182 protein-coding genes, 1 tRNA gene and 4 pseudogenes (2 of these 187 cut by a window edge) are annotated in these 230,686 nt (G+C 58.6%); 103 read left to right on the top strand and 84 right to left on the bottom strand.

What is annotated here, in order from left to right; translation table 11 throughout:
* Together F8N43_RS06480 and F8N43_RS06475 are read right to left on the bottom strand one after the other, a co-directional pair.
* Nucleotides 1–1,005, bottom strand: the 5' portion of a protein-coding gene (locus F8N43_RS06480; protein WP_150653434.1) for an ATPase domain-containing protein. The gene continues 498 nt to the left of window position 1, outside the view; only the first 1,005 of its 1,503 coding nucleotides appear in the window; the start codon lies at nt 1,003–1,005; its stop codon lies off the left edge, out of view.
* A 165-nt stretch (nt 1,006–1,170) separates the two neighbouring features.
* A complete protein-coding gene (locus F8N43_RS06475) occupies nt 1,171–2,226 on the bottom strand; it encodes a tetratricopeptide repeat protein (RefSeq protein ID WP_150653433.1) in 1,056 nt (351 codons plus the stop codon).
* Between the two features lie 179 nt (nt 2,227–2,405).
* Here F8N43_RS06475 and F8N43_RS06470 point away from each other — a divergent pair, with 179 nt between their 5' ends.
* Genes F8N43_RS06470 through F8N43_RS06460 form a run of 3 tightly spaced genes read left to right on the top strand, consistent with a single transcriptional unit; the run spans nt 2,406 to nt 5,713 of the window.
* Nucleotides 2,406–4,553: an FUSC family protein gene (locus tag F8N43_RS06470; RefSeq protein ID WP_150653432.1), complete on the top strand. Its 2,148-nt coding sequence runs from the start codon at nt 2,406–2,408 to the stop codon at nt 4,551–4,553.
* A complete protein-coding gene (locus F8N43_RS06465) occupies nt 4,543–4,743 on the top strand; it encodes a DUF1656 domain-containing protein (protein WP_008026537.1) in 201 nt (66 codons plus the stop codon). Before F8N43_RS06470 ends, F8N43_RS06465 begins: the two co-directional genes overlap by 11 nt.
* 4 nt (nt 4,744–4,747) lie before the next feature.
* Nucleotides 4,748–5,713, top strand: a complete 966-nt coding sequence (locus tag F8N43_RS06460; protein WP_150653431.1) for an HlyD family secretion protein — start codon at nt 4,748–4,750, stop codon at nt 5,711–5,713.
* A 205-nt stretch (nt 5,714–5,918) separates the two neighbouring features.
* On the opposite strand, the gene F8N43_RS06455 is transcribed toward F8N43_RS06460, so the two are convergent.
* The 4 genes from F8N43_RS06455 to F8N43_RS06440 all read right to left on the bottom strand — a co-directional run bounded on the left by F8N43_RS06455 (nt 5,919) and on the right by F8N43_RS06440 (nt 13,017).
* A complete protein-coding gene (locus F8N43_RS06455; RefSeq protein ID WP_150629622.1) occupies nt 5,919–7,340 on the bottom strand; it encodes an efflux transporter outer membrane subunit in 1,422 nt (473 codons plus the stop codon).
* Nucleotides 7,337–10,519, bottom strand: coding sequence for an efflux RND transporter permease subunit (locus F8N43_RS06450; RefSeq protein ID WP_150629620.1), 3,183 nt, complete (start codon nt 10,517–10,519; stop codon nt 7,337–7,339). Before F8N43_RS06450 ends, F8N43_RS06455 begins: the two co-directional genes overlap by 4 nt.
* A gap of 16 nt (nt 10,520–10,535) precedes the next feature.
* Nucleotides 10,536–11,789 carry a multidrug efflux RND transporter periplasmic adaptor subunit MexE gene (gene mexE / locus F8N43_RS06445; protein WP_150629618.1) on the bottom strand — a complete coding sequence of 418 codons (1,254 nt, stop codon included), beginning with the start codon at nt 11,787–11,789 and terminating at the stop codon, nt 10,536–10,538.
* 310 nt (nt 11,790–12,099) lie between these two features.
* Complete coding sequence (locus tag F8N43_RS06440; RefSeq protein WP_150629616.1) at nt 12,100–13,017, bottom strand: LysR family transcriptional regulator; 918 nt, start codon at nt 13,015–13,017, stop codon at nt 12,100–12,102.
* Nucleotides 13,018–13,286: 269 nt separating this feature from the next.
* On the opposite strand from F8N43_RS06440, the gene F8N43_RS06435 reads away from it, so the two are divergent.
* From F8N43_RS06435 to pgm, 4 genes are all read left to right on the top strand, one after another.
* Complete coding sequence (locus tag F8N43_RS06435; protein WP_150629614.1) at nt 13,287–14,309, top strand: zinc-dependent alcohol dehydrogenase family protein; 1,023 nt, start codon at nt 13,287–13,289, stop codon at nt 14,307–14,309.
* A gap of 563 nt (nt 14,310–14,872) precedes the next feature.
* Entirely contained in the window at nt 14,873–16,363 is a 1,491-nt protein-coding gene (locus F8N43_RS06430; RefSeq protein WP_150629612.1) for a hypothetical protein, read from the top strand.
* Nucleotides 16,360–17,760: a PLP-dependent aminotransferase family protein gene (locus F8N43_RS06425; protein WP_150653430.1), complete on the top strand. Its 1,401-nt coding sequence runs from the start codon at nt 16,360–16,362 to the stop codon at nt 17,758–17,760. Before F8N43_RS06430 ends, F8N43_RS06425 begins: the two co-directional genes overlap by 4 nt.
* Before the next feature lie 110 nt (nt 17,761–17,870).
* Nucleotides 17,871–19,517 (top strand): phosphoglucomutase (alpha-D-glucose-1,6-bisphosphate-dependent), encoded by a 1,647-nt coding sequence (gene pgm / locus F8N43_RS06420; RefSeq protein WP_150653429.1) that lies wholly within the window; start codon nt 17,871–17,873, stop codon nt 19,515–19,517.
* Nucleotides 19,518–19,676: 159 nt separating this feature from the next.
* Here the strand turns inward: pgm and F8N43_RS06415 are convergent, their stop codons facing one another.
* Complete coding sequence (locus tag F8N43_RS06415; RefSeq protein ID WP_150629607.1) at nt 19,677–20,372, bottom strand: pirin family protein; 696 nt, start codon at nt 20,370–20,372, stop codon at nt 19,677–19,679.
* Between the two features lie 238 nt (nt 20,373–20,610).
* On the opposite strand from F8N43_RS06415, the gene F8N43_RS06410 reads away from it, so the two are divergent.
* Entirely contained in the window at nt 20,611–23,085 is a 2,475-nt protein-coding gene (locus F8N43_RS06410; RefSeq protein ID WP_150653428.1) for a UvrD-helicase domain-containing protein, read from the top strand.
* A 69-nt stretch (nt 23,086–23,154) separates the two neighbouring features.
* Here F8N43_RS06410 and F8N43_RS06405 read toward each other — a convergent pair whose 3' ends face one another.
* Nucleotides 23,155–23,427, bottom strand: coding sequence for a DUF1652 domain-containing protein (locus F8N43_RS06405; RefSeq protein WP_150629604.1), 273 nt, complete (start codon nt 23,425–23,427; stop codon nt 23,155–23,157).
* Nucleotides 23,428–23,690: 263 nt separating this feature from the next.
* Here F8N43_RS06405 and F8N43_RS06400 point away from each other — a divergent pair, with 263 nt between their 5' ends.
* The 4 genes from F8N43_RS06400 to F8N43_RS06385 are packed head-to-tail and all read left to right on the top strand — an operon-like array spanning nt 23,691 to nt 27,481.
* Nucleotides 23,691–24,506: a helix-turn-helix transcriptional regulator gene (locus F8N43_RS06400; protein ID WP_150629602.1), complete on the top strand. Its 816-nt coding sequence runs from the start codon at nt 23,691–23,693 to the stop codon at nt 24,504–24,506.
* Between the two features lie 50 nt (nt 24,507–24,556).
* Nucleotides 24,557–25,963, top strand: a complete 1,407-nt coding sequence (locus tag F8N43_RS06395; protein ID WP_150653427.1) for an NAD(P)/FAD-dependent oxidoreductase — start codon at nt 24,557–24,559, stop codon at nt 25,961–25,963.
* Between the two features lie 43 nt (nt 25,964–26,006).
* On the top strand, nt 26,007–26,348 hold the full coding sequence (locus F8N43_RS06390; protein ID WP_150653426.1) for a cupin domain-containing protein: 342 nt from the start codon (nt 26,007–26,009) through the stop codon (nt 26,346–26,348).
* Nucleotides 26,349–26,395: 47 nt separating this feature from the next.
* Nucleotides 26,396–27,481, top strand: a complete 1,086-nt coding sequence (locus tag F8N43_RS06385; protein WP_150629596.1) for a polyamine ABC transporter substrate-binding protein — start codon at nt 26,396–26,398, stop codon at nt 27,479–27,481.
* Between the two features lie 44 nt (nt 27,482–27,525).
* On the opposite strand, the gene F8N43_RS06380 is transcribed toward F8N43_RS06385, so the two are convergent.
* Both F8N43_RS06380 and F8N43_RS06375 read right to left on the bottom strand, forming a co-directional pair.
* Nucleotides 27,526–28,182, bottom strand: coding sequence for an MliC family protein (locus F8N43_RS06380; RefSeq protein WP_150653425.1), 657 nt, complete (start codon nt 28,180–28,182; stop codon nt 27,526–27,528).
* 145 nt (nt 28,183–28,327) lie between these two features.
* Nucleotides 28,328–28,552, bottom strand: a complete 225-nt coding sequence (locus F8N43_RS06375; RefSeq protein ID WP_150629592.1) for a YgdI/YgdR family lipoprotein — start codon at nt 28,550–28,552, stop codon at nt 28,328–28,330.
* A 222-nt stretch (nt 28,553–28,774) separates the two neighbouring features.
* Between F8N43_RS06375 and F8N43_RS06370 the strand changes: the two genes are divergently transcribed.
* The 4 genes from F8N43_RS06370 to F8N43_RS06355 all read left to right on the top strand — a co-directional run bounded on the left by F8N43_RS06370 (nt 28,775) and on the right by F8N43_RS06355 (nt 35,744).
* Nucleotides 28,775–30,427 carry a VRR-NUC domain-containing protein gene (locus F8N43_RS06370; protein ID WP_150636457.1) on the top strand — a complete coding sequence of 551 codons (1,653 nt, stop codon included), beginning with the start codon at nt 28,775–28,777 and terminating at the stop codon, nt 30,425–30,427.
* Nucleotides 30,424–32,703, top strand: a complete 2,280-nt coding sequence (locus F8N43_RS06365; protein WP_150653424.1) for an ATP-dependent DNA helicase — start codon at nt 30,424–30,426, stop codon at nt 32,701–32,703. The genes F8N43_RS06370 and F8N43_RS06365 overlap by 4 nt, the downstream gene beginning before the upstream one ends.
* A 127-nt stretch (nt 32,704–32,830) precedes the next feature.
* The gene (locus F8N43_RS06360; protein WP_150636461.1) at nt 32,831–33,739 is read left to right on the top strand and encodes a zeta toxin family protein; all 909 of its coding nucleotides are present in this window, start codon (nt 32,831–32,833) and stop codon (nt 33,737–33,739) included.
* 85 nt (nt 33,740–33,824) lie between these two features.
* On the top strand, nt 33,825–35,744 hold the full coding sequence (locus F8N43_RS06355) for a PAS domain-containing sensor histidine kinase (protein ID WP_150636463.1): 1,920 nt from the start codon (nt 33,825–33,827) through the stop codon (nt 35,742–35,744).
* A gap of 1 nt (nt 35,745) precedes the next feature.
* Here the strand turns inward: F8N43_RS06355 and F8N43_RS06350 are convergent, their stop codons facing one another.
* Nucleotides 35,746–35,991 (bottom strand): hypothetical protein, encoded by a 246-nt coding sequence (locus F8N43_RS06350; RefSeq protein WP_150636465.1) that lies wholly within the window; start codon nt 35,989–35,991, stop codon nt 35,746–35,748.
* An 83-nt stretch (nt 35,992–36,074) separates the two neighbouring features.
* Here F8N43_RS06350 and F8N43_RS06345 point away from each other — a divergent pair, with 83 nt between their 5' ends.
* Entirely contained in the window at nt 36,075–36,611 is a 537-nt protein-coding gene (locus F8N43_RS06345; RefSeq protein ID WP_150629581.1) for a hypothetical protein, read from the top strand.
* 57 nt (nt 36,612–36,668) lie between these two features.
* Here the strand turns inward: F8N43_RS06345 and F8N43_RS06340 are convergent, their stop codons facing one another.
* From F8N43_RS06340 to F8N43_RS06320, 5 genes are all read right to left on the bottom strand, one after another.
* Nucleotides 36,669–37,145, bottom strand: coding sequence for a hemerythrin domain-containing protein (locus F8N43_RS06340; RefSeq protein ID WP_150629579.1), 477 nt, complete (start codon nt 37,143–37,145; stop codon nt 36,669–36,671).
* Nucleotides 37,146–37,376: 231 nt separating this feature from the next.
* Nucleotides 37,377–38,720, bottom strand: coding sequence for a cation:proton antiporter (locus tag F8N43_RS06335; protein ID WP_150653423.1), 1,344 nt, complete (start codon nt 38,718–38,720; stop codon nt 37,377–37,379).
* Between the two features lie 46 nt (nt 38,721–38,766).
* Nucleotides 38,767–39,378: a Yip1 family protein gene (locus tag F8N43_RS06330; RefSeq protein ID WP_150629575.1), complete on the bottom strand. Its 612-nt coding sequence runs from the start codon at nt 39,376–39,378 to the stop codon at nt 38,767–38,769.
* A gap of 243 nt (nt 39,379–39,621) precedes the next feature.
* Entirely contained in the window at nt 39,622–40,479 is an 858-nt protein-coding gene (locus tag F8N43_RS06325) for an SDR family oxidoreductase (RefSeq protein ID WP_150653422.1), read from the bottom strand.
* A gap of 232 nt (nt 40,480–40,711) precedes the next feature.
* The gene (locus F8N43_RS06320; protein ID WP_150653421.1) at nt 40,712–41,866 is read right to left on the bottom strand and encodes a MalY/PatB family protein; all 1,155 of its coding nucleotides are present in this window, start codon (nt 41,864–41,866) and stop codon (nt 40,712–40,714) included.
* 336 nt (nt 41,867–42,202) lie between these two features.
* Here F8N43_RS06320 and fdnG point away from each other — a divergent pair, with 336 nt between their 5' ends.
* The 7 genes from fdnG to F8N43_RS06280 all read left to right on the top strand — a co-directional run bounded on the left by fdnG (nt 42,203) and on the right by F8N43_RS06280 (nt 51,627).
* Complete coding sequence (gene fdnG, locus F8N43_RS06315; protein ID WP_150636474.1) at nt 42,203–45,268, top strand: formate dehydrogenase-N subunit alpha; 3,066 nt, start codon at nt 42,203–42,205, stop codon at nt 45,266–45,268.
* The gene (gene fdxH / locus F8N43_RS06310; RefSeq protein WP_150629567.1) at nt 45,269–46,204 is read left to right on the top strand and encodes a formate dehydrogenase subunit beta; all 936 of its coding nucleotides are present in this window, start codon (nt 45,269–45,271) and stop codon (nt 46,202–46,204) included. It abuts the gene before it with no gap.
* Complete coding sequence (locus tag F8N43_RS06305) at nt 46,201–46,854, top strand: formate dehydrogenase subunit gamma (protein ID WP_150636476.1); 654 nt, start codon at nt 46,201–46,203, stop codon at nt 46,852–46,854. Before fdxH ends, F8N43_RS06305 begins: the two co-directional genes overlap by 4 nt.
* A gap of 5 nt (nt 46,855–46,859) precedes the next feature.
* The gene (gene fdhE, locus F8N43_RS06300; RefSeq protein ID WP_150629563.1) at nt 46,860–47,786 is read left to right on the top strand and encodes a formate dehydrogenase accessory protein FdhE; all 927 of its coding nucleotides are present in this window, start codon (nt 46,860–46,862) and stop codon (nt 47,784–47,786) included.
* A 413-nt stretch (nt 47,787–48,199) separates the two neighbouring features.
* Nucleotides 48,200–49,621, top strand: a complete 1,422-nt coding sequence (selA, locus tag F8N43_RS06290; RefSeq protein ID WP_150629559.1) for an L-seryl-tRNA(Sec) selenium transferase — start codon at nt 48,200–48,202, stop codon at nt 49,619–49,621.
* Nucleotides 49,618–51,525 (top strand): selenocysteine-specific translation elongation factor, encoded by a 1,908-nt coding sequence (gene selB / locus F8N43_RS06285; protein WP_150653420.1) that lies wholly within the window; start codon nt 49,618–49,620, stop codon nt 51,523–51,525. The genes selA and selB overlap by 4 nt, the downstream gene beginning before the upstream one ends.
* 6 nt (nt 51,526–51,531) lie before the next feature.
* Nucleotides 51,532–51,627 (top strand) — tRNA-Sec (locus F8N43_RS06280).
* Between the two features lie 8 nt (nt 51,628–51,635).
* Here the strand turns inward: F8N43_RS06280 and F8N43_RS06275 are convergent.
* The 5 genes from F8N43_RS06275 to phbB all read right to left on the bottom strand — a co-directional run bounded on the left by F8N43_RS06275 (nt 51,636) and on the right by phbB (nt 57,600).
* Nucleotides 51,636–52,955, bottom strand: coding sequence for an OprD family porin (locus F8N43_RS06275; RefSeq protein ID WP_150653419.1), 1,320 nt, complete (start codon nt 52,953–52,955; stop codon nt 51,636–51,638).
* Between the two features lie 57 nt (nt 52,956–53,012).
* Nucleotides 53,013–53,666, bottom strand: a complete 654-nt coding sequence (locus F8N43_RS06270) for a hydrolase (RefSeq protein WP_150629553.1) — start codon at nt 53,664–53,666, stop codon at nt 53,013–53,015.
* A 148-nt stretch (nt 53,667–53,814) separates the two neighbouring features.
* Nucleotides 53,815–55,518: a class I poly(R)-hydroxyalkanoic acid synthase gene (gene phaC / locus F8N43_RS06265; protein WP_150653418.1), complete on the bottom strand. Its 1,704-nt coding sequence runs from the start codon at nt 55,516–55,518 to the stop codon at nt 53,815–53,817.
* A gap of 99 nt (nt 55,519–55,617) precedes the next feature.
* On the bottom strand, nt 55,618–56,796 hold the full coding sequence (locus F8N43_RS06260) for an acetyl-CoA C-acetyltransferase (protein ID WP_150653417.1): 1,179 nt from the start codon (nt 56,794–56,796) through the stop codon (nt 55,618–55,620).
* A 57-nt stretch (nt 56,797–56,853) separates the two neighbouring features.
* A complete protein-coding gene (phbB, locus tag F8N43_RS06255; protein WP_150653416.1) occupies nt 56,854–57,600 on the bottom strand; it encodes an acetoacetyl-CoA reductase in 747 nt (248 codons plus the stop codon).
* 281 nt (nt 57,601–57,881) lie between these two features.
* Here phbB and F8N43_RS06250 point away from each other — a divergent pair, with 281 nt between their 5' ends.
* Nucleotides 57,882–58,919, top strand: a complete 1,038-nt coding sequence (locus tag F8N43_RS06250; protein WP_150636491.1) for an AraC family transcriptional regulator — start codon at nt 57,882–57,884, stop codon at nt 58,917–58,919.
* A gap of 106 nt (nt 58,920–59,025) precedes the next feature.
* Here the strand turns inward: F8N43_RS06250 and F8N43_RS06245 are convergent, their stop codons facing one another.
* Nucleotides 59,026–61,410 carry a DUF3141 domain-containing protein gene (locus tag F8N43_RS06245; RefSeq protein WP_150636493.1) on the bottom strand — a complete coding sequence of 795 codons (2,385 nt, stop codon included), beginning with the start codon at nt 61,408–61,410 and terminating at the stop codon, nt 59,026–59,028.
* 243 nt (nt 61,411–61,653) lie between these two features.
* Between F8N43_RS06245 and phaP the strand changes: the two genes are divergently transcribed.
* The gene (gene phaP / locus F8N43_RS06240) at nt 61,654–62,223 is read left to right on the top strand and encodes a TIGR01841 family phasin (protein ID WP_150629541.1); all 570 of its coding nucleotides are present in this window, start codon (nt 61,654–61,656) and stop codon (nt 62,221–62,223) included.
* A 35-nt stretch (nt 62,224–62,258) separates the two neighbouring features.
* Here the strand turns inward: phaP and phaR are convergent, their stop codons facing one another.
* The 6 genes from phaR to F8N43_RS06210 form a co-directional block, all read right to left on the bottom strand.
* Nucleotides 62,259–62,780 carry a polyhydroxyalkanoate synthesis repressor PhaR gene (gene phaR / locus F8N43_RS06235; protein WP_150629539.1) on the bottom strand — a complete coding sequence of 174 codons (522 nt, stop codon included), beginning with the start codon at nt 62,778–62,780 and terminating at the stop codon, nt 62,259–62,261.
* Between the two features lie 295 nt (nt 62,781–63,075).
* Entirely contained in the window at nt 63,076–64,344 is a 1,269-nt protein-coding gene (locus F8N43_RS06230) for an OprD family porin (protein WP_150653415.1), read from the bottom strand.
* 128 nt (nt 64,345–64,472) lie between these two features.
* Nucleotides 64,473–66,245: an acyl-CoA dehydrogenase C-terminal domain-containing protein gene (locus F8N43_RS06225; RefSeq protein ID WP_150653414.1), complete on the bottom strand. Its 1,773-nt coding sequence runs from the start codon at nt 66,243–66,245 to the stop codon at nt 64,473–64,475.
* Nucleotides 66,246–66,305: 60 nt separating this feature from the next.
* Nucleotides 66,306–67,967: a cation acetate symporter gene (locus tag F8N43_RS06220; protein ID WP_150653413.1), complete on the bottom strand. Its 1,662-nt coding sequence runs from the start codon at nt 67,965–67,967 to the stop codon at nt 66,306–66,308.
* Nucleotides 67,967–68,293, bottom strand: coding sequence for a DUF485 domain-containing protein (locus F8N43_RS06215; RefSeq protein WP_150629531.1), 327 nt, complete (start codon nt 68,291–68,293; stop codon nt 67,967–67,969). Before F8N43_RS06215 ends, F8N43_RS06220 begins: the two co-directional genes overlap by 1 nt.
* Before the next feature lie 123 nt (nt 68,294–68,416).
* Nucleotides 68,417–70,039 (bottom strand): acyl-CoA synthetase, encoded by a 1,623-nt coding sequence (locus F8N43_RS06210; RefSeq protein WP_150629529.1) that lies wholly within the window; start codon nt 70,037–70,039, stop codon nt 68,417–68,419.
* 230 nt (nt 70,040–70,269) lie between these two features.
* On the opposite strand from F8N43_RS06210, the gene F8N43_RS06205 reads away from it, so the two are divergent.
* The 7 genes from F8N43_RS06205 (at nt 70,270) to F8N43_RS06175 (ending at nt 76,576) form a co-directional block, all read left to right on the top strand.
* A complete protein-coding gene (locus F8N43_RS06205) occupies nt 70,270–72,546 on the top strand; it encodes a PAS domain S-box protein (protein ID WP_150653412.1) in 2,277 nt (758 codons plus the stop codon).
* A 4-nt stretch (nt 72,547–72,550) separates the two neighbouring features.
* Entirely contained in the window at nt 72,551–73,186 is a 636-nt protein-coding gene (locus tag F8N43_RS06200) for a response regulator transcription factor (protein ID WP_150629525.1), read from the top strand.
* Between the two features lie 72 nt (nt 73,187–73,258).
* Nucleotides 73,259–74,353 carry an AI-2E family transporter gene (locus F8N43_RS06195; protein ID WP_150629523.1) on the top strand — a complete coding sequence of 365 codons (1,095 nt, stop codon included), beginning with the start codon at nt 73,259–73,261 and terminating at the stop codon, nt 74,351–74,353.
* Complete coding sequence (locus F8N43_RS06190; RefSeq protein ID WP_150629521.1) at nt 74,350–75,081, top strand: hypothetical protein; 732 nt, start codon at nt 74,350–74,352, stop codon at nt 75,079–75,081. The genes F8N43_RS06195 and F8N43_RS06190 overlap by 4 nt, the downstream gene beginning before the upstream one ends.
* A gap of 21 nt (nt 75,082–75,102) precedes the next feature.
* Nucleotides 75,103–75,567, top strand: coding sequence for a MaoC family dehydratase (locus tag F8N43_RS06185; RefSeq protein WP_150629519.1), 465 nt, complete (start codon nt 75,103–75,105; stop codon nt 75,565–75,567).
* The gene (locus tag F8N43_RS06180; protein WP_150653411.1) at nt 75,568–75,903 is read left to right on the top strand and encodes a hypothetical protein; all 336 of its coding nucleotides are present in this window, start codon (nt 75,568–75,570) and stop codon (nt 75,901–75,903) included.
* Complete coding sequence (locus F8N43_RS06175; protein ID WP_150629515.1) at nt 75,878–76,576, top strand: hypothetical protein; 699 nt, start codon at nt 75,878–75,880, stop codon at nt 76,574–76,576. Before F8N43_RS06180 ends, F8N43_RS06175 begins: the two co-directional genes overlap by 26 nt.
* 91 nt (nt 76,577–76,667) lie before the next feature.
* On the opposite strand, the gene F8N43_RS06170 is transcribed toward F8N43_RS06175, so the two are convergent.
* A complete protein-coding gene (locus tag F8N43_RS06170; protein ID WP_150653410.1) occupies nt 76,668–78,293 on the bottom strand; it encodes a methyl-accepting chemotaxis protein in 1,626 nt (541 codons plus the stop codon).
* Between the two features lie 212 nt (nt 78,294–78,505).
* Between F8N43_RS06170 and F8N43_RS06165 the strand changes: the two genes are divergently transcribed.
* Entirely contained in the window at nt 78,506–80,293 is a 1,788-nt protein-coding gene (locus F8N43_RS06165; protein ID WP_150653409.1) for a SulP family inorganic anion transporter, read from the top strand.
* A 72-nt stretch (nt 80,294–80,365) separates the two neighbouring features.
* On the opposite strand, the gene F8N43_RS06160 is transcribed toward F8N43_RS06165, so the two are convergent.
* From F8N43_RS06160 to F8N43_RS06135, 6 genes are all read right to left on the bottom strand, one after another.
* Nucleotides 80,366–82,402 (bottom strand): LTA synthase family protein, encoded by a 2,037-nt coding sequence (locus F8N43_RS06160; RefSeq protein WP_150629509.1) that lies wholly within the window; start codon nt 82,400–82,402, stop codon nt 80,366–80,368.
* A gap of 32 nt (nt 82,403–82,434) precedes the next feature.
* On the bottom strand, nt 82,435–83,049 hold the full coding sequence (locus tag F8N43_RS06155; RefSeq protein ID WP_150629507.1) for a hypothetical protein: 615 nt from the start codon (nt 83,047–83,049) through the stop codon (nt 82,435–82,437).
* The gene (locus tag F8N43_RS06150) at nt 83,046–84,344 is read right to left on the bottom strand and encodes a sialidase family protein (RefSeq protein WP_150636511.1); all 1,299 of its coding nucleotides are present in this window, start codon (nt 84,342–84,344) and stop codon (nt 83,046–83,048) included. The genes F8N43_RS06155 and F8N43_RS06150 overlap by 4 nt, the downstream gene beginning before the upstream one ends.
* A gap of 310 nt (nt 84,345–84,654) precedes the next feature.
* Entirely contained in the window at nt 84,655–85,263 is a 609-nt protein-coding gene (locus F8N43_RS06145) for a flavin reductase family protein (protein WP_224787789.1), read from the bottom strand.
* Nucleotides 85,241–86,206, bottom strand: coding sequence for a ribose-phosphate diphosphokinase (locus tag F8N43_RS06140; RefSeq protein WP_150629503.1), 966 nt, complete (start codon nt 86,204–86,206; stop codon nt 85,241–85,243). Before F8N43_RS06140 ends, F8N43_RS06145 begins: the two co-directional genes overlap by 23 nt.
* An 83-nt stretch (nt 86,207–86,289) precedes the next feature.
* Entirely contained in the window at nt 86,290–86,856 is a 567-nt protein-coding gene (locus tag F8N43_RS06135) for a phosphoribosyltransferase family protein (RefSeq protein ID WP_150653408.1), read from the bottom strand.
* A gap of 292 nt (nt 86,857–87,148) precedes the next feature.
* On the opposite strand from F8N43_RS06135, the gene F8N43_RS06130 reads away from it, so the two are divergent.
* The 3 genes from F8N43_RS06130 (at nt 87,149) to F8N43_RS06115 (ending at nt 90,084) form a co-directional block, all read left to right on the top strand.
* Nucleotides 87,149–88,033: a universal stress protein gene (locus F8N43_RS06130; protein ID WP_150653407.1), complete on the top strand. Its 885-nt coding sequence runs from the start codon at nt 87,149–87,151 to the stop codon at nt 88,031–88,033.
* 57 nt (nt 88,034–88,090) lie between these two features.
* A complete protein-coding gene (locus F8N43_RS06125) occupies nt 88,091–88,798 on the top strand; it encodes a phosphoribosyltransferase (protein ID WP_150653406.1) in 708 nt (235 codons plus the stop codon).
* A 626-nt stretch (nt 88,799–89,424) separates the two neighbouring features.
* Entirely contained in the window at nt 89,425–90,084 is a 660-nt protein-coding gene (locus tag F8N43_RS06115) for a c-type cytochrome (protein WP_150653405.1), read from the top strand.
* Nucleotides 90,085–90,142: 58 nt separating this feature from the next.
* On the opposite strand, the gene F8N43_RS06110 is transcribed toward F8N43_RS06115, so the two are convergent.
* Nucleotides 90,143–91,069, bottom strand: coding sequence for a universal stress protein (locus tag F8N43_RS06110; protein ID WP_150636527.1), 927 nt, complete (start codon nt 91,067–91,069; stop codon nt 90,143–90,145).
* 303 nt (nt 91,070–91,372) lie between these two features.
* On the opposite strand from F8N43_RS06110, the gene F8N43_RS06105 reads away from it, so the two are divergent.
* Nucleotides 91,373–92,611 (top strand): MgtC/SapB family protein, encoded by a 1,239-nt coding sequence (locus tag F8N43_RS06105; protein WP_150653404.1) that lies wholly within the window; start codon nt 91,373–91,375, stop codon nt 92,609–92,611.
* A gap of 18 nt (nt 92,612–92,629) precedes the next feature.
* Here the strand turns inward: F8N43_RS06105 and F8N43_RS06100 are convergent, their stop codons facing one another.
* On the bottom strand, nt 92,630–93,532 hold the full coding sequence (locus tag F8N43_RS06100; protein WP_150653403.1) for a GGDEF domain-containing protein: 903 nt from the start codon (nt 93,530–93,532) through the stop codon (nt 92,630–92,632).
* A 209-nt stretch (nt 93,533–93,741) separates the two neighbouring features.
* Between F8N43_RS06100 and F8N43_RS06095 the strand changes: the two genes are divergently transcribed.
* Complete coding sequence (locus F8N43_RS06095; protein WP_150653402.1) at nt 93,742–94,665, top strand: universal stress protein; 924 nt, start codon at nt 93,742–93,744, stop codon at nt 94,663–94,665.
* Nucleotides 94,666–94,719: 54 nt separating this feature from the next.
* Here the strand turns inward: F8N43_RS06095 and F8N43_RS06090 are convergent, their stop codons facing one another.
* Complete coding sequence (locus tag F8N43_RS06090) at nt 94,720–95,283, bottom strand: GNAT family N-acetyltransferase (RefSeq protein ID WP_150629486.1); 564 nt, start codon at nt 95,281–95,283, stop codon at nt 94,720–94,722.
* Between the two features lie 223 nt (nt 95,284–95,506).
* Between F8N43_RS06090 and F8N43_RS06085 the strand changes: the two genes are divergently transcribed.
* Entirely contained in the window at nt 95,507–96,418 is a 912-nt protein-coding gene (locus F8N43_RS06085) for a universal stress protein (protein WP_150629484.1), read from the top strand.
* Here the strand turns inward: F8N43_RS06085 and F8N43_RS06080 are convergent.
* Together F8N43_RS06080 and fnr are read right to left on the bottom strand one after the other, a co-directional pair.
* The gene (locus F8N43_RS06080; RefSeq protein ID WP_150653401.1) at nt 96,408–97,391 is read right to left on the bottom strand and encodes a zinc-dependent alcohol dehydrogenase family protein; all 984 of its coding nucleotides are present in this window, start codon (nt 97,389–97,391) and stop codon (nt 96,408–96,410) included. The two genes, F8N43_RS06085 and F8N43_RS06080, sit on opposite strands and share 11 nt — an antisense overlap.
* Nucleotides 97,392–97,415: 24 nt before the next feature.
* Nucleotides 97,416–98,159: a fumarate/nitrate reduction transcriptional regulator Fnr gene (fnr, locus tag F8N43_RS06075; RefSeq protein ID WP_150629480.1), complete on the bottom strand. Its 744-nt coding sequence runs from the start codon at nt 98,157–98,159 to the stop codon at nt 97,416–97,418.
* Between the two features lie 254 nt (nt 98,160–98,413).
* Here fnr and F8N43_RS06070 point away from each other — a divergent pair, with 254 nt between their 5' ends.
* On the top strand, nt 98,414–100,789 hold the full coding sequence (locus F8N43_RS06070; protein WP_150653400.1) for a phosphoketolase: 2,376 nt from the start codon (nt 98,414–98,416) through the stop codon (nt 100,787–100,789).
* A 156-nt stretch (nt 100,790–100,945) separates the two neighbouring features.
* The gene (locus F8N43_RS06065) at nt 100,946–101,830 is read left to right on the top strand and encodes a universal stress protein (protein WP_150653399.1); all 885 of its coding nucleotides are present in this window, start codon (nt 100,946–100,948) and stop codon (nt 101,828–101,830) included.
* 67 nt (nt 101,831–101,897) lie between these two features.
* On the opposite strand, the gene F8N43_RS06060 is transcribed toward F8N43_RS06065, so the two are convergent.
* From F8N43_RS06060 to F8N43_RS06050, 3 genes are all read right to left on the bottom strand, one after another.
* Nucleotides 101,898–102,323 carry a potassium channel family protein gene (locus F8N43_RS06060; protein ID WP_150629474.1) on the bottom strand — a complete coding sequence of 142 codons (426 nt, stop codon included), beginning with the start codon at nt 102,321–102,323 and terminating at the stop codon, nt 101,898–101,900.
* Between the two features lie 66 nt (nt 102,324–102,389).
* Entirely contained in the window at nt 102,390–104,231 is a 1,842-nt protein-coding gene (gene ftsH / locus F8N43_RS06055) for an ATP-dependent zinc metalloprotease FtsH (protein WP_150629472.1), read from the bottom strand.
* A gap of 76 nt (nt 104,232–104,307) precedes the next feature.
* Complete coding sequence (locus F8N43_RS06050) at nt 104,308–104,955, bottom strand: BON domain-containing protein (protein WP_150629470.1); 648 nt, start codon at nt 104,953–104,955, stop codon at nt 104,308–104,310.
* Between the two features lie 230 nt (nt 104,956–105,185).
* Here F8N43_RS06050 and F8N43_RS06045 point away from each other — a divergent pair, with 230 nt between their 5' ends.
* The 3 genes from F8N43_RS06045 (at nt 105,186) to F8N43_RS06035 (ending at nt 107,876) form a co-directional block, all read left to right on the top strand.
* The gene (locus F8N43_RS06045; RefSeq protein WP_150629468.1) at nt 105,186–105,419 is read left to right on the top strand and encodes an Lpp/OprI family alanine-zipper lipoprotein; all 234 of its coding nucleotides are present in this window, start codon (nt 105,186–105,188) and stop codon (nt 105,417–105,419) included.
* Nucleotides 105,420–105,496: 77 nt separating this feature from the next.
* A complete protein-coding gene (locus tag F8N43_RS06040) occupies nt 105,497–106,408 on the top strand; it encodes a universal stress protein (protein WP_150636539.1) in 912 nt (303 codons plus the stop codon).
* Between the two features lie 106 nt (nt 106,409–106,514).
* Nucleotides 106,515–107,876, top strand: coding sequence for an MBL fold metallo-hydrolase RNA specificity domain-containing protein (locus tag F8N43_RS06035; protein ID WP_224787788.1), 1,362 nt, complete (start codon nt 106,515–106,517; stop codon nt 107,874–107,876).
* A gap of 74 nt (nt 107,877–107,950) precedes the next feature.
* Here F8N43_RS06035 and F8N43_RS06030 read toward each other — a convergent pair whose 3' ends face one another.
* On the bottom strand, nt 107,951–108,493 hold the full coding sequence (locus tag F8N43_RS06030) for an Hsp20/alpha crystallin family protein (protein ID WP_150636543.1): 543 nt from the start codon (nt 108,491–108,493) through the stop codon (nt 107,951–107,953).
* Nucleotides 108,494–108,579: 86 nt separating this feature from the next.
* Nucleotides 108,580–110,073, bottom strand: coding sequence for an arginine-ornithine antiporter (gene arcD, locus F8N43_RS06025; RefSeq protein WP_150629460.1), 1,494 nt, complete (start codon nt 110,071–110,073; stop codon nt 108,580–108,582).
* A gap of 254 nt (nt 110,074–110,327) precedes the next feature.
* Between arcD and F8N43_RS06020 the strand changes: the two genes are divergently transcribed.
* Complete coding sequence (locus F8N43_RS06020) at nt 110,328–112,610, top strand: heavy metal translocating P-type ATPase (protein ID WP_150653398.1); 2,283 nt, start codon at nt 110,328–110,330, stop codon at nt 112,608–112,610.
* 177 nt (nt 112,611–112,787) lie between these two features.
* Here the strand turns inward: F8N43_RS06020 and F8N43_RS06015 are convergent, their stop codons facing one another.
* The 7 genes from F8N43_RS06015 to F8N43_RS05985 all read right to left on the bottom strand — a co-directional run bounded on the left by F8N43_RS06015 (nt 112,788) and on the right by F8N43_RS05985 (nt 119,759).
* Nucleotides 112,788–113,591 (bottom strand): 2OG-Fe(II) oxygenase, encoded by an 804-nt coding sequence (locus tag F8N43_RS06015; RefSeq protein WP_150629456.1) that lies wholly within the window; start codon nt 113,589–113,591, stop codon nt 112,788–112,790.
* 64 nt (nt 113,592–113,655) lie between these two features.
* A complete protein-coding gene (locus F8N43_RS06010; RefSeq protein ID WP_150629454.1) occupies nt 113,656–114,486 on the bottom strand; it encodes a glycosyltransferase in 831 nt (276 codons plus the stop codon).
* Nucleotides 114,487–114,964: 478 nt separating this feature from the next.
* Nucleotides 114,965–115,666 (bottom strand): VIT family protein, encoded by a 702-nt coding sequence (locus F8N43_RS06005; RefSeq protein ID WP_150636551.1) that lies wholly within the window; start codon nt 115,664–115,666, stop codon nt 114,965–114,967.
* A gap of 46 nt (nt 115,667–115,712) precedes the next feature.
* Nucleotides 115,713–116,684, bottom strand: a complete 972-nt coding sequence (locus F8N43_RS06000; protein ID WP_224787787.1) for an FAD:protein FMN transferase — start codon at nt 116,682–116,684, stop codon at nt 115,713–115,715.
* Nucleotides 116,668–118,848, bottom strand: coding sequence for a PepSY domain-containing protein (locus F8N43_RS05995; RefSeq protein ID WP_150653397.1), 2,181 nt, complete (start codon nt 118,846–118,848; stop codon nt 116,668–116,670). Before F8N43_RS05995 ends, F8N43_RS06000 begins: the two co-directional genes overlap by 17 nt.
* 24 nt (nt 118,849–118,872) lie before the next feature.
* Nucleotides 118,873–119,343 (bottom strand): DUF2271 domain-containing protein, encoded by a 471-nt coding sequence (locus F8N43_RS05990; RefSeq protein ID WP_150653396.1) that lies wholly within the window; start codon nt 119,341–119,343, stop codon nt 118,873–118,875.
* Nucleotides 119,344–119,435: 92 nt separating this feature from the next.
* Nucleotides 119,436–119,759 (bottom strand): PepSY domain-containing protein, encoded by a 324-nt coding sequence (locus F8N43_RS05985; protein ID WP_150653395.1) that lies wholly within the window; start codon nt 119,757–119,759, stop codon nt 119,436–119,438.
* Between the two features lie 132 nt (nt 119,760–119,891).
* On the opposite strand from F8N43_RS05985, the gene F8N43_RS05980 reads away from it, so the two are divergent.
* From F8N43_RS05980 to F8N43_RS05965, 4 genes are all read left to right on the top strand, one after another.
* Nucleotides 119,892–120,551, top strand: a complete 660-nt coding sequence (locus F8N43_RS05980) for a response regulator transcription factor (protein ID WP_150653394.1) — start codon at nt 119,892–119,894, stop codon at nt 120,549–120,551.
* On the top strand, nt 120,548–121,894 hold the full coding sequence (locus F8N43_RS05975; RefSeq protein WP_150653393.1) for a sensor histidine kinase: 1,347 nt from the start codon (nt 120,548–120,550) through the stop codon (nt 121,892–121,894). The genes F8N43_RS05980 and F8N43_RS05975 overlap by 4 nt, the downstream gene beginning before the upstream one ends.
* A 226-nt stretch (nt 121,895–122,120) precedes the next feature.
* Nucleotides 122,121–124,022, top strand: a complete 1,902-nt coding sequence (locus F8N43_RS05970; protein ID WP_150653392.1) for a potassium transporter Kup — start codon at nt 122,121–122,123, stop codon at nt 124,020–124,022.
* Between the two features lie 171 nt (nt 124,023–124,193).
* Entirely contained in the window at nt 124,194–127,004 is a 2,811-nt protein-coding gene (locus F8N43_RS05965) for a cation-translocating P-type ATPase (protein WP_150653391.1), read from the top strand.
* A gap of 105 nt (nt 127,005–127,109) precedes the next feature.
* Here the strand turns inward: F8N43_RS05965 and F8N43_RS05960 are convergent, their stop codons facing one another.
* From F8N43_RS05960 to F8N43_RS05930, 7 genes are all read right to left on the bottom strand, one after another.
* Nucleotides 127,110–128,015: an amino acid ABC transporter substrate-binding protein gene (locus F8N43_RS05960; RefSeq protein WP_150629438.1), complete on the bottom strand. Its 906-nt coding sequence runs from the start codon at nt 128,013–128,015 to the stop codon at nt 127,110–127,112.
* Between the two features lie 48 nt (nt 128,016–128,063).
* Nucleotides 128,064–129,404 (bottom strand): putrescine-ornithine antiporter, encoded by a 1,341-nt coding sequence (potE, locus tag F8N43_RS05955; protein WP_150629436.1) that lies wholly within the window; start codon nt 129,402–129,404, stop codon nt 128,064–128,066.
* A 177-nt stretch (nt 129,405–129,581) separates the two neighbouring features.
* On the bottom strand, nt 129,582–131,015 hold the full coding sequence (locus F8N43_RS05950; RefSeq protein WP_150629434.1) for an efflux transporter outer membrane subunit: 1,434 nt from the start codon (nt 131,013–131,015) through the stop codon (nt 129,582–129,584).
* A gap of 1 nt (nt 131,016) precedes the next feature.
* A complete protein-coding gene (locus F8N43_RS05945; protein ID WP_150653390.1) occupies nt 131,017–134,226 on the bottom strand; it encodes an efflux RND transporter permease subunit in 3,210 nt (1,069 codons plus the stop codon).
* The gene (locus tag F8N43_RS05940; protein ID WP_318181773.1) at nt 134,223–135,311 is read right to left on the bottom strand and encodes an efflux RND transporter periplasmic adaptor subunit; all 1,089 of its coding nucleotides are present in this window, start codon (nt 135,309–135,311) and stop codon (nt 134,223–134,225) included. Before F8N43_RS05940 ends, F8N43_RS05945 begins: the two co-directional genes overlap by 4 nt.
* 223 nt (nt 135,312–135,534) lie before the next feature.
* Entirely contained in the window at nt 135,535–136,725 is a 1,191-nt protein-coding gene (locus F8N43_RS05935; protein WP_150629429.1) for a cation:proton antiporter, read from the bottom strand.
* A 164-nt stretch (nt 136,726–136,889) separates the two neighbouring features.
* Nucleotides 136,890–137,780 carry a LysR family transcriptional regulator gene (locus F8N43_RS05930; RefSeq protein WP_150629427.1) on the bottom strand — a complete coding sequence of 297 codons (891 nt, stop codon included), beginning with the start codon at nt 137,778–137,780 and terminating at the stop codon, nt 136,890–136,892.
* 166 nt (nt 137,781–137,946) lie between these two features.
* Between F8N43_RS05930 and F8N43_RS05925 the strand changes: the two genes are divergently transcribed.
* From F8N43_RS05925 to F8N43_RS29845, 6 genes and pseudogenes are all read left to right on the top strand, one after another.
* Nucleotides 137,947–139,029 carry a 4-oxalomesaconate tautomerase gene (locus tag F8N43_RS05925; protein ID WP_150629425.1) on the top strand — a complete coding sequence of 361 codons (1,083 nt, stop codon included), beginning with the start codon at nt 137,947–137,949 and terminating at the stop codon, nt 139,027–139,029.
* Between the two features lie 44 nt (nt 139,030–139,073).
* Entirely contained in the window at nt 139,074–140,399 is a 1,326-nt protein-coding gene (locus F8N43_RS05920; RefSeq protein ID WP_150636561.1) for a dicarboxylate/amino acid:cation symporter, read from the top strand.
* A gap of 138 nt (nt 140,400–140,537) precedes the next feature.
* Complete coding sequence (locus F8N43_RS05915; protein ID WP_150629421.1) at nt 140,538–141,842, top strand: CitMHS family transporter; 1,305 nt, start codon at nt 140,538–140,540, stop codon at nt 141,840–141,842.
* Nucleotides 141,843–141,933: 91 nt separating this feature from the next.
* Nucleotides 141,934–143,187, top strand: a complete 1,254-nt coding sequence (locus F8N43_RS05910; RefSeq protein WP_150653389.1) for an OprD family porin — start codon at nt 141,934–141,936, stop codon at nt 143,185–143,187.
* 79 nt (nt 143,188–143,266) lie between these two features.
* Nucleotides 143,267–144,082, top strand: a pseudogene (locus tag F8N43_RS29850) (cache domain-containing protein); the annotation flags it as partial.
* A gap of 36 nt (nt 144,083–144,118) precedes the next feature.
* Nucleotides 144,119–144,940: a methyl-accepting chemotaxis protein gene (locus F8N43_RS29845; RefSeq protein ID WP_412072591.1), complete on the top strand. Its 822-nt coding sequence runs from the start codon at nt 144,119–144,121 to the stop codon at nt 144,938–144,940.
* A gap of 79 nt (nt 144,941–145,019) precedes the next feature.
* Here F8N43_RS29845 and F8N43_RS05900 read toward each other — a convergent pair whose 3' ends face one another.
* Entirely contained in the window at nt 145,020–145,922 is a 903-nt protein-coding gene (locus tag F8N43_RS05900; protein WP_150653387.1) for a LysR family transcriptional regulator, read from the bottom strand.
* A gap of 337 nt (nt 145,923–146,259) precedes the next feature.
* Between F8N43_RS05900 and F8N43_RS05895 the strand changes: the two genes are divergently transcribed.
* Together F8N43_RS05895 and salA are read left to right on the top strand one after the other, a co-directional pair.
* A complete protein-coding gene (locus F8N43_RS05895) occupies nt 146,260–147,600 on the top strand; it encodes an MFS transporter (protein WP_150653386.1) in 1,341 nt (446 codons plus the stop codon).
* A gap of 176 nt (nt 147,601–147,776) precedes the next feature.
* Nucleotides 147,777–149,060: a salicylate 1-monooxygenase gene (gene salA, locus F8N43_RS05890; RefSeq protein WP_150653385.1), complete on the top strand. Its 1,284-nt coding sequence runs from the start codon at nt 147,777–147,779 to the stop codon at nt 149,058–149,060.
* A gap of 64 nt (nt 149,061–149,124) precedes the next feature.
* On the opposite strand, the gene F8N43_RS05885 is transcribed toward salA, so the two are convergent.
* The 3 genes from F8N43_RS05885 to F8N43_RS05875 form a co-directional block, all read right to left on the bottom strand.
* A complete protein-coding gene (locus tag F8N43_RS05885; protein ID WP_150653384.1) occupies nt 149,125–149,739 on the bottom strand; it encodes a nitroreductase family protein in 615 nt (204 codons plus the stop codon).
* A 72-nt stretch (nt 149,740–149,811) separates the two neighbouring features.
* Complete coding sequence (locus tag F8N43_RS05880; protein WP_150653383.1) at nt 149,812–150,165, bottom strand: putative quinol monooxygenase; 354 nt, start codon at nt 150,163–150,165, stop codon at nt 149,812–149,814.
* Nucleotides 150,166–150,250: 85 nt separating this feature from the next.
* Nucleotides 150,251–150,448 (bottom strand): tautomerase family protein, encoded by a 198-nt coding sequence (locus tag F8N43_RS05875; protein WP_191623632.1) that lies wholly within the window; start codon nt 150,446–150,448, stop codon nt 150,251–150,253.
* A gap of 161 nt (nt 150,449–150,609) precedes the next feature.
* Here F8N43_RS05875 and F8N43_RS05870 point away from each other — a divergent pair, with 161 nt between their 5' ends.
* Complete coding sequence (locus F8N43_RS05870; protein ID WP_150653382.1) at nt 150,610–151,512, top strand: LysR family transcriptional regulator; 903 nt, start codon at nt 150,610–150,612, stop codon at nt 151,510–151,512.
* Between the two features lie 5 nt (nt 151,513–151,517).
* Here F8N43_RS05870 and F8N43_RS05865 read toward each other — a convergent pair whose 3' ends face one another.
* From F8N43_RS05865 to F8N43_RS05840, 6 genes are all read right to left on the bottom strand, one after another.
* Complete coding sequence (locus tag F8N43_RS05865) at nt 151,518–153,056, bottom strand: cryptochrome/photolyase family protein (RefSeq protein WP_150653381.1); 1,539 nt, start codon at nt 153,054–153,056, stop codon at nt 151,518–151,520.
* Nucleotides 153,057–153,081: 25 nt separating this feature from the next.
* Complete coding sequence (locus tag F8N43_RS05860) at nt 153,082–153,387, bottom strand: DUF6482 family protein (RefSeq protein ID WP_150636576.1); 306 nt, start codon at nt 153,385–153,387, stop codon at nt 153,082–153,084.
* 13 nt (nt 153,388–153,400) lie between these two features.
* Entirely contained in the window at nt 153,401–154,111 is a 711-nt protein-coding gene (locus F8N43_RS05855) for an SDR family NAD(P)-dependent oxidoreductase (protein ID WP_150653380.1), read from the bottom strand.
* Nucleotides 154,108–154,650, bottom strand: a complete 543-nt coding sequence (locus F8N43_RS05850; RefSeq protein ID WP_150653379.1) for a DUF3833 domain-containing protein — start codon at nt 154,648–154,650, stop codon at nt 154,108–154,110. The genes F8N43_RS05855 and F8N43_RS05850 overlap by 4 nt, the downstream gene beginning before the upstream one ends.
* A gap of 137 nt (nt 154,651–154,787) precedes the next feature.
* On the bottom strand, nt 154,788–155,261 hold the full coding sequence (locus F8N43_RS05845; RefSeq protein WP_150653378.1) for a thiol-disulfide oxidoreductase DCC family protein: 474 nt from the start codon (nt 155,259–155,261) through the stop codon (nt 154,788–154,790).
* Between the two features lie 171 nt (nt 155,262–155,432).
* Nucleotides 155,433–157,256 (bottom strand): NAD(P)/FAD-dependent oxidoreductase, encoded by a 1,824-nt coding sequence (locus tag F8N43_RS05840; RefSeq protein WP_150653377.1) that lies wholly within the window; start codon nt 157,254–157,256, stop codon nt 155,433–155,435.
* A 244-nt stretch (nt 157,257–157,500) separates the two neighbouring features.
* Here F8N43_RS05840 and F8N43_RS05835 point away from each other — a divergent pair, with 244 nt between their 5' ends.
* From F8N43_RS05835 to F8N43_RS05770, 13 genes are all read left to right on the top strand, one after another.
* Nucleotides 157,501–159,396 carry a sigma-54-dependent Fis family transcriptional regulator gene (locus tag F8N43_RS05835; protein WP_150653376.1) on the top strand — a complete coding sequence of 632 codons (1,896 nt, stop codon included), beginning with the start codon at nt 157,501–157,503 and terminating at the stop codon, nt 159,394–159,396.
* 355 nt (nt 159,397–159,751) lie between these two features.
* A complete protein-coding gene (locus tag F8N43_RS05830) occupies nt 159,752–160,369 on the top strand; it encodes a dTMP kinase (protein ID WP_150636582.1) in 618 nt (205 codons plus the stop codon).
* Nucleotides 160,370–161,083: 714 nt separating this feature from the next.
* On the top strand, nt 161,084–163,252 hold the full coding sequence (locus F8N43_RS05825; protein WP_150653375.1) for a hypothetical protein: 2,169 nt from the start codon (nt 161,084–161,086) through the stop codon (nt 163,250–163,252).
* A gap of 704 nt (nt 163,253–163,956) precedes the next feature.
* Nucleotides 163,957–165,195 (top strand): DUF6361 family protein, encoded by a 1,239-nt coding sequence (locus tag F8N43_RS05815; protein ID WP_150653374.1) that lies wholly within the window; start codon nt 163,957–163,959, stop codon nt 165,193–165,195.
* A complete protein-coding gene (locus tag F8N43_RS05810) occupies nt 165,192–167,045 on the top strand; it encodes a hypothetical protein (protein ID WP_150653373.1) in 1,854 nt (617 codons plus the stop codon). The genes F8N43_RS05815 and F8N43_RS05810 overlap by 4 nt, the downstream gene beginning before the upstream one ends.
* Nucleotides 167,042–170,125, top strand: coding sequence for a helicase-related protein (locus F8N43_RS05805; protein WP_150653372.1), 3,084 nt, complete (start codon nt 167,042–167,044; stop codon nt 170,123–170,125). The genes F8N43_RS05810 and F8N43_RS05805 overlap by 4 nt, the downstream gene beginning before the upstream one ends.
* A 627-nt stretch (nt 170,126–170,752) precedes the next feature.
* Nucleotides 170,753–172,963, top strand: coding sequence for a putative bifunctional diguanylate cyclase/phosphodiesterase (locus tag F8N43_RS05800; protein WP_150653371.1), 2,211 nt, complete (start codon nt 170,753–170,755; stop codon nt 172,961–172,963).
* 163 nt (nt 172,964–173,126) lie between these two features.
* On the top strand, nt 173,127–176,126 hold the full coding sequence (locus tag F8N43_RS05795; RefSeq protein WP_150636586.1) for a xanthine dehydrogenase family protein molybdopterin-binding subunit: 3,000 nt from the start codon (nt 173,127–173,129) through the stop codon (nt 176,124–176,126).
* Nucleotides 176,123–176,929: an FAD binding domain-containing protein gene (locus F8N43_RS05790; RefSeq protein ID WP_060742345.1), complete on the top strand. Its 807-nt coding sequence runs from the start codon at nt 176,123–176,125 to the stop codon at nt 176,927–176,929. Before F8N43_RS05795 ends, F8N43_RS05790 begins: the two co-directional genes overlap by 4 nt.
* A gap of 2 nt (nt 176,930–176,931) precedes the next feature.
* Complete coding sequence (locus F8N43_RS05785) at nt 176,932–177,432, top strand: (2Fe-2S)-binding protein (RefSeq protein ID WP_150636590.1); 501 nt, start codon at nt 176,932–176,934, stop codon at nt 177,430–177,432.
* A gap of 5 nt (nt 177,433–177,437) precedes the next feature.
* Nucleotides 177,438–178,976, top strand: coding sequence for an AMP-binding protein (locus F8N43_RS05780; RefSeq protein ID WP_150653370.1), 1,539 nt, complete (start codon nt 177,438–177,440; stop codon nt 178,974–178,976).
* 19 nt (nt 178,977–178,995) lie between these two features.
* Nucleotides 178,996–179,799 (top strand): enoyl-CoA hydratase/isomerase family protein, encoded by an 804-nt coding sequence (locus F8N43_RS05775; protein ID WP_010459412.1) that lies wholly within the window; start codon nt 178,996–178,998, stop codon nt 179,797–179,799.
* Between the two features lie 181 nt (nt 179,800–179,980).
* Nucleotides 179,981–181,333, top strand: a complete 1,353-nt coding sequence (locus tag F8N43_RS05770) for an MFS transporter (protein WP_150653369.1) — start codon at nt 179,981–179,983, stop codon at nt 181,331–181,333.
* On the opposite strand, the gene F8N43_RS05765 is transcribed toward F8N43_RS05770, so the two are convergent.
* Complete coding sequence (locus F8N43_RS05765; protein ID WP_150653368.1) at nt 181,326–182,111, bottom strand: alpha/beta fold hydrolase; 786 nt, start codon at nt 182,109–182,111, stop codon at nt 181,326–181,328. The two genes, F8N43_RS05770 and F8N43_RS05765, sit on opposite strands and share 8 nt — an antisense overlap.
* A gap of 90 nt (nt 182,112–182,201) precedes the next feature.
* Here F8N43_RS05765 and F8N43_RS05760 point away from each other — a divergent pair, with 90 nt between their 5' ends.
* Nucleotides 182,202–183,173, top strand: a complete 972-nt coding sequence (locus F8N43_RS05760) for an XdhC family protein (protein WP_150653367.1) — start codon at nt 182,202–182,204, stop codon at nt 183,171–183,173.
* Between the two features lie 188 nt (nt 183,174–183,361).
* Nucleotides 183,362–184,216 carry a helix-turn-helix transcriptional regulator gene (locus F8N43_RS05755; protein WP_150636601.1) on the top strand — a complete coding sequence of 285 codons (855 nt, stop codon included), beginning with the start codon at nt 183,362–183,364 and terminating at the stop codon, nt 184,214–184,216.
* Nucleotides 184,217–184,318: 102 nt separating this feature from the next.
* Here the strand turns inward: F8N43_RS05755 and F8N43_RS05750 are convergent, their stop codons facing one another.
* Together F8N43_RS05750 and F8N43_RS05745 are read right to left on the bottom strand one after the other, a co-directional pair.
* Nucleotides 184,319–184,609: a DUF6388 family protein gene (locus F8N43_RS05750; RefSeq protein WP_150636603.1), complete on the bottom strand. Its 291-nt coding sequence runs from the start codon at nt 184,607–184,609 to the stop codon at nt 184,319–184,321.
* A 69-nt stretch (nt 184,610–184,678) separates the two neighbouring features.
* Nucleotides 184,679–185,422, bottom strand: a complete 744-nt coding sequence (locus F8N43_RS05745) for an SPOR domain-containing protein (protein ID WP_150636604.1) — start codon at nt 185,420–185,422, stop codon at nt 184,679–184,681.
* A 586-nt stretch (nt 185,423–186,008) separates the two neighbouring features.
* On the opposite strand from F8N43_RS05745, the gene F8N43_RS05740 reads away from it, so the two are divergent.
* Nucleotides 186,009–187,790 carry a monovalent cation:proton antiporter-2 (CPA2) family protein gene (locus tag F8N43_RS05740; protein WP_150653366.1) on the top strand — a complete coding sequence of 594 codons (1,782 nt, stop codon included), beginning with the start codon at nt 186,009–186,011 and terminating at the stop codon, nt 187,788–187,790.
* Nucleotides 187,791–187,793: 3 nt separating this feature from the next.
* Here F8N43_RS05740 and F8N43_RS05735 read toward each other — a convergent pair whose 3' ends face one another.
* Entirely contained in the window at nt 187,794–188,702 is a 909-nt protein-coding gene (locus F8N43_RS05735; RefSeq protein ID WP_150636608.1) for a LysR family transcriptional regulator, read from the bottom strand.
* Between the two features lie 109 nt (nt 188,703–188,811).
* On the opposite strand from F8N43_RS05735, the gene F8N43_RS05730 reads away from it, so the two are divergent.
* Nucleotides 188,812–189,819, top strand: a complete 1,008-nt coding sequence (locus tag F8N43_RS05730; RefSeq protein WP_150653365.1) for a zinc-binding alcohol dehydrogenase family protein — start codon at nt 188,812–188,814, stop codon at nt 189,817–189,819.
* A 109-nt stretch (nt 189,820–189,928) separates the two neighbouring features.
* Here the strand turns inward: F8N43_RS05730 and F8N43_RS05725 are convergent, their stop codons facing one another.
* Nucleotides 189,929–190,912: an LLM class oxidoreductase gene (locus tag F8N43_RS05725; protein ID WP_150653364.1), complete on the bottom strand. Its 984-nt coding sequence runs from the start codon at nt 190,910–190,912 to the stop codon at nt 189,929–189,931.
* A 750-nt stretch (nt 190,913–191,662) separates the two neighbouring features.
* Between F8N43_RS05725 and F8N43_RS05720 the strand changes: the two genes are divergently transcribed.
* A complete protein-coding gene (locus tag F8N43_RS05720; RefSeq protein WP_150636614.1) occupies nt 191,663–192,970 on the top strand; it encodes an OprD family porin in 1,308 nt (435 codons plus the stop codon).
* 319 nt (nt 192,971–193,289) lie between these two features.
* Nucleotides 193,290–194,105 (top strand): CmcJ/NvfI family oxidoreductase, encoded by an 816-nt coding sequence (locus F8N43_RS05710; protein WP_150636618.1) that lies wholly within the window; start codon nt 193,290–193,292, stop codon nt 194,103–194,105.
* 14 nt (nt 194,106–194,119) lie between these two features.
* Here the strand turns inward: F8N43_RS05710 and F8N43_RS29470 are convergent.
* The 5 genes and pseudogenes from F8N43_RS29470 to F8N43_RS29465 form a co-directional block, all read right to left on the bottom strand.
* A pseudogene (locus F8N43_RS29470) lies at nt 194,120–194,287 on the bottom strand (LLM class flavin-dependent oxidoreductase); the annotation flags it as partial.
* A 3-nt stretch (nt 194,288–194,290) separates the two neighbouring features.
* Nucleotides 194,291–195,391, bottom strand: a complete 1,101-nt coding sequence (locus F8N43_RS05700) for a low temperature requirement protein A (protein WP_150653363.1) — start codon at nt 195,389–195,391, stop codon at nt 194,291–194,293.
* Nucleotides 195,392–195,912: 521 nt separating this feature from the next.
* A complete protein-coding gene (locus tag F8N43_RS05690; protein WP_150636621.1) occupies nt 195,913–196,440 on the bottom strand; it encodes a DsbA family protein in 528 nt (175 codons plus the stop codon).
* 17 nt (nt 196,441–196,457) lie between these two features.
* Complete coding sequence (locus tag F8N43_RS05685; protein WP_150636623.1) at nt 196,458–196,994, bottom strand: redoxin domain-containing protein; 537 nt, start codon at nt 196,992–196,994, stop codon at nt 196,458–196,460.
* Nucleotides 196,995–197,030: 36 nt separating this feature from the next.
* Nucleotides 197,031–197,336 (bottom strand): annotated as a pseudogene (locus F8N43_RS29465) (TolC family protein); the annotation flags it as partial.
* A 428-nt stretch (nt 197,337–197,764) separates the two neighbouring features.
* On the opposite strand from F8N43_RS29465, the pseudogene F8N43_RS05670 reads away from it, so the two are divergent.
* The 3 genes and pseudogenes from F8N43_RS05670 to F8N43_RS05660 all read left to right on the top strand — a co-directional run bounded on the left by F8N43_RS05670 (nt 197,765) and on the right by F8N43_RS05660 (nt 201,589).
* Nucleotides 197,765–200,530, top strand: a pseudogene (locus F8N43_RS05670) (AAA family ATPase).
* 192 nt (nt 200,531–200,722) lie between these two features.
* Complete coding sequence (locus F8N43_RS05665; RefSeq protein WP_191630115.1) at nt 200,723–201,157, top strand: phosphate-starvation-inducible PsiE family protein; 435 nt, start codon at nt 200,723–200,725, stop codon at nt 201,155–201,157.
* 228 nt (nt 201,158–201,385) lie between these two features.
* Nucleotides 201,386–201,589 (top strand): hypothetical protein, encoded by a 204-nt coding sequence (locus tag F8N43_RS05660; protein ID WP_150636627.1) that lies wholly within the window; start codon nt 201,386–201,388, stop codon nt 201,587–201,589.
* Nucleotides 201,590–201,778: 189 nt separating this feature from the next.
* Here the strand turns inward: F8N43_RS05660 and F8N43_RS05655 are convergent, their stop codons facing one another.
* Together F8N43_RS05655 and F8N43_RS05650 are read right to left on the bottom strand one after the other, a co-directional pair.
* Nucleotides 201,779–202,279, bottom strand: coding sequence for a cupin domain-containing protein (locus tag F8N43_RS05655; protein WP_150637040.1), 501 nt, complete (start codon nt 202,277–202,279; stop codon nt 201,779–201,781).
* A 68-nt stretch (nt 202,280–202,347) separates the two neighbouring features.
* Nucleotides 202,348–202,854 (bottom strand): transporter suffix domain-containing protein, encoded by a 507-nt coding sequence (locus F8N43_RS05650; RefSeq protein ID WP_150634318.1) that lies wholly within the window; start codon nt 202,852–202,854, stop codon nt 202,348–202,350.
* 117 nt (nt 202,855–202,971) lie between these two features.
* On the opposite strand from F8N43_RS05650, the gene F8N43_RS05645 reads away from it, so the two are divergent.
* The 3 genes from F8N43_RS05645 to F8N43_RS05635 are packed head-to-tail and all read left to right on the top strand — an operon-like array spanning nt 202,972 to nt 206,630.
* Nucleotides 202,972–204,498 (top strand): efflux transporter outer membrane subunit, encoded by a 1,527-nt coding sequence (locus F8N43_RS05645; RefSeq protein WP_150653361.1) that lies wholly within the window; start codon nt 202,972–202,974, stop codon nt 204,496–204,498.
* Entirely contained in the window at nt 204,491–205,615 is a 1,125-nt protein-coding gene (locus tag F8N43_RS05640) for an HlyD family secretion protein (RefSeq protein WP_150637044.1), read from the top strand. The genes F8N43_RS05645 and F8N43_RS05640 overlap by 8 nt, the downstream gene beginning before the upstream one ends.
* The gene (locus F8N43_RS05635) at nt 205,605–206,630 is read left to right on the top strand and encodes a DUF2955 domain-containing protein (protein ID WP_150653360.1); all 1,026 of its coding nucleotides are present in this window, start codon (nt 205,605–205,607) and stop codon (nt 206,628–206,630) included. Before F8N43_RS05640 ends, F8N43_RS05635 begins: the two co-directional genes overlap by 11 nt.
* On the opposite strand, the gene F8N43_RS05630 is transcribed toward F8N43_RS05635, so the two are convergent.
* Nucleotides 206,615–207,067, bottom strand: coding sequence for a YMGG-like glycine zipper-containing protein (locus F8N43_RS05630; RefSeq protein WP_150634310.1), 453 nt, complete (start codon nt 207,065–207,067; stop codon nt 206,615–206,617). The genes F8N43_RS05635 and F8N43_RS05630 overlap by 16 nt on opposite strands.
* Nucleotides 207,068–207,131: 64 nt before the next feature.
* Nucleotides 207,132–208,043 (bottom strand): helix-turn-helix domain-containing protein, encoded by a 912-nt coding sequence (locus F8N43_RS05625; RefSeq protein ID WP_150634309.1) that lies wholly within the window; start codon nt 208,041–208,043, stop codon nt 207,132–207,134.
* Between the two features lie 161 nt (nt 208,044–208,204).
* Between F8N43_RS05625 and F8N43_RS05620 the strand changes: the two genes are divergently transcribed.
* The 10 genes from F8N43_RS05620 (at nt 208,205) to F8N43_RS05575 (ending at nt 219,610) form a co-directional block, all read left to right on the top strand.
* Nucleotides 208,205–209,563 (top strand): glutamine synthetase family protein, encoded by a 1,359-nt coding sequence (locus tag F8N43_RS05620; protein ID WP_150653359.1) that lies wholly within the window; start codon nt 208,205–208,207, stop codon nt 209,561–209,563.
* 155 nt (nt 209,564–209,718) lie between these two features.
* Nucleotides 209,719–210,807: a polyamine ABC transporter substrate-binding protein gene (locus F8N43_RS05615; RefSeq protein WP_150653358.1), complete on the top strand. Its 1,089-nt coding sequence runs from the start codon at nt 209,719–209,721 to the stop codon at nt 210,805–210,807.
* Nucleotides 210,804–212,105, top strand: coding sequence for an NAD(P)/FAD-dependent oxidoreductase (locus F8N43_RS05610; RefSeq protein WP_150653357.1), 1,302 nt, complete (start codon nt 210,804–210,806; stop codon nt 212,103–212,105). Before F8N43_RS05615 ends, F8N43_RS05610 begins: the two co-directional genes overlap by 4 nt.
* Before the next feature lie 223 nt (nt 212,106–212,328).
* Nucleotides 212,329–212,925 carry a paraquat-inducible protein A gene (locus F8N43_RS05605; protein WP_017339017.1) on the top strand — a complete coding sequence of 199 codons (597 nt, stop codon included), beginning with the start codon at nt 212,329–212,331 and terminating at the stop codon, nt 212,923–212,925.
* Nucleotides 212,922–213,572, top strand: a complete 651-nt coding sequence (locus tag F8N43_RS05600) for a paraquat-inducible protein A (protein WP_150653356.1) — start codon at nt 212,922–212,924, stop codon at nt 213,570–213,572. The genes F8N43_RS05605 and F8N43_RS05600 overlap by 4 nt, the downstream gene beginning before the upstream one ends.
* On the top strand, nt 213,553–215,208 hold the full coding sequence (locus F8N43_RS05595; RefSeq protein ID WP_150653355.1) for an intermembrane transport protein PqiB: 1,656 nt from the start codon (nt 213,553–213,555) through the stop codon (nt 215,206–215,208). Before F8N43_RS05600 ends, F8N43_RS05595 begins: the two co-directional genes overlap by 20 nt.
* A 17-nt stretch (nt 215,209–215,225) precedes the next feature.
* On the top strand, nt 215,226–215,786 hold the full coding sequence (locus tag F8N43_RS05590; RefSeq protein ID WP_150637054.1) for a membrane integrity-associated transporter subunit PqiC: 561 nt from the start codon (nt 215,226–215,228) through the stop codon (nt 215,784–215,786).
* 141 nt (nt 215,787–215,927) lie between these two features.
* The gene (locus tag F8N43_RS05585; RefSeq protein ID WP_150634301.1) at nt 215,928–216,941 is read left to right on the top strand and encodes an iron ABC transporter substrate-binding protein; all 1,014 of its coding nucleotides are present in this window, start codon (nt 215,928–215,930) and stop codon (nt 216,939–216,941) included.
* 3 nt (nt 216,942–216,944) lie between these two features.
* Complete coding sequence (locus F8N43_RS05580) at nt 216,945–218,543, top strand: ABC transporter permease (protein ID WP_150634300.1); 1,599 nt, start codon at nt 216,945–216,947, stop codon at nt 218,541–218,543.
* On the top strand, nt 218,540–219,610 hold the full coding sequence (locus F8N43_RS05575; protein WP_150634299.1) for an ABC transporter ATP-binding protein: 1,071 nt from the start codon (nt 218,540–218,542) through the stop codon (nt 219,608–219,610). The genes F8N43_RS05580 and F8N43_RS05575 overlap by 4 nt, the downstream gene beginning before the upstream one ends.
* On the opposite strand, the gene xerC is transcribed toward F8N43_RS05575, so the two are convergent.
* A complete protein-coding gene (gene xerC, locus F8N43_RS05570) occupies nt 219,607–220,497 on the bottom strand; it encodes a tyrosine recombinase XerC (protein ID WP_150634298.1) in 891 nt (296 codons plus the stop codon). The two genes, F8N43_RS05575 and xerC, sit on opposite strands and share 4 nt — an antisense overlap.
* A gap of 400 nt (nt 220,498–220,897) precedes the next feature.
* Between xerC and arnB the strand changes: the two genes are divergently transcribed.
* The 9 genes from arnB to tssI all read left to right on the top strand — a co-directional run.
* On the top strand, nt 220,898–222,046 hold the full coding sequence (gene arnB, locus F8N43_RS05565) for a UDP-4-amino-4-deoxy-L-arabinose aminotransferase (protein WP_150653354.1): 1,149 nt from the start codon (nt 220,898–220,900) through the stop codon (nt 222,044–222,046).
* Nucleotides 222,043–223,062, top strand: a complete 1,020-nt coding sequence (arnC, locus tag F8N43_RS05560; RefSeq protein ID WP_150634296.1) for an undecaprenyl-phosphate 4-deoxy-4-formamido-L-arabinose transferase — start codon at nt 222,043–222,045, stop codon at nt 223,060–223,062. The genes arnB and arnC overlap by 4 nt, the downstream gene beginning before the upstream one ends.
* A complete protein-coding gene (arnA, locus tag F8N43_RS05555; protein WP_150653353.1) occupies nt 223,059–225,050 on the top strand; it encodes a bifunctional UDP-4-amino-4-deoxy-L-arabinose formyltransferase/UDP-glucuronic acid oxidase ArnA in 1,992 nt (663 codons plus the stop codon). The genes arnC and arnA overlap by 4 nt, the downstream gene beginning before the upstream one ends.
* Nucleotides 225,050–225,934, top strand: a complete 885-nt coding sequence (gene arnD / locus F8N43_RS05550) for a 4-deoxy-4-formamido-L-arabinose-phosphoundecaprenol deformylase (RefSeq protein WP_150653352.1) — start codon at nt 225,050–225,052, stop codon at nt 225,932–225,934. Before arnA ends, arnD begins: the two co-directional genes overlap by 1 nt.
* The gene (arnT, locus tag F8N43_RS05545; protein ID WP_150653351.1) at nt 225,931–227,580 is read left to right on the top strand and encodes a lipid IV(A) 4-amino-4-deoxy-L-arabinosyltransferase; all 1,650 of its coding nucleotides are present in this window, start codon (nt 225,931–225,933) and stop codon (nt 227,578–227,580) included. Before arnD ends, arnT begins: the two co-directional genes overlap by 4 nt.
* Complete coding sequence (gene arnE, locus F8N43_RS05540) at nt 227,577–227,921, top strand: 4-amino-4-deoxy-L-arabinose-phosphoundecaprenol flippase subunit ArnE (protein ID WP_150634292.1); 345 nt, start codon at nt 227,577–227,579, stop codon at nt 227,919–227,921. The genes arnT and arnE overlap by 4 nt, the downstream gene beginning before the upstream one ends.
* Nucleotides 227,918–228,319, top strand: a complete 402-nt coding sequence (arnF, locus tag F8N43_RS05535) for a 4-amino-4-deoxy-L-arabinose-phosphoundecaprenol flippase subunit ArnF (protein WP_150634291.1) — start codon at nt 227,918–227,920, stop codon at nt 228,317–228,319. The genes arnE and arnF overlap by 4 nt, the downstream gene beginning before the upstream one ends.
* The gene (locus tag F8N43_RS05530; protein WP_150637075.1) at nt 228,316–229,695 is read left to right on the top strand and encodes a UDP-glucose dehydrogenase family protein; all 1,380 of its coding nucleotides are present in this window, start codon (nt 228,316–228,318) and stop codon (nt 229,693–229,695) included. Before arnF ends, F8N43_RS05530 begins: the two co-directional genes overlap by 4 nt.
* 281 nt (nt 229,696–229,976) lie before the next feature.
* Nucleotides 229,977–230,686, top strand: partial view of a type VI secretion system tip protein TssI/VgrG gene (tssI, locus tag F8N43_RS05525; protein ID WP_150653350.1) — the start only. It continues 1,291 nt past the right edge of the window; the window shows 710 of its 2,001 coding nt (coding positions 1–710); it begins with the start codon at nt 229,977–229,979; its stop codon lies beyond the right edge, outside the window.

Raw genomic sequence — 230,686 nt, 5'->3', positions numbered from 1 at the left:
CAGGTTGCCGGTGTCTTGCAGGGCCTTGAGGTCGATGCCCATGTTGTTCATGCGTTCAAACAGCAGGCCGAGGTCTTCATCGAAGATGAACAGCGCGGCTTTTTCTCCCCGAGCCACGGCGGCAGCGGCGAAAATCATCGAGATCAGTGATTTGCCGGTACCGGCCGGGCCGAGGATCAAGGTGCTGGAACCGGTCTCGATGCCGCCGCCGAGCAGGGCATCCATTTCCTTGATGCCACTGGTGAGTTGCGTGCGCACGTACTTGCCACGATGTTCGGCGGCCACCAGGCGCGGAAAGACGTGGACGCCGTCACCCATGATGGTGAAGTCATGGAAACCGCCGCGGTATTTCTGGCCGCGGTACTTCACCACGCGGATGCGCCGGCGTTCGGCGCCATAGTTGGGGGTCAGCTCCTCAAGGCGAATTACGCCGTGGGCAACGCTGTGCACGGTTTTGTCGAGGGATTCGGTGGTCAGGTCGTCCAGCAGCACCACGGTGGCGTCATAGCGCACGAAGTAGTGTTTAATCGCGAGGATCTGGCGGCGATAGCGCAATGAGCTTTGGGCCAGCAGGCGAATTTCGGAAAGGCTGTCGAGCACCACACGAGTGGGTTTGACCCGTTCGACCACTTCGAAAATCTGCTTGGTGGCTTCACCCAGTTCAAGGTCCGAGGAGTACAGAAGGCTCTGCTGATGCTCGGCATTGAGCAGGCTTTCCGGCGGGGTCAGCTCAAAAATGTGGATGTTGTCATCCAGCTCCCAGCCATGGGAGCGCGCCCCTTGGCGCAGCTCGCGCTCGGTTTCGGACAGGGTGATGTACAACGAGCGTTCGCCGGCTCTGGCACCGGCCAACAGAAAATGCAAAGCGACGGTGGTTTTGCCGGTTCCGGGTTCACCCTCCAGCAAAAACACGTGGCCGCGGGACAGTCCACCGGCCAGGATGTCATCCAGACCTTCGATGCCGGTGGCGGCTTTTGCACTGAACAACTCGTTAGATGTAGACAAAAAATGCCCTCTCATGACTAGGGGAAGCGAGGCAGCAGGTCTGAATACCTGAATGGACTGCCTGATCACTTGACCGTTGGCCGAGACGACGGTTCAACCTTTTGTTACACCTGACTTTGCAGGAGCCCGCGTGCCAGCGATAGCGGCCGCCAGGTCAATAATGATTTAAAGCCCTTGCTGTAACGCCGGGTCGTCCGGATTGAGCTGTTCGAGTTGCGCCAACAGAATCTGCACGTTTTGCAGCTGCCCGCTTTCTTTCCAATAGTTGATCAACAACACCCGTGCCTTACGGTCGGCCGGGTGGCGCTGGACGATTTCCTGCAACTGCTTCTGCGCCGCTTCCAGCTCTTGTTCGTCGTGCAGCGTGGTGGCGAGGTCGTAGCGGTAATCCTTATTGTCCGGTTCCAGCTCCACGGCTTTGGACAGGCCGAGCAGGGCGAATTCGCTCTGTCCGTGATGCAGCAACCAGAGCCCCAGGGCATGTTGCAGGTAAGCGGAATCGGGCTGAGCCTTCAACTGTTTGGCCAGTAGCAGCCGGGCGGCTTCGTTTTGGCCTAGTTTGTCCAGCACCTCGATCTGCATCACCAGTGCCGGCAGATTGTCAGGAGCAAGGCGCAAGGTGTTCTCCAACGCCTGTTGCGCCGCCTTGAATTCGCCGTTATGCAGATGCAGTCGGGCCAGCTGGAACTGGTTGTCCGCGCTGTCTGGCGCACTGGTGAGCACTTGCTCCCACGCGTCGATCGCCTGCTGCAACGGTCCGAAATACAACCCAAGGTCGTCCGGCGACAGTCCCAGCAACGCGTTCACCGCGGCGAACCGCACGTGTTGTTCGCTGTCATCGAGCAGCGGCCCCAGCAGCAGGCTGCGTTGCCCGCTCGGGACTAAACCGCTGATGCTTTTGATCGCAGCGATGCGCACCTCGACGGCCGGATGCTGCAGGTCTGCGTCCGCCAGTTTCAGGGCAACAGTGCTCGGATAATTGGGCAGTTCGGCATGCAGCCAGACGCGGCGCTTGGGGGAAATGTCAGGGCGGCCCAACTGCTGATACAAAACCCGCGCTGCGCCCGGTTGCCCCGTCCGCGCCTGGTTCAGCGCTTCGCTGTAACCGCGCTTGATCGCTTCCGGCACCACGGGCGCAGTGCTGCGCAGGAAAAACCACGCAAGGCCGATGGCAAACAAGGTGCAGAGGCTGATGATCAGGTAACGGCGGGACTGGGGCATGCAGGAATCCGGGAGCTGGCAAGCTTTTGCAAGGTCGCCAGCTTCGGTCAGGCCGGGCTGTGAGTCAAACCCTGAGGCCATTGCGCAGCGGATTGACAGTATTTTTCCTACAAGTCCTGTCGATACTGAAACCCTGTCGAGCCACCGAAGCAGTGACTACGCTTGCTGGAGAGAACTCGATGAGCACGCCCATGCAACCACTGCTTCAATACTTCAAGGCAATACTCAACCCTGGGCCGGCGGTGGTGTTGTTCGCCTTGAGAACCATTGCAGCCGGGCTGTTGACGCTGTACCTGGCGTTCCTGTTCGACCTTGACCAGCCCAAGTGGTCGATCATGGCGGTGGTCATCGTCAGTCAACCATTGGGCGGAATGGCCCTGGCTCGCAGCTTCGGCCAAGTCGTCGGCACCACACTCGGGGCCGTGGTCGCGGTGTTGATCATGGCGATCTTTCCCCAGGCGCCGTTGCCTTTCATCGTTACCCTGGCCTTGTGGCTGGCGTTGTGTACCGCTGGCGGCACCTTGTTGCGTTACACCAGTTCCCAGGCATTTGTCTTGAGCGGCTACACGGCGGTGGTCGTGGCGCTGCTGGCCGTGCCTGATCAGGACGGCACGTTCCTGCTGGCCGTGACCCGCGTCACCGAAACCTTGTTGGCGGTGGCCTGCGTATGTGTGGTCAGCCTGCTCACCGCGCGCCCGGAAACCGTGGCCCGGGACTATTTCGCCAAAATCGATCAAGTCATCAAGCTGCTGGCTACCCATGCCGCTGCGGTCATTCGCACTGAAGAAAACGAGGCTGACTTCCACCGCCGACAGATGCAACTGTTGGGGGAGATCAGCGCTCTTGAAGGCGTGCGTCGGCATTTGTATTTCGACGCGCCACGGTTGCGCAGTGCCAATGGCCTCGTGCAGTTACTGGGCAACCAGCTCGTGCTGCTCACCTCGCGGCTGACGGCGCTGCGTCACCAGCGAGAACTGCTGACCGAGCGTTGGCAAGGAGCTCTACCCGAGGAAATTCAGCTGTTGCGCGCTGAAGAGCTGGCCTTCCTCGATCAACTGGCCCTTCAAGGGCGCTCGCTGTCGAGCGAGGCGCGGCACCATTTCGCGGCGCTGCAACAGCGTTTCGATGATCAGGCCTACAAGGCTGAACAACTCACCGAGACGATGCCTGCCACGTTGCGCTCCCTGGCCTGGGCACTGCGCTGGGAACAGGCCCGGATGTTGGAGCAACTGGGACAGATGCTCGAGCTGAGCGATGCCATTCAGGAAGAACGTGCGGCCAGCTGCGTCTTTCGCGGACAGGACAATCCGTTGCATCTGGATTTCACGCTGGCGGCAATGAATGCGATCCGCGCCTTTACTGCCTTGGTGGTCGCCGGGTTCATCTGGATCGAGACCGGTTGGGACGGGGCCCGGGGCGGGATGATTGTGGTGGGGATTCTCTGTTCGCTGATGGCGACTTTTCCCCGACCACTACTGGCCAGCCAAAGCTTTGCCAGGGGTTTGGGTCTGGCGCTGGTGGTGTCGGCGCTCTACCTGTTCTTGCTGATTCCGATGATCAGCGGCTTCGAACTGCTGGCCTTGCTGCTCGCGCCGTTGCTGTATGCCGTTGCGGTGGGTTTGTCCAGCCCGCCAACCACGGGCACCGGGATTGGCCTCGGATTGACGACGATGCTGTTGCTGGGCCCGCAAAACGTCGGCATCGGGCAAAACACGGCGATTCAGTGGTTCGAGTTTGCCGGGGCCTATATCAGTGCCGCCGCACTGGCACTAAGTGTGTACGCCTTGATATTCCCGTTCCGGCCCGTGTTGCGGATACGTCGACTGTTCAAAGAGAACTGCGAGCAGGTCTACGCATTGCTGAAGACCCCGGCCACCGACGAACAACAATTTTCCTTTGAAAGCCGCATGGTCGATAGCCTGACCATGATGTTGGGCCTGTTGCCGGCCACCACTGACAAGCATTCCAGAGACCTGTTTGAAGTCAGCCTCGGGTGCATGGCACTGGGCGTGGCGTTGAATCAGCTCAGGCAACAGGGGCAAAGCAACGCGTTGCTGAGTACCGATCAATTGAACCGTTTGCTGGCGGCAGTCCGTGAGACCGGGCGACTGATTGCCGGGCGCCCCGGGATCGACCTTGAACGGTTGCTGGAAAACCTGCGAGTCCTGGGTGATGAAATGGACGACTTGCATCTGGACGTTCATCAACACTTGTGGTCGGTCTTCAGGATGCGCGTGGCGTTATTGATTGTGGTGTCGTTTCTGGAGCGATATCGCGCTTGGTTTCAACCCACTGAACAGGAAGGAGATCCCGTCCTTGCCCATTGACCTGGAAGTAGGGGGCGTCTATTTGCCGCCGATTGCGCAGGCGCTGTTGCTGGCCCTGCCGATTTTTTTGCTGCTGGATTGGACCCTGCGCCGCCTCGGTGTATTGCGGTTCGTCTGGCACGAAGCCTTGTTTGAGGGGGCGTTGTACGCCTGTGTTTGCGCAACGCTGATTCTGGTGATGGGAGCTTGATGCCTTGAAGAAGATCCTTGCCCGGCTCGCAACAGTAGCGGTGGTGGTGCTGGCCTTTGTGCTCGGCTGGTTCGCCTGGGAGCATTACACCCGCGCACCCTGGACTCGCGATGCGCGGGTGCGGGCTGATGTGGTGACATTGTCTGCCGATGTCTCGGGTCGCATTGTCGCGCTGGGGGTTCAGGACAATCAGCATGTCGACAAGGGCCAGTTACTGCTGGAGATCGACCCGGCTCGCTACGTTCTCGCAGTGGAACATGCCAAGCGTTCGGTGGAGGTTTCGAAGGCTAGCCTCGGTCAATCCGAAGCAACGATTGTCGCCAGCGAAGCGCTGCTGCGCCAACGCCAAAGTGAAGAGCGCCGACGGCGCACGCTCAAGCAACGCTTTGCGATTTCTGGCGAAGAATGGGAAAAGTCCAGTACCGAGGTGGCGGTAGCGCAGGCCGAGTTGCTGCGTAACCAGGCCAACCTGGGGCTGGCGCAGGCCAATGTGCAATTGGCCCTCGCGGCATTGACCCAGGCTGAGCTGGATCTGCAGCGTACCCGGGTCGAAGCGCCCGTCAGCGGTTACGTCACCAACCTGCTGACCCGGCAGGGCGACTATGCCGCGGCCGGAGGCGCGTTGTTGGCGTTGGTGGACAGCGGTTCGTTCTATGTCAGCGGCTATTTCGAAGAAACCAAGTTGCCGAGAATCGGGGAGGGTGATCGGGTCAGGATCGAATTGATGAGCGGTGAAACGTTCGGTGGCACGGTACAAAGTATTGCTTTCGCCATCGCCGACCGCGAGAACTTGCCCGGTGGCCGCCTGCTGGCCAACATCAACCCCAGTTACACCTGGGTCAAACTGGCGCAACGGGTGCCGGTGCGGATCAGGATTGACCCCGACTATGCCGGCAAAGACACACTGCGGGCGGGGACAACGGCCACTGTGACCATTGAGGAAAACCGCACTACCGAAGATCACCGCTAATCACTGTGGGAACGGGCTTGCCCGCGATAGCGGTTGATCAGTCACCACGTTGTTGAATGTGCGACCGTCATCGCGGACAAGCCCGCTCCCACAGGGGACTCTAGTAATTTCACTCATCGTGCAGACAAAAAAAAGCCCCGCGACCGAATGAGGCGCGGGGCAAAAAATCGGTTGGTTGCGGCCAACCAAAGAAGCAATTGACGCGTTACTTGCTGGCGACCGTCTCTGGTTGCCAACCGCCACCAAGGGCCTTGTAAATCGCGACAATGCCGCGATACAGATCGACTTCGGCCTGGGCCTGAGTGTCTTCTGCCGCCAAACGTTCGCGCTGGGCATCGAGCAGGACGAGGAAGTCTGACGACCCTTCGCGGTAGCGAATTTCCGCCAGATCAGCGGCCGCACGGCTGGATTCACTCTGGCGAATCAGCGAAATCAGACGTTGCTGGCGTTTGCCGTAATCACTGAAGGCGTTTTCCGACTCTTCCAGCGCCAGCAGCACTTGTTGCTCGTAAGTCGCCAGAGCGCCTTCGGCATCTGCGTCGGCACCGCGCAAGCGGGCTCGAACACTGCCTAGGTCAAACGCTGCCCAGGTGATGCTCGGGCCCAGCGCCCAGGCGTTGGCCGCCGAGGAACCGATCTGCGAACCTCGCCCGGCAGTAAAGCCGAGGAAGCCACTGAGGCTGACCCTTGGAAACAGATCCGCCTTGGCCACGCCGATACGCGCCGTGGCTGAAGCCAGTTTGCGTTCGGCGCTGAGAATGTCCGGACGACGTTGCAGCAGTTCGCCCGGATCACCGATCGGCAGCGCTTTGGCAATCGCCGGCAAGTCTTTCGGGCTCAAGTCGACGGTCAGTTTGTCCGGACGTTCACCCAGCAGGGTGGCGATACGGTTTTTCTGCCGGACCTGCTCGGCCTGCAACTGCGGCACGCTGGCTTCGACAGACGCCAGACGCGCATCGGCGCGGACCACATCAAGCTGATCGCCGACGCCGGCATCACGTAGGCTTTCGGTGATCTTGCGCGATTCCTGCTGGTTGTTCAGGTTGGCCAGGGCAATTTTTTCCCGCAGTTGCGCACCGCGCAGTTGACCGTAGGCGTCCACCAGTTCGGCAATCATGCTGACTTGCAGTTGGTACAGATCGGCTTCGGCCGCTTGCTGTTCGGCGTCGCTGGATTCCAGGTTGCGCTGGATGCGACCAAACAGGTCCAGTTCCCAGGCCATGTCCAGACCCAGGTCATAGCGTTCGCTATTGACCCGTTTGGTGGTCTGGCCCGGAATCTGGCCTTTGCCCAGATCACTGCTGGCGCGGCTGGTGATGGTCGGCATGGCGTCATTGCTGGCGTCATCACGAATCGCCCGGGCCGCTTTCCAGCGCGCGAAGGCGACGCGCAAATCGCGGTTGCCTTGCAGGGATTGTGTCACCAACTGGTTGAGGGTCGGGTCTTCGAACTGCTGCCACCAGATGCCCTCGAAACGCGAGCGGTCGTAGTTTTTCTGACCGGCAGCGCCATCGGTGGCGGTGGTGATGTTCGCCGGTTCGGTGGCCGGGGTCTTGTAGTCCGGGCCGACGGCACAAGCACTCAGGGCCAGTACCAGCAGGCTCGGCAGGAAGGCTTTCAGGCTCATTGTTGCGCCTCCAGTTTCAGGGCCTTGGCCGCTTTGCGCTTCTCGCCGCGCTCCACGAAATTACGAATCAACACGTAGAACACCGGTGTCAGCAACAGACCGAAGAACGTCACCCCGAGCATCCCGGAGAACACCGCCACACCCATGGCGTGACGCATTTCGGCACCGGCACCGCTGGAGAACACCAGTGGCACCACACCCATGATGAACGCGAAGGAGGTCATCAGGATCGGCCGCAGACGCAGGCGGCACGCTTCGAGCACCGCAGCCAGCGGGCTCATGCCTTCGTCCTGCTGTTTGTCCTTGGCGAACTCGACGATCAGAATCGCGTTCTTGCACGCAAGTCCCACCAGTACGATCAAGCCGATCTGGGTGAAGATGTTGTTGTCGCCTCCCGAAGCAATCACACCGATGATGGCCGACAGCAGGGTCATCGGTACGATCAGGATCACCGCCAGTGGCAGGCTCCAGCTTTCGTACTGCGCCGCGAGTACCAGGAACGCCAGCAATACGCAGAGCGGGAACACGAACAGCGCGGTGTTGCCGGACAGAATCTGCTGGTAGGTCAGGTCAGTCCATTCGTAGGTCATGCCGTTCGGAAGTTCTTCCTTGAGCAGTTTCTCGATGGCCGCTTGAGCCTGGCCGGAGCTGTAGCCGGGGGCTGCCGCACCGTTGATTTCAGCGGTGATGAAGCCGTTGTAGTGCATCACGCGGTCCGGGCCCGAGGTGTCGCTGACCTTGATGAAGGTCGCCAGCGGGATCATCTCGCCTTTGTTGTTGCGCACTTTCAGCTGACCGATCTGGTCCGGCTCGAGGCGGAACTGCTGTTCAGCCTGAACGTTGACCTGGTAGGTACGACCAAAGCGGTTGAAGTCGTTGGCATACAGCGAACCCAGGTAGATCTGCAGGGTGTCGAAGATGTCGCTGACGGCCACGCCGTGAGTCTTGGCTTTTTCCCGGTCGATGGCGGCATCGACTTGCGGCACGTTCACCGTGTAGCTGGTGAACAGGGCGGCCAGTTCCGGCACGTTGTGGCTCTTGGTGATGATGTTCATGGTTTCTTTGTACAGCTCGTCGTAGCCCAGGTTGCCCCGGTCTTCGATCTGCAAGCGGAAACCACCGATGGTGCCCAGGCCTTGTACCGGCGGCGGCGGGAAGATCGCCATGTAGGCTTCCTGAATCCCGGCGAACTGGCCGTTCAATGCACCGGCAATCGCACCGGCGGACATGCTCGGGTCTTTACGCTCGTCGAACGGTTTCAGGGTCACGAACACGATGCCGGCGTTCGGGCTGTTGGTGAATCCGTTGATCGACAGGCCCGGGAACGCTACCGCGCTTTCCACGCCAGGCTGTTTCAAGGCCAGGTCGGACATGCGTTTGATCACGTCTTCGGTGCGGTCCAGGCTGGAAGCATCCGGCAATTGCGCGAAGGCCACCAGGTATTGCTTGTCTTGGCCGGGTACGAAACCGGTGGGGGTGCTGGAGAAACCGAAGAAGGTCAGCACCATCAAGCCTGCGTACAACAGCAAGGCAATACCGCTGCTGCGGATAACCCGGGCTACGGTGCCGACATAGCCATGACTGGCGCGTTCGAAGAACCGGTTGAACGGACGGAACAGCCAGCCGCCCAATAGTTTATCAAGCACTTTGGTAAAGCGATCTTTCGGCGCATGGTGGCTCTTGAGCAGCACGGCGGCCAGGGCAGGGGACAGTGTCAGCGAGTTGAACGCCGAGATCACGGTCGAGATGGCAATGGTCAGGGCAAACTGTTTGTAGAACTGGCCGGTGAGACCGGAAATGAACGCCGCCGGGATAAATACCGCACACAGCACCAGCGCCGTCGCGATGATCGGGCCGGTCACCTCTCGCATGGCTTTCTTGGTGGCTTCTACGGGCGTTTCTCCCAGCTCGATGTGCCTTTCCACGTTCTCCACCACCACGATGGCGTCGTCCACCACGATACCGATGGCCAGTACCAATCCGAACAGTGATAAGGCGTTCAGCGAGAAGCCGAACAAATGCATCACCGCAAACGTACCGATCAGCGAAACCGGCACCGCCACCAACGGAATGATCGAGGCACGCCAGGTTTGCAGGAACAGGATCACCACCAGCACCACGAGGATCAGTGCTTCGAAGAGCGTGTGAACCACCGCTTCGATGGAGCCGCGCACGAAGATCGTCGGGTCATAGACGATGCTGAAGTCCATGCCTTCAGGGAAGCTCTTCTTCAGCTCCGCCATCTTGTCGCGAACTTCGTTGGAGATTTCGATCGCGTTGGAACCCGGGCGCTGGAAGATCGGGATCGCCACCGCCGGTTGATTGTTCAGCAAGGAGCGCAGGGCGTACTGGCTTGAACCCAGCTCGACGCGCGCGATGTCTTTCAGGCGGGTGATTTCACCGTTGTCGCCGGAGCGAATGATGATGTTCTCGAACTCTTCTTCGGAAACCAGACGACCCTGGGTGTTGACCGACAACTGGAACGCCGTGGCATTCGGTGCGGGTGGTGCACCCAAGGCACCGGCAGCGACTTGACGGTTTTGTTCGCGGATCGCGGTTACGACGTCGGTCGCGGTCAGATTGCGCGAAGCGGTCTTGTTCGGATCGAGCCATACACGCAACGAGTAGTCGCCCATACCAAACAGCTGCACGTCCCCGACACCGCCCAGGCGCGCCAGCTCATCCTTGATGTTGAGCAGGGCGTAGTTGGACAGGTAGAGCATGTCGTAGCGTTTGTCCGGCGAGGTCAAGTGCACCACCATGGTCAGGTCGGGCGAGGCCTTGTCCACGGTGATACCGATGCGCGTCACTTCTTCTGGAAGCTTCGGTTCGGTGCGGGTCACGCGGTTCTGCACCTGCACCTGTGCGTTGTCCAGGTCAGTGCCCAGCGCAAAAGTGATGGTCAGGGTGATCTTGCCGTCAGCGGTGGACTGCGAGGACATGTACAACATGTTCTCGACGCCGGTGATGGCTTGCTCCAATGGAGCGGCCACGGTTTCACCGATGACTTTTGGGTTGGCGCCCGGGAAGTTCGCGCGGACCACAACGGTCGGCGGCACGACTTCCGGGTATTCGCTGATCGGCAACTGGAACAGCGAGATGGCGCCGGCGATCAGGATCAGCAGCGACAGCACCGCTGCAAAAATTGGCCGTGAAATGAAGAATTGGGAAAAATTCATCGGAGTTTGTCGTCCCTTAACCGCGTGGAGTCGCAGCAGCCAGTTTCACAACCGAACCCGGCGCGACCTTGGCAGGTGCAACTTGAGGCAGGTTGCTGGCTTCCAGCGCTTGTCGTTGTTGTGCGAGTGCCGCGAGGGTTTGTTCGCTGGCCATCGGGATCACCTCAGGGGTGACTGGCGAACCGGGACGTACCCGTTGCAGGCCCTTGACGATGATCGTGTCATCCTTGTTCAGGCCGTTGCGCACGATGCGCAGGCCTTCGATTTTCGGACCCAGTTCAACTGCGCGGTAGGCGGTTTTGTTGTCCGCATCCATCACCAGCACGAACTTTTTACCGAGGTCAGTACCGACTGCTTCATCGTTGATCAGCACGGCGGAGTAGGTGCCGCTGCCGACCAGTTTCAGGCGGGCATACAGGCCTGGGGTGTAGGTGCCGTCGGTATTGTCGAACACGGCGCGACCACGAATGGTGCCGGTTTTCGGGTTGACCTGGTTGTCGACAAAGTTCATCACGCCCTGATGCGGGTTGCCGTCTTCGTTGGACAGACCGAGGTAAACCGGGGTGGTTGCGCCGCGTTTGCCCTGGCGAGCGAGTTGGGTGTACTTGAGGAACACCCGCTCGTCAGCGTCGAAATAGGCGTAGACCTTGTCGGTGGACACTACGCTGGTCAGCGGTGTGGTGTCGGCGGTCACCAGGTTACCCGCGGTGATTTCCGCACGGCTGACACGGCCGCTGATCGGTGCGGTGACGCGGGTGAAGCTCAGGTTCAGTTTCGCCAGGTCCAGTTGTGCCTGGAGGGCACCGACTGCAGCGCGGGCTTCTTGTGCAGCGCTGGTGCGCGAATCAGCCAGCTCGGCGGAAATCGCGTTGCTGATGCGCAGACGCTCACCGCGCTGGGCTTCATTTTCGCTACGGGTGGCATTGGCGCGAGACTGCGCGACCAGCGCTTCGAGGCGGCGGACTTCAGCCTGGAAGGGACGCGGGTCGATCTGGAACAGCAAGTCGCCTTTCTTGACCAGCGCGCCTTCGGTGAAGGCCACGTCATCGATCTGACCGGAGACCCGTGGACGAATCTCTACCGTTTCCGGCGCTTCGAGGCGCCCGGTGAATTCGTCCCACTCATTGACCGGTTGTTCCAGCACCTTGGCGACGCTGACTTTCGCCGCAGGCATGGTCGCGGCAGACTCCGGAGCCTTGCCGCAAGCGCTCATCACCACTACGGCCAAGAGGGCCAACGGGAAGCGCAAATGTTTGAATGACTGTTCCATGGATGCATCCGCCAATGTATTGAGATGGGCGGATGATGCTCGGCGAGGGGGTATCGCACGAATCGAATGAAGCAAAGGTAACTATCATTCGGAATGATATGAGGTCAGAGCAAGCCCTCTAGCATGCGCCTCAGGCTAGAACGCGATCAATGTGATTGATGACAATTCAGTGTTGCGTGGAGTGCAAAGGACAGGAGACCGAGTCGCAGTCTTCGCGGGCAATCCCGCGCCCACGGGGATCCGATGAGCGCCACAAATCCCTGTGGGAGCAGGCTTGCCAGCGAAGGCGCCAGAAGCCGTTATAAACAACTCAAGCCAGACTGTCCGGATCCCCAAAGAACATCTGAATCCGCGACCGCAACCAACGCTCCCCCGGGTCATTGTCCTGCGACCCGCGCCACGCCATGTGCAACTCAAAGCTGCGCACCGGCAACGGCGGATCTTCCGCCCGCACACCGCCTGCGGCCGTCAACGCGTCAGCCGTGTAATCCGGCACCGTCGCGACGATATCCGTACCGCTGATAAGTGTGCTGAGCCCGTTGAACTGCGGCACAGCGAGCACCACGTGACGTTTGCGCCCGAGTTTTTCCAGCTCTTCATCTATAAAGCCGCTCAGGTCGCCGGCAAATGACACCAACGCGTGGGGGCGTTCGCAGAAGTCGTCGAGGCTCAGCGGTCCCGGAACGGTGTCGGCGCGCAAGAGTTTGGGCATGCTGCGGCGCAGCACTTTGCGCTTGGCGTTGGCCGGCAGGTCGGCGGTGTAGCTGACGCCGATTGAAATCTCGCCCGAGGCCAGCAAGCTCGGCATCAGGATGTAGTTGGCCCGCCGCACCACCAGCACAATCCCTGGCGATTCGGCGCGCAGACGCTTGAGCAGCATCGGCAACAAAGCGAACTCGACATCGTCCGACAGACCGATGCGGAACACCGCCGTGCTGGTCGCCGGGTCGAATTCCGCTGCACGGCTGACGGCCGTGGAAATCGAGTCCAGGGCCGGGGAGAGCAGGGCGAAGATCTCCACCGCCCGCGCGGACGGTTCCATACTGCGCCCGGTGCGCACGAATAATGGATCATCGAACAGCCCGCGCAGGCGCGAGAGCGCCGCACTGATGGCCGGCTGACCAAGGAACAATTTCTCCGCAGCGCGGGTCACACTGCGTTCGTGCATCAATGTTTCGAAAACGATCAACAGGTTCAGGTCGACACGACGCAGGTCATTACGATTCATCTGGAGTCCTGGCAGAGTCATCAAGCTTGACGGGAGCGGCCATATGAGAACAATGGCCGGCATGAATATTACGGGGAAAGGCTGCTACTCTGCACCGAGTAATTCAGTTTTCCTACAAAGGCTGCTTCGGTTTCTTACGGCATTTGAAGATGTCGCCGTCGCTGCGGAATCAATGACAGGCATGTCGACTATTAATAGCCACTGATAGTCTTGGGTAGAAAGCCCAGATAGAGTTCAGGGCATTAGAGGTTTCTTTGACGAGGTTTGCGATGTCCCGCACGATCCGTTTTCACAAGTTTGGTCCAGCCGAGGTGCTCAAATGCGAAGAGCATGCGGCCGCTCTCCCTGCGCCGGGCGAAGTGCAGGTGCGCGTCGAGGCGATTGGCATCAGCTGGTACGACATTCTTTGGCGTCAGAACCTGGCGTCCTCCCATGCTCGCTTGCCTTCAGGCCTTGGCCATGAAATGTCCGGCGTCGTGACGGCGGTCGGCGACGGTGTCGATGACCTCGCGGTCGGTGACAAAGTCGCCAGCTTCCCGGCTGAAAGTCCGAACGACTATCCCGTCTATGGTGAGCAAATCGTTCTGCCACGCTCGGCACTGACCCGTTATCCGGACGTGCTCAGCCCGATCGAAGCGGCGGTGCACTACACGCCGCTGTTGATTGCCTATTTCGCTTATGTCGACCTGGCACGGGTCAAGCCTGGGCAGTTCGCCCTGGTTACCGACGCCAGTCACTGCGCCGGGCCTTCTTTCGTCCAATTGGGTAAAGCCCTGGGTGTTCGGGTGATTGCCGCCACGAAGACCGCCGAAGAGCGTGAATACTTACTGTCGCTGGGTGCCGAGAAGGTCATCGTCACCGAGGAAGAAGATCTGCTCATGCGGATCAACAAGATTACCGATAACCGCGGCGTCGATGTGGTATTCGATGGCCTGGGCGGCCCGCAAATGTCGCTGCTCGGCGATGTGCTTGCGCCACGTGGCAGTCTGGTGTTGTACGGCCTGCAAGGCGGTAACCAGACGCCGTTCCCGGCCTGCGCAGCGTTCCAAAAGAACATCCAGTTCTTTGTGCACTGCATCGGCAACTTCACCGGCAAGCCGGAGCTTGGCATCGTTCAGGACCAGGTTGCGCTGCAACGGGCCTTGCGCGATATCAACCAGCTGACCGCCGACCGCGTGCTGCTGCCGCTCAAGACTCGGGTCTTCCCGTTTTCCGAGTTTGTCGAAGCGCACCGCTACATGGACGAATGCCCATGCCGCGAGCGGGTCGCCCTTCAGGTTGAACCTGCGTAACAGCCCCAGAAAAAGTCCGTGCTTGCACGGACTTTTTTATTGTCCCCTCGCAAAACATGAGACGTCTCATCGATCTGTCGATGGGTCAGTTCAGCAACTGAACTGGTTTTTGCTCTCGATCTGTATCTTCTAATCAGCATCTAAGCCTTGATAATTGGATGATTACTTTCATCTCAAGGAATGAGTCATGTCTGGGTGTCAGCCTGATACGTTTAAATGCACATCGTTAATAGATATCCGACCAACAGTAAGTCGTTGCGCTGCGGTCAAAAAAACAGGTGCGGCTTCTCTCTTTATTTCTTGTGCTACATGTCTGTGGGACGCTGTCGGACATTTCCTAGGATTCTCTGTGAAGTCGCCAGATGCCAGTGATACTGGGCTTTTGCGCCGTTCAGCCTCGACCGGAACAACGTCGGCGTTCAACTATTTCAAATAATTACTAAAAGCATAAGTGCTAGCATTTGACAATTACGTCCAGCACTTCATTGGTGTCGGTTAATCCGCTGTGCAATGCATATTGCTGTTTATGCAGTACCGAACTTACGAGCATCAGGTAAATAAAGATGACCCATATCCATGACCAAGCGATGAACTATGTCTACCAACAAATGCTGCAACGCGTGCTGAGTTTTTTCTCGCGGGCAGAACGCACGGCATTGCAACTGATGATTCAGCGCCTGGTGGTCGCAGCAGGGGGCATGGAGCGCATTGGGGATTACAAGGTGCTGGCGATCCAGTCCGGGTCGCGGGACAGTTGCTACACCCTGGCGCTGCTGCGTGCTGCACAACTGAGTATTGCCGGACGGGCACCTGCCACATTCCAGTTGCGCGTGGCCTCCCTGCGAATGAACGGTGCCAGCTCGATGGCGCAGGAAAACATCCATCGCAGCTACAGCTCGCTGTTTCTCTACGACGATCCGCGGGTCGAAGTGTTGATGGTGGATAACCGCGAAGTGTTGCCGTTCAGCCATCCGACGCCGATCTCAGATGCCGGTCGCGAAGCCAATCGGCTCAATGTGCTGATGGTGGGCCATCGTCGAACGTGGAACGGCCCCATCGATCTGTGGGACGACCGCTATCTGGCGACTGGAGAGTTCTATGGGCAGATCGCTCGCTGGGACGGCGGCGTCGATGCCCTGGTCAGCAGTGACACGCCACGCCAACAAAAGCTGTTTCTCGAAGGCTTGAAGCGCGCGGCAGCGAAGGTCGGGCTCAAAACCTCCAGTCCCGTCGAAACAGGCTTCGATGAGCTGTTCGCCTTGCTCGACGAGCTCGGCAGTGATTGCTATCGCGCGTTTTATGGTGAATTCGGGCAGGCGGCATGGCGACCGGCCGAGCGCTTTGAGGCGTGTCGCCGGACCACGTTCATCGACATTCACGATATGTTGGTCAGTAACCTGGAAGAGCGCTGGCCGTTGCTCACCGAGTTTCTCGGCTTTCAACCTGACGAACTGGCAGCTCAGCTCAGCGACAACGAATTCGTCAGCCTTTCGATATCCGCACACGTGCGGGGGTTGCAAGCGTGCTTCGTGCACGGTCGCAGTTATGAGGCGGGTGTTGCCGAATACTTGCAGCGGGCATTGGTGATGATGCGCCGCAAGCGGCTCCCGGAGCGTTTATGCGAGCAAGCCGTGGAGGTCTTCGGTAACCCGGCGAGGCAGTCTGAACAGCGGGGGCTGGCCGCGGCCGAGGTGCAAAAAGACCTCGGTTTGACCGAGGCTCAGTTGGTGTGCCTGCTTTTCGCGCCCTTTGTCGAAAACGGCGCTGCCCTTGAGCGCTTTTTGCGCCAGTGTCATCCCGGCATGCTGGTGGCGATGCCTGACTTGCACCGGGCAATGCAGGGTCATCCGGTGCCGGAGCAGATTCTGCAATGGATGGTCGACGTCAGCGGGTTGCCCGTCAGCCTGATCTGCATACTTTACCGGATGGGCCCGGTACCGGGGATCGAGGACATGCAAACCGCCCCGGACTCCGGCGGCGCGGATTTGTCATCGCAAGCTCCCGACTTTGGCGATGATGCCTCGATGGCGGGTCAAGGGTCAGCGGGACATTGAAAGGACCGCGCGAGACCGATTTTGCTTATCAGGCGGTGTACCGATACCTGACGCACCTGATCAACGAGCCGGTCAATGACACGCGCGTGCGCCTGCCGTCGTTGCGGCAGTTGGCGGATCGTCTGAGCGTGTCGATTTCGACGATTCAGTACGCTTATTCGTTGCTGGAGAAAGAGGGGCGTGTGTATTCGGTCGCCAAATCCGGCTATTACGCATTGCCAGTGTCTGCCATCAACACGCTCGGCCATGGCAATGACCTGCTCGAAACCGTTTATTTCAGTGCCAGATGTCCAGGCATGCTGGTTTTGAGTGCCGATGAGCCGGCATTGTTGCAGCCCCTCGACAGCCCGTTATTGCTGCTGGAGCGCGAACTGCTGCGACAGTATCCGCGCCAGCCTCAACCGCCTTCGCAACCCTGCGGGGAACTGGAACTGCGCACCGCCGTGGCCGCGCGCTACACCACGACACCGGTGCGCTGTTGGCACGCCGATGACGTTTACATTGGCGCCGACTTGCGCGGCGTCCTGGAAATACTGATCGCCGTGTTGTGCCTCAAAAACGCCGCCGTAGTGCTTGAGTCTCCGTGTGACTGGGCGATTCTGCGCTTGCTCCAGGCCGCCGACGTCCAGGTGATCGAGTTGCAGCTGCAAAACGATGGCGGTCTGGATGTCGAACAACTCAAAGAGCTGCTGGAAACCCGAGCGGTGCGGTTAGTCATGCTGTCATCCGCTTTGAACATGCCGCGAGGCAGCCTCGCGGCTGACGACAACCGGCGCGCCATTGCGCAGCTATTGGAGCGGCATGGCAGTTGGGTGTTGGAAAACGATTGCTACGGCGAGCTCGAATTCGAACCGGGCGGCTTGCGGTTTCGTGATCTGCTGGACCCCGACCGGCTTATCGTGTTTTCCACGTTCGAAAAGATCATCGGTCCGGAAGCGCCTTACGGCTATCTGTTGTCACGGCATTTCAGCGCCGAATTGCAGCGACACTTTCTGCTGCGCTCCTTTCGTCTGTCGCCGATTCGCCAGAAAGCCATCGCCCGTTTGTACGGGAATGGGCGGATCGATCAGCACCTTCAGGTTTTGCGCAGATTGCTCAAGGACCGCAAGGTGCAGATGATGCAGCTGTTGCAGGAGCGCTTGGGCGATGCCTTGCATTTTGTCGAGCCGCAGGGTGGCGCAACGATTTGGGCCCGCTCACTGCGTCAGGTCGATGTGCGGCGGGTGTTTCAGCGTCTGCTCAAACATCAGGTGGTGATTGCGCCGGGCGAGCTGTTCAGTTTGCAGGGGCTGCACTCGCAGCACTTGCGCCTCAGCCATACCTTTGGCGGTGATCATGATCTGGCCGCTGCCCTGAGCCTGCTCGGCGATGCCTTGCGCCTGGAGTCGGTCGACTGAGCACGTCCGCCGGACATCCTTCGCGCTCGTGGATCGATCCCATCGCGTTGCGGTCAAACTGCCAGTAAACTGCGTTCCTATTCCTGAACCACTCTATTCAGAGGTTTTGCATGACTCTCAGTCCTTTTGCGGGAAAACCGGCACCGGCAGAGTTGTTGGTCGACATCCCGCGACTGGTAACGGCTTATTACACCGGCCAGCCCGATGCTGCGATCTCCACCCAGCGTGTCGCTTTCGGCACGTCCGGGCACCGCGGTAGCTCGTTCGACTTGAGTTTCAACGAATGGCATGTTCTGGCGATTAGCCAGGCGATCTGCCTGTACCGCGAAGCCCAGGGCATCGATGGTCCGCTGTTCGTCGGCATCGACACCCACGCGCTGTCCACCCCGGCCGGCACCAGCGCCCTCGAAGTACTGGCCGCGAACGGCGTGACAGTGATGATTGCGGAGGGTGACGAGTACACCCCCACACCGGCCATTTCCCACGCGATTCTCTGTTATAACCGTGGCCGCACCTCAGGCCTGGCAGACGGCATCGTCATCACGCCCTCCCACAACCCGCCGCAAAGCGGTGGCTACAAATACAACCCGACCAACGGTGGCCCGGCCGATACCCACATCACCAAGTGGATCGAAGCCAAGGCCAACGAGCTGTTGAGCAACAAGCTCGCCGGCGTCAAGCGCATCAGCTACGAGCAGGCGCTGAAAGCCAGTACCACGCACCGTCACGATTACCTCAACACCTATGTCGCCGACCTGATCAACGTGATCGACTTCGACGCCATCCGCAACGCCAAATTGCGTCTGGGCGTCGATCCGCTGGGCGGAGCAGGGGTGCGTTACTGGTCGGCGATTGCCGAGCATTACAAGCTGGACCTCGACGTGGTGAACAAGCAGGTCGATCCGACTTTCCGCTTCATGACAGTCGACTGGGATGGCCAGATCCGCATGGACCCCTCGTCCAGCCACGCCATGCAAGGCCTGATCGGCCTCAAAGAGCGTTTTGACGTAGCGTTCGCCTGTGACCCGGATCACGATCGCCATGGCATCGTGACGCCGTCCGGTGGTTTGCTCGCGCCGAACAGTTACCTGGCGGTGTCCATCGACTACCTGTTCAAGAACCGCCCGCAATGGCGCGCCGATGCAGCCGTGGGTAAAACCGTGGTCAGCAGTGGCTTGATTGATCGAGTGGCCAAGCGTTTGGGTCGTCGACTCTACGAAGTGCCAGTCGGTTTCAAATGGTTTGCAGACGGCCTGTTCGACGGCTCGCTGGGATTTGGCGGCGAAGAAAGCGCCGGTGCCTCGTTCCTGCGCAGGGATGGCGGCGTCTGGAGCACTGACAAGGATGGTTTGATTCCGGCCCTGTTGGCCGCGGAAATGACTGCCCGTACCGGCCGCGACCCGAGCCAGGCGTATCGCGCGTTGACCGATGAGCTGGGTGAACCGTTCTCGGTGCGGGTCGATGCCAAGGCCAATCCGGAACAGAAAGCGTTGCTGAGCAAGTTGTCACCGGAGCAAGTCACCTCGACCCAGCTTGCGGGCGAAGCGATCCAGAGCATCCTCAGCCACGCGCCGGGTAATGACCAGGCCATTGGCGGCCTGAAAGTCATGACCGAAAACGGCTGGTTCGCAGCGCGTCCGTCAGGTACGGAAGACATCTACAAGATCTACGCTGAGAGTTTCGTCAGTGATGAGCATCTGAAGCAGTTGGTGGCTGAAGCGCAAACATTGGTGGATAGCGCAATTTCTGCGAAATAGTAGAGGGCCCCTTCGCTGGCAAGCCAGCTCCCCACAAGGAATGCACAAAACCCCTGTGGGAGCGAGCCTGCTCGCGATGGCGTCGGCACAGTCACCAACAACTATGAAAAAGGGGCGACCATTTCCGGTCGCCCCTTTTTTCGCCCTGCATTTACCCAATCAAGCGAGGTCCACCAGGACAATTTCACTGTCCTCAATGGCTGTTACGCTCAACACCTGCTCATCCGTCACCGCGACACCGTCTCGAGCTTGTGCACGCAAGCCATTGACTTCAATGACGCCCGTCGCCGGCACCAGGTAGGCACGACGGCCATTGTCCAGCCGATATTGCGCAGACTCGCCCGCCTTCAGGTTCGCCGCAACCAGGCGCGCATCCGCACGGATCCGCAGGCTTTGATCGTCACCGGTCTTGCCGCTGGCCAGGGTCACGAAACCTTCGCGCTGACCTTTAGGGAACGGTTTCGCACCCCAGGACGGCGCCAGGCCTGTTTCGTTCGGGATGATCCAGATCTGGAAGATTTTAGTTTCAGTCGCTTCCAGGTTGTACTCACTGTGGGCGATCCCGGTGCCAGCGCTCATGACCTGCACGTCGCCCGCTTCGGTACGGCCTTTGTTACCCAGGTTGTCCTCGTGGGTAATCGCGCCTTCACGGACATAAGTGATGATTTCCATGTCCCGGTGCGGGTGTTTCGGAAAACCGGTGCCCGAGGCGATCACGTCGTCGTTCCATACCCGCAGGTTGCCCCAGTTCATGCGTTTGGGGTCATGGTATTCGGCGAACGAAAAGTGGTGATGAGCATCCAACCAGCCATGGTGGGCGCCGCCCAAGGAGTTGAAGGGTCTGAGTTCGAGCATGATCGTCTCCTGAAAGAGGTGGTGAATGGCGAGCATCATCTATCAGCCACTGATCGATAAAAAGCGTAAAAAATGCCTCAATACAATCAAATAAACTGATATCAAATCAGCTCGAAACATTCTCACCCAGCCTTCACTTCATCGCATAAGCCAATGACCTGTAAGCATTTCACTAGAACTGAATGGCAAATGCAGACACCATAGCCCGCAACAGCCTCACACCCTGGAGTCAGCCCGCGTGCCGCAACACACCCCCGATCTTCCTCCTGAACTACGGCCCCTGGCCGAGATGCCATTGCTCAAGCGTCTGGCCGCCCGATTCTTTGGCCATGGGTTGACGCGTCTGCGTGCACAGCATCGGGCGTCATGGCTGCATGGCCAGGCTGATGGTTTTCGCAGCGGCCACAGCGCCGGGGTGGATTACGGCTACAAGGAAGGCAGGCTCGAAGGGTTGGAGGAAGGTCGGCAGGTGTTGCTGATTCGTGACTCGCGCTCGACCGAGCACCGGCCACCCAACGTCGATGACAACCTGTTCGACGACTGGCGCCTGCCATTGAGCGCTGAACTGAAGAAACGCATGAAGGCCGATGTCGCTCGTTTGCTCGCGCCACAGGCTCAACCCAGCACTGCACAGTGGAAAATGATCTTCAGCGATACGCCATCGACGTCGGTGATCGCCGGCGCGGGGGCGGGCAAGTCGACCACTCTGGTGCTGCGCATTTTGCTGCTGACCCACTATCTGGGCTTCGAGCTGAACTCAATGACCGTCGTAACGTTCACGCGAGAGTCGCGCAAGGACTTCATCAACAAACTGATCGAGATGTTTGCGCTCTGGGGGCGGCCACTCGGCTTCAAGGAGGCGCGGGATCTGGTGCGCACCTTCCATTCGCGAATCCTGCCGATGGTGCGCAGCCTGCCGGGCTTCGAGCGGCTGCAAGCGTTCGAAAACCTCAGCAGCCGGGCACAAGGCGCTGACGAGGAGGTCGACAGTAATCCTTTCGACTTGCGCATCAACGACGCCCAGCGCCAGCAACTCAATGCCTGCTATCACCACCTGCACACGCGTGATGAGCGCTTTCGCGAACTGATCAAACCGTTGTCGCGGCATGCCTTGCAGCTCAAGGAGCTGGAGCGCGATCACCCCGACGTGCAAAAACGCATGGCCGTGACCGAACTGGCCGCCAAGCGTGATGAAGAGTTATGCGACTTCGTTGAAGATTTGTGGTTCCGCGCAGGCGCCTGGCCCATCAAAGGCATCGAGCCTAATCGACAGTCGTTTGATATCAACGGCTCGACCTTTCATTGCCATGGCTATATTCCGAGCCTGGATGCGTGGGTGGTGCTGGGTTTCGACCCGCGGGAAAACCCGCAGATCAGCCGTCCGAATGCCAAGCTCAGTGTTCGCGCCGAGTGGGCGGTAAAGCGAACCCTGTTTCAAGCTTTCTGTCGTAAGCCTTTGATATGGATGGATAGTTATGAAACATCCAAACGTGTTTTGGCGTCCCTTGCGGGCGATGCCAGCGCCGGGCCTGGGTTCGATTACAAGGTCAAGGGCGAGCTCGGTTCCGCGCCGTTGCTGGACTGTTTTGTCGCAGCGGCCGGGTTTATTGAAAATCTTGGCCTGGATGTTCCGAGCGCCGTAGGCCAGATGAGCTTCGCCAAGGACGACCCTGACCGGTTTTTCTTCGAGGCCCTGAGCCTGTACTGGCGAGCCTTGGAGGATCATTTGCTGGATCAGAAGCCGCCGGTAATGACTTACAACCGCATGTTCGCTTTGTTCAGCGAGCATTCGCCGGAAAACCAGAAGCTGTTGAGCGATGAACTGCTGCGGCCGCTGTCGCACCTGATGATCGACGAATTTCAGGACGTATCGCCGCAGATTGTTTCCTGGATTCGTGCCAGCCTGGCTGAGATTCGCAGTCGTGGCCCGGCCATGCATGTGGGGCGCGGCGCTCAGCGTTCGTCGCTGCTGTGTGTGGGCGATGACTGGCAGTCCATTTATGGATGGCGCGGCAGTTCGCCGACGTATTTCATGGAATTCAACAAGGAATTCCCGTCGCCGAGCACGACCAAGGTGATGCTCAGCGACAATTATCGCAGCCATCAACACATCATCGACGCCGCCGAACACATCGTGCGCGCCGCGCCGGCCATTGCCGGCAAGAAGGCCAAGGCCAGCGGCGAGTCAAAAGCGCTGCTGCCGGTCAACGTGCTGGATCGGGACGATCAAGACTTGGCCAAACGGTTGATGGAGCACTACAGGCAAGGCGATACCATCTTGATGCTCTATCGAAAAAGTAGCGATAAGTCATTGATAGAAGAGCATATTTTGCCTGTAGTTAATGTTGATTCTAACTTGCCGTACGAGTCGCGACGGCTGAAGCAGTTGACCTATCACAGCGCCAAGGGTCTTCAGGCTGATGCCGTGTTTTTGCTGGGAGACTGCCAGCACCTGACCAGTTCCCCGTACAAGAATCAGGTCTACCGCATGGCCGGTCTGGGTAAGGCTGGCGACAACGAAGCTTACGATAACGCGCAAAAAGACGAGATTCTGCGGCTGGCTTATGTCGGCATCACTCGGGCGGTCAGCCATTGCTACTGGTATGTCGATGGGCAGGACAAACAAGCGGCGAACATGCCCAAGGCCTCCGACCGGATCGGCAAGGGCAAGGCATTCTTTACCGATCACCGGGGCAACAAGGCATTGGTTTAAAGCCTTTTGACCCTCACAAAAAAGCCCACACGCTGTGGGCTTTTGATTGTGGCAACGGCGTTTCAACCTTCAGGCATAGCTCCTGAGGGCTACCGGTGGAATGAAAGATTCGAGCTCATCCTCCACCGCTTCGATTATTCGTTCTACGTCCGCCGCGTTCATGACAGTCGCGCACGGAATGCCGGCAATGGCGATCATGGTCTCGCCCGTGGCACGGTCAAAAAGACGGGCGATCATACTGCCCGGTGCGTCCATGCTCGCCTCAAAACCCATGGGATGAAAATGCCAGCGCATCAACTGGCAGGCGTTTGGAAAGGTGACTTTACTGAACCCTTTATTCATATGTTGCCCGCCTTCATTATCGAGCGCTTCCGTTAGCTCATGTTAGGAGGGAAGAGCCTTCATTGGCTCAACCGGTGACTGCCCTTTAAAAGTAGCATCCGCATGTGAAAATAATGTGGATTTTTCAGGCCGTTTGGCGATTGCTTCAGTTTTTTTGATTCAGGTCACATCGCTGCGGTATTTCGGCAAAAGGCCAGCATTGATTGATCATTGAAGCCGGTGCTGAATTTCGGCAAGCTCGCCTTTTTCTCGTCGAGTCCTTTATGCATGCCGATGATGATGGTCCGTCGCAGACCCAGGCCACGAGCGAGACGGTCATGCGCTATCACCTGCGCTGGAAGCACCGGGATCTTGACGGTGTCATGGCGTTGTATCACCCGGACATCCAGTACAGCGACTTCTTCCAGAACCGCGTGATGGGGTTGGACCAATTGCGCGAGTACGTGCGCAGCAGCATGCCGCGCGGTCCGGATGAAGCGCTGGAGCATTCGGACCGCATCCGGCTGGACGGCAACACCGCGTTCATTCAGTACCGCATCACCCTGCGGGGCGGTGAAGGGTTGGTGTCATTTCGGGCCAGCGAGGCGATTACCGTCCGCGACGGGCTGATCTGGCGGGTTAACGAATACGCCTCGCTGGTGCATGAACTGCCCGTCAGCAAAACAACGAACAGTCAGCGCCCGGCCGTCAGCCGGCTCGGCTTGTCGCCGCGTCAGCTGAGTTTCATGGCGCAAGACCTGCAACAGTATTTCCAGCGCCAGCAACCTTATCTGGATCCTGAACTCGACCTGCAACGGGTGGCGAAGGAGTGCGGGTACAGCCGCAATCAGATGTCCTACCTGCTGAACCAGGTGCTAGGCCAGAGTTTCTACCGCTACGTTAACCAGGCGCGCTTGCAACATGTGCTCGCCGCACTGGAAAACGTCGCACCGCCGCTGCGCATCGACGATCTGGCGTTTGCCGCCGGCTTCAACTCGTTGTCCGCGTTCTATAGCTGTTTCCGCCAACACACCGGCCTGTCGCCCAAGGCCTACGTCAAACAAATTTCTTTGCGTGCACGCGCGCAAGACAGACTCTGAGCCCACGCACTAGGATCGACGCCATCGAAGTTTGAGTGGTGGAGTCTTACATGCCGGCGTGGCGCACTATCAGTTTGTGGATGGATCAACTCGACGAGCCGTTGCTGGCGCGGCCGGCGCTGGAACACGATCTTGATGTCGATGTCGCCATCATTGGCGCGGGGTACACCGGGCTCTGGACCGCGTACTACCTCAAGTGCCTGGCGCCGGCGTTGAACATCGCCATCATAGAAGCGCAAACCGCAGGTTTTGGTGCCTCCGGGCGCAATGGCGGCTGGTTGATGGGCAACCTCCTGGGAGAAGACCGCTTGCTCGCCGACTTACCGCCCGAGCAGCGGCGGGCATCGTATGAACTGCTGCACAGCATTCCTGATGAAGTAGAGATTGTCCTCGAACGGGAAGGCATCGACTGTGATTACCGTAAAGGCGGGGCGCTGTATTGCGCTGCGCGCTACCCCGAACAGGAAACCAGCCTTCGACACTACCTGGACAAGCTGTATAGCCAGGGCCTGACCGAAAGCCATTACCGCTGGCTCAGCCCCGAGCAGTTGGCGCAACAGATCAGAATCGCCAAGCCTTATGGCGGTATCTATGCACCGCACGTTGCGACCCTGCAACCGGCAAAGTTGGTGCGAGGTCTGGCCCGCACGGTAGAACGCATGGGCGTCAGGATTTACGAAAACAGTCCGGTCACCCACTGGCAATCCGGCAGTCTGCGCACGGCGAACGCGGCGGTGCGCAGCCGCTGGATCGTTCCGGCGGTAGAAGGGTACGCGACCACGCTGCCCCCGCTGGGGCGCTATCAGTTGCCGGTGCAAAGCCTGATCGTCGCCACCGAGCCGCTGTCGGCTGCCACTTGGGACGAAATCGGCCTGAGCCACGGGCAGGCGTTTGGCGAAAGCAGCCGTCAGGTCACTTACGGTCAGCGTACGGCGGATAACCGCCTGGTGTTCGGCGCGCGGGGTGGCTATCAGTTTGCCGGCAAGTTGCGCCATGACTTCGACCTGACCACCAGCGAAGTGGAGTTGCGGCGTTACCTGTTCGGCGAGCTCTTCCCGCAACTCAAGCACGTGCGCCTCACTCACGGCTGGGGCGGCAACCTGGGCATGTCTCGGCGGTTCAAGCCGCACATGCTGTGCGATCACGCGAGCGGCATTGCGATTTCCGGCGGTTACGGCGGGGAGGGTGTCGGCGCCAGCAACCTGGGTGGACGGACCCTGGCCGACTTGATTCTGCAACGCGACACCGAGCTGATTCGCCAGCCGTGGGTCATCCCGCAGGGCGGTCTCGATGCGCTCAAGAGCTGGGAGCCGGAACCCTGTCGCTGGCTGGGTTACAACGCGATCATCCGCAGCTTTGTCCACGAAGACCAGACCCTGGCCAACCCGGCCACCGCGCCTTGGCGACGCAAGCTGGCCAGCGGTGTCGCTGGGTTCATGGAGGGTTTCATGCAGTAAACAGCGCGCTTTTCACCTAAAAGATCAATCGACAGGTACTCCCATGGGCATCACGCAGTTCAAGAACACCGCAACCCTGACGCTGGACGAATCTAACCCGGTCGCCGTGCCACTGGGCACCCCCGTGGCGGTGGCTTCCACCACCAGCGTCGAACGCGACGACGGGGTCGAAACCGGCGTCTGGGAATGCACCCCCGGCCGCTGGCGTCGACAGATCGTGGCGCAAGAATTTTGTCATTTCATTCAGGGGCGCTGCACCTTCACCCCGGATGACGGTGAAACCCTCCACATAGAAGCCGGCGACGCACTGATGTTGCCAGCCAACAGCCTCGGTATCTGGGACATTCAGGAAACCGTGCGCAAGACCTACGTTTTGATTTTTTGATCCTCTGATTGCCTGCCAACAACAATAACCCACACAGGAATCCACTCATGATCCGAAAGACTTTGGCACTGGCCCCACTGGCGCTCGTTGTTTCCCTCAGCCACGCGGCCGACACCGTCAAGATCTACAACTGGTCGGACTACATTGCACCGGACACCACCAAAAACTTCCAGAAAGAAACCGGCATCGCCTTCAGCTATGACGTCTACGACAGCAATGAAACCCTCGACGGCAAGTTGATGACCGGCAAATCCGGGTACGACGTGGTGTTCCCGTCCAACCACTTCATGGCGCGGCAGATTCAGGGCGGTGCGCTGAAGAAACTCGACAAGAGCCAGTTGCCGAACTGGAAGAACCTCAATCCGGTCTTGCTCAAAGCCTTGCAGACCAACGATCCGGGCAACGAGCACGGCTTCCCGTATCTATGGGGCAGCACCGGCATCGGCTACAACATCGCCAAGGTCAAAGCGGTGCTGGGCGATAACGCGCCGGTGGATTCCTGGGACCTGATCTTCAAACCCGAAAACATGGCCAAACTGCAGAAGTGCGGCGTGGCCATTCTCGACAACGGGCCCGAACTGTTGCCGGCCGCGCTGAACTATCTGGGTTTGCCGCATCACAGCAAGAACCCGGAAGACTACAAAAAGGCTGAAGCGCTGCTGATGAAAGTCCGGCCTTACATCAGCTACTTCCATTCGTCCAAGTACACCAGCGACCTCGCCAACGGTGACATCTGCGTGGCGGTCGGTTTCTCCGGCGACATCCTGCAGGCTGAAAATCGCGCCAGAGAAGCCAAAAATGGCGTGGACATCGGCTATGCGATTCCCAAGGAAGGCGCCGCCATCTGGTTCGACATGGTTGCCATGCCCGCCGACGCCCCGGACGAAAAGGCCGGCTACGCCTTCATGGACTACCTGTTGCGCCCGGACGTCATGGCCGGCATCAGCAACTACGTGCACTACGCCAATGGCAACGAACAGGCTGACAGCCTGATCGACCCGGCGATCAAGAACGACACCAAGGTTTACCCGAGCCCGGAAATGATGGGGAAACTGTTCGCGCTGGAAGCGATGCCGTTGAACATCGACCGGATTCGGACACGAGTGTGGAACAAGATTCGCACGGGTAGCTGACAGGCGGGACCGGGCCATCGGGACAGGGTTGTCCCGTTGCGCGATCAACTGACCGGCTCGGCCGTACAACTCATTTGCCCCGAGCCCGGCATCTGGAACAAGGCGTCGCTGCCGTTTTGCCAGAAGTTGTAGCTTCCCCGGTAATCCTTGCCGTTGTATTGAGTTGCGGAATCATTCGGCACCTGGATTAGGGTGGCAGAGGTATTCCCCCATTTCAGGTACGCGACACGTGGCTGGACATTGAAGTAAGTGACGGCAATTAACGCGTTGAGCCCGGCGCAACGGAAGGCGATCGGGCCGTCGGTCAGTCTGCTCGGATCCTTGGTGCGTGCAATTGCCGAGCCCTGACGAAGCTGATGCGCCCGCTCGGCATAACTTCGGATCGTGCAGGCGATGGGCTGTGCTTCGGAAGAGCACTGATTGCGGGCGCCCACCCAGAACCGCTGTTCGATCTCGATTTTGTCAGGACGTGGCACCGAATGATCGTCCGTCAGTGCCAGGCGATAAAGGCGCGTCAGTTCAATATCCATCTGTTTCAGTTGAGGGGTACGGCAGATCAGCTTCTCGACGGCTGCGGCGGCCCTGGCGCAGTCGAAGCTGGTTTCCAGGACCACGGAAGTCTCGGCATTCGTACACAGGCTCGCTGCCGCACCTGTGCCAGCGGTGATGAGCGCGACTAAAAAGGGTGTGAACATTTTCATGTCGGCTTCACCCGGATCATTTTGTGAGGCCCGTGGAGTAACGAAAACCTGCATCGTCATGCGTTACATGGGGTGTACGCAGTTTAAGGCAGTGTGCGAAACCTGCCACATCGAGGAGGGCTCGCGATGAACGATAACGAGGTGTTTAATCTTCCTTGCGAACCGTGGCCACATCATCAACCTTGATCTTCACTTTCGCCCCGGAAATATCTTCGAATTCGTAAAAGCCTTCCTTGTTGTTGGCTTTTGGCATGTCCTTGGTCAAATACTGAGTGCCGTTCTGCAGCGTCACGACCGTTGGCGTCGAGCAACCGGCCAATGTCAGAAGCGCGGCGGCTGCCAGGGGCAAACCCAGAGTCTTGATGTTCATAACCACCTCATATCCTCCAAAAAAACAGCGCGACGGCCTTGGACCCTCCAATCGCCACTGTACCTCTACCGCGGTTGGTGCGAAGTATCCGCAGAAAGTTCGACGGTCCAGAAAAAAAATCTGCATCGCGCTGCCGCTTATCCTTTTCCGTTTGCACCGGACGGGTTGTAGCTGGTATCTGTACGCATAACCAGTACTCTTTCGCCATGGCCCTGTTTTCCTGTGACTACAAATCCCCTCGATGATCCGTTCTATTACTTGAATAACTTCATGCAAGTACTTGATTGGCTTGAACATCGCTATGTCGATGTGTTGAGTGTCGAGGAGCAATGCTTCATTCGTGAATTCAACCGACTGCCCCGGGAGCCCCGTGCGTTACTGGTGCGGATGGTCATGCGCAAGGGCGTTCACTTCCGGGCGAGCAAACTGCATTACGTCGAGATTGGCGACATTGCCCGGGCCGCCGAACCGTTGTTGGCCCTGGGCTGGATTGATGAGCAGTCGCCGCTGCCGCTCGACGTGGTGTTCGAGGTGCTGCTCAAGGCCGAAATCCTTCAATGCTTCGGTGCCGCCATCGATCAGCCCAAGGCGAAAAAGTCCGACTGGCTGCCCGAACTGAGCGAACAGTTTCCCGAGATACAACCCTTCAATCAGTGGTGCGCGCCACTGGATGATCGATTGTTCAGCCTGACTATCATGGGCTTGTGCGATCGCCTGCGCCTGATGTTTTTCGGCAACCTGTACCAGGACTGGTCGGAGTTCGTGCTCGCTGACCTCGGCATCTTTACCTATGAAAAAGTCGAGTTCTGTACCGAATCACGCGGCTTGCGCAGTCGCGAGGACGTGGATACCTGCCTGTTTCTTCATGATTGTCAGCAGCGTTTCGATGCCGGAGAAGCAGTGGCGGCGATTGTCGAGCAGATCAACGGACTGGCGCTGAGCAATCCCTGGCTGCAAAAACGGCGCGGCAAATTGCTGTTCCTGATCGGTCAGCATTGCGAGCGCATGGCGGACTTCGCCAATGCCCTCAATATTTACCGCGAGTGCGCCTGGCCTGGTGCTCGGGGGCGATTGATTCGTGTGCTGGAGCGCTGTGGCGAGTATCAACTGGCGATGGACCTGGCCGTTGCTGCCGGGCAGTCGCCGGAAAGCGCCGCCGAACAACAGCAATTGCTGCGTGTGGTACCCAGGCTGCGACGCAAGCTCGGCGGGCCGGCAGTGAAACGATCTTCTCCACGGGAAATGCAACGGCTCGATCTGCAACTGCCCAGAACCGACCCGGCGCTGTCGGTGGAATCCTGCGTTCAGGCGCATCTGGCGGAGGACTCGGCACCGGTGCATTACGTCGAAAACAGCCTGATCAACTCATTGTTCGGGCTGCTGTGCTGGCCGGCAATCTTTGCGCCGTTACCGGGTGCGTTTTTCCACCCGTTTCAGCGGGGGCCGGCGGATTTGCTCAATGAAGACTTCCAGGCGCGCCGGGCTGATCTGTTTCAGGCCTGCCTCGTCGAACTCGATGACGGGCGTTACCGTCAGACCATCCGTGAGCGGTATGCCGTGAAGTGGGGGGTGCAGTCGCCTTTCGTGTTCTGGGGGGCGTTGAGCGAACAGTTGCTTGAACAAGCCCTCGATTGCCTGCCCGCCGAGCACCTCAAACACTGGTTCAACCGCCTGTTGCTGGACATCAAGGCCAACCGCGCCGGTATGCCGGACCTGATCCAGTTCTGGCCGCAGCACAAGACCTACCGCATGATCGAAGTCAAAGGCCCCGGTGATCGCCTGCAGGACAACCAGTTGCGCTGGCTCGAATTCTGCCATGAACACCAGATGCCGATTGCTGTTTGCTACGTGCAGTGGGCGGAGCAGAGCGCTTGAGCTACAGCATCGCAGTGCGGGCGTTGTGTGAATTCACCGCCAAGGTCGGGGACCTCGACCTGCGCTTCACGCCATCGCCGACGGCACTGGAGGGAATCGTCGGCCACCGCACGGTGGCGTCCCGGCGCAGCGAGGGTTACCAGAGCGAAGTCGCGCTTGAAAGTGTGTACCAGACGTTGAAGGTCAAGGGCAGGGCGGATGGTTACGACCCGGCGCAAAACTGCCTGGAAGAAGTCAAAACCTATCGCGGGGACTTGAGCAAACAACCGGCCAACCATCGTCAACTGCATTGGGCGCAGGCCAAGGTTTACGGCTGGTTGATGTGCCAGAAACTGGACCTGGCGCAGATCAACCTGGCACTGGTGTATTTCGACATCGTCAGCGAAAAGGAAACCTGCCTGGTCGAGGCCTTCAGCGCTGAAGAACTGCAGGCATTCTTCGAGCATCATTGTCAGCTTTTCCTGCATTGGGCCGAACAGGAATTGGCCCATCGCGAGGCGCGCAACAGCGCGGCGCAGCAATTGGAATTTCCCCATGCCGGTTTTCGTCCGGGGCAGCGTCATTTGGCCGAGTCGGTGTTCAAGGCGGTCAGCACCGGACGGTGCCTGATGGCACAGGCGCCGACCGGTATCGGCAAGACGCTTGGCACGCTGTTTCCAATGCTTAAGGCGCTGGCGCCGCAGCAACTGGACAAGGTGTTCTTCCTTACGGCAAAAACGCCGGGGCGCAAACTGGCGCTCGACGCGGCGCAGGTGATCCTCGACAGCGGTGCTGCGCCACCGCTGCGGGTCCTGGAAATGATCGCCCGGGACAAGGCTTGCGAGCATCCGGACAAAGCCTGCCACCGCGAATCCTGCCCCTTGGCCCTGGGCTTCTATGATCGCTTGCCGGCTGCGCGCCGGGCCGCCAGCGCGTTGACGCTGTTGAACCAGAACGCCTTGCGCGAGGTAGCGCTCAAACATGCGGTTTGCCCGTATTACCTGAGCCAGGAAATGGCCCGCTGGGCAGACGTGGTGGTCGCCGACTACAACTACTATTTCGATTTCAGTGCGCTGCTGTTCGGGCTGGCCCAGGCCAACCACTGGAAAGTGGCGGTGCTGGTGGACGAAGCCCACAACCTGGTGGAGCGCGGCCGGCAGATGTACAGCGCCAGTCTCGACCAATCGACCTTCAACGATGTGCGTAAAACCGCTCCCGAGCCGTTGAAGAAATCCCTGCAGCGGGTCAATCGCGAGTGGAACACCCTGCATAATCTGCAATTGGGGGCGTATCAGGCCTACGACAAGCCTCCGGAAAAGCTGCTTCAGGCGCTGTCTTCGTGCACGGCGAGCATCGGCGATTACCTCAACGATCATCCGCAGGGACTGGACAGCGCATTGCAGACGTTTTATTTCGACATGCTGCAATTCTGCCGCGTCGCCGAACTGTTCGATGAACAGTTCCTGTTCGACATCGGCAAGCGGGACCTCGAGCGCAAAAAGCCGCTTTCGCAACTGTGCCTGCGCAACGTGGTGCCTGCGGGCTTCATCCGCCCGCGCCTGACGGCTGCACGCAGCACCGTGCTGTTTTCTGCGACGTTGAGTCCGCGTCATTACTACGCGGATCTCCTCGGGACGCCGGCGACCACGGTGTGGATCGACGTCGAATCACCGTTTCACGCCGACCAGTTGAAGGTGCATATCGTCAGCCAGATATCCACGCGGTTCGTCCATCGGCAATCGTCCCTTGCACCGATCGTCGAGCTGATCGCCCGGCAGTTCAGTCAACGCCCCGGCAACTACCTGGCATTTTTCAGCAGCTTCGATTACTTGCAGCAAGTGGCACAGTTGCTGGCCGAAAAACATCCGCACATCAATTTGTGGGCGCAATCCCGGGGCATGGGGGAAGCCCGGCGCCAGGACTTTCTCGACCAATTCACCGCGGATAGCCAGGGAGTTGGCTTCGCGGTGTTGGGCGGGGCATTTGGCGAGGGCATCGACTTGCCCGGCGCGCGGCTGATCGGTGCATTTATCGCCACCTTGGGTCTTGCGCAACTCAACCCGGTCAATGAACAGTTGAAACATCGCATGGCAGCGATTTTCGGTGCGGGTTACGACTACACCTACCTGTTTCCCGGCGTGCAGAAGGTGGTGCAGGCCGCGGGTCGGGTGATCCGCACCCAGCAGGATGAAGGGGTGGTGATGTTGATCGATGACCGGTTTGGCGACAGCAAGGTCAAGCAACTGCTACCGCGCTGGTGGTCGGTTGCGCTGGCGAATTCGGTCTCGGTCGAGTAGGAATTTTTACTTTTAAAAACATAGACATACCTTGAAAAACACAGGCATTTGAACAAGTGGCGTATGCCCGCTTTAGTCATAGAGGCAATCATCACTTTCAGCCAGTCTTTGATAAGGAAATCAAGGTATGTCAGCAGCACCGAACTATACGTACACCCAAGAGCAGGTCACGGCAGCATTCGATGAAATAAAAGCGACGCTGTTCAGCGGCATCACCGCCGAGGCAACTCCGAAAATGCTGATCGCTGCCGGTCTGCAGGGGTCGGGCAAAACGTATCTGCTTGAAAAAAGTCTTCTGCCTTCGGGCCGCTATAAAAACTACGTGCGCCTTTACCTGCTCGAATACCGGGAAAAACACCCTCAGTACGCCGAGATGATCAAACTCGGTGTTTTGCATGCGTATGAACATACGGAGGCGTTTGTACGTGATGTCTGCGCGAAAATCTTTGCGCAGGCATTCGTCAGTAAATTCAACATCATCATGGAATGCGCATTCGACAGTATCGATTTTGCGAATTTTCCACCTTCAGCGACCATCGCCGGTTATCAATTCGAGACTCACATTGTCGGGTGCAATCAAGCGTTCGCTCATGTTTCGAGCATCAAGAGAGCGTTCAACAGCCTCAAAGAAAAACAAATGGAGCGCTTTCTGACGTCATCGGCGCTGGACGCCAGCATGAGCAATGCGCAAGCGATCATCCTGGCCCTGGAAACAGCCGCGAAAGCGGTCAGCGGATCACAAATCACCCTTTACGAACGCGGGTTTGGTGAGTTGAAGGAGCGGACCTTGCGTGCCCAAAGCCTCTACACCAGGGATGCCGACGATGAACTGGTGATCACCGGCTCACCAGCGCCTTACTCCTACGGTGCTTACGGTGAAATCATCAACAATCCTGTATACACCATGGGCGATCGTGACGAGATCGTAAAAGAGTGCCACATGGCGCTGCTCAAGGCCGGCCTGTACGACAGTCATGTTCCTGGCTTCGTATGCAACGACTTGTATGCCTACATTGTCAGATACGTGTACCGCTGACTTTTTGCGGCGAGCATTGCTTTTCAACTTTCCAAATCCCGCTTTGTCGCATACTCCAGAAAAATAATCCTGCCGAGATGGATCAATGATTGAAGATCGAACCAAAGCCAGCGCAATCGAGGACGGGCGCTTTCGCCTGTTGATCGATGCGGTGATTGACTATGCGATCTACATGATTGATCCCGACGGCATCATTACCAGCTGGAACGCCGGAGCTCGACGCTTCAAAGGGTATGAGGAAGCGGAAATCCTCGGTCAGCATTTCTCGCGTTTCTACACGGAAGAAGACCGTCTCAAGGGAATGCCCCAGCGAGCTCTGGAAACTGCCATTCGGGAAGGGCGTTTCGAAGGCGAAGGCTGGCGGATACGCAAGGACGGTACACGTTTCTGGTGCCATGTGGTGATCGACCCGATCCTCGACCCGACGGGAAAATTGCTGGGGTTTGCCAAGATCACCCGGGACCTGACCGACCGCAAGATGGCCGAAGAAGTCCTCAAACAAAGCGAGCAGCAGTTCCGGCTATTGGTTCAAAGCGTCACGGACTACGCCATCTACATGCTCGACGCCAATGGATGCCTGACCAACTGGAATCCTGGGGCCCAGCGCATCAAGGGTTACTTGCCCGAAGAAGTGATCGGCCAGCATTTTTCGATGTTTTACACCCCGGAAGATCGCGCAGCCGGCGAACCGAAACGCACGCTGGACATTGCCGTCCGTGAAGGACGATTCGAGAACAAGGGCTGGCGACTGCGCAAGGACGGCACACGGTTCCTGGCGCATGTCGTGGTCGATCCGATCTGGGGCGAAACCGGCACGTTGCTCGGTTTCGCCAAGATCACCCGGGATATCACCGAAGCGACCCGCGCTCAGCACGCCCTCGAACAAACCCGCGAAGCGCTTTTCCAGGCGCAAAAAATGCAGGCCATCGGGCAGCTTAGCGGGGGGATTGCCCATGACTTCAATAATCTGTTGACGGTGATCCTTGGCAATCTGGAAATCGTGCGCAAGCGCGTGGGGGAGGATAAAAAAATCACCCGCTTGCTGGACAACGCCACTCAAGGCGCCTTGCGCGGAGTGTCGCTGACCCAGCGCATGCTTGCATTTGCCAGACGTCAGGAATTGAAGACCGAACCGGTCGAGATACCGGCGCTGCTAGAAGGTATCACCGGCCTGTTGCGCAGTTCCCTCGGGCCTACGGTGGTTCTCGAAACCCGTTTTACGGAAGCAGTCGAGCCGGTTTTGGCCGACATAAACCAACTCGAACTGGCAGTCCTGAATCTGGTGACCAACGCCCGCGATGCCATGCCCCATGGTGGCAAGATCCTGATCCGCGCCCGGTCTGAAGAAGCCAGTGATCACTCCGCGCTCACGCCAATGTCAGGCCGTTATGTTTGCCTCTCCATCAATGACACAGGGGAGGGCATGGACGACGCCACACTCGCCGTGGCGATGGACCCGTTCTTTACCACCAAGGGGGTTGGCAAAGGTACAGGGCTGGGATTGTCGATGGTGCATGGCTTCATCGAACAACTGGGCGGGCGATTCATCATCAAGAGTCACAAGGGCGAGGGCACCACGGCCGAACTGTGGATTCCCGTGGCTACACAGGGTTCGGTTGCCAAACCTGTAGAGGAAAATGCCGCGCCGCCGGTGTCTCGTCTATGCGTGCTGGTGGTGGACGACGACAGCCTGGTGCTGACCAGTACCTGCCTTTTGCTCGAAGACTTGGGGCATCGGGTGATCAGTGCGGTATCCGGGGCTCAAGCGCTGAAAGTGTTCGACAGCGAACAGGCCATCGATCTGGTCATTACCGACATGGCTATGCCACAAATGGACGGCGCGCACCTGGCGCAGGCGATACGCAGCATCAAACCTGACCTGCCGATCATCCTGGCCACGGGTTACGCCGAGCGGCTGGAAGGCTTTGCGACCAGACTACCGCGCTTGTCCAAACCTTTTACTCAACTCAATCTGGTGGAAATCATTGCCTCGACGATGAAGTGAATCATTGTTCGGTTGCGGAGCCTGCGTTCTTTTTGAACCCGCGCAAGTTCATGGCACACAGGCAAAACTGCAATACGATCAACGCGTAGGCCTGAGTGTGATACCCCCAGATCACCCATAAAATATTGCTGAGGATAAAGCAGACGAACCCCCAGACCCGGCGCCTGGGGTTTCGTGAACCGATCAGCCAAGCCGCCAGCACCGTGACCAGCATCGCTGGCCATTGCACCCAATCAAGATCGTCCATTGCAGGCCCCTTGCCGTGTTAATCCAGCTGAACTTGTCAGTAGGCGTTTCTTCTAAACGTTTTCCATTCTGTGCGTGAATCCCTTGCCAAGAATACTGACTGAAGCTCCAGCCGAAGAAGCCCTGACCGAACACAACGCCAAGATGTTCGGCTCGCCCAAGGAACGTCTGGATTTCTACCGTCGGGAAATCCAGTACGAAACCAGCATTCTGGCCAATCGCACCGACGCCTACCTCGCGGCGCAATCGTTTCTGGTGATTGCTTTTGCATCGTGCATGTCCAACCTTAATCCCGAGTGGGGCAAACTGTTCACCCTGGTGGTGCCGCCGTTTCTGGCGCTGTTGGGGATACTCAGTTCACTTAACGCCTGGCCGGGTATTCGCGCGGCGTACGACATCATCGATCACTGGCACTTCAAGCAGAGTGAACTGCTGCGCAGCGAACCCCTGATGGGGCTCGCTTACGACGAGTCGCCGCTGTTCAGCGAAATGGAATCGTCCCACAAGGGCTACCGCAAATCCCTGTTGTTTTCGGTGCGTACACCCTGGATTTTTGCCACGTTCTGGGTATTGCTGGGCAGTTACGCGGTTTTTATCCAGGTGACCAATCCCGGCGCGTAAGACGCAAAAGCAAAAAGGCCCGGCAAACGCCGGGCCTTTTATTGCCTGCCACTTTGATCAGGCTGCCAGATTGGCCGCACTCATTTCTTTCTTGTACTGAGCCTTAAGACTTTCCATTTGCGCACCCAATTCTTCGAGGGTGGCCTTGCCCAGCAGCTTTTTCGCCTGAGGAAACATTTCTGTTTCTTCCTCTTCGATGTGGTGTTCCAGCAACTCCTTGACCACTTTTACGCGGCCGGCGAATTCCACAGAGGATGGATCGGTCACTTTCAAGTCAGGCAACACCAGCGAGTCAACGGTACGGTGTTCTTCCTTGGCTTCGTAGTACATGACGTCCTGTTCCTTGCCGCCCGCTTTTTTATACGCGGGGTACAAGACTTCCTCTTCGAGACGGGTATGGATCGTGATCTCCATTTCAAGCTTGGCCAGCAGCTCGGTGCGTTTTTTAACACCACGCTCGGTGGATTCGCTCAATTGGGTCAGGATGCCCTTTACGCGTTCATGGTCGGCTTGCAGCAGGTCAATAGCGTTCATGGTCGAGTCTCTCCAATAGTCACGGGGATGAGCGCGAACGGTCTCAAGGCCGAAGGTCGCTCATGGTGCAGGAGCATTTGTCGTGCCGATTTTTCTGCTGTGGCATCTGTCTTGAAAATCAACAGGTTGAATTGGCTGATGGCGATCTGAAGTCATGCAGGCTGCATGAGTATGTTTTTTGACTCATGCAGATCGCGGCGTTGAATTTTGCGGAAATTTGCAGGTATCCAATCAAGCCTTTTGCTTTTTGCGCTGTTCGTACCAAGCCAGCATCGGTTGCGTGCTGATGCCATGGATGAGGATGCTCAGCGCAACCACCGACAACGTCAAGTCGGTGCAAAGCGCTGCGATTGAAGGCGCGAGCCCATGGTTCAGGGCATAGAAAAGGTAATACAGGCTACCGATGCCGCGTATGCCGAACCAGCCGATCAATAGGCGCTGGCGCCCGTCCAGCAAGCCACGCCAGGGCAGGGCGACGACGCTCAGCGGCCGGATCAGGCAAAACAACACGCCACCGATCAGCAGCGCTCGCCAGTCCCAGTGCCCAATCAGCACGACACCGAGCAGCGTCACCAGAAACACTTCCATGGCGCGTTCGACCAGACTGCCGAAGGCGAGCATGTCGCCCATCATGATGCCGGCGGCGACCTGCGTTTCTTCAAGACCTTCGGTGTCGCCATGAACGGCCTGGTGCGGTTCGACGTTCTGATGGCCAACCACCGGCTGTATCCGATGCTCGGCCGGCAGTTCGTCGTCGCCGGTGGATTTGACTTCTACATGGCGCAGGCCCAGGCCTGCTGCGAACACGGATAAAAAGCCGTAGCCATGAATCGATTCGGCAGCGACGTACGCCAGGGCGATCAACGCGAGGGCCAGGTAGTCGTTGGGGGAAAGGGTGCTGTCGTCATTTTTGATCCGCAGTACCAACGTCAGGCGACCAATGCCGCGCCCCATCACGTAACCCGTGAGCAAACCGGCAGGAACGGCCCAGAGCAGGCTGCGCAGCGCCCAATCGCCCAGCCAGCCGGGGTTGCCGTCGTGTTGCAACAGCAGCAACCCGAGGATCACGAACGGAAACGCAATCCCGTCGTTGAGCCCGGCTTCACCGGAGAGGCCAAATCGCACGCTGTCGTCATCCCGGGCGTCATTGACTTGCACCAGCGCGGCGAGAACCGGGTCGGTGGGTGCCAGTATCGATCCGATCAACACGGCCGCGCCCCAGGACAATTCGAAACCGTAGTGCAGCAGCAGGGAAACGCCGGTAATGGTCAACACCATCACCGGGCCAGCCAGACCTGCGGCGATGCGCCAGTTTTTGTCCTTGAAGGGCGAGCGTAACTTCAGGCCACACACAAACAACGAAAAGAGCACCGCGACTTCCGTCAGATGCTCCATCCAGATAGAGGCGTCGTTCATGTCCAGCTTCAACAGGCCGAGCGCTGCCGGCCCGATGGCGATCCCCAGCATCAGGCACACCGCCGAGGTCGTCACCGGCATCCAGCGCAGGTACGACGATGTCAACGCCAGTGTCAGCAGCACCGCACCCAACACCGCCACCCAGAGAATGAAGCTCATGCGCTGTACTCGCCGGACAGGTGTTGCGAGGTTGGGCCGTGGGCGATCAACCGACAGTCGCGCGCAGGTATTCCGGTGTCAGTACGTTGAACCACACCAGGATCATTTCCACCAGGGCAGTGACCAGCACCAACAACCCGACACCCCAGACACAGGCGGCATTCAGCAACCCCTGTTCCTTGCGTTCGTGCATGAACGTCGGCATGCCGATGAACAGCAAAAACGTCGAGTAGATCGAGGCCGCACCGAGCACGGTAATCGCCAGCCAACGACTCGGGTACAGACCGGCAAAGCCTGCAAGGAAAAACGGGGTGACGGTATACGCGGCAAAACCGATGCACTGGTTGACCGTCGGCCGCGCATCGAACGAGCGGGACATCCAGCGGATGAACAGACCCATCAACGCCACGCCGGCGACAATGGTCACGTAAAGCAGCACGCACAATTGCAGCGCGCTACTGCTGCTGAGCTTCACCGTTTCGTTTTCGGCCAGGCTCCAGCCAACGTAGGTAGTCCCGATAAACAGGCAGACGGCAGGGATCAAGGCGAGCAGCAACAAGTGAGCGAGGTAGTGGCGGGGGTGAGCTTCCTCTTCTTTGCGGATATCCGTCCACGCGAAGTTCGGTTGGGTAAACAGTTTGACGATAGGTGCGGACATGACGACCTCCTGATCGGGAGCGGCCCCGTGACAGGAGCCCCTAAAGTATTGAGGGGCGAGCCTTGTCCTGGGTTCACTTTTTTCTTGCCGCAGCCGGGCAGGGCCCGATAGAGGGAATGTTTACTGTGGTGAAGGCGCTTACTGTGGCGAGAGAGCTTGCTCCCGCTGGGCTGCGCAGCGGCCCCCTTTTGTGAGCGCTGCGCCCTCAAGCGCGAGTAAGCTCGCTCCCCACAGGATGTCCCTTCAAAGCATCGGTTTGCCTCCGGTAATCCCGTAGCGCTGACCAGTGATGTAGCTGGCCTCATCCGACGCCAGCAGCACATAAATCGGCGCCACTTCGACCGGTTGTCCCGGCCGTCCCAGCGGTGTCTGCCCGCCAAAGTTCTGCACTTCCTCATCCGGCATGGTCGAGACGATCAGCGGTGTCCAGATGGGCCCCGGCGCCACGCAGTTCACTCGGATGTTTTTCGGCCCCAGCATTTGCGCCAGACCGGCGGTGAAATTGGCAATCGCGCCTTTGGTCGTGGCGTAGGGGAGGAGCGTCGGCTTGGGCGTGTCAGAATTGACTGAGCTGGTGTTGATGATCGAACTACCGGGCTTCATGTGCTTCAGCGCCGCCTGGCAGATCCGGAAGATGGCAGTGATGTTGACGTCGAAGGTCATCACCCATTCTTCGTCCGGGATGTCCTCGAAGTTTTCGTGGGTCATCTGGAACGCGGCGTTGTTGACCAGAATGTCGATACGGCCAAAGCGCTCGACGGTTTTATCGACGAGCGCCTGGCATTGCGCTTTCTGTGCGATGTCGCCGGGCAGCAACACGCACTGACGCCCGGCCTGTTCGACCCAGCGCGCGGTTTCCTGCGCGTCTTCGTGTTCATTGAGGTAGGCAACGGCGACGTCCGCGCCTTCACGGGCGAAGGCGATTGCGACTGCGCGGCCGATACCGCTGTCGGCGCCGGTGATCAGGGCGATCTTGCCGAGCAGACGGCCGGAGCCTTTGTAGCTCTGCTCGCCGCAATCCGGATACGGGTCCATTTTCTTCTGGGAGCCGGGGACGGGCTGGCCCTGTTTCTTGAAGGGCGGTTTTGGATAGTCAGTCATCGGGAAATCTCCGTTCTCAAGGCAGAAGCGTCAAAGGGTGGACCCCGCTCTTTTGCCTTGAGTTCGGTTGGATTTCGGACGGTTGCTGAAACCTTCAAATCAACCCGACCTCCTGTGGGAGCTAGCCTGCTAGCGATGGCGTCGGATCAGTCAGCGTCTATGTCGACTGACACTCCGCCATCGCTAGCAGGCTAGCTCCCACAGGGGGGATTGTCTTTACCTTCAGATGGAATCAGGCCTTGAGATTGAGCAAGCTGCGCTCCATCCGCGCAATCCCTTCCTCCAGCAACGCACGCGGGCAGCCGAAATTCAGGCGGACGTACTGTTTGCAGTCATCGCCAAAATCCAGGCCTGGGCTGAGCCCGACCTTCGCCTGTTCAAGGAAGAACTGCTGCGGATTCTCCAGCCCCAGCGCCGAGCAATCGAGCCAGGCGAGGTAGGTGCTCTGAGGTACATTCATGCTGACACCGGGCAGGCGCGAACGAACGGCATCCACCAGGTAATCGCGATTGCTTTGCAGGTAATCCTTGAGCGCGGCCAGCCAGGGCCCGGCTTCGGCGTAGGCAACGCGTGTCGCTTCCATGCCCAGCGGGTTGACGCTGTCGACCATGCCGCAGCGCGCATGGTTGACGCGCTCACGCAGGGCGCGGTCCTGAATGATCATGAACGAAGTCTTCAGGCCGGCGATGTTGTAGGCCTTGCTCGCCGACATCAGCGTGATGGTGCGCCGGGCGATTTCCGGGCTCAACGACGCGGAGGGAATGTGTTTGCGCCCGTCGAAGCACAGTTCGGCGTGGATCTCGTCGGAAATGATCCACGCGCCCTGTGCCAGGCAGATATCGGCCACGGCTTGCAGTTCTTCCCTTGGGAACGCTTTGCCCAGCGGGTTGTGCGGGTTGCTCAGCAGCAGCGCACCGCCGCCATCCAGCGACTGGCGCAAGGCATCAAGGGGCGTGGCGTACGTGCCATCTGCCATCGCCTCGAAGTTCAGTTCAACCTTGTTCAGCCCCCAATGTCCCGGTGCATGACGCAGCGGCGGGTAGTTGGGCGTCTGTACCACGACGTTCTGTTGCGGCTGGACCAGCGCCTTCAGGGCCATGTTGAAACCCGATTCCACGCCCGGCAGGAAAATCAGCTCCTGCGGCTCGACGCGCCAGGCGTACTTGTTCCAGAGGTCGGCAACGATGGCATTGCGCAAGTCATCCTGCGCCACGCTGTAGCCGAGCAACGGGTGCTCCAGACGTTTTTGCAGGGCCTGGATGATCACCGGTGGCGCGGCAAAATCCATGTCGGCAACCCACATCGGCAATACGTCCGCCGGGTAGCGGCTCCACTTGGTACTGCCGGTGTTGTGGCGGTCGAACACCTGATCAAAATCGAAAGTCATGCTCATCTCATAAAGGCCGGGATTAATTCGGCAGACATGATAAGCGCCAAGCCGTGCGGGAGCGAGCCTGCTCGATGGCGTGAGCAACTCCATGCCTGTGGGAGCGGGCTTGCCCGCGATGACGTCGGTACAGCCAGCATCATTATTTGCTGATCTTCCGCCATCGCGGGCAAACCCGCTCCCAGATATTCAGACAAACGTCCGGCGGTCGGTTTTCACACTGTCTTCTTCTGCATTGTCTAGAGTTTGAAGTGTCGGTAGCCACGCTGCCGTCACCGTGATTGTCCAGAAAAGCCCGGCACAAGTACCGGGTCTCCACCTGATCAGGAGTGCACGATGGATCTCAACCGTCGTCAGTTCTTCAAGGTCGCCGGTATCGGCCTTGCAGGCTCGAGCCTGGGCGCGCTGGGCATGGCCCCGGCGCCGGCCTTCGCCGAGCAGGTGCGTCACTTCAAGCTTGCCCACACCCATGAAACCCGCAACACCTGCCCGTACTGCTCGGTAGGCTGCGGCTTGATCATGTACAGCCAGGGCGATGCCGCCAAGAATGTCGCGCAAAACATCATCCACATCGAAGGCGATGCCGACCATCCGGTCAATCGCGGCACGCTGTGCCCGAAAGGCGCGGGCCTGCTGGACTTCATTCACAGCCCCGGCCGCTTGCAATATCCGCAGGTGCGCAAGCCGGGCAGCACGGAGTGGACGCGCATTTCCTGGGATGAAGCGCTGGATCGCATCGCCGACCTGATGAAGGCCGACCGCGACGCCAACTTCATCGAGAAAAACGCCCAGGGCGAAACGGTGAATCGCTGGCTCACCACCGGTTTCCTCGCGGCCTCGGCGGCGTCCAACGAAGCGGGTTACATCACCCACAAAGTCATTCGCAGTCTCGGCATGCTGGGGTTCGATAACCAGGCGCGTGTCTGACACGGCCCGACGGTGGCAAGTCTTGCCCCGACGTACGGCCGTGGTGCCATGACCAATACCTGGACCGATATCGCCAACGCGAACCTGATCCTGGTGATGGGCGGCAACGCTGCAGAAGCGCACCCGTGCGGTTTCAAATGGGTGACCGAAGCCAAGGCGCACAACGCCGCGCGGCTGATCGTGGTTGACCCGCGATTCACCCGTACCGCGTCCGTGGCCGACTATTACGCGCCCATCCGCACCGGCACCGATATCGCCTTCATGGGCGGACTGATCAATTACCTGCTGACCGAGGACAAGATCCAGCACGAGTACGTACGCAATTACACGGACGTGTCGTTCATCGTCAAAGCCGGGTATGGCTTCGAGGACGGAATCTTCAGCGGGTACGACGTGGCCAAACGCGCGTATACCGACAAGTCCGGCTGGGGTTATGAACTGGGTGAAGACGGCTTCGTCAAGGTCGACCCGACTCTGCAAGACCCGCACTGCGTCTATCAATTGATGAAGCAGCATTACAGCCGCTACAACATTCAGTTAGCCAGTCAGATTTGCGGCATGCCCGTGGAAGCCATGCAAAAGATCTGGGAAGAGATCGCCACCTGCTCGCAACCGGGCAAGACCATGACGATCCTCTATGCCCTGGGTTGGACGCAGCACTCGATCGGTTCGCAAATCATTCGCAGCGCCGCCATGGTGCAGTTGCTGCTGGGCAACGTTGGTATGCCGGGCGGGGGCGTCAATGCCTTGCGCGGGCACTCCAATATCCAGGGGTTGACGGACCTGGGGCTGCTGTCCAATGCACTGCCGGGCTATCTGACGTTGCCGCAGGACGCGGAGCAGGACTACAACGCCTACATCATCAAACGCACGCAAAAACCATTGCGGCCGGGGCAGCTGTCCTACTGGCAGAACTACAGCAAATTCCACGTCAGCCTGATGAAAGCCTGGTACGCCGGCAACGCTACGGCCGAGAACAATTGGGCGTACGACTATTTGCCGAAACTCGACATTCCCAACTACGACATCCTCAAAGTGTTCGACCTGATGGGGCAGGGTAAGGTCAACGGCTACATGTGCCAGGGCTTCAACCCGATTGCCGCGTTGCCCGACAAAAACCGGGTGATGGCGGCGCTGGCCAGGTTGAAATGGCTGGTGGTGATGGACCCGCTGTCCACCGAGACCTCGGAATTCTGGCGCAACGTCGGGCCTTACAACGACGTCCAAACCGCCGGCATCCAGACCGAAGTGATTCGCCTGCCTACAACCTGTTTCGCTGAAGAAGACGGCTCGCTGGTCAACAGCAGTCGTTGGCTGCAATGGCACTGGAAAGGCGCCGACGGCCCTGGCGAAGCGCGCACCGACGTGCAGATCATGAGCGAGCTGTTCCTGCGCCTGCGTCAACGCTATCAAGCCCATGGCGGCACTTATCCCGACCCGATCCTCAAACTGTCGTGGCCCTACAGGATTGCCGACGAGCCGGCGCCGGAAGAGCTGGCCAGGGAGATAAACGGCTACGCCACCACCGACTTCACCGATGCGACGGGCGTGGCGATCAAGGGCAATGCGCAGCTGGCCGGCTTCGGCCAACTCAAGGACGATGGCAGCACCGCCTCAGGTTGCTGGATTTTCTGCGGCAGCTGGACCGAGACCGGTAACCAGATGGCCCGGCGCGACAACAGCGATCCGTACGGCATGAAACAGCATCAGGGCTGGGCCTGGGCCTGGCCAGCGAACCGACGGATTCTCTACAACCGCGCCTCGTGCGACCCGCAAGGCAAACCGTGGGACGAGAAAAAACGCCTGGTGTGGTGGAACGGCAAAGTCTGGGGCGGTACCGACGTGCCGGACTTCAAGGCCGACTCGCCACCGGAAGCCGGGATGAATCCGTTCATCATGAACCCCGAAGGCGTGGCGCGGTTCTTTGCCGTCGACAAGATGAACGAAGGCCCGTTCCCGGAACACTACGAGCCGTTCGAGACGCCCATCGGCATCAACCCGCTGCACCCGGAAAACAAGAAAGCCACCAGTAACCCGGCGGCGCGGATCTTTGATTCAGTGTGGGATTCCCTCGGCGTGGCCAAGGATTACCCGTACGCCGCCACCAGCTACCGGCTGACAGAGCATTTCCACTTCTGGAGCAAGCATTGCAAGCTCAACGCCATTTCCCAGCCTGAGCAGTTCGTCGAGATCGGCGAGGTGCTGGCCAAGGAAAAAGGCATCGTTGCCGGTGACCGGGTGCGGGTCAGCAGCAAGCGCGGGCATATCGAAGCGGTAGCGGTGGTGACCAAGCGGATACGTCCGCTGCAGGTCAACAATCAGGTGGTGCACCAGATCGGCATCCCGTTGCACTGGGGATTTACCGGGCTCACGCGTCACGGTTACCTGACCAACACCCTGGTGCCGTTCCTCGGCGATGGCAACACCCAGACCCCGGAATCCAAGTCATTCCTGGTCAACGTGGAGAAAGTCTAAATGGCCAGCCAAGACATCATTGCCCGCTCGGCCACCACGACGGTTTCGCCGTCAGTGCGCAATCAGGAGGAAGTGGCCAAACTGATCGACACCACCAAGTGCATCGGCTGCAAAGCCTGCCAGGTCGCCTGTTCGGAATGGAACGAGCTGCGCGACGACGTCGGTCACAACCTCGGCACCTACGACAATCCCCAGGACCTGAGCGCGGAGACCTGGACCCTGATGCGCTTCACCGAGCACGAAACCGACGCCGGCAACCTCGAATGGCTGATCCGCAAGGACGGCTGCATGCATTGCGCCGAGCCGGGCTGCCTGGCGGCGTGCCCGAGTCCGGGGGCGATCATCAAGCATGCCAACGGCATCGTCGATTTCGATCAGGACCACTGCATCGGTTGCGGTTATTGCATCACCGGCTGTCCGTTCAACATCCCGCGGATCTCGCAAAAGGATCACAAGGCCTATAAGTGCACCTTGTGCTCGGACCGGGTCGCGGTGGGCCTGGAACCGGCCTGCGTGAAAACCTGTCCGACCGGGGCGATTGTGTTCGGCACCAAGGACGACATGAAGGAACACGCCGCCGAACGTATCGTCGACCTCAAGAGCCGCGGCTTCGCCAACGCCGGTCTTTACGATCCCGAAGGCGTGGGCGGCACGCACGTCATGTACGTGTTGCATCACGCCGACACTCCGGTGCTGTACGCCGGTTTGCCGAACAGCCCGACGATCAGTCCGCTGGTGGAATTGTGGAAAGGCGTAAGCAAACCCCTGGGCTTGCTGGCCATGGGACTGGCGGTACTGGCCGGGTTCTTCCATTACGTGCGCATTGGCCCGCAGTTGGTTGAGGAAGATGAACTTCCGGTCCTCAAAGACCCTGCGGTACACGAAGTCGATCCGGCGGTGCACACCTTCGATCCGCGCGGGGAGGACAGACCATGATCCGCAGACAGATCCTGCGCTACACCTCGAACCAGCGCACCAACCACTGGCTGGTGGCGATCTCCTTCATCATGGCGGCGTTGTCGGGGCTGGCGCTGTTTCATCCGGCGCTGTTCTGGCTCAGTCACCTGTTCGGCGGCGGGCCATGGACACGCATCCTGCATCCGTTCATGGGCGTGGTGATGTTTGTGCTGTTCCTGGGGCTGGTGATTCAATTCTTTCGGGCGAATTTCTTTATCAGCAATGACCGCTTGTGGCTGCGCCGCGTCGGGCGGGTGATCCAGAACGAGGAGGAGGGCGTGCCGCCGATCGGCAAGTACAACCCTGGGCAGAAGCTGCTGTTCTGGACGTTGCTGCTGTGCATGCTGGTGTTGTTGTTCAGCGGGCTGGTGATCTGGCGCGCATATTTCAGCGAGTATTTCGGCATCACCGCGATTCGCTGGGCAATGCTGCTGCATGCCTTGGCGGGATTTGTATTGGTGTTGAGCATCATCGTGCACATCTACGCCGGCATCTGGATCAAAGGCTCGGTGAGCGCCATGGTGCATGGCTGGGTCAGTCGCGCCTGGGCAAGGAAACACCATGAGCTCTGGTACCGGGAAGTGACGCGCGACGAGCACCCCGAACGACCGGTCAGCAAAAAAGGATAAGCACCTTGGCGACGATTCTTGAGCCTGGCGAGATTGAAGCGGCGGCGAGTTCTCCGCCGTTACTGCACCTGCCGCCGAACAACCTGTTCGCGTTGCGCGCGCGGCGACTGGAACGGTTGGCTGAGGGGCATCCTTTGGCCGATTACCTGCTTTTGGTGGCCGGGCTGTGTGATGTTCAGCAGCAGATGATGGACGATCCGCCCGTCAATGCGTTGCCCAATTCCGAACGCTTGCGGGTTTGCCAGCAGCATGGCTTCCCGCCGTTCGCTGCCGACGGTCTGGTGCGCGAGGACGATTGGTTGCCTTGGCTCGACGCGCTGTTGCAGCGTTATCGGCCACCGTCGCAACTGGAAGTCGAGAACGCGATAACCCGTTTGCGCAATGCCAGCGTCGGCCAACTTAAAGCCTGGGCAATTGCTTTGGTCAGTGGCCAGTTTGCGTTGCTGCCGGCGGAGTTGGTGCCCTTTCTGGGCGCCGCATTGCAGGCCGCCTGGAGCCATTGGTTGCTGAGCACGCCTGATCTGGCCTTGAAACCCGGCGACAGTCTCAGCCAGTGTCCGGCGTGCGGTTCGCCGGCGATGGCCGGGGTGATCCGCCATCGCGGCAAACACAACGGCTTGCGCTATCTGGTGTGTTCGCTGTGTGCCTGCGAATGGCATGTGGTGCGGGTCAAATGCGTGTATTGCGAGCAGAGCAAGGGGCTTGAATATGTCAGCCTCGATGATGATCGCCACGCCGCCAACCAGGCACCATTGCGCGCTGAAGTCTGTCCCGGTTGTCGCAGTTACCTGAAACTGTTGTACCTGGAAAACGACGCTGACGGCGAAGCGCTGTCGGGTGACTTGACCAGCCTGATGCTGGACATGCGCCTGGAACAGGAAGGGTATCAACGGTTGGCGCCGAATCTTTTGTTTGCGCCTGGGGGGGACTGAAGCTTCTCTGTTGGCTTGGGGGACATATCCGTTGCTGCGCAGAACTTCCACTCGGCCTCTCGAGGGGCGACCACCGCTACAGCACCGCGAGGCGGCCTTCCGGCGACCTGGCTCTTTGATAGTTCGCATTCCCCTGTGGGAGCTGGCTCGCCAGCGATGATCGTTAACGATGACGCGGGCTGCCTGAATAAACGCGTTGTCTGAGCGTCCATCGCTGGCAAGCCAGCTCCCACAGGATTTTTGGCGGGTCTGACATGGGGGGCACCGCCGATGTTCTTGACGGAATTCAGGTCGGCTGTCAGGCCGCCATCGTACGAGCGCCAGGCGTACGCAGATTCATTGTGGGAGCGAGCCCGCTCGCAAAGAGGCTCAGCGGCTACACTCAGGCGGTCAGCCGTTTACGGGAGCCCCTGATGTCCTCCAGATCTGCCAGCCCGGCCTTGCGGCTACCTTCCATCGACAGTTTGCTGCGCCATCCTGCATGTCAGCCACTGGCCGAGCGTTATGGGCGCGAGGCGCTGCTGGCCAGTTTGCGGCAACTGCTGGATGACCTGCGTGAGCCGGTCCTTTCAGGGCAACTCGACGCCATCGAAATCACCCCGGAAACCCTGGCGGGCAGGGCTGGCGAGCGCCTTGCCCGGCAGCATCGCAGCCATGTCCGCCGCGTATTCAATCTCACCGGCACCGTGCTGCACACCAACCTCGGTCGCGCGTTACTGCCGCAGGAAGCGATTGACGCGGTGCAGATGGCCGCCCGTTATCCGCTCAACCTGGAATTCGACCTGCACAGCGGCAAGCGCGGCGACCGCGACGACCTGATCGAAGGCCTGATCCGCGAGCTGACCGGCGCCGAAGCCGTGACCGTGGTCAACAACAATGCGGCCGCCGTGCTGCTGACGCTCAACAGCCTGGGGGCGCGCAAGGAAGGGATCATTTCCCGGGGCGAACTGATTGAAATCGGCGGCGCTTTCCGCATTCCCGACATCATGGCCCGGGCGGGTGTCAGGCTGCACGAAGTCGGCACCACTAACCGAACCCATGCGAGGGATTACGAAGCCGCCATTGGACCGCGCAGTGGTCTGGTGATGCGAGTACACGCCAGCAACTACAACATTCAGGGTTTCACCACGAGCGTGCCGACTGCCGAGCTGGCAGAGCTGGCGCACCAACACGGTTTGCCGCTGCTCGAAGACCTCGGCAGCGGCAGCCTGCTGGACCTGACTCGCTGGGGCTTGCCCGCCGAACCGACGGTGCGCCAGGCTTTGCTCGACGGTGCAGACATTGTCACCTTCAGTGGCGACAAGTTGCTCGGCGGCCCTCAGGCCGGGTTGATCGTTGGTCGCAAAGACCTGATCGCCAGGATCAAGAAGAACCCGCTCAAGCGTGCGTTGCGGGTGGACAAGTTGACTTTGGCGGCCCTCGAAGCGGTGTTGGGGTTGTATCGCGATCCTGATCGGCTGGCCGAACGGCTGCCGAGCCTGCACCTGCTGACCCGGCCGCAGGCTGACATCCTTGCTCAAGCCGAACGCCTGCAACCATCATTGGCGCAGGCTGTGGGCGAGGGCTGGAGCGTCAGCGCAGTGCCGGCGCTGGGCATGATCGGCAGCGGCAGCCAACCGGTAGCTCGGTTGCCGAGCGCGGCTTTATGCCTGCAGCCACTGGTCAGTAAGCGCCTGCGCGGACGGCAATTGTTGGGGCTGGAAGCCGCGTTTCGTCATCTGGCCATTCCGGTGCTGGGCCGAATTGACGACGACGCGCTGTGGCTGGATCTGCGGCAACTGGACGACGAGCCGGCGTGGCTGGCGCAACTCGATCAACTGCAGGTGACCGGGTGATCGTTGGCACCGCAGGGCACATCGATCACGGCAAGACGTCCTTGCTGCAGGCCTTGACCGGCCAGGCGGGCGACCGTCGCCGGGAAGAGCGTGAGCGGGGCATGACCATCGACCTCGGTTATCTGTATTGCGCGCTCGAACCCGGTGCGGCCCTGACCGGTTTTATCGACGTGCCCGGTCATGAACGCTTCACCCACAACATGCTGGCCGGAGCGCAAGGCATTGATCTGGCGCTGCTGGTGGTGGCCGCCGATGACGGCGTCATGCCCCAGACCCGCGAACACCTGGCCATCGTCGAACTGTTGGGTATTCCTCGGGCATTGATTGCGATCACCAAATGCGACCGGGTCGATCCTTCCAGGGTTCAAGCCGTACGCGAACAGATCGCCACCTTGCTGGCGCCCGGCCCATATGCCGGTGCGCCGCAGATTGCGGTGTCGAACACGACGGGTGAGGGCATCGAAACGCTGCGTCAGGCTTTGCTGGATGCACAAAAAGACGTACTCCTGCGCAGTGCCCACGGCGGGTTTCGCCTGGCAATTGATCGGGCTTTCAGCGTCGCCGGCGCGGGAATTGTGGTGACCGGTACGGCGTTGTCCGGACAGGTGGCGGTCGGCGACACGCTATTGCTCGGTCCGCAGGGCAAACCGGTGCGGGTGCGCGGCCTGCATGCGCAGAATCAGGCCGCCGACAGCGCCACGGCGGGCCAGCGAGTGGCGTTGAACCTGAGCGCCGAGCGCCTGGCACTGGAGCAGATTCATCGGGGGCACTGGCTGTTGGCCGAGTGGCTGTATGCGCCGACGCAGCGGCTGGACATTGACATGCACCTGTTGGCCAGCGAAACCAGGGCATTCGAACATTTTCAGCCGGTGCACGTGCACCTCGGGACTCAGGATGTAACGGGGCGAGTGGCGTTACTGGAGGGTTCCAGCCTGGCGCCGGGTGAGCGAATGTTCGCGCAACTTCTGCTCAATGCATCCGTGCAAGCGGTGAACGGCGACCCTTTGATCCTGCGTGATCAAAGCGCTCAGCGCACCCTCGGCGGTGGCCCGGTGCTGGACCCGTTCGCGCCATCGCGACAGCGCCGAATCCCGGAGCGCCTGGCGCAATTGCAGGCGCTGGCCACGAAGACAAGTCTGGAAGACGTCTTGCCGGTGTTGCTGGCCAACAGCGACGCCGGACTTGACCCGCAGCGTCTGGAGCGTCAGTTCAACCGCCCGCGCAGCACCTGGAATTTACCCGAAGATGTCCGCCTGATCGACACGCGTCAGGGACAGCTGTTGTTCAGTGCACTGCGCTGGGAAACGCAAAAAGCACTGTTGCTGGAACATCTGGCACGCTTTCATCAACTGGAACCGGATCAAATGGGCCCGGACCGGGATCGCCTGCGCCGGTTCAGCGGCACGGCGCTGGACCGTGCGACGTTCATCAGCCTGGTCGACGAACTGTTGGCCGGCGGCACCCTCGCTGCCAGCGGACCGTGGCTGCATTTACCCGGTCATGAAGTACGGCTGAGCGCGGAGGACGAAGCCCTGTGGCAACACTTGCAACCGTTGTTCGAACAGGCAGGATTCGATCCACCGTGGGTGCGTGATCTGGGTTTCGATGAGCTGGCGGTGCGCTTGCTGCTGCGCAAGATGGCGCGCCTGGGCTTGGCGCATCAAGTGGTCCGTGACCTGTTTTATACCGATGCGATGCTGCGTCGTCTGGCGGCTATGCTTTTGCAACTGGCGGCGCAAAACGAGGTGATTCAAGTCACGGCGTTTCGCGATGCGGTGGGCCTGGGGCGCAAACGTAGCATCCAGATTCTCGAATACTTCGACCGGCTGGGCCTGACCCGACGCTTTGGCGACAAACGTCATATCCGCCTCGACAATGCCCTGGCGCAACGAGCCGAACACTGACTTCAAGGAAGGCAATCGCGCCCGGTGGCGCGGCCGGGCTTCAAACCCGGTTGGGGACGGCATCCGTTCCCGGGCAGGTTCGACTCCGGCTGCCTTCCGCCATTTTTCCTTCACAGATGCCCGAAGTTCAGCGGGTACTGGATGACCACGTACACCCGGTCGATGTCATCGCCTGCCTGGGCGGTGTTGGCTCGATGTGACACATGGGACAGTTGCAGGGACAACCCTTTGGCTGTGCCGGACTGCACGACGTAGCGCAGGTCTATGTCGCGCTCCCAATGCCGGCCGCCATCGCCTTGTTGCGGCACGTAGTCACCGACTGACTCATCAAAAGGGTGGTAGGCGCCGCCCTTGGGCGCATGGGTGCCGTCGATCTGGCTGCCCGTGACGTAACGGGTCATGAATTTCAGACCCGGAACGCCGTAGGTGCTCAAATCGAGGTCGTAACGTGCCTGCCACGAGCGTTCGTGGGCGCCGTTGAAGTCGGCGTATTTGATCGAGTTGGCGAGGTAGATCGAGTCGCCACCGACGAAGTCGAACGGCGTGTCGCCATTGATTTTTTGAAAGGCCAGGGTAAAGGCCTGCGCATCGACGGTGTACTTGCCCGACAGGCTGAACGCGGTGTTATCGATGGCACCTGCCAGCGCCTGGCCGGTGTCCCGTGTCTGGTAGAGGTTGGCGTCGAGGAAAACACTGGACTGTTTGAGGTGCAGATTGGCGTAGTACTGATGCCAGGTGTCGGTCAGTTCAGAAGCATACAGCGCACCCCCGAGCGGACTTTGGGTGAACATGTCGGCGCCGACAAAGGTGATGCCGCCGGCCTCGGTATTGGCGCCGTAACCGTAGAAGTCGTCCTTGGCTGATGAATGGTCCTGATTCTTGAACGCCGTGAAGTGTCCGGCCTGCAGCGTCGTGCCATCGAGTTCGCGACTGTTCAACAGAAAACCGCTGGCGTATTCGGGTTGCAGGCGTTTGTCTGAGGTATCGAAAACCGGGGTTTCGACCATCATTTCGCCGAAGGCCAGAGTCGTTTTCGATGCCTTGATTTTCAGCGCGCCGCCGCCACTGGAATATTCGCTTTCGCTGCGACCGTCACTGTCCAGCGGCAACAGTCCGGTGCCGGAGTGCCCCTTGCCACCGTCAAGTTTCAACCCCAGAAACCCGTGGGCGTCGAGCCCGAATCCAAGGCTTCCGGGTGTGAAACCAGATTCAAAAGAGCTGATAAACCCTTGAGCCCATTCGGCTTTGTAGTTCTTTTCCGCCGGTGACGGCGATCGATAGTCGTTGTTGAGGTAGAAGTTTCGGCTCAGCACTTCAAGCTTCGCGCCGTCCAGAAAGCCCTGCGATTCATCCGCCAGGACCATGCCCGAAAACAGCACGGGCAAGCACACGCACAACCTGCGATTGAGGTCTCGTGAGGAAAACGTCATCGATCAATCCACCGCGAGATGAGGCGACTCCGGTGTGCCCGGAGTCGCGACTGTTACTTAATGGGCTTCGGACGCGCCGAACATGCTCTTGGCGTAGATCAGCCCCAGGCCGTAGGCGCCGCCGTTGGCAATCGAGGTCTTGACGGTTTCGTCATAGGTTTCGCCGCGAGCCCAGTCGCGTTGCAATTCAAGCAGGTATTGCAACGAAGTCATCGGCCGCGCGCCGATCTGGATCATGCGCTGCATCGCCATTTCATGGGCTTCGGTGGTGACGTCGCCACAGGCGTCGGCGATCACGTAGACCTCAAAACCCTGATCGATGGCCGACAGCGCCGGGCCGACGATGCACACGGAGGTCCACAGGCCGGCGAGGACGATTTTCTGTTTGCCGAACGCGTTCACTTCAACGGCAATGCGCTCGTCTTCCCAGGTGTTCATGCTGGTGCGGTCGATGACGTTGTGTTCCGGGAATACCGATTTGATTTCGTCGAAGATCGGGCCGGAGAAGCTTTTCTCGGCAACGGTGGTGAGAATGGTCGAGACCTTGAAGCCGCGGGCAGCCTTGGCCACCAGCGCGGCGTTGTTGCGCAGGGTCACGGCGTCGATCGACTTGGTCGCAAAGGACATCTGCGACTGGTGGTCGATCATGATCAGCGTGTGGTCGGTCGGGGTCAGCAGGGTTTTGCCGGGAACTGCTTTTGCGATAGCCATGGCGATGTCCTTTCAGGATGAGTGAGGAGGCCATGGTGGCGTAGAGTCGGGCGGGGATCTTGAACCGATGTGCTGTGTTTTGGCTTTGTTGCGGGGCGAGATCAACGAGACGCCCCGCGCAATAAACGCTATTGCGCGGGACTGCCGATCATTGCATCACGTACTGACCGGGTGCCGATGCCAGTGCAGGGTATTGCGCATTGCCGGTGTGCAGCACCGAAGGCTGGCGTTCACCGGCGTGTCCGGCCAGCCAGACGAACCAGTCATTCCACCAGCTACCGCAATGTTGCTCGGCATTCTTGAACCAGGTGTCGGGGTTTTTCGTGACCCGGTTATTGGTCCAGTAATGGCGCTTTTCCTTGGCCGGCGGGTTGATGACCCCGGCGATATGTCCTGAAGCGCCCAGTACGAAGCGCTTGGCGCCGGCCAGCAGTTCGGTGCTGGCGTAGGCGCTGCGCCACGGCACGATGTGATCGTCATGGGTGGCGAGGATGTACGCCGGCGCGTCGATGGCGCGCAAGTCGAGCTTGACGCCACAGCAGTCCAGTTCGCCGGATTTCAGATCGTTCTGCAGGTAGGTGTGGCGCAGGTACCAGCAATACATCGGACCCGGCAGATTGGTGCTGTCGTTGTTCCAGAACAGCAGGTCGAGGGCGATCGGTTTTTGACCCTTGAGGTACTTGTCGACGTTGTAGTTCCACCACAAATCATTCGGGCGCAGCAGCGAGAAGGTGTTGCCCATGTCCTCACCCTTGAACAGTCCGATCGGGCCGTCAACGCCACCGATGGTGCGCTCGCGGTAAGCCACCAGTTGCTCGTCGACGAAGATGTCGATGGGGCCCGTGTCGAGGTAATCGAGGAACGTGGTCAACAGGCTGACGCTGGCGATCTCGCGATCACCACGGGCCGCCAGCACGGCCAGCGCGGTGCTCAGCAGCGTGCCGCCAATGCAGAAACCGACGCAATTGGGCCGTTGCTCGCCGCTGATTTCGCGGGTCACGTTCAGGCCTTTGATGATGCCGGTTTCGATCAGGTCATCCCAGGTGGTGCCGGCGTGTGCCTGATCGAAGTTGCGCCACGACATCAGAAACACCGGATGACCTTGTTGCAACAAATGGCGAACCATCGAGTTGTCCGGGCGCAGGTCGAGGATGTAGTACTTATTGATCGACGGCGGGACGATGAACACCGGGCGCCGGTACTGGGTTTCGCTTTGCGGGTAGTACTGAATCAGCTGGAACAGTTCATTCTCGAACACCACTTCGCCAGGGGTGCTGGCCAGGTCGACACCGACCTTGAAGGCGCCGCTGTCGCACTGGCGCATCTTGCCTTCCTGCAGGTCGCTGGCCAGGTGCAGCAGGCCCGTGAGCAGGCTGCCGCCTTGAGTCTCTGCGGCGCGCTGCAATGCATCGGGATTGCTCGCCAGAAAGTTGCTCGGTGCGCCGGCGGCGATGGCTTGTTCCACCAGATACAGCAGGCGCTGGCGTGGTTTTTTGTCTTTGATCGGGAGCTTGTCGAGCAGTTTGAGCAGGAACCCGGCGTTGAGCAGGTAAAAAGCAGCGAGGGAGCCAAACAGCGGCTCGCTCCAGTTGCCACTGGCGAAACGTCGATCTTCAAAGATGAAGGGCTGGCCGCTCATCAACCGCTGGCCGAGGTCCGCCCATTGCAGTTGATAGTCTGATTGCAGGCTGTCCAGGGTGCCGCGCGGCAGGTCGAACCACTCGTTGTATTCCTGCCCGGTGAACCACGGATTGCTGCTGACCCATAAACGTAATTGTTGCACTGCAAAGGAGGCAATGAACGGAACCTGGCCGGACCAGAAGGTATTGAAGGTGTGCGCGTTATTGTCCATGGAACTCCTTGCCCACATCAGTAAACCGGGCAGAAAAAAACCGCGGTGCCGGACTTCGGCACCGCGTCAGCAGTCAAGCAAGCAGTCCTGTGTTTCTTCTTATCGTTCGATGATCAGGCTGACGCCTTGGCCGCCGCCAATGCACAAAGTCGCCAGGCCTTTTTTGCCGTCTCGGCGAATCAGTTCGTGCACCAGCGACACCAGAATCCGCGCGCCCGACGCGCCGATCGGATGACCCAGCGCAATCGCGCCACCGTTGACGTTGACCTTGCGGGTGTCCCAGCCCAGTTCTTTGCCGACCGCCAGTGATTGCGCGGCAAACGCTTCGTTGGCTTCGATCAGGTCGAGGTCGTCCAGGCTCCAGCCGGCCTTCTCCAGTACCAGACGGGTGGCCGGGACCGGGCCGATGCCCATGATCGACGGGTCGACGCCTGCGCTGGCGTAAGCTTTGATGCGTGCCAGCACCGGCAAACCGAGGGCCTGGGCCTTGGCTGCGCTGGCCAGCAGCAACACGGCGGCGCCATCGTTGAGGGTCGACGAATTGCCGGCGGTCACGCTGCCGTCTTTCTGGAACGCCGGTTTCAGGTTACTCAAGGCTTGCAGCGTGCTGCCCGGGCGAGGTTGTTCGTCGGTGTCGAACACCAGCGGATCGCCCTTGCGCTGAGGGATCAGGATCGGGGTGATTTCACGCTTGAAGTAGCCCGCTTCGATGGCGGCGGCCGCTTTCTGTTGCGAGGCGGCGGCGAAGGCGTCCTGGTCTTCGCGGTTGAGGCTGTACCGAGTGGCCAGATTCTCCGCGGTAATGCCCATGTGGTAGTCGTTGAAGGCGTCCCACAAACCGTCCTGAATCACGCTGTCTTGCAATTGCGCATGACCCAGACGCAGGCCGGTGCGTGCCTTGGGCAGCACATAGGGCGCCAGGCTCATGGTTTCCTGACCGCCGGCAATCACCAGTTCGGCGTCGCCGCAACGGATCGCCTGTACAGCCAGTTGCACGGCCTTGAGGCCCGAGCCGCAGACCTTGTTCAGGGTCAGGGCCGGGGTGGTAAAGGGCAGGCCAGCCTTGATAGCCGTCTGGCGTGCCGGGTTTTGTCCCGAGCCTGCGGTGAGGACCTGGCCGAGGATCACTTCATCGATCTGCGCACCGTCCAGACCGGTTTCTTCCAGCAGACGGCGAATCACTGTAGCGCCCAGCTCGGTGGCTGGAATCGCGGACAAGGCACCCTGAAAACTGCCAATGGCGGTACGAGTAGCGGCAACGATTACGACTTCGTTCATGCGTGACCTCATTAAAGTGTTGTCCAGCGGGAGCAGGGCGTCCTTGCCCTGATCGGTCTACTGCATGTTCATCCCGCCGTTCACCGAGAAGTCGGCGCCGGTGCTGTAGCCCGATTCATCGGAAGCCAGCCAGGCGACGATCGAAGCGATTTCTTCGGGTTGGCCAAGGCGCCCGACCGGAGTGGCCGCGATCATGCTGTCGAGGATGTCCGGGCGGATGGCCGCGGTCATGTTGGTCTGGATGTAACCCGGCGAGACGGTGTTGACGGTCACGCCCTTGCCCGACACTTCTCGTGCCAGTGCCATGGTGAAACCGTGGATGCCGGCTTTGGCCGCGCTGTAGTTGGTCTGGCCGAACTGGCCGCGTTGACCGTTGATCGAGGAGATATTGATCACCCGTCCCCAGCCTTTGGCCAACATCCCTTCAATCACCTGCTTGGTGGTGTTGAACACGCCGCTCAGGTTGGTGCAGATGACCGCGTTCCAGTCCTCGGGCGTCAGCTTGCGGAAAGAAGCATCACGCGTGATGCCGGCGTTGTTGATCAGCACATCGATCGGGCCGAATTGTTCCCGCGCCATCTCGAAGGCCTTGCGCGTTGACTCCCAATCGGTGATGTCGCCGTAGACGCACTCGAACTGGTAACCCGCCGCCAGTTGAGTGGCAATCCAGTCGTTCTTGCGGTCGGAATCGGCGCTGCAACCGACGATGACCTTGAATCCTTCCTTGTACAGGCGCTGGCTTATCGCCGTGCCAATCCCACCCATACCACCGGTGACCAACGCAATACGACCAAGCGACTTCATAAGCTCCAATCCTTTTTTGTTTTTGCGCTGCAAGATGGGAGGATTGTTCGGTATGGTCGCGGGATGCGGAAGTGTTGGGAGGTGACGGCGTGGTGTCCAAAGGTGCCATGTCCGGCTTAGTAGCATCCGGTCGACGAATGGCCTGAAACAGTGGCTAAAAATCGGGATTACCTATACTGGGATCAATATTGGCAACTGAACCACCCGTTAGTCTTTGATTCATCGCAGATCAGTCATGGCTCCGGACAGGATGTCCGGTTCCACAGGTCATTGAGGACGCCATGTATAGAATGAGCTCAGGCTATGCCAGCGTGCTGGTAAATACGCTCTCGGCTCAAGGACTGGATGTTGCCAGTCTGTGTCGGGAGGCTGGACTGGACATTGATCTTGCAAACAAACCAGGAGCGTTTTGCGAGCGAAAGGCCATCTATCGACTCTGGGAACTGGCCGCTGAGGCCTCGGACGATCCGGACATTGGGCTACGGGCCTATGGCAGTTTCCACCCCGGCAGTTTTCAGATCGTCGGCTACACCATGATGTCCAGCCTGAACCTGAAAAAAGCCCTTGAACGCCTGGTCCGTTTCAGTCCGTTGATTAGCACCGGGTTCAGCCTTTTCTTCACTTCGGAGCAGCAACATTTCCGTCTGTCCGGGCTCGACCATCAGCAGCAGGGTTCGGTCAAACCTCGGCAGTACACCGATGCCGGACTGGCATCGTTGTTGAGTTTCTGTCGCAAGCTGTCGGGCGGCAACGCACCGCACCCCTTGAGCGTTGAGTTCACTTACCCCGAACCCGAAGACACCTCCGAGCATCGACGGCTGTTTGGCTGCAATCTGCAGTTCGACGCGGCTTACGACAGCATTTTGTTTGACGGGGAGGAGCTGATGCGGCCGTTGAGCATGGCCAACGAAACGTTGGCGGTGCTGCATGACAGCTTTGCCGAGGCGCAATTGGACCTACTGTTCGGTTTTTGCATTGTCGGCCGGATTCGCGCGCTGATTACCGAGCGCTTGAGTCAGGGGCAGGGGCAGTGCGACATGGAGTCGATCGCGGCGGCCTTGAACATCAGCAAACGAACGTTGCAACGTGCGCTGGAAAAGGAAGGGACACAATTCAAGAATGTGCTGAACGCGGTGCGTCGACAATTGGCGGATTTCTACCTGCGTCATTCGCACTTCAACATGAAGCATGTCGCGTATCTCCTTGGTTTTCATGATCACAGCAGCTTCAACAAAGCCTGTAGCCGCTGGTTTGGCATGACACCGGGGCAGTACCGCTCCGATGAATCGTTCGAGATCCAGGAAGCTGCGCCGGTGTGACTTTCCCTGTGGGAGCGGGCTTGCCCGCGATGGCGATTTCACATTCAACGTTGATGTCGCCTGACGCACCGCTATCGCGGGCAAGCCCGTTCCCACAGGTTGATCATCATGGTGCAGGAGGTTTTTTCGCGCCTTTTTTGCCCTTCGCGGGTTTGCGCGTTTTTGTCGGCGTTACCGGTGCGATCGGTTCAGGGGTGACCACCGCAATTGGATCGGCTTCACCTGGCGGTTGGGTCAGGTTGAAACCCGGCAGCGGCACATCGAGTAGCGTGTGCAATTCACACCAGGACGGGTTGTCTGCGCCGCTGGTCAGCAGTTCCGGCAGCAAATTGGCGACGGCCGCCAGCACTTGTTGGCGCTCTTCGAGCCCAACCAGCATTAGGGGCAAGCTGTGCAGGCTTTCCTGCGGGTGGGTGGCGACCAGCAGTTTTTGCAGGCGAAGGGTTTCGCGCAGGTCCCGCGGCTCGGCACTGTAGTCCTGCTGCAGCACTTGCAATTGCAGGATCAGTTTTTCGACGCTTTGCTTGCCCGGTTCATCGCTGTCGCGGCCCAGCAGGAACAGGATCCGGATCAAGGCTTCCATCAAACCGCCCAGGGGCAGGGCGTCCTGGAGGCGTTCGGTCAGGACTTTATCGTGCTGCCTGGCATGCGCCTGGAGATCTCGCCCCGGGGCATTGCCGGCTAGGCTGTTGAGGACGCCATACACGCCATAAAAACTCATCTCCTGAGCGGCATCACGCAGGTCCCGATAGCCGTTCAAGGCGTCCTGTATCTGGTTGGAAAACAGTTCCTGCCAGGCCAGCAACGGATTGGACGGGCTGGCCGGATGTCGATCCTTGCTCACTTGAGCGGCACTGCCTGGCAGCCACCAGAGTGCGGGGTTCAGACTGTTCCACATCACTTGTTGCTGGTGGAACGGGTGTGCCTTGCGCATCATTTCAGCGGTCGGCTCGTTGATCAACTGTCGCAACCACGGCCGTACAAATCCGTCATAAAGCGTGTTGTTGAAATCAGAGGCACGTTCGACCAGCGCGAATTCGCGATCGTCGTCACGGGGCGGCTGCACTTTACCGTGGATGTCGGCGATACGCCGTGGCTCGAAACGCACGGCGTACGGCGTATCCGAGTTTTCCGGCAGGTCATCGATGAGCATTTCATACAGCCCGCCCGGCAGTTCATTGATCGCGTCGACCGCGCCCAGCAACTCACGGTGTTCACGCCGCGCCACTTCACCCGACACGAAGATGCCCAGGTGACCGATGCTCGCGTGACGCAGGTAAACGATAGTGCGCCCGGCATTTTGCAGGGCGAGATCGCTGGGATAGACGTCGGTGATCCAGTCCAGCGCCTGTTGCGGCGAGGTGATGTTGTCGCCGTACGAGCAGAACACCACCACCGGCACTTCGATGCGCTTGAGGTCGAGCCCGCTGCTCTTGCGACCGAGGCCGCCGGACAGCTGATTACCGATGAACAGGTCGTCGACAATCTGCTCGATCTCTTCGCCATTGAGCAGGGTCGGGCTGCCCCACCAGCGCTCGAAATCGAGAAACCGTGCGGCCTCGCTGTCGACTTCGCTGAACAGGTGGTAGTACTTGCCCCACACAGCGTTGGCCGGGTCGAGGCTTTCGAAATTGCTGACCAGCCAGGTGCCGTCGAAACGGTCATTGCCCAGGTCGCTGCCCAGTCGCGCCATCCAGCCGCCGCCCAGCAAACCGCCGGTGTAGCGCATCGGGTTGCGACCGTTGACACCGGCCCAGTATGACAACGGCGCGCCGTTGACGATGATCAGTCCTGGCAGTTCCGGGCGGGTCGCCGCCAGGCCCATCAATGCCCAGCCGGCCTGGCAGTTGCCGATCACCACGGGTTTGGCGCTGGCGGGATGTCGCGCGCTGACCTCTTCGAGGAACCTCGCCTGGGCTTCAACGATGTCCGCGAGGGTTTGCCCCGGGCGTGGCGAATGGCTGAACGAGATGAAATAGGTCGGATGGCCGGCGCGCAGGCTTTCGCCGATGACCGAATCCTGTTTGAAACCGCCAATCCCCGAGCCGTGACCGCCGCGAGGGTCAATGATGATCACCGGTTGTTTTTGGCTGTCGAGCCGTTGCCCGGGGCCCGCCAGGATCTGCAGCAACGAGTAGTTGACCGGGCGAGGCAGGTCTTCGCCGGCGACCAGGGTTTCATGATTGAACTTGAGCAGCAGCGGATACCCGGCGCGTTCGTGGGCCAGGGTGTTGTCACCGCGCTGACGCAAGGTGTCCCAGAACAGCACGCTGCGTTGGCCCAGGTCGGTGAGGTATTCCTGCCAGTCAGCGGCGTTCGGCTGTTTGAGTAGCCCAAGGCTTGAAGGCGCGTAGGTTTTGGCCTGGCGCTGTTGCGTGGCGTCGAGAACGTTGAGGGTGTTGAGACGCTGGAGATGGTTCAGGTGTTCGAACAAACCGGGCGAAGCTGACAGCCCTTCATCTTGCAGTGCAATATTTTCTTCCTGGCCCATCGTGAACTCCTGACGCCATGCGTGGGAACGTCGCCCTGACTAATAGAAGCCAAGCCGCTCATCCGATTTTCACGAGTGTATAGGGAATTTCAGCCAAGGAAGCGAACTTTATTGTGCGCCGCACAAAATAGCCGTTGCCAAATGGTTTTGTGCGCTGCAATATCAAAACCAGCGCGATGACTGTCAGGATCGCTATCGCGTCCTCAGGCCCATTCGGGCCTTCCCGTACCAGGAGATTCAAGCATGTCTTTTTTCAACCCGGAAAATCTGCAAACCGCCCAGAAAGCCAACCTCGACCTGTTGCAGCAAATCAGCGGCAAAGTGTTCGCCAGCGTTGAGCAGCTGAGCCAATTGCAGTTCAAGGCACTGCGTGACTCCACCGAAGAGCATTTCGAAGGCGTCCGTAAATTGCTCGCCGTGCGCGACCCACAGGGTTTTGCTGACTTGCAGGCGTCGTTCACCCAGCCAAGCGCGCAAAGCGAACGCCTGGCCGAGTTCAATCGCCAGGTTCAGGCGCTGATCGTGGGCACGCAGTCGGACATCGCGAAGCTGACGTCGAGTCAGGTCGAGGCGGGCACCCAGCAGGTGAATGAGTTTGTTGAATCGATCAGCAAGAATGCACCGGCCGGCTCCGAGCCTGTAGTGGCTGCATTCAAGTCGGGCCTGGCGAATGCCGGTACCGTGTTTGAAAGTGCACAGAAAGCCGTGAAACAGGCAGCCGATGTGGCTCAGAGCAATTTCGACGCTGCGACCGCCGCGACCCGGAAAGCGGCACCGGAAGCCAATGCCAAGGCCACCAGCGGTAACAAGTAAGTCAAATCAGGCCGGCAGCACCAATGGCGACGGGTTTATTCCCCGTCGCCATTTTTTTTCGTGCCGTTTTCTGCTTCAGGTTTGCCGGTGAACAGGCCGAACATGTTTTGTGTGTTCAGGTAGAGCGCCTTGGACTGGTCGACATACTGACGCATGAGGTCCTGCATGACCGGCGCTTGCTGGTGCATGAAGGTGCTCCAGGCCTCGGACGATTGCGCGCCTGTCTGGGACTGGATGTCGATCACGGTCTGAATGCTTTTATCGAGGTAGCTGCCCAGTACACCCTGATAAGGGCCGTAGAACTGGATAATCCCCATCAGCATGTCGCTGGTGAAAATCGGCTCACCGCCGCTTTCCGCTTCCAGAATCACCTGCAGCAGGATGCTGCGAGTCAGATCTTCGCCAGATTTTGCATCGACCACCTGAAACGCAATCTTGTCGACGACCAACTGGCGTATGTCCGCCAGGGTCAGGTGACTGCTGGTGTGGGTGTCATACAGTCGGCGATTGGGGTACTTCTTGATCAGGCGGGGGGTGTTCCGACTGTTATCTGGCATGCGGGGCGTCTCGTGGCGAGCCTGGTTTGCAGGCATCTTAACCTACTATGGCTACGGCCGCGGGGCGGTGTAGGGGGAGGGATGCCACGCTAGAGATCTTTATTGGTTCGGGGCCCTCATCGCGGGCAAGCCCGCTCCCACAGGGGTTCTCTGTGAATGCAGTATTTGTGAGCAACAGAGATCACTGTGGGAGCGGGCTTGCCCGCGATGAGGCCCTTCATAACACGCCTGCTCCAACAGAAAAAAGGAGACTGCGCCGTCAAGCGAGTCCCCCTTTTTTGAAACCTGAATCGGGTTACCAGATCGGCAACGTGTAGCTGACGATCAAACGGTTTTCATCCAGATCACTGCCAAAGTTGGTCGAGCGCACTGTCGCATTGCGCCATTTCACGCCGACGTTCTTCAGCGGCCCGCTCTGCACGACATACCCGATATCGGTATCGCGCTCCCATTCCTTGCCTTCCGGGCGGTTGCCGCCCAGGTCGATATTGTCACCGGTGATGTAGCGGGTCATGAACGTCAGGCCGGGGATGCCGAGGGCGGCAAAGTTGTAGTCGTAACGGGCTTGCCAGGATTTTTCATCCTTGCTGGCGAAGTCTCCGATCTGCACAAAATTCACCAGGAACGCATCGGTGCCATTGACGTAGGCATACCCGGTGTCGCCGCTCATGCCTTGATAACCCAGGCCGAACGCATGCCCGCCGAGGCTGTAAGTGAACATTGCGCCAATCGCATTGTTATCGACATTGCTGCCGCCATCATCGGTAGAGCGGGCGAAACGCAGGTCGGTCTTCAACGACTGGCCGGTGGTGACCGGCAACACGTAGCTCAGGTTGACCAGGTGCTGGCTGTAGAAATTGTCGAGGTGACCGTAGCTGTAACCGGTGGCGAGGTTACTGGTCCATTTGTAGTTGAGGCTGGCGAAATCGAAGCTGTCGCTGTCCAGATGGCGGCTGGTGATGCCTTTGGCGCCGGTGCGGGTGATGCCCATGTCCTCGTAGTCCGAGGAGTCGCGCTGGTTGACCTGCGTCAGTCGACCGGCATCCACGCTCAGGCCTTCGACTTCCAGCGAAGTCAGCTGACCGCCCTTGAAGGTTTGCGGCAGCAGACGCGAATCGTTGGCCAGTACCGTCGGCAGCTTGGGCAGCAATGTGCCGAGTTTCAGCGTGCTTTTGGAGGCGCGCACTTTGGCGGTTAGGCCCAGTTCACCGTATTCGTCCTGAGCGCCTTTGCGCGTATCGCGATGGCGCTGGAGCACGCCGGAACCGGCGCGATCCGGGCTGGAGTCGAGTTTGACGCCCATCAGGCCGATTGCATCGAAACCAACCCCGATCAACCCCTCGGTAAAGCCGGATTCGTAGCGCAACAGGAAGCCCTGCGCCCATTCCTCCTGTTTCGATTGCGCCGCGTTGGCCTGACGATAGTCGCGGTTGAAGTAGAAGTTACGCAGCTCGAGGCTGGCTTTGCTGTCCTTGATAAAGTCAGCAGAGGCGGGGGCCGAGAGGCTGATGACGCCACCGGCCAGCAACAGTCGGGTAGCGAGAATGCGGGTGTTGCGATCCATGGTGAAGCCCCTTTGTTTTTATTATGGAATGACGGCTTACGCAGCCCTCGCCAACCGGGCGAGGGCCTATCAATAAAAAACGCGAGCGCCGAAAAGAGAGGAGCGTGGCGCCGCGTGCGGTTCAATCGTTAGAACTGCTCGGCGCTCAGACCGAACAAGGAGGCACTGCCGGCGCGAATCGATTGTTCGAGGCTCAAAATGCGCGGCAGCAAGCGATGGATGTAGAAGTCGGCGGTTGCAATCTTCGCCCCGTAGAACGCTTCGTCGTCGCCGCGTTTTTGCCGGGCAACCTGTGCCATGCGCGCCCACAACCAGGCGTAGGCGACATAACCGAACAGGTGCAGATACTCCACGGAAGCGGCGCCGATTTCGTTGCGGTTGGTCGCCGCTCGGTCCTGCAACCAGTCGCTCAAGTCTTCCAGGCGCTGCACGGCATCGAACAGTTGCGCGGAGTAGGGCGCATCAGGCTGGTGGGCGAAATGGCGAATCTCGCCGGTGAACTGACGCAGCGCGGCGCCGTTGTCGGCCAGCACTTTGCGTCCGAGCAGGTCCAGCGCCTGAATGCCATTGGTGCCTTCATAGATCTGTGCGATACGCACGTCGCGGACCAATTGTTCCTGACCCCATTCGCGGATGTAGCCATGGCCGCCGAACACTTGCTGGCCATTGATGCAGCTCTCCAGACCGGTGTCAGTGAAGAACGCCTTGGCAATCGGCGTCAGCAGCGCGACCAGGGTCTGCGCGCTGTCGCGTTCTTGTGCGTCATCGGAGAACTTCGCCAGATCGAGCTGCTGCCCGACATAGCTGGCGAACGCGCGGCCACCTTCGGTCATGGCTTTCATGCTGAGCAGCATGCGGCGCACGTCGGGGTGGACGATGATCGGGTCGGCGACTTTGTCCGGGGCCATGGCGCCGGTCGGGGCGCGGCTCTGGATGCGTTCACGGGCGTACGCCACGGCGCTCTGGTAGGACGCTTCGGCGCAGCCAATGCCCTGAATGCCGATGGACAGGCGTTCGTAGTTCATCATGGTGAACATCGCCGCGAGGCCTTTGTTGGCTTCGCCCACCAGCCATCCGCTGGCACCGTCGAAGTTCATCACGCACGTGGCCGAGGCCTTGATGCCCATCTTGTGTTCGATCGAACCGCAACTCACGGCGTTGGCGTCACCGAGGGAACCGTCGGCATTCACCAGCACTTTTGGCACCACAAACAGCGAGATGCCTTTCGGCCCGGCCGGTGCGTCGGGCAGTTTGGCCAGCACCAGATGGATGATGTTTTCGGTCAGGTCCTGATCGCCACCGGTAATGAAGATCTTGCTGCCGGTGATGCTGAAACTGCCGTCGGCCCGAGGTTCGGCGCGGGTGCGGATGAGCCCCAGATCAGTGCCGGCATGGGCTTCGGTCAGGCACATGGAGCCGGCCCAGCGACCTTCATACATTGGCGGCAGGTACAGGTCTTTCAAGCTGTCGCTGGCGTGAGCATCCAATGCCAGGCAGGCCCCGGAACTCAATGCCGAGTACAGCGCGAAGCTTGAATTGGCGCCGTAGAGCATCTCTTCAAACTGCACGGCCAGCATCTTTGGCATGCCCATGCCACCGTATTCGGTGTTACCGGACAAACCGACCCAGCCACCTTCGATGAACGTGGCATACGCCTGTTTGAAGCCGATCGGCGTCGTCACCTGACCTTCGTGCCACTGCGCGCCTTCTTCGTCGCCGCTGCGGTTCAAGGGGGCGATCAGGTGCGCGGTGACTTTCCCCGCTTCCTCCAGGATCGCGTCGGCGATGCCGGCATCGATGTTGTCAGCCAGGGCAGGCAGGCGCGCCCACAGGGCCGGGGCGTCGAACACTTCATGCAGGACGAAGCGCAGGTCGCGCAGGGGGGCTTTGAATTCGGGCATAACGTGAACCTCGACAGGACGGTTGTGCACGGCGCCGCAAACGGGCGCCGTGCCTTTCAATCAATGACTGGAAGCGGCGGCAGCACCAAGGCCGGTCTGGGCGCGTACAAACTGGTCGGCGTAGGCATCGCGTTCCTTGTCGGCCCGCACGCTGCGGTCGAGTCGGGACACGACGACGATCACCAGGAACGCCAACGGCATGGAGAACAGCGCCGGGTGGTCGTACGGGAAGATCGCGTGAGCATGACCGAGCACGGTCACCCACACGGCCGGGGACAGGATCACCAGCACCAGCGCACAGATCAGGCCGGCGAAACCGCCGATGATCGCGCCTTTGGTGGTCAGGCCTTTCCAGTACATGGCCATGATCAGCACCGGGAAGTTGGTCGAGGCGGCGATGCCAAAGGTCAGGCCCACCAGGAACGCGACGTTCATCTTCTCGAACAGGATGCCCAGCAGAATCGCAATGATGCCCAGGCCTACGGTGGCCATGCGGGTCACGCGCATTTCCTGTTTCTGGGTGGCCTTGCCTTTCTTGAACACGGTGGCGTAGAGGTCGTGGGAAATCGCCGATGCACCGGCCAGGGCCAGCCCGGAGACCACTGCAAGAATGGTGGCGAAGGCCACGGCCGAGAGGAACCCGAAGAACAGGTTGCCGCCCACCGCTTTGGCCAGGTGCATCGCGACCATGTTGCCGCCACCGATCAAGGCACCGCCGACTTCGCCGTTGACGTAGTACTGCGAATCGGTGCCGATGATCACCATCGCGGCGAAGCCCAGGGTGCACACCACGAGGAAGAAGAAACCAATGAAGCCGGTGGCGTAGAACACCGACTTACGCGCTTCCTTGGCGTTGGGCACGGTGAAGAAGCGCATCAGAATGTGCGGCAAGCCGGCGATGCCGAACACCAGGCCGAGGGACATCGACGCCGTGTTGATCGGGTCGGCGAGCATTGAGCCGGGGCCCATGATGTTCCAGCCGCTGGCGTGCGCCTCGACTGCTTTGGTGGCGAGGGTTTCGTAGCTGAAACCGAACTGCGACATGGCCATGACCGCGAGCGTCGTGCCACCGGCGAGCAACAGCACAGCCTTGATGATCTGCACCCAGGTGGTGGCGATCATGCCGCCGAAAATCACGTATACCAGCATCAACGCACCAACGATCACCACGGCTACCGGGTAGTCGAGGCCGAAGAGCAATTTGATCAACTGGCCGGCACCGACCATCTGCACGATCAGGTAGCAGCACACCACCGTCAACGAACCGAACGCAGCGAAGATCCGCACTTTGTTCTGGTCCAGACGATAGGAAACGATATCGGCAAAGGTATAGCGCCCCAGATTGCGCAGGCGCTCGGCCATCAGGAAGGTGATGATCGGCCAGCCGACAAAGAAGCCGATGGTGTAGATGAAACCGTCGTAACCCTTGGCGAACACCAGGCTCGACAGCCCCAGCAAAGTGGCGGCGGACATGTAGTCACCGGCAATCGCCAGGCCGTTTTGAAACCCGGTGATGCCACCGCCGGCGGTGTAGAAGTCCGACGTGGATTTGGTCTGGCGCGCGGCCCACCAGGTGATCGCCAGCGTACCGAGGACGAACACGAAGAACATGCCGATGGCATGCAGGTTCAGCGGTTGTTTTTCTATGGCGCCCAACGCGGGTGCGGCGAACACAGCGGAGGCCGGCAACAGGCAGGCTGCGGCGAGGATGAGTTTACGCATCACTTGCTCTCCTCAAGAATGGCGGCGCCCAGTGCATCGAAGCGCGTGTTGGCGCTGTAGACATACCAACCGGTCAGCAGCCAGGAAAAGATAATGATCGCCGCGCCAACCGGCATGCCCAGGGTCAACATCCGATGCTCGCCGAGGGGGGCGTGCAGCCACTGCGGGGCAAACGCCACCACGAACATGAACAGGTAATAAGTGCCCAGCACGGCAGCACTCAACGACCAGGCCAGGCGCGAACGGCTGCTGACCAGTTGAAGGAATTTCGGATTGGTCCGAATACGTTCACAGCGTTGGGTATCGGTTGCATGGATGTCGATCATGGTGCGCTCCACATTGTTGTTGTTATCGGTGTGAGAGGGGCTGAGCAGGCCGAATCCGGCCTGCACGAGCCCGAAGCGGCAGGTAAGACACCTGCCGCCTTCTAGGTGAAACGTGGGTGAGGGTTAGAGGGCCTTGGCCCTGTCGCGCAGCACGTACTTCTGGATCTTGCCGGTGGAAGTCTTCGGCAGCAGGGTGAAAATCACCGTGCGCGGGACTTTGAAACCGGCCAGGTGCTCACGGCAGAAACTGATGATGTCGGCTTCGCGAACGTCCTGGTGATCCGCCTTCAAGGTGATGAAGGCGCACGGCGTTTCGCCCCATTTTTCATCGGGACGGGCGACCACCGCGGCTTCCATCACGCCCGGATGGCGGTAGAGCACGCCTTCGAGTTCGATGGTAGAGATGTTCTCGCCACCGGAGATGATGATGTCTTTGAGGCGGTCCTTGATCTCGACATAACCGTCCGGGTGACACACCGCCAGGTCGCCGGTATGGAACCAGCCGCCCTCGAACGCTTCGGCGGTGGCCGTCGGGTTTTTCAGGTAGCCCTTCATCACGGTATTGCCGCGCATGAACACTTCACCGATGGTCTGGCCATCGCGCGGGGTCGGCTCCAATGTCTTCGAATCGCCGACCATCACCCCTTCGAGTGTCGGGTAGCGCACGCCCTGACGGGATTTGATCTGCGCACGTTCATCCAGTGGCAGTTCATCCCATTCGGCATGCCAGGCACACAGGGTCACCGGGCCATAGGTTTCGGTCAGGCCGTAGACGTGGGTGACCTTGATGCCCATTTCTTCCACGGCGCCGATGACTTTGGCCGGTGGTGCAGCACCGGCGACCATGGCGTTGACCGGGTGATCGATGGCTGCCTTCGCCGATTCCGGCATGTTGACCAGCGCATTGAGCACGATCGGCGCGCCGCACAGGTGGGTGACCTGGTGTTCGCGGATCAGCGTAAGGATTTTCTGTGGATCGACCCGGCGCAGGAACACATGCACCCCGGCCATCGCGGTGATGGTCCACGGGTAGCACCAGCCGTTGCAATGGAACATCGGCAGGGTCCAGAGGTACACCGGATGGTTGCCCATGGCCCAGGTCATCTGGTTGCCCAAGGCATTCAGATATGCGCCGCGGTGGTGATAGACCACGCCTTTCGGATTGCCGGTGGTGCCGGAGGTGTAGTTCAGCGAGATGGCTTGCCACTCGTTGGCCGGCCATTGCCAGGCGAACGCCGGGTCGCCTTCGGCCAGCAACGCTTCATAGTCCAGATCGCTGACAGCCTGACCTTCGCCGTATTCCGGGTCGTTCACGTCGATCACCAGCGGCGGATGATCGAGCATGCCGATGGCGGCGTGAATCACGTCATGGAACTCGCGGTCGGTGATCAGCACCTTGGCCTCGCCATGCTGCAGCATGAAGGCAATGGCTTCGGCATCCAGGCGTACGTTGAGCGGGTTGAGCACGGCGCCGATCATCGGTACGCCAAAATGCACTTCAAGCATTTCCGGGATGTTGGGCAACATCACCGCCACGGTGTCGTTCTTGCCGATGCCGCGACCGGCCAGCGCCGAGGCCAGGCGTCGGCAACGGGCGTAGGTCTGCGCCCAGGTGCGGCGAATGGAACCGTGGATGACGGCGGGGTAGTCGGGGTAAACGTTGGCAGTGCGCTCAAGGAAGCTGAGCGGAGACAAGGCGATGTGATTGACAGCCGAAGGGCCTAGCCCTTGTTCATAGATCGACATGTGCGGGTACTCGGTGGCTGATTGTTAGCTCTATCGGTGGCCTTTCAGCGTAGCCGCTGAGGTCACCTTTTATGTCCGGTGTGCTTTATATAACAATCCACCACCAATATGGAAGTACAACCTATAGCGTATAGGATATGTACTATATTAAATGCTTCGTGACCTAAATGACTGCAGTCATGCCGCCAAGGCCGGTATATCCTTGGCTTCCCCAACGAGGCGGACCTGTGATGACCCTGACTCCCGTTCGATTGCACAGCTGGTTGCGTCTGCAGCGCGAGGCCGTGCCTCTGGCCGCTCGAGCCGATGCGTTGTGCCGGGCCTTGCAGGATTGCCCCGAGGTGCGTCGCGCGGTTTACCTGAGCTGGCAACCCCGTGCGCGGATTTACAGCCATGAAGGCGCCGCCCAGCATTTTCCACCGGGCCAGGGCGACCCTTCGCAGGCCAGCGATCAGTTGCTGTACGAGCGGCTGCTGGAAGCGGGGCGGCTTGATCTGGCGCAAGTACGGCAACTCGATTGCTGGCTGGCCGGTCGACTGCGCCGCGCCGCCATCAGCCATGGCCAGGTGTTTGATCTGGCGTTGATGCCTGGCCAGGCGGGCCTGTTGCTGGTGGAAGTGTGCGAGGGCGTGAGTTTCGATTGGCTGGGTTGGGTGCAGGATCTGCTGACGACCTTGCTCAGCAGCGTCAACGGCATGCTGCGCAGCTCGCCGCTGTTGGGCCACGATCCGCAGCCGAGCCTGTTGCTTGACGCGCAGGGCCGGCCGCAGGAATTCAACGCGGCGTTGCTGGCGCTGCTGGCCGAAAAGCCGCTGACCGACGTACTGGGATTTCTGCCGGTCAATCATCGGGTGCTGGTGCGCGCCTGCCTGGACCAGCAACGCGCGATTGAAGGGGTCGAAGCCCAGTTCGAAGCGCAGATTCTGATCTGGACGTTCATTCCCGATCCCCAGGACAACCGTGTGCTCGCCCGTTGTCGCGACGCCACCGCGCAAGTGCTGGCCGAACGCGAAGCGACCCAGGCGCGGCGGCTGTACCGATTGATCATCGAGAACACCACCGACCTGATCTCCCGGCACACACCAGATGGTTGTTTTCTCGATGCCTCACCCGCCTCATGGACGTTGCTCGGTTACTGGCCGGAAGAGTTGCGCGGGCAAATGGCCCAAGGCCTGTTCCATGGCCAGGACCTGGCCAGCCTGGTGCAGCGCGCCCGCGATGCGCTGGAGCAGGATGGTTATCACACGATGACGTACCGCATTCGCCATCGGGACGGACATTACCTGTGGTTCGAAACCGCCAGTCGAGCGATTCGTGAAACCTACACCGGCACGGTGGTCGAGGTGGTCAGCGTCTCCCGGGACATTACCGCCCGCGTGCAGGCCGAAGAGAACAAGCGGCGCCTGGCCGAAGTCGTCGAGGCCAACATCGACCCGGTGCTGTTTATCGACCCTGAGGGGCAAGTCACTTACCTCAACCCGGCGGCACGCCGCATCCTTGGCATCGACGAGCAACAGCCGATGCCGGTCCTTGGGCAACTGTTTGCCAGCGCGGACCTGACACGCCTGCAACGTGACGGCTGGAGCGGCGCCGAACGCGACGGCGTCTGGAGCACCGATGCGCGCTTGCAACCACCGGGCGGTGGCGCGTCGGTGCCGGTGTCGCTGGTGCTGTTGGCACATCGTTCCGCCGGCGGCGAGCGCTACTATTCCCTGGTGGCGCGGGACATGACCGAACGTGAACTGCGCGAAGTGCAGCAGCGCCGCCATCAAGATGAACTGGCGCACACCGCACGCCTGGTCACCCTCGGCGAACTGGCCTCGGGCATTGCCCACGAAATCAATCAGCCGCTGGCCGCGGTGGTCAACTATGCCAATGCCAGCCAGCGCTATTTGCAGACCGTGGACTCCAATCCGCAAGCCGCCGCCCGGGTCGCGCAAGGGCTGGAACGCATTACCCATCACGCTACCCATGCCTCGGAAGTGATCCGCCGTTTGCGCGCGTTTCTACGCAAAGGCCAGCGCCGCATGCAGGCACTGAATGTCACCGACGTCGCCCGCGAAGCCGTGCGTTTGTGTGCCTGGGAGGCGAGCAATTGCCAAGTGACAATCGAGGATCGACTGCCGGATAATCTGCCGCCGGTTTATGCCGACCGGGTATTGCTGGAACAAGTCCTGCTCAATCTGTTGCGCAATGCCATCGATGCCAACCGCGAACAACATCCGGGCCAGCCGTCGCTGATCGTGATGACGGCGGGGCAGGGCAGCGCCGCCACCGTGGACATCAACGTACAAGACGAGGGGCCCGGTGTGAGCGAGCCGGAACTGGAGCAGATCTTTACCCCGTTCTATACCAGCAAGGCTGATGGCCTGGGGCTCGGGTTGTCCATGAGCCGCAGCATCATCGAAGGTTTCGGCGGCGAATTGCAGGCCCGCCGCCAACCGGTCGGGCTGCTGATGTGCTGTCGCTTGCCGCTTGCCGGTCCAACAAAACAACAACAGGAATAATGCAATGGCGGGTGTGACGGAGCACGTGGTGTATGTGGTCGATGACGATCAAGGCATGCTCGACTCAACGGTCTGGTTATTGGAATCGGTCGGCCTCAAGGCGTTGCCGTTCACCAGCGGCGTCGAGTTCCTCAATGCCTGCGATGCCAGTCTGGCGGCCTGTGTGCTGCTGGATGTGCGCATGCCAGGCATGGGCGGCTTGAACGTGCAGGAAGAAATGCGTTTGCGCGAACTGAACCTGCCGATCATCTTCGTCAGCGGTCACGCCGATGTGCCGATCGTGGTGCGTGCGTTCAAGGCCGGCGCTCACGACTTCATTGAAAAGCCCTACAACGAACAATTGCTGCTGGACAGCGTGCAACAGGCACTCAGCAATTGCGCGACCCACCGTTCGGGCAATCAAGGGCATGAGGCGTTGCAGGCGCGTTTGCTCACGCTGACCCCTCGGGAACGCGACGTCTTGCTGCCGCTGGTGCAGGGTTACACCACCCGCGAAATCGCCGAGCAACTGGGCGTGAGCGCAAAAACCGTCGACCTCTACCGCTCACGCGTGATGAAGCGCATGCAGGCCAATACCCTGCCGGACCTGGTCGGCATGGCCATTGCCGCCGAACTGGTTGATCCGTTGAAGCTGCGTTGAACCCTCGCGTTTTCCATCGAACGTCTATGCTGGGCTAACCGATCCCGTACCGCAGTGATCAGGGAGGCATCCATGGAGCCCTCGTCGTTCTCGGATAAAACGCTGACGCGCACGCTGCTCGATGTCTTTATCCGGGCCGGGCTGATCGCGGTTCTGGTGCTGTTCTGCTTTGAAATCTTCAGCCCGTTCCGCGACCTGATGCTGTGGTCGCTGATCCTGGCGATCACCCTTTACCCGCTGCAAGAGCGGCTGAAGGGGCCGCTGGGGCAAAAAGAAGGGCGTATCGCGACGCTGATCATTCTCGTCGCCATTGTCATCCTGATGGTGCCGATCTACCTGCTGGGCACCTCGATTGCCGACTCGGTCGAGCATGTGATGGAATTGGTCAAGGGCGGCGATTTCCACATTCCACCACCCTCCGAATCAGTCGCCAGTTGGCCGCTGGTGGGGCAGTCGCTGTCTGATTTGTGGCTTCAGGCCTCAACCAATCTTCCCGACCTGACCGCCAAATACATCCCGCAGATCAAACATGCCAGCCTGACCCTGTTGAGCAAGCTGGCCGGCGTCGGCATGGGCTTCCTGACCTTCATTTTTGCCTTGATCATTGCCGGTATTTTCATGGCCCATGGCGAGAGCGGCAGCCGCAGCGCGGTGCAGATTGCCTCGCGCGTCAGCGGCCCGGTCAGAGGGCCAAAAATCGCCGCGCTGTGCACCGCGACGATCCGTGCGGTGGCGTTGGGCGTGGTCGGGATCGCGTTCATCCAGATGCTGCTGGTGGGGCTCGGTTTTGTCTTCAAGGGTATCCCCGGCGCCGGTTTGCTGGCCCTGGCGGTGCTGTTGCTCGGCATCATGCAATTGCCGGCGACGCTCATCACGATTCCAGTGATTGCCTTTGTGTTTGCCACCGAGGGCGCCAATACCGCGACGATCGTGTTCGCCCTCTACGTCTTCGTTGCCGGCCTGGTGGATAACGTACTCAAACCGCTGCTGTTGGGGCGCGGGGTCGATGTACCGATGCCAGTGGTGCTGATCGGCGCCCTTGGCGGGATGGTCACCAGCGGCATCATCGGGCTGTTCATCGGCCCGGTAGTGCTCGCGGTCGGGTATCAATTATTCTGGCAATGGGTACGGGATCGACCACCGGAGGAAGGAGGGCCGCCAGCATGACTGCGCAGCGTGATGAACTGCTGAATCAGGTACTTGTCGCCCACGGTGGTCTGGAACGCTGGAACAGCTTCAGCCAGGTACGCGCCACGATTGTGACCGGTGGCTCGCTCTGGGCAATGAAAGGGCTGACTCAGGACAGCGCGCCACGCAAGATGACAGTCTGGCTGCATGAACAGCGGGCCTCGGTGACGCCCTTTGGCGCGGCCGATCAGTTCACGGCCTACACCCCGGATCGCATCGCCATCGAAAACACCGCCGGCAAGGTCATTGCCGAGCGATCAACACCCCGAGCGTCCTTCCGCGACCATGAGGAAAACAGTCCCTGGGATCCGCTGCACCGCGCGTACTTCAACGGTTATGCACTCTGGTCCTACCTGACCATGCCTTTCCAGTTCACCTGGCCGGGTGTCTTGACCGAGGAGGTCGAGACCTGGCGCGAGGGCACTCAGCGTTGGCGGCGATTGCGGGTGGCCTTTCCCGAGAACGTTGCCACGCACTGCGCCGTACAGGATTTCTACTTCGGTGAAGACTTTCTGCTACGTCGACACGACTACAACGTTGACGTCAGCGGTGGCCTGCCTGCCGCCCAGTACGTTCATGGCTATGTCGAAGCCGATGGCTTGTGCATGCCCGGCAAGCGGCGCGCCTATCGACGCAAGGCTGATGGCCAGGCGGACAAGGACGCCTTGCTGGTGGCCATCGATCTCAGCGACATCGGCTATTCATAATCCACTGCGGAGGCATGAATCATGACCGCGCATTCGTGGGAAAAACTGTATCTCGATGACCTGAGCCTGGGTCAGGAATTTGAAAGCGACCCTGTTCGCGTCCACCGGGAAGCGATGCTGGCGTTTGCTCGCGAGTACGACCCGCAACCCTTTCACCTGAGCGCTGAAGAGGCCGGGTTGAGCCTGTTCGGTGGCCTGGCGGCCAGCGGCTGGAACACCGCGGCCCTGACCATGAAGATGCTCGTGGCCAGCGTACCCCTGGCGGACGGCATCATCGGCCTGGGCATCGAACTGAGTTGGCCGACGCCGACTTATCCGGATGACGTGCTGCGCCTGTTCAGCACCGTGCAGGCCATCGATCCGTCGGCCTCGAAACCGGATCGGGGCGTGGTGACGCTGTTCATGGAAACGCTGAATCAGAATGACAAGGTGGTGCAGCGCGCCACCGGGAAGTTGCTGGTGTTCAGAAGGCCGGCAGAGGATTGATTGGCTGGCCCTGGCTTCAGGTTTCGAGGGCAGAACCCACTGCAGGTGCGAAAGCTTGCCCTCGATTTCAACCCGCTTGACCGACAGCGAACTCAACAGCTCATTCCCCATGAAATGGTGCATATTTTCCAACAGCAGTTGCTCGGGAGGAAAAACCTGTACGCCATCCAAACTTGGTTTTCCGAAGGAATGGCGGTTGCATTTTCCGGGCAATCGGTAATCTGGGAGGCTAACGATTTTACGGAAGCCGCTCTTTCATTGGTTAGTATCCCTGCTGCCAAAACCATCCGTGATGTAATGGAAGTTAGATATGACCAAGAGCGTTACAAAGTCTGATAGTGCCATCGCTGATTTTTCGGCAAGTTTCATTGAAAAAGCGTGGGAGCTTCGATGGGGGATTCAGTTGACTTACGTGGTGCTTTTCCTGGATGCAGCCCTAGCATTCTGTGCAGGGAAAAACCTCATGAGCTTGTCGCTGTCGACGGATGAAATGTGGAAACACGCGGGAATAATCCTCGTGGGTGTGGCTGCTTTTTGTTTGACAGTTTCACTTTTCATTCCATTCTCTGCGAATTTTTTCAGAGCTATTGGCGTGTTCGTTCCATGGGAGAAGCTTGATTCCACTGATGTGTCTTCAAACCGACCATTTGGTTATGTCTTGATGTCGGAATTGAAGGAGCATGCCTTCAAAGAGAACGATGATTTTGCATGGGAACTGTACAAGTCCAAATGTGAAGCCGTGAAAAAGGAGGATGAAACCAAACACGAACTCGGCGTATTGATATTTGGTCTGGGGGCGCTGTTTTGCTTCGATGCCTGGGTAGGGAGTGCACAAGGAGTAGCAACGCTTGGAGTGATGTTTGGGGAGATTGTTGGATATTCAGGCTGGGTGACCGCTTTTATTTCCTTGATCGTAGTGCTCCGAATGACTTGGTGGGCACCCTGGAAAACACGGTGGGTCCACTATCCGCCCTTGTATCATCAGGTAGCGCGGGTTAAGCAAATATAAGACCTTGAAGCCAAGGTGTGAAAAATGCTCATTACCACCCCCCGTCATAGCATTCAAACGGCCGTTGATGGTTTGACGGGGGCCGGGCCTTTTAGAGACTGAACCGCTGCAGAATAACGCCCAGTCCGTCGGACATTGCCTTGAGTTCCTGGGTCGTTCGAACGATCCCGCCTTGGGCTGTGGCGTTCTCTTCTACACTTTGCGCCACTCTTTCGACGTTGCAGGCAACCTGCTCACTGGCGGCGCGTTGTTCCTGGAGCGACAAAGATATGAAACTGACGGCCGCAAGGGAATCGTCCAGTGCCCCCTTGATTCTGCCCATGGAAAGGCCCGCGCTTTCGACCAGTTTCTGGCCATGGGTCACGCGTTCACAGCCAGCGGCCATGCTGTCTTTGGCTTTGACCATGCCGTTTTGTATGGCATTGACCAAGGCCACGATTTCCGTGGTGGATTGGGCAGTGCGGGCAGCCAGGCTGCGCACTTCATCGGCGACCACGGCGAAGCCGCGACCCTGTTCACCCGCACGCGCCGCTTCGATGGCGGCATTGAGGGCCAGTAGATTGGTCTGTTCGGCGATGCCCCGAATCACCGCTACAATCAGACTGATGTCATTCGACTGAACCGCCAGTTGATCGATGTCCGATGAGCTTTGTGCAACCAGATCGGCAATCTGGTCCATTTCCTGGATGGATGCTTGCATGACCTCCATGCCTTCGCGGGTGATTTCGCCCGCTTTCTGCGCGGTGCTCTGAGCCTGTCGAGCATTGTCGGCGATGTGAGTGATGCTGACGGAAAGCTCTTCTACCGTAGCCGCCATGGAGGAGGCTGTCTCGCTTTGCAGGGCGGCGCTGCTCAATCCTTGTTCGGAAGATGCAGACAGTTGCAGCGTCGCACCCTCGATCTGCTCGGAGGCCTGGCTGATCTTGCCGATCATGTCGCTCAAGCTGTGGCGCATCGCCTGGACGGAGTGCAGCACCCCCGTCGACTGCTGTTGCTGGTCAAATTGCGTAGCGGCGAGTTTCCCTTGGGCGATGTTCGAACTGATGGCGGCAAGTTCTGCGGGTTCGGCCCCGAGCTGGCGGCTCAACAGTCGGGAGAACAAAAACGTGTAGGCCACGCCTGCGATCAGCGCCAATGCCAGAATCAACAGGCTGAATCGGAGACTGGAGGTATAGGCGATCTGGTTCTGCTCGAACTGGGTCTTGGCCTCCACCAGTTGAACCTCGATCAACTCGGAAAACTTGGCTGACAAGGGATCGATCAATGGGTACAACTGATCGGTCGCGAAGCGTGCGAGACCGGCGTTGTCGTTCTGGCGCAGCATGCCCTGCAAATTTTGCAATGGCCCGTGGGTGGCTTCCATCAGCGGATTGATTTGCGCGATTAAACGAGTTTCTGCCGGGATCAGTTGCGTCGATTTGTACGCTTGCCACGTGTGATCAATTTCCCTCTGCGCTTGCTCTATCCGGGTCAGTGATTCAGCGTTGGTGAAGTTGCCATTGCGTGCCTTGTGGGTGGCATCCACGATGTCCACGGCGTACAGGTCAGCGATTTTTTTCAAGTCCCGCAGCGGCACGACTCGATCGAGATATACAGTCTCCAGACTGCGTACAGCGGATTGCATTCCCAAGAGTCCAAGCCCGCCGACACACAGCAAACCCAGTAGCAAAGTGCTGGTGAGCACAAGCAGATGAGTCCTGATTTTCCAGCTTCCCATAGTCCGTAATTCCTGAGTCAGCTAAGCGATAGCGATCGAGAGGTTAGCGTCAGTTGCAATAAAGGCACATTGACATCATCTGCTGGGGCTCAAGAGAAGAACATCGTTTGACCGGCGAACATTTATGAATTTGCGACGTTTGATCACCATACGTCTCGAGCTTTTTTCACACATACCGCACGCTACTTGTTAACCCTGAGGGCTAAAGTCTCATGAGCGATTCGGATGATCTGCCTCCCGTTCCTGAACCGGGTCGGATTATGCGCAGGCATACTGGCGATCAAACCGGCTGGCGCCGTTGGCTGCCGGGGCTGCGGACGTTGGGCCGCTATAAGATGGCATGGTTGCAGCACGACATTGTGGCCGGACTCGTGCTCACCACCATGCTGGTGCCCGTCGGTATCGCCTACGCGGTGGCATCGGGGGTGCCCGGCATTTATGGCCTTTACGCGACCATTGTTCCATTGCTCGCTTATGCGTTGTTCGGCCCCAGCCGAATCCTGGTGCTGGGGCCGGATTCCTCATTGGCAGCCGTCATTCTCGCTGTCGTTCTGCCGCTGTCCGGTGGTGATCCGCATCGCGCGATCGCCCTGGCCGGCATGATGGCGATCGTCTCGGGGACGGTGTGCATCCTGGCCGGTGTGGCGCGGCTGGGTTTCGTCACCGAGCTGCTTTCCAAACCGATCCGCTATGGCTACATGAACGGCATCGCGCTGACGGTATTGATCAGTCAACTGCCCAGCTTTTTCGGCTTTTCGATCGAAACCGACGGACCGTTGCGCAACCTGTGGGCCATTGCCACCTCGGTGATGGATGGAAAAACCAACTGGACCACCTTCATGATCGGGGCTGCCACTGTGGCGGTCATCTTGTTGCTCAAGGACAAAAAACGCGTGCCGGGGATTCTGATCGCTGTGGCAGGAGCCACCGTCGCCGTTGGCGTGCTGGACCTTGCAGCCCACGATGTGGCGATCCTCGGTTCTGTGCCCCAAGGCTTGCCGGCGTTTGCCATCCCCTGGATCCGCAGCGCCGATATTGTTCCTGTGCTGATCGGAGGTTGTGCCGTTGCGCTTGTATCGTTTGCCGACACCAGCGTGCTCTCGCGTGTCTATGCGGCGCGGACCCGGACCTATGTCGACCCAAACCAGGAGATGGTAGGACTCGGCATCGCCAACCTTGCCGGCGGCTTGTTCCAGGGCTTTCCCATCAGCAGCAGTTCGTCACGGACGCCCGTTGCCGAGGCCGCAGGCGCCCGAACCCAACTCACCGGCGTGGTGGGCGCGCTGGCGGTTGCTTTATTGCTGATGTTTGCCCCGGATTTGCTGAAGAACCTGCCCACCAGCGCACTGGCGGCGGTGGTCATCGCATCGGCGATCGGCCTGATCGAAGTCGCCGACCTGCGACGGATTTATCGTATCCAGCGCTGGGAATTCTGGTTATCGATCGTTTGTACGGCAGGTGTGGCCGTATTCGGCGCCATCGAGGGCATTGGCCTGGCCATCGTCGTAGCCGTGATCGAGTTTCTATGGGATGCCTGGCGTCCGTATTCTGCGGTTTTGGGTCGCGCCAAAGGCGTCCAGGGCTATCACGACATCACGCGTTATCCGGATGCGCATCTTATTCCCGGTCTGGTGCTGTTTCGCTGGGATGCCCCGTTGTTTTTTGCCAACGCAGAATTGTTTCATGACCGAGTGCTGGACGCCGTGGCGACATCGCCCACGCCGGTTTGCTGGCTGGTGGTAGCAGCGGAACCGGTCACCAGCGTGGATGTGACGTCCGCCGACATGTTGGCCGAACTGAACGAAACCTTGAGCGCGGCAGGTATCACGCTATGCGTGGCCGAGATGAAGGACCCCGTCAAAGACAAGTTGAAGCGATTCGGGCTTTTCGAGCGGTTTGGCGAAGCTGCGTTCTTTCCGACATTAGGCGTCGCCGTCAGCAGCTATCTCAAGGTCCATCCGGAGGACAGGAAGGAAGGGCGGGGCGAGAATCGCGAGTAAACAATAGTGCGTGCATGCTATCGGGGCCGGCGCGGTAGTCCGGCCCCGAGGCAATCGGACTGACGATCCCGGCTACTTGCGCACGTTCTGGTACAGCATCAATCTTGAAGTTTCATGCAGGCCGCGGGTCAGTTGCACCAGGCGTTTGAACTCTTCAGGGTTCTGCCCGGCCACGTTGTCCAGCGGCGTCGGTGAGGCCAGGTCGTGCAGCGTCGGCGAGCTGCCGTCGTGCTGCATCTGCACCATGTAGTGTTGAGTGACGCCCGCAATCAACGGGAACGTGCCTTCACGCAGCACCAGTGGCACCACGCGTTCACCCTCGGGCGCAGGCTGCTGAATATCACGCCCCAGGCCACTGTTGCGAAATTCCAGGCCGGCCATGCCGGCCACGGTTGGCAGTAAATCCACCAGGCCGACGGCTTCCTTGACGGTCCGCGTGCCGAGCAGGCCCGGTGCATGGATGATCATCGGCACCGCGTTGCTTTCCAGGCCCAGTTGTTCATAAGCCGGTGCCAGGAAAGGGATCTGGGCGATGCGGGTGTTATGGTCGCCAAACAGCACGAAAATGGTGTTGTCGTAGTAACCACCTTCCTTGGCAATTTCCATCAAGCGTCCAATGTTGAAGTCCAGCAAACGCACGGCGTTGTACTGTTCGACACTGCGCGATCCTGCGGCCTGGACTTCCTCCAGGGTAGGGTGCTTGACCTCGAACCCATCATTGCTCTTGGGAATCGTGAACGGACGATGGTTGCCGGCCGTCTGCACATAGGCAAAGAACGGTTTGTCCTTGGGCAGTGCCTGCAGGATCTTGTCGGTTTCCTTGAACAGATCCAGATCGGAAATCCCCCAGACATCCACTACCGGAGATTTCCAGTCCCGCTCTTCGAACAAACGAACCCCGTCGATACTCTGCCGAATCAAGGCGTTCATGTTGGCCCAACCGGAGTTGCCGCCAATGGTGTAGATCTTCTCGTATCCGGTGAAGGCGTTGATCAATGTGTGCTGTTTGGTAATCAGCGGATTACGCGTCGCGGTTTCCTGTCGAGTGACGTCCGGGACCCCGCTAATGCTGGCCCAAACGGTTTTTGCGGTCCCGGTGACCGGAACATAGAAGTGCTCGAAAAACCAGCTCTGCGTGGCCAGTCGATCAATGTTGGGCGTCGGATTGATCGGGTTGCCATACGCGCCGACGGCACTGGTACCCAGCGACTCGAGCATGACAAACATCACGTTCGGCGCTCGTGTGCTCGATACTTTGTAGGGTTGTGGTGCCTGGTGACGGACAAAATTCAGGGTTTGCGAGTCGGGTTGTTCGACGCCCAGGTATTTGGACATCACGGCGTAGTGGTCACGCACCTGCGCTTCGTCATAGCGTGATTGGCCGACCTTGACCGTGTCGTAGAGGAAAATCACCGGGTTCAAGCCCAGCGCTGCGACCTGGTTATTGCCGGAGAAGAACGCATCGCTCCAGCGCAACGGGACAGGGTTTTCGAGGTTCATGTTCTCGACACGGCCCAGGATGCCAAGCAGTACCAACACGACCATCAACGCGCCACCCCAGGTGGCGGAGAGCGGGTGAATGGCTTTGCGGGGCCGGTCCAGCGTCACACGCTCCAGGCGCACCAGAGCCAAAGTCACCAGTGCGACTGTTGCCAGCCACCCCAGTGAAATCCAGATGACCGGGTAGGTTTGCCAGACCATGTCACGGGATATTTGCGCGTCTTCGATGAAGCGCAGCACGGTGGCGTTGATCCTCACACCCAAGTAGGCGTAATGGCCAAAATCTACGATATAGATCAGCAGCAGGGCGCCCATGGCGATGGACACATACACGCGTGCCAATTGGCGAAGCAGGCGGCTGCTGACGAGATTCCAACGCGGAATCCAGGCCAGCAACGCCATTGGCAACATGACCAGGATGGCCAGGCGCAGATCGAAACGAAAGCCGATGCCCAGGGTTTCCAGGACGGTACGGTCGTCGCTCAATGCGTTGGCGTCGAAACCGGAAAAACCGAAAAAGAACACCACCCGCAGCAATGCAAACAACACAAACGCGATCGCTGTCGCGCCTAGCCAATAATGCAAACGTCTTGATTGCAGCCAACCCATCCCTGTTCCCCTGTTAAAAACGTCGTTGAATCTCAAACGGATCCGGAGTCTTTCACTGAGCCACGCAGCGTGTTCCGCCAGCCATACGACCAACGCACTGCCAGCGTCAGCAGTGCCGCGCAGCAATACAGGCCCAGCAGCGGATCAACCAGGTAATCCCAATAGTTATGTGAAGGTTTTACCCCGACGACGAAGGCCAGGGTTGCACTCGCCAGCATCACGACGGCCAGGTAACTGCGTACATAAAACAGGCCTGCCGTGAGCAGTGCGACGAAGATCAGCATCGGGCGCGGACTGAAGCCAAGCCGGTAAGGGTCCAGATAACTCAACCCCAGCGTTGCGGGGTAGAGCACCAACGCCATCGCAGCGAAGATGATCAATACGCTGGTCGTGCCTTGCTGCGCAGGCGGCAGGAAACCCAGTCGACGCAAACAGCCCCACACCATGAACACCAATGTCGTGACCGCCAGGTCATCGATGTGGCTGCGCAAGTACGCAGCCAACGACAAGCCATCCAGCGGTATGAAGCTGGCTGCCAGCAATGCCACCAACAGCGCGATCCTCGCAGTCCGCTTTAAACCAAACGAAGGCAGCAACAGAAAGATGATCAGGGTGAAGCTGATATGGGCTTGCCACAGGTTGATCATTTGGCACGCTCCGATAACCATGCATCGTTGAAGGTGACGTGCTTGATGAAGGTGTTGTTCCAGGAATAAACCAGGTGATACATACCGTCGGGACTTCGGATGAAGTACGGGTATTCATATTCGAAACTGCAGCCTTGCGCCTTACAGACCCTGCTGTCGAGGTTGTTCAGGAACTGCGCCTCCAGCGGTTGGCGCAGTGCACCACTGGAACCGCGAAACTCTCTGCCGATGATTTCCTTGTAAGCCTCGGGCGAAAACGTATCGCCTTCAGGATCAGGCGATTTGTCGAGGTCCCGCAGCGAACGCCAATCGTCCATTTTTGCGTCGGTACCATAAAGACTCAGTTTGAATCGGCCCTCCTGCAAATCATTGAGCGCCACCAGCAATCCGTGTTCGGGCGTGGCGATGGCTGCCAACGAGGAGTTCGGATTGGAGGGGTCGAGCGGGTAGGGTTCGCTCCAGGTTTGCCCGGCGTCTTCAGTGCGGGTCGCCAGCACACGGTGATGGGTGTTTCCGGCATAGCGCAACAAGGCGATACCGCGCCGTCCGTCCAGCGGAACGACCGTGGGTTGCAATGAATTGTTGCCGTGGCTGATGCGGAATTTATCGATCACATCGCCGTCTGCGCTCAGGTACAGGTACTCGGAAAATTTGCCGAGAAATTCGTGGTAGACCGGTAAACCGATGGAACCGTCGGCATGAAACACCGGGGCCGAACGTACCAGGGTGCTGATGTTCAGAAAGGGTGAAGTGATCAATTGGCGTGGTTCGGACCATTGGCGACCATAGTCGTCAGAGACCATCACGTTGACCGCACTACCGGCCCAGCCCCCCATGGACACCGACACGTAGAACAACCAGAGGCGTCCGTCCGGTGCGAGCGCGACAACCGGGTTGCCCAGCTTGCGGATGTATTTTCCAGTGCCCTGTTGGGTCGATTTCCGCGTCGCCAATACCTGCTCGGCACCCCATTCGCCGGTATTCGCGTCGAAGCGTGCAGAACGCACCTGCACGTCGGCTGCGCCTTCGCGGGTGCCGGCGAACCAGACCGCCATCAGGCTACCGTCTGGCAAGGCGGTTACCGCCGAGGAATGCACGAAGTCCACCAGCCCGGATGAGGCAAAACGACTGGTATAGATGGGTTTGGCGACTTGATCAGTCACAGCCTTTACGGGATTCATCAAGGCGAAGGACGAGTGTTCCGGAGCAGGATGGGTGAACCATGCGACCGAAAACAGGCAGAAAAGGGCGACATAAGCCCCGAAGGCAGGGAAGGTGGGTAGGGGGATGCGCATAATTCAGGTTGTGCATCTCATGGCCAGTTCAGGCCGCTCAACCTATCACTTGTAGTTCCAGACTCGGTCTTTTGCGAGCTGCTAATTCGTAAGCAAATGTTTGTAGTACGCCATCCTGTCGACTGCGTAGTTGATAGTTCTTATGTATCAATAACTTGCATCCCTGCTTGGGAACCGGACCGTTGATCGAATTGTTGATCTTTACCGTGAGTGATGAGGCGCGCACAAGGAACCAGAGATCCGCTGGATTGACTGATAAGGACGCAGGGCGAGTCCATTTGAATGGATGGTGACGGCGATCGCCCAACACCTAGACACCCTCTGGAAGTTTCGCTTGCATCATTTTTCTTCTATCCAATGTGCGTCCGTCCACGACGAAGGAACCATCACCCACTGAATGAATGGTTCGTGTCTCTTTGGGTGAATCGTCGATGTAGGCGGCGAGGCCTTCGAGGACAACAATATTGTGTTTCTCGATGATATCGACAACCTTGCATTCGATATTTGCCAGGCATTCCTTAATCAAGGGTGACCCGACATGTTTGCCTTTCACGGGCGTCAATCCGAATGTTGCAAACTTGTCGGTGTCGGCACCGGAACAGGTTCCCACACCAATAACGCGATCGATCAAATCGACGGAGGGTATCGAAATGACGCACTCCTTGGTTTTCAGAAGCGCTGCGTATGAATAGTTCCAGGGGCCGGTGGTGATGGCGAAAATCGGCGTGAAGCCCATCACCATGGTCCACGAGACAGTCATGATGTTGTTCTTCTGGCCATCATTTGTGGTGACGAAAACAACCGGTCCCGGCTCAATCAGTGTGAATGCTGTGTTGATTTTGATCTTTTTCAACTGCAGGCACTCCCCATTGTCTTTGGTCGGCAACATCATCTGTTCAGACGGTACCAAATCGTCCATTTTCAGCCAGCAAGGTGGCTATCAGGGCGGTGCTGTCGAGTACGTGCAAATGTTGCGTCACGCACTCGGTGGGCAGGCGAAATGGAGGTAAGCTGTCAGAGATCGCAATGTGCTCGAAAAGCGGCTGGTCGAACAGATGGCTGCCCGTAGTGAACAAACCATGGGTCGCCGCTGCGAACAGTCGGGTGGCTCCAGCGTTTTGACAGGCAAGGCCCGCATGTTTCAGCGTTTCGCCGGTACTGATCAGGTCATCGAAAACAATGGCTGTCTTACCCGAGACTTCGCCAACCAAGAGGGTGCCCGTCAGCGTCGTGTGAGCACGGTGCTTTTCCATCAGCGCACTGCCCACTGAGCGTCCCAGTTGTCGTTCGAGGGCCTGACGAAATTGTTCAGCGCGCTTGATACCACCGGAATCAGGGGACACCGCCACCACGTCGGTGTCGCCGACGAACCTGGCGAAATGCCGGGCGAACAATTCGGTGCACTGCAAGTTCCAGGTCGGAATGCGAAAGGCATTGTCGAACGCGGCTGGATTATGCACTTCCAGGGCAATCAGACGATCTACGCGGCAGGCTTCAATCATGGCCGCCAGGTAGCGAGTGATCGTTGGGTCTTGAGGCTGGCTGCGACGATCTTTTCGTCCGTAGCAGAGGTAGGGCGTTACTGCCTGCACCTCGCGAGCGCCGGCATCCTTGAGGGCTGCGCAAAAGAACAACAGGCGACACAACTTATCGTTAGCGCTTTGCCGGCCATCCCCATACAAGGAATGGAACACCACGACCTCGCGACCGTTAACCGACTCCAGCGGTCGGCATTTATGCTCGCCATCTTCATAGTCACGCTCTTCATGAAGGGCCAGTTGGCAGCCAAGCCGTTGCGCGACGCGTGTCGCATAGTGCTCACTGCCTTGCAGAGCAAAAAGAAGCGGGCGATCGGTGAGCATGCTTTTGCTCCTTTGAGGCTTATCAAACAGGCCTCACCCGGATGGCTTACGTAGACATCAACTACCCTGCAACCCTTGCGCCATCATCGGGCAGCACCATGACGCAAAACTTCAATGCAGAACTCCATTTCGTAGGGCGGGACGTTGCATTCGACGATGTCATGGGCGGCAACTTGCAGGTGCACGCCGATAATGTCGGCACGGATCGGCTGCTGGCAGACATGCCGGTCAACCAGTACCGCAGTGTAGACCCGACGAGCACCCAGTTGTGCCAAATAGGCACAGGTGCGCAGGAGTGAATGTCCCTCAAAAAGCACATCGTCGACAACAAGCAGGGTGGTATTGACAAGGTCCAGCTCGCCCAGAAGTGGGTTCTCGGTCAATTCCGTGTGTGCATGCAACACCTTGAGGTCATCGGCATAGCGCTTGACCTTCAGAGGGTAAAGAGGCAGTTCTGGCTGACCGGTCTGACGTGAAAGGTGTTGCTGTAAACGCTGTGCCAGCGGCTCGCCGCGGCGCTGGATGCCAATCAGTGCCGCTTGCGCGGGCGGCAACAATGTCGCGGCTTGGCGCGCCATCGCCTGCAGCACGCCATCGAGTTCATCGCTGTCGTACAAGCGTAACCGCTGACTAGCAGGTAGGGTCGGCATCGCAATCTCCTGTCGGGAACCGATGGGTTGATCCTGCCAACATAATCCTGCTCGGCCCGTCCTTATTGATATTGATCAAGCGCGATGAAATGAAAATTCAATCCATTTTACCAGCGCGCCCCCGAGCTCCTTGAGCTGCGTTGGCGCAGGGATTTGATATAAATCAACGCCAGGGCGACATCAACAGAGGACTCTGAATCAACGCTGGTGCCTGATCCGGTGCAGGCGTTACGGCTGGCCTCAATGATGGGGCTGCGGTGGACGTCGAGTCCCATCTGTCTGGAGTCAGATCATGAGCCAATATCAACGTTTGTTACTCATCATCAACCCGGTCCTGCGCCATTCTCCTGCGATAAACCATGCGGCCGCACTGGCCAAGGCTAGCGGCGCGAGCTTGCATATTGCTGCGTTTGTCAAGCCGTTGGAGATACTGTCTCTGCTGGACGAAGGCGTGCGGGAAAAAGCCCGTGAAAGCTACCTTCAGGACCATCGCGACTGGCTGGAGAACCAGGCCACCCATCTCCATGCTCTCGGGCTCGAAGTGACGACGGAGGTGACGTGGGCCGATGACATGAAACAAGACATTCTTGATCACGTCACGGAAATGCAGCCCGACCTGCTGATCAAGGAAGTGCAGCACGAATCAGCGCTCAAACGCGCATTCTTCACCCCGCTGGACTGGCATTTGTTGCGCCACTGCCCGATACCGGTCTATCTGGTGGGCGGTGGTGGTCATGCCTTGCCGCGCAAGGTGGTGGCGGCGGTTGACGCTTCGGCTACCGAGTCCCCAGGCACCGAGCTGAATGAGCGGATCATTCAGCAAGCCACCAACCTGGCATTGCAGTGTGATGCCGAGTTGCACCTGCTGTATGCCTGCGATCTTTCGGGCGTCTATCTGGCGGACATGGGGGGGCTGGCCCTTTCAGACATCACTAACGAGCTGCGCACAACAGAGGAACAGTCGTTCATCAAATTGGCCGGTAAGAACGGCGTGCCCGCTGACCGTCGGCATTTCGTTCTCGGTCACCCGGTCTCGGCGCTGAGCGATTTTGTCAGCAAGCAGCAGGTGGATGTGATCGTGATGGGCAGAGTCCAGTACCACGGACTGGAGAAGCTGCTGGGCAGCACGACAGAACATATTCTGTACCAGGTGTCTTGCAGTATTCTGGCGGTCTGAAACGGAGAAGGCCCTGTTGTAACGAACCACAGGCGTTATCGCCTGAGGAGGTTTTTCATGAGTCAAAGCCCCTCATTGCAAACCACCTTGAAGGACCGGGCTGATGCCGGTCAACGGCTGGTGGAACCGTTACTCAAATACGCTCATCGGCCCGATGTCATCATCCTCGCCTTGCCCCGTGGAGGCGTTCCGGTCGCCTACGAAGTGGCTAAGGCCCTGGACGTGCGTCTGGACCTGATGCTGGTCCGCAAACTGGGCGTTCCCTCCCACCCGGAATTTGCCATGGGCGCCATTGCCAATGGCGGTATCCAAATCATTAATGAAGACGCCTTGCGGGCGCACCCCATTACCCCGGCCGCATTCGATTCCGTGCTCGCGCGCGAAACACAGGAGCTATTGCGTCGTGATCAGGTGTACAGGGGCGCTCGCCCAGCTGTGCAACTCAAGGATCAGGTGGTGATCCTGATCGACGACGGCCTGGCAACCGGGGCCTCTATGATGGCGGCAATCCACGCGGTGCGAATGCAAGCACCGTCCCGCATCGTCGTCGCCGTGCCGGTTGCACCGCAGGAAACGGTGGAAGCGCTGCGCAGTGAAGTCAATGAAGTGATCTGCCCACTGATTCCCGAGTGGATGATGTCGATCGGTTATTGGTACTTGAGTTTCCCTCAGACTTCAGACGAAGAGGTCATCGATTTGTTGATGCGCGCCTGGCAGCGAGAGCCCGCCACCCGCGCGTCGGCTCAGGAGAGTGTCGATGACTGAGTTGAAATATCGACAGCTCGACCTGAGGGCCGTTGCGCTATCAGCCGCTTGACGTCTGCGGACCAACGCCAGCGCTCTAGTGGTCTTGGGGCATGGCAGAAGTCGCCAGACTCGCTGGCGACTGGTTCGTGAAGCATCTGCACGGCCCCGACTGAAAACGCTTGATCCGCCTCACACGCCAAAGGGATAGGTTTCGTCTTCCGGTTCCCAGTGCTGTCACCGGTTGAGTCTGTTCAATCCAGATCATGGCGTCGAACTGTTCGGCCATCATCGCTTCGAAGTAGTGACTGTAGAGTGTCGAACATGTGCCGGTCGCGCAGGTTCCAGGAGGTGGTCGAACCTCGTCCTACACCTTGATCCAGACAAATAATTGAGTTTCGTCAATAAAGGGTTCAACGCCTTGAGAGAAGGTGTCTGGATCAAGTATTCGTTGGCTGCCTGATATGAACAGACGCGATGGTGGTTAGTCCGAATGCAGATCCGAATGGCTCCTTTGCCTCTGACCTTGTAAATGGTCTGCGTCTAGCTAGGCTCCAGCCAACGGATGTCATCAGGCAGCTTTTTTCAGAGGGATTTGATGTAGAGGAAGGATGCGTTTTGATCCGCTAAAAGTAGGGGCGTAGATCATGGAAGCATTTGGCACGACGCGTATTTTCCACCAGTCACCTCTTGCTCTGGCCCTCTGCGTAGCAGCGCTCATGGGCTGTACCCGAACGAGCGAAAAGACTTTGCAAACAACATCACCCATGTCCGGTATTGCCATGGCGGACCAGGTTTGCGCCCAATGCCATGGGCTGACGGGGGAATCCGTCTCGCCGGCGTTTCCCAAGTTGGCCGGTCAGCAAAAAGAGTACCTGAAGTTGCAGTTGGCCGACTTCAAGGGCCATGCTCGCAGCGATAAAATCGGGGTCCAGTACATGTGGGGGTTTACCCATCTGACAGAGACCCAGATAACCGAACTGGCCGACTATTTTTCAAGCCAGAGCCCCATGAAGGCTGATGCCGACACGCCTGATGCGCGCGGTGAGTTGATCTTTCACCAGGGCTTGCCCGAATCTGGCGTCGCTCAGTGCAGTTCCTGTCACGGTGCAGGCGGCCAGGGTGATGGTCGGTTTCCCCGCCTGGCGGGTCAACACGCAAACTATATGAGTCGCCAGATCAAGGTTCTTCAACGATCCGACCAGCGCCCCCGTGACACCCTGATGAAGCAGGTGAATCATTCACTGTCTGATGCGGATGCCGAATCTGTCGCACATTACCTGGCATCACAGGGGTCAAAAAAATAGGGCGTCCGCTCGAAGTGCAATAGCTAACGCACGGCGAGCGGCCTGATCACGGCGACTATCAGTCAGCCAGTTCTTCGGGTGAAATCACCCACACGCTGCACGGCATTTTGTACAGCAGATGTTCCACCGTACTGCCGACCAATCGGCCCAGGCCACGATGGCCTACACGGCCCATGACGATGACGTCGATGTCATAGGCATCAGCGTAACTGGAAAGAACCTTGGCCGGATTGCCCATGATCATGTGCTGGTTCTCCGCTGGAATGCCATTGCGCTCGGCCAGTTCGCGGAAGGCGTCGCCCTGTGCATCGAACAGGGTCTTGGCTTTGCCTGAAGAGAAAAACGCGGAGGCGTTGTCGAAACCGAATTCGTCGGCGCTGATGGATGAAAGGTCATGGGCATAGATCACATCCAGCGTCGCATTACAGGTGCTCGCCAGTTTTGAGGCCTCACGCAGAATCCGGTCGTTAAAACCTTCGTATTGACCTTCGCGATGGAAAGGATCAACCGCAGCGACAATTTTACGCGGCAAGACGTGCTTCACATGACTGACAAAATGCAAAGGCACGGGGCATTCGCGCAGCAAATGGATATCGAGGGGCGTGAACATCAGGCGTGACAGCAGCGATTCGTATTCGAGTGACTTGATCAGTGCGGTCATCGGCTGTTCTTTGAGGTGAATGAGAATTTCCTGCAAGGGTCTTTCCACCCAGACCACTTCAGTGGTGACGTGCACTCCGATTTTGCGTAAGGGGCGGGCCTGTTCTTCCAGCCACTGGCGATGGCGCTCGACGTACCCGATGCGCATCTGCTCCAGCGCTTGTTCGTTGACCATACCGGCGGTCGCCAGACCTTCCAGGTAATCGAACGCCACGATATGCAGTGCCGCCCCCGAAGCCTTGGCCAACGCCGCAGCCCGGTCGAACGCGGGGCTGTTTTCCATCAGGGGCGAGACGACCAGCATGAAACGTGATTGCTCAGACATGACAAATCTCCCGTAGGTAGTCCAGAAACGCCTGCGCTTAATGGCAACGGTGCGTTTGGGCAGTTGAAGCCTTATGCACATTGTTGCTGCTAGCCAGGGAGGGGAGATTGATTTTTGTCAAACAGGCACGGGATGGAAAAATGCCCTCCGACATGCGGTTAGTCACACCGTGGCCATCATGAAAGGGTTGACCATTATCAACCTCCCGTCCGTCATTGGGGCGCACTCTTCAGGGCGTGCTGAACTCAAGCGCAAGCAGGGGACTGGAGGGATCGCCATGGCGAACATAAGGGCAGGGCACCCATGATCGAAGCCTTGGGCCTGGCGGGAGTGGCCGCTGCGCTGGGGATCGGCATGCTCATCGGTCTTGAACGCGAACGGCACAAGGGGCGAGGGGACAGCCGTGCCTGTGCCGGCTTGCGCACGTTTGCGATTACCGCGTTGTTGGGTTACGCGGCAATGGTGGTCGGTGGTGGCCTGCTGGTGGGGATCATGGCGTTCGGACTGGCGATGCTGGTCTGCGTGGCGTATTGGCGAAGCTTGAGCAATGACCCGGGCGTGACCAGCGAAGTGGCGTTGCTCACGGTGTTGGTATTGGGCGCGTTATGTAGCACCGCGCCTGAGCTGGCCATTGTCATGGGCGTGGTGATTGCCGCGCTGCTGATGTACCGGCAGAAGTTGCACCACTTTGCCCGCAGCCAACTGACCGAAGCGGAAATGCGCGACGGGTTGGTGTTACTGATTGCTGCACTGGTGGTGCTGCCATTGGCACCGGACCGTTTCATCGGCCCCTACGCCGCCATCAACCTGCGCACCATTTGCACGTTGACCGTATTGCTGATGGCAGTGGGGGCGATGGGGCATATCGCTGTGCGTGCCTTGGGCAGCCGTTATGGCTATGCGATCAGCGCCATCGCTTCCGGGTTTGCGTCCAGCACCATGACCATCGCCGCCATGGGACATCTGGTCACCAAAGAGCCCGAACACATCAAAATTCTGAGCGCGGCAGCGATACTGTCCAACTTGGCTACCGTCACCCAGGTCGGCCTGATCCTCGGGGCGGTCGATACCGATCTGCTGCGCCCCATGTGGGGGCCGCTGCTGTGCGGTGCCGCTGCCACGGCGTTGTATGGCCTGGGCTTGATGTTTCCCGCATCTGCGAGCGGCACCAACCAGCCGATCAAGGTGGGTGGTGCGTTCAATCTCAAGCTGGCCCTGGTCGTCACGCTGGCCATGACCGGCATCACGTTTCTGTCGTCGGTGATGCTCAGCCACTTTGGCGAGGCCGGGGTAATGTTGACCGCGACCCTTACCGGGTTTGCCGATGCGCATTCCTCGACGGCGTCCATTGCCTCCCTGGCCAAGGCCGGGCTGGTGCCTTTCGATGCCATTGCCGGCCCCGCGCTGATTGCTGTCAGCAGTAACTCGCTGAGCAAATGCCTGGTGGCCTGGGTCAGCGGCGGACGACGGTTCGCCGCTTATGTGATCCCCGGCCAGGTGTTGCTGACACTGGCGATGTGGGTGGGCACCTTGTTGCACTGAAGCCCGTGTATTGAATGCTCAATCAGAGACTGGCGTCAGAAGGCTGAAACGGCAGAGATTGCCACCGGTTTTTTTTGCCTGGTACATCGCACCGTCAGCCTGACCGAGCAAGTCTTCGGCGCTGACGCCATCAGCGGGAAACAGGCTGATACCGACGCTTATGCGTACTTCAATACTCTGTGCCTCGATCATGAAGGGCTGATTGATGGCGGCGATTAGTTTATGGGCCAAGGCCTCAAGCTGGTCGACTTGATCCATGCACGTGATCAGAATTGCGAACTCGTCCCCGCTTAAACGAGAAACAATATCGGATCTGCGCACGGACTGGCCCAAGCGCTCGGCCACCGCTACCAACAGCTTGTCGCCACAGGCGTGCCCCAACGTGTCGTTGACCGACTTGAAGCGATCCAGATCGATAAACATCAACGCGAACGACTGGTGGTTCTTCGTGGCGTAGTTAATGGCCTGATCAAGCAGATTCAGAAACAACCTGCGGTTAGGCAACCCGGTCAGGGGATCATGGAATGCCAACTGCTGCATGTTGGCGCGCTCGTCATCCATCAACGTGAAATTGTGCAAGATGGCGATGAAGTGCGTCACCACACCTTGATGATCGAGCACTGGGGTGATGACCTGATTGACGGTACAGCTACCGCCATCCTTGCGTCGCTCGACCATTTCACCTTGCCAGGTGAGGCCCGCCAGGAGCGTCAGCCACAGGTCCCGATAGAAGGTCGTACTTTGTCTTCCCGAGGAGAGCAGGTGCGGGGTTTTCCCCACCAGTTCCGGTTTGGTATAGCCACTCAAGAGGCAAAACGCTTTATTGATCCAGACGATGCACCCCGTCCTTTCTGTGATCAATACCGGATTTGTCGCAGCGTCCAATGCTCTTACCAACAACTGCTGGTCATAGTCGATCATTGCCCCTCCGATACTGCCATTGAAGCGTTAAGCCTTGATTCAGGCTAGGTGGAAGGGGGGCGCGATCGTTTGATCAAGATCAACTTTATCTGCCGTGATTAATGTCAAACGGAACGTCGTTGCTGATAAAGATCAAGTCGCCTCCGGCTCGAACGCTCAGTCTGAATGCCTGAACACTTCATCCAGATGGCCGCGTGCCGAGGTGCCCCATGTCGCAGACTCAGCGTTTACTGTTAATTGCTCCCCCAGCCATGACCCGCACGTCGGCGTTCGACCGCGCCGCGGCGTTGGCACTCGCGATGCAATTGCCGTTGCATATCGTGGCGTTCGATTATTTGCAGGCTTTGGCGGTCGCCGGCCTGTTCGCTCCAGAACAAATCAGCCTGGCACGGGACGGGTACTTGCAAACCCATCGGCAGTGGCTCGCGGAGCAAGCCGCGCTGATGAGCAAGCACGGGGTCGTGGTCACCAGCGAGGTGGTGTGGGTACAGCATCCTTACGAGGAGATCCTGCACTTCGTCAACGAGATGCCGCTGGCGCTGATCATCAAGGATGCCCAGGAAGAATCGGCGTTGAAACGCGTGTTTTTCACACCACTGGATTGGCAGCTGCTGCGCGATTGCCCGGTGCCGGTGCATCTGGTGACCAACGCCCTCAACCCACGACCCCACAACGTGCTGGCCATCATCGATGTGATGCGCAGCGAAGACCAGGATCATGTGTTCAACGACCAGATTATCGACGCGGCGACCAAGCTGGCTGAACAGTGTGGCGCCCGGCTTGAGCTGTTGCATGTCTTTGACTGGACCGCCATGTATGCGCAGGACATGGGGTTTGGTGCACTGCCGCTGGCCGTCGGGATTTATGAGGCGTTGGGCGTGGCTCAGCACGAGGCATTTGCGGCCCTGGCAGAGCGTCACGGCGTGCCACCGGAATGTAGGCACTTCGTCGAGGGCATCCCGGTGTCGAGTATTTGTGAATTTGCCGCCGACCACCGCACCGATGTCATCGTGATGGGGACGGTGCAACACAAGGGGTTGAGCAAGTTATTGGGGACCACGGCCGAGCAACTGTTGCATCGGGCGCCTTGCAGCGTGCTGGCAATAAAACCGGGCAAAGTGCTGCAATCCTGAGAACCTGGATAGCCCCGCGATGAACCGTTGGCCGGAACATCGCGGGGCGATTTTTTACAGGTAAAGACGATGAATGACCTGACGACTGTCATCGGGATCATTGTGCGTCTCGAAACCCAAGACTTTCGCCAGGTCGCGCATCGGCGCATTACTGGAAGCGTCCACCGAGTACATTTGGCGAAAACCGTTCTTGCGTGCAGCCTTGATCAGATGTTCCATCAGTAACGTGCCCAGCCCCAGGTGCTTCCATTCATCGGCAACCGTCACCGCGCATTCACACTCATGCTCGCCCGTGGCGGCGTAGCGGCTAATGCCGATCTCGATCAACTGGCCGTTTTCGTGAACCAGTGCGATATAGGCCGTGCGCTGTTGGTTATCGGTGTCCATCAACTGGTCAAGCATGGCGGCGCCGGGTTCATTTATCTGCGCCAGGAAACGCATGTGCCGGGACTCGGGAGATAGCCGTTTGATAAAGGCGTATTCACGATCGCGATCTTTTGACTCCAGCGGCCGGATCAGCACATGGCGACCGTCCTTGAGTGCTTCGATCCAGTATTGTCCGGTGACTGCGGCGTAGGCGGCAGCGGCCCGATCATTGTGGTCTTTGACAGTGAGCATGGGGTGATCCTCCATCCGGTTTGAAAGGTTGGCGCGCGGCGGAAAACCCCGCAGTTCACTCCTTTCTACACCGCCGTCGGCGTCAGAATCTGATCTGGATCAGAGAGACGTCACGTGGGCATTGATTGGCGCGTGTTTGATGTAAATCAACCCGGGGGAGGGGGCAACGGGCGCATCTTGAAACCGCCGGCGTTTAACGACCGGTGTCGAGCCGAGGTGTGTGATGGGTCAATATCAACGTTTGTTGCTGATCGCCGACCAAACCCTGCATCCGTCCCCCGCCATGCTGCGTGCCGTCGCGCTGGCCAAGGCGAGTGGGGCTGTGCTGGATGTGCGGGCCTTTGTCGAACCGGTGCCGATCGTGCATAGGTGGGAAGAGAAAGTCGACGACGCAGGGTATCAGCGCTATCTGCGCCGCTATCACCGGTGGGAGGCCGAAGAGCTCGAGCGGCTCAGCGGTCTGGGGCTGGAGGTAACGGTCAAAGTTGTGTTCACGACCCATCCGCTGCCGGACATTTTGAACGCGGTCGCAGACCTCAAGCCCGACCTGCTGATCAAGGATGTCACCCTGGAGCCAGTGCTCAAGCGGGTGTTCATCACTCCGCTGGATTGTCACTTGCTGCGCGAATGCCCGATCCCCGTGCACCTGGTCAACCATGCCCGTTACGGTTTGCCGCACCGGGTCGTCGCTGCGGTGGACCCGTTTGATCCGTCGACACACATCAGTGGTCTGAACGACACCATCATTCAGACCGCCAACGCACTGGCCTTGCAATGCGACGCGCCGCTGCACCTGCTTTACGCCTATGACTTGTCGCCAGCGTTCAATGGCGATGTGCCGCTGAGCGGCGGTGGCTGGAGCGAGGACTACGTTGAGGCGTTGCGTGAATCCCTGCATCTGGCCTTCGTCACCCTGGCCGATCGTTATGGCGTTCCACCGGAACGTCGGCATTTTGTGCTGGGCCTGCCGGTGCCGGTGATCAGCGAATTTGTCGAGCAATACCTGGCCGATGTGGTGGTGATGGGCACGGTGCACCGGGTCGGGATCGACCGCTTGATCGGCAGCAACACAGAACGGGCGCTGTATTCGGTGCCGGGCAGTATTCTGGCGGTCGGGGCGGGCATCAGGGGGTGAGCACGATCGCGCCATTGAACTGACCGGCCCTCAAAAACGCCAGTGCCTGATTGGCGTCGTCCAGAGCAAAACGGGTGATGTCGCAGTGCACGGGCGTGTGCTGCAACACTTCAAAAAACCTCGTGCCGTCTTCGCGGGTCAGGTTGGCCACCGAACGGACGCTACGCTCGCCCCACAGCAGGCGATAAGGAAAAGCGGGGATGTCGCTCATGTGAATACCGGCGCAAATCACGCAGCCGCCCTTGACGGTAACGGCCAGCGCCGCCGGCACCAGCGCGCCTACGGGGGCGAAAATCAGGCTGGCATCGAGCAGGTGTGGTGGAGGCTGATCCGGCGGGCCGGCCCACTCGGCCCCCAAGGATCGGGCATAGGCCTGGCCTTCGCTGTCCTCCGGCCGGGTGAACGCATACACCCGCTGCCCCCGACCGCGCGCCACCTGAATTGCCAGATGCGCTGCCGCACCGAAACCATACAGGCCCAGGTGGCGTGCGTCTTTGGCCATTTGCAGGGCCCGAAAGCCGATCAGCCCGGCACACAACATCGGTGCTGCTTGAATGTCCGAGAGCACGGCGGGAATCGCGAAACAGAAACGCCTGTCGGCCACGGTGTATTCGGCGTAACCACCGTCCAGATGACAACCGGTGAACTGCGCTTGATCACAAAGATTCTCTCGGCCGGAACGGCAGAACACGCACTGACCGCAGGTCCAGCCCAGCCATGGAACGCCCACTCGCTGGCCGATCCAGTCGGAGGTGACGTCTGCACCCACCGCCATGACTTCGCCAACGATTTCATGCCCCGGCACCCGCGGCAGTACCGCTTGTGGTAACTCACCGTCCACCAGGTGCAGGTCGGTACGGCACACGCCGCAAGCCAGGACTTTGATTAACAGTTGGTGTGGGCCGGGTGTCGGGATGGGGCGTTCTTCCGCTTGCAGCGGTTGGCCGGGGATACGCAGAACCATGGCACGCATGACAATCCTCCAGACGTGCGGGTGTCAGCGTGGGGAGCGATGACAGCCCGCGACCAGCTGCTTGAGCCCTTCCATGTTCTGGATTTTGACGTCTCGGCCCGCTATGTCTACCAATCCCTGATCCCGCAGGTGCGCAATGCCCCGGCAGATGGTTTCCAGGCGCAGCCCAAGGTAAGAGCCGATTTCTTCGCGACGCATTTTCAGCACGAAGTCCCTGGATGAATAGCCACGGATACTGAAACGTTGCGACAGGTTCAGCAGAAAAGCCGCCAGCCGCTCATCCGAGTTCATATTGCCCATCAGCATCAACATGCTGTGATCACGCACGATTTCACGGCTCAGGAGCCTGTTCAGGTTGTGCTGCAGCGACGGCAGGTTTTGCGCGAGTTTCTCAAGTTGCGCGTAGTGGATGGGGCAGACTTCGCTGTCCTCCAGGGCAAACGCATTGCAAGCGTGCTCATCGGCACTGATGGCATCCAGACCGAGCATCTCGCCGGGTATGTGAAAACCCGTGACCTGTTCACGACCATCGACTGACAACACGCTGGTCTTGAATGAGCCAATACGGACCGCGTAAAGCGAACGCAATGGATCACCCGTGCGGTACAGCGCGGCACCCTTTTTAACCTTGAAACGTTGCACAATCAGCGTATCCAGTCGCTCGACTTCCGCGCCGCTCAGGCCAATCGGCAGGCACAATTCCAACACGCTGCAGCTGGAGCACGCGGCCTTGAGGTGATGAACTTGAAGGGGGCGGGTTTCAGGCATGGGAGGGGGACGCCATCTGGAAGTGCTCTAAGCATAGATGGTGGGTCTTCGGGCGCGCACTTCATTCGGGCGATCGTCGGGGGTAATCGACGAACGGGGAAATACGCGCCCTGCGGACCGGCTTTCACAGCGCTCCCACGCCATTCAACGGAGTCGCAGGCGGTGAGACTTGATGTAAATCAAGTCCTGAGCGTTTCAGACTCCCAGAATCCTCGAATGACTATGGGCAGGCCGGGCCGTTGGCGGAGAAATTCATGAGCGATTTTCTGAGTAACGAGCAACTGGAAGGGCTGGATGCCTATTGGCGGGCGTCCAATTATCTGGCGGTCGGGCAGATCTACCTCAAAGACAACCCCTTGCTGAAGGTGCCCCTGACCCTGGGCCACATCAAGCCGCGACTGCTGGGCCATTGGGGCACGACGCCGGGGCTGAACCTGATCTACACCCACCTCAATCGACTGATCAACCACTACGACTTGAACATGCTCTTCGTTGCCGGCCCCGGTCATGGTGGGCCAGCGGTGGTGGCACAGACTTATCTGGAAGGGACGTATACCGAGTTTTATCCTTCGGTGGAACGCAACACCAACGGACTGGTTCGCCTGTTTCGGCAGTTTTCCTGGCCTTACGGAATCTCCAGCCATGTGTCCGCGCAGATTCCGGGATCGATCCATGAAGGCGGCGAACTGGGCTATAGCCTGGCCCATGCCTATGGCGCCGCGTTTGATAATCCTGAGCTGATCGTCGCCTGCGTGATCGGTGACGGCGAGGCCGAAACAGGGACGCTGGCCGCCAGTTGGCATTCCAACAAATTCCTCAACCCGGCGCGTGACGGCGCGGTATTGCCGATCCTGCACCTCAACGGCTACAAAATTGCCAACCCCACGGTGCTGTCCAGAATCAGTGAGGAGGAATTGTCAGCCCTGATGTATGGCTATGGCTACGACCCGTATTTCGTCGAAGGTGACGACCCGGTGCAGGTGCATCAGGCACTGGCACAAACGCTGGACACGATGGTGCTGAAAATTCGTGAAATCCAGCGCGAGGCGCGTCGGCCCGGGCTATCCGGACCACCGGCGCGACCGCTTTGGCCAATGCTGGTATTGCGCACGCCCAAAGGCTGGACCGGCCCGAAATTCGTCGATGGCCATCGGGTTGAGGGCACCTGTCGCGCGCATCAAGTGCCGCTGGCCGATTTTCAGCAGCCGATTCATCTGCGGCAATTGGAGGAATGGCTCGAAAGCTATCGTCCCGACGAACTGTTTGATGCAACGGGCGCCTTGCTGCCCGAAATCGCTGCACTGGCACCCACCGGGCACCGACGCATGAGTGCCAATCCCCACGCCAACGGTGGCGTGTTGCTGCGTGCGCTGGACCTGCCGCAGTTCACCGACTACGCGGTGCAACTCGAGGTGCCTGGCAGCCTTCGCGCAGAGGCCACCCGGGTGCTGGGTACGTTTTTGCGCGATGTCATGAAAAATAATTTGCTCGCGAAAAACTTTCGTCTGTTCGGCCCGGATGAAACGGCCTCGAACCGACTGGATGCGGTCTACGAGGTCAGCGCCAAAGTATGGATGGAGCCGCTGGAGCCGGACGATGTGAACCTGTCGGTCGACGGCCGGGTGATGGAGATCCTCAGCGAGCAGGTGTGCGAAGGCTGGCTCGAAGGCTATTTGCTGACGGGCCGCCATGGTTTGCTGTCCTGTTACGAGGCGTTCATCCATATCGTCGATTCGATGGTCAATCAGCATGCCAAGTGGCTTAAAACCGCCGCCGAGGTGCCCTGGCGCAAGCCCGTTGCTTCGCTCAATTATTTACTGACGTCCCATGTCTGGCGCCAGGACCATAACGGTTTCTCCCACCAGGACCCCGGGTTCATCGATCTGGTGGCGAATAAAAAGTCGGACGTGGTGCGGATCTACCTGCCGCCCGATGCCAATTGCCTGCTATCGGTCGCCGATCACTGTTTACGCAGCCGTAACTACATCAACGTCATCGTCGCCGGCAAGCAACCGGAATGGCAGTGGCTGGATATCGATGCGGCCATCCGCCATTGCCAAACCGGCATCGGTCGATGGGACTGGGCATGCCGGGATGATCAGGACCCGGACGTGGTCATGGCCTGCGCCGGTGACGTCCCGACCCTGGAAACCCTGGCCGCCGTGACCCTGTTGCGCGAGTACGTACCGGATCTGCGGGTGAGGGTGGTCAATGTGGTCGACCTGATGGTGCTGCAGCCATCCTTCCAGCATCCCCATGGTTTGCCGGACACGGCGTTTGACGAGCTGTTCACGGTCGATAAGCCGGTGATTTTCGCCTTCCATGGCTACCCTGCGCTGATCCACCGACTGCTGTACAAGCGCAATAATCATGAGAATTTCCACGTTCGTGGCTTCAAGGAGGAGGGCGCGACCACAACACCGTTCGACATGGCGGTGATCAACAACCTGGACCGTTATCAACTGGCGCTGGACGTCATCGAACGGGTACCCCGTCTGCACGATCAAGTGCAAACCGCGCGGTCGCGTTATTGGTCGACCATGGAGAGACACAAGCTTTACCTCATCGAGCATGGGCAAGACATGCCCGAGGTACTGAACTGGCAATGGACGCCACTGGCCGATGGCTGAGGACCGGTGTGTACGGGGGATCTGATTTAAATCAAGGGCACGCAGGCGCCGCAGGAGGATTCTGGAACCACGCTGGTGCTTGAACCAGCGAGGACGCCATCGCTGACCTCGGCAACTGGCCGCAGCGTCGAACACCCACCTGACTGGAGGCAGATCATGAGCCAGTATCAACAATTGTTACTGATCATCAACCCGGCCCTGCGCCATTCCGAGGCAATCAATCATGCTGCAGCACTGGCCAAAGCCAGCGGCGCGAAATTGCATATTGCCGCCTTTATTCCTTCGTTGAAAATGTTGTCGCTACTTGAAGAAGGCGACCGGGAAAAGGCTCGGGAGAGTTACCTGCAAGACCATCATGACTGGCTAAAGAACCAGGCAAACAATCTGCGTGGCCGGGGGATCAATGTGACCACAGAGGTGGCCTGGGCCGATGACCTCACGCAAGACATCCTCGATCACGTCTCGGAGATGCAGCCCGACCTGTTGATCAAGGAAGTTCAGCATGAGTCAGCGCTCAAACGTGCCTTTTTCACGCCTGTGGATTGGCATTTGCTCCGTCACTGCCCGGTACCGGTTTATCTGGTGGGCGGGAGCGGCCTTGCCCTGCCTCGCAGGATTGTGGCGGCGGTCGAAGTGTCGGACACCGAGTCTCCCGACGACGAGCTCAATGACCGGATCATCCAGCAAGCGAGCAGCCTCGCCCTGCAGTGTGATGCCGAGTTGCATTTGCTGTACGCCTGCAATATTTCCGCCGCCTTTCTGGCGGACATGGGCGGTCTGACGCTGGCTGACCTCACCAAAGCGCTGCGCAGAGACCTGGAAAAATCGTTCCTCAAATTGGCGGGTCGGTACGGTGTGCCCTCTGATCGTCGACATTTCATCTCAGGAAACCCCGTCACGGCGCTGAGCGAGTTCGCCCACGATCATCACGTGGATGTGATTGTGATGGGCAAAGTTCAATCCCATGGGGTGGACAAGCTTCTGGGCAGCACAACCGAGCATATTTTGTATCAGGTGCCTTGCAGCGTCCTGGCGGTCTGAAGAGTGCCAGGTCGTTTATTCCACACCGACAGGCGAGCGGGCAGAAGGCTTCCGCCGCCGCTGTCGGCTATTTGCTCTTCCAGTATTTCTGCATTTCGAGAAAGAGAAACGAAGCCGTCCAGCTAATGAGCACCAGCCCCGTCAACGCCTGCAAGCCGGTCAGGTACTTGAGATTGCCCACGGGTGAAATATCGCCGAAACCGATCGTGGTGTAAGTCGTAAAGGAAAAATAGACACAGTCCAGCAGCGAACCATCGAAGTTGCCCGTCAGGCCGCCCCATTCGCCGGAGCGCACCATCAGGTAATAGACCAGCGCGAAGCACCAGACTTCCAGCGCGTGGGCCAGCAGGGCGCCGAATACCCCGGCGACAATCCTGAAACGGCTCCAAAGCTTGAGCCGCGGCAACCAATCATTCAGACGCAACAGGCATTCATAGTGGATCACCACCACGATGATCACCACCAGTGTATTGATCAAGGTGACTGCCAGCATGGCGAACCTCCGGCGGTAGCTGATGCGTGGTGGTCGGCGCTAAGGGCTGACAACAAGACACGCTCCTCAGGTGGGCGCCACGGCCAGTGGGGCGGATACAGGGGCGGTTTTGATCGGCATGAGCGGTGGAAACTCTGCGGGCGTCAGGGTTTCCTTTTGCAGCAACAGGTGTGCACCTGCGTCCAGATCACCCCGACGACTGTCAAGCAGGACTTTTGCCCGCCCATAGGCTTCATCGAGCAGGGCGCGAATACCCAGGTCCACTTCTCTGGCCGTTTGTTCCGAATAGTCTTTCTCGCCAATACCCTGCATACGTTCGCCCAGATAGGTCGTGCTTTGCCGCTCCAGCACCGACTGTCCGAGTTCGGTGCTCATGCCAAACCGGGTGATCAATTGGCGGGCGATATCGGTGGCGCGGGCCAGGTCATCGGCAGCCCCGGTAGAAATCTGACCATAAGCAAGGTATTCGGCGGCGCGTCCTGCCATCAGGACGACAATCCGGTCCTTGAGCATTTGGCAACTCATGAGGAAGTGATCCCCGGTCGGTCGTTGCAACGTATAGCCCAGCGAGCCCATGGTGCGAGGCACAATGGAGACTTTGTGAACGGGGTCCATGGCTGGCAGGCTACTGGCGGCCAGGGCATGCCCCATCTCGTGATACGCCACCACCTGGCGCTCGTCGGGGCGTAGCACGCTACTCTTGCGTTCAACCCCCGCGACGATTCGTTCCACTGCCGCCGTGAAGTCATCCAGGCTGACCGCTTCGGCGCCACGACGCGTGGCCACGATCGCCGCTTCGTTGACCAGGTTTGCCAGATCTGCGCCCGTGAAGCCGGTGGTGATTTCGGCAATGCGCTCGCCATCCAGACCGGGCTCCACGGTGATTTTTTGAAGATGGACCTTGAGGATCGCTTGCCGGCCTTTACGGTCAGGACGATCAATCAGCACCTGGCGGTCGATCCGGCCGGCTCGTAGCAGCGCCGGGTCCAGGATCTCCGGCCGATTGGTCGCGGCCAGCAATACAACGCCCTCACGGGGATCGAATCCGTCGAGTTCTGACAGTAACTGGTTGAGGGTTTGCTCCTTTTCGTCATTGCCGCCAAATGCACCGACACCGCGCATTTTGCCCAGCGCATCCAGTTCGTCGATGAAGATGATGCAGGGCGCCGCCTGCCGCGCTTGCTCGAACAAGTCGTGCACACGGGCGGCACCCACGCCAACGAACATTTCGACGAATTCCGAGCCCGAAATCGAGAAAAACGGCACACCGGCTTCACCCGCGATGGCTTTGGCCACCAGGGTTTTGCCGGTTCCCGGCGGGCCGACCAATAAGGTGCCCTTGGGAATGTGCGCCCCCAATCGTGCGTATTTGGCCTTGTCCTTGAGAAAAGAGACGATTTCTACCAGTTCGGCCTTGGCTTCATCGATACCCGCGACATCGGCGAAGGTCACGCCGGTATCGCGCTGGACGAATACCTTGGCCCGCGACTTGCCGATGTTCATCAACCCGCCGATGCCTTGTTTTTCCGCCATGCCGCGAAACAGAAAATGCCAGATCACCATGATCAGGAAAAACGGCAATAGCCAGCCCAGCAGTCCATTCAAAAAGGTATTTTCGTTGACCCCGGTAAAACCGACACCCGATTGCGCGAGATCCGTCGCCAGCGCCGGATCGACCCGCACGGTGGAGAACAGGTTGTGCCCGTCAATGGGCGCCTGCAGTTTGCCGCTGATCTGATCTTTCTCGACCCTTAAATCACTGACCTTTTGCTCGTTCAGCAATTGCAGAAACTGACTGTAGGGAATGCTCTGGACGCCACGACGATCAATAAACAGAAATTGAGCGAGGGTGAACACGACAAACGCGATCGCGAAGTAAGACAGGTTCCATTGGTGATTTTTTTTCATGACCTTCGCTCAGAAAGGAAACGTGGGTCGAACAGGCAATCCTTGGGGCACCTGGGGCGATTGCAGGTTGATCGGCTCAAGCAAGCAGCAAATGATCCTCCACCTCTCTCACCCCTGGCACCGACCACGCCGCCCGTTCCGCTATTCGGCGCTCGCGCCACAAATGAACTCTGCCTTCCAGCCTCACCACATCGCCATCGACCCTGACGTGAATCTCCTTGGCGCCGACTTCGGCGTTGCGCTTGAGGGCTTCTTCAATACGATGCTGGATATCGACGACGTCCACCCGGGGGACGAGGCTGAGCCGGTTTTCTACACCGATCACGCCGGACAATTTGTGCACGGCTCGCTCTGCGGCTTCTTTCTGGTACTGCCAGTCCACTTCACCTTCAAGGGTGATCCAGCCGTTGCGCACAATGACTTTAATGTCGCCGTCGGGCACGTCGGCACTCCATTTGATGATGTTCAAGGCGCGGGTCGCGATGATGTCATCCGCGGTGCCGGCTCCTTTCTCCAGCCTGACCTGGATTTCATCGGCGACAGCGCGCACCCCTTTGATGCCTTTTACCGCGCGCTCCGCACTGACTTTCTGTGCATAGCTGTTGACGTGACCGGAGAGGGTGACAACGCCATTGTCCACGGCAACGCCAATGCTGGCGGCGTCGATATCAGGCTTGAATTCAAGCTCTTCCATGATGATTTTGCGCAGACTCAAGTCGCTCATGACGGTGGCCTCTTTTTGATCCGGTATTGACGGGACGCAGCGTCCGTTGCTTTTTTTTTACGCCTGAGCGACGCCAGGACATTGAGCTAAATCAACAAGGCTGCAGTGAGTGCTTCACTAATCGCCGGCGGGCCATTAGTTGACAAAAATCAGAGTGTGCAGGCGATGGCGTCAGATACTGGGGTCAACTATCGGAAGCTTTTCCAGTTGTCATGCACCGAGGGAAAACCATGAACATGCGCTTGTCCATTACCTTGCTGAGCATTCTGTTGGCAACGACAGCCGGTTGCAGTCATCGGCACGCCCAGGAAATCGACGCCCGATTGGAGTCCGCCGAAAATAATGCCGCGACCGCACGGCTGCGGGCCGATGAGGCGTACATCAAAGCGGAACAGGCGCAGCGCGCTGCCGATGAGGCAAACCTGCGCGCCAGTCGGATGGCCGAAAAGGCGCCTCGCAAGTAGTCAGCTACGACACAAAACCTGCGCGGGAAATCGAGCTTGCAGTCAGGCAGTAAAGCGCTCCCAGGACGAGGTATGTGATGCTCAAACTCAAAAGAATCCTATTGATCGCCCCCGCCGAAATGACCCGCACCCCGGCGTTTGATCGAGCGCAGGCACTGGCCTGCGCAACCGGTGCCATGTTGCACATCGTGGCGTTCGATTATGTCCAGACGCTGGCGGTGGCCGGCCTGTTTGACCATGACGCGATGGCCCAGGCACGGGAGGGCTACTTGCAGGTGCATCGACACTGGCTGGAGCAGCAAGCCAGGTTTCAACGGTGCGCGGGGTTGCAGGTGAGCACTGAAGTGGTATGGGCCAAATCAACCTTGGCGCACATGCTTTCGTACGTGAATGACTTCCACGCGGACCTGGTGATCAAGGATACCCACTATGTGCCGGCGCTCAACCGTGCTTTTCACCGCCCTCTGGACTGGCTGTTACTGCGCGATTGTCCGGGCCACTTGCACCTGGTTACCGAATCCAGACATCCCAAACCCTTGAAAATTCTCGCGACCATCGACCTGTCCCATCTGGAGGACATGACCCAAGGGCTCAATGACCGGATTCTCGACCTGGCTTCTACGCTGGCGGCCACCTGTGGCGCCGCCTTGCACCTGCTCAATGTCAACAATTGGTCGGTGATGGGCGATGCTGCGATGAGTGTGCCGACACGCAGCCTGGATAGCAGTTTGAGAGACGCGGTCAACGATGCTCAGCAAGAGGCCTTTGAGGCGCTTGCAGAGCGCTATGGCATCGAGAGCAAATGCCGACATCTACTGACCGGCATTCCCCACAAGGTGATTGGACTTTTCGCCCAACAGAATGCCTTCGATATGGTTGTAATCGGTACGGTCTATCATCACGGGCTCGATAAGTTCATCGGCAGTACCGCCGAGACCTTACTGAATAACGCGCCGTGCAGCTTGATGATCGTCAAGCCATTGCCCTGACTCGACTGAAACGGCAACGCCGTCGCGCACAGTTGATAAAAATCAACTGCTCTTGAGCCAAAAGGAGCGATCAATAACGCTCCCATGAATGCTCAAGGAGACGGCCATGCGAATGACATTTCTCGGTGCAGCAGGCACAGTCACCGGCAGCAAATACCTGCTGGAACATCGCGACCAACACGTATTGATCGATTGCGGCCTGTTCCAGGGCTATAAACAACTGCGGTTGCATAACTGGGACACGTTCCAGCTCCCGGTTGGTGAGCTCGGCGCCATCGTTCTTACCCATGCCCACCTGGATCACAGCGGCTACCTGCCTGTATTGGTGCGCAGCGGTTATCGCGGCCCGGTGTATGCCACCCCCGCCACCTGTGAGCTGGTGAAAATCCTGCTGTTGGATAGCGGCCGCTTGCAAGAAGAGGCCGCCGAGTTCGCCAATCGGCATGGTTTCTCCCGGCACCACCCGGCTTTGCCGCTTTATACCGAGCAAGATGCCGAGCGGGCACTGAAACTGTTGCGACCCGTGGAGTTGCATCACAGGGTCGAAATTGCCGCGGGCATGACCATCCAGTTTCGTTGCGCGGGGCATATATTGGGCGCGACGACGGTGGAGGTGATCGCCGATGGCATCACGCTGGTCTGTTCCGGGGATCTGGGGCGGCCAGATGATCCATTGATGTTCGCTCCAGAACCCGTCGAGCAGGCTGATTACCTGCTGGTGGAATCGACCTATGGAGATCGCAAGCATCCGGCCGAGTCACCTGAAGCGCAATTGGCCGAAGTCATCACCCGCACCTCGTTGCGTCATGGCATCACCTTGGTGCCGTCGTTCGCAGTAGGGCGCGCCCAGTTGTTGATGTACCACCTGTATCGGCTGAAACAGCGCCATGCGATTCCCGATGTGCCGATCTATCTCAACAGCCCGATGGCCACCGACGTCACCAGTTTGTACCAGCGTTTTCGCAGCGAGCACCGGTTATCCCTCGAGGAATGCGAAGGCATGTGTCACGTCGCGAAATTCGTGCGCAGCACTGCTGATTCGATCAAGCTGGATCAGCAACGCGCCCCGGCGGTGATCATCGCTGCGAGCGGCATGGCCACGGGGGGGCGTGTGATCCACCACCTCAAGGCGCTGGCCCCCAACCCGATCAACACGCTGCTGATGCCGGGATTCCAGGCCGGCGGTACCCGTGGCGCGCAAATCGTCGCGGGCGCTCCTTCGGTGCGCATCCACGGCAAGGATGTGCCGATCAGGGCTGAGGTGGTGCCGATGGAAACCCTGTCCGCGCACGCCGACGCCGATGAAATCATGCAATGGCTGCGCGGGTTCAAACGGCCGCCCAGACACACCTATGTCGTGCACGGAGAACCCAATGCCTCGGATGTGCTGCGCCGGCGTATCAGCCTGGAGTTGGGGTGGTCGGTTTCGGTGCCGGAGTATCGCGACAGCGTTGAGCTCACGCCCTGAGCCCGGTTCAGGTGAACGGTGCGATGACATAAAACCCCGGCCGTTTTCACGGCCGAGGCGGTGTAAGTCAAGCGTCAATCAGCCTTGATTGGCACAACTTTGTCGGCTTTCATGGCTTCGGGCTTTTTCGGTAACGAGATGCTCAACACGCCTTTGCTGAAACTCGCGTCGATCTTCTCGGCATCGACACCTTTGGGCAGGTTGAACACCCGCTCGAAGGAACCATAGTGACGCTCGCTAAGGTGATAGCCCTTCCTTTTTTCTTCCTTGTCCTCTTTCTTTTCGCCTTTGATGATCAGGCTGCCGTTGGACAGTTTGATCTCTATGTTTTTCTGATCCATGCCGGGCAGCTCAGCTGTGATTTCGTAGCTTTTGTCTTTCTCGGTGATGTCCACGGCAGGGAGGCTGCGACCGATCAGTTCCCGACGCCAGAGCGGCTCGACATCGAACAGCCCTCGACCGAATGGCGACAGCCCCGAGCCGCGATTGAAGTCTTCGAACAGGTGGTCAACCTGTTGCCGAAGCTTTTCCATCGGCCGCCAAAGGTCTGTTGTCAGCGGATGCTGGTTGGTTTTTTCTTCGGAAGTGACAGGCATTTTTTTCACAGAGTTGCTCATTTTCGGTTCTCCTCTTTGGATAGGAGGCGGACGGCGAACATCCAGTCTGCGGTCCACCACGACAGAACAAACACATGACACGGCCCCTACAACGCCAATGTCCCGGACCACAGCATCCAGCCGGCAAAGGCTGCCGCCGTCCAGATGATGATCAACAGCCCCGTCTCAGGGCCGCTGAGCGGTTGTCCCTGACGCGCTTTCATGCTGCCCAGGTAGATCAACGATCCGGGGGCGTAGAGCAAGGCGCTGAGCAACATGTATTTAGGCCCGGCGGCATACAGCAGCCACAGGCAATACAGCGTGGCGACCGAGGCGATGGCCATGTCGCGCAGTTGCAGGGCGCGGTGGCCGGCATAGGTCTGGCCCTGCCAGGTCAGCTTCAACGCATACAGACCGCTGAACAGGTACGGCAGCAGAATCATTGAGGTGGCCAGGGAGATCAGCGCGAGGTAGCTGGCGCTCGAATACAGCGTCAGTAACAGGAACAGTTGAATGCAGCCGTTGGTGATCCACAGCGCATGGGCTGGCACCCCTTGGCTGTTTTCCACAGCCAGCGCGCCCGGCATGACCTTTTCCTTGGCTGGTGTGAACACCGATTCCGCCGCCAGCAGGGTCCAGGCGAGCAGGGCGCCCCCCACCGAAATGATCAAGCCAATACTGATCAGCACCGCGCCCCATGGCCCGGCTGCGGCCTCAAGCACGCCGGCCATCGAAGGGTTTTTCAGGGCTGCCAGTTCAGGTTGTCTGAGAATGCCCAGCGACAACAGGGACACCGCAATCAACAGCAACAGGGTGATGACAAAACCGATGACCGTGGCGCGACCAACATTGGCCCGTTCTGCCGCACGCGCGGAGAACACGTTGGCCCCCTCGATCCCGATGAACACCCAAACGGTCACCAGCATGGTGCTTTTGACTTGGTCGAGGGTGCTGCCCAGTGCGGGCGAGCCCCAGAAATCGACACTGAAGGTTTCACGCTGGAAGGCCGCGATCACCAGACCGATAAACAGCAACAACGGTACGATCTTGGCGACCGTGGTCATCGCGTTGGCCCGAGCCGCGGTGCGCATCCCTCTGAGGATCATCCAGTGCAACGACCACAGCACCACGGACGCCCCGGCAATCGCAGCTTTGTTGTTGCCTTCGCCGAACAGCGGGAAGAAGTAACTCAGCGCGGCGAACAAAATCACCAGGTAGCTGACGTTGCCGATCCAGGCGCTGATCCAGTAGCCCCAAGCGGAGTTGAAACCGAGGAACTCACCGCCTAATGCACGGGCGTAGGCAAATACGCCGTTGTCCAGCGCCGGTTGGCGGTTGGACAGGGTTTGGTAGACCAAAGCGAGCGACAGCATGCCGACACCGGTGATCAGCCAGCCAATCAGAATTGCCCCGGCGCCTGCACTGGCCGCCATGTTCTGCGGCAGGCTGAAAATGCCGCTGCCAATCATCGAACCGACCACCAGGGCAATCAGCAGGCTCAGGGACAGACGCTTGGGTTCCACCTTTCGCAAACTGCCTGCAAGGGGGAGGGTGGCAGTCGGCGGATCGACCGGTTGAGTGCCTTGAAGGTGCGTAGCCATGAGAGCCTCCACGAAACGAGAGTTTCTGCACTCATCGACGGATGAGTGCGAATGCTGACTCTAATTTCTGCGTGAACGTCCAACGTCTGTTTGATATAGATCAGAAAGCCGGAAAACAGCCGTTTTATCCAGACACAACCTCAATGGCAGTACCCCGGCAGACACGAAAGACATTCGAGTCCTAAGCTCTACCTCGATGAGCGACAGATGTTTTTAACGCGAGGCATGAAATTCTTTTGAGGGGACTCTCTTCGATGCTCAGTAAGTGGCTGGACCCCGCGCTGTTGCTGCTCACCGCCCTGACGTTGCTGGCCGGGGGTGTTGCGTATGTTGCGCAGAAACCTGATTGGGCATCGCTGTGCTGGGCCGCGGGCAGTCTGGTGATGTCCGCGGTACTGCTCGTTGAAATCGTCAGGCGCCTGGCCCGGCGCGAGGCCGGTGTCGACCTGATCGCGCTGCTATCGATTGCCGCTGCCCTGGTCTTTGCGCAAACACTGGTGGCGGCCGTGATCGCCTTGATGCTGGCGACTGGTCGGACCCTGGAGTTTTTCACCAAACAACGGGCTGACCGTGAGCTTCGAGCGCTCATCGACCGTGCGCCACGTGTGGCCTGGTTGCAGGAGGAGGGCGGCTTGCGCGAGATCCCCGTTGAGCAGGTCCAGCTGAATCAAACATTGCTGGTGCGGTTGGGAGAGGTGATACCGGTCGATGGTCGCCTGCTGAGTCCTGCGGCCATTCTTGATGAGTCGGCGCTCAGCGGTGAGTCGTTGCCCGTCACCCGTCGAGAAGGTGAGCAACTGTCCAGTGGCGTTTCCAACGTCGGTGCGCCCATCCTGATAATTGCCACGCGAACGGCCGCGCAAAGTACCTATGCGGGCATAGTGCGCCTGGCCGAGGCGGCACGCCGTTCGCGCGCACCTTTCGTGCGCCTGGCGGACCGCTATGCAGTGATCTTCATCCCGCTGACGTTGCTGATTGCCGGACTGGCCTGGCAGTTGAGTGGCGATCCCTTGCGAGCGCTGGCGGTTCTGGTGGTGGCCACACCTTGCCCTTTGATTCTGGCCGTGCCGATTGCCTTCATGTCAGGTATTTCGAGGGCCGCGCGGCGCGGCATCCTGATCAAGGACGGCGCAACCCTGGAAGCGTTGGCCGGGGTCAAGCAGGTGTTTCTCGACAAGACCGGCACCCTGACCAGCGGCCATGCCCGCCTGCAATCGATAGAGGTCAATGGCCCGGGCGATCCGCAGCGTTTGCTTGGCCTGGCCGCTTCGCTGGCACAGGCCTCGACGCATCCTGTTTCCCAGGCAATTGTTGAAGCGGCGCATCAGCGTCAATTGACGCTCAGCGTCCCGCAGGCAGTAGAAGAAAGCCCCGGCTCCGGGCTTTGTGGGCGCGTCGATGGCGTGCAGGTGCGTTTCGGCACGTTGTCTTTTGCTGACAAAGACGCCCCTGCAAGCGACTGGGCCGCCGCCATGTTGCGCCACATGGATTACCTGGCGTGCAGTGGAAGCTTCATCGCCGTGGATGGGCAACTCGCGGGCCTGCTGGTTTTCTCGGACAAGGTTCGGCGCGAAACGCCGCAGACGCTGCGTCGACTGCGCAATAGAGGCATCGAAAAGATCGTCATGCTCACCGGGGATCGTCTGGAAACCGCCGAGATGATTGCGCTGTCTGCGGGCATTGACGAACTGCGCGCCGGGTTGACCCCCGAGGACAAAGTGCGTGCTGTTCAGCAAGGTTGCCTGCGCACCAGCACGCTGATGGTTGGCGATGGCATCAACGATGCCCCCGCGCTGGCGGCGGCCAATGTTGGCGTGGCCATGGGGGCCGGCGGCGCCACTGCTTCCGCACAAGCCGCGGGTGTTGTGCTGCTGGTGGATCGTCTGGATCGTCTAGTCGAGGCGCTGGACATTGCCCGTCGCACCCGCTACATCGCCCGCCAGGGCGTGCTGGTCGGCATGGGGATGTCGTTGCTGGCGATGACGGTGGCGGCCCTTGGTTACCTGCCGCCGCTGATTGGCGCCGTGGTGCAGGAGGGCATCGACGTAGTGATCATCCTGAACGCCTTGCGGGCGCTGGGGCCGTTGAGGGCGCTGAGGAAACGAAAGCTTGCCGCAGAGCATATCGATCGCCTGCAAGATGAACACCAGCAACTCGCCACCGTACTGAGTGATCTGCACCAACTGGCCAATGACTTTGCCCACCGCCCACTTGCGCAAGCACAGGCCGACTTGGTGGAACTGGTCAACAAGCTGCAAACATCACTGGCGCAGCATGAACGCGAAGATGAAAAAATGCTGTACCCGCTGCTGACGCGAAACATGCCGGGCGAGGATCCGATGTCGGCGATGAGCCACGCTCACCGGGAGATTTTTCGCCTTATCCATTTACTGGCGCGCATGAGCAGCGACTTCAGCTCCGACCCCGCCACTGCATCTGCTGATGAGATTCAGCATCAGCTGATTCGGCTGGATACCCTCGTGCGACTGCACTTTGATCAGGAGGAGGAACTGTTTCGTTATCTGGATTGGCGCTAGAAATTCAAGCAAGCCCATGTCGAAACGCTGAAGCAGCCAATGACGCAGGTGTGTCAGGTTCCCGCGACCAACCGTCAGTCACGGCCCCGAAAAACCGCAGCATCGAAGCGTGATCACCGATGAGGGCGGCGATAACTAACTCCTTGTCAGCCCGACTTCAAACACCGGGTAAGCTATTCAGTTTTTCTTCTTGATGAGTTTTCTAATGTAGTACTTGAGGCTAAAACGATCTTTGGGTCTTGGCTTGTAATGTGTTTTGTTTCTTTGTGCGGGGTCGACCACCTCGGTGGCTGCGGTGTAGTAATAGAGCGCTATAGACTTGCGAGTGATGTGTGGCGGCGTGGTTAATGGTTCAGGATGCCCGTGATTGCTGTCCGCGTCTGTATTGAAAATTACACAGCGGTTATAAATCGGCAGGACTTTTTTAAGGCAAGTCTTCATGCCGGCGTCCCAAAGCTCCAGGTTTCCGCCGTATTCTTCTTGCCAGTCTTTGTTGAGATAGATAATGGCATTCAGCCTTCGGTAAATATTGAGTTTCTTGTTGAGTCTGAAGTCAGAGTGAACGCCGAGGTAGCCACCGCTTTTTGTTTCATGCAGCCCGCCGCCAGTGAAGTAGGGATCAGGTATTAAGCCCTCTATACCTGTCAGCTTTTCAAGAAACTGCAACATGGGTGCGGAGTTAAAGGCGTTGAAAACAGCCTTCAGGTAGGGGGTGCATTCGTTGGGACTGATTTGCCGTTTATTCTGACCTTTATAACCACGCTCGTAGAGCATTTCGTTGGCAGTGGGCTCGGCGGGAAAGTTTGAATGAATATTCGCAATCAGATCTTCCGGAAGAAAATTATCGATGACGATGTGAGGGAATGGGGTGGCCTGGACATAGCTGCTAGCTAGCGACTGACCAAAAGCGCTGGCGGCATTCTGGTCAAAATCGAGCTCGGGGGAGTGGGTGATGGGTAGCATTTTAATGTCAGGTTTCATCGCGACTCCAATGAAATAATATAAAAAATCCTTAAGTTCCTTCAGGTTGCATCGCAGACACTGCTCATGGGCGTGCTTTGGGTATTTGGCTTTTGCTTTTTTCTTTGGTCAGGCGCTGAAGGATATTGTTGTACATAACAGTTCTTCGATGAGTTGTTTCATAACCACCCGCTGCGGCGACAGTGCCCGACTGGATGTGATCAAGATAGCTGAATATCTTGCGTGGCGACAAACGCTCAACGACATAACCGAGTTCGGTCATACGGTCCTGGAGGGTATAGCCAGGTACACGATCGTCCATCAAAAAATGCAGGCCGTGTTGTTTGATCAGCTTGCAGTTCCACAGCGTACAGAAGCTTTTAAGGTAAACTTCCCTATACGGCTTGGGCTCTCTGGAACGTAGCCCGAGGGAAAGTTTCATGCGTCTGGCGTGATGCTTTAATAGTCGTGAACTGAATCGCCAGAGCGTTCTAACGGTGCCGCGATTTAATTGTTCTACGCAACCAACGGCTACGACATTTGGATTGACTACGCATTTGTTTAACATCATCGAAAATACATTACTGTCGAAAATAAACGTATCAGTGTGCAGCAGGAACACATAGTCAGTCTCGATACGTTCCAACGCCATATCGAGTGCTTTGCCATGCGCAATATGGCCCGATTCCTTTTCTGGAGTGGTTCGCTCGATCAGGTTTATCCAGTCAAGTTCGCGCAAATACGTTGTGCTTTCATCGGCGGAGTAGTTGTCAACCACCCATACTGGAATGCCGGAATCGATCGCATACTGGTGCAATAGATCCAGGCAGATTTTGGTGATTTCTGGTGTTTTGTAATTGACAATAATAATACTGAAGGGTTTTTTGTTTTTTGTCGAAAAATCAGTGCCTTCCATTGTTTAGTTGCTCGATAGGATTTTGAAGATAAATGCGATTAATGGTAGCGCCGGTACAGAACTGCCGCTTGTTGTCGTGCGCGCTAAATTAACCTGATCTGAAATCATACCTTTATTAATCTACTTCGCGGTTGGTAAGTGTTTATCGCCAGTATAGTCGCTATAGCGAGTAGGGGTTGCGACATAATCGTATGAGACAGCTGCCAAGCAAGTAAATATTACCGTAGTGCTTTTTTACATTTATATGGCTATTAGAGAAGTATTCTCGAATGACAGCGAGTTGGATTCCCGTTCGGTGTCAGATGCATCGTGTTTCATTCGGTACCGCACCTAACGGTAGTGGCGCGGATTTCCAAATTGATCTGGTCGGGCACGTCGCCCTGACAGCGAGCGATTTCGTCGGCGTGGTTTAGCTCGTCAACCCGTAAAGGGCGCCCCTTTGGCTAGCGGGCGCCCTTTGTTTTTGGAGGACGTCCCGCTAGACCACTGCGCCAAACAAGTGCCCCACCAGCGCCGTAATACCCATGGCCAGCGCCCCCCAGAAGGTCACCCGCCAGGCGCCGGTCAGGATTTTGGCCCCGCCTGCCTTGGCGGCAATGGCGCCCAATGTCCCGAGAAACACCAATGACATGACCGAAATCCAGATCCCGACGCTGTGCTCCGGCGCGACAAACGTCACCGCCAGAGGCAACGCGGCACCCACCACGAAACTGGCAGCGGAGGCGAGGGCGGCCTGCAAGGGTTTGGCGGTGAGGGTGGCGCTGATGCCCAACTCGTCCCGGGCGTGAGCGCCCAGTGCGTCATGGGCCATTAATTGATCGGCCACTTGATGGGCCAGTTCGGGTGATACGCCGCGATGCATGTAGATGTTGGCGAGCTCGATGTGCTCGGCTTTCGGGTCGCTCGCCAGTTCTGCCCGTTCGCGGGACAGATCGGCCCGTTCGGTATCGGCCTGGGAGTGTACGGAGATGTACTCGCCAGCAGCCATGGACATGGCGCCGGCCATCAACCCCGCCATGCCGGTGACCAGCAACGTGGCGTGGCTGGCATTGGCAGCCGCGACGCCGATCAACAGGCTGGCGGTAGACACAATACCGTCGTTGGCCCCAAGGACGGCGGCGCGCAACCAGCCGATACGATCGCTTCGATGTGCCTCGGTGTGCCGGTGCATGAATTTCATTGTTTAACGGGACTCACTGTCATTAAGCGGTTCAAATCGGTCGGCATCAGCGGGTTTCAATCTGCGCCTGCAACTGGCCGCCGACAATGGATATTTCTTTGAACTGTTGCCCCTCGCGCAGCACGAACAACGCATCCATCCCGCGTTCCTGAGCCAGACGTGGGCCCTCGGTTTCGCCCAGGACCATCAGCGCCGTGGCCCAGGCATCGGCGAGCATGCACGAGGCCGCCACCACGGTGACGGCGGCGAGCGGGTTGCGCAACGGGGCGCCGGTAGCCGGGTTCATGGTATGAGCATAGGACTGACCGGCCACGTCTACCCAATGTCGATAGTCCCCGGAGGTCGCGATTGCGGCATCGCTGAGTTCCATCACCCCCATGACTTCACGCACGCCCCGGTTGGGCTTTTCCAGGGCCACGGCCCAGCACTGGCCGTCAGGTTTGACGCCCCGGGCGCGCATCTCGCCATCGATGCCGACCAGGTAGCGGGTGATGCCCAAACCCTCCAGGCAACGGGCCAGTTCATCCACGCCGAACCCTTTGGCGATGCCACTCAAGTCAAGGTTCAGCGGCGCGCGCTTGCGCACCTGATTGCGTTGCGGGTCAACCACCATTGCGGCGCTGGCCAACAGCCGGGCGCTGGGCGCAATCGTGGCGAACGCTTGCTCGTTGACCGTTTGCTCTGCGGGGCCGAACCCCCAGGCGTTAACCAGATCACCGATAGCGATGTCGAAGGCGCCGCCCGATTGTTGACTGACCCGCAGTGCCGCAGACAGCACCGTGGCCAGTTCCTTGGGCACGGACACCCATTCCTGCTCGGGGGCGGCGTTGAGGCGGTTGAGGTCCGAGTCGGGTTTCCAGGTGGACATTTGCTGGTCCACCCGGGACACGGCGTGGGCCAGGCGCTGGCCGATTTCGTCGGTATCGATCCCGGCCTCGGCGTAAAACAGGGCGGTGTAGCGGGTGCCCATGGTTTCGCCGTTCAGGCTATAGCGCTGCAACTCAGTACACGTCTTCACGGTAGCGTCCCTGTGCCTTGAGGGTCTGCACACTCAGGTTGAGCGGCGCCAACACTTCATCGAGGGCCTGCATTACGCCTTTGGCCATTTCGCGGCTGCCACACACCAGCACCTGGGCACCTTTTTCAATCAGTCGGCGCAAGGCCAAGGCATCGCCGATCAGCCGGTCTTGAACGTAGCAGCGGTCCTGGACCTGAGAGAAGGCGGCGCGCAGTGCCGTGAGGCGGCGGTCCGACAAGTATTGGTTGAGCTCCGGTTCGTAGAGAAAGTCCGAGGCCGGGTTGCGCCCGCCCCAATACAAGTGCATCGGGTGTCGGGCCTTGTTGTTGCGGATAAAACCGGCCAGGGGACCGATGCCGGTACCGGCGCCGATCAGGATCACCGGGTGCGTGCCCGATGCCGGACGAAATTGCGGGTTGGGCTGGATGAAGGCTTCGATCTGCGCACCGATGTCCAGGCCATGAAGGAATTCCGAGCACACGCCACCGTTGTGTTTACGCACACAGATCTCCAGCACGCCGTCCTGGGAGCCGCTGGCCAGCGAGTAGAAACGCGGGACCGGGCTGCCGGGGGGCACAATCCCGACCAGGTCACCGGCCAGGAAGTCCGGCAGCGCGCCGGGTGCCTTGAAGCGCAAGACGTGGGTCGGTGCGTTCACCTGTTCGCCGTAGACGATGCGCTCTGTCAGCAGCAATGGGTGGGTCTGTGGCGATTGCGGGGCATGGACCAGTGTCAGGTCATGTTTGAGCACGTCACCCAGCGCGTGGCCCCAGCGCGCAAACTCCTGAGAGGATTGGCGGTTGACGGTTTCCAGCGGCAGTAACGGCGAGCCACCGGCCTGCAACATCGCGTCCTGCACCTGATGGGCGAACTGACAGAACTGCGCAAACTGCCGGTCACCAAAGCCCAGCACGGCAAAGGGCAGGCCGGGCTTGAGGCCGGTGTTGGCCAGCCGCGCCAGGAATTGCGAAGCCGAGGCTGGCGCGTCGCCGTCACCGTAGGTCGCGGTGAGGATGATCACGCGTTGGGCGCTGCGGTAGTCGTTGGCGTATTGATTCATCGCCGCGCTATGCACCCGGTGTCCGGCCAGGTGCAAGGCGTCGTGCAAGGTGTTGGCGAAGCCCCAGGTGCTGTTGTTTTCACTGCCCACCAGGATCACGCTGTCGGCGGAGTGGGCCGGGCTGTTATGGCGGATGTTCGGGCCAGCCTTGCGCCGACGCCACCACAACAGGATGCCGGTCACGCTCATCAACGGTACGCAGAGGGCGCAGAGCCCCAGCGGCAGGCCCAGCCACCAGAGGCCTTCGCCAGTGTGCAACTGATAGATCAATTCGTAGAGGTTGTGCATCGAGTCGTGGGCTTGATAGGACAACAAGGCGCCGCTGGCCTGATCCACGTAGCCGTCGCCCTGGGCCGTGCGCAGGGAAAACACATCACTCGGGTTGCCGGGGCTCGGGTAGACCAGCTCGCGCAGGTCGTTGAGGTCGGTGGCCTGCAAGGCTTGCAGTTTCGCCACCGGCAAGGCCGGGCCGGCGCTGACGTGGGCGGGGAAGGCGGGCTCGCGTTGACTGCCGTCGGCGATAAAACCAAAGGTGGTGGCGGACATGTAGAGCCCGCTCAATGCCGACAGCAGCAGCCCGAGCAAGGCCAGCCGCCCGACTTCCGCATGCCAGCGCTGGCTGAACGTGCCCCGCAGTGGCCGCAGCAGGTTGCGCCAACCGCCCAGGCGCCGGGCCAGCAATAGCGCGCCGGACACCGACAGCATCAGCATGAACAGCGCGCCGGCACCCGACACCCCATGGCCCGGCGTGCCAATAAACAGCGAGCGGTGCAGGTCTTTCACCCAGCGTGTGAACGCGGATGGTTCGTAAGGTGCGAGGCCTTGGCCGGTCAGTGGGTCGACCTTTTCCGCCCCTGCCTGGCCGTTCTGGTTGTAATAGACGATCACCGTACCGGACGCTATGCGCTGGATCTGCTCCACGCCCGAAAAGTGGCTGGCAACGCGCCCGGCCAGCTGGCCGACGTTGAGTTGCCCGGCAGGCGTGGAGGTGCTGTGCAGGCGTTCCAGCGCCGGATCGACAGACAGGATCGCGCCGCTGATGGCCAACAACATGACCAACAGGGCGGCGATCAGGCCAGGTAGGGAATGGAACTGACGAAGCATGTTCAGCCTCCGGAAATGGGGGTGCTACAGATCGTAAGTAAAGGACTCGACGTAGGTACTGCCGGTCGCTGGCTTGCCGGCGCCCTTGGACGTCAACGGCACGCTGACATCGGCGCGAGCGTCGCGTTTGTCCTCGACGGCGCTGTCGATGCGGATCTGATACCCGGCATCAATCAGGGTGTCTGCCAGTTCGACGCTGACTTTGAGCGTGCGCCCACTGCCGACACTGGCGCCGCTGACGCCGTCAAACTCGCTCGGGTTCATCCCGCTGCCACGGGCCCAGTCGCCCAGGTGCTTGTAGTACTTGGCCTTCTTGCCGGCCACCCACAGGGTTTTCTGGTACTGGCCGTTGGCGTCGGTCACATAGATCGCCAGGTAGGCATCATTGCCGCTGTAGTCCTTGAGCTGGGTGGTCAGGGTCACTTCACGGGCCTGGGCCAGACCCGGCAGGGCAATGGCGCTGGCAAGGCAGGTGGCTGCGATGATCTTTTTCATGAGGGTGTCCTTTTGATCGTTAGGTCGAGAGCCTGGACCTGCTTGCTGACAGCAACCTGAAGCGCAGGAAAAACTCATCGACAGGAGAGGCGTCATTCGCTGAGCGGGCTGCCGAGGTAATCCCTCGCATCATCGTCGTCGCGGAAATGGATCTCGAGTGTGCGCAGGCGTAGCGAGGCCGGTGAGTAGCTGGCTTCGATGGCGTTGCCTTTGCGGTCCAACCCCTTGAGCTCGTAACAACCGTCGTCGACCTTGATGCGCTGCACGCTCCAGCCGTATTGCCGCTCGACCTGCTGACGCAAGGTTTCGCGCGGTTGCCAGTCGCTCACCGGGTCGCTGCAATCGTCATCGGCCAGGGCGTAACCACTGAGCAGCAGGCTCAACAGCGTGGCATGGGCAATAAAACCTGATTTCATGATCTGTCTCCTGCCGAGGTCGGCGTCTGTGGCATACCCTAAAGTGCATTCCTGACAACCAGCTGAATCTTCAGATTCACGTCAGGTAAGGCGATTAAGGTGCTGCACGACAACCATCACAGGAGGTGCCAGATGCGGGTTTTATTGGTCGAAGACGCAGCGGGGCTTGGGGAAGCGGTGCGCGAACAGATCGCCGATGACGGCCACGCCGTCGATTGGGTGCAGCGTCTGGAACATGCGCGCAACAGCGTGCGCACCACGCCTTACGACCTGATCCTGCTGGACCTGATGCTCCCGGACGGTCGCGGGCTGGATTTTTTGCGTCAGCAACGCTCGGCAGGGGACGTGACTCCGGTGATTATCCTGACGGCACAGGATCAGATCTCCGATCGGATTGCTGGCCTCAATGCTGGCGCCGACGACTACCTGGTCAAACCATTCGACCTGTTTGAGCTCTCGGCCCGGGTGGCGGCGGTGGCCCGGCGTTACAGCGGCAATCCCAATCCGCAGATCAAGCTTGGTGATTTGCAGGTCGACATGAGCGCTCGCACGGTGCAGCGGGCCGGCGCGACGGTGGACCTCACGGCGCGGGAGTGGGCGCTGTTCGAGGCGTTTGTGCAGCGCCCCAGCGCGCTGCTGTCCAAGTCGCAGCTGGAAGAACGGCTGTATGCCTTCGGCGCCGAAATCGAGAGCAATACCATCGAGGTCTATATCAGCCGGCTGCGTAAAAAGCTCGGGCGCGACCTGATTGAAACCGTGCGGGGCATGGGCTACCGGTTGATGTCCGCATGAAGCCGTCGTCAAGCCTGCAAAAACGTCTCGGCCTGGGATTGACGTTGGGCACGACCTTGCTGTGGCTGGCGGCGACCGTCGGTGCCTGGCTGGTGGTGCAACATGAATTGAACGAGGCGTTCGACAGTGCGCTGGAAGAGACCGCGCAGCGCATCCTGCCCTTGGCCGTGCTGGAAATCAGCAACCGGGAAGAACCCCATGAGGCGCAACATGTCGCCACCCTGAAAATGCACAAGGAATACCTGACGTACCTGGTGCGCGATGCCAAGGGTCAGATCCTGATGCAGTCCCACGACGCCAACCCGAAGATCTTCAACCAACAACCGGCCGAAGGCTTTTCAACCACCAAAAAATACCGTCTGTACGGCGCGAGTGCGCTGCGTGAAACGGTGTTTATCGAAGTTGCCGAACCGCTGGAGCATCGCCGTGAAGCGGCACGGGAAGCCTTGCTGGCCTTGTTGTTGCCGTTATTGGCGCTGATTCCCATCAGCCTGTTGGGTACCTGGATGTTTGTGCGCATCAGCCTGCGCAGCGTATTGGCCTATCGTCGTGCCGTGGAGGCTCGCGGGGTGGGTGATCTGTCGCCGATCAACGGGGCGCAATTGCCGGCGGAAATCGCTCCATTGGCGGAGGCGGTCAATCATCTGCTGGAGCGCTTGCGCAAGGCCTTGGAGACCGAGCGCAGCTTTACTGCCAACAGCGCTCATGAACTGCGTACGCCACTGGCGGCGACCCTGGCGCAAATCCAGCGACTCCACCATGAGGCGCCCGAGGGCCCGTTGCGAGTGCGTGCGGCGAAGATCGAAAACGCTTTGCGCGACCTGGCACGGCTCTCGGAAAAGCTCATGCAACTGGCCAAGGCCGAAGGCGGTGGGCTGTTGTCCGAAACGCCTCAGGACCTGATTCCGTTGCTGGCCCATGGGGTTGACGAGTGGAACCAACGCAGCGGCCAGCGAATTGCGTTGCAGTTACCCAGCCAGGCTTGCGTGTACTCGACCATCGACCCGGACGCCTTCGGCATTTTGCTGCGCAACCTTATTGAAAATGCGCTGAAGTACGGCGCGTCGGATCAACCGATCGAAGTCAGCCTCACCGAACAGGCCCAACTACGGGTCATCAATGGCGGCCCGGCGGTGCCGGCATCGGTATTGCAGCACCTGACCGAACGCTTTGTGCGAGGTCACAGTGAAATCAGCGGTTCAGGCTTGGGCTTGGCGATTACCAAAACCATTGTGCAGGGCGTCAACGCGAGAATGAATTTGGTCTCGCCAGCAACAGGTCGTCGGGATGGCTTCGAGGTGTGCGTCTGGTTACCGCTGGCGTTGACTGAGCGAGCGAAATAACAGGACTACTCCCTATCGGGCACGAGTCTGATGTCTGACTGATCGAGTGATCAGGTGGTATCTGCCAAAAAATTTTTACGCTTTCTTTACGGCCAGTGTTTTTGTCGGAAACGATACTGGCCGCGATTTTTTGATCGTCCATGTGCCTTTCTTTCCCGGTGGCCCTGGAAAATGTATTGCCCAAGGATGGCGTGCAGTACTCCCCGAAAATTGAGAGAAGCGCCCCTTGAGTCAGACAGTGACCGTTGCAAACGAAGACTCCCCATCCAAAACGTCAGGAGTGGGCATGCTCGTCGCCGCTGTCGGCGTTGTTTATGGGGACATTGGCACCAGCCCCCTCTACACGCTGAAAGAAGTGTTTTCCGGCCACTACGGCGTTCAGGTAAACCACGACGGTGTGCTAGGGATTCTTTCGTTGATCTTTTGGTCACTGATCTGGGTCGTATCGATCAAATACGTGCTGTTCATCCTGCGTGCCAACAACCAGGGTGAAGGCGGCATCATGGCATTGACGGCTTTGGCCCGCCGCGCGGCCAGCCCTTATCCGCACATGAGCAAGGTACTGGTGCTGCTCGGTTTGTTCGGGGCGGCACTTTTTTACGGGGACAGCATGATTACCCCGGCCATCTCGGTGCTCTCGGCGGTTGAAGGCCTGCAGCTGGCATTTGACGGAATAGAGCACTGGGTCGTGCCCCTGTCGGTGGTCGTGTTGGTGGCGCTGTTCTTGATACAAAAACACGGCACGGCACGCATCGGCATCCTGTTTGGCCCGATCATGGTGCTGTGGTTTGTGGTGTTGGGCGCGCTCGGAATCTTCGGCATTTTGCAGCGGCCCGAAGTGTTGCAAGCGCTCAACCCTGTTTGGGCGGTGCAATTTTTCGTGGTACATCCAGGAATGGGCGTGGCGATTCTGGGCGCCGTCGTGTTGGCATTGACCGGTGCTGAAGCGCTGTACGCTGACATGGGCCACTTTGGTCGCAAACCGATTTCCCGTGCATGGTTCATCCTGGTGTTGCCCGGGCTGGTGCTCAATTATTTTGGCCAGGGTGCCCTGATTCTGGAGAATCCGGAGGCGGTGCGCAATCCGTTCTATCTGCTCGCGCCGACCTGGGCACTGCTGCCGATGGTCGCGCTTTCCACACTGGCGACCATCATCGCTTCTCAAGCAGTAATCTCTGGTGCTTTCTCCCTGACACGCCAGGCCATCCAGCTAGGCTACGTCCCTCGGATGTTTATCCAGCACACTTCCAGCCAAGAGCAGGGACAGATTTACATCGGCACGGTCAACTGGGCGCTGATGGTCGGTGTCGTGTTACTGGTGATCGGTTTCGAGTCGTCCAGTGCCTTGGCCGCTGCCTATGGGGTCGCTGTGACGGGCACCATGTTGATCACCACCATTCTGTCTTCGGCGGTCGTGCTGCTCCTCTGGAGAACGCCCCGCTGGCTGGCCATCCCGATGCTGCTCGGCTTTCTGCTGGTCGACAGCCTGTATTTCGCGGCCAATGCGCCGAAGATTTTCCAGGGCGGTGCGTTCCCGGTGATTGCCGGCATCGGCTTGTTCATCTTGATGACCACTTGGAAACGGGGGCGGAAAATCATCGTCGAGCGGCTGGACGAGACCGCGCTGCCGCTTCCGTTGTTCATCAGCAGCATTCGTTCGCAGCCGCCGCATCGGGTGCAAGGTACAGCGGTTTTCCTGACGGCCAGGGCCGACGCCGTTCCCCATGCACTCTTGCACAACCTGCTGCATAACCAGGTGCTGCACGAGCAAGTGGTGCTGCTCACCGTAGTGTCCGAAGACAGTCCTCGAGTGAGTGCTGATCGACGCTTTGAGGTTGAAGCCTTTGGCGAAGGGTTCTTCCGGGTCAGTCTCCACTTCGGTTTCATGGAGGAGCCCGATGTCCCCGCGGCCCTAGGCTTTTGTCACTTGAATGAGCTGGATTTCAGCCCGATGCGCACGACCTATTTCCTCAGCCGAGAGACGGTGATCGCAACGAAACGCATGGGTATGGCGCGCTGGCGAGAGGGGCTGTTTGCGTTTCTGCTGAAGAACGCCAATAGCAATCTTAAATATTTCAAATTGCCACTCAATAGGGTGATCGAACTGGGGACTCAGGTGGAGATGTAAGGACGAACACGGCCGCCTTTGCGGCCCACTGCCTCTGAAGCACCCAGTTGGTAGAGTTGGCAAAACTGCTGCCGACATCTTCGGGTTAAAGAGAAAAGAGTTCTTCGGCAATCTGGTTCACTACGCTATCTATGGAACAACGGTCCACACTCCGTTGTAAAAGGGGATGCCATGAGTAGCGCAGTTGAGCCTGACAGTCGTCGCATCGCGTCTCCATACCTCGAAGAAGTCGAAACGATTGCCCATAGGCTGGATTCTGACATTCGTGCAGGCTTGTCCAATGCACAGGCTCAAATGCGCCTGTGCCGTGACGGGGCCAATGAGTTACGCACTCAACCGGTCAAACCCGCCTGGCATTACTTGCTGGCGCAATTTCGGGATCCGCTGGTTTATCTGCTGCTGGTCGCAGCGACCATTACCTTGGTCACCTGGTTCCTTGGAGAGGGGCGAGAATGGCCTGTTGATGCGGTGGTCATCACGCTGATTGTGCTGGCTAATGCGCTTTTGGGGTTCTTCCAGGAAACCCGCTCGCAACGAGCGGTTGCGGCATTGGCCAAACTGACTCAAACCACATCCTCCGTCATTCGCGACGGAGTGTCGTCGCGCATCCCCAGTCACCAACTGGTGATCGGTGATCTGCTGGTGTTATCCGAGGGCGACTCGGTGGGTGCCGATGCCCGACTTATTCAGGCCAATGCCTTAGGGGTACTGGAAGCATCGCTGACTGGGGAAAGTGAAGCAGTCTGGAAAAATGCAGCACGTTTGCGTAACGAAGTGCCTTTGGCAGAGCGCTCCAACATGGTGTTCAAAGGCACCGCTATCGCCCAGGGTTCGGGGCTCGGCGTCGTCACTGCGATCGGTATGGCGACTGAAATCGGTGCGATCGCTCATCTGCTCGACGTCACGCAGGAAGAGGTCACGCCGCTGCAAAAGGAAGTGCGCGAAATAGGGCGGATGCTCGGTATTGCTGTTCTGGTCATCGCTTCGGTTGTCGTCGTCGCTGTGCTGATGCTCACGGATATTCACAGTGCTGACGACGTATTGCGGGTTCTCCTGTTGGGGGTATCTCTGGCGGTGGCCGCAGTGCCTGAAGGGCTGCCTGCCGTTCTGTCATTGGTGCTCGCTTTCGGTGTGCAAAGGATGGCTCGCAACAAAGCCATCATCAAGCAACTGTCCTCGGTGGAAACCCTGGGGTCGGCATCGGTCATCTGCACCGACAAGACTGGCACGCTGACTCGTTCCGAGATGACCATCCAGCAAACCATGACGGCATCCGGCAAGGCGGCGGTCAGCGGTGTCGGTTACGCCCCGCAGGGCCAGATACATCACCAGGACCAGCCCATGACTTGCGGCCCGGTGCACAGCGAAAATGTCCTGTTGTTACGCGGCGGAAGCCTGGCAGGCAATGCCGCGCTTGCGCAGCAGGAAGATGGCATCTGGGTGATTCAGGGGGATCCGACCGAGGGTGCCTTTCTGGTGGCTGAGCGCAAACTGGATGCACCTGCACGCAGCATCGAACGCTTCGAACGCGTGGCAGAAATACCGTTTACCTCCGATCGAAAAATGATGTCGGCACTGGTCATCGATCACGAGCACAGCGATGAGCAGCTGCTGATCAGCAAGGGGGCGCCGGATGTACTCCTTCAACATTGCACACAGGTTCAAGTCGGGATGGATGTCGTGCCACTCACCGACGACCTTCGTGCAAAAGCCTTGGCCGATGTGAATGAGTTGTCGGGGGCCGCGTTGCGCACACTTTCCGTGGCGTACCGTCCTTTGGCGGCCGGTGAAGATGTTGCGGCCGGTGAATCCCTTGAGGCAGGGCTTATTTTCATCGGTACGGTCGGCATCATCGACCCACCGCGCAAAGAAGTCGCACCGGCCATTGCCGAGGCCCATCGAGCAGGCATCCGCATCATTATGATCACCGGCGACCATCCGCGAACGGCGGCCCGCATTGCCGAGGATCTGGGCATCATCGAGGCCGGTGCCGGTGCGTTGACAGGTGCCGATCTGGATAAGCTGGACGATGAGGCTTTGGCCGAGGCGGTTAAATCGACCTCTGTTTACGCCCGTGTTGCGCCATCGCATAAGTTGCGGATTGTCGATGCGCTTCAGGCGCAGGGACATGTGGTGGCGATGACCGGGGATGGTGTCAATGACGCACCCGCACTTAAGTCTGCAGATATCGGCATTGCCATGGGCATCACCGGCACAGAGGTGACCAAGCAGGCAGGGAAAATGATTCTGGCTGACGATAACTTCGCGACCATTGTGTTGGCCGTTCGCGAAGGACGCGGGATTCTGGACAATATTCGCAAGTTCCTTCGTTACTTGCTGTCTTCCAACATGGGTGAAGTACTGACGGTCTTTCTTGCCGTCGTCGGGGCCGGCGTCGTCGGCCTGGTGGATGAGGAGGGCGGGATCATCCTGCCGCTGCTGGCCACCCAGATTCTGTGGATCAATCTGATCACGGATGCAGCGCCTGCCATTGCCATGGGCATTGACCCGCACAATAAAGACGTCATGACGCGTAGCCCGCGCAAGTCTACGGACAGAATCATCGATACACGCATGTGGCTGGGCGTGCTGCAGGTGGGGTTGGTCATGGCGTTGGCGACTTTGTTGACGGTCGACTGGATGCTGCCAGGAGGGTTGATACCGGGAACCGATTCGCTGGATACGGCGCGCACCGGTGGTTTTACGGTCCTTGTATTGGCCCAGCTGTTTAACGCACTGAGTGCTCGCTCGGAGTCAGCCAGTGCATTCGTCGGGCTGTTCGCCAATCGATGGCTCTGGGGGGCAATTGCCCTGGCAGTGGCCTTGCAGATTGCGGTGGTGCACTGGTCGCCACTCAACAAGGCTTTCAGCACGAGTGCATTGACGCTGAGCCAGTGGGGGTTTTGTTTGGCGATGGCGAGTGCGGTCTTGTGGTTTAGCGAACTGCGCAAACTTGTTTTGCGGTTGAAGGGCCCTGAATGAAAAAAGGATACGTGCCAAAGGTGCTGACAGTTCAGCATGGTCCATACGGAACAACTCCTGGCCCAACGTTGCGTGTTCATCAAGCCCGATATTTCTGGCTAGTCACTACGGTATCGCATAGACCTTGAACAGCTTTTTGGCCGTGTCGCTGGCGCCACCCAGGTATTTGTCGAATGCCTGCTCAATCTCGCCGGAGCGATACATTTCACTCAGTGCGGTGTCGACCAGCAAGCGGAAATTTTCATCGTCTCGATCCACCGCCATTGCAGTCGGCGCGTACTCAAAAATGCGATCCAGCAGAACCAGATTTCCTGCGGAGTAATGTGTACCGAGGAGGTTCTTGAGCACCATGCGCTCAGCAAAGAAGGCATCGGCTTTGCCTTCGGCAACCCGTTTGAGGCCTGCGTCAGTGTTCTCTACGGTGACCAGAGTGGCCACCACACCCAGTAATCGCATCTGCTGACGGATCCAGGTCTCGGTGACTCCGCCAGCAGTGGTGGCATAGGTTTGGTTGGACAGCCCACGATTGACCGTCGCTCGCCAGGTTGGCCCGGTACGCGCCACCTTGCCATTAAGCACATTGAGCAACGCCTCGGATGCATCCTGGCGCACCACGGCCGAAAGGCCGGCCGTGTAGATCGGCACCGAGTAGCTCACAGCCTTGCGCCGCTGCAGTGTGGGGGGTGTCGGCGTACAAAGAATGTCGATTTCCCCCGAGCTGACGGCACCCATCTCGTCGGTCGCTGTGACAGGCTGGTAACGTATTTTCAACCCGGGCAAACCCAACTCGGACTTGACCTTGTCGGCGATTTTCAGACAGAGATCGATGGCATAACCGCTGGCTTCATCGGCTGCCTGGACGCTAAAAGGTGCAAAGTCCGGCAGGTAGCCGAGGGTGAAGGTGTTGCTCGCCCGTACGCGTTCAAGCGTGTTGGCATTGGCCAGTACCGGTACCAGCGTGAGCAGGCAGACGAGCAGCAGTTTGTTGGTTTTGGTCGATTTCACGTTCATGTCCTGGTTCCCCGAATTCAGATGTTTGTGCAGTCCTGAAATCAACGGTCAAGGGTTGTCGGCTCGGGTCTGAGCGGTTGGAGATACCTCGACAAAACGTTTGGCGAGGAAACCGTAGAGCAGGTAGCCAATCACCAGGACAAGGGTGCCGCCGAACACGGCGTCTTTGCCGCAGGCATACAGGGCGTACAAGGAATAGGCCACGGCAACCAGTAATAGCAATGTGTTGCGGGTGTATACGCCGGTACTGACTTTGGCTTTATGCATCATGACCAGCAGGCCGGTGGCCGCCGTCACATAGGGGATCAGGTTGGTCACTGCTGCCAGGCTGACGAGTTTTCCGAATTGGGCACTGGCATTGGGCGAAATGGTCGACAGCGCCAACAAGGTCTGCAACAGACCACAGACCAGCATGCCGACTATGGGGGCATTTCGTGCGCTGACCTTGGCGAACAGTTTCAGGAACATGCCCTGGTCAGCGGTCATCTTGGCGGTTTGTGCCAGGGTAAACTGCCAGCCCAGCAGCGAGCCGACACAGGCCATCACCGCCAGTGCCATGATGATGTTGCCGACCGAGGGGTTGAACATGTGTGCGTAGACGAGCGCAAACGGGGCCGATGAGTTGGCCAGTTCGGCATTGGGTATGATGCCTTGGATAACCGTAGTCGATAGCACATAGACCACTGCCGCACCGAGCGTGCCGAACAGGCAGGCCAGCGGCACGGTGCGTTTGGGGTCTTCCACGGCATCGGAGGCCTGGGCCGCCGACTCCATGCCGAGGAAGGCCCACAGGGTCAGGGGAATCGCCTTGCCAATGGCTTCGGAGATCGGCAGGTTGTTCGGGTTCCAGGCGGCAGCCAGCACATCCGGCTTGAACCAGAACCAACCGATGATGCTCAAGCCGGCCACCGGGATGATCACCCCCCACACGGTAATCGCACCGATCTTGCCGGTGATGCCGGGGCCACCAAAGTTGGCCACGGTGGTTAACCAGAGCAAGCCGACCGTTCCAATGAACAGCGGAATGGCGCCACTTCCCAGCCAGGGCACGAAGGATGTCATATACCCCACTGCGGAGATGGCGACCGCCACGTTGGCGATGGCCAGCGAAAGGAAGTACAGATACGAGCAGAGGAAAAATCCTGATTTTGCGTGCGCCTCTTCGGTGTAGGCGGACAACCCGCCTGGGCGCGGACAGTAGAGGCCACACTGGGAAAAGCAGTACGCGATGGCCATGGAACCGACGGCAGTGACGATCCATGACAGTAATGAAACGGCTCCGAGTTGGGCCATGCTCGTCGGCAACATGATGATGCCTGAGCCCATCATGTTCACTGTCACCAGTGTGGTGAGCCCCATGAGGCTCATTTTCTTGCTTGAGTCGGCCATCGGGAACTCCTTGATCTGCTCAACGCATTGATCCTGAATCCGGCGCTTGATTATTTGTCGTCGAGCAAGGGGTCAAACGAAATAGAGCCATTCGCCGTGCGAGATCTGTTCGATCACACCGTAGGCGTGCAGGTCGCTCCGATCAGCCGCTCAGCCATCAATCTGTCTGAAGCCTGATCATGGTTTTTTTTCGCTGACGGTAGCCGTCAGCTTGTCCGCCTCGGTCACCCAACCGCCACCTGTTGCCTTGTACACATCGATCATGGCGGTGAACACCGAACCTCGGGTCTGGGTGTAATTCAACTCGGCATCGAACAAGCTGCGTTCGGCATCCAGGACTTCTATGTAGCTGGTGTATCCGTTGTCGTAGCGCAATCGCGCAAACCGGGTGTAGGTACGCAACGCCTCGACCTGACTGGCTTGGGAAGCCAACTGCTCGCGAGATTTGCTCGCCGCCACCAACGCGTTTTCAACGTCCCTGAAGGCTGATTGAATCGACTGTTGGTAGACCAGCAAGGTTTGTTGTTGAAATGCCTCGGCCTGTTGGACCTGACCGGCGATCCCGCCGGCGGTGAAAATGGGCATGCTCGCGGCAAGACCATAGGACCAGGTGGCGGACGGCCCGGTGAACAGATTCGAGAGTTGATTACTGACTGAGCCCAACAGCCCGGTCAGGGATATCGTCGGAAAGTACAACGCCTTGGCGGCACCGATTTGGGCATTGGCCGAGATCAGGTTCAGTTCGGCCTGGCGTAGATCGGGGCGTCGCTCCAGCAAATCCGAAGGCAACCCGGCAGGGACCGATGGCAGGGTTAGTTGCGTCAGATCACGGCCTCTGATGATCGGTCCTGGATTGCGTCCAAGCAGCACCGCCAGATTGTTTTCCTGTTGCGCCACCTGGGACTCGAATTGCGCTACAGAAGCCTGGGTGCGCTGGAACTCGGAGAGGTTTTGCGCCAGTTCCATTTCGGAAATGGTCCCGGCGCCAAAGCGTAGTTTAAAAATGTCGTAGGAGTCGCCACGGGCCTTGGCGGTGGTGCGGGCGATTTCCAGTTGTCGGTCAAGATTGCGTAGCGCTATGTAGCTGGATGCCACCGACGATACCAGGCTCAGAATGACTGTGCGCCGACCTTCCTCTGAGGACAGCAAGTCAGCACGCGCCGATTCATTGAGTCGCCGTAGACGACCCCAGACGTCCAACTCCCAGCTTACATTGAGGGTAGCCTGGTAGTTTTTGTAAATCGGATCAACGCTGGAATCCAATGGTACCGGGCCGTTGTCGCGCGGCGCCCTGGAGCGACTGCCTTGCGCGCCGGCGCCGATTTGCGGAAACATCTGCGAGCGCACCACGCCGTAACGCCCCTGAAATTCCTCGACCCGGGCGGCGGCAATCTTGATGTCCTTATTCTCCGCCAGCGCACTGCGGATCAAGTCATTCAACACCGGATCCTTGAACTGTTCCCACCACAGGGTGTTGGACAGATTGTTGGCCTCCTGGTCCGCATAACGATAGGCATCCGGGGCGTCTGTGGCAGGGCGCTGGTAATCCGGGCCGAGCATGCAGCCCGTCAGGCTCAGACAAATCAACAACGGGAGATGGAGTGTGCGCATCTCAATCCCCCTCATGTCTGTGCAGGGGGGCGCCGCCGGGAATCTCCCCGGGCGACGTCAAGGACGGCGGCGGGGTTGTCTGTTTGACCGCGCCTTTTTTCTCAGTCAATCGTTCAACGAGGTAGTAGAAGAGCGGGATAAAGAAAATGGCGATGACGGTCGCCGCCAGCATTCCGCCGATCACACCTGTACCGATGGAGTGTCGACTGTTTTCGGATGCACCGACGGCAATGGCCAGCGGAACACAACCCAGAATGAACGCCAGGGACGTCATCACGATGGGCCGCAAGCGCTCCCTGGCAGCCGTCATTGCAGCATCATAGGCGGACATGCCGCTTTCCCGGTTCAGTACCGCAAACTCGAAAATGAGGATGGCGTTCTTGGCGGCCAGGGCCACCAGCATGGTCAAGCCGATCTGGAAGTAGACGTCATTGCTCAACCCCCGGATCAGAACGGCAAGCAGTGCACCGAACAATGCAAAAGGCACCGCCAGCAACACGCCGACGGGCAGTGACCATTTCTCGTACTGAGCCGCCAGGATCAGGAACACCATGATCAGGCCGAAGATGAATACCTGAGAGGAGGCCCCCCCGCTTTTTTTCTCCTCGAAGGCCTCGCCACTCAAGGCCAGGGCGTAGTCGTTGGTCATGATTTCAGCGCTGATTTCTTCCAGGGCCTTGAGCGCTTGACCGGAACTGTAGCCCGGCGCCGCGTTGGCGGTAAGTTTGACTGCCGGGAAGTTGTTGAAACGAGTCAGCAAGTCGGGGCCGGTGACGTAGCGGGTGCTTAGCAGGGCTTTGAGCGGCACCATCTGAAGGTTTTTGCTGCGCACGTAAATCTGCTGGAGGTCTTCGGCCTTGAGCCGATAGTTCGGTTCCGCCTGCAAAATCACCTGCCACAGGCGGCTGAACTTGTTGAATTGAGAGACATAGAGAGAGCCAAACATGGTTTGCATGGTGCTGTAGACGTCTTCCACCGGCACACCCAGCGTCTCGGCCTTTTCACGGTCTACGTCGACCAGCAATTGCCGGGAAAACACGTTGAAGGTCGAGGTTATGGCACCGAGTTCCGGACGCTGCCTGGCTTTTGCAACAAGGTTGCCGACCATTTCAGCCAGTTGGTCGACGCTGGCGTCACCCTTGCTTTGAACCCATACCTCCATGCCGCCGGTAGTGCCCAGGCCGGGAATGGATGGCGGATTGACCGGAAGAATGATCCCGCCCTGTACCGTGGAAAAAGCGCGCGCAGCTTTCTGAATCACCGCAGGGGCACTTTGTTTCTTGATTGTTTCCGAGTCCTTGTAGCGCTCTTCGAAATCCTTGAACCCGACGAAGAAGGCGGCGGCATTGTTCTTGTTCTGGCCATCTAGCAGGCTGTAGCCGTTAACGATAGCGACGCCCTCGACCGCTTCATCGTTCATGAAGAAGTCACTGGCGACTTTGCCCACCTCGCCGGTGCGGTCCAGACTGGCGGCATCGGGCATGATCACGGCGCCCAGCAGATAACCCTGGTCTTCCGGTGGCAGGAAGGCACTGGGAATGCGCTGCGCCATCAGCAGAATCAGAGCAATCATGCCGGCAAAGAGTAACAACGCCAGGACAAAACGCTTGATCATGAACGCCACCGAGCGTGAATAGCCCTCGGTCATGCGTTCGAAGCTGCGTTCGAACCAGCGGAAGAAAGCGTTCTTTTCGCCGTGTTGGGGCTTGAGCAGCAGGGCTGCCAAGGCTGGCGAAAGTGTCAAGGCCACAAGGCCCGAGATCACCACGGAGATGGCGATGGTAATCGCAAACTGTTTGTAGAGTTGGCCAGTGATTCCCCCCATGAATGCCACCGGGATGAACACTGCGCACAGCACCAGCACGATAGCCACCACGGGGCCGGCCACTTCATCCATGGCGCGTTTTGCCGCGTCCTTGGGGTTCATCTTGTGCACGTGCATATTGCGTTCGACGTTTTCAATCACCACGATGGCGTCGTCCACCACGATGCCGATGGCCAGTACCATGCCAAACAGCGTCAGCATGTTCACCGAAAACCCAAGGGCCGACATGCCGATGAAGGTGCCAACAATGGACACCGGCACGGCGAGCACCGGGATCAGCGTGGCGCGCAAGCTCTGCAGGAAGATGAAAACCACCACGACCACCAACACCAACGCTTCGAAAAAAGTGTGAATCACCTCGGAAATCGACGCGCGGGTAAACGCGGTGGTGTCCATCACGATTTTGTATTCGATCCCTTCGGGAAAGGTCGTCTTCATTTGCGCCAGGGTTGACGTCACGGCTGCCGAGACATCGAGTGCGTTTGCCCCCGGTTGTTGATACACCGCGATCAATGTGGCGGGACGTCCCTGATAGGTGCTGCGCAGGGAGTAGTCTTTTTGCCCTAGTTCGGCGCGACCAATGTCTTTCAGACGAACAATGGCAGCCCCGTCGTTGCTGGCGCGCAAGATGATGTTTTCGAACTCCGCAGGTTCAGTCAGGCGTCCCTTGGTGGTCACGGCAAAAGACTGTTCCACGGCCTGGCCCGTCGGGGATTGGCCAACACGGCCCACGGCGAATTGCTGGTTCTGGTTGGTGACAGCTTTCTGCACGTCGGCGGCGGTAATCCCCAACTGAGCCATTCGATCGGGTTTGAGCCAGATCCGCATGGCGTAGTCCGGCGTACCGAAAATACTGGCCTGGTTGGCGCCCGGAATACGCTTGATCGCATCCAGGATGTAGAGGTTGGCGTAGTTGGCGACATAGGTACTGTCGTAGCGGTCGCCCGCCGAATACACGGCAAGAACCATCATGAACGCCGAGGATTTCTTCTGCACCTGGATACCCTGGCTCTGCACCGCGGAGGGCAATTGGGGCAGCGCCAGATTGACACGATTTTGTACGTCCACTTGGGCAAGCGAAGGGTCGGTGCCAATCTCGAAGAAGACGTTGAGGGTCATGTTGCCCGTCGCCGAGCTCGACGAGTTCATGTAGATCATGTTGTCGGCGCCGTTGACCTGCTGCTCGATTGGCGCTGCCACATTGTTGGCCACGACCTGTGCATCGGCACCCGGGTAGGTCGCTGAAACCGTAATTTGCGGTGGCGTGATGTCCGGGTACTGGGCGACCGGCAATTTAGCCATCGCCACTGCGCCAGCCAACGTGATGATGATCGAGATCACCGAAGCGAAGATGGGCCGATCAATGCAATAGTGTGAAATGCTCATGGGCTACGCCCACGGTCTTGCGCCGATTTGGCAGCTGTCGGTTTCGCCGCGGTCTCGCCTGCCTGCGCGGGGGGAGGGGGGGCGATGATATTCAGCGACCCTCCGGGCGTCACTCTGATTGCGCCGTCGACCACGATGCGTTCGCCCGCTTGCAACCCTTGGCTGATGAACCAGTCATCGCCATGCCAGTCACCCACTTCGACAATGCGTTGCTCGGGCTTGCCCTCTGCATTGATCACCCAGACGAAGTGGCTCTTGGCGCCCTCCAGAACTGCCTTCTGCGGCACAACAATCGCGTTCGGCCTGGAAGCTCCGATGGCCCGCGCCCGTACAAATTGGCCGGGACGCAGTTGGCCGTTCGGGTTGGCCACCACGGCGCGGACCAGAAAGGTGCCCGTGTCCTGGCTATAAGAGGGCGCGGCAAAATTCAGGCGACCACGGTCAGGTACCACTGAGCCGTCGGCCAGCACCACTTCTACGACAAACTCACTGCGCAAAGGGAATATGAGGTGCCCGGAGGCAATCTCGTCGCGGTACTTGAGCGTCTCGTTTTCCGAAAGACTGAAGTTGATGTAGATCGGGTCCATCTGTGAAACGGTGGTCAGCAGCCCGGATTCACCTGGCGTGACGTAACTGCCTTCCTGCTTTTTGGCGAAACTTGAAAGGCCGGTGAGGGGGGAGGCGATGGTGGTGTAACTGAGGTTCAACTGCTCGGTTCGAACCGTGCCCTCGGCGGCAAGCACGGCGGCACGGGTTTGACGCTCATCGCCGACGGCATTGTCCAGATCCATCTTGCTGACCGCATTTTGCGCCGCCAAGGGGCGGACACGGGCCAGTGTGGCCTTGGCCACTTCCCAGCGTGCCTGTTGTTGAGCCAATTGGCCCTGCGCCGACAGCAACGAGGCTTCAAAAGGTTTACGGTCCATCTGGAACAGCGTTTGCCCGCTTTTCACCCAATCGCCTTCGGTGTACAGCCGCTTTTCCAGAAAGCCCGCAACCCGGGCGCGGATCTCCACCTCGCGGGAACTCTGTGTCTGGGCAACGAATTCGAACGTCACCGGGGTGTCGCGCGCGGTGACCGTCATGACCGTTACATCGGGGGCTTGACGGGCCAGGGTAGCGGGCTCTTTGCCGCAACCGGCAACCAGGCTCAAGACCCCTATCATTATGGCGATGGGCAAACCAACGAGCCGTCTGACAACATTCATGTTTCCACCCATAACCTGCTCCGTGATGGTTACTCGAAAGAAGCATAGCCACTTTCATCACAACGCTAGCACCGGCAAAAGGTGGCATTTCTGACAAAAATCAAGGATCACGATATGTCAGTCGAGAGACCCATGGAATGGCACTCAAACCATGCAGCAGCACGCTGAGTAAAACGGTACAGACCGCGGCAGCGATCAAGGTACGACTGGCTTGTAGTGGGTAGTCCAATATCATCACTGCAAAGACGATGCTCGCCAGGCCTCGCGGGCCGAACCAGCCGATGAACAGACGGGTTTCGAAATCGTAGCGAGTTCCTGCCAGGCTGATGAGCACAGGCAGTACGCGAATCACGGTCAGGCTGAGCACTGCATAGAGCCAAGTGTCCAGGGTAAGACTGCTCCAGGCCCGAGGGATGACCAGCGCGCCAAATACGACCCAGGTAATGACCGATAACAGGCTGGCGAACTCTTCGTTGGCCTCGAGCAAGTGTTGCTTTTGCTCGGTAAACAAATAGCTGGCGAGCAACCCGCCGACGAACGCGGCGATAAACCCGCTACCACCTAAAGCTTGTGCTGTGGCAAAGCAAAGTATGGCTAACCCGGGCAGTGTCAGTTGTGACCACATGGGTGTTTGCCAATGGTGTTTTCCGGAGTAACGCTGCAACAGCCAGGCGCCAAGCGTAAGAGCGACACCGGTGACTGCACCGATGCCCAGCTCCTCGATAACCAACTCCACGGCCAGCGAAAGGGGAGACGGCGTATGCTCTTCGACCAGCAGGGCCAGGAACATCAATAGCACCGGAACGCAGATACCATCATTCAACCCGCTCTCTACGTTCAAGCCTTCACGCACGGACGCCGGGACCTTGGGATTGCTCACAACGGCCTTGCCCAGTGCCGCGTCGGTGGGAGCCAGTAGGGTTGCCAGTATGGCGACTTCAATCGGCGGTACCTGGGGGAATATCCAGATGCCGACCAGCCAACCACCTAGCATGGTCAGTGGTAGCCCTATCATCAGCAAGCGCAGCGGCAATCCTTCGTGCGCTCGTAGAACCTTGAGGTTGGCGTTGGCTGCATCGCTGAAGAGAACAATCGCCAATGTCAGCTCTGCCAGGATTCTGAGGCCGTCCTTGTCAATCCGAGGTAGCAGAATACCCAGACACGCCGGGCCGAGAATCAGACCGGCAAGCATGAACATGAGCGGACCATTGAGCAGGCGTGACTCGAAACGCCCCGCGAATATGCTGTAGGTCAGGAGAAAAGCGGCAAGCAGGGCCAGGTTCTGATACATCGTTGACCTGCTTGTACAGGTGGATGCTACGGCAATGGCGCCATTGCTCTTATGGCGCGGTCACTACGCAGGATAGTCAGGTTATTAGGATGCGCGGGTTTTTCTGGGTCCCTGACTTCAAATCCAGCGGTCCATTAACCTCTTCAAGCGTCACATCAACGCGTTCATTTCTCCCATTGTTCAAGCAGAATCGAAACAAATTTTTCCGCCGCTGGAGATAACGATGCTCCTCGTCGGTAAACGAGCCCCAATGATCGGTTCACAATAGGCTCTATCAAAGGGATGCTTACCAACGTCGGATGATCCACGGCAGGCATCGCCAGGCTTGGCATTGCCGACACGCCTAACCCGGCTTCTACCAGGCCCAGTGAAGTAGAAAGGTGTTGCACCTCATAGAACCACTGCGGACGCCAGCTCAGGCCTGACAAAGCGTGGTCGAGCAACATGCGGTTGCCGCTCAGGCGACCGACACCAATCAGGCGGTAATTGCTGAGTTCAGACCAGGTTACCGAGCTACGCTCGGCCAGCTCATGATCGCGTCGACACGCTAAAACAAAAGGCTCATTGACCAACGGCACGAACTCTATGTCCGGGTGCTGGCCGCTCATCATGTTGATGCCGAAGTCGGCTTCGCCACGCAGCACAGCTTCCAGCCCTTCGTTCGCACTGAGATCAAGCAAGCGAATGCGGATTTGTGGATAGCGCTCGTTGTAGAGGCGGATGACCGAAGGGAGGAAATAGAAAGCTGCGGTCGGGATACAGGCGAGGGTTACACGGCCGCTCTGGCGCTCCGCCAGCTCTCGGATGTTGAGTATTGAGTCGTCAAAGTCATCCAACAAGCGTCGAGCCTTGGGCAGGAAATCTCGCCCAACGCTGGTGAGGCTTACCCTTCTTGTGGTGCGATCAAGAAGTGCTGTTCCCAATCCCTCTTCAAGCTTTTTCATTCTCCGACTCAACGCGGGTTGAGAGAGATGCAATGCATCGGCAGCTTCGTGGAAGCTTCCAAGTTCAGCGATCTTCACGAAAGATCGGATGTCATTGAGCTCATAATTCACTTTTTTATCTCATCGGACGAGTGTTGTTCTGCTCAGTCATCCTAGATTTATCATTCGTCAAACGCAATAATCAGGCTGATATTTGCATTGGAAACAATTTTTAAAGCCTGCGACTCTTGCTCACAAGACATCAATTACCCCGATTGATTAACAAGAGTCAGTGTTCATGCAACGAATTCCCTGTGTGCTAATGCGCGGTGGTACTTCCAAGGGCCCAGTGTTTCTCGCCTGGGATCTACCAGTTGCGATAGAAGAGCGTGACGAGCTGTTGCTCAACCTCATGGGCTCTGGCCATGAGCTGGAAATTGACGGCATCGGTGGCGGTAGTCCACAAACCAGCAAGGTGGCTATCGTAAGCCCGTCGCTCCACCCTGACGCTGACGTCGACTATCTGTTCGTCCAGGTCATGGTGTCCCAGCGTCGGGTCGATACCGCGCCCAATTGCGGCAATATGCTGTGCGCCGTCGGCCCGTTTGCCATCGAGCAGGGTCTGGTTAAAGCCTCCAAAGACCTGACCCGCGTACGCATTCGCAACATCAATACGGGTACGTTTGTAAACGCAGAGGTACACACCCCCGAAGGGAAGGTCAGCTATGAAGGCGACACTGCCATCGATGGTGTGCCGGGTACCGCTGCTCCTGTGCAACTGACCTTCCTCGATGCCGCAGGCAGCAAGACCGGTAAACTTTTCCCGACTGGGCAGACCCAGGACGTGATTGACGGTATCCCGGTAACCTGCATCGACATGGCGATGCCGATGATGATCGTCGAGGCCAGCCAATTGGGTAAACGCGGTGATGAGAGTCCTGCGGAACTGGATGCCGATAAAGCGTTTCTGCATCGCCTGGAGTCGTTGCGACTGCAAGCTGGCCTGGCGATGGGGCTGGGTGATGTCAGTGACAAAGTGATCCCCAAGCCAGTACTGGTGTCACCGGCCAAGGCGGGCGGCACCATTCAGGTGCGCTACTTCATGCCACACAACTGCCACCGGGCTTTGGCGATCACCGGTTCCATCGGCCTGGCAACCGCTTGCGTCACTGAAGGCAGTGTGGTCGCGCAATTGCTCGGCGGGGTCAGCGAGCCGCGCTTGAAGCAAGTACGCATTGAACATCCAAGTGGTGGAATAGATGTCGTATTGTCCTATACGGGCGCTCAGGGTGAGACCATTCGCGCCTCAGTCGTGCGAACATCGCGCAGGCTTTTCTCCGGTTATGTCTACGCCACGGCTTCCCAACGACTCGCCGGATAATGTCCCCCAGTCATTGCCGTCTTTGCATCAGCACAATTCTAAAAATGGGTGATGCCATGAAAGTTGTAAAATCGCTCTACTTCCAGATTCTCTGCGCCGTGCTGTTGGGCGTACTGGTCGGACATTTTTGGTCGCAACAGGCCATTGCCTTGAAGCCACTGGGTGATGCCTTCATCAAACTGATCAAGATGATGATCGCTCCGGTCGTGTTCTGCACCATCGTCACCGGTATCGCCGGTATGAGCGATAAACGCTCCCTCGGACGCCTGTTGAGCAAGACCATGCTGCTGTTCCTGGCGTTGACTGTGATCAGTTTGATTATCGGCCTGGTGTCGGTCTACCTGTTCAAACCGGGTGCGGGCATGAACATTGACCCCACACAGTTGAGCACCAAGGGCCTGTCGCAGTACACCGACTCTGCCGCGAAACTGGGAGTGGTCGAGTTTTTCATGCACATCATCCCCGATACCTTCATTGGCGCATTCAATAAAGGTGAAGTGCTTCCTGTGCTGTTCATTGCGGTGCTCAGCGGCTTTGCTCTTTCTGCCATCGGAGAGCGGGGCAAGCCGGTACTGGACGTGCTGGAATCTGCCTCGCACATGGTGTTCAAGATCTTCTCCTACCTGATGCGCTTCGCTCCGATCGGTGCGTTTGGTGCGTTGGCCTTCACCGTGGGCCAGTACGGCATCACGTCTCTGGGCTCGCTGGCAAAGCTGATCATGACGTTGTACATCGCCTGCGCTTTCTTCGTCTTTGTGGTGTTGGGGAGTATTTGCAGGGCCAATGGCTTTAGTCTCTGGAAGTTGCTGCGCTATTTCCGCGAAGAATTCCTCGTGGTGCTCGGGACTTCTTCGACAGAGCCGGTGATGCCGCGGATGTTGGAGAAGCTTGAGGCGCTGGGCTGCAAGAAAGGCGTGGTGGGATTGGTGTTGCCGACGGGTTACTCATTCAACCTCGACGGCACGGCGATCTACCTCTCGCTGGCCGCGGTGTTCATTGCTCAGGCCTGCAACATCGAGCTGAGCCTGACGCAGACCGTGACCATGCTGGCAATCATGCTGTTGTCCTCGAAAGGTGCTGCGGGTGTCACGGGTGCCGGTTTTGTCGCGTTGGCCTCGACCCTGACCGTGATCCATGACATTCCCCTGGCTGGCCTTGCCCTGCTGATCGGTATCGATCGCTTCATGTCGGAAGCCCGGGCCTTGACCAGTTTGGCAAGCAACGCCGTGGCGACCGTGGTGATGTCCATCTCGGAAAACGCCTGCGATCGCGAAACACTGATGCGCACTCTTGACGGCAAACCGTCGCCTGTCCTGACACCAACCCAGAGTGAACACTGGGACGGCCACAAGGTCACGGAGCAGGTCTGACCGGTCACCGCTGAAAAGACCAAAACCAACCTTTCATTCAATTTCCCGCCAGGCACCGTTGATCGTGCCGCCTGGCGGGTTCGGGGTCGTGCGCCTGCGCGTCGGCCACGCTCATCATAAGAACAAGAGAACTGACCTATGCTCGCATTTCTTGGTTTGGCCATGGTGGTGGTTTTCACCTACCTGATAATGTCGAAACGCCTGTCGCCGATAGTTGCCCTGACTCTGGTGCCGATTGTCTTTGCGGTCATTGGCGGTTTTGGCGGCACTACGGGCAAGATGATGCTCGACGGCCTGAAGATGGTTGCTCCTTCGGCTGCGCTTCTGCTGTTCGCCATCCTGTTCTTCGGCCTGATGATTGATGCCGGGTTGTTCGACCCGTTGATTCGCAAGATTCTAAAGCGCGTAAACGGCGATCCGATGAAAATCGCGATTGGCACCGCGCTGCTGTCACTGGTGGTCGCCCTCGACGGCGACGGCACCACCACCTACATGATCACCTGCGCAGCAATGCTGCCGTTGTACAAGCGTATCGGCATGAACCCGATGATTCTGGCGACCATCGCCATGTTGTCCTTGAGCATCATGAGCGGCATGACCCCATGGGGAGGACCCGCTACAAGGGCGATCGCGGCACTGGGACTGGATGCCGGCGAATACTTCGTGCCCTTGCTGCCGACCATGATCGGCGGCGCGATGTGGGTGGTGTTCACCGCTTTCCTCCTGGGCCGAGCCGAGCGTAAGCGCATCGGTAATGTGCAGCTACAGAGCGGCGGCGGTGATTGCTACATCGACGCGATCCTGGGCGATACCCCGCACAAGCGGCCCAAACTTGCCTACGTGAACCTGTTGCTGGTGATCGCGGTCATGGTTGCGCTGGTCATGGGGATCATGCACTCGGCGATCCTGTTCCTGATCGGCTTTGTCCTGGCTCTGATGATCAACTACCCGCAACTGGATATTCAAAAAGAGCGCATTCTTGCCCATTCCGGCAATGCGATGACGGTGGTGTTGCTGGTGTTTGCCGCCGGTATCTTTGCCGGGATCTTCTCGGGCACCAAGATGGTCGACTCTCTGGCGCAAACGCTGGTGGACTGGATTCCGCCATCCTGGGGGCACCTGTTCCCACTGGTGGTGGCGATCACCAGCATGCCGCTGACCTTTGTTCTGTCCAACGATGCTTACTACTTTGGGGTTGTACCGATCCTGGCCAACGCGGCCGCAGCCTATGGCATTGACCCGGTCGAAATCGCCCGTGCCTCGATTCTCGGACAACCTGTGCACCTGATGAGCCCTCTCGTGGCTTCGACCCTGTTGCTGGTGGGGATGGTTGATCGCGATATCGGCGACTTCCAGAAAGCCACCGTCAAATGGGCTGTACTGACTTCCCTGGTGATCACGGCGATAGCCCTGTTGACCGGTGCGATCAGTCTCTTCACCTGATTCAACCACACCACTTGTTTTCTCCTGATGCGCCTCACCCGTGAGGCGTGCGATGTCCTGCACTCCAAATAACAACAACGAGTAGTTTGCCATGACCACTTTGTTCACCCAACGAACGCTGTTTTCACTTCTTGGTTTGTTGCCGCTGGCCAGCGCCAGTGCAGAGGGATTTATCGATGACAGCAAGTTAAAGCTGCAATTGCGCAACGTCTATTTCAATGAAAACTTCCGCGACGAGCATGGCTTGAGTGCGAAATCTGCAAGGACGGCGAAGAGCGAACGAACCGAGTGGGCGCAGGGATTTCTGTTGGATTATCAGTCGGGATTTACGCCTGGCACTATCGGGTTCGGGGTGGATGCCCTTGGCCTGCTGGGGGTCAAACTCGACTCCGGCCGTGGTCGTAGCGGTACTGGATTGTTGCCTGTCCATGATGACGGTCGTGCAGCTGACGAATTCGCAAGTCTGGGCATGACCGCCAAAGCGCAACTGGCCAAGACTACGGTCAAATACGGCACCTTGTTACCCAAGACACCGGTGCTGATCTACAACGATGCGCGTCTGTTGCCGCAAACGTACCAAGGCACACAGATCAATAGCGTCGACATCGAGAACCTGACGCTCACCGGGGGCTACCTGGATCGATTCAAACTGCGTGATTCCTCAGACAGCATGCCTATTGTTCCCGACGGATATGGCGGAGATAAATCAGGCGACTTCAGCTATGCAGGAGCCGAATACAAGGTGGGGAAAAACCTTCGCTTGAGTTACTTCTACGGCGAACTGGAAAACTTTTACCGTCAGAATTTTGCAGGTGTCCAGCACGATCTGCCCTTGGGCGGCGGTGTGCTGACCAGTGACTTGCGCTACTTCAACAGTGTCGATAACGGCTCTGCCTACGGTGGCAAGATCGACAACAACATGCTGAGCGGACAATTGTCCTACGCCATCTCCGGCCATACCTTCGGTGGCGGATACCAGACTCTCAATGGTGATGCAGGATTGCCCTATATCAGTGGCGCAACCGTTTATTCGTTCAGCAACGCCGGGATAGGCAAGTTCATCGAAGAGGACGAGAAAACCTGGATGCTTAATTATGGCTACAACTTTGCTGCCCTCGGCGTGCCGGGCCTGACATTCTCGACTCGTTACCTGAGCGGTAACGACGGTAAATCCAACACCACGGTCAAGGAGTGGGAACGTGACGCCGAACTGGCGTACGTAGTGCAACAAGGCACCTTCAAAGGCCTGGGTGTGCGGTTGCGAAACTACGTTTACCGCTCTGACTTTTCCCGTGGTCGAGATAGCAACCGGATCTACTTCACTTACGACATCGCTCTCTGGTGATCCCATGAACGCGGCCAAGCGACGTTCGCTGGCCGCGTTTTCGCCAGCGGCTTCATAGGATTGGGTGAAGGAATTCAAGATGTCGTTAAAAACCAAAATACTGTTGCTGACCTTATTACCAGTGATGTTGTTTGCGCTGGTTTCAGGTTTGAGCACTCGCGGCACTTTGCAGTCCCAGGCCGAGCAAGAAGTCGCTCAGACCCGCGAGCGATTGCTTGAAGAGGGCCGCACTCGGCTCAAGGATTACGCGAGCATTGCTCGCACTTCCGTAGCCGAACTTTATGATCGAGCCGCTTCCGGAGATGCCTCCAGCCGAGCCTTAGCGATCAGCCGCTTGTCGAAAGTGAAGTATGGTGATGACGGTTATTTCATCGGTTATGACAGCCAGGTTATACGCCTGTTTCGCGGTGACAGCAGCGAAGGAGTCGGGACCAATATGAGTGATCGCAAAGACATCAACGGGATTTACTTGAACCGCGAAATGGTCGCAGCGGCAAAAAATGAGACGCACTTCGTCACCTATTCAGGTGGTGTGGTCAATACCGACAAGGTGGTGCCGAAGCTCGCCTATAGTTTTTATTTGCCCAAGTGGGACATGGTCGTAGTTACCGCAATTAACCTGGACAGTATTGAAGTCCAGGTTGCCAAGGTGCGGGCCGATGTTGATCTGCGGGTGCGCAGCTTGATGTACAGCATTGCCATCATCGCTTCGGTGCTGGTCGGCATGATCGGGGTACTGACTCTACTGCTGGTCAAGCGCAGTTTGCGCCCCTTGAACCTGATCCGAACCCATCTTGACGAGATTGCAGCAGGTGAGGGGGATCTGACCCGGCGTCTGCCGCTTGTCAGTCGGGATGAGCTGGGACAACTTGCCGGTTCGTTCAACGCGTTTATCGAAAAGATTCACAGCCTCGTCAGCCAGATCGTCGCCATGAGCGAGCAGTTGAATGGATCTGTGAGCCATGTGGCCGAGCAGAGCAGACAGATTGACCGCGCTATGGATGAGCAGCGCCAGGAAACCGACCAGGTGGCCGCGGCCATCAACGAGATGTCGTCTGCTGCGCAAGAAGTATCGGTCAGCGCGCAAAATGCTGCAGACGCTGCTGTCGAGACCGACAGGCACTCCCGACACGCCAGGCAAATAGTCAATGGCAGCATTACTCGAATTCAGGCACTGACCGTTGAGCTTGATGAGAGTGGCCTCGCCATGAAGAGTCTTCAAAACGATGTCACTTCTATTGTCACCGTGCTGGACGTCATTCGCTCGATAGCCGAACAGACCAATCTACTGGCACTGAATGCGGCCATTGAAGCTGCCCGTGCCGGTGCTGCCGGGCGCGGGTTTGCGGTGGTGGCTGACGAGGTGCGAGCTTTGGCCAGTCGGACTCAGCGCAGTACCCAGGAAATTCAGGCGATGGTTGAGCGTCTCAAGAGCACTACGGGTGGCGTAGTCAGTGCAATGCACCAATCCACGCAAGCCGCACAAGACGCGAACGCGCAGGCTGATCAGGCGGGTGAGTTTCTGGGCAACACCGTCGAACTGATCGCAACCATCAATGCAATGAACGCGCAAATCGCCGCCGCGGCAGAGGAGCAGACCTCGGTGGCCGAAGAGATCAACCGCGGGGTGCATCAGATCGCGCGCGCAATTGACAGCGTCGCCAACCAGACTCAGATCGGGGTCAAGACAGTTGATGAGTTGCATATGATCGGTAATCGTCTGCAAAGCTTGCTGGGGCAATTCAAAATTTGACTCGCCCTGCGCGGCGCTTGGAATGAGTACCGCGTCTGCCTGGCGCAGACGTAGAAATGGCTGGGGCCGAGGGCACGCCTCAATCAGAAAACAGTTCGAACATCAGCTGGCGAAGCCAACGATTGGCGGGGTCCTTGTTATAGCGCGCATGCCAGAACAGATTTATTTCGATGTTAGGCAGTTCCACTGGCGTCGGTAGAACCGCAAGCCCAAAGGGTTGTTCGCAACTGCTGGCGAATCGTTCAGGCACGGTTGCCATTAAGTCGGTGCGTTGAAGTATGTGACCGACTGCGACGAAATGGGGAACCTCGAGGCGTATCTTGCGCTCGATGCCGGCCCGGGCCAGAAACGTATCGACTTCGCCGTGCCCCGTGTTCGCCGCTACGACCCGGACGTGGTCAAAACTGCAAAAACGCTCAAGCGTTAATGGCTCCTTGGTAGCCGGGTGGTCCTTACGGCAAATGCAGACATAGCGATGGTGAAACAGGCGCTGCTGAAAAAATCCGGCTTGCAGGTGCGGCAGTAAACCAACGGCGAGGTCGATTGCACCGTTTTGCAACCCTTCGGCCAAGGTATCGGAGGTGTTGCGCAACGTGCTGATCGAGCAGCCCGGAGCGCGTTCAGCCAGCGCGTCCATCAGCCGCGGCATGAAGTAGATTTCACCAATATCGGTCATCGCCATCGTAAATCGACGATTGCAGTTGAGCGGATCAAACGTGTCCTGTCGGCCCAGTGCATCACGTAAGGTCTGGATGGCCAGTGCAACCGGCTCAGCCAACTGCCGGGCGTAGGGCGTGGGCTCCATTCCTTGATAGGTGCGAACGAACAGCTCGTCGTTCAAGGTGACACGCAGTCGCTTTAACGCGTTGCTGACAGCGGGCTGGGTCAACCCAAGGCTATCCGCCGCTGTTGATACCCGGTGGTCAATCAGCAGTTGGTTGAACACCAGAAGCAGATTGAGATCCAGCTCACGTAATTCCATAACGCCTCGTGCAGATTACGCGGCCATAGCGGCGATAGATTCTTGCCCGTTGTGGGGCCTGCACCGCGCTGAAATTGCCGCTGCAAGCGCCAAAGCCTAACAAGTGCCAGACCGCTGCGTCCATCGTGAAATCGATGTGGGTTTTGCTCCCCTTCGATCTTTATTCACGTTCGAAATAATGCCTATTCATCTGGCTGCATTTATCACCGTCGATCGTTTGCCCATCATCGAATCCATGTCCAGTGCTGAACGCTCTGCGTAACACCATTGGGCACCGCGCAATTTCCGGAGGCATCAGATCCTCCGGCTCTATAACAATGACAAGAAGAGCGATGCCATGCGTACGATTGATGTCTCAGCCCTGATTGACGGGGCACGTTTCAATGCCTTCCATGCGCGCGTGCTGTTCTGGTGCGCGCTGATCATCATTTTCGACGGTTACGATCTGGTCATCTATGGGGTCGTATTGCCCTCACTGATGGCCGAGTGGGGGCTCAGTTCATTACAGGCGGGCGCGTTAGGCAGCTGTGCGCTGGTGGGCATGATGTTGGGTGCGTTGTTTTTCGGTTCACTGTCGGATCGTATAGGCCGGCGAAAAACCATCATGATGTGTGTCGCCATCTTCAGCGCAGTCACAGCGATTAACGGCTTGGCGAAGAGCCCCGAGGCGTTTGCGCTTTGCCGGTTCATCGCCGGCCTCGGCATCGGCGGGGTGATGCCCAACGTGGTCGCGTTGATGAACGAGTACGCGCCAAAGAAATCCCGTAGCACGTTGGTCGCAATCATGTTCAGTGGCTACTCGTTAGGCGGAATGCTGTCGGCGAGCCTGGGCATGGTGCTGATCCCACAGTGGGGATGGCAAGCGGTGTTTTATGTAGCGCTGATTCCTCTGTTGGCCTTGCCCTTTCTGATCCGCCAATTGCCAGAGTCGATGGATTTTCTTTTGCGCACCGGGCAGACCGTCAAGGCCCAAAACCTGTTGGCACAAGCTGCACCGTCTTATCAACCAAGCGCAAATGACCAACTGAACCAGATGGTCGCCAAAGGCACGACTGTGTCGATTGCGCAGCTGTTCCAGGACGGGCGCAAGTTGAACACCTTCATGCTGTGGCTGGCGTTTTTCTGTTGTTTGCTGATGGTGTATGCATTGAGTTCCTGGCTGCCAAAACTCATGACTGCCGCAGGTTATGGATTGAACTCAAGCCTGGCGTTTCTGGTGGCGCTAAACGTCGGCGCGATTATTGGCGCGGTGGCCGGTGGATGGTTGGGGGACCGTATTGGAATCGCCAAAGTCTTGTTCGCGTTTTTCAGCTGCGGAGCGCTAGCCCTGAGCCTGCTGGCGCTCAAGGCGCCGTTACCGATTCTTTACGTGCTCATCGCGATAGCCGGGGCCTGCACCATTGGCACGCAGATCCTGGCCAACGCTTGCACGGTGCAGTATTACCCCGCGCACATACGTTCTACAGGGCTGGGTTGGGCGATGGGTGTCGGTCGCACCGGAGCCATCATCGGTCCATTGTTAGGAGGCGCACTGCACGCTTCATCATTGCCGCTGCAGGCGAGTTTTCTGATCTTCGCCGTACCTGGACTGATAGGGGCCATCGCTATTCTGGTGTTTCTGATTCAGAACTCTCCAGGCCGCCAGGCTGCTTCATCCAAACACCCCGTGCCGCAGTAACGATTGCAGAAAAAGGCGAGCTCAAGGAAGAACTCGTCTGGCCAATGATCGATCGTCCTGAAAAGCAATATTCATATGCGTGATGGCATGTATGAGAGTTGCGGTATTTATCAATAGCGCTCGGATGGCGATGATTTGGTGACTCCAATAACAATCAGCCTCATGGGTAACTTGCTATGCGTACTTCTCAATCCAAATTGCAAATCGGCATTGTTGGCGGCGGTATTGCCGGCGTGGCTCTGGCCCTGGACCTGTGCCGTCATTCCCACCTGAACGTGCAGTTGTTCGAATCGGCACCCGCGTTTGGCGAGGTCGGCGCGGGTGTCTCTTTCGGCGCGAATGCCGTGCGTGCCATTGCGGGTCTGGGTATTGCCGAACCCTACCGCAAGATTGCCGACCAGACGCAGGCCCCCTGGCAGGACATCTGGTTCGAATGGCGCCGTGGTGAAGATGCCGGCTATCTAGGCGCTAGCGTGGCCGAAGGGGTAGGGCAGTCGTCGGTACACCGTGCTGACTTCCTCGATGCTCTGGCCAGCCAGTTGCCCGAAGGGATCGCCCAGTTCGGCAAGCGCGCCGTCAGCGTGGAACAGGATGCCGAGCAGGCTCGCGTACTGTTTACCGATGGTACTGAGCATCGATGCGACCTGTTGATCGCCGCGGACGGTATCAAGTCTTCCATTCGTGATCATGTTCTCAACGGTCTTGGCCACCCCCTGGTGGCACCGCGTTTCAGTGGTACCTGCGCTTACCGCGGGATGATCGACAGCCAACAGCTGCGTGCGGCGTACCGAGCTCGGGGTATCGATGAGCACTTGATCGACGTCCCGCAGATGTACCTGGGGCTCGACGCACACATCCTCACATTCCCGGTCAAGCAAGGCCGGCTGATCAACGTCGTGGCCTTCATTTCCGATCGCAGTCGCCCTGATCCAGCCTGGCCGAGCGATTCGCCATGGGTGCGTAATGCCAGCCAGGAAGAAATGCTTTCTGTCTTCAATCATTGGGGAGACGCTGCACGGGTACTGCTCGAATGCATTCCAGCCCCCACTCTTTGGGCGCTGCATGAGCTCGATGAATTGCCAGGCTACGTGCACGGCCGCGTAGGTTTGATCGGCGATGCGGCGCACGCCATGTTGCCGCACCAGGGCGCTGGCGCAGGTCAGGGCCTGGAAGATGCCTGGCTTCTGGCACGATTGCTGGCCGACCCGCAGGTCCTGGACAGCCAGCCACAAGCGGTGCTCGCGGCTTACGACGTCATCCGTCGTCCCCGTGCCTGCCGTGTGCAGCGTAGCTCCTGGGAAGCCGGGGAGCTTTATGAACTGCGTGATCCGGCTGTGGCCGATAACGAACAGTTGCTGAGCAAAACCCTCGCCGAGCGTTTCGACTGGTTGTGGAATCACGATATGCAATCCGATCTTCAAGAGGCTCGTGCCCAATTGGGTTGGCGAGCACTCGCCTGAAGAACTTCACCGACAAGTACGCAGGGACCGTCCCGCAGCTCTGGCTATCGCTGGCAGCATTCGCTTACACGAACTGCAAAACCTCGTTAACGGCTTTACGAGGTTTTTGCGGCCAGTTGGCCGAGCCAGGGTAGCCAACGGTGATCAACATCACCGGGATCTCCGTAGTAGAAAGACCGAATGCTTGCGCCACTGCCGACGGGTCGAACCCGATCATGGGTGTCGAAACAAGGCCTTGTCCTTTGGCCGCGAGCATCAGGGTCATGGCCGCCAGCGAACCTGAGCGGATCGCTTCGTCGCGCTGTAACTGCGGGTTGTTCTGGTACATGCCTTGAGCGGCGCCAACCCACATGTCGTAGATCGCCTGATCAATGATCCCTGCATCCAGTGTCGGTCTCAGGGCTAAAGGCAGGGTTTCATGGGGATTGAGAGTGCCACAGACAATGAAGGTCACGGCAGCATCCATGACTTTCTGTTGACCGTAGGCCAATGGCAGCAAGCGCGCCTTTGCTTCGGTGCTGCGAACGGCCAGAAACTTCCAGTTTTGCAGGTTGAAGGCCGAAGGGGCGTGTGTGGCCAGATCGATCAGGTCAGTAACCTGTTGATCGGTCAACTCACGTTCAGTGTCATAACTGTTGGCGGAAATTCGGGACTTGATAATTTCAGCAATAACGGACATGGGGATCTCTGTGCAGGGAAGGGGATGTGCGCAGTCCCGGTGGTTGCCGTCGAGTCTGCGCCTTCGTTGAACTCAGCGGCTGAAGCCGTCAAAAGGGGTCATGTAGACCGCGCCGAACGGGTCCAGGCGTTTACGGACTTGTGCATTCGGTGTGCCGTAGACCACAAGGCTGGTCACGCTGCACAGTTCAAGGAAGCGTTTGCCGAACGGTGCGAAGGTGGTGTCTACGTGACTGACGACGGCATCGGCGTTATAGCGTTCAAGGATGTGAACGGTGCTGTTGTCTTCGTTGACGCTGTATTCGTAAACCAGGGTGCCCGGCTCGGTTCGGGTAGCTGCCACGATAGTCGAGATCAGCGCCTTGAATTCTGCAAATGCTTCGGGCTTTACCGCGAGGGAGAACAGGCAAGAAATATGAGGGTGCATGAGTAGCCTTTGCGTCAGAAGCTTCATGAAAAGCCTGTTGAGGATGCATCGCGGGCCAAGCCGATGCATTCGATGCTGATGGGGATCAGGATTTCTCGGGCGCGTCCCCGAACAGTTTGCCGGCGCCAGCCCAATCCGACGCCGCAACGTCCTCGAAAATGACGTAGATGTAGTTGGCATCTGTACCGGTGTGTTTAACGATGCTTGCGGTGATGTCTGCGGCAACAGCGGCTTTTTGCGCGTGTTCTTTACCTTCGAACCAGCTCACTCGTACGACGGGCATGAGGGTGTCCTTTTTTGGGCATTGATGATCAGGTGCGCGACGTGCGATCACGATCTGCACCGTTGCATGACTGGAGCCCATATTACTGTTGAGTCTTCTGGCGATAAACGACCTAAAACTATAATCTGGGTAGCTATAAACTCTACAATTATCGAGCCCGCATGGTACCTATCGATTCGTTTCAAGGGGTCATCACGTTCGTCGTGGCGGCGCGCTCGAGCAGCTTTACCCAGGCCGCCGAGCGCCTCGGCGTGTCAAAATCCGCCGTAGGCAAAGCCATTGCGCGTCTGGAAGAGCGCTTGGGCACACAGCTATTTCATCGCACCACTCGCCGGATTTCCCTGACCGCGGATGGTGAGGCTTATTTCGTGGCGTGCTCTACGGCCCTTGAGGAAATGGGTGCTGCAGAAAGCGGATTGGGGCCCGGCGTTGGTGAGCCCTCCGGACGCCTGCGAGTAGACATTCCTGTGGCATTCGGGCGTCGGGTCGTGGCGCCATTGCTGTTTGAGATCGCCAACAAGTACCCGGCTTTGCAGCTGAGTCTGACGTTTTCCGACCACCTGGTTGATCCCATCGAGGAGGGTATCGATTTACTGGTCCGCTTCGGAGAACTTCAAGACACCAGCGGCCTGGTGGCGCGGCGCCTGACCCGACAACGCTGGGCTATTTGTGCCGCCCCCGACTACCTGACGCGTTTTGGTGTTCCGCAAACACTGGAAGATCTGAGCCATCACCGTTGCATCGTCGGGCACCGGCGCGGCCAGCCGTTGGCGTGGCGAGTCACGCAAGCAGGGGAGACCGTCCGTTACGCGCCACCCTCAGCCCATCAGATTGGCGATGGCGAAGCCATGATTCTCGCCGCAGTCGCCGGCACAGGCTTGTGCCAGATGCCACGCAGCCTGTTCCAGGACGATATCGAAGCGGGCAGGCTGGTGGAGGTTCTGCACGTGTATGAGCCGGAACCTGTCGATGTGCATGCGGTGTGGCCGAAGGTGTCGCATCTGCGGCCGAAGGTCAGGTATGTGGTCGATGAGCTGGTCAAGCTATGTGAGCATTGGCAGTGATGCCGTCACAACGACTCCCCGTTATCCAGTTTGGCGAGCAATTTCTGGCCCCGCTCCCAGAGCGCTTGCTGCTTGGGTTCAGTCATGCGGTCGAGATTTTTGTAAACCATGCTCATGCGCTGATTGCTGCGAAGCAGGTCGCCGTGACGCATCAGGAAATGCCAGTAAAGTGAATTGAAAGGGCAGGCGTCGTCTGTCGTGCTTTCACTGACGTTGTACGCGCAGTTTCGGCAGTAGTCAGACATGCGCTTTATATATTGGCCACTGGCACAGTAAGGCTTGGAGCCCAGGTAACCGCCGTCGGCGTGCATGACCATGCCCAGTGTGTTGGGGAGTTCGACCCAGTCGAAGGCGTCCATGTAGATCGCCAGGTACCAGTCGCAAATCTGGCTCGGCGCGATGCCGGACAGCAGCGCAAAGTTGCCGGTGACCATCAGCCGCTGGATATGGTGGGCATAGGCATGTTTCAAACTTTGGCCGATCGCCTGGCTCATGCAGTTCATGCGGGTGTCGCCCGTCCAATAGAACTCCGGAAGTGATCGGCTGTTGCCGAACAGATTACCGCCGGCGTAATCGGGCATTTTCAGCCAGTAAACGCCCCGTACGTATTCACGCCAGCCGATGAGTTGGCGGATAAACCCTTCGGCGGCATTGAGTGGAATCCGCTGCGCCCAATACGCAGCCTCCACGTCGTGGCACAACTGACGCAGATCCAGCAGGCCAATATTGAGCGCCGCACTGATACGCGCATGGAACAGAAAGGGTTCATCGCTGGCCATGGCATCCTGATAGTCGCCGAATCCTGTCAGGCCGTAATCCAGAAAATACGCCCACAGCGCCTGCGCGTCGGCATGGGTGACCGGATAGTTGAAGTCGTCGAGCGCGCCGTAGTGATGGTTGAAACGCGCCCTGACCAGCGCAAGCACCTCGCGGGTGATGGCGTCGTCGCTGAAGCGGACCGGGTAGGGCGCTTTCACCCCTTTGGGCAGAGCCTTGCGGTTCTCGGCATCGAAATTCCATGCGCCGCCCACCGGAGAGCCATCGCCATTGAGCAACAAACCGCTCTTGCGCCGCATCTCGCGGTAGAAGAACTCCATGCGCAACTGCTTTTTGCCTTCCGCCCAGGCGCTGAACGCTGCGCGACTACACAGAAAACGCGTGTCGACGTGCCAGTGGATGGGCAAGCCACAGTCCTTGAGCGACTGTTCCAGCCGCCAATCCCCGCACTCGGTGACGTGCACTTCATCTGCCTGCAACAGCGGTTGCCAGCGTCGCAACTCACTCGCCACTGAACCGCTGTTATGCGGATCATCCAGGGTGACGTACTCGACCTGTATACCCTGGTCTTGCAGCGCCTTGGCGAAATGGCGCATGGCACTGAAGATCAAGGCAATCTTCTGCGGATGGTGGGGCACATGGCTGGCTTCCTCCATGACCTCGACCAGCAGCACCGTATCGCACTCGGCATCGAGTTCCTGTAATGAAGCCAGGCCAAAGGACAACTGGTCGCCCAGCACGAGGCACAACCGACGGCGTTTGTTCATTCAGTTCAGCCCAGCGTCATCCGGTTCATAAAGGCGTGGTCAGCGAAAACGGAATTCGCAGATCCTCGACGGGCCCGGCATCCCGGCCGCACATCTCGTCGTGCACGCATTGCTGCACCAACACGCAGGGAAATGCCGGCACGGTGTGCATCAAGTCACGCAGGTGGGTGATTGACCGCAGGTGCATTGGCTTGGCCGCATCGTCGAGCAAGGTGAACTGGCCATGATCCAGACGGATCCGAGCCAGATAAAAACCACCTTCGAGTGACAGCAACTCCAGCTCGCGTATTTCGCTGTTGGCCGCGCGCTCGATCAGGGTTTGCAGGTTCATGCTTTCTCCTTGCCTACCAGGGTAGGCGTTCTCCATCGTAGGCAAAGAAATGGCCGCTATCGGCCGGCGTCAACTGGTCAATCAAGGTCAAAAGTTCAGCCGCGGCAACGTCTGCCGGACGTGCGCTAGAGGCCCCACGAAAAGGTTGCGACAACCCCGACACGACGGTACCTGGATGCAGACTCAGCAAGCGGCTCTGCGGACGAGTGCGGGTCAGTTCGATGGCGGCGGTCTTGATCAGCATGTTCAGCGCAGCCTTGGAGGCGCGATAGGCGTACCAGCCACCCAAACGGTTGTCGCCAATGCTGCCGACCTTCGCCGAAAGCAACGCCATCGCGCCTCGGGGATCAAGCAGCGGCAGAAAGTGCCGCAACACCAGCGCCGGTCCCAGCGTGTTCACTTGAAACACGGCTTGCAGCGCCTCCGGCTCAATCGCGCTGTAGCTTTTTTCTGGCTTGACCTGGCCGCGATGGAGCAGGCCGGCGGCGTGGACGATCAACTGATATGGCGCTTCTGCTGCCAACTCGGCGGCGGCGCTGGCGATCGTTTCAGGTTGTTCCAGATCCAGCCCGGGAACGGTAGTGCGCCCCAACTCGCGAACCCCGACACATCGCGGGTCCTGATGGAGCAGCTCGCAAAAAGCTGTACCGAGGGCGCCACTGGCGCCGATCACCAGAGCGCGATAACCGTCACCGAGGGAGGCCAGGGTGAACGCGCTGTTCATTGGGTTTCTCCTGTGCCCTGGCGACGGAAGAACAACGTCACCTGGCCGACCTCGACGCCCAGCTTGGACATGCTGGTGCGGTTGATCAACGTGTCCTCGTCCATCAGGTACATCCAGTCGTCCATGCTCATTTCGTAGGTTGAACCATCAACCGGCAAGTTCAGGCGATAACGCCAGCGCAAGGCACTGCCGGCGATTTCGCCCCGAGCGACACCCACCACATCATCCGCGCGCCCGCTCCAGCGCCCCTGGCCCTCTGGCGTCAGGGTCCAGACACGGCGTTGGCGGGTGCCGTCGCTGTACAGGAAGCGCTCATCGAGAATCAGGTTGTTGCCCTCACGATGGCTGACGATGTTGACCTCGAAGCGCTTGGCCACCTCACCGGAGCGCTTCTGAAACATCCCCCAGGCTTTGACCGGTTTGCTGAAAAAACGCTCCAGGTCTAATGCCGGTTGCTGATCCGCATAGTGGGTGACGTCCACGCTGCCACAGCTCGCAACGCTGAGTACCAGAGCCAGTAAAACCAAAAGTCGGGTCATTGCCTTTCTCCCTGAGTGCACAGGTGACGAGGGTGAGTTTTCGAAGTACACGCATCTACAGTAAATCGATCTTGTACGGGTCTATGGCGCCTGCCGAAAGTCAGAAGCCGGCTACTTGCATCACCTTCGCCGCCCGCTCAGTTGCAGGAATCGCGGCGTGGTTTCAAAGTGGCTGGCTTGTCTGCGGCGGGTTGTGATTCCGGCACCTCGCAACGGTCATCGACACACCGACGGCGGCCATCCGGATGAGGAAGCCACGCCAAGTGGGGGCGCAAGCGGCAGAAAAGGCGATAACCGACGGCCAGCAGCGGTCGGATGGCAGGCCATGTCAGTGGCGTGGCCCAAAACCCCAGGCCGGCGGCACGCCAACTCCATAGGGTGGCGTCCAGGCCGTTAACCCAGCGGCCATCAGCAAAACAGGCATGAAGCGACGCCTGCATTTGCTCGAACGTGAACCCAAGTGCATTTGCGTCAAAATCTGCGTTGTTAATGTCAACACACAGCAGTCGATTCTCTGCGGCGTGTCGGCGCAGGATGATGATTTCGCGCGCGCACAGCGGACATGTACCGTCAAAGTACAGCGTCAGTGGCCAAGGCTCTTTGTTGTACATTGATTATCGTCTTGTATAGGTTTTGTATAAGATAGACCCAAAAAAACGAACTGACAATCACGTCATTCCTTCAAGCAAGAAGGGGAATGGCACCCACCGCTCATCACGCTAAACAAGGGGCGCCGGGGACTTTGTGGAAAGGCGCCCAACCATGGCTGGGCGCCATTTGACTCAGCCAGTGTGGTGGCTCTCGGCAAGGCCGTAGACGGATGTGTCGATGCCTTCGAAGCGCGCCTTTAACTGCAGCGCCAGATACAGCGAATAATGCCGTGACTGATGCAGGTTGCCACCATGGAACCAGAGGTTTTCCTGCTGCGTTGGCTTCCACATGTTCCGCAGTTCGCCCTCGTACGGGCCAGGATCATTCGTGGTGCCAGAACCCAGGCCCCAGCAGCGGCCGACCTTGTCAGCGACTTCCTGGGAAATCAGCTTCGCCGCCCAACCATTCATTGAGCCATAGCCCGTGGCGTAGACGATGAGATCTGCCGGTAGTCGGCTGCCATCGTTGAGTACGACGGCGTCTGCTTCGATGCGTTCGACACCCAGGCCAGGCGCGCTCTTGAGCTTGATCGTTCCATTAGCGATCAGTTCGGAGGCGCCGACGTCGATGTAGTAACCAGAACCCCGGCGTACGTACTTCATGAAAAGACCAGACTCGTCGTCACCGAAATCGAGCATGAAACCGGCCTTGGCCAACCGCTCGTAGAAGTCCTTGTCACGCTCCTTGATCGCGTCAAAGATGGGTTGATGAAAACTTGGCATCACCTTGTAGGGGATCGAGGCGAACAGCATGTCAGCCTTGTCCGTGGTCAACCCCGTCTCCAGGGCGTCTTCCGAGTAGAGCCCGCCGAAGACGAGGTCCATTAAACTGTCGGAACGCACGATGTGGGTGCTGGAGCGTTGCACCATGGTCACCTCGGCGCCGTTCTCCACGAGGTCGGCGCAGATATCGTGAGCCGAATTGTTCGCCCCGATGACCACCGCGCGCTTGCCGCTCCAGGCGTCTCCGCCGGGGTGGCGACTGGAATGATGCTGCTGGCCATTGAAAACCTCGGCACCCGGATACTTGGGAACATTGGGTACGCCGGACATGCCGGTGGCGAGGATCAACTGGGCAGGCTGTAACGTCACACGCTCGCCATCGCGCTGAACTTCAACCTTCCAGGTGCCGCTTTGCTCGTCAAAACTGGCGCTCACGCATTCTGTACGCGGCCAATAATTGAGCTCCATGACTCGGGTGTACATTTCAAGCCAGTCGCCAATCTGGTCTTTTGGGGTGAAGACGGGCCAGTGATCGGGGAAGGGCAGGTAGGGCATATGGTCGTACCAGACCGGGTCGTGCAGGCACAGTGACTTGTAGCGACCGCGCCACTGATCACCAGGACGCTCGGCTTTGTCGACGATCAGCGTGGGCACGCCCATTCGCTTGAGCCGCGCCGCGAGCCCCAGCCCACCTTGGCCGCCGCCGACGATCAGGCAGTAAGGTTGGGTGGTGATGCCCAGCGAAGCTTCTTCATCGCGACGGCGTTCCAGCCAGTTGCGTTTGTCGGCATGGGCGTGACCATGATTGGCACCCATTGGCCGACGGCGGCCCCTGGGTTCTTCAAAGCCTTTGAGCTCGCGCATGGTCGTCAGCAGCGTCCAGCACAAGCCCTCTTTCAGACGCACGTAGCCTTTACCTCGCGCCGCCTCTGTTTCCAGGCTGATCCAGCCTTCGAGCACACCGTTGTTCAGCGTCGCCTCACCCTCAAGTTCCCATCGCTCTGGACGAGTCTGGTCGAGACGTGTTTCGAGCATGTCCCGGATAGCAGGCTTGCCTTCCAGGGTCACCAGGTTCCAGCTGAAAAGCAGCAGGTCACGCCAGTGACACTCTTCGGCAAACAATTCCAGTGTGCCGTCCAGATCACGTTGGGCGAGACGCTCGCCGAGGCTTTCGACCCACGCCGCGAGCTGAGCAGTTGGCGTTTGCAGAGGTGTTTCGATAGCGATGTTCATGGGCTTCTCCCGTTCTTGTTGTTTTTGTAACAACTTACCCTAGAGCAAGGCCCGGGCCATCTTCATGAAAGCCCCGTTGCAGAGCGGCTGACGCAGTACTGCTCAGGCCTTTGCCCGGATCTATGTCACGATTCTGGGAATGGCGGATGACAGAGTGTCACGCGGCGCATAGAGCGCTCTTCGCGGTCTTTTCATATAAGCTGCGAACAGCCCCGTGTCCTAACCGTAGCGGAGAACAAGAACAATGAAGCCGGCCTTTATCAACGCCCATGCACAGCAAGTGCTACAAGCCGTACAGGGCACCTCTGCCAGCCATGGCCATGCTACTGACCTGGCTATTACACGGTCCTGGCGTCGTTGCCTGGATCAGCATCAGCTCGATCCCGCCAGCCGCCGCGCGCCTAATGTCGTTGAGCACCCACGCTTACAGGATCACCGCGCACCCCTGGAACACATCATCTCCGTGGCGCACTGGCAGATGACCAGCTTGCACCAACAACTAGGGTGTGACGGCCACGTGGTGCTACTCACCGATGCCCGCGGTGTGGCGATTGACAGTGTGTTCAACGAATCCGAACGAGCCGAGTTCCAGCGTTCCGGACTGTGGCTCGGTTCGGTATGGAGCGAGGATTGTGAAGGTACCAACGGTGTCGGCACCTGCTTGGTCGAGCGACAGCATGTCACCATCCGCCGTGATGAACATTTCCGTGGCAAGCACGCCGGCTTAACGTGTTCGGCCAGCCCGATATTTGATGCGCGCGGAGAGTTGCTCGCCGTTCTTAACCTCTCTTCTGTGCGAGAGGAACAAAGTCTGCAGCAGCACTTCAAAGCCATGGCGTTGACCAACCTGACCGCCAATTTGATCGAGAGCTGTTATTTCCTGGGGCATGATCCGCAACGATACTTGCTGCGCTTTCACCCTGAGGCAGGCTTCGTTGGGCTGTTGGGTGAAGGTCTGCTCAGTTTCGACGAGAGTGGCCGTATCTGTTCAGTCAATCATGCTGCGCTGGATCTGTTGGGCCTAAGCCGAGACCAGGTGGTTGGGCAATCTCTGACGATGCTGCTGGAAACACCTATCGAGCAGGTGATGAGTCAGGCCAGCACTCAGCCGAGTGTCTGTTGGCCAATGCGGCTGGTGGACGGACGCCAGCTCTACGGACAGTTGCGAGAACCCTTACGCCAGCTGCCTTCAGTCACTCCTGCAAGCCCAAAAATCAACGACGTGCACGTGTGCCTGGAAGACCCGCGCCTGCAACGCGGCTTTGCTCGCGCATTACGAGTTTTGGAGCGTGACGTTCCGGTGTTTTTACAAGGCGAAACCGGTACCGGCAAAGAAGCTTTTGCGGCGGCCCTACACCGTGCCAGCTCCCGAGCGAATCAGCCGTTTGTGGCGATCAATTGCGCGGCCATTCCAGAAACGCTGATCGAGAGCGAGTTGTTCGGCTATCGCGGCGGCAGCTTCACTGGCGCACGCAAGGACGGGATGATCGGTAAGCTGGAGCAGGCCCATGGCGGCATTCTATTTCTCGACGAGATCGCCGATATGCCACTGGCGTTACAGACTCGCCTGTTGCGTGTGCTGGAGGAACGGCAGGTGGTGCCGCTAGGTGGCGCGACGGCACGTCCGCTCGACGTACGCCTTATCAGTGCCAGCCACCAGGATTTGCACGCCTGCGTGGCCGAAGGGTGCTTTCGCGAAGATCTGTTTTATCGCATGGCTGGATTCGCCGTGCAGCTCCCGCCGCTGCGGGAGCGTTCAGACAAGGGCCGTTTGCTCGACCTGTTGCTGCACGAGGAGGCAGCAGGCGTCAGAGTCCGGCTGGAGGTGGGCGTCAGAGAGCGCTTGCTGGCGCAACCCTGGCCGGGCAATGTTCGGCAGCTGCGTACGTGTCTGCGCACACTGGTAGCGTTGGCGCTGGAGGGGCATGTCACTCTGGAAGACTTGGCGGAGTTGCTGCCGGCAGCGCCAGCGACAGCCGCGCTGGCCGAAAATCCGCTTGGAGTATCCGAACGGCAGACGCTGCTGACGTTGATTGAGGCGGAACACTGGCATATCGCCCATGTTGCCGCCCGATTAGGAATTAGCCGCAATACGCTCTACCGCAAATTACGTCAGCACGGTATTTCACGACCCGGTTGAACACAGAATGAAATCGTCGCGTTTCCTGCCGCAGTGGATTTGGGCTGAGACAATAGAGGTCGAGCAGAAGAGGGCGCTAATGTGAGAAGCAACCATTATCGCCATAGTTTCTCCGCATTTGATTGGCCTCAGTTCAAGGCATGGAGGTGTCTACGAAACCCGGGACGATTCACGTTGAAGGCTGTTGATAAGCGGCTGTGACCCTGGATTTTGGGACTCGTTAGCCACAAACCAAGTTAGAGTGTCCATCAATGTCTGCTCCTAAAGGCCTTCCACTCGATTCGCGTAGTCGCGTCAAGCGGTTCCAGCGAAGGAACAGGGCAAAAATAACCGTATATCAATCGTTAGTTGAAGAATGAATCGTCCGCTGTTTGTTTCTCTAGATGGGCCCAAGGGCGCCGGCAAAACCACACTGTTGGAAGCCGTGACGAAAGCACTTAGGGCAGACAACAAAAAGGTGATCCGGCTTTGCGAGAAAAAAAGCGATCCCTATAGAGGCGAAACAATGACCCTCGTTAACGAGCTCGTTAGAAATCCCTCCCGGGATTTGGAGTTGAGGGTCTGTGAGCGCTTTGCCGATAGCCGTCACTGGATTTCCCGGCACGTGCTGACTAAACAGCCACTAGACAGCATTATCTTGATCGATCGCTGGTACCCGTCTGATGCCGCGTTTCGCCGGATAGTCCCGTTTGCAGAAATTCTACAGTTGAACATTGATCGAAACGTGCGAGTGCCAGACCTGCATGTCGGGGTTGTCACCGCCCCTGATATTTCATGGGCGAGGGCTGCGGCACGCGGGCGTGGCCTGGGCAGTACTGTGATCCATAAGCTGGAAGAACATGTCGCTTGTACAAAGGCGTTCGAGCAAGCAATTGCAGATCACGGCTGGGTTTTATGCCGTAACGAAGGAACGATCGAAGACGCAACGATGCAGGTGGTTTCTGAGATCTACAGAGTCCTTCAGTGCCCGTAGGCGAAGTTCGCTGCACCGGCCTTGATCAGAGGGTTCAAGCGTCGATTGCTGGAGATGTATGCCAAGAGGACAGGACCCATGTGCACCGATAGAGTAATACGTGATTTAACAAGTGGGCGATGTCAGATGTTCATAAGCTGTTCGTAAGCCTCCCGCTCATGGCTCAACACGCTAAAGATGAATGCATTTGTTCATCGACTAATGTTCATGATCGAGTCCTCCCGCTTGTCTAGACGGTCCGACTTTTGGCGGCTACTCAAGTGCTGAGGACGCTGCGGTAAACGGGTAGGGATTCCCAGCCTCATACCCTCATCAGAATGCGCAGACGGGATTTCAACCTGACTCTGAATCGGGAATTTTAGGACCCTATGACGGTACTGTTAGCGGATTTACCACCCTTCAGGAATCAATGAAACTGTGGGTCATGCTTCTGGCGGCTGGTTGGTAACGACCAGGGGAGACTAGAGGTGGAGCGGGGTGCTCGCAACGGAAAATGTCGGTAGGAGTATGTTTGGGAAATGGATTACAAGGAAGGGGGGAAGTCTGACTTTTGGCGAAGGAGTGATCATACACTAGACCAGTAATGTCACATTGACATGAGCATTTCTGTCTGGCCTACTCGGGCCAGAAGGTGGGCTATTAGTATAAAAGCGAGGTTATGTCGCAATTTCAATTAACTAGCCTGCCGATCTTGAGTAAGGCGATGAGGTTAACATGGACGTAGATCTGGTTAAAATTATAGCGAAGGAATTAGTGCGTCTCGCCAAAAAGAGGCGTTTAAAAATACTGCCTCCCGGTGTGGCTCCCAGCCCCGGATGGTTAAATGAAAGATCCTTTTTTCGTATGTCAGCGATACGTACAGAAGGAATGGTGCTGTGGCTGAACACCCTGCAAGAAGATTCAAGCCTAAGCGTGCAGGAACGAATTGAATATTTATTAAAAGGGAAGGATGACTTTAAGAAGCTATTAAGAGATCCGGACGTTTCGGATCTTCTAAAAAGAACATTTCATGTGGATGGAGCGATTAAGCTCAGCGAAGACGAAGTGGCAAGTTTAGCTTCGTTACCCTATGGGGTAGATTTATCCAACCAAGGGGTTCGAGAGAAAATTGAGCGTATTTTATCACTATGTGCTTACCCCCTAGGTCGTCATTATGTATTCAGGGGGCCGAGCTACTACTTCATGTTTGAAGGTGCACATGTAGACATGAAGGGGCCGCTGACATCGATAAATGATTACGAAGTCCGCGAGTTAAACTACGATCAATTCGCCCGGAATCTCTTGACGCACTATAATGAAGTCGGTGATGCGTTGCACTTCGCGACCCGGCATTTACAGCATGAAGTATTAACGAAATTTTCGTCAGTTAGAGATGCGCTATGCAGGGAGTTGTTGAGCAAGCTGTCGCAGAAAAAACTCAGCGCTATACGAAAAAAAGCCACCCACAGCAATCGCCTTCTCGGCCATCAAGATACTGATCAATTCTTCGGGCACCAATTGGATCAAATACTTGACTCTCTTGAAGAGTTTCGCGAGATGGTGGCCAGTTATCGCAAGACAGGTGGCGGCCTAGACCAGATAATAATATTTGTTGCGCATGGGAGTTCTACGCTGCGTCAGGCCAAATTAGTGCTGGGGGTGGACGTAGACTCCGTATTAAATAGGCATCTAAAATTAGTGCAGAGTAAGCCTTTTCGCAAACTTCTTCTCGGGCTGCTGGACTCAAAAATCAATGTCCTTGCCTTCCATCAAAATGCCTCGCAAATCCTCTATAATCGGGACTTCTTAAATCCTGAATCGCAAGGAAGCCTTGTTCTCAATAGAGATACAGTTAGGAACATGGAGAGTGTATGCCTTAAAGAGTTTCGTGAATTCAGCAATGCTCAGGAAAACGCTAGAAACAAGGAGGGAAACTTAAGTCTTTTGGCCGAATTGGAAGACACAGTCGCTCTATATATGGATGTATTGATAAACGACAATGATGCTAGCTACGTCAGGCTGGCAGGCTTGCTTTCGCCGGAGGTTTGGAGCCTAAGGAGCAGTCCTTATGGGGCGTGCCCCAAGATTCTATATGATTCAATTACCTTGATGGGGAAATTTTTTAACTTCCTCGATTTATATCACAAAACTTTTGAGCTTGAGCAGCAGAGAAAGCAAGCTAAGAGTCAAGCTCGCGAAAAATCATTTAGAAAGTCCAATATTCATGACGTTGCGCAAAAGAATGCGCGGGCGAAGCTTATACGACTTTATCGTGAAGAAAATGATCCTCTAACAATGGTGCTCACAGCCCAGCAGGCCATGAATGTCATTGTGCACAAGGGATTTGATCCAGAACGAGACGTATTGCATGCAATGAGCATTAACTACGGGGGGGCGTTGGTCGGAATGTATGCGAAGCACACATTTTCGCGAATGGTGCCTGGAGGGCAATTGTCAGTAAATACTGGGGCGCTCATATATTCAATTTATGACCTGAAAACAAAAGGCTCATTTTTTGATTTATCAGACTATCCATATTCTTCGATAGCCAATGATATGACGCTGGGGCATTTTGCGAGAAAGAAGCTGAAGTCAGAGAACTGGCTATTGGTCTTTGATGACAATACCAACAGTGGTGAGACGGTAGATAATGTACGGAGGCTAGCCTTGGATTCCGATCTTTTCGGACGTATTGATACGTTCACTTGTCGTGCCAATCCAAATATTGAGAAATATAAGGAATCTCTGACCCCTAAGCAACGGATCGATATTGTTGGTGTGGCCGGGCTGAGATTGAGGAAGGCCAAAGCCGCGGGTGCTAACGAACGCTACAAAGAGCTCATTGGTACGATAGTGGGCAATCGACTGTTCAAGATAGTTAATGCTCAAAAACCCCCCCAGTAACTCAGTGGGGAACTTTTTGAGCATTCTTTAATGTGCTTTTCAGCTATTGCCACGGCGGCAAAATGTAGAATCTTGTCGATTGGCACGTTGCCGTGGCTCGCGCGATAAGGGCTTCACATGATTTAACTTTTTGGCGATGTTAGATGTTCATAAATGCGCCATCCTTCAGTCAGTGCGTGGCTTTCGTCCAGTATAATAAACCAAATGCTCACAGTTATATGTTCACGAGGACGCCTCCGACTGTCCGTAATAAACTTCCTGTAATCACTGGCGCGTGTACCTGACGCTAACTGAGAAGTGACAGGGGTTGAGATCGGCGGGAAGGCCTGATATTCCGGCCTCCCAGATGCCAGCAACCCCTCTATCGAGAGTCGCAAATTGGTTAAGGTCGCTGGGCGCAGGTGTTCTTTAATGGCGTCTGGCGTCATTCGACCGCTACACATGCTCGGATGGGTTATGCAGGTCGATGAGCAGGGGATTTTCTCCAGCCCTACCTTCAGGACTCACAAAGGGCATCCAATTTGCTGGATGAAGTCGCCCAGTTCCAGGCTGCCGTTGTCGTATGTCGGGATCCGAGTGGAGACCAGAGATGCCGTTGAAGCCGGCGGTGTCAGGGAGAATGGAGTCGGCATCTATTGTCACAGACGCATTGGTGGCATTACGCTATTGATGCGAGAATCACTTGTTCCGCGGCGACGCTTTCGATGGAGCTGGATGCCTTGCAGCAATCAAATCAATCACCACGTTCGCGACAATCGCTCTCCATTGTGCCAGGTCTGGGGTGGACGTATCTGTCCCGTGAGGCGCTGGCACGGGCCAAGGCCCAGATGGACGCGGAGTCCACCGGGGTGCGTGACGAACTAGGTTTTCTGACCATTCACCAGCGCTACGCAGACCTGTTCTTCCCGGGCACGTCGGTTCTGCACGGGCGTGCCCGCTACGCACTGTTCGTGCCCTGGTTGTTCGAAGACCTGGCCGGTTTTGACGGCGCAACGGCCAAGCGTGAACTGCAGGCGCGTGAGTGTCAGCTTGCCGGTCGCCTCATCGAGTCGGGATCACAGCAGGTTATTGGAGGCACCGTCTTCCCCAGGGCAGCCAGCCAGCCTCCCTCGACGGTGTATTGGAATGCGCTGGCGACCTGGGGGATCCTGCGGTCACGAGGCAGCACTCCAACACGTGCCCAAGTGCACCAACTGCTGCGGAACAACCGTTCCCGGCTGGACGACGATGGACAACCATTGCTGGCGCTCGACCCGCCGTTCGTGCCTCTACCCGATCGGCCGCAGGGATGGCGGGGCGGTCCGATCGATTTGCAACTGACCCGCGCAGAGGCAGATTTTCTGCACGATCGACTGGCTCAATTGCTCAGCAGTAAGAATGGGGAGCTGTCACTGCTTGCGCGCCTGGTCAAAACCAGGGCACCTGCACCGGACGACATGTGGGCGGCCGAGACGCTCGCCGTAGCAGGTCACCAGGCACCAATGCTGCTCCGGGCGCGTCAGGCCGCCAGCCTGGCAGGCCTGGGGCGTGCGGTGTACGACGCACTGCTGGAGCACCTGGTACGCGGGCACGACAAGGGGGCTGCTATCGACGAACGCCACGAGCACCTGAAAAACATAATTCTTGAACACATGGAGCCGGCTGCGCGGCTCGATGTGGATGCGCTCGAGGAGCACGTCGGTAGCTTGCCGCGGCCACTTCGCGAGCTGGTGATTGCCACACGCGCCTGGGCCGCGGCTGGATCTACCAACCCACTTCCGCTGTTGGAGATCTACACCCAGGCTGAGGCACGGAAAGGCGCCCGCGCCCGCCTGGCCATGACCCGCGACGGACGGGCTCGGCGGGAAGAGTGGGCGCGCGACAACCATAGCAAGGCCCAACCGCTGCATTTCAGATGGCATAACGTCAGCATGTTGCTCAACGATCTGGCGAACGCCTCATGAGTGCAGTCGTCAATTGGCCCGCACTGTCATTCCTTGAACACCTGCGCCCCGGCCCCAACGAGAACGTCGAGCTGGCCTTGCTCTCTTTCTACTCCGCGGATCTGGGCTCGATCGGCGCGGCCCTGCTGGCGCTGGCCGGCAAGGACTCCGATGCGGGGCGCGGCAGCCCCACCGACTTTGCTGAGGCCGTGGAACTACTGCGGGGTAAAGTGCGTGTCGTCATCCAGCGCGGACGTCTGGCGAGGATGCAACGTACACCACGTATGGCGGCTGTGCTGGATCAGTTCGTGCGCGAAGTCGATTTCGATGAGGCCAGCCATAGCTGGCACGCCAAGGCTGCACTGGTGCGCTTGCGACGCGAGGACGGCAGCCAGAGCTGGCGCTTGTGGGTCGGAAGCCGCAACCTCACGGAGTGCATGAATCGCGACCTCGGGTTGCTGCTGGTGTCGGCCGCCAAGGGCACACAAATCCCCGGCGTCGAAAAGCTTGCCCACGCCCTGGCCAAGCAGGCCGGGCTGAAGGGCATCGGTGCACGCGCGCTGGCCGCATCGGTTGCCGATGTCACCTGGCAGGCACCGTCAGGGGTAACAGTCGAATGCCTTCTCTGGTCGGACGGAAACGGGACGCTGGCCTTGCCCACCCCGCGAGACGACACCGAAGCAGTGGTGGTGGTCAGCCCTTTCATCGACCACGCTTTCCTCTCGGCCCTGGCATTGCCAATGGACAAGCCGCGTCGCCGGGTCCTGCTTAGCACGCTGCGCGAGATCGAACGCGCGGGACCTTCACTGCCCGCTTTTTATGAGCTGCTGGCTTTGGATGCGCCGGATTATCCGCTGGCCGATGCGCCGTCCGAGGAGCAAAGCGCATCGGAGCAGGTCAACGACGGCGAGCGCCCAGCGGAGGAGGAGGCCGTCGGCAACGGGCTGCATGCCAAGCTGCTGTTTATGCGCAGCGGTCAGCAACGCTGGCTCTGGCTCGGTAGCGCCAATGCCACGATGCGCGCCTGGTCTGGTCGGAATGTTGAGGTCATGGCGCGGTTGCGTATCGACAAACAGGTAGAGCAGGGCTTACTAGCACTGCTGGGGAGTGCGCGGCCGGTCGAGCACCCCAAGGTCGAGTATGAGCCTGATACGGCTGCCATCGAGCAGGAATTGCTGGAGCGGGCACGGGCCCAGGTGGCTGCCCGATGGGCGGTGCGTCAGTCGATCATGCACCAGCAGCTGTGGCTTGAGCAGCAAGAGGGCGACATGTGGTCAGGCCCGCATCCGGACCACCCGGACATTGTCCTGGAGGTTGGTACTCTGTGCGGCGCTCTGCAGCGCTGGCCGGCGAACCACCGCAGGATCGAAATCGAGCCTCCCCCGGCGGCGGAGCGCAGCGATTTCGTCCTCTTGCGGGTGAGCTATGGCGACCGCGGCCTATGCTGGCTGCAACGCGCGCCCACTGATCCGGAACTTGGGGAGGAGCGAGATCGTGCAGCGTTCGTGCATTTTCTAGGCGCCCACGGTTTCCTGCGTTGGGTGTCGGCAATGCTGGCCGAGGAGGGGGGCCACACGGATGCGGACTGGCGCAGCCCCGGATCCGGGAAAGGAGACGATCAGCAGGGTTCAACGGCGTCGTGGGAGGCGTGGATGCCGACGATGGAGGACATACTCGCGGCGTGGTCACCCGACAGCACAGTATTTCCGGCGATAGAGCAACGCGTATCGCGCTACATGCCCGCCCTTCTCGAACGCGCAAGGCACGACGAAGCGTGGGATACGCTGGTTCTGTTGCAGCGCTTCGAGGCACTGTGGGGTCAGGTGTACGAAGGGCTTGGCGTTGGCTCTTCAAGGAAAAAACCTCGATGAGTACCCCCAAACCGTTCCAGAAAGCCACTGTCGATGCGGCATTTGCGACCTTGAGCAACCTTCTCGGCAAACGCCGATTTCTTGTGGCCGATGAAGTCGGGCTTGGCAAGACTGTCGTGGCCAGTGAAGTAGCTCGGCGCATGTTCGAAGGCCGCAAGCGCGCGATGACCATCTATTACATCGCCAACGGCCATTCGGTGTCCTATCAGAATAAGAGCCGCATTGCCGGTTTCCTGAAAGACCCTGAGTTCAAGTGCGCGACTAATACGCCCGACCGGCTTTCACTCATCGCCCAGCAACCCCGCCAGAACACCCCGCTTTTGATCTATGCACTCACGCCACTGACGTCTTTTCCCGGTGGCAGGGCGCGGCTAACGGGAGGGCGCAAAGAGGAACGCGCCTTTCTCTGGATATTGTTGCAGAAGGCCTATCCGGCGTTCGCCGCTGGTCTGGGCGCCCATCGCTTGCAGCTCAATGCTCATAGTTCGTGGGAGTTCGCCCTGGAGACTGCCAGAGCCCGGCTCGCAGACTCCCCGCCTGGGCTCTGCAACCGGTTCCGTCAGGCCTTAGCGCAGGAGTTTGGCCTGTCGGTGCGCGAGGAGCTGGAGCTGGCATCACATGGCTGTACACAGCGCAATATCCAGCCGCTTCCAGCAACGGTTTTAGTGGGACGTTTACGACGTGCACTGGTCCTGGCCGTTTTGCAGCATCAGCCGCCGGATCTGATTGTTTTCGATGAATTCCAGCGCTATCGAAGCCTGCTGGATGGCGCTGATGCTAATTCGCTGATGGGCACGTTGCTGGAGCCCGAAGACAGCCCGCCACCTGCAGTCCTGCTGCTTAGCGCAACGCCATACCCGCACCTCACCACCCGTTGGGACGAGACCCAAGGCGTGCTTGCGCATGCAGAAATGTTCAAGCTGATCGGTTTTCTCGCCGGCGATGATGTACGTGAGTCCGCCAAAAAGCTGTTTTCCCGGTTTGGTGATTGCCTGCGGGAAATTGCCGCGGACGCGGACAACTCGCTGGAGCAACTGCAAGACCGGCTCGCCAAAGGTCGCCAGATCGGGGACGAGCTGCGCAAGCTGTTAACACCGTTCATGTCACGCACTGAACGGGACAGCGTGGGAGGCGCCGAGTCACCGGGCATCACTCAGCGCTTGGCCGCACAGCCCAGGGTCGAGGACTTCAAGGTGTTTCGACATCTCAAGGAAGGCTTCAGTGCAAGAACGCGCCACGAGGCGCTTGCCTACTGGGCGTCGGTGCCACTGCCGGCGCAATCGCTGGGCCCACATTACGTGGCTTGGAGGTCGGCGAATTTCCTCGCCACCAGAGGCCTGCCGCAAATGACTCTCGAACGACGTGTTAAGCGCCCCAAGGAAAATGCCTCCTGGCCCGACGCCAAACTGCGTGCACTGGAAAAGCTCGTTCCACCTGAGCAACTAGCACTGCCCTGGGTGGCCCCATCGTTAGCCTGGTGGCCCCTGGGCGGCCAATGGAAAACTGAGAACAACAGCCCTAAGCTGCTGATGTTCAGTCGTTTCAGGGCGACACCACCAAGCGTAACGGCACTGCTCAGTTTCGGTGTCGAGGAGCATTGCCTTCCCCGAGGCCAGGCCTACGACAAGGTCTATCGTAAACGTTGCTTCAAACTTACAGCTGTCCCTGGGCCGACTATGGCCGCCTTCCATCCGTCAGAGTGGTTGATCCGCCATACCGACCCGCTCGCCAAACCTGGTGCCAGTCTGCGCGTGATCCGCCAGGATATTCGTCGACAAATTCTGGCAGCTCTTCCTGAGAGCACCCTTGACCGGACTACGGCCAAGGTCCGGCGCCGCCACCGCTCGATTGCCACCACACTGGCCGCACTGGAGAACAGTTTCGGGCTAGCCGATCAGTCTGTAAGGGCATGGCGGACGGTCATTGGCGAGGACAAGGGGGCGCAAAGCGCCATTGATAAATGGGCACGCACGCCGCCGCTCACCCGGTTATCGTCGCTTGAGCTCGACGACCTGGTGGAGTACGCGATCGCTGCGCCAGGCGTGGTGCTGGGTCGCTCGCTGTTCCGGCATGACTGGACAATTCTCGACGCCGGGCGCTTTACCGAACTGCTCCAGCTGAGTTGGCAGGGGTTGCGTGCCTACTTGGACAACCCGGTGTTTCTACCGGTGAAAAGAAACAAAAGTGCGTTGGCACAGGTCATGACGGCCGTCCTCGACGGCGGTCTGGAAAGCGTACTCGACGAGCATTTCTGGCTGCGTTCGCAGAATCTGCCCAATGGCAAAGCAGGGCTGGCGCAAGACTTGCTGGCATCTCTGCGCCTTCGCGCCGGCTCTTTCGGTTTCCATCCCCTAGGTGGAAAGACCGGCAAGATCAAAGTGCGTTGCCATGTCGCCGTGCCGTTCGGCAACGCTGAGGCCGAGCCCACGGCGGGTAGCGATGGCACTACGGCGCAGGCAGCGCGCCCCGACGAGGTACGCCAGAGTTTTAACACACCGTTCTGGCCACACGTATTGGCCACGACGTCGGTGGGGCAGGAGGGCCTGGATTTCCACCCCTGGTGTGCCCGAGTACTGCACTGGGATCTGCCCTCCAACCCGCTTGACCTGGAGCAGCGCGAGGGCCGGATCCAGCGCTACGCGGGGCTGACAGTCAGGCGCCAACTGTGCAGGCTGCTAAGGGACGAAGTGATCAACATTGCGGGCCCGCTGCGGGAGTCGCCCTGGCAGCAGGTGGCGCAACGCGCCGAGCGCTTCGCCGATGCGAGCGGCCTGCGCCCTTGGTGGGTACTGGATGACGCCGCGATTCAACGCTATATCTTCGAGCGACCATTCGGACGGGACAGCGCGCGGTTTGAACGGCTCAAGGAGCAGCGGCTGATCTATCGGCTGGCATTGGGCCAACCTAACCAAGAAGACTTCATCGATATCCTAGCCAGAGGTGGCGAAAAAGCCCGCGACGTGTTGCAGCCGCTGGTACTGGATTTGTCTGCGATGGGGTTACGGGAGCGGCGAGATGCCGAAACGCCTAGCAATGTAGCGCCTGGGCGCGAGCGGCTGGCGGTAGATCAGACCGTATAGACACATACGCATTTAGACACTAGGTCAATCTGGCCTAATTCGATTTAAGATTGCGCGAGCTGCGGAGTTCAAAAAAACCAAGCAACGGCTCCGCGTTGCCAGCGTGCACGAGCAGCGGAACACGCTGACCTGAAGAGAAACGGCACTGAATCAGTTTCATCGGCAGCCACCTCATTCAATGACTCGCCATGAACACGAAGGACATGGCCCGTTGAGAGAATGGATGCCAGAAGCAGATATGTCGAATCAGTGCCTTACGAGACTCATGAACATTTTTAACATAGCACCTCGTTTAACAAGTGGGCCATGTCATATGTTCATAGGCAGGCCGTTACTATGTTCTGCGGCACGTCCGAAGGCTAATGGCATGGAAATGTTCATGGGTCCAAGTTCATGGAAACCGGGCTGCAGCTTCCGAACTGTCCGGCCCAGCAGAACGGAGCACCCCGACCATTCCAGCCAAACGGCGGCAATCTGATACCGTTTTTTATGTTGGATCTGAGCCTTTTTTTTGCGGGTCGGTGCTCTATAGAGTGCGCGTCCGACGCACTAGTGGACAGTGATCGGCCGCCCACTGTTTCAGGCTCTCTGAAGACCGGACGACCTCGAGAGTCTTCAGGAACCACCATGAATACTCGTCCGAGCTTTCACAGCAAGACCTTCCCCGAGTCGCAACGTGACATTCTCGGCATGATCGCGACCGACCATCATCTGGGCGACATACTCTGCGCCATCTGTCAGATGCACGACGCACAGACCCCCGAAACCTTCTGCTCTATCCTGCTCACTGATGCCGAGGGCAAACACTTGCTAAGCGGCGCGGCGCCCGGGCTGCCGGCCGAGTACAGCGAGGCGATTCATGGAATGGCCATTGGTCCACAGGAAGGAACCTGCGGCACCGCAGCATTCCGGCGCGAGCTTGTGGTCACCGAAGACATCGCCCAGGACCCAAACTGGGAGCGTTTCCGCAGCCTGGCGCTGGGGCATAACCTGCGTTCCTGCTGGTCGGTGCCGTTGCTCTCCCATCAAGGAAACGTGTTGGGTACATTTGCCCTGTACCAGAACCGCGCCCATGCGCCGGACGAGGCGCAGATTCAACGATTGGCCTTTGCAGCCCAACTGGCAGTCATTGCGATCCGCCGCGAACGTGACGGCCAACGTCTGGAGGAAAGCGAACAACGTTTTCGATCATTGTTCACCTACAACCCCAACCCGGTGTTCGCCCTCGATCTGGCCGGCAACATCCAGAGTGTGAATCCGGCAGGCCTGAAGCTGAAACCGCACACCGCAACCGATTTCCTCGGTCATCACTTTTCCCGCCTGTTGCTCGAAGAAGACCTGGAACGGGTCAGTCAGCATTTTTCCGCAGCCCGCGCTGGAGAGCCTCAACGCTTCGAGGCACGGCTTCTCGACGAGAGTGATAAATTGCTGACCATGGACATTTCCAACCTGCCGATCATGGTCAACGGAGAGATCGTCGGGGTATTTGGCATAGCCCGAGACATCAGCGAGCAGAAGCATTTCGAGCGCCAATTGAGCTTCAATGCCAGCCATGACCGGCTGACCGGTTTGCTTAACCGTGTTTCGCTTGAAGACCGGCTTGTTCTGGATTGTCACATCAGTCGTCGGCGTAAGCGTCGTCTGGCGGTGATGTGCATTGACCTGGATGGATTCAAATCCATCAACGATTCGATCGGGCATTACTTCGGCGATCAGGTGCTGATTGAGGTGGCGCAGCGTATGACCCGGCAGGTTCGTCCCGGTGACACCATCGTGCGCATGGGCGGTGACGAATTTATCGTGCTGCTGCCGGACCTGCTTCGTGATGAGGACGTTGTACCGGTGGTCGAGCGCTTGATGGCCAGCATTGCCAGACCCTACTGCATCCAGGGCATTGACCTGCACGTGAGTGCAAGTATCGGCATCACCCTGAGCGATGGTCACATCGAGCAGCCGATGCAGTTGATCCAGCAGGCTGACATGGCCATGTACAAAGCCAAGCAGCAAGGGCGCAACAACTTTCAGTGGTACACCAGCGATCTCAATCAGCGCGTTTGCGAGCACGCGAGCCTGCGCAATGACCTGCAAAAGGCTATCGAAACTCAATCGTTCAAGCTGCATTATCAACCGCAGATAGAGGCGCGCACGGGGCGGGTGGTCGGGATCGAAGCGTTGCTGCGCTGGGAGCATCCTGAAAAAGGATTTATCTCACCCGCTGTGTTTGTGCCGGTGGCAGAGGACAGTGGTCAGATCATCCCGCTGAGCCTTTGGGTACTCGATACGGCCTGCGCGCAGCTGCGCCAGCTCGGCGAGCAGGGCATCACCGGCATCTCGATGGCGGTGAATATTTCGCCGATGCATTTTCAGCGTGGCCATTTCGTCCAGTATGTCCAAGCCACCCTGGAGAAACACGGACTCTATGGTGAGCAACTGGAGTTGGAGATCACCGAATCGCTTCTGTTGCATAACGCTGAACAGGCGATCGACACGTTGCACCGGCTCAAGGCATTGGGGGTGCGCATTGCGCTCGATGATTTCGGCACCGGTTTTTCCAGCCTCAGCTACCTCAAGCGTTTGCCCATCGACAAGATCAAGATTGACCGCTCGTTCATCCAGGAAATCGCCACCGACCATCACGATGCTGCGATCACCCAAGGCATAATTTCCATGGCCCATCACCTCAGCCTGACGGTGGTCGCCGAAGGTGTGGAAACGGCGTCTCAGGTGGATTTCCTGAAGGGCAGTCGCTGCGATGTTTTTCAGGGGTATTACTTTGCCAAACCAATGCCCTATGCAGACATCGAAGCTTTCCTGAGCCATCCCGCGTCCCATCCCTGACCGCCAATTCTGTCTGGACCCAGACCTGAAAATCAGACGCTAAGGCAAATTTTCAGACCCCAGCGCAGAACTCCCTCTCCCCAGGCAAGGCGCTCCCTGCGCCTTTCTCACACACTCGGCTCTAACGCTATCGCGCTGCACAACAACAAGAGCCGCGAAAAAAATGACTAGTTTCCAGCCTGCTACCGAAAGCCAGACCGGCCACATCGGCGCCCGTCAGACCCGTGTCGAGGACGCCGCATTGTTGCGCGGCCTCGGCTGTTATGCCGATGACGCTGCGATCCCTCCGGGAACGCTACACGCGGCGATCATCCGTTCACCCCACGCTCATGCGCGGATCACCTCGGTGGACTTTTCCAGTGCGCTGCTGATGAAAGGCGTGCACGGCGTGCTGGTCGGCGAAGACGTCAAACGCTGGGCGCTGCCGTTTCCGGTGGGTGTGCGTCAGCCGATGGAGCACTGGTGCGTCGCCGTCGACAAGGTGCGTTACGTCGGAGAGCCGGTGGCCGTGGTGATCGCTGAGAGCCGCTATCTGGCCGAAGACGCCATCGAAGGGGTGCGCGTTGAATACGAGCCGCTGCTCCCGATCATTGATCCGGAACTGGCCACCGCCGAACAGGCACCGATCCTGCACGAAGCAGTCGGCAGCAACGTGGTCAACGAACGGCGCTTTCGTTATGGCGAGCCGGAGCAGGCGTTCGAGCAGGCGCCGCACAAGGTCTCGCTCAAAGTGAAGTTTCCGCGCAGTTCCTGCACACCCATCGAATGCTATGTGGTGTTGGCTCAGTACGAACGCGCCACCGGCATTTATGACGTGCTGGCCAATTTCCAGGGCCCCTATGCGTTGCACACGGTCATGGCCCGGGCACTGAATGTGCCCGGCAACCGCTTGCGTTTGCGTACACCGAAAGATTCCGGTGGCAGCTTTGGCATCAAGCAAGGGGTTTTCCCTTACGTGGTGATGATGGGCTTGGCGTCACGCAAGGTCGGTGCACCGGTGAAGTGGGTCGAGGACCGTCTGGAACATCTTCAGGGGGCTTCTTCGGCGACCAATCGGGTGACCGAAATTGAAGCGGCGGTAGAAGCAGACGGGCGTATCACCGCTTTGCGTTATGACCAGATCGACGATTGTGGTGCCTACCTGAGAGCGCCTGAACCGGCGACTTTCTACCGCATGCACGGCAACCTGACGGGGGCCTACGCGATCCGTAATTTGCAAGTGCGCAACCGAGTGGTGCTGACCAACAAAACCCCTTCCGGCCTGAACCGTGGTTTTGGTGGCCCACAGGTGTATTTCGCCCTGGAGCGTCTGCTGCAACACATCGCCGTGCAGTTGAAGCTTGATCCGTTGGACGTGATCCGCCGCAACCTGGTGCCGGCCGATGCCTTCCCTTATCGCGCGGCCGCCGGTGCGTTGCTCGATTCCGGCAATTACCAGGCAGGCATTGCCTTGGCGGCGGCTGACGGTGGACTCGACGAGTTGCTCGAACGTCGTGATCAGGCGCGTGCCGAAGGCCGGATCTACGGCATCGGTTATGCCGCCGTCATCGAGCCTTCGATTTCCAACATGGGATACATCACCACCGCGATGACACCCGAAGAGCGGCGCAAGGCCGGTCCGAAAAACGGCGCTGTCGCCACCGCCACCATCAACGTCGGCCCATTGGGTGACGTCAGTGTGCACGTGTCCTCGGCACCGCAAGGGCAGGGCCATCAAACCACCGTCGCTCAGGTCGTCGCTGAAGTGCTTGGGGTTGCGCTGGAATCCATCGTGGTCAACGTCGAACTGGATACCCAGAAGGACGCTTGGTCGATTGCCTCGGGCAACTATTCCAGCCGCTTCGCCGGCGCTGTGGCCGGTGCCGTCTACAAGGCGGCGCTGAAGATCCGCGATCGCCTCGCCGCGATTGCCGCCGAGCAATTGCAGGCCAGCCCCGAAGATATTCGTTTCGCCGGCGGCAAGATTTTTGTGGTCAATGGCGGAGCGGTCGCGCCATTCCATCGGATTGCCGGTGCGACCCACTGGTCGCCGGGCCTGCTGCCGGAAGGTGAAAGTGGCGGACTGCGCGAAACCGCGTTCTGGAGCCCGCCGCAATTGGTGGCCCCGGACGACCAGGATCAGGTCAACAGCTCGCTGTGCTACGGCTTTGTCTTCGACATCTGTGGTCTGGAAATCGACCGCATGACCGGCGAGATCCACATCGATCGCTACGTCACCTGCCATGACGCCGGCCGCCTGCTCAACCCGGCGCTGGTCGATGGCCAGATTCGTGGTGGCTTCACCCAAGGCCTCGGCGCGGCGCTGATGGAAGAGTTCGCCTATGGCGAGGACGGCAGTTTCCTCTCAGGGACCTTCGCCGATTATCTGGTGCCGACCGCACCGGAAGTGATCGAACCGGTGATCCTGCACATGGAAACGCCATCGCCATTCACCCCGCTGGGTGCCAAGGGTGTGGGCGAGGGCAACAATATGAGCACGCCGGTGTGCATTGCCAACGCGGTGGCCGACGCCCTCGGTCGCTCGGACATCCGTCTGCCGCTGACGCCATCGAAAGTACGCACGCTAATCGGGATTGACGAGCCGGCACGGCCCGCAGGTATGGAGCCCGATGAAGACCTGGACGCAGCACCTGCCGGTGGACCGGCACTGCGGGCCAACGACTCGGTGGTGATTCCTGCTTCGCCGCAACAGGTCTTCGATACCTTGCTCGACCCGCAGACGCTGGCGGCGATTATTCCCGGTTGTCACGACCTCGTGCTTGAAGGCGAAAACCGTTACCGCGCAGACGTCACCGTCGGCGTCGGCATGATCCGTGCGCGCTTCGAGGCCAAGGTCGCCCTGAGTGATCTGGACCCACCGCATTCATTGCGTCTGTCCGGTTCCGGCAGCAGCTCGATGGGCTCGGCTCAAGGTCAGGCCAAGGTGCGTTTCGTCGAACTGGAAAATGGCCACACACGTCTGGAATACCAATACCAGGTGGCGGTCAGCGGCAAAGTCGCCGCGGTCGGCGGCCGAATGTTGCAAGGGGCCTCGAAAGTGATCATCGGACAAATCTTTACTCGCTTGTCGCAACGGGTCAGCGGCCAAGCCATCTCCACCGGCTGGTGGGCGCGACTGCGGGCCTCGCTTGGCGCGCTGTTTGGCAAGGGAGGTGCGCAATGAAACCGGCTGCTTTCGATTACGTTCGGGCTGACACCCGTCGTCAGGTGGTGGAGTTGCTCGCCGAGTACGGCCAGGAAGCTCGCATCATCGCCGGTGGCCAATCGCTGATGGCGGTGCTGAACATGCGCCTGGCTCAACCCAAGTTACTGATCGATATCAATCATGTGGCTGAACTGGCCTATATCGAACTGCGCAAGGATTGCCTGGCGGTAGGTGCCGGGGTACGACAGGCGCAGTTGCTGGCGCGTTCGACCCTGATGGACGAGGTGCCTTTATTGGCACTGGCGATGCCCTGGATCGGTCACTTCCAGACGCGTAATCGCGGCACGGTCTGCGGTTCGGTGGCTCACGCCGACCCCAGCGCCGAGTTGCCGCTGTGCCTGGTGACGCTGGGCGGCGAGATCGTTCTCGAGTCGAAAAAAGGCAAGCGCATCGTCAAGGCTGCCGACTTCTTCCAAGGCATTCTCACCACCGACAAGCGTGCAGACGAACTGGTCGTCGAGGTGCGTTTTCCGCTCAAACGTGAAGGCATCACCTATCGCTTCCGCGAAATCGCCATGCGCCACGGCGACTTTGCAATTGTCTCCCTGGCCGCGGCCATCGGCGCGGACCAGGTCGAACTTGGCATCGGCGGGGTCGCTGACCGTCCGCAACGTCGCAGTCTGCCTCGTGGTGCGGGGCTGCCGGACGCGCTCAATCAAACCGCCTGGTCGCTCGACGCACAAGACGATGTGCAGGCCAGCGCTGCCTATCGCCGCCAACTGATTCGCGAGCTGGGTCATCAGCTGATCGAAGGAGTCTGAATATGCGTGTAACTGCCGACCAAACCTTTCCGATTCGCCTGGAACTCAATGGCCGCGCCCGCGAAGCGCTGGCTGAACCGCGGACCCAACTATGCGACTTCCTGCGCCACGACCTCGGTGCCACCGGTGTCCATGTCGGATGCGAACACGGTGTCTGCGGTGCCTGCACGGTGCTGGTGGACGGAGTCGCCATGCGTTCCTGCCTGATGCTCGCGGTACAGGGGCACGAGCGGCGTATCGAGACCGTCGAGTCCCTGGCCGACGACGACACACTGAGCGATCTGCAACAAGCCTTTCGCCGTCATCACGCCTTGCAGTGCGGCTTTTGCACTGCGGGCATTCTCATGTCCTGCGTGGATTTCCTTGAACGGGTACCCAGCCCGGACGAGACCCAGGTACGCGACATGCTTTCGGGGCATCTATGTCGCTGTACGGGCTACACCGGCATCGTCCAGGCCGTGCTCGAAGTCGCTACCCAGCGCCAAACGAACAAAGGGGTATAACAATAATGTTCGATCTCGGACGCAGTTTCCTCGCTGCCGTTGAACGCCGGCCGCACGCCGTGGCGGTCAGTGACGGTGCATTGAAGAAAACCTATGAAGACTGGTTCGTCGATATCCAGAGCGCCGCTTGGGGCTTGCAATGCCTTGGGCTGCAACGCGGTGATCGACTGCTGGTCGTGATGCAAAACCGCTGGCAGATGGCAACCCTGCATTGGGCCTGTCAGTTTGCGGGCATCGTCATGACCCCGTTGAACTGGCGTTCGACTGCCGAGGAACTGGGTTACTGCATCGAAGACGCGCAAATCCGTGCAGTGGCTTACGACGACGCTACCGTGACCGCCGTGGCCGGTTGCAGCGTAGCCACAAGGCTGCCACGGATCGCCACCGGGCTCCGTGCCGCCAACACCGACCTGAGTTTCGAGGAACTGTGTTCGCAGACCCCCTCCGGCATCATTTTGCAGGCCGACGCCGAAGACTTTTCACTGCTGCTGTACACCTCCGGAACCACCAGCAAGCCCAAAGGCGTGCCGCGTCGGCACCGTAGTGAACGCGCCGCGGCGGTTGCCCACGTCGCGCAAAACCTCTACCGCCAGAGCGAGTGCACGCTGGGTGTCATGCCGCTTTACCACACCATGGGCGTGCGTTCGTTGTTGTCCATGGCGCTGATCGACGGACATTTCGTCTGTGTGCCGAAGTTCGACGTGGAAGCCACCCTGCAGGCCATCGAGCGGGAAAAGGTCAGCAACCTGTACCTGGTGCCGACGCTCTACCACATGCTCATCGAACACCCGGCCTTTGCCCGCGAGCGAGTCGCCAGTGTGGAGAAAATCGGCTTTGCCGGTGCACCGATGAGCGACGGTTTGATGCGTCGCGTCGAGCAGGCGTTCCAGCCGCAGTTATTCGTCAATCATTACGGCAGCTCGGAGATCTACACCTTCACCATCGACCAGCAAGCCAGCCGCAAACCCGGTTCGTCAGGGCGCAGTGCAATGAACCAGCGCGTGCGCGTGGTGCCGATCGATGCTGAAACGCCGGACGTGCAGGTCAACCCAATGGAGGAGGGCCAGATCATCGCCGACCTGGCGAGTGACGAGGCGTTCGAAGGCTACCTGAACCGCCCCGAAGCGACCGCCAAGGCCTTGCGTGATGGATGGTATTTCACCGGTGACATCGGCTACTTCGATCTGGAGGGTGATCTGTTCGTCACGGGGCGTGTCGATGACTTGATCATCACCGGCGGCGAAAACGTCAGCCCGGCGGAAATCGAAAACATGCTCTCTCTGCACCCGGCAGTGGAAGAAGTGGTGGTGGTCGGTCTGCCCGACGAGCAGTGGGGCAAGATCATTGCCGCGTTTATCAAGCTGCGCGCCGAGGTCTCGGAAGACGACCTCGATGCCCATTGCATCGCTTCGGGCCTGGCCAAATTCAAGCGGCCACGGCGTTATCAGTTCGTCGATCAGATTCCCAAATCACCAGTGGGCAAGGTGCTGCGGCGCGTGCTGCTGGCTCAATTTCAGGAACAGGCCTTGAAGGCCATCAGCTAATCATCCAGAGGAAACTCTCATGCAACAGCAAGCGATCCAGCAATTTCTCGACACTCAGTTCGATGGTTTCCAGGTTGAAGTCGATGTGTCCCGCGAGCGCGCCGACATCATCCTCAACCGCGCACCGTTGAACGTCATTTCCATGGGTCAGCGTGATGAACTGCGCCAGGTCTTCGAAGCCCTCGATGCACACAAAGGCGTGCGCGTCATCGTGCTGCGCTCGGTGGGTGAACACTTCTCCAGCGGTGGCGACATCAAGGGCTTCCTCGAAGCGTCGCCAGAGCACGTTTCCAAGCTGGCCTGGAACGTCGCGGCACCGGCACGTTGCGAAAAACCGGTGATCGTTGCCAACCGTGGTTACACCTTCGGCGTCGGTTTCGAACTGTCCCTGGCCTGTGATTTCCGCATTGCTTCGCAAACCACTCGCTACGCCTTGCCTGAGCAGAACCTCGGTCAGATCCCGGGCTCGGGTGGCTCCGCACGCCTGCAGAAAATCATCGGCATCACCCGCACCAAGCACATGGTGATGCGCGCCAAACGCATTACCGGCGACCAGGCCTACGCCTGGGGTATCGCGACCGAGGTCGTGCCGGATACCGAACTGGAAAGCACCGTCGACGCGTTGGTCGATGAACTGCGGCGCTTCTCGCCGTTGGCTCAGCGCACGGCGAAAAAACTGATCAACGACAACGAAGATGCGCCGCTGACCGTCGCGATCGAAATGGAAGGTCACTGCTATAGCCGTCTGCGTAGCTCCAAGGACTTCAAGGAAGGCGTTGAAGCGTTTCACAGCAAGCGTACGGCCGTGTTTATCGGCGAGTAAATCGTACTGGCGAGCGGGCCCGGGAGTATGTTGGTAACAGCGTACGCCTTACGGAGCAGGGCCTGCCGCCCCTTCAATGCAACTGAAAGGGCACATCAAGGTTTCACCGCTGACCTGCTGATTACTCGCAACCCGTGCACCGGGATGCAGAACGTTCGATCACCGTTTGTGTGAGGCAACCATGACTACGACAACAACAATAACTGCATCACCCTCCAGCGCCGCTAGCGATACACCACAGATTCCACCGGGCAAGGCCTTGCTCGCGGCATTTGCCTCGACATTCGGCTGGGCGCTGGATTTGTTTGACCTGTTCATTCTGCTTTATGTGGCACCGATTATCGGCCGCCTGTTCTTCCCCTCGGACACCCCGACATTGTCGCTGGCCGCGGTATATGCCTCGTTCGCCGTGGCGTTGCTGGTGCGTCCGCTGGGCTCGGCGATCTTCGGCGCGTATGCCGACAAACACGGCCGCAAGCGTGCGTTGATGGTGTCGATGGTCGGCGTCGGTATTTCCACGGCACTGTTTGGCGCGTTGCCGACCATTCATCAGGTCGGCATATTGGCCCCGATACTGTTTTTGGTCTTGCGGGTGATTCAGGGCATTTTCGTGGGCGGCATCGTTGCCTCCACTCACACCATCGGCACCGAATCCATCTCGCCGCGCTATCGCGGCTTGATGTCCGGGTTGATCGGTGGTGCCGGCGCCGGTATGGGCGCGCTGTTGGCGTCATTCACTTATCTGGTGTTGTCGGAGATCTTTCCCGGGGAAGAATTTGACGTCTGGGGCTGGCGCTTCATGTTCTTCTGCGGCCTGCTAAGCACGTTTTTCGGTCTGGTGATGTTCCGTTACCTGGAAGAGACCCCGGTCTGGCAGCAACTGCAACAAGCGCGCAAAACCAAGGGGCCGGCGGTAGTTGTCGTGTCGCCGCTCAAGCGTCTGTTCGGTCGCGAGTACCGCGGCGTGATGCTGGTCAACCTGCTGATTACGTTCGGAGGCGGTGCCACGTATTACCTGGCCTGCGGTTATCTGCCGACGTTGCTCAACGTGGTCGCCAAAGTGCCTCATGCGCAGACTTCGCAGATGCTCATGTACGGGTCGGTGGCAACCATTGTCGGAGCACTGGCCTTCGGTTACCTGAGCGACCTGATCGGTCGCAAGAAGACCTTCATGCTGCTGGGTGTGATCAACCTGGTGAGCCTGCCGATGATGTTTCTGGGTGTCGCCGAATCGGGTTCGCTGACCCGTACTGCGCTGTATTGCGTGGGTATAGGCTTCATAGGTGGGGCGATCATCGCGCCGATTCTGATCTTCCTCAACGAACGCTTTGCCACCGAGCTGCGAGCCAGCGGCACCGGATTGTCCTGGAACATCGGTTTCGCCCTCGGCGGAACCATGCCAACCTTTGTGTCCCTGGTCAGCGGCAGCCCGGCGCAGATCCCCATGGTGTTGGCGATGTTCGCCGTCGGTCTGTCGGTGATCTACCTGATCGGCAGCGTGGTGATTCCAGAAACCCAAGGCAATTTCAAGTAAAGGCGGGGAGGCGCTTCAGGAATTCGCAGATCAGCTGCAAGGTCTGCTCGGTCGCTTCGGTCTGGGGAAAGTGCCGACAGTTATCCAGCAACACACAGCGGCACGGTCCAGCGACCTGTCGCTGGATGACCACCAGTTGCTCGGGCGTGGCGTAGTGGTCTTCGCGACCCTGAATGACCAGCAACGGCTTTTCGATATAAGCCAACTGCGCTTCGAGATCATCCAAGGAAAAGTCCGGGTGCAACCAACTGTCGCTCCAACCGTGAAAAGCGCCATCGACATTTGTCCCATGGTGGCGTGCCAGGCGCTCGCGCAACTCGCCCTGATGCCAGGCCTCGGTGGTGTGGCGAATGCCATCGAGGCTCTCGGCCTCGACAATCACGTGAGGCGCCAGTGCGATGCTGCCCAACACGCGTGGATCGTTGGTGGCGGCATAGGCAAGGACGATGGATGCGCCGTCACTGTGACCGAGCAAGACCACTTGCGGCAGTTGCAAGGCATCGAGCAATTGCCGCAGTTCCCGAGGGCCGTCGCTGCTCAGGTAGTTCAGCGGACGCGGCAGGGTTACCGGGCTCGATTGCCCATAACCCTGACGGCTGTAAGTGACCACACCGTAACCGCTGGCCTGGGCCAGGCGCAGGGGGAAGTCTTTCCATTGGTCGGCGCTGCCGAGGCCTTCGTGCAACAGCACCAGTGTCGGTCGCGATGGGTCAGCCGGAGGCAGTTGGCGATATTCCAGGCGCAGCGCCGCGAGTTGCAAAAACTGTTGTGGCGACATGTTGAATCAACGATTGAACAGGATTGCTAGCAGGTTACCGTAAACGTAACCCTGCATGCAGCACCACGCTTTGCTTGAGGTACAGAAAATATGCGTCATCTCGATGTTCAGGTGATCGACCAGGCACTGCAATGGGCTCGCGCCGGGCAGGCCCAGTGGCTATGTACGGTGCTCTCCACCTATGGCTCGGCACCGCGTGCGCCGGGTGCGATGCTGGTGACCAATGGCACAGGCGAACACGTCGGCTCGCTGTCGGGTGGCTGCGTCGAAGAGGAGTTTCTCGAAAGCCTGACGCGCGGTGAATTACGCGAACCGGCACAGATCGTCAGTTATGGCGACAGCGTCGAGCAACGCCACCGTCTACGATTGCCCTGTGGCGGCGTGCTGATCGTGCTGGTCGAGCACCGCGCTGCCAGTCTCGAATGGATCGCCCACCTGGAGAGTCTGCAAGCAGCGTTGCTGGGTCAGCGTCGTCTGCTGCGTCACGTCGAACTGAGCAGTGGTGCCTTGCGCCTGGACCCGGACACCGGACACGGCAGCGAGCGGGTGCTAGTCGTCGACGAAAGCGTGCGCATCAGCGTCGGCCCGGCGTTACGACTGATTCTGGCGGGGCTCTCGCCGGTCGCCGAATTCTGCGCCAGTTTTGCCCGCGCCATCGGCTGCGAAGTCATCGCCTGCGATCCCCGGGAAGAGATGCTGCAAGTACAACTCGAAGGTGTGGAGATGCAACGCGTGCTGCCCTCGATGTTCATTGCCGCCGGAGGTTGCCACGCGGCGACCGCGGTGGTGGCGCTGACTCACGATCCGCGAATCGATGACCTGGCGCTGATGGAAGCGGTGCACACTCCGGCGTTTTACATCGGCGCCATGGGATCTCAGGCAACGTCGGCCAAGCGCGCTGAGCGGCTGAAACGCATCGGTGGTCTGACGGATGAACAGATCGCCCGTTTACACATGCCCATCGGCCTCGATCTGGGCAGCAAGGCCCCGGCGGAAATCGCTCTGGCGGTGGTGGCCGATATCCTGCGCGTTTATCACGGCAAAGAACGCCATGCCTTGTAAGGCGGTTTTTCCGACGAACGTGGGGGCTGCGAAAGTCGAGGTAGACGCTCGGTCATTCGCGCGCGATAGTGGCCAGCCAAGTGTTGCTGAACCATGGACCGATCGACGGGCTTGAGAAATAGATACGCGCCCCGATGATATGCATTGAGGCCGATAACAATATCGCTTCAAGCGAGCGGAGGAATCTGATGTCGATTGCCCAACGGGTGTTCCACGGCAGGTTTGGCCGGGTCGCCTTGCTGAATATGGATCATTCGCTGGTCACCCATACCCATTCCGAATGCCATGTGCTGGTCAAAGTGTCCGGCGAGGACACTTACTTCAACGTTAACGGTCGGCGGGTTCCGCTCAGTGATCGCACGGCGGTGCTGGTCAACGCCTGGGAGCCGCATTTCTACGATCCGCAGCCGGGTGCGGGCGCCACCGTCATCCTGGCGCTCTACATCGAGCCCGCCTGGCTGGCCACTGCCCAGCAGTCGCTGGCGCTCAGCGGTCGGCCGGACTTTTTTGCCCAATCATGCATCGAGCTGTCGAGTCGAAATCGCACCCTGGCCGACATCCTGGTCGCCGAAGCGCATGGTTGTGGGATCGTGCCGAAAGAGCGCTTGGAGTTCATGCTGTTCGACTTCCTGATCGAACTGATCGAGGACTTTTCCAGCTGGCGGCATTTGTCGCTGCTGGGTGCGCCGAACTCAAATGAGTTTCGGGACGCGCGCGTGCGCCGTGGCACCGCCTGGTTGCTTGAGCACCTCGATGATCCGAACCCGATCGACAACGCCGCGCGGGCTTGTGGTCTGTCTCGGGCACACTTCTTTGCGCTGTTCAAGAAAGACACCGGCATGACGCCGACCCTTTTGCTGAACGACGCGCGCATGCGCCGCGCTTTTGCCTGGCTTGAGCGTGAGCGCAGTGGAACGCTGGGTCTTTTGTCGGAGAACCTCGGGTTCTCCGAGCAAGGTCATTTCACACGGTTTTTCCGTCAGCACATCGGAGCTTCGCCCAGCCAGTATCGGCGTGTAGTGGATAGTTACGCGGCGGTTTGAATCGAGAGGAGGGCGGGGTATTGGGCAATACTCCCGCCGATGAAGTTAGTCTTTTATCTTGAAACTGGCGGCTTGTATAGGCTACGAAAGTTGTAGGATCTACTAATCGTCCAGAAAATCATAAATCTCTTTCATGCGTTCTTCACGCATCAACTCAAGCTCTTCCTTAGTTTCAGCCACCCACTGCAGAATGAAGTCCCAGCAATCGCAGTCGTGAGCATCCGCTTCTGCTTCAAATGCTTCTTGTAGAAATTTCAGGCGATATTGTTCTGGCGAAAGCCCGCAGTTTTCAGCGAGGTTGTAGTTCAGCTCGCTGAGTTCAAGCTGGATCCATAAGTTGGCGTCCAGGAATTTCTTCAGGGCGAGTTCGGCTCTAAGTTCTTTTGCGATCATGAATACACTCTCGTGTCATAAAACAGGTAGACATTTTTTTCGAGATCAGTAGCGCTACACAGGATTATGTCAATTTCCCGCCATCATCCATCCTCTAACACCATGACTTTCACTCAACTCTTTCACGACTCGAGCCGCGTCCTGCTTTTGTTTATACGGGCCAATGACGACAAAGTTGTTTTCTTTACGCGCTACCGGCAACTCCAACTGCTGAATGGCTTTTACTGCGCGATGGCGGCTAGGTGTATTCAATGCAATTTCGACCACCCATAGGCCGGATGAAGGCGTGATTGAAGCTTCTTTTTTAGTGTGGAAAATGTAGCCGCCACATGTCAAGCACGGGCGTTCCAGCGTGATCAGCGAGCCTGGTACTGTGCGAAAGGCATGCCATTGCGGATCAATGGTTTTTTTGCGGGCGAAGAGTGCCAGAAGCAGGCCGATAAAAGTAGTCAGACCGCTGAGAATAATTGTCCATTTGTGTGCCTGTGTGGGCAATGAAGTCAGCGTAAGTACGGGTGTTTCGCCTGGCTTTTCGAGCAAAAACTGTACGGCGTCAGCCTCCGTTGAGTCGGGTATGCGGGATTCGTTTTTCGTAAGGTGTGCGAGCTCGTCAGAATGTATCGTACCGAGCTCTGTCGCAACTTTATTAGCGGTGTCATCGAGTAGTTGTTCGAACTTTGTCACTTTTTGCTGGATGTATGAATTGTCGACGTTATTTTGACAAATGGGTCCTGTGGACGAGTAGGTCCATAGAAGTGCTGATAGTTGCCCAAAAACGCCAGTTAACAGGAAGCCCAAGCCAAGCTTTCGCACAGCGGCCGTCTCCAAAGCAAGTGAATAGTTATTTGCCCCGTTTATTTCTGATAAACAGGGTTCTTTTGTTGATCCTGGGATTGTCTAAATTCTTGAGCGCGTCAGTGTGCTCAAGCGCCAAAACTAGTTGGCTGCTTTATTGTTGTTGAAAGAACATCGGGCTTGCACTTTATAGACTGTTGGTAGACGAAAAAGGCTCAGGTGATCGAAAAAAAACCATATCAGATGGATTGCAGAGCGATCCATTAATTACTTGTATTCAAGGTGGATATCGTGGCCAAAGTTGCCTTTTTCAAGATTCAAGCCATGCCTACTCGCTTGGTATAAATGAAAGGATTGTTAGCCAGCCCTTTCCGGTACGGACAGGGAGAAGCTACTGAATTTTTTGTCTCCCTTTCAAACGATGCCAGTGTCTGCACTACACTTCAGGTGTCATTCCTACCCTGGAGAGTTCCTGGTGAACCCTCCAGATATTGTGCTTGGTCCTGAAAAAATTGCGGGACTGAGCGCTGAGCTTTAAAGCTCTACTCGACACGCCTGGCCGTGAACGCATTACCGGTCCTGATGTGGGATGAGGGTCAATGCCATGGCTGTTGAAGGCAATGCAGGTCAATTATTTGCTGTCGTCACTTTGCTTGCCGCCGCCGTGGTGGCAGTGCCGCTGCTCAAACGCATCGGGCTCGGCTCAGTGGTCGGTTACCTGGCGGCGGGGCTGATCATTGGCCCCTTCGGACTGCAACTGATCAATAACCCCCACACCATCATTGAGGTGGCCGAGCTGGGTGTGGCGATGTTTCTTTTTGTGATTGGACTGGAGATGAAACCCTCGCACCTATGGGATCTGCGTCGGCAGATCTTTGGGCTGGGCAGCCTGCAGGTGGTGGTCTGTGCTGTTCTGCTCACTTCTGTCGGCATGGCTTTTGGATTCCCTTGGCAGGTGTCATTTGTCTGCGCAGCGGGTTTTGTACTCACCTCCACGGCCCTGGTTATGCAAGTTCTCTCGGAACGCGGTGACATTACCGAGCCGAGAGGGCAGCACGTCGTGTCCATTTTGCTGTTTGAAGACCTGTTGATAGCCCCTTTGCTGGCGGTGGTGGCATTTCTGGCGCCCACTGAGTTGGCGAATGGACCCACGTCTCCCCTTTGGCAACGCATAGGTACCGCAGCGCTGTCCCTGGGTGCATTGGTGGCCATCGGATTGTGGCTGCTCGATCCCCTGTTTCGAGTATTGGCCCATGCCAAAGCGCGCGAGGTAATGACTGCCGCTGCGCTGCTGGTTGTGTTGGGAGCAGCGCTGCTGATGGAAATCGGCGGTCTTTCAATGGCGATGGGTGCTTTCGTTGCCGGTGTGCTGCTGTCGGAATCCACATTTCGCCACCAGTTGGAGGCCGACATAGAACCGTTTCGTGGCCTACTGCTGGGGCTGTTTTTCCTCGGCGTCGGCATGTCGCTGGATCTGCAAACGATGGTCAGCGCGTGGAGGCTCATCATCTCTGGTGTGCTGGCACTGATGCTGGTCAAGGCCCTGTGTATTTATGCAGTTGCGCGTCTGGCGAAAAGCGGTCATCGCGACGCGCTGGATCGCGCCGTGCTGATGGCGCAGGGTGGCGAATTTGCTTTTGTGCTGTTTGCCGAAGCGCTCAAACTCAGGGTCATCGGTCCTGACGTCAACGCCAACATGACGGCTATCGTGGTGCTCTCCATGGCGTTTACACCGGTGACCTTATTGCTGTGCAAACGGTTTACTCGCCCACAGCCCGTGTCCATGGACGGTGTGGAAGCCGCACACAATCTGCAATGCAATGTACTCATCATCGGTTTTGGCCGTGTGGGGCAGATTGCCTGCCAGGTGCCGCTCGCTCAGGGAGCAAAAATTTCAATCATTGATATAAATCCGGAGGTCATCCGCGCCGTGACACCCTACGGTTTCAAGGTCTATTACGGCGACGGCGCCCGCCATGAAATATTGCACGCTGCCGGTGCCCATCACGCCCGCGCCATCATTATTTGTGTGGATGATAAAAAAGCCGCGACACGCATTGTCGAAAGTACGCGGCACTACTGCCCGCAGGTGAAAGTGCTGGTGCGCGCTTTTGACCGCGAACACGCGCTGGAACTGGTCGAACACGACGCCGACTACATAGTGCGGGAGACCTTTGAGGCCGCACTGCTGCTCGGCCGTCAGGCCGTGGTGACGCTGGGTGCGTCTGAGCACGAAGCCGACGCGGTGATCGACGAAGTGCGCAAACGCGATGCCGAACGTTTTGCCTTGGAAACAGCGGGCGGCCTGTTTGCCGGACGAGCGTTGGTGTTGGGGAATATTGAGCGCATTGATCCGCCGAACAATGAAGCGCGGGATGCTCAGTGAGCATCAATCGCAGTCATTCGGTTCACGGCGCTCCAGCGCAGAAAACTGATCACTCAGCCACGTATAAAGCTGGGAAACGGCAGGGCTGATCTGCTTGCGATGCGGGCACACCAGACTCAACGGCGAAGCTTCGCCAGGATAATCTGGCAGCAGCACAAGCAGGCGCTCAGCGGCGATATCGGCACTGACATCCAGCCAAGATTTGTAGGCGATACCTTCACCGTCCAACGACCAGCGTCGCACGACATCGGCGTCATCGCTGAACAGTGGCCCCGAAACCTGCACGGTTTGCCCGCCCAGGTTCCACTTGTCGTAGACCCGGCCATTTTGCAGATAGAGCAGGCAGTGATGCTTGCTCAAGTCATCCGGCGTTTGGGGAGAACCGCAGCGTTGCACATACTCCGGCGAGGCAACAAGCACCCGCTGGTTCCACGGTGCAAGCGGCAGTGCCACGTAGTTGGCGTCTTCATTCGGGCCGTATCGAATCGCCACGTCCACCGGGTCGCGAAACAGATTGGCCATCTGGTCCGACAGGAAAAAACGCAACGTCAATTCTGGATGCTGACGGCGGAACAGCGTCAGCCACGGCAGCAGTATGTTGCGCCCCAGATCGGACGGCGCTGTCACTTGCAGTACGCCCCGCAGCGTGGCGTTCTCACCACGCAGGTTTTCCTTGCCTTGCTTCAGGGTCTCAAGCACTGAGTGGGCGGTGGGCAGATATTGCTCGCCCTCGGCAGTCAATCGCAGGCTGCGAGTGGTGCGGGCGAACAGGCGTACGTCCAGCTCGCGCTCCAGACGTTTGATGGCGGCGGCGACCTGACCAGGCAATAGATCAGCCTCCAGCGCCGCTGCGGTGAAACTGCCCAGCGCGGCGCTGCGGATGAATAAACCAAGATCATCGATGCGGATCATTTTCACTCCTGCAGTGAAAGTGTTGGCGCATTCTGCTTGTTTTTCTTTGTACTTGGGAAGTCGAAGATGGCTGCAAACGAGTGCATCACCCTTCAGACAGCGAGTGTCCATGAAAGCCATCACCTTTACCGAACACGCTTTGCCCATCGACAATCCACACGCATTGATCGACATCAGCCTCCCGGTGCCCACGCCTGGTCCACGGGATCTGCTGGTCGAAGTTCGCGCGGTGTCAGTAAATCCGGTCGATACCAAGGTGCGCGCCGGAACTTTCACAAAAGAACCCAAAATCCTCGGCTGGGATGCCACAGGCATTGTCCGCGAGATCGGCTCTGAAGTGACGCTGTTTCAGCCGGGCGATGAAGTGTTCTATGCCGGCTCGATTGCCCGCACCGGCAGCTACAGCGAATTCCATCTGGTCGATGAGCGGATCGTCGGGCACAAGCCTCGGTCATTGAGTGCCGCCGATGCGGCAGCGTTGCCGTTGACCTCGATCACTGCCTGGGAATTGTTGTTTGACCGGCTTGGTGTCGTCGAGGGTTCGGGGGAGGGCAAGTACCTGTTGATCACCGGAGCGGCTGGCGGCGTCGGTTCGATGCTGGTGCAACTGGCCCGACAGTTGACCCGCCTTACCGTCATCGGAACTGCCTCACGCCAGGAGACCGCTGATTGGGTGCGGCAGTTGGGCGCGCATCACGTGATCGATCACAGCCAGCCACTGTTCGCACAGGTGCAAGCGCTCGGCGTGCCGGAGATCGACTATGTCGCCAGCCTGACTCACACCGAACAGCACTTTGCACAACTGATCGACGTGCTCAAGCCGCAAGGGCGTCTGGGTGTGATTGACGACCCCGACAGCCTCGATGTGATGCCGCTCAAGCGCAAGTCGCTGTCGTTGCATTGGGAGCTGATGTTCACCCGCTCGCTGTATGAAACCCCGGACATGATCAACCAGCATCATCTGCTCAATCGGGTCAGCACTCTGATTGACCAAGGTGTTCTGCAAACCACTGTGGGCGAGCACTTCGGTGCGATCAATGCGGCAAACATGCGTCGTGCCCATGCGCTGGTCGAGAGCGGCAAGGCCCGGGGCAAGATCGTTCTAGAAGGTTTCTGACTTCACTCCTCGGGCGGGCTCGCTTGCGGGCCTCTGAACCGCCTGCGGCATCACTGCCATTCTTTATGTCGCAGAGTTGACGATGAATCCGTCCAGTAACGTATTGGTTTCAGTTCGCTTCGTAACGAGGCTGTACTCCGAATTGCGGAACGATGTGAGTGCCCAGCTCCTCAATAACTTGCGCAGCAGGGCGCTTACCGTATTTGAGATTCAGGATAACGTGGTCCACCCCGATTTCCTGAAGCACCTCCAGCAAACCCCGGAGGTGGTCGCGTCCAAGCCTGAACCCCAAATGAATACGAGTGGGCGGCGTTGACGGGTTCTCAGCGAGGTCGATGTATAGCGACTGAGCGAAGGGCTTATAGACGGAACCACATTGCTTCATGACCTCCAGCCGCCAATCTTCCACGATCAGTCGCTGCATTTTCGGTTGGCGTGGATAGTTGATCCATCCGGTGCTTTCGCGCGCGATCCAATCCAGTGACTGGCGACTATTCCCGGTCACGAGCATTGGAATAACTTGGGTCGTAGGTTTCGGAATGAGGTCTGCGCCCTGCATCTCACCACCGCTCCAGCGGATGGGTTCAAAGCTGGTGCTGTGGGCTCTGCGAATCACCTCGTAGTACTCTCGAAAAATGTCTCCGCGCCTTTCGGCATCGACGCCAAAAGCCGAAAACTCCACAGGGCGATCGCCGGAAGCTACCCCCAGAATCAAGCGACCTGCGCTCAACTGATCGACGCTGGCCGATGCCTTGGCCGTGTGCAGCGGATGGTGTAACGGGATGGCAATGGATGCGGTGCCAAGCGCTATCTCTGACGTATGAGCGGCTATATATCCCAGGTAAACCCAGGGGTCGAAGACTTGGCCGACATCGCCGAAACCAGGGTCGCGAAGAGGCACGTCGCGAAACCAGAGCGCGCAGAAGCCCAGCGCCTCTGCTCGTTTGGCCAATGCGACTTGGTTGAGCATGCTCGGAGTGTCCCCATCGAAGGCCTCCAAAGGAAAGAACAATCCAAGGCTCAAATGACCCTGAGTGAAGGTTCGGCTGAACCCTCGATGCTGCTGATAAGGAATCGTGCTCGGCCGATACATACTCATCTTCCTCAATGGGAGAAACGTGAACAGCGCCCCTGTTTAAGAAGTGCTGCGGCATCGGTCGCTTGGGAACGACAGGTGGGTAGTGCGTGCAGCCTTTATCCGTTGCGCCATACATGCTGGTCGGGTCGACCGGGTGAGGGGACAGCTGCTGGCAAAACGCGTGGGCAGGCCCGGATTGGCGATGAACGGACGGTCAAAATAAATTAGATCGTTCCGGCCCGATACATCGCCTGAGCAAAAGCAGGGAGACCATCCAGCAAGAATAGGCGGCGTTGCGGGGAACCGCCATGTTCGTCGTCCGTCCCGGTACCTGACGCAGATTGGTTACACCGCAGTCTAGGCCTTGGGCGTCGTGATCGGCGCGCCGCGGGTTGCTATAGAGGACAGTCGTCAGGTCAGCCCGCTGAGCCTTTGGGTACTCGACCGACAATTGTGTCCGGCCCCAGTCCTGAAATTCAGACGATAAGATAAATTTTCAGACCGCAACGCAGAACTCCATTTCCCCAGGCAAGGCACTCCCTGCGCCTTTCTCACACAATCCGCTCTAACGCTATCGCGCTGCATAACAGAAACAGGTGCGATGAGCGACTTTGGAACTTGCATTAACAATATTAACTTGATGCAGGAGGGGAGGTATCGTCGACTTCTCGTTTTCAGCAGGGTATTAAGAATAATAAAAAACGCACACCTGAAAATTTTGCGTTGCTTCTATCACTTTAAAATAACAAATGGAGCGCTATATAAATGAGTGGAAAAACAATAACTGCAAGTTCGGTGTTTCTTAGTATCACCCTGAGTGCCCAGGTGCATGCTGACTTCCTGAGTGATAGCAAAGCCACCTTGGGAATGAGAAACTTCTACTTCAATAACGACAACCGCGATGGCGTTGCCGCACCTTCCAAAACCGAAGAATGGGCGCAGGGTTTCATGCTGGACTTCAAATCGGGCTATACCGATGGAATGGTTGGCTTTGGTGTCGATGGCCTGGGGTTGCTGGGAGTTACCTTGGACAGTGGCAAAGGACGGCATGTCGGTAGCAGCATGATGCCTTCTGACAGTGACAACCGTGCCGTCGACGAGTGGAGCCGGCTCGGGCTGACCGTAAAAGTCAAAATGTCGAAAACTGAACTTCGCTACGGCACTTTGATTCCGAAACTCCCAATTCTGGTCGCCAACGATGGGCGCGTGCTTCCACAAACCTTCGAGGGCGGTCAAATCACCTCGAGCGAGTTCAAGGGGCTGACCTTGACTGGAGGTCGGATCGAACATGCAACAGGACGTGGTTCGAGCGATCAGACGGGGTTGGCCGTTGCTGGTGGTACGCGGGAAAGCAATCAGTTTGACTTCGCCGGGGGCGATTGGAACGTCACCAAGGATCTGACAGCTCAGTACTACTACGCCAGCCTCGACAACTACTATACGCAGCATTTTATGGGATTAATTCACACCCTTGCCCTCTCGGACAATCAGTCCCTTAAAACCGACCTGCGCTATTTCAAAACTGACTCGTCAGGGGCAAATAGCTCCGGGACGTCAGGCTACAGAATGAGTGGCTACACCAAAAACGGTAGTGGAGAGATCGACAACCGTACCTGGAGTGCCGCGTTGATTTACACACTGGGTGGTCACGCGATTACTGCGGGGTACCAAAGTGTGTCGGATGGCAGCAACTTCACTCAACTCAGTCAGGGTAGCCTGACAGACAAGGGCGCCGGTGGAGCAAGCCTGTATCTGTATACAGACCGCCTGATCCAAACTTTCACCCGTGCAGGCGAGCGCACAGCTTTCGGTCAGTATGCTTACGACTTCGCCGCTCTGGGTGTCCCTGGCCTGAAAGGCTCGGTCATGTACCTCTCCGGCGATAATATTAAAACTACGTCAGGCAACAACCAAAAGGAATGGGAAAGAGACATTAGTCTGGACTACGTCCTTCAATCCGGAGCGCTCAAAGGCGTCGGGTTCGGCTGGCGTAACGGCAAGTCCAACAGCGAAGCATCTCGAAACGTAGATCAGAATCGAGTTTTTGTAAGCTATAGCATTCCGCTTCTCTAGATAGTGGTGCGGGAAGTTTGATTTAACCAACGTCCGAACCCGTTATGGCAGACAAACGATTGTAAAGGGCGGGCCGGGATATCGGATGCTCATGATCGGCGCAGACCCGGAGTGCGACACGCCAGTCATGGTCAAGCTGGTCGTCGATGCTGAGGTAAGAGTGGTCCTTTTCTACCGGTCGGGTGCCATGCACCTCGGGCTACATTTGATAGTGTCCATTCGAAGGCATACGATTGAGCGGGATGGTGTCTACGTACAAGTTACAGATCCGCCACGGTGACACCACGCCGGAAGCGGTCAGCAGACCGGGAGGTGTTACTTGAAGCACACAACTGATACGCCCGCTAGCGTCATCACGACACTGACCTACCTGGTCAAGCACGATGCGAAGCCCTATGTGCATACCGAGGCTCTGACCGGTGACAGTGAACCGCACTACTTTGCCGAGCAGGAGGAGCGCGAGGTCACGATACACAACGGTCGTCCGTTGGCAGGCAGCCTGTCTCTGGACAAGCAGGGGTTTGAGCTCCATCGGCGGGATACGGTGGTCGACGACCTCTACGACGATGCTTTGGTGGAAAGCGTCTACTATGACGAGGTCAAGGCCTTGATCAAGGAGCTGACGGGCGCGAGCCGGGTCGTCATCTTCGACCACACCAGGCGCAGCGACGCCGAGGGGCGGGATATTCGCGGCCCAGCCAGCCGTGTGCATAATGACTACACCGAGCGCTCGGGTCCTGAGCGTATTCGCGACGTGCTGGGCCAGGATCTGGCCGCCGCACTGGTGTCGGTGGCCCAGATTAACCTCTGGCGCCCGATGAGCGGGCCCGTCAAGCGCTCGCCGCTGGCCGTGCTGGACGCCTCGACGCTTGACTCCAATGACCTGCTGGCCACCGACTTGGTCTATCCGGATCGTATCGGTGAGATCTACCACCTGGCCTACAATCCGCAACAGCGCTGGTACTATTTTCCGGACATGCGCCGTGACGAAGTCTTGCTGATCAAGGGGTATGACTCACGTCACGACGGCCGTGCCCGCTTCACGCCCCATACCGCCTTCAAAGACCCCAATACGCCGCCGGGAGCCCCGCCGCGCGAGAGTATCGAAGTTCGCACCCTGGCCTTCTTTGATTAGGTTTTGCCACTTGTTGGTGTCTGCGAGTTATCTGTTAGGTCGATGTATAGCGACTGGGTGAAGGGTTTGAACAGCTCACCACATTCGGCACGAACCGCAGTGCGCCAGTCCTCGACAATCAGCTGCTGAGTCTTTGGTGCGCGCGGATAGCTGATCCACCCGTGATATGGCCTAATTATAAAGATTCAACGATATCTGAAATTTAGAAAAACATAACAGATCATGGTTGCTGTTAGGCCGACCAATATGTACTCGACGCGGGGTAGGAATATAACCAACCCACCCAAAGAAAACACGATCAAGGTGTTTTGTAGTATGTATTTCCTTATTCTAGGTACGGCTATGAAATAGCCATATTGCTTACCTAGGAAAAATAAGACCATGCCGATGATTGACGTAATCTGGAAATCGCGCATCGCAATGTCATTCAAGATCGCATGCCTGATCAAATTTGCGAGAAGTGCTAGCCCCATAAATAGAAAAAGGTGCGAGTAGATTAAGGAGTGTCCACTCATACTGCTTTCATTTTTGCTCAGTAGGTAAAAGCTATCAAAATAGATCCACCAGATACTGCAAATCATGATAAATCCGGTGATTGCCGCCATCACATTATAACGATCCCATTGAATGTCAGATAACCCTCCAGAAAGGCTAATTACCGACTCGCCCAATAAGATGAGGGTGAGTAAACCTAGTCGTTCAACCAAATGTTCTGTATGTGCGGGCAATGGCTTTAGCTTACCCCAAGAAAATAGAGGGAGCAGAATGTCAAGTAAAATCCCAATGTAAGCGACAAGGTAACGCATAGGTGGGTCAAAAAGAATGGATGAAAGACTAACAACTGCGCTAACTAACAGGGCGAAGCCAAGCCTGGAGGAGAATTCGCTACGGTGATCGAATTTATTTATGGACGTAATGTACATAATACTGATGATGGCACGTATACCAAAATAGCAGGCAATAACAAGCGCATAGTTTACTTCCAATTCTTCCCCAATCCGTGCAGACAGCACAATGAGCAGCAACATTAAAAATAATGTTGCCAAGCGGTGAAGGTTACTGTCTGTATCAAACCTATTTGAGTAAATCGTGTGGCTGGACCAGATCCACCATAATGGAACAAAAAGCAGTAAAAATGTCCATAATTGCTCCTGTTCAAAGTGGCCGTGATGAAGATGTCCGAGAGTATGCGTAACCTTGCCAATTGCAACAACAAAAATGAGGTCAAAAAACAACTCTAACCATGTGGCGTGTCGATTTTTTTCATAATACTTCAAAGATTTCATTCGCTGCTGGCTCCGTGTGCACCTCTTTAATGTAGAAGGAAACTAACGGATAAGCGAACGGGTGGACGGGTATAGGCGTCAACCTTTGGGGGCGGTCGCAAAAACTGAGTGCAACACCTGACCTAGTCCACCACCACGTCTGTTAGTACGGTCAATACAGAATCCAGCGTGCCATCGGGCCGATAGCAACATTGCGCACGGGCGGACCTTAGCGGGCAACTGGGCTGCTGTTCCGCCAACCATTCATTCAGCGCCTCGACCAGGACACGGGCCTCGACTATGGAATCTTCCGAGCTGTCAAAAATTAACATCGCCAATTTTTTATGTCCTCGTTTCGCTGGGCTGATATTTTCGTGCCGCTGCTTTATGAGCGATGCTTATCGTTGGCAGCACCGTGGATTCTTCAATCTCCCGTATTGAAATATTATCGAATGCACACCTGGTGCGCTGCGCAATGGGGCACGTTCGCCCTCGGCTACGGTGTGGGTGATGCCAAGCGATTTCACTATCTAGCGATTTCGTCAACTCACTAACGAAAGCTCAATCATCTGACTCATCTCGGTGAACTCTGGAGCCCCGTCATAGCGAAGCCCGTCAATGTAAAACGCTGGGGTGCCATTCACGCCGCTGCGTACGCCGCCATTAAAATCGGATTTTATTTTGGGTACGTAGGTACCGTCTTGCATGGCAAGATAGAGTTCTTCGTCGGAGAGGCCATGTTTTAGAGCGATGGCCCGAAACAGCGGCAGGCCCAATCGATCCTGATTTTCATACAATTCGTCGTGAGCCTCCCAGAAGAATCCTCGACTCCCGGCAAACTCAGCGGTGACAGCTGCAGCCATCGCATGCGGGTGAGCAGTGGTCAGTGGAAAGTTACGGAACACAAACTGCAGATCATCGCGAAAATGCTGCTGTAGCTTTTTGACGACCCAATACGCTAAACCGCAGTAGGGACATTCATAGTCGCCAAATTCCACCAGTGTGACCTTGGCATGCGCACTTCCCTGGCGATGGTCGCTGGCACTTACCGGGACTTTGAGAGTGGCCATGGGATCACCTGTTAATTTTAGGTTGGCGTGCTTTGTGATGAATTCGCCAGAGCATCCAGCGCATCCAGAATGCCGTCCGCCCCCGGATTGATTGCCATTGGTGAGATGTAGCTCCAGGCGATCACTCCCTCCTTGTCAATCACGAACAACGCCCGCTTACAAACTCCCAGGTGGGCGTCGTACGCTCCATACTGTCGCGCCACAGCCCCTTTGGGCTCGAAATCGGCGAGCAGGCTGAAGTGAAAATTCCGATCTTTGGAAAAGGCCTGATGACACCAAGCGCTGTCGACCGAGATACCCAGTAGCGTCGCACCGTATTCTCTGAATGTGGGTAGCAACTGGTTGTACAAGGTCAGTTGGTCGCCACAAACCGAAGTCCAGTCTGCGGGATAAAACGCCAGTATCACGGGATTTCCCTTTAGCTCGCGTAGGGACAACTGCTGATCAGGGGTTGCGTACAGAGTGAAGTCGGGCGCGACAGTGCCGGCCGGCAGCGGCCCCTGAACCAGGTCGCCATTCGTTTCTTTCGCATCATCCAATTCTGAAGTGTGCATGGCTTGAGCCTTTATAGATGGGCGGTTGGGGTCTGCTCAGCGGGATACGACTTGCCCGGGGGGATAACTCCATCCACCGCCAAGTGATTTATAAATGGCGACGATGCCTCGATACACCTCGTTCGAGGTCTGAGCCTGAGTGTCTTCGGTTGCGAGACGTTCACGATCCGCATCAAGAAGCACGAGGAGATCCGCCGTGCCTTCGCGGTATTGGATTGAGGCCAGGTTGGTAGCGGAAAGGCTGGATTCGCTCTGACGCACCATTGACTATAGTCGTTGTTGGCGCTTGCCGTAATCGCTGAACGCGTTCTCCGTTTCCTCCAGCGCAGGCAAGACCTCGCGCGCTCGTTCTTTTGCTGTCATTTTCGGCGTTTTTTTTATCCGATGGTTTTGGTGCGAACCGCAATCATGTCCTTGCTGATCGATTCGCCCCTGCGAATTCCGACATCGAATCGTTGCTCGATCACGCTGGTGATTCCATAGCCTCATTTGCTGATGAGTTGGTGGTTTACGACTGGCGGTATTTTTGAGCACGAATTTATCAGACGTCGTTCGTCGGTATCCTGGGTCGCCCATAGCGTGTTTTGATGAGATCCGACTATCGTTATTGGACGGCGTCGTCTGCCGAGACTGCCATTCCCTCCAACGTAATCGTCTTCCTGAGCAATCTCAGCGTATTGCGGATCTCATGCCCCTATGTCTTGAGCATCGTTTACGGGGACGTAGATCCATCTGAATGAGTCCGTGTTATCCATCTTTGGAGACAACTCATCATGGCTACTCTCTGTGAAATATGTAATGCGAGACCCGCTGTAGCGCGAGTGACCGTATCGCAAAATGGCCAAGCCAGGACAATGTCCATTTGCGACCACGATTACCGTCAACTCTTACGCCATCAAAGCATGTTGAATCCATTCGACTCTCTACTGGGCGGGGGTGTGTCCCGCTTTTTCGACAGCATGGGCGGAGCAAAAGATCAAGCGGGTGATGACTTCAGGCTCTCTGCGCAAGTGCCTCGAGAATCTGTCGATGCAACCGATGCATTCAGTTCCCAGACGCTGGAAATCCTGCAACGCGCGGGTGAGAAAGCCCATGAGCTCAACCGTAGCGAGCTCGATACTGAGCATTTGTTGTACGTGCTTGCGGATACCGATGTGGGTACGGCGTTGCTTAAGGAGCTGAAGCTTTCTCCGGACGAGATCAAAGGCTACATCGATCAACATGCTCAGAGGGGCACAGCGGAGGCCCAGGCCCCGGTGGACCAGATGAGCATTTCGCCACGGTTAAAGAAAGTTTTCAATTTTGCGTTCCAGGCATCTCGTGATTTAGGACATTCGTACGTTGGCCCAGAGCATTTGTTGATCGGGCTTGCCTCTGTACCAGAAAGTATCGCCGGGACATTGCTTAAAAAATACGGCGTAACGCCTGAAGCCTTGCGGCAGAAGGTGGTAAAGGTGGTGGGTAAGGGGGCTGAGGATGGGCGAGTCGACACCCCGACGGGAACACCGACACTCGACAAGTTCGGTCGCGACCTGACGTCACTGGCTCGTGAGGGCAAACTCGATCCCGTACTGGGGCGCGCGCAGGAAATCGAAAATACCATCGAGGTGCTGGCGCGGCGCAGAAAGAACAATCCGGTTCTTATCGGCGAACCTGGCGTCGGTAAAACAGCCATCGTTGAAGGGCTTGCACAATGAATAGTAAAGGGCGATGTCCCTGAGATTCTGCGTGGCAGACGGCTTGTTGAAATCAATCTGAACTCAATGGTTGCGGGCTCTAAATATCGTGGTGAATTCGAGGAGCGAGCCAAGCAACTACTTGATGAAGTCGCCGCAAAAAGCTCGGAGCTTATTCTGTTCATCGACGAGCTGCATACGATCGATGGCGCGGGGCAGGGTGGTGAGGAGGGCGGCCTGGATATTGCCAACGTACTTAAACCCGCATTGGCACGCGGGGAGCTTAGTTTGATCGGTGCGACGACACTCAATGAGTATCAAAAGCACATCGAAAAAGACGCAGCGCTTGAGCGACGTTTTCAGCCTGTGCTGATATCCGAGCCCACCGTCGAACAGACCATCATTATCTTGCGTGGGCTACGCGATAAGCTTGAGGCTCATCACCAGGTCACATTCGCCGATGAAGCATTTGTGGCGGCAGCAGAGCTGTCGGATCGTTATATCACCTCGCGCTACCTGCCGGATAAAGCCATTGACCTGATCGATCAGGCCGCGGCCCGTGTTCGAATCAGTTCCTCCTCAAGGCCGGCTGGCATCCAGGAGCTGGAAGCCGAAATCACGCAACTTAAACGTGAACAGGACTATGCATCTTCCCGTAAACGTTTTGATGAATCCAAAGGCTTCGAAGAACGCATTGGTCAAAAACAAGCGCAACTGGGAGAGGAAACAGAAGCCTGGCAGCGCAAGACAGGTTCCGAAACCCTTGAGGTGACCCTGGAGTCAATTGCCGAGGTGCTGTCCCGTCTCACCGGTATTCCTGTGACCGAGCTTACGCAGGAAGAGCGTCAAAAGCTGTTGAACATGGAAGACACGTTGCGTGAGCGGCTGGTTGGGCAGGAAGACGCTGTTCTCGCGGTCAGCGATGCCGTTCGTTTGTCTCGAGCCGGCCTTGGCCAGGCGAACAGACCTATTGCCACGTTTCTCTTTCTTGGCCCTACGGGCGTTGGCAAAACTGAACTTGCCAAAGCGTTGGCGGAAACGGTGTTTGGTGACGAGCAATCGATCATTCGTATTGATATGTCGGAGTACATGGAGCGGCATGCGGTTGCTCGTTTGATCGGCGCGCCACCCGGTTATGTGGGATATGACGAAGGCGGTCAGTTGACAGAGCGTGTCCGCCGCAAGCCCTACAGTGTGATTCTGCTCGACGAGATCGAGAAAGCGCATCCCGATGTGAGCAACGTATTGCTGCAGGTATTCGACGATGGGCGTCTAACGGACGGTAAGGGACGTGTCGTGGACTTCAGCAATACGATCATCATTGCCACCAGCAACTTGGGCTCTCCCATTATCATGGAGAATCTTGAGCGCCCCGAAGATGAACGCCTTACGGATAAAGCGTTACGCGATGAACTAATGGGCGTCCTGAAAGGGCATTTTCGTCCCGAATTCCTGAACCGTATTGATGACATCATCGTGTTCCATGCCCTTACCCGTGACAACATCCGATCGATTGTGAGCATTCAGCTTGATCGGGTCATTCGAACCGCAGCTGCACAGAACATCACAGTGAAAATTGATGGCTCACTCATCGATCATCTGGCGGATGTTGGTTATCAGCCTGAGTTTGGCGCGCGCGAGTTGAAACGTCAGATTCGCCAGGCCGTCGAAACGCGGCTTGCGAAGGAAATGCTCGCAGGCAAGCTGCAAGCCGGCGACAGTGTTGAGTTGGGATACGACACGGAACGTAGGGAAGTGGTCTTCAATAAGGTGGAGGTGGATGCGCCAAAGACCTCCGGAAAGAGTAGTCCGCCAGACCAGCCAGATGATCTGGCACCTACTGCGGAGACTGGGACTTAGGCTCAACACACTCACGTAACCTGGGAGCAGGCCTGTTGATCACGACGTGCAGTGGTGTACTGGATCCTCAAATGCCTGGACGAGCCCGGCGGACCGAAGACGCAAGTGTGGAGGGTTATCGTGTCAAAGCCTGATTCTGAAAGGCGTGAGCGCAACTCGACGCTGAAAAATTTCAGACTTCAGTGGGCGCTGATGAATGCTTACGAACGTTTCGAACAATTGGTTGTTATTGCGCTCAGTCTCATCATCGCGTCTGTGATTTTGATGGCGCTACTGCAGCTCTGTCGCAGGGTTGTGCCGTTGGTGATCGGTGGTGCGATTGACCCTCTAGATCACGATGTTTTCCAGGCCCTCTTTGGCTCAATCTTCACCGTGCTGATAGCCCTGGAGTTTAAGCATTCGATTGTGCGCCCGGCCCTACGACGCAACAGCATCGTTCAGGTTCGCACAGTGCTGTTGATCGCCTTGCTGGCGCTCAGCCGGAAGTTCGTTATTCTCGATTCTGCCGCTACTCCTGCGCTCACCATTGCCGCACTGGGATTTGCCACCCTGGTGCTCGGCATCGTCTGCTGGCTCTTACGGGAGCGTGATAAGGATAACTTACGAGAGTGTGGTAAGGATGAATAGCTACGAGGGCTTCGCAATGCCAACAATTTTCCACCGAGAGAACATCAAGGCCAGCGAGATATTTCTATGTTGCGAGACGGTTACAGCGCGTTCATCGCATTCTGAGATGGCGGTGCGCCATCATCCGCAATACTTGTATAAATACGTATAGCGCTGACTGTAGATTTTAAGTAATGAACATTTTAGCCGGTTCCCCCGGACAGCCTTTCAGCGGCATAGGAGACAGGGATGTTCCGTCGTTTAGCTCAGGTGTTTTCTTCGAAGGGCGAGTACGTCAGCTCGTTCGTGAATCATGCGATAGGACAGTACAAACGCTACAGAAAAGCCGCCGACAAAGCCGTGGCCGCCGCACGTGAATACTTGGCGGTACCCAGCGGTAAAAATGTCTTCGAACTTTCATCGGCAGCCACCTCATTGAATTATTCGCCATGAACACGGAGGACATGGCCCGTTAAAAGAGTGGGCGTCAAAAGCGTGTTTGTCGAATCAGTGGCTTGGGCAGCTCATGAACATCTATGACATGACCTGTCGTTTAACATAATATACATTATACGTAACTAGATGTTTCTAGGCTGGCCCCGTTGCACGCAGATCTGGCGGTGCTGATTTCACCCTCAGCTCTCATTCTATTGTCAGCCGTTCAATCAGCGCCGAATGCTCGGGAAACTCCGCACAGAGCTTTTGCCTGTCGCCCATCTGCATATCCGCGAAATCAAACCCTGGCGATACTGCCTCACTGATCAAACCGAACCCTGCTGAGCCATTCAAAAGCTGCGAAGCTTTCCAGATGCCGCCTGGCACATGCAGCTGTAATAATTCTCCAGCGATGACGTTGCTGCCCATCACGACAGTTCTCAGTTCGCCATTAGGAAAAATCAGGCTGTACCGAATGGCATCGCCCAGATGGTAGTAATGCACGATGTCGGATTGGTTAAAGTGAAACTGGCCGATCGGAGAATCTGTGGTCAGCAAGTAATAAATGGACGTCATCAAGTAACGTGGACCACCAACCGTCTCGATCAGAGGTTGCTGATCCGCCTGAAAAGTTCTTCGGTAATAGCCACCCTCGAGATGTGGTTCCAGGTTAAGCGCCGTCACTATTGCTTCACTGATAAGCCGCAATTGTTGCTCCAGATACCATGATGGCAAATAGCTATACTAAATAGCTCTTTAGTTAAGTTATTCAATCATCACACCGCACTCGTGTTCACGACCCGTGCGGTGCGAATGAACAATGCACGCACTTTTTCCCAGAAGTTTCCGCCGAGTACAAAAAAGCTGCCGATCAACATCAAGTCGCCCAACAATTGCAACTGCCAGAGATTCGGCCTGAGTCCAGGCCAGATACTGTCGACGTAGGGCTCCAGAAATGCCGACACCAGCGGCAGACAAAACATCACCACGCCGATCCGATGACGCCACGGCCCAACTTCAGTGTCGACTGTCGGCGCCATTGAAGACACGTAGCCAAATACCCGGCTTTTAAGTTGCTGAAACCCCGCCTTGCCCATGACCGCAATCACGATAATCAACAGCACTTTGTTACTGATAAAAAGGACGCCTGTCAGTGCCGCGATCCTGGAACCCGGCATGCCCGCTGCCGCCAGGATGGGCACCAGTAGCCATGAGCCGAGCATCAGGCAAATGATCGCAATACCCAGTTTGAAGCGCCATCCAGCGGTATGGGGTGCATTCATGGCTGTCGTTCCTTTTTGACGGGTCATATTGAATGTGATGACGCTTGAGAAGCTTAGCAGTCAGTTGATCATCAGGGCGTCTATGCTCCTGTGAGCTGACTGGAATGGAAAACATGCATGCATTTGACGCGATCAGGCCAATTGCTCCTGCTGGGTGTGCTCGGCTTGAGTGGTTGCGTGCGCCTCGGGCCGGATTTTCAGTCGCCGAAGCTGGCGTGGATCGACCGTTGGAGCTCCCCTGCCCTCGAACAATCCAGCCAGCGCAGCCTGAATCCCGATTTGCGGCAGTGGTGGCAAGTCTTCGGCGATCCGCTGCTCGATCGTCTGATCGCCGAGGCGGATGCCCACAATTCGGATTTGAGGATCGCCGGTCTGCGAGTGATGGAGGCCCGGGCCCAACTGGGGATCGCTCAAAGCGGACGCTACCCGCAGCTGCAGCAAGCCAGTGTCGACAGTCTGTACTTCAACCGCAGGCAATCCGGCGGGAGCAATCCACAGGACAGCCATTTCTGGCAACACAGCGCCGGGTTCGACATAGGCTGGGAGCTGGATTTCTGGGGGCGCTTCGCCCGTGCCATCGAATCGGCCGATGCCGGTTACTTCGCCGCACAGGCCAACTACGAAGACGTGCTCGTCCTGCTGCGTGCCCAAGTGGCGGACACCTACTTTTCGTTGCGCACCACCGAGGCGCGTTTGCGCGTTGCGAGGGAAAATGCCAGACAGCAACAGCGTAATTTCGAGATCACCGAAAAGCTGTTCAACAGTGGCCAACAAGCCGAACTCGACCTGCAACAGGCCAAGACTCAATACCTGGGCACCCTGAGCACCATTCCCAACTTCGAAGACCAGGTGCTGCGTACCCGTAATGCGTTGGCTGTGTTGATCGGCCAGCCGCCCGGCGCGCTGCCGCAGTTACTTGAGAATGAAGGATTGATCCCGCTAGTAGACCGCGCGGTGCTGCAGGATGTACCCGCCAACCTGCTACTTCGCCGGCCCGACGTGCGCGCGGCCGAACTCAATGTCGCAGCACAATCGGCGCTGATCGGCGTTGCCGAAACCGATTTCTACCCGTCGTTGACCTTGCTCGGCAGCATCGTCTGGTCGGCCGACACCCTGAATGGCACCTCCAGAAGCCTGGACTTCATCGGTGGCCCCAGTCTGCGCTGGAACCTGTTCGACCATGGCCAGATCAGCAACAACGTGCGTATCCAGGATGCGCGGTTGCAGCAGTTGATCGAAGCCTACCGCGACAAGGTTCGCCAGGCGGCGCGCGAGGCCGATGACGCGGCCAGCGGATTGATCAAGTCCCTGGAACGCGAACGCATCCTGCGTGAGGCCGAAGTCGCCGCCAAACGTTCGTTGGTGCTGGCCAGTGTGCAATATCGTGAAGGTTATTCGGACTTTCAGCGGGTGCTGGATGCGCAACGTGCCTTGCTGGAGCAACAGGACAACTATCTGGTCAGCCGCAGCAATGCCGTGAGCAATGTGATTGCCCTGTACAAAGCCTTGGGTGGTGGCTGGTACAGCGCGCTGCCGAAAATCGATGCGGCCACCCGCCGACAGATGGAGCAACGCACGGACTGGGGCGATCTGCTGGATGAGCCTTCAGCTGCACAAGCCAACAAGGTAAAAGACCATGAGTGAAGCCGCACCGCCCTCCCCCAAGGCACCCGAGCCGCCCGCCGATCCGGCGAAAAAAGGCATCAAATGGGTGTTGCTGGTCATCGTCCTGAGCCTGGCCTGGTACCTGTCGGCGGACCGGTTCACGCCTTACACCCAACAGGCCCGGGTGGGCGCCTTTGTCATTCCGGTGGCTGCGGAAGTGGCCGGTCGGGTCATTCGCGTCAACGTGCGCAACAACCAGGACGTCAAGGCGGGAGATGTTCTGTTCGAAGTGGATCCCCAGCCGTATCAAATCGCCGTCGACCGTGCACGCGCAGACCTCGAATCGACTCGCCGACAGATCGGTGCCAGCACCGCCGGCATTGCCTCGGCACAAGCCAATCTGCGCGCCGCCCAGGCTAACGAACTCAAGGCGCGCCAGGACAATCAGCGCCTTGAGGGGCTGTACCGCGATGACCCCGGAACCATTTCCGTGCGCCTGCTCGAAGTGTCTCGCGCCAACCGCGAACAAGCCGTCAGCCAGGTCGCCGCCGCCCGTGCCGAAGTCCAGCGCGCTCGTGAGCAGGAAGGAGGTAGCGAAGAAGATAACGCTCTGCTGCGCAGTGCCGCCACGGCGTTGTCGAAAGCCGAACTGGACCAGGCCAACACGCAGGTTCGCGCACGTTCGGCAGGTTTGATCACCGACTTGCGCACCGATACCGGACAGTTCGCCGCCGTCGGCAGTCCGGTCATGACCCTGATCGCCATCCACGATGTATGGATCAGTGCCGACATGACCGAGAACAACCTCGGTCTGGTCAAGGTCGATACGCCGGTGGCGATCGTTCTGGATGCGCTGCCGGGCGAAGTATTCGACGGTCGCGTACGCAGTGTCGGCTACGGCGTCAGTGTCGGTCAGACGCCGGCACCCGGTACGTTGCCCAGCGTGCAGAACAGCCGCGACTGGTTACGCCCGGCTCAGCGTTTTCCAGTGATCATCGAGCTTTCCGACGACGCCAAAGCGCGGCTGCGCGACAGTCGTGCGTTGCGTGCCGGCGGCCAGGCTGAAGTCATGGCCTTCCCTAGTCAAGGCAATCCGCTGAACCCGCTTGGCCGTCTGTTTCTTGGCCTGATGAGCTGGCTGTCCTATGCCTACTAAACGCACGCCCCGGGCTCAACGCGCACTGCGTCTGGCCACGGGCACTGCGTTGTGTCTCGCAGCGAGTTTCGGTTTGGGCTTGCCGATTCCCTTTATCGCACCGGTGCTAGCGTTGTTGCTCCTCGCCACCGTCAACCGGCCATTGCCGTTCAAGGCCGGAATTGTTCTGGCCGTCGTTGCGATGTTGACCACCGGTGTCGGCCTGTTGTTGATTCCGATTCTGCGTTATTACCCGGTCAGTGGCGTGCTGCTGATCGGCGTCAGTCTGTTCCTGGTTTTTCGTTTTGGATTGCGCGGCGGCAACAACCTGATCGTCACCTTTCTGGTGATCGGTCTGACCATGATTTCCTCTGCCGGCGTCGCCGAGTTCGACCTCGCGGCGATGGTTATTGGTGCCCTGGTCAAAGGATTACTCCTTGCCGTGATGGTGGTGGCGGTGAGTCACTGGCTGTTTCCCGACCCGCCCAACGCGCCGTCGCCACCCGCCGCACCGCTGTTGCCGGCGGAAGAAGTCAGCCGGGTTGCGCTGCGTGCAACCCTGATCGTGCTGCCGGCTTTTTTGCTGGCAATGGTCGATCCGGCCAGCTACCTGCCGATCATTTTGAAGGCAGTCGGCCTGGGTCAGCAGAGTTCCACCACGGCCCGGAACGCCGGTCGCGAACTGGTCGGCTCGACCCTGCTGGCCGGCGTGCTGGCGGTGCTGTTCTGGAGTGCGCTCAGCCTGTTCGTGCACCTATGGATGTTTTTTCTGTGGATGCTGCTTTTCGGTCTGGTCCTGGCGCGCAAGTTGTACGCCCTGAGCCCGACCCGGTTCAGCCCGGGGTTCTGGCTCAACAGCCTGATCACCATGATTATCCTGCTCGGTCAGTCGGTGCAGGACAGCCTCGCGGGCAAAGATGTCTACACCGCATTTGCCGTGCGCATGGGGCTGTTTATTCTGGTGACGCTGTATGCGTGCCTGATGGTTTATCTGCTGGATCAGCAACCGCCAAAACGCGTTCAGGGATTGACCTGATACCCCTTGCCTTGCAGGCAACTGCTGTAGGCGGTCGAACTGGTGGATGCGGCGGTTTTCTGCTGCGCACGACGCTCCTGACGTTGACGCGATGCACCCACCATCGCACCGGCGGCGGCCGTCTCTTTGGCCCGGTTCTGCCGATAATCCTGCTTCACATCGTCATCCACACGGTCATAAAACTCATCGTGCTGGCGCCCGCGAACCTGAGCTCCAGCCGCTCCGGCAGCAGCACCGACCGCCGCCCCTTTCAGGCGGCCACCGGATGCCGGCGGCGTCGTTGAACTCTGACTGGCGGCGATGTTGTGGCAGGCGTCGATGTCCAGTTGGGTTTGTTGCGAAGTCTGGCCCTTCATCGGGACCACCGTTTCGGCCCATGCCTGCGTGGCGGCAATCGACAGCGCGGCACACAGACCAAGGGAAGACAAGCTGTTCATGATGACCTCCGGGCAATTCTCAGCCATCAAAAGTGTAGATCACCCACGCTCGCCCTCCCCCGACTTATGACTGACGGCCAACGCGCTTGAGCGTTTCGCTCGGCAGCTCTTTGAACAGCGCGCGATAACTGCTGGAAAATCGCCCCAAATGCCAGAACGACCACTGCATCGCCACTTCGGCCACGGTGGTTTCCATGGGTGAGCGGCTGAGCAGTTCGCGGTGGGCGCTGTTGAGCCGGCGCAGGCGCAACCAGTGCGTCGGCGTCATGCCGGTATACGCCTTGAACGCGTGCTGCAACTGACGCAGCGAAACCCCGGCGACCTGGGACAGCTCGAGCAAATTCAAGGTTTCTTCCGGGGAATCGGCCGCCCATTCGCCGATGCGTTTCATCACCGCCCGCTCTTCGGCGCGACGCTGCAAACCGCCGCGGTCCAGGCAGACGCACGCGTTGTCGAGGATGTACAGACAGTCTTCCAGCAATTGCTGGGTCAACGCCTCTTTGCTCGGCGGATCGAGGGTCTGCGCCAAACGAGTCAAGGTTCCGCTCAGCCAGCGACTGAACAGCGCGTTCTGCCCCGAATTCAGCGGCGCCATGAACAACCCTTCGAGCCTGGCGACATTCAGGCCGTGGCGCTGAACGAACTCAGGCCCGAACACCACGGCAATTTCCTGGTAGTTCTCCGGGGTGATCCAGATGTTGCGGCTTTCTTCATTCAACACGTACAGCGCGTTGTCGCTGCGATCGAAACAGAACGCCAGTGAACCCTCGGGCGCGCTGAAATTCTGTTCGACCCGGGTGTTCATGTGTTCCTCGTAAATCTCTACGCCTTGCAGGTCCAGATATCGCACCCGCCCGGCGAAATGCCCCGGCGACATCTGCTGGTACTGCTGGACCCAACCGGGTGTGGCGCGGATTTGTTCGGCGACATCGGCGGTGTTGAACGCTTGGACCTGCAATGGATTGCACGCTGTCATGGGTGACCTTACGCACTCGTTTGGTGCGTTTTGGTGCTGCTGAAAGTGGATAGATGGAACGTCAAGGCTCGCCCAAGATAGTCGTCAACGCGTCCCAGGGGAAGTGTGTGGCGGATGAAACCACCCTCCCCGGCGTTAATAAAACCAATAATGAGGTCTTTATGAATGTCCCTTTCGATCAGCTGCTCACGTGGCTGAAAGATCACAAGATTACCGAAGTCGAGTGTGTCGTCAGCGACCTGACCGGCATTGCACGCGGCAAGATTGCACCCACCAACAAGTTCCTGCATGAGCGAGGCATGCGCCTGCCGGAAAGTGTGCTGTTGCAAACGGTAACCGGGGACTTTGTCGACGACGACATCTACTACGACCTGCTCGACCCGGCCGACATCGACATGGTGTGCAAGCCGGTTTCCGACGCGGTCTACGTGATCCCATGGGCCATCGAGCCTACCGCGATCGTGATCCACGACACCTTCGACAAATTCGGTAACCCGATCGAACTGTCACCGCGCAACGTGTTGAAGAAAGTCCTGCAGCTTTACACCGATAAGGGCTGGAAGCCGATTGTCGCGCCGGAAATGGAGTTTTACCTGACCCAGCGTTGCGAAGACCCGGACTTGCCGCTCAAGGCGCCGCTCGGCCGTTCGGGCCGTGCGGAAAGTGGCCGTCAGTCGTTTTCCATCGACGCCGCCAACGAGTTCGATCCGTTGTTCGAAGACGTCTACGACTGGTGCGAATTGCAAGGCCTGGACCTCGACACGCTGATCCACGAAGACGGCCCGGCGCAGATGGAAATCAACTTCCGTCACGGCGACGCGCTGGACCTCGCCGACCAGATCACCGTGTTCAAACGCACCATGCGCGAGGCCGCGCTCAAGCACAACGTCGCGGCGACGTTCATGGCCAAGCCGATTGGCGATGAGCCGGGCAGCGCGATGCACATTCACCAGAGCGTGGTGGACATCGCCACCGGCAAGCCGATTTTCGCCAATGCCGACGGTCAGATGAGCGAACTGTTCCTGCACTACATTGGCGGCCTGCAGAAATACATCCCCAAAGTGCTGCCGATGTTTGCGCCCAACGTGAACTCGTTCCGCCGTTTCCTGCCGGATACCTCGGCACCGGTGAACGTCGAGTGGGGCGAAGAAAACCGCACCGTGGGCCTGCGTGTGCCGACCTCCAGTCCCGAGGCGATGCGCGTGGAAAACCGCTTGCCGGGCGCGGATGCCAACCCCTATCTGGCGATCGCCGCCAGCCTGTTGTGCGGGTACCTCGGGATGGTCGAGCGCGTCGAGCCGAGTGCTGCAGTGCAGGGCCGGGCCTATGAGCGACGCAACCTGCGTTTGCCGATCACCATCGAAGACGCGCTGACGCAGATGGAAGAATGCGAAACCATCGGGCGTTATCTGGGCGACAAGTTTGTCCGCGGTTACGTGGCGGTCAAGCGAGCGGAACACGAGAACTTCAAGCGGGTGATCAGCTCCTGGGAGCGGGAGTTTTTGTTGCTCAGCGTCTGAGCCCTACACACATCCCCTGTGGGAGTGAGCCTGCTCGCGATAGCGTCGGCACAGCCAACCTCTGTATCGATTGGCCCACCGCTATCGCCAGCAGGCTGGCTCCCACAGGAATAGCGAAACACCTGAATAACCCAATAATTCCAAGAGGTGTCGATATGCGTCTATTGAAATCCGTGGTTCCGGCCGCGCTGGCAGTCTTGTTCAGCGCTGTTGCGCACGCTCAACCACAGGTCAGCGTCTACAACTGGACCGATTACATCGGCGAAACCACCCTCGCCGACTTCCAGGCGAAAACCGGGATCAAGGTGATCTACGACGTCTTCGATTCCAACGAAACCCTTGAGGGCAAACTGCTCGCCGGCCGTACCGGGTATGACGTGGTGGTGCCGTCCAACCACTTCCTCGCCCGCCAGGTGAAGGCCGGCGCGTTCCTAAAACTGGATCGCGCACAGCTGCCGAACTTCAAGAACCTCGACCCGAAACTGCTGGCGCTGCTGGAGAAGAACGATCCGGGTAACGAGCATTCGGTCCCCTACCTGTGGGGCACCAACGGCATCGGCTACAACGTCGACAAGGTCAAGCAAGTGCTCGGCATTGATCACATCGATTCATGGGCCGTGCTGTTCGAACCGGAAAACATCAAGAAACTCAGCCAGTGCGGCGTGTCGATGATGGACTCGGCGGATGAAGTGTTCCCCGCGATCCTCAATTACATGGGCATGGACCCACGCAGCGAGAACCCGGAAGACTTCAAAAAAGCCGAAGCCAAGCTGTTGAGCATCCGCCCGTACATCACCTACTTCCACTCCTCCAAGTACGTGTCGGACCTGGCCAACGGCGACATTTGCGTGGCCTTCGGTTATTCGGGTGATGTGTTCCAGGCCGCCAACCGCGCCAAGGAAGCCAAGAACGGCGTAAACATCGCTTACGCGATCCCCAAGGAAGGCAGCAATTTGTGGTTCGATTTGCTGGCCATTCCCGCCGATGCCAGCAACCCGAAGGAGGCTCACGCCTTCATCAACTACCTGCTGGACCCGCAAGTCATCGCCAAGGTCAGCGCCTTGGTCGGTTACGCCAACCCCAACCCGGCCGCCAAGCAATACATGGACCCTGAGCTGGTGAACAATCCCGAGGTTTACCCGCCTCAGGAAGTCCTCGACAAGCTCTACATCTCGACCACCCCGCCCCAGGCGATCATGCGGCTGATGACCCGTTCCTGGAGCAAAGTGAAGTCCAACAAATGAATCAGTACAGCAACGAACATGCGCGCTCCTATTACGCCGCATCGGCCCATCCGCTAACGCCCTTCCCTGCGCTGGAGGAAGACCTCATTGCCGATGTCTGCGTGATCGGCGGCGGGTTTACCGGGGTCAACACCGCCATCGAACTGGCGCAGCGCGGGCTCTCGGTGATTTTGCTGGAAGCCCGTCAAATCGGCTGGGGCGCCAGCGGGCGCAACGGCGGTCAGTTGATTCGCGGCATTGGCCACGACGTCAGCGGTTTGGCCCGGCACGTCGGAGCAGAAGGCGTGCGTTATCTGGAGCGCGCCGGGACCGAATCGGTCGAGCTGGTGGGCAAGCGCATCCGCGAGCACGGCATCGATTGCGACTTGCGTTGGGGTTTTTGCGAACTGGCCAATACCAAGGCACAGTTCGCGGCGTTCAAGGCAGAGCAGGAAGGCCTTGTCGGCTCGGGTTACGCCCACGAAACGCGCTTGGTCGGGCCGGAACAGATTCGTGAACAGGTGGTGAACTCGGGGGTGTATGCCGGTGGCTTGGTGGATATGGGCTCTGGGCACTTGCACCCGCTCAATCTGGTGCTCGGTGAAGCGCGACTGGCGCGTTCGCTTGGGGTGCAGATCTTCGAGCAGAGCCCGGTGCTCGAGTTGATGCATGGCCACACCGTGCAGGTGCGTTGTGCCGGTGGCACGGTGCGCGCCGGCAGTCTGGTGTTGGCGTGCAATGCACATCTGGACGAACTCGAACCGAAGCTCAGCGGCAAGGTGCTGCCGGCAGGCAGCTACATCATCGCCACGGAGCCTTTGGCGCCGGAGGTTGCAAAGCAATTGATCCCGCAGAACCTGGCGCTGTGCGACCAGAAAGTCGGCCTGGATTACTACCGGCTCTCGGCGGACCGGCGTTTGTTGTTCGGCGGTGCCTGCCATTACTCCGGGCGTGATCCGTCGGACATCGCCGCCTACATGCGCCCGCAAATGCTCAAGGTGTTCCCGCAACTGGCCGATGTGCGCATTGATTATCAGTGGGGCGGCAAGATTGGCATCACGGCCAATCGCTTTCCGCAGGTCGGGCGCTTGAGCCAGCATCCGAACGTGTTCTACGCCCAGGGTTATTCCGGTCACGGCCTGAACGTGACCCACTGGTGCGCCAAACTGCTGAGTGAAGCGATTCATGCCGGGCACAGCCAAGGCTTTGACGTATTCAGCGCCGTGCCACACATGACTTTCCCTGGTGGCCCGAAGCTGCGCTCGCCGTTGCTGGCACTCGGCATGTTCTGGTATCGCCTGCGTGAAGTGCTCGGCTAAAGCGCAACCGTGTTTGAGCTACCGCTTTCGCGGGCAAGCCCGCACAGGATCTTCAGCGGACACAGCATTGGTGAACGACGAAGATCCTTGCGGGAGCGGGCTTGCCCGCGAAGAACGATGACACGGACTATCGGTCGTTTGAGCCTTTCGATTTGCTCATTCACAAGGCACTTCTATATTGAGGAGGTGCTCTGACTTTCCTGTGTCCTGGCGAGTGCGGCCTATGGCTACGACTGACCAACTGATCATCTGCGAGCACTGCGACTGCGTGTATCAAAAAGTCACGCTCGCCAAACATCAGAAAACCCTGTGTACGCGCTGCGGCGGTGTGCTTCAGCGTTATAACGGCCTGACGGTGGAGCAGCGACTGGCGTTGACCGTGACGGCATTGATGCTGTGGATTTTCGCCAATTTCTATCCGGTGATGAGCATCAGCCTTAAAGGCTTGAAAAACAGCGCAACGCTGTGGGATTCCATAATGGCCCTGACGCTGGGCCCGATTACCTTCATCGCCCTGGTGGCGGCCATTTCCATGATCATTGCGCCGATTTTCCAGTTGCTGCTGTTGATCTGGGTCTTGAGCTTCGCCCTCACCTCCCGTCGCTCACCGGGTTTCAGATTCTGCATGCGCTGGCTGGAAACCCTGCGGCCCTGGAGCATGCTGGAAGTCTGCCTGCTGGGGGCGATGGTCGCGGTGATCAAGCTCGCCGGGTTGCTCGACGTGCTGCCCGGCATCGGACTGTTCGCCCTGGCCATTCTCAGCCTGATGATGATCCGCATTGCCGGGCGCGATATACGTGAACTGTGGGATGTTTTATGACCACGCCTCCGGTCGCGAGCGAACTCAACCTGTGCCTTTGCCACAGCTGCGACCTGGCCTGTGACATGACCGGCGAACCCCAAGAATGCGAGCGTTGCGGTGCACCGCTGCATCGGCGCAAGCCCAACGCACTGACCCGCACCTGGGCCTACCTGCTGACTTCGCTGGTGTTTTACATCCCGGCCAATGTGTTGCCGGTGATGAACACCAAAATGGTTGGCGCCGGCGCCGACAGCACCATCATGGGCGGTGTGCTGGATTTCTGGCAGCACGGCGCCTGGGACATTGCCCTGATCATTTTCATCGCCAGCATCGCGGTGCCGGGCGTCAAATTCGTCGCTCTGACGCTCCTGCTGGTGACCGTTCAGCGCGACAGCCAATGGGCGCGCAAGGAGCGGTCAAAAATGTACCGCTTCGTCGAGCTCATCGGTTATTGGTCGATGCTCGACGTGATCGTGGTGGCCCTGGTGGCTTCACTGGTCAAGTTTCAAGCCCTGGCCGATATCGAACCCCGCGTGGGCATTCTCTTCTTTGGCCTGGTCGTGGTGTTCACCATGCTCTCTGCCATGAGTTTTGACCCGCGTTTGATCTGGGACCAACACCATTCGAATCACGAGGAGGTCATGGATGAAGTCGCAAGCCACTGACGGGCCGCAAGCTCCCGGGCAGGCCCCGATCAAGACCCGTCGTTTCAGCGTTTCCTTGGTATGGATAGTCCCGATTATCGCGGTGCTGGTAGGTATTTCGCTGGTGGTGCACAGCATCCTGCAGGAAGGACCGACCATCACCGTCACATTCAAGACCGGCAGCGGCCTGACCGCCAACAAGACCGAGGTCAAATACCGTAACGTGGTGATCGGGCAAGTCTCCGAGGTAGAACTGAGCAACGACCAGAAAAGCGTCAACGCCACCATCAAACTGGCCAAGCAGGCGGAAAGTTTCACCCGCGAAGACTCGCAATTCTGGGTGGTGCGGCCCCGAATCGGCGCGGGCGGCGTGTCGGGTATCGATACGCTGCTGTCCGGGGACTACATTGGCGCCGACATCGGCCAGGCCAATGCGCGGGCGAAGAACTTCAAAGGCCTGGAAAACCCGCCGCCGATCACTTATGGCGAGCCGGGCAAGCGCTTCATGTTGCATACCCCGGACCTCGGTTCACTGGACATCGGCTCGCCGGTTTACTACCGCAAGATTCCCGTCGGGCAGGTCGTCGCTTATGCCCTGGACGCCGACGGCAAAGGGGTAAACATCGAAGTCTTTATCCATTCACCCAACGACGCCTACGTCACCGAAAACACCCGGTTCTGGAATGCCAGCGGGATCGATGTAAATGTCGGGGCCAACGGTTTTGCAGTAAAGACCGAATCGCTGTCCTCCATACTGGTGGGCGGCATCGCTTTCCGCGCCCCGGAATACAGCCCCAACGATAAATCGGCTACCGAGGAAAAAGCGTTCGAGCTGTTCGAAGACCAGCAAACCGCCCTCGCCCCGCCCAACGGCAAGGCGCAATACCTGAGTTTGCGTTTCGACCAGGCACTGCGGGGGCTGAAGGTCGGTGCGCCGGTGGAATTCCTTGGCATCGAGTTCGGCAGAGTGGTGTCAGTCAATCTGGATTTCGATGCAAAAAAGCGCAGCTTTCCGGTCAACGTCGGCATCGTGATCTACCCGCAACGGCTCGGTCAGGCTCACGCCAAAATGCTTGAGGCGTTGAAGCACGACCCCAATGACGAAGCCGCCGGTGTCAGGCTTATGGGCTCCTTCATCGAAAACGGCCTGCGGGCACAGGCCCGAAGCGGCAACCTGTTGACCGGTCAGCTCTATGTAGCGCTCGACTTCTACCCGAAGGCAGAGAAAGTCGTGTTCGATCCAACCGCTCGGCCGGTGTCCATCCCGACCATTCCCGGCAGCCTTGAACAGTTGCAGGAAAAACTCGAAAGCATGGTCAACAAAATCAACGACCTGCCCATCGGACGCATAGCCGGCAACCTCGACAGCAACCTCGTCGAGCTGCGCAAAGGCCTCGCGCAATTCAACGCCAAGACCTTGCCCGGCGTGCAAACCACCCTGGCGGACGTCAGCAAGACCCTGCAATCGGCCAGCTCGACCCTCGCCGAGGACTCGCCGCAACGCGAGCAATTGACCCAGACCCTGGACGAACTCGGACGCATGTCGCGCTCCTTGCGTGAACTGTCGGATTACTTGGGCCGGCATCCAGAGTCGCTGATTCGCGGTCGGCCCAACAACGCAGCACCGGCTGATCTGCAGGGTCCACCACGCAACTGACCACAGGAGCAACACCCATGGCTTTTTCGCTGAAGATTGGCTTGGTCACTGCGTGTGTACTGCTTGTCGCCTGCCGCAGTGACCCGATTCAGTTCCACACGCTGACACCGACTCAATTGAGCGGCACCGCACGCGGCAACGGCGCAGACATCCAGATCGAAGGCCTCAGCGTACCGCCTCAGGTCGATCGCCCGCAGATCGTCATTCGTCAGGGCAACAGTGGTTTGGCGATTCTCGAGACCCAATGGTGGGCCGCGAGCCTGGTGGACGAGTTGCGCAGCGCATTAGTCGATCAACTGGCCAACAGCAATCCGCAACGTAAAGTCTCGGTGCGCCTCGATGTGCAACGCTTCGACTCGATACCCGGGCAGTACGGTTTGATCGACGTCAAATGGCGTCTGCGCAATCCCGGTGAAGGTGATAACACGCTGATCACCTGCCGCAGCACGTTGCAGACACCTTCAGGACCGTCCATTGATGACTTGGTGGTGGCCCAGCAAAACAACGTCAAGCGCCTGGCCGCGTTGATCAACCAGGCCGCGAGCGGCACACAGAAAGGTTGCCCGGTGGCGCAATGAATTGACGTTTTTTTCTCATTCCATCCCTTACATTTGGCGCCGCCTCAAAGCTGCAAATGATTCGTATTGACCTACAATCATTCACAGACCCTTCCGGTCTGTCAGCGTCCAAGATTCTAAAATAACGGGAGCCGCCACCGCATGAATCGCCATTTCCCCTCTTTCCTCAAAAAAGCCCTGCTGGCTACTGCCCTGCTGAGTGCTGGCCACGTCTACGCTGCGGATGCCGACGGCATCGTGGTCTACAACGCCCAGCACGAAAGCCTGACCAAAGCCTGGGTCGAAGGCTTTACCAGGGAGACCGGGATCAAGGTCACGGTACGCAATGGCGACGACACGGAAATGGGCAATCAGATCGTGCAGGAAGGCGCAGCCTCCCCGGCTGACGTGTTCCTCACCGAAAACTCCCCGGCCATGGTGCTGGTGGACAACGCGGGGCTGTTTGCGCCCGTGGCGCCGACTACCCTCGAACAAATCGACGCGGCCTACCGTCCGGCCCATGGCAAATGGGTCGGGATCGCGGCGCGCTCCACGGTGTTTGTCTACAACCCGGCCAAACTGCCCGAAGCCGAGCTGCCGAAGTCGTTGATGGACCTCGCCGATGCCAAATGGAAAGGCCGCTGGGCAGCCTCGCCCGCCGGTGCCGACTTCCAGGCGATTGTCGCTGCCGTTCTGGAGCTCAAAGGCGAAGCCGCCACCCTGGAGTGGTTGAAGGGCATGAAGATCAACTTTACCGCCTACCGGGGCAACAGCTCCGTGCTCAAAGCGGTCAACGCCGGGCAAATCGACAGCGGTGTGATTTATCACTATTACCGCTTCGGTGATCAGGCCAAGACCGGCGAGAACAGCAAGAACACCGCACTGCACTATTTCAAACACCAGGATCCGGGCGCCTTCGTCAGTATTTCCGGTGGCGGTGTCCTGGCGTCCAGTAAACACAAAGATCAAGCCCAGGCGTTCCTCAAGTGGGTGACCGGCAAAGACGGCCAGGCCATCCTCAAGACCGGCAATTCGTTTGAATACGCGGTCGGCAAGAACGCGCAATCCAACCCAAAACTGGTGCCCCTGCAGCAGCTCGACGCGCCGAAAGTCGACGCCTCGAAACTCGACAGCAAAAAAGCCGTTGAGCTGATGACACAGGCCGGACTGCTCTAATTGATGCCTGAAACATTACCGGCGGTCGTCGCTGAGGCGATACCCGCACATTTGCGCCGCCGCTCCCGCGGAGTGTTCGTGGGTCGCGGCGGTGCATGGGTGATCGGTTTGTCGGTGCTGGTTTCGCTGCTGGCGCTGCTGCCAATCGCTTTTGTCATCGGCGTGTCCGTGCAAACCGGCTGGACAACCTTGCTCGCACTGGTGTTTCGGCCACGGGTCGGCGAGCTGTTCATCAACACAGTATTGCTGGTGCTGATCACGATTCCCCTGTGCGTCGCGCTGGGCGTGACACTCGCCTGGCTGACCGAGCGCAGCGATCTGCCGGGGCGGCGCTGGTGGTCGTTGCTGGCGACCGCGCCGCTGGCGGTCCCGGCATTCGTTCACAGCTATGCCTGGGTCAGTCTGGTGCCGCCGATTCACGGGCTGTTTGCCGGGGTTCTGGTGTCGGTCATCGCCTACTTCCCTTTCCTCTACTTGCCGATTGCGGCGACGTTGCGTCGGCTCGATCCGGCCATCGAAGATGTCGCGCAATCGATGGGGCTCAAACCTTGGGCAGTGTTTTTTCGCGTGGTGCTGCCGCAGCTGCGTCTGGCCATTTGTGGCGGCGCCTTGTTGGTCGGGCTGCACCTGCTCGCCGAATACGGCCTGTACGCGATGATCCGCTTCGACACCTTCACCACAGCGATCTTCGATCAGTTCAAATCCACCTTCAACGGGCCAGCCGCGCACATGCTGGCGGGTGTGCTCGCGCTGTGTTGCCTGGCGATGCTGACCGTCGAATCGGCGGCGCGTGGCAATGCGCGGTATGCCCGCGTTGGTTCCGGGAGCGCCCGGGAACAGCAGGTCGTGCGCCTGAAAAAACTGCCAACCGTGCTCGCGCTCACCTTGCAGATCGTGACCTGCGCCCTCGCGCTGGGGGTGCCGTTGATCACCTTGGGCAAGTGGCTGATCGCCGGTGGCTCGCAGGTCTGGCAGATGGCCGAGCTGATGCCGGCGCTGCAACAGACGCTGCTGCTCGGGGTTGCCGGCGCGGCTCTCACCACCTGCGCGGCGATTCCGATTGCGTGGCTGTCGATCCGCTCGCCGGGTCGGCTGCAACGGGTCCTTGAAAGCTGCAACTACATCACCAGTTCGTTGCCGGGCATTGTGGTCGCCCTGGCGTTGGTGACGGTCACGGTGCATTTCGCCCGTCCGATTTATCAGACCACGATCACCGTGCTGCTGGCGTATTTGCTGATGTTTTTGCCCCGTGCGCTGGTGAGTTTGCGGGCGGGCATCGCTCAGGCGCCGGTTGAGCTGGAGAACATCGCCCGCAGTCTCGGTCGCTCGCCCGGTCGTGCGTTGTGGTTGATTACCCTGCGCCTCGCCGCGCCCGGTGCTGCTGCGGGTGCCGCGCTGGTGTTCCTGGCGATCACCAATGAATTGACCGCCACCCTGCTGCTCGCCCCGAACGGCACGCGCACGCTGGCGACCGGGTTCTGGGCGTTGACCAGCGAGATCGACTACGCCGCCGCTGCGCCTTATGCCTTGCTGATGATCCTGCTGTCACTTCCTTTGACCGGGCTCCTCTATCACCAATCCAAACGAACGGCTGGCCGATGAACGCTCTTGAACTGCATTCGATCTGCAAATCCTATGGCGCGCATCGCGCCCTGGAAAACATCAGCCTGTCGGTGCCCACGGGTAGCCGCACGGTGATCGTCGGGCCTTCCGGTTCGGGCAAAACCACCTTGCTGCGCATGATCGCCGGTTTCGAGTTTCCGGACTCGGGCCGCCTGACGTTCAATGGCCAGACGTTGGTGGACGACACCCACGAAGTCCCGGCGCATCAACGCCAGATCGGTTATGTCCCGCAGGACGGCGCCCTGTTTCCGCACATGACCGTGGCCGCCAACATCGGTTTCGGCCTGTCGACCAAGGGCGCCATGAAACACGAGCGTATTGCCGAACTGATGGACAGCGTGGCACTGGATTCCAGCATGGCCAATCGTTGGCCCCATGAGCTTTCCGGCGGCCAGCAACAACGTGTGGCACTGGCGCGAGCGCTGGCGCAACAGCCACGCCTGATGTTGCTGGATGAGCCATTTTCCGCGCTCGATACCGGCTTGCGCGCCGCCATGCGCAAACTGGTTGCGCGGCTGCTGGCCGATGCCGGTGTCACCACCATTCTGGTCACCCATGACCAGAGCGAAGCGCTGTCATTTGCCGATCAACTGGCGGTCATGCGCGAAGGGCAACTGGTGCAGTCAGGTCATCCACTGGATCTTTACCGCTATCCCGGCGACGAACAAACCGCGCTGTTCCTCGGCGATGCGGTGGTCATGCCCGCCAGGATCGAGGCCGGCTGGGCGCATTGTGATCTGGGGCGGATCCCGGTCAACAACCATCGCAACAACCGCTGCGCGCAGATCATGCTGCGGCCCGAGCAGTTGCAACTGATCGGCATCGTGTCAAACGACGTAGAGGTCGCTGGATGCCGCGCGGTAGTGACCGAGCGGGATTTCAGCGGCAATACCTGCACCTTGACCGTGGAGCTGGAGTCTTTGCCTTCAGCGCAACAGCCTGGCCGCACACTCATGGTGCGCAGCTCAGGCTTGTACGCGCCACCTACCGGCAGTGCGGTTCAGGTCTCGACCATCGGGCATGCCCATGTGCTGAGTGAACCTTAAAGATCGAAGCGGTCCACGGCCCGTCGCCGCTCGTTGTCATCGCGCACGTCGTAGTTGGCGGTCGTCTGGATATTGCTGTGATGCGCGAGTTTCTGCGCGATCGACAAATCGTGCTCCTCAATCACGCGGGTAATGAACGAGCGTCGAAAATCATGCGGCATGATTTTCACCCCGACCTGCGCACCCCGCTGGCGGGCGATGTAATAGATCGCGTGTTTGGTGATGCGCTCGCGGGTGATGTGACTGCCGCGACGGATGCGATTGAACAGAAACGGATCGTCCACTTCGCCGTCCTTGAGCTGCGAACGGCGCAGCTCCAGCCAGGCATCCAGTTTGGCGAACGCCCAGGCCGGTGCGTACTTGATCAGTTGTTTGTTGCCTTTGGCGGTCACCCGCAGGCTGCGCTCGGTGAAATCCACCTGATTCAGGTCGAGGTTCACCGACTCCGATTTACGCATGCCCGAGCCGTACAAAATCCCGATGATCGCCGCGTCGCGCAAACCTTGTGGCCGTGGGTCGGCGGCACAAACCGCCATCATCTCCTGAATCAGTGAGCGCCGCAGATTGCGCCCCTGCGACAGCCGTGTGCCGGCAATGCCTTTGACCGAGCGCATCTTCAGCAAGTGCTCCTGACTGATCAGGCTCATGCGCCACGCTTCGTTCATCACCCCACGCACAGCGTTGACGTACAGCGACGACGTATTCGGTGCGTAGCCATCCTCGCGCAAGGCCGCGACCAGCGCGATCACATCCTCGGGCTGCAGCTCGTGCCAGGGAATGTCCTCGACGTTCATGTCTTCGAAGCCCAGGCGATCGGCGGCGTCCTGCAACACATAGCGCATGGTCAGTTGGCTGGACGGCGCCAGTCGCGCCAGATACACGGTCATCGGGTTCTTTGCAGCAGTTGAATCAGCAACAGGTAAGTCAATCAAAACAAACGGCCTTGAGTGGAAACAGTTCATTAAAACAACTAAGGATTGAAACATTCTTCATATAAAGCGGGACACTTCTGTAGGACTTTTCTACGCAATAACGCGATGAACGGCAGAAGTCTGAACACAGGCTTAATAGACTTCGGATAAACGATTCGCCCACCGGTTTTTCATGTTCCTTTCACAAAAACGCGCCTAACCTCTTATATATCCGGTGAGCCGCGATGGGCACCCAACCTGCCGCCCATGGCCGCAAAAGTCAAATGCGGTTCGTGCCAGACAGGTTACTAAACCACTGAAACTCTGTTTCTTTCGGCCCTTTGGCTGAAGGACTTCCAACGCCCTGAGGTTCTCCATGAGTCAGGCTTTTCTCCCCTTCTCCCGCCCCAGTATCGGCGATGAGGAAATTGCGGCCGTAGAGCAAGTTTTGCGCTCTGGCTGGATCACTACCGGGCCGAAAAATCAGCAACTCGAAGAACACTTCGCCAACTATGTTGGCTGCCGCCATGCCGTGGCACTGTCCTCGGCCACTGGCGCCATGCATGTCACGTTACTGGCGTTGGGCATTGGTCCCGGCGACGAAGTCATCACGCCGTCCCAGACCTGGGTCTCCACCGCCAACATGATCTGCCTGCTGGGCGCGACGCTGGTGTTTGTCGACGTTGACCGCGACACGCTGATGAGCAGCGTCGAGCACATCGAAGCGGCCATCACCCCGCGCACCCGGGCGATCATTCCGGTGCACTACGCCGGCGCGGCGTTCGATCTCGATCCGCTCTACGCGTTGGCCGAGAAACACGGCATCCCGGTGATCGAAGACGCCGCCCATGCGGCGGGCACCGTTTACAAAAACCGTCACGTCGGCGCGAAAGGCACGGCGATCTTCTCGTTCCACGCGATCAAGAACATGACCTGCGCCGAGGGCGCGATGTTCGTCACTGACGATGAAACGCTGGCCAGCCGAGTGCGCATGCTCAAGTTTCACGGCCTTGGCGTCGATGCCTACGACCGCCTGACCCACGGCCGCAAGCCCCAGGCGCAGGTGATCGAGCCGGGGTTCAAGTACAACCTGGCCGACATCAATGCCGCCATCGCACTGGTGCAACTGCAGCGTCTGGACGACATCAACGCCAAGCGTACAGCGCTGGCAAAGGCTTACCTGCAACGGCTGGAAGGCTCACCGGTGCAACCGCTGGCCATTGCGGCCTACCCGCAACAGCACGCCTGGCACCTGTTCATCTTGCGTATCGACGCCGAACGCTGCGGACTGGACCGTGAGGCGTTCATGAAGTCCTTGCAGGAACACAGTATCGGCACCGGCATTCACTTCATCGCCACGCACCTGCACACCTACTACCGCCAGCGATTCCCCAACATCTACCTGCCCAACACCGAATGGAACTCGGCACGCCTGTGTTCGATCCCGTTGTTCCCCGACATGACGCTCGACGACGTCGACCGAGTGGTCAGCGCCATTGAAAGCACATTGGACAGACGCCTGTGAAACCTTACCCGATCCGTTGCGTGTCGATTGTCATCCCGGTCTACAACGAACAGGACAGCCTGCCTGAATTGCTCAGGCGCACCGAAACGGCGTGCCAGCAATTGCACCATGACTACGAAATCGTGTTGGTTGATGACGGCAGTCGCGACCACTCGGCGCACATCCTCGAGGAGGCCGCCAGTCGCGATTGCAGTCCGGTGGTGGCGGTCATTCTCAACCGCAATTACGGCCAGCACGCGGCAATCATGGCCGGTTTCGAGCAGTGCAAGGGCGATGTGGTCATCACCCTCGATGCCGATCTGCAAAACCCGCCCGAAGAGATTCCGCGATTGGTGGCTCAGGCTGAACTCGGCTATGACGTGGTCGCCACGGTGCGCAGCAATCGTCAGGACTCGGCCCTGCGCCGTTGGCCGTCGAAACTGATCAACCTCGCGGTCCAGCGCTCCACCGGTGTCGCCATGAGTGACTACGGCTGCATGCTCCGGGCTTACCGCCGGACCATCGTCGACGCCATGCTCGCCTGCCGCGAACGCAGCACCTTTATTCCGATCCTGGCCAACAGCTTCGCCCGACACACCACGGAAATCCTGGTGACTCACGCCGAGCGCGAACACGGCGAATCGAAGTACAGCCCCATGCGCCTGGTCAATCTGATGTTCGACCTGATCACCTGCATGACCACCACCCCGCTGCGGTTGCTGAGCATCGTCGGCTTCGCCATGGCCGGATTGGGTGTGGCGTTCGCCACGGCACTGATCGTGTTGCGGCTGGTGTTCGGCGCGAGTTGGGCGGGTGACGGCACGTTTGTGCTGTTCGCCGTGCTGTTCGTGTTTACCGGTGGCCAGTTCATCGGCATGGGTTTGCTGGGTGAATACCTCGGGCGCATGTACAGCGACGTCCGTGCGCGTCCGCGCTTTTTCATCGAAAAAGTCCTGCGTAGCCAGCCGGCCACCCCGGCGCCTGTCGTCACCGTCGACGGTCTCACTTCCACTTCTTCAGATCAGGTTCTCTCATGAGCGCAAACGCTGTTGTCTTCGCCTATCACGATATTGGCTGTGCCGGCATCGAAACCCTGCTCGCCAGCGGATACGAGATTGCCGCCGTGTTCACCCATGCCGATGATCCGCAGGAAAACACCTTCTACGGCTCGGTTGCGCAACTGTGCGCCCGCCGGGGGATCCCCGTGCACGCACCGGAAGACGTCAATCATCCACTGTGGATCGAACGCATCCGTCAACTCAACCCCGATTACCTGTTCTCGTTCTACTACCGCCACCTGCTCAGCGAACCGTTGCTGGCCACGGCCCGTAAAGGCGCGTTCAACCTGCACGGTTCGTTGCTGCCGCGCTATCGCGGACGTGCGCCAGCCAACTGGGTGCTGGTCAACGGCGAAAGCGAAACCGGCGTGACCCTGCACCGCATGGTCAAGCGTGCCGACGCCGGCGCCATCCTTGCTCAACAACGGGTGGTGATTGACCGTAGCGACACGGCGCTGAGCCTGCACGGCAAGTTGCGCGTGGCCGCTGCCGATCTGTTGCGCGACACGCTGCCGGCCTTGCTTCAGGGCAAAGTCAGTGAAACCGCGCAGGACGAATCCCAAGCCACCGTGTTCGGTCGCCGCACGCCCGCCGACGGCAAGTTGATTTGGCAAAAACCGGCCGAAGAACTGTTCAACCTGGTGCGTGCCGTGACCCAGCCGTACCCGGGCGCGTACTGCGCCGCTGGCGAACACAAACTGATTGTCTGGAGCGCTGAAGTCGTCAAGGGCAACGAAGGTCAGCCACCGGGCCGGGTCATCAGCGTCGATCCGTTGCGCATTGCCTGTGGTGAAGATTCGCTGGTGATCCGCGCCGGTCAACGCAACGACAACGGCTTGTACCTGAGCGGCCCGCAACTGGCCAGCGAACTCGGTCTGGTCGACGGTTCCCTGTTGCGCGGCGCCGAATCCGGGCGCGCACCACGGCGCACTCGCGTATTGATCCTCGGCGTCAACGGTTTCATCGGCAATCACTTGTCCGAGCGTTTGCTGCGCGATGACCGATACGAGGTCTATGGTCTCGACATTGGTTGCGACGCCATCGAACGTTTGCGCAGCCATGCGAATTTCCATTTTGTCGAAGGCGACATCAGCATTCACTCCGAGTGGATCGAATACCACATCAAGAAGTGCGACGTGGTCCTGCCGCTGGTGGCGATTGCCACGCCGATCGAATACACGCGCAACCCGCTGCGCGTGTTCGAACTGGACTTTGAAGAAAACCTGAAACTGGTTCGCTATTGCGTCAAATATAAAAATCGCGTGATTTTCCCCTCGACCTCGGAAGTCTATGGCATGTGCCAGGACGCCAACTTCGACGAAGACACGTCCAACCTCGTGGTGGGTCCGATCAACAAGCAGCGCTGGATCTACTCGACCTCCAAGCAATTGCTCGACCGCGTGATCTGGGCCTACGGCCAGAAAGGCCTGAACTTCACCCTGTTCCGCCCCTTCAACTGGATGGGCCCGCGCCTCGACCGACTGGACTCGGCGCGCATCGGCAGCTCCCGGGCGATCACGCAACTGATCCTTAATCTGGTGGAAGGCACACCGATCCGCCTGTTCGATGGCGGTGAGCAAAAGCGCTGCTTCACCGACATCGCCGACGGCGTCGAAGCGCTGGCGCGGATCATCGATAACGACAACGATGCCTGCAACGGTCAAATCATCAACATCGGTAACCCGGACAACGAAGCCAGCATCCGTCAGTTGGGCGAAGAGCTGTTGCGTCAGTTCGAAGCGCACCCGCTGCGTGACAACTTCCCGCCGTTCGCCGGGTTCCGCGACGTTGAAAGCAAGGCGTTTTACGGCACCGGTTACCAGGACGTGTCCCACCGCAAGCCGAGCATCGACAACGCCAGGCGGCTTTTGGACTGGGCGCCGACCGTGGAGATGAGCAAAACCATCGGCAACACCCTGGACTTCTTCTTGCGTGAAGCGATGCTCGAAATCGCGGACAAACACTGATGCAGGCGGGCCTTCGGATTGATGTCGACACCTACCGTGGCACCCGTGATGGCGTGCCACGTCTGCTCGAGATACTCGATGAAGCCCAGGTCAACGCGACGTTTTTCTTCAGCGTCGGGCCGGACAACATGGGTCGTCATTTGTGGCGCCTGACTCGCCCGCAGTTCCTGTGGAAGATGCTGCGCTCCAACGCCCCCGGGTTGTACGGCTGGGACATCTTGCTGGCCGGCACCGCGTGGCCGGGTAAACCGATCGGCCGCGACCTCGGGCACTTGATGCGTCAGGCCCTCGCCGCCGGGCATGAAGTCGGTCTGCATGCCTGGGATCACCACGGCTGGCAGGCCAATGCCGGGCGCTGGAGCGACGCGCAGTTGATCGAGCAGATTCGCCAGGGCGTGGACACGCTCAGCGATATCCTCGGGGAAAAAGTCCAGTGCTCGGCCGCTGCCGGTTGGCGCGCCGACGCGCGCGTGATCGAGGCTAAACAGGGTTTCGGCTTTCGCTACAACAGCGATTGCCGTGGCCACAGCCTGTTCCGCCCGACATTGGCCGGGGGTGGGCTGGGCACGCCGCAGATCCCGGTGGACCTGCCCACCTTCGACGAGGTGGTCGGCCCAAGCCTTGCGGCCAAGGACTTCAACGCGTTATTGCTTGACCGGTTTTCCGCGGAAAAACTCAACGTCTACACGGTGCATGCCGAAGTGGAAGGGATTCTGCTGGCCGATGCTTTCCGTCAACTGCTGGCCGATGCGCGTGGGCGTGGGATCGGCTTTCAACCCTTGGGCGAATGGCTGCCGCAGACGCCAGACACTTTGCCGGCCGGTCGCGTGGTACGCGGTGCGTTCGCAGGTCGTGAAGGCTGGCTGGGAGTGCAAGGCGCATGAGCCAACGCTGGGCATTACCGCTACTGCTGGGCCTGTTTTTGCTGGGTTATCTGCTGCCATTGGGTACGCACGGCCTGTGGATTCCCGACGAAACCCGTTACGCGCAGATCAGCCAGGACATGCTCTTGAGCGGCAATTGGGTCTCGCCGCACTTCATGAGCCTGCGCTATTTTGAAAAACCGGTGGCTGGGTACTGGATGATCGCCCTCGGTCAGGCGCTGTTTGGTGACAACCTGTTCGGTGTGCGGATTGCTTCGGCGCTCAGCACCGGGCTCAGTGTGATGCTGTGTTACTTGATCGCCTGCCAATTGTGGAACGAGCCGCGCAAAAGTTTTGCCTGCGCGCTGCTGTACATGAGTTTCACCGTGGTTGCCGGCGCGGCCGGTTACGCCAACCTCGACCCGCAATTCACTTTTTGGGTCAACCTGAGTCTGGTCGCCTTGTGGTTCGCGTTGGACAGTGCCACCCGCCCTCGGCGCCTGATCGCTTGGGCAACCTTGGGCCTGGCCTGTGGCATGGGTTTTCTGACCAAGGGCTTTCTGGCCTGGCTGCTGCCGGTGCTGATCGCCCTGCCCTGGATGCTTTGGCAAAAACGCGGGCGTGAATTGTTGATCTATGGCCCGGTTGCGATTGCCGTGGCCCTCGTCGTGAGCCTGCCCTGGGCCTTGGCGGTGCACGCGCAGGAACCCGATTACTGGCGGTTTTTCTTCTGGCACGAGCACATCCGGCGGTTCGCCAGCGATGACGCTCAGCATGACGCGCCATGGTGGTTTTATCTGCCGTTGCTGGTGGCATTCAGTCTGCCGTGGATGGCGCTCTTGCCGTCGGCGCTTCGCCAGGCGTGGCAAACCCGCAGGCAGGAAAACGTTGCTTTTCTGTTGCTGTGGCTGCTGATGCCACTGCTGTTTTTCAGCATCAGCAACGGCAAATTGCCCAGCTACATCCTGCCGTGCCTGCTGCCTCTGGCCTTGCTGCTGGGCCACACGCTGGCTGATCGCCTGCGCCTGGAGCAAGGCCGGGTGCTGGGTTTCAATGGCCTGCTCAATTTGATTCTGGGCATCACCGTCCTCCTCGCGCTGGTCTATCTGCAACTGAAAAAGCCGCTGTACGACCATGAACTGCACAACCTTGTGCTGGTATTCATCTGCTTGATCGGCTGGATCATGGCCAACGTGCTGCAAGCCTTCCGGCCCTTGCAATGCTGGGCGGCGCCGGCGTTTGGCAGCCTGCTGCTGATCGGGATCCTGCCGTCCGCCATGCCCGAATCGGTGGTGGCGAACAAAATGCCCGACCAGTTTGTCCTTGAACATGCCCGGGAACTTGGCGAGACCGGCACCTTATTGAGCAACGATCTGGGCGCTGCCTCGGCCCTGGCCTGGCGCCTGAAACGCCCGGACGTGGCGCTGTACAACACGATAGGCGAACTGAAATATGGCCTCGCTTATCCTGACGGCGCGTCGCAGCGCGTCGACCCTGATCGCGTTCAACAGTGGATGCACGACGCCCGCCAGCGTGGCTCGGTGGGCGTGCTGATGCGGGTCAAGGGTGAAGACGAACTGCGTGAAATCGACCGCTTGCCCAAGGATGGCAAACGCTATGAACAAGGCAACCTTGTGATTCTGATTTTCCCTCAGGGTGCGTCATGAGCCTGTTGCTGGTATTGGCGGCCTGCCTGCTGACCTGTCTGGGCCAGATCGCCCAGAAATACGCCGTGGAGAGCTGGCGCGTCACGCCGTCGGGTTGGGGCAAAAAACTGCGTTCGCCATGGCTGTGGCTGGCCCTCGCTGCGTTGGGCGCGGGTTTGCTGGTGTGGCTGCTGGTGTTGCAGCGCCTTGAAGTCGGCGTCGCCTATCCAATGTTGAGCCTCAATTTCGTGCTGATCACCCTGATCGCCCGCTTTCTCTTCCACGAAGCCATCGACCGCCGCCACTGGATGGGCGTGGCGCTGGTGATCGGTGGCGTGATTCTGCTGGGGTTGAACACATGATCCTGCGCCGGGGCATCTCCTTCGCGCTGGGCAGTGTGCTGCTCGGCAGTGCCGCGCAGCTGGGCATGCGCTGGAGCATGACGCGCCTGCCGCCACCGGAACACGTGCTGGCCGCCAACATCGACCCGACCGCGGTCGCGGTGGTGCTGGCCGCGATCCTCGCCTACGCCCTGTCGATGCTCAGTTGGCTCGTGGCCCTGCGCGATGTACCGCTGGGCCGGGCGTACTCGGTACTGAGCATCAGCTACGCGCTGGTGTACCTGCTCGCCGCCGTCCTGCCGGTGTTCAACGAAGACTTCAGCCTTTGCAAAAGCCTCGGGGTGGCCCTGGTCATTCTGGGCGTCATCACCATCAACGCTCGACCCGCTCACGCGCCCACACTCAGGAGTGACCTATGAAAATCAGTGTATTTGGTAGCGGTTACGTTGGCCTGGTGCAGGCCGCTGTCCTGGCTGAAGTCGGCCACGACGTGGTCTGCATGGACATCGACGAGAAGAAAGTCGAATTGCTGCAACAAGGCCACGTGAGCATTTTCGAGCCGGGGCTGGCCAGCCTGGTGCGCGAAAGCCTTGAGGCCAAGCGGTTGCAGTTCACCACCGATGAAAAATTCGCGGTGCAGCACGGTCAGGTGTTGTTCATTGCGGTCGGCACACCGTCCCGGGACGATGGTTCGGCGGACTTGCGGTACGTGCTGTCGGTGGGCGAAGCGGTGGCCCGTCATCGCGAACATCCGGTGATTCTGGTGGAGAAATCCACGGTTCCCGTGGGCACCGGCGATACCCTGCGTGCGCACATCGACAAATGCCTGATCAAAGTTGGCCGATTACTGCAGTTCGAGATCGTCTCCAACCCGGAGTTCTTGAAAGAAGGTTCGGCGGTCGCCGATTGCCGGCGTCCGGACCGTATCGTCATCGGCTGCGAAAACGATGACGTGCGCGATGTCATGCGCGACCTTTATGCGCCATTCAACCGTAACCATGACCGAATCATGTTCATGGACCTGCGCAGCGCCGAGCTGACCAAGTACGCCGCCAATTGCATGCTGGCGACCAAGATCAGTTTTATCAACCAGATCGCCGAACTGGCCGAACACCTGGGCGCCGACATCGAATCGGTACGCCTGGGCATCGGCGCCGATTCGCGCATCGGCTATCACTTCATCTACCCCGGTTGCGGTTATGGCGGTTCGTGTTTCCCCAAGGACATGCGCGCCCTGATCCACAGCGCCGAAGAAGCGCATTGCTCCAGCGATTTGCTGCAAGCAGTGGAAGCCATCAACCAGCGGCAGAAACACAAGTTGTTCGAACGCATCAACGCGTTCTACAAAGGCGATTTGCAGGGCAAGACGTTCGCCGTGTGGGGGTTGGCGTTCAAACCCAACACCGACGACATGCGCGACGCGCCCAGCCGCGTGCTGCTGGAGTCGCTGTGGTCCGCGGGTGCGAGCGTCCGGGCGTTCGACCCCGAAGCGATGCAGGAAACCCAGCAGTTGTACCCGGACGAAGCGAAATTGATGCTGATGGGCACCCCGGAATCGGTGTTGGCGGGCGCCGATGCCTTGATCATTTGCACCGAGTGGCAGCAGTTCAAGGCGCCGGATTTCAACCTGATTCAGCAACGGTTGAAGGCGCCGGTGATCTTCGATGGACGCAATCTGTATGACGCAGACCGGTTGGCGCGCAGCGGGTTTATGTACTTTCCGATGGGGCGCGGTGAATCGCGCAAGTTGCCGATTCCGCATCAGCAATGGCCGGTGGCTTCCGACGTCGCTTGATCGTTAACTCGCTGAGCATTTGTCAGCAGTCCCTGGGGATGGGGCTGCTGGCACTGATGTTGTTCAGTGCCGGGGTTTGCCAGTCGTTTCCTGCGCTTAGCGCCCCCGATACAACGGAGTTTCACGCCCTCCCTACAGACCCCTCCTACAGCCATGCGTCGCTGACCGTAGATTGCAACTTAACGGACTCGCCCTACGCCAAATAGCGATTCGTCTGACATTCATCAATGAGCCGATCCACGCAAAGTCCTGTGTCTTGAAATAGACACAAGGAAATGTGGATGTTCAGCGCCGTTAAACCCGTCATTTTCACCCTCGACATTCAAGGTTTTCCCCGCGACTTGCAGGTACACGAATTCCGCGCCAAGGAAGCGCTGAATCAACCCTATGAAGTCAATCTCGAACTGGTCGGAGAACGCCGCGACCTGGACATCAAGTCGCTTCATCATCGCGCGGCTTTTTTGCGCTTCGGAGCTGACGGTTCCGGCATCCACGGCCAAGTCTATACAGTTGCCGAAGGGGATTCGGGCAAGCGTCTGACCCGTTACCAGATGACCCTGGTGCCGCACCTCACCTATCTCTCCCATTGCCACAACCAGCGCATTTTTCAAAACCTCAGCGTGCCGCAGATCATTGCAAAAGTACTGAAAGATCAGGGAATGCAGGCCGATACCTGGCGCTTTCAGCTGAATGCCGAGTACCGACCCCGGCTGTATTGTGTTCAGTACGAGACTGACATGCATTTTCTTCAAAGGCTGTGTGAAGAAGAAGGTTTGCACTTCCACTTTCAGCATAGCGCCGAGGGGCATGTGCTGGTGTTCGGTGACGATCAAACCAGTTTTTCGAAACCAGAACGGTCAACCGCCTACAGGCAAGCCAGTGGCATGGTCGCGCAAGCGCCAGTGATTGACCAATTCAAGCTACAACTGAATACCCGCCCGACCCATGTCAGCCGTCGTGATTACAATTTCGAGAAACCACGCGTGCAACT

The organism is Pseudomonas fluorescens, from assembly GCF_902498065.1.
Lineage (GTDB): Bacteria > Pseudomonadota > Gammaproteobacteria > Pseudomonadales > Pseudomonadaceae > Aquipseudomonas > Aquipseudomonas fluorescens_BJ.
The sequence above is the reverse complement of the archived record's forward strand: the minus strand, read 5'-3'. Positions and strand labels throughout refer to the sequence as shown.

What these genes read in the sequence shown, in the direction of transcription:
- F8N43_RS06110 (WP_150636527.1), bottom strand. Translation starts at nt 91,069, where the DNA reads ATGTCTGAGCAATCACGTTTCATGCTGGTCGTCTCGCCCCTGATGGAA.
- F8N43_RS06060 (WP_150629474.1), bottom strand. Translation starts at nt 102,323, where the DNA reads ATGCTGGCAGTCACCTTGATCAATACACTGGTGGTGATCATCGTGGTG.
- F8N43_RS05910 (WP_150653389.1), top strand. Translation starts at nt 141,934, where the DNA reads ATGACCACTTTGTTCACCCAACGAACGCTGTTTTCACTTCTTGGTTTG.
- potE (WP_150629436.1), bottom strand. Translation starts at nt 129,404, where the DNA reads ATGGCCGACTCAAGCAAGAAAATGAGCCTCATGGGGCTCACCACACTG.
- F8N43_RS06020 (WP_150653398.1), top strand. Translation starts at nt 110,328, where the DNA reads ATGCTCAGTAAGTGGCTGGACCCCGCGCTGTTGCTGCTCACCGCCCTG.
- selA (WP_150629559.1), top strand. Translation starts at nt 48,200, where the DNA reads ATGTCCTCCAGATCTGCCAGCCCGGCCTTGCGGCTACCTTCCATCGAC.
- F8N43_RS05605 (WP_017339017.1), top strand. Translation starts at nt 212,329, where the DNA reads ATGGCTACGACTGACCAACTGATCATCTGCGAGCACTGCGACTGCGTG.
- F8N43_RS06045 (WP_150629468.1), top strand. Translation starts at nt 105,186, where the DNA reads ATGAACATGCGCTTGTCCATTACCTTGCTGAGCATTCTGTTGGCAACG.
- F8N43_RS06210 (WP_150629529.1), bottom strand. Translation starts at nt 70,039, where the DNA reads ATGTCGATCTATGAACAAGGGCTAGGCCCTTCGGCTGTCAATCACATC.
- fdxH (WP_150629567.1), top strand. Translation starts at nt 45,269, where the DNA reads ATGGCCAGCCAAGACATCATTGCCCGCTCGGCCACCACGACGGTTTCG.
- F8N43_RS06380 (WP_150653425.1), bottom strand. Translation starts at nt 28,182, where the DNA reads ATGAAAATGTTCACACCCTTTTTAGTCGCGCTCATCACCGCTGGCACA.
- F8N43_RS05735 (WP_150636608.1), bottom strand. Translation starts at nt 188,702, where the DNA reads ATGATCCGCATCGATGATCTTGGTTTATTCATCCGCAGCGCCGCGCTG.
- F8N43_RS05875 (WP_191623632.1), bottom strand. Translation starts at nt 150,448, where the DNA reads ATGCCCGTCGTACGAGTGAGCTGGTTCGAAGGTAAAGAACACGCGCAA.
- F8N43_RS05985 (WP_150653395.1), bottom strand. Translation starts at nt 119,759, where the DNA reads ATGAAATCAGGTTTTATTGCCCATGCCACGCTGTTGAGCCTGCTGCTC.
- F8N43_RS05845 (WP_150653378.1), bottom strand. Translation starts at nt 155,261, where the DNA reads ATGTACAACAAAGAGCCTTGGCCACTGACGCTGTACTTTGACGGTACA.
- F8N43_RS06085 (WP_150629484.1), top strand. Translation starts at nt 95,507, where the DNA reads ATGGGTCAATATCAACGTTTGTTGCTGATCGCCGACCAAACCCTGCAT.
- F8N43_RS05620 (WP_150653359.1), top strand. Translation starts at nt 208,205, where the DNA reads ATGAATGTCCCTTTCGATCAGCTGCTCACGTGGCTGAAAGATCACAAG.
- phaC (WP_150653418.1), bottom strand. Translation starts at nt 55,518, where the DNA reads ATGGACAATAACGCGCACACCTTCAATACCTTCTGGTCCGGCCAGGTT.
- F8N43_RS06325 (WP_150653422.1), bottom strand. Translation starts at nt 40,479, where the DNA reads ATGACTGACTATCCAAAACCGCCCTTCAAGAAACAGGGCCAGCCCGTC.
- F8N43_RS06385 (WP_150629596.1), top strand. Translation starts at nt 26,396, where the DNA reads ATGATCCGAAAGACTTTGGCACTGGCCCCACTGGCGCTCGTTGTTTCC.
- F8N43_RS05830 (WP_150636582.1), top strand. Translation starts at nt 159,752, where the DNA reads ATGAATCGTCCGCTGTTTGTTTCTCTAGATGGGCCCAAGGGCGCCGGC.
- F8N43_RS06275 (WP_150653419.1), bottom strand. Translation starts at nt 52,955, where the DNA reads ATGACGTTTTCCTCACGAGACCTCAATCGCAGGTTGTGCGTGTGCTTG.
- F8N43_RS05975 (WP_150653393.1), top strand. Translation starts at nt 120,548, where the DNA reads ATGAAGCCGTCGTCAAGCCTGCAAAAACGTCTCGGCCTGGGATTGACG.
- F8N43_RS05700 (WP_150653363.1), bottom strand. Translation starts at nt 195,391, where the DNA reads ATGAAATCTTTGAAGTATTATGAAAAAAATCGACACGCCACATGGTTA.
- F8N43_RS06245 (WP_150636493.1), bottom strand. Translation starts at nt 61,410, where the DNA reads ATGGGCCAGGAAGAAAATATTGCACTGCAAGATGAAGGGCTGTCAGCT.
- F8N43_RS05600 (WP_150653356.1), top strand. Translation starts at nt 212,922, where the DNA reads ATGACCACGCCTCCGGTCGCGAGCGAACTCAACCTGTGCCTTTGCCAC.
- F8N43_RS06030 (WP_150636543.1), bottom strand. Translation starts at nt 108,493, where the DNA reads ATGAGCAACTCTGTGAAAAAAATGCCTGTCACTTCCGAAGAAAAAACC.
- F8N43_RS06395 (WP_150653427.1), top strand. Translation starts at nt 24,557, where the DNA reads ATGCCGGCGTGGCGCACTATCAGTTTGTGGATGGATCAACTCGACGAG.
- F8N43_RS05780 (WP_150653370.1), top strand. Translation starts at nt 177,438, where the DNA reads ATGTTCGATCTCGGACGCAGTTTCCTCGCTGCCGTTGAACGCCGGCCG.
- F8N43_RS05920 (WP_150636561.1), top strand. Translation starts at nt 139,074, where the DNA reads ATGGGTGATGCCATGAAAGTTGTAAAATCGCTCTACTTCCAGATTCTC.
- F8N43_RS05725 (WP_150653364.1), bottom strand. Translation starts at nt 190,912, where the DNA reads ATGTATCGGCCGAGCACGATTCCTTATCAGCAGCATCGAGGGTTCAGC.
- arnF (WP_150634291.1), top strand. Translation starts at nt 227,918, where the DNA reads ATGATCCTGCGCCGGGGCATCTCCTTCGCGCTGGGCAGTGTGCTGCTC.
- F8N43_RS06100 (WP_150653403.1), bottom strand. Translation starts at nt 93,532, where the DNA reads ATGATCGACTATGACCAGCAGTTGTTGGTAAGAGCATTGGACGCTGCG.
- F8N43_RS05900 (WP_150653387.1), bottom strand. Translation starts at nt 145,922, where the DNA reads ATGGAATTACGTGAGCTGGATCTCAATCTGCTTCTGGTGTTCAACCAA.
- F8N43_RS06035 (WP_224787788.1), top strand. Translation starts at nt 106,515, where the DNA reads ATGCGAATGACATTTCTCGGTGCAGCAGGCACAGTCACCGGCAGCAAA.
- F8N43_RS05885 (WP_150653384.1), bottom strand. Translation starts at nt 149,739, where the DNA reads ATGTCCGTTATTGCTGAAATTATCAAGTCCCGAATTTCCGCCAACAGT.
- F8N43_RS05815 (WP_150653374.1), top strand. Translation starts at nt 163,957, where the DNA reads ATGGAGCTGGATGCCTTGCAGCAATCAAATCAATCACCACGTTCGCGA.
- F8N43_RS05980 (WP_150653394.1), top strand. Translation starts at nt 119,892, where the DNA reads ATGCGGGTTTTATTGGTCGAAGACGCAGCGGGGCTTGGGGAAGCGGTG.
- F8N43_RS06475 (WP_150653433.1), bottom strand. Translation starts at nt 2,226, where the DNA reads ATGCCCCAGTCCCGCCGTTACCTGATCATCAGCCTCTGCACCTTGTTT.
- F8N43_RS05810 (WP_150653373.1), top strand. Translation starts at nt 165,192, where the DNA reads ATGAGTGCAGTCGTCAATTGGCCCGCACTGTCATTCCTTGAACACCTG.
- F8N43_RS06065 (WP_150653399.1), top strand. Translation starts at nt 100,946, where the DNA reads ATGAGCCAGTATCAACAATTGTTACTGATCATCAACCCGGCCCTGCGC.
- F8N43_RS05945 (WP_150653390.1), bottom strand. Translation starts at nt 134,226, where the DNA reads ATGAGCATTTCACACTATTGCATTGATCGGCCCATCTTCGCTTCGGTG.
- F8N43_RS06015 (WP_150629456.1), bottom strand. Translation starts at nt 113,591, where the DNA reads ATGAAACCTGACATTAAAATGCTACCCATCACCCACTCCCCCGAGCTC.
- F8N43_RS05640 (WP_150637044.1), top strand. Translation starts at nt 204,491, where the DNA reads ATGAGTGAAGCCGCACCGCCCTCCCCCAAGGCACCCGAGCCGCCCGCC.
- F8N43_RS06115 (WP_150653405.1), top strand. Translation starts at nt 89,425, where the DNA reads ATGGAAGCATTTGGCACGACGCGTATTTTCCACCAGTCACCTCTTGCT.
- F8N43_RS06330 (WP_150629575.1), bottom strand. Translation starts at nt 39,378, where the DNA reads ATGTCCGCACCTATCGTCAAACTGTTTACCCAACCGAACTTCGCGTGG.
- F8N43_RS05865 (WP_150653381.1), bottom strand. Translation starts at nt 153,056, where the DNA reads ATGAACAAACGCCGTCGGTTGTGCCTCGTGCTGGGCGACCAGTTGTCC.
- F8N43_RS05870 (WP_150653382.1), top strand. Translation starts at nt 150,610, where the DNA reads ATGGTACCTATCGATTCGTTTCAAGGGGTCATCACGTTCGTCGTGGCG.
- arcD (WP_150629460.1), bottom strand. Translation starts at nt 110,073, where the DNA reads ATGGCTACGCACCTTCAAGGCACTCAACCGGTCGATCCGCCGACTGCC.
- F8N43_RS06230 (WP_150653415.1), bottom strand. Translation starts at nt 64,344, where the DNA reads ATGGATCGCAACACCCGCATTCTCGCTACCCGACTGTTGCTGGCCGGT.
- F8N43_RS05990 (WP_150653396.1), bottom strand. Translation starts at nt 119,343, where the DNA reads ATGAAAAAGATCATCGCAGCCACCTGCCTTGCCAGCGCCATTGCCCTG.
- F8N43_RS29845 (WP_412072591.1), top strand. Translation starts at nt 144,119, where the DNA reads ATGAGCGAGCAGTTGAATGGATCTGTGAGCCATGTGGCCGAGCAGAGC.
- arnT (WP_150653351.1), top strand. Translation starts at nt 225,931, where the DNA reads ATGAGCCAACGCTGGGCATTACCGCTACTGCTGGGCCTGTTTTTGCTG.
- F8N43_RS06415 (WP_150629607.1), bottom strand. Translation starts at nt 20,372, where the DNA reads ATGCTCGAACTCAGACCCTTCAACTCCTTGGGCGGCGCCCACCATGGC.
- F8N43_RS05630 (WP_150634310.1), bottom strand. Translation starts at nt 207,067, where the DNA reads ATGAACAGCTTGTCTTCCCTTGGTCTGTGTGCCGCGCTGTCGATTGCC.
- F8N43_RS06225 (WP_150653414.1), bottom strand. Translation starts at nt 66,245, where the DNA reads ATGCCCGAATTCAAAGCCCCCCTGCGCGACCTGCGCTTCGTCCTGCAT.
- arnB (WP_150653354.1), top strand. Translation starts at nt 220,898, where the DNA reads ATGAGTCAGGCTTTTCTCCCCTTCTCCCGCCCCAGTATCGGCGATGAG.
- F8N43_RS06405 (WP_150629604.1), bottom strand. Translation starts at nt 23,427, where the DNA reads ATGAATAAAGGGTTCAGTAAAGTCACCTTTCCAAACGCCTGCCAGTTG.
- F8N43_RS06205 (WP_150653412.1), top strand. Translation starts at nt 70,270, where the DNA reads ATGACCCTGACTCCCGTTCGATTGCACAGCTGGTTGCGTCTGCAGCGC.
- F8N43_RS06195 (WP_150629523.1), top strand. Translation starts at nt 73,259, where the DNA reads ATGGAGCCCTCGTCGTTCTCGGATAAAACGCTGACGCGCACGCTGCTC.
- arnE (WP_150634292.1), top strand. Translation starts at nt 227,577, where the DNA reads ATGAGCCTGTTGCTGGTATTGGCGGCCTGCCTGCTGACCTGTCTGGGC.
- F8N43_RS05860 (WP_150636576.1), bottom strand. Translation starts at nt 153,387, where the DNA reads ATGAACCTGCAAACCCTGATCGAGCGCGCGGCCAACAGCGAAATACGC.
- F8N43_RS05750 (WP_150636603.1), bottom strand. Translation starts at nt 184,609, where the DNA reads ATGATCGCAAAAGAACTTAGAGCCGAACTCGCCCTGAAGAAATTCCTG.
- F8N43_RS05785 (WP_150636590.1), top strand. Translation starts at nt 176,932, where the DNA reads ATGCGTGTAACTGCCGACCAAACCTTTCCGATTCGCCTGGAACTCAAT.
- F8N43_RS05590 (WP_150637054.1), top strand. Translation starts at nt 215,226, where the DNA reads ATGGCTTTTTCGCTGAAGATTGGCTTGGTCACTGCGTGTGTACTGCTT.
- F8N43_RS06185 (WP_150629519.1), top strand. Translation starts at nt 75,103, where the DNA reads ATGACCGCGCATTCGTGGGAAAAACTGTATCTCGATGACCTGAGCCTG.
- F8N43_RS05940 (WP_318181773.1), bottom strand. Translation starts at nt 135,311, where the DNA reads ATGACGGTCACCGCGCGCGACACCCCGGTGACGTTCGAATTCGTTGCC.
- F8N43_RS05805 (WP_150653372.1), top strand. Translation starts at nt 167,042, where the DNA reads ATGAGTACCCCCAAACCGTTCCAGAAAGCCACTGTCGATGCGGCATTT.
- F8N43_RS06010 (WP_150629454.1), bottom strand. Translation starts at nt 114,486, where the DNA reads ATGGAAGGCACTGATTTTTCGACAAAAAACAAAAAACCCTTCAGTATT.
- F8N43_RS06400 (WP_150629602.1), top strand. Translation starts at nt 23,691, where the DNA reads ATGCATGCCGATGATGATGGTCCGTCGCAGACCCAGGCCACGAGCGAG.
- F8N43_RS06440 (WP_150629616.1), bottom strand. Translation starts at nt 13,017, where the DNA reads ATGAATCGTAATGACCTGCGTCGTGTCGACCTGAACCTGTTGATCGTT.
- F8N43_RS05730 (WP_150653365.1), top strand. Translation starts at nt 188,812, where the DNA reads ATGAAAGCCATCACCTTTACCGAACACGCTTTGCCCATCGACAATCCA.
- F8N43_RS05765 (WP_150653368.1), bottom strand. Translation starts at nt 182,111, where the DNA reads ATGTCGCCACAACAGTTTTTGCAACTCGCGGCGCTGCGCCTGGAATAT.
- F8N43_RS06090 (WP_150629486.1), bottom strand. Translation starts at nt 95,283, where the DNA reads ATGCTCACTGTCAAAGACCACAATGATCGGGCCGCTGCCGCCTACGCC.
- F8N43_RS06215 (WP_150629531.1), bottom strand. Translation starts at nt 68,293, where the DNA reads ATGATCGACATCCATGCAACCGATACCCAACGCTGTGAACGTATTCGG.
- F8N43_RS06435 (WP_150629614.1), top strand. Translation starts at nt 13,287, where the DNA reads ATGTCCCGCACGATCCGTTTTCACAAGTTTGGTCCAGCCGAGGTGCTC.
- F8N43_RS06340 (WP_150629579.1), bottom strand. Translation starts at nt 37,145, where the DNA reads ATGAACGCTATTGACCTGCTGCAAGCCGACCATGAACGCGTAAAGGGC.
- F8N43_RS06095 (WP_150653402.1), top strand. Translation starts at nt 93,742, where the DNA reads ATGTCGCAGACTCAGCGTTTACTGTTAATTGCTCCCCCAGCCATGACC.
- F8N43_RS06270 (WP_150629553.1), bottom strand. Translation starts at nt 53,666, where the DNA reads ATGGCTATCGCAAAAGCAGTTCCCGGCAAAACCCTGCTGACCCCGACC.
- F8N43_RS05755 (WP_150636601.1), top strand. Translation starts at nt 183,362, where the DNA reads ATGTCGATTGCCCAACGGGTGTTCCACGGCAGGTTTGGCCGGGTCGCC.
- F8N43_RS06070 (WP_150653400.1), top strand. Translation starts at nt 98,414, where the DNA reads ATGAGCGATTTTCTGAGTAACGAGCAACTGGAAGGGCTGGATGCCTAT.
- ftsH (WP_150629472.1), bottom strand. Translation starts at nt 104,231, where the DNA reads ATGAAAAAAAATCACCAATGGAACCTGTCTTACTTCGCGATCGCGTTT.
- F8N43_RS05595 (WP_150653355.1), top strand. Translation starts at nt 213,553, where the DNA reads ATGAAGTCGCAAGCCACTGACGGGCCGCAAGCTCCCGGGCAGGCCCCG.
- F8N43_RS06250 (WP_150636491.1), top strand. Translation starts at nt 57,882, where the DNA reads ATGTATAGAATGAGCTCAGGCTATGCCAGCGTGCTGGTAAATACGCTC.
- F8N43_RS05660 (WP_150636627.1), top strand. Translation starts at nt 201,386, where the DNA reads ATGTTCCGTCGTTTAGCTCAGGTGTTTTCTTCGAAGGGCGAGTACGTC.
- F8N43_RS06050 (WP_150629470.1), bottom strand. Translation starts at nt 104,955, where the DNA reads ATGAGCGACTTGAGTCTGCGCAAAATCATCATGGAAGAGCTTGAATTC.
- F8N43_RS05580 (WP_150634300.1), top strand. Translation starts at nt 216,945, where the DNA reads ATGCCTGAAACATTACCGGCGGTCGTCGCTGAGGCGATACCCGCACAT.
- phaP (WP_150629541.1), top strand. Translation starts at nt 61,654, where the DNA reads ATGTCTTTTTTCAACCCGGAAAATCTGCAAACCGCCCAGAAAGCCAAC.
- F8N43_RS06170 (WP_150653410.1), bottom strand. Translation starts at nt 78,293, where the DNA reads ATGGGAAGCTGGAAAATCAGGACTCATCTGCTTGTGCTCACCAGCACT.
- F8N43_RS05855 (WP_150653380.1), bottom strand. Translation starts at nt 154,111, where the DNA reads ATGAACAGCGCGTTCACCCTGGCCTCCCTCGGTGACGGTTATCGCGCT.
- F8N43_RS06140 (WP_150629503.1), bottom strand. Translation starts at nt 86,206, where the DNA reads ATGCTCACCGATCGCCCGCTTCTTTTTGCTCTGCAAGGCAGTGAGCAC.
- F8N43_RS06135 (WP_150653408.1), bottom strand. Translation starts at nt 86,856, where the DNA reads ATGCCGACCCTACCTGCTAGTCAGCGGTTACGCTTGTACGACAGCGAT.
- F8N43_RS05685 (WP_150636623.1), bottom strand. Translation starts at nt 196,994, where the DNA reads ATGCACACTTCAGAATTGGATGATGCGAAAGAAACGAATGGCGACCTG.
- F8N43_RS06165 (WP_150653409.1), top strand. Translation starts at nt 78,506, where the DNA reads ATGAGCGATTCGGATGATCTGCCTCCCGTTCCTGAACCGGGTCGGATT.
- F8N43_RS05895 (WP_150653386.1), top strand. Translation starts at nt 146,260, where the DNA reads ATGCGTACGATTGATGTCTCAGCCCTGATTGACGGGGCACGTTTCAAT.
- F8N43_RS05740 (WP_150653366.1), top strand. Translation starts at nt 186,009, where the DNA reads ATGGCTGTTGAAGGCAATGCAGGTCAATTATTTGCTGTCGTCACTTTG.
- F8N43_RS05625 (WP_150634309.1), bottom strand. Translation starts at nt 208,043, where the DNA reads ATGACAGCGTGCAATCCATTGCAGGTCCAAGCGTTCAACACCGCCGAT.
- F8N43_RS05530 (WP_150637075.1), top strand. Translation starts at nt 228,316, where the DNA reads ATGAAAATCAGTGTATTTGGTAGCGGTTACGTTGGCCTGGTGCAGGCC.
- F8N43_RS06450 (WP_150629620.1), bottom strand. Translation starts at nt 10,519, where the DNA reads ATGAATTTTTCCCAATTCTTCATTTCACGGCCAATTTTTGCAGCGGTG.
- F8N43_RS06200 (WP_150629525.1), top strand. Translation starts at nt 72,551, where the DNA reads ATGGCGGGTGTGACGGAGCACGTGGTGTATGTGGTCGATGACGATCAA.
- arnD (WP_150653352.1), top strand. Translation starts at nt 225,050, where the DNA reads ATGCAGGCGGGCCTTCGGATTGATGTCGACACCTACCGTGGCACCCGT.
- F8N43_RS05650 (WP_150634318.1), bottom strand. Translation starts at nt 202,854, where the DNA reads ATGAATGCACCCCATACCGCTGGATGGCGCTTCAAACTGGGTATTGCG.
- F8N43_RS06125 (WP_150653406.1), top strand. Translation starts at nt 88,091, where the DNA reads ATGAGTCAAAGCCCCTCATTGCAAACCACCTTGAAGGACCGGGCTGAT.
- mexE (WP_150629618.1), bottom strand. Translation starts at nt 11,789, where the DNA reads ATGGAACAGTCATTCAAACATTTGCGCTTCCCGTTGGCCCTCTTGGCC.
- F8N43_RS05835 (WP_150653376.1), top strand. Translation starts at nt 157,501, where the DNA reads ATGAAGCCGGCCTTTATCAACGCCCATGCACAGCAAGTGCTACAAGCC.
- F8N43_RS06175 (WP_150629515.1), top strand. Translation starts at nt 75,878, where the DNA reads ATGACCAAGAGCGTTACAAAGTCTGATAGTGCCATCGCTGATTTTTCG.
- F8N43_RS06455 (WP_150629622.1), bottom strand. Translation starts at nt 7,340, where the DNA reads ATGAGCCTGAAAGCCTTCCTGCCGAGCCTGCTGGTACTGGCCCTGAGT.
- F8N43_RS05915 (WP_150629421.1), top strand. Translation starts at nt 140,538, where the DNA reads ATGCTCGCATTTCTTGGTTTGGCCATGGTGGTGGTTTTCACCTACCTG.
- F8N43_RS05720 (WP_150636614.1), top strand. Translation starts at nt 191,663, where the DNA reads ATGAGTGGAAAAACAATAACTGCAAGTTCGGTGTTTCTTAGTATCACC.
- F8N43_RS06155 (WP_150629507.1), bottom strand. Translation starts at nt 83,049, where the DNA reads ATGATCAACCTGTGGCAAGCCCATATCAGCTTCACCCTGATCATCTTT.
- F8N43_RS06145 (WP_224787789.1), bottom strand. Translation starts at nt 85,263, where the DNA reads ATGGACGATTTGGTACCGTCTGAACAGATGATGTTGCCGACCAAAGAC.
- F8N43_RS06260 (WP_150653417.1), bottom strand. Translation starts at nt 56,796, where the DNA reads ATGAACGAAGTCGTAATCGTTGCCGCTACTCGTACCGCCATTGGCAGT.
- pgm (WP_150653429.1), top strand. Translation starts at nt 17,871, where the DNA reads ATGACTCTCAGTCCTTTTGCGGGAAAACCGGCACCGGCAGAGTTGTTG.
- F8N43_RS05850 (WP_150653379.1), bottom strand. Translation starts at nt 154,650, where the DNA reads ATGACCCGACTTTTGGTTTTACTGGCTCTGGTACTCAGCGTTGCGAGC.
- F8N43_RS05665 (WP_191630115.1), top strand. Translation starts at nt 200,723, where the DNA reads ATGAATGCTTACGAACGTTTCGAACAATTGGTTGTTATTGCGCTCAGT.
- F8N43_RS06390 (WP_150653426.1), top strand. Translation starts at nt 26,007, where the DNA reads ATGGGCATCACGCAGTTCAAGAACACCGCAACCCTGACGCTGGACGAA.
- arnA (WP_150653353.1), top strand. Translation starts at nt 223,059, where the DNA reads ATGAGCGCAAACGCTGTTGTCTTCGCCTATCACGATATTGGCTGTGCC.
- phaR (WP_150629539.1), bottom strand. Translation starts at nt 62,780, where the DNA reads ATGCCAGATAACAGTCGGAACACCCCCCGCCTGATCAAGAAGTACCCC.
- F8N43_RS06355 (WP_150636463.1), top strand. Translation starts at nt 33,825, where the DNA reads ATGATTGAAGATCGAACCAAAGCCAGCGCAATCGAGGACGGGCGCTTT.
- F8N43_RS06375 (WP_150629592.1), bottom strand. Translation starts at nt 28,552, where the DNA reads ATGAACATCAAGACTCTGGGTTTGCCCCTGGCAGCCGCCGCGCTTCTG.
- F8N43_RS05965 (WP_150653391.1), top strand. Translation starts at nt 124,194, where the DNA reads ATGAGTAGCGCAGTTGAGCCTGACAGTCGTCGCATCGCGTCTCCATAC.
- F8N43_RS05950 (WP_150629434.1), bottom strand. Translation starts at nt 131,015, where the DNA reads ATGCGCACACTCCATCTCCCGTTGTTGATTTGTCTGAGCCTGACGGGC.
- F8N43_RS06160 (WP_150629509.1), bottom strand. Translation starts at nt 82,402, where the DNA reads ATGGGTTGGCTGCAATCAAGACGTTTGCATTATTGGCTAGGCGCGACA.
- fnr (WP_150629480.1), bottom strand. Translation starts at nt 98,159, where the DNA reads ATGCCTGAAACCCGCCCCCTTCAAGTTCATCACCTCAAGGCCGCGTGC.
- F8N43_RS06360 (WP_150636461.1), top strand. Translation starts at nt 32,831, where the DNA reads ATGTCAGCAGCACCGAACTATACGTACACCCAAGAGCAGGTCACGGCA.
- F8N43_RS05935 (WP_150629429.1), bottom strand. Translation starts at nt 136,725, where the DNA reads ATGTATCAGAACCTGGCCCTGCTTGCCGCTTTTCTCCTGACCTACAGC.
- F8N43_RS05585 (WP_150634301.1), top strand. Translation starts at nt 215,928, where the DNA reads ATGAATCGCCATTTCCCCTCTTTCCTCAAAAAAGCCCTGCTGGCTACT.
- F8N43_RS06005 (WP_150636551.1), bottom strand. Translation starts at nt 115,666, where the DNA reads ATGAAATTCATGCACCGGCACACCGAGGCACATCGAAGCGATCGTATC.
- salA (WP_150653385.1), top strand. Translation starts at nt 147,777, where the DNA reads ATGCGTACTTCTCAATCCAAATTGCAAATCGGCATTGTTGGCGGCGGT.
- xerC (WP_150634298.1), bottom strand. Translation starts at nt 220,497, where the DNA reads ATGACCGTGTATCTGGCGCGACTGGCGCCGTCCAGCCAACTGACCATG.
- F8N43_RS06150 (WP_150636511.1), bottom strand. Translation starts at nt 84,344, where the DNA reads ATGCGCATCCCCCTACCCACCTTCCCTGCCTTCGGGGCTTATGTCGCC.
- F8N43_RS05635 (WP_150653360.1), top strand. Translation starts at nt 205,605, where the DNA reads ATGCCTACTAAACGCACGCCCCGGGCTCAACGCGCACTGCGTCTGGCC.
- F8N43_RS05960 (WP_150629438.1), bottom strand. Translation starts at nt 128,015, where the DNA reads ATGAACGTGAAATCGACCAAAACCAACAAACTGCTGCTCGTCTGCCTG.
- F8N43_RS05925 (WP_150629425.1), top strand. Translation starts at nt 137,947, where the DNA reads ATGCAACGAATTCCCTGTGTGCTAATGCGCGGTGGTACTTCCAAGGGC.
- F8N43_RS06305 (WP_150636476.1), top strand. Translation starts at nt 46,201, where the DNA reads ATGATCCGCAGACAGATCCTGCGCTACACCTCGAACCAGCGCACCAAC.
- F8N43_RS05825 (WP_150653375.1), top strand. Translation starts at nt 161,084, where the DNA reads ATGGACGTAGATCTGGTTAAAATTATAGCGAAGGAATTAGTGCGTCTC.
- F8N43_RS06430 (WP_150629612.1), top strand. Translation starts at nt 14,873, where the DNA reads ATGACCCATATCCATGACCAAGCGATGAACTATGTCTACCAACAAATG.
- phbB (WP_150653416.1), bottom strand. Translation starts at nt 57,600, where the DNA reads ATGAAGTCGCTTGGTCGTATTGCGTTGGTCACCGGTGGTATGGGTGGG.
- F8N43_RS06320 (WP_150653421.1), bottom strand. Translation starts at nt 41,866, where the DNA reads ATGACTTTCGATTTTGATCAGGTGTTCGACCGCCACAACACCGGCAGT.
- F8N43_RS06470 (WP_150653432.1), top strand. Translation starts at nt 2,406, where the DNA reads ATGAGCACGCCCATGCAACCACTGCTTCAATACTTCAAGGCAATACTC.
- F8N43_RS05840 (WP_150653377.1), bottom strand. Translation starts at nt 157,256, where the DNA reads ATGAACATCGCTATCGAAACACCTCTGCAAACGCCAACTGCTCAGCTC.
- F8N43_RS05610 (WP_150653357.1), top strand. Translation starts at nt 210,804, where the DNA reads ATGAATCAGTACAGCAACGAACATGCGCGCTCCTATTACGCCGCATCG.
- F8N43_RS06190 (WP_150629521.1), top strand. Translation starts at nt 74,350, where the DNA reads ATGACTGCGCAGCGTGATGAACTGCTGAATCAGGTACTTGTCGCCCAC.
- F8N43_RS05575 (WP_150634299.1), top strand. Translation starts at nt 218,540, where the DNA reads ATGAACGCTCTTGAACTGCATTCGATCTGCAAATCCTATGGCGCGCAT.
- F8N43_RS05770 (WP_150653369.1), top strand. Translation starts at nt 179,981, where the DNA reads ATGACTACGACAACAACAATAACTGCATCACCCTCCAGCGCCGCTAGC.
- F8N43_RS06130 (WP_150653407.1), top strand. Translation starts at nt 87,149, where the DNA reads ATGAGCCAATATCAACGTTTGTTACTCATCATCAACCCGGTCCTGCGC.
- F8N43_RS06080 (WP_150653401.1), bottom strand. Translation starts at nt 97,391, where the DNA reads ATGCGTGCCATGGTTCTGCGTATCCCCGGCCAACCGCTGCAAGCGGAA.
- F8N43_RS06105 (WP_150653404.1), top strand. Translation starts at nt 91,373, where the DNA reads ATGATCGAAGCCTTGGGCCTGGCGGGAGTGGCCGCTGCGCTGGGGATC.
- F8N43_RS06040 (WP_150636539.1), top strand. Translation starts at nt 105,497, where the DNA reads ATGCTCAAACTCAAAAGAATCCTATTGATCGCCCCCGCCGAAATGACC.
- F8N43_RS05790 (WP_060742345.1), top strand. Translation starts at nt 176,123, where the DNA reads ATGAAACCGGCTGCTTTCGATTACGTTCGGGCTGACACCCGTCGTCAG.
- F8N43_RS06335 (WP_150653423.1), bottom strand. Translation starts at nt 38,720, where the DNA reads ATGAGCTTCATTCTCTGGGTGGCGGTGTTGGGTGCGGTGCTGCTGACA.
- F8N43_RS05795 (WP_150636586.1), top strand. Translation starts at nt 173,127, where the DNA reads ATGACTAGTTTCCAGCCTGCTACCGAAAGCCAGACCGGCCACATCGGC.
- F8N43_RS05760 (WP_150653367.1), top strand. Translation starts at nt 182,202, where the DNA reads ATGCGTCATCTCGATGTTCAGGTGATCGACCAGGCACTGCAATGGGCT.
- F8N43_RS05645 (WP_150653361.1), top strand. Translation starts at nt 202,972, where the DNA reads ATGCATTTGACGCGATCAGGCCAATTGCTCCTGCTGGGTGTGCTCGGC.
- F8N43_RS05615 (WP_150653358.1), top strand. Translation starts at nt 209,719, where the DNA reads ATGCGTCTATTGAAATCCGTGGTTCCGGCCGCGCTGGCAGTCTTGTTC.
- F8N43_RS05800 (WP_150653371.1), top strand. Translation starts at nt 170,753, where the DNA reads ATGAATACTCGTCCGAGCTTTCACAGCAAGACCTTCCCCGAGTCGCAA.
- F8N43_RS05690 (WP_150636621.1), bottom strand. Translation starts at nt 196,440, where the DNA reads ATGGCCACTCTCAAAGTCCCGGTAAGTGCCAGCGACCATCGCCAGGGA.
- F8N43_RS06350 (WP_150636465.1), bottom strand. Translation starts at nt 35,991, where the DNA reads ATGGACGATCTTGATTGGGTGCAATGGCCAGCGATGCTGGTCACGGTG.
- F8N43_RS06220 (WP_150653413.1), bottom strand. Translation starts at nt 67,967, where the DNA reads ATGCGTAAACTCATCCTCGCCGCAGCCTGCCTGTTGCCGGCCTCCGCT.
- F8N43_RS05775 (WP_010459412.1), top strand. Translation starts at nt 178,996, where the DNA reads ATGCAACAGCAAGCGATCCAGCAATTTCTCGACACTCAGTTCGATGGT.
- F8N43_RS05880 (WP_150653383.1), bottom strand. Translation starts at nt 150,165, where the DNA reads ATGCACCCTCATATTTCTTGCCTGTTCTCCCTCGCGGTAAAGCCCGAA.
- F8N43_RS05995 (WP_150653397.1), bottom strand. Translation starts at nt 118,848, where the DNA reads ATGCTTCGTCAGTTCCATTCCCTACCTGGCCTGATCGCCGCCCTGTTG.